The sequence below is a fragment of the Pseudomonas sp. P42 genome, from assembly GCF_017973755.1.
GTDB lineage: Bacteria > Pseudomonadota > Gammaproteobacteria > Pseudomonadales > Pseudomonadaceae > Aquipseudomonas > Aquipseudomonas iridis.
The window spans coordinates 57,672-288,357 of sequence record NZ_JACOPU010000007.1; the positions used below are offsets into that span (position 1 = coordinate 57,672).

Annotated in this window: 200 protein-coding genes and 3 pseudogenes (2 of these 203 only partly in view); 99 read left to right on the plus strand and 104 right to left on the minus strand. The window is 58.6% G+C overall.

The genetic code is table 11. The features are described from left to right. Together ptsP and nagE are read left to right on the plus strand one after the other, a co-directional pair. On the plus strand, window positions 1-1,325 hold the 3' portion of the coding sequence (gene ptsP / locus H8B20_RS22430) for a phosphoenolpyruvate--protein phosphotransferase (protein ID WP_210624670.1). 1,189 nt of this gene lie to the left of the window's left edge; only the last 1,325 of its 2,514 coding nucleotides appear in the window; the start codon falls outside the window, past its left edge; the stop codon is at window positions 1,323-1,325. Window positions 1,326-1,348: 23 nt separating this feature from the next. Beyond that, the gene (gene nagE / locus H8B20_RS22435; RefSeq protein WP_210624671.1) at window positions 1,349-3,064 is read left to right on the plus strand and encodes an N-acetylglucosamine-specific PTS transporter subunit IIBC; all 1,716 of its coding nucleotides are present in this window, start codon (window positions 1,349-1,351) and stop codon (window positions 3,062-3,064) included. A 107-nt stretch (window positions 3,065-3,171) separates the two neighbouring features. Here nagE and H8B20_RS22440 read toward each other — a convergent pair whose 3' ends face one another. After that, window positions 3,172-3,531, minus strand: a complete 360-nt coding sequence (locus H8B20_RS22440; RefSeq protein ID WP_210624672.1) for a DUF6124 family protein — start codon at window positions 3,529-3,531, stop codon at window positions 3,172-3,174. A gap of 432 nt (window positions 3,532-3,963) precedes the next feature. Here H8B20_RS22440 and H8B20_RS22445 point away from each other — a divergent pair, with 432 nt between their 5' ends. The 4 genes from H8B20_RS22445 (at window position 3,964) to H8B20_RS22460 (ending at window position 9,810) form a co-directional block, all read left to right on the plus strand. Continuing rightward, a complete protein-coding gene (locus tag H8B20_RS22445; protein WP_210624673.1) occupies window positions 3,964-6,732 on the plus strand; it encodes an ATP-binding protein in 2,769 nt (922 codons plus the stop codon). Window positions 6,733-6,743: 11 nt separating this feature from the next. After that, window positions 6,744-7,940, plus strand: a complete 1,197-nt coding sequence (gene pvrR / locus H8B20_RS22450) for a response regulator cyclic di-GMP phosphodiesterase PvrR (protein ID WP_210624674.1) — start codon at window positions 6,744-6,746, stop codon at window positions 7,938-7,940. Window positions 7,941-8,457: 517 nt separating this feature from the next. Next, window positions 8,458-9,108, plus strand: coding sequence for a response regulator (locus H8B20_RS22455; RefSeq protein WP_210624675.1), 651 nt, complete (start codon window positions 8,458-8,460; stop codon window positions 9,106-9,108). Window positions 9,109-9,165: 57 nt separating this feature from the next. Next, window positions 9,166-9,810, plus strand: coding sequence for a response regulator (locus H8B20_RS22460; protein WP_210624676.1), 645 nt, complete (start codon window positions 9,166-9,168; stop codon window positions 9,808-9,810). Window positions 9,811-9,819: 9 nt separating this feature from the next. Here H8B20_RS22460 and H8B20_RS22465 read toward each other — a convergent pair whose 3' ends face one another. The 6 genes from H8B20_RS22465 to H8B20_RS22490 all read right to left on the minus strand — a co-directional run bounded on the left by H8B20_RS22465 (window position 9,820) and on the right by H8B20_RS22490 (window position 15,777). Continuing rightward, on the minus strand, window positions 9,820-10,344 hold the full coding sequence (locus H8B20_RS22465; protein WP_210624677.1) for a fimbrial protein: 525 nt from the start codon (window positions 10,342-10,344) through the stop codon (window positions 9,820-9,822). 1 nt (window position 10,345) lies between these two features. Beyond that, complete coding sequence (locus H8B20_RS22470; protein ID WP_210624678.1) at window positions 10,346-10,831, minus strand: fimbrial protein; 486 nt, start codon at window positions 10,829-10,831, stop codon at window positions 10,346-10,348. Between the two features lie 20 nt (window positions 10,832-10,851). Continuing rightward, window positions 10,852-11,778 (minus strand): fimbrial protein, encoded by a 927-nt coding sequence (locus tag H8B20_RS22475; RefSeq protein WP_210624679.1) that lies wholly within the window; start codon window positions 11,776-11,778, stop codon window positions 10,852-10,854. Continuing rightward, window positions 11,771-14,401 (minus strand): fimbria/pilus outer membrane usher protein, encoded by a 2,631-nt coding sequence (locus tag H8B20_RS22480; protein WP_210624680.1) that lies wholly within the window; start codon window positions 14,399-14,401, stop codon window positions 11,771-11,773. Before H8B20_RS22480 ends, H8B20_RS22475 begins: the two co-directional genes overlap by 8 nt. Before the next feature lie 35 nt (window positions 14,402-14,436). Then, complete coding sequence (locus H8B20_RS22485; RefSeq protein WP_047299846.1) at window positions 14,437-15,135, minus strand: fimbrial biogenesis chaperone; 699 nt, start codon at window positions 15,133-15,135, stop codon at window positions 14,437-14,439. A gap of 66 nt (window positions 15,136-15,201) precedes the next feature. Continuing rightward, the gene (locus tag H8B20_RS22490) at window positions 15,202-15,777 is read right to left on the minus strand and encodes a fimbrial protein (RefSeq protein ID WP_042557796.1); all 576 of its coding nucleotides are present in this window, start codon (window positions 15,775-15,777) and stop codon (window positions 15,202-15,204) included. 180 nt (window positions 15,778-15,957) lie between these two features. Between H8B20_RS22490 and H8B20_RS22495 the strand changes: the two genes are divergently transcribed. Then, window positions 15,958-19,206 (plus strand): response regulator, encoded by a 3,249-nt coding sequence (locus H8B20_RS22495; protein ID WP_210624681.1) that lies wholly within the window; start codon window positions 15,958-15,960, stop codon window positions 19,204-19,206. Between the two features lie 637 nt (window positions 19,207-19,843). On the opposite strand, the gene H8B20_RS22500 is transcribed toward H8B20_RS22495, so the two are convergent. Beyond that, a complete protein-coding gene (locus tag H8B20_RS22500) occupies window positions 19,844-20,155 on the minus strand; it encodes a YqfO family protein (protein WP_210624682.1) in 312 nt (103 codons plus the stop codon). Between the two features lie 5 nt (window positions 20,156-20,160). Beyond that, window positions 20,161-24,057: a phosphoribosylformylglycinamidine synthase gene (purL, locus tag H8B20_RS22505; RefSeq protein ID WP_042557792.1), complete on the minus strand. Its 3,897-nt coding sequence runs from the start codon at window positions 24,055-24,057 to the stop codon at window positions 20,161-20,163. Between the two features lie 285 nt (window positions 24,058-24,342). Between purL and mltF the strand changes: the two genes are divergently transcribed. Then, on the plus strand, window positions 24,343-25,803 hold the full coding sequence (gene mltF, locus H8B20_RS22510) for a membrane-bound lytic murein transglycosylase MltF (RefSeq protein WP_210624683.1): 1,461 nt from the start codon (window positions 24,343-24,345) through the stop codon (window positions 25,801-25,803). Window positions 25,804-25,931: 128 nt separating this feature from the next. Here the strand turns inward: mltF and pdxJ are convergent, their stop codons facing one another. From pdxJ to lptF, 8 genes are all read right to left on the minus strand, one after another. Beyond that, the gene (gene pdxJ, locus H8B20_RS22515; protein ID WP_042557791.1) at window positions 25,932-26,675 is read right to left on the minus strand and encodes a pyridoxine 5'-phosphate synthase; all 744 of its coding nucleotides are present in this window, start codon (window positions 26,673-26,675) and stop codon (window positions 25,932-25,934) included. A 47-nt stretch (window positions 26,676-26,722) separates the two neighbouring features. Continuing rightward, the gene (gene recO / locus H8B20_RS22520; protein WP_210624684.1) at window positions 26,723-27,412 is read right to left on the minus strand and encodes a DNA repair protein RecO; all 690 of its coding nucleotides are present in this window, start codon (window positions 27,410-27,412) and stop codon (window positions 26,723-26,725) included. Window positions 27,413-27,578: 166 nt separating this feature from the next. Further along, window positions 27,579-28,481, minus strand: coding sequence for a GTPase Era (gene era / locus H8B20_RS22525; RefSeq protein ID WP_042557789.1), 903 nt, complete (start codon window positions 28,479-28,481; stop codon window positions 27,579-27,581). Continuing rightward, window positions 28,474-29,163 carry a ribonuclease III gene (rnc, locus tag H8B20_RS22530; RefSeq protein WP_042557788.1) on the minus strand — a complete coding sequence of 230 codons (690 nt, stop codon included), beginning with the start codon at window positions 29,161-29,163 and terminating at the stop codon, window positions 28,474-28,476. The genes era and rnc overlap by 8 nt, the downstream gene beginning before the upstream one ends. Before the next feature lie 169 nt (window positions 29,164-29,332). After that, the gene (lepB, locus tag H8B20_RS22535; protein WP_042557787.1) at window positions 29,333-30,187 is read right to left on the minus strand and encodes a signal peptidase I; all 855 of its coding nucleotides are present in this window, start codon (window positions 30,185-30,187) and stop codon (window positions 29,333-29,335) included. Window positions 30,188-30,192: 5 nt separating this feature from the next. After that, the gene (lepA, locus tag H8B20_RS22540) at window positions 30,193-31,992 is read right to left on the minus strand and encodes a translation elongation factor 4 (RefSeq protein WP_042557786.1); all 1,800 of its coding nucleotides are present in this window, start codon (window positions 31,990-31,992) and stop codon (window positions 30,193-30,195) included. Window positions 31,993-32,164: 172 nt separating this feature from the next. After that, on the minus strand, window positions 32,165-33,226 hold the full coding sequence (lptG, locus tag H8B20_RS22545) for an LPS export ABC transporter permease LptG (RefSeq protein WP_210624685.1): 1,062 nt from the start codon (window positions 33,224-33,226) through the stop codon (window positions 32,165-32,167). Further along, the gene (lptF, locus tag H8B20_RS22550) at window positions 33,219-34,340 is read right to left on the minus strand and encodes an LPS export ABC transporter permease LptF (protein WP_042557784.1); all 1,122 of its coding nucleotides are present in this window, start codon (window positions 34,338-34,340) and stop codon (window positions 33,219-33,221) included. Before lptF ends, lptG begins: the two co-directional genes overlap by 8 nt. Before the next feature lie 575 nt (window positions 34,341-34,915). On the opposite strand from lptF, the gene H8B20_RS22555 reads away from it, so the two are divergent. From H8B20_RS22555 to rlmF, 5 genes are all read left to right on the plus strand, one after another. Then, window positions 34,916-36,406 carry a leucyl aminopeptidase gene (locus H8B20_RS22555; protein WP_210624686.1) on the plus strand — a complete coding sequence of 497 codons (1,491 nt, stop codon included), beginning with the start codon at window positions 34,916-34,918 and terminating at the stop codon, window positions 36,404-36,406. Between the two features lie 57 nt (window positions 36,407-36,463). After that, a complete protein-coding gene (locus tag H8B20_RS22560) occupies window positions 36,464-36,892 on the plus strand; it encodes a DNA polymerase III subunit chi (RefSeq protein ID WP_115146341.1) in 429 nt (142 codons plus the stop codon). Between the two features lie 8 nt (window positions 36,893-36,900). Continuing rightward, entirely contained in the window at window positions 36,901-37,296 is a 396-nt protein-coding gene (locus H8B20_RS22565; protein WP_047299840.1) for a hypothetical protein, read from the plus strand. 126 nt (window positions 37,297-37,422) lie between these two features. Then, entirely contained in the window at window positions 37,423-40,269 is a 2,847-nt protein-coding gene (locus tag H8B20_RS22570) for a valine--tRNA ligase (protein ID WP_042557780.1), read from the plus strand. A 156-nt stretch (window positions 40,270-40,425) separates the two neighbouring features. Then, a complete protein-coding gene (gene rlmF, locus H8B20_RS22575) occupies window positions 40,426-41,445 on the plus strand; it encodes a 23S rRNA (adenine(1618)-N(6))-methyltransferase RlmF (RefSeq protein ID WP_150594940.1) in 1,020 nt (339 codons plus the stop codon). Window positions 41,446-41,634: 189 nt separating this feature from the next. Here rlmF and H8B20_RS22580 read toward each other — a convergent pair whose 3' ends face one another. Beyond that, the gene (locus H8B20_RS22580) at window positions 41,635-41,916 is read right to left on the minus strand and encodes an HU family DNA-binding protein (RefSeq protein ID WP_003221909.1); all 282 of its coding nucleotides are present in this window, start codon (window positions 41,914-41,916) and stop codon (window positions 41,635-41,637) included. Window positions 41,917-42,311: 395 nt separating this feature from the next. Between H8B20_RS22580 and H8B20_RS22585 the strand changes: the two are divergent. The 5 genes and pseudogenes from H8B20_RS22585 to H8B20_RS22605 form a co-directional block, all read left to right on the plus strand. Beyond that, window positions 42,312-42,596, plus strand: a pseudogene (locus H8B20_RS22585) (nucleoid-associated protein); the annotation flags it as partial. A 135-nt stretch (window positions 42,597-42,731) separates the two neighbouring features. Then, on the plus strand, window positions 42,732-43,880 hold the full coding sequence (locus H8B20_RS22590; protein WP_122686233.1) for a tyrosine-type recombinase/integrase: 1,149 nt from the start codon (window positions 42,732-42,734) through the stop codon (window positions 43,878-43,880). Next, window positions 43,880-45,559 carry a hypothetical protein gene (locus H8B20_RS22595; RefSeq protein WP_210624688.1) on the plus strand — a complete coding sequence of 560 codons (1,680 nt, stop codon included), beginning with the start codon at window positions 43,880-43,882 and terminating at the stop codon, window positions 45,557-45,559. The genes H8B20_RS22590 and H8B20_RS22595 overlap by 1 nt, the downstream gene beginning before the upstream one ends. Further along, window positions 45,556-47,436 (plus strand): site-specific integrase, encoded by a 1,881-nt coding sequence (locus H8B20_RS22600; RefSeq protein WP_122686229.1) that lies wholly within the window; start codon window positions 45,556-45,558, stop codon window positions 47,434-47,436. The genes H8B20_RS22595 and H8B20_RS22600 overlap by 4 nt, the downstream gene beginning before the upstream one ends. Next, window positions 47,433-47,855, plus strand: a complete 423-nt coding sequence (locus H8B20_RS22605; protein ID WP_122686227.1) for a coiled-coil domain-containing protein — start codon at window positions 47,433-47,435, stop codon at window positions 47,853-47,855. Before H8B20_RS22600 ends, H8B20_RS22605 begins: the two co-directional genes overlap by 4 nt. On the opposite strand, the gene yejK (H8B20_RS22610) is transcribed toward H8B20_RS22605, so the two are convergent. Next, the gene (gene yejK / locus H8B20_RS22610) at window positions 47,841-48,842 is read right to left on the minus strand and encodes a nucleoid-associated protein YejK (RefSeq protein ID WP_169904302.1); all 1,002 of its coding nucleotides are present in this window, start codon (window positions 48,840-48,842) and stop codon (window positions 47,841-47,843) included. The two genes, H8B20_RS22605 and yejK (H8B20_RS22610), sit on opposite strands and share 15 nt — an antisense overlap. Window positions 48,843-49,221: 379 nt before the next feature. Here yejK (H8B20_RS22610) and H8B20_RS22615 point away from each other — a divergent pair, with 379 nt between their 5' ends. Together H8B20_RS22615 and H8B20_RS22620 are read left to right on the plus strand one after the other, a co-directional pair. Further along, window positions 49,222-51,216, plus strand: a complete 1,995-nt coding sequence (locus tag H8B20_RS22615; protein WP_215729443.1) for an ATP-dependent nuclease — start codon at window positions 49,222-49,224, stop codon at window positions 51,214-51,216. A gap of 2 nt (window positions 51,217-51,218) precedes the next feature. Next, on the plus strand, window positions 51,219-53,123 hold the full coding sequence (locus H8B20_RS22620) for a UvrD-helicase domain-containing protein (protein ID WP_122686222.1): 1,905 nt from the start codon (window positions 51,219-51,221) through the stop codon (window positions 53,121-53,123). Window positions 53,124-53,243: 120 nt separating this feature from the next. Here the strand turns inward: H8B20_RS22620 and H8B20_RS22625 are convergent, their stop codons facing one another. Beyond that, window positions 53,244-54,161: a hypothetical protein gene (locus tag H8B20_RS22625; RefSeq protein ID WP_210624689.1), complete on the minus strand. Its 918-nt coding sequence runs from the start codon at window positions 54,159-54,161 to the stop codon at window positions 53,244-53,246. Window positions 54,162-54,625: 464 nt separating this feature from the next. Beyond that, window positions 54,626-55,135, minus strand: coding sequence for a helix-turn-helix domain-containing protein (locus tag H8B20_RS22630; RefSeq protein ID WP_342345720.1), 510 nt, complete (start codon window positions 55,133-55,135; stop codon window positions 54,626-54,628). Window positions 55,136-55,328: 193 nt separating this feature from the next. Here H8B20_RS22630 and H8B20_RS22635 point away from each other — a divergent pair, with 193 nt between their 5' ends. The 3 genes from H8B20_RS22635 to H8B20_RS28155 all read left to right on the plus strand — a co-directional run bounded on the left by H8B20_RS22635 (window position 55,329) and on the right by H8B20_RS28155 (window position 56,977). Then, window positions 55,329-55,784: a hypothetical protein gene (locus tag H8B20_RS22635; RefSeq protein WP_342345722.1), complete on the plus strand. Its 456-nt coding sequence runs from the start codon at window positions 55,329-55,331 to the stop codon at window positions 55,782-55,784. Between the two features lie 66 nt (window positions 55,785-55,850). Further along, the gene (locus H8B20_RS22640) at window positions 55,851-56,621 is read left to right on the plus strand and encodes an SIR2 family NAD-dependent protein deacylase (RefSeq protein WP_177111231.1); all 771 of its coding nucleotides are present in this window, start codon (window positions 55,851-55,853) and stop codon (window positions 56,619-56,621) included. A gap of 122 nt (window positions 56,622-56,743) precedes the next feature. After that, entirely contained in the window at window positions 56,744-56,977 is a 234-nt protein-coding gene (locus tag H8B20_RS28155; RefSeq protein WP_122686212.1) for a BPSL0761 family protein, read from the plus strand. Window positions 56,978-57,049: 72 nt separating this feature from the next. On the opposite strand, the gene H8B20_RS22645 is transcribed toward H8B20_RS28155, so the two are convergent. From H8B20_RS22645 to H8B20_RS22655, 3 genes are read right to left on the minus strand one after another with little or no spacing between them, the layout of a single operon-like run. Continuing rightward, entirely contained in the window at window positions 57,050-58,540 is a 1,491-nt protein-coding gene (locus H8B20_RS22645; protein WP_169904303.1) for a multidrug DMT transporter permease, read from the minus strand. Further along, window positions 58,540-62,961: an NACHT domain-containing protein gene (locus H8B20_RS22650; RefSeq protein ID WP_169904304.1), complete on the minus strand. Its 4,422-nt coding sequence runs from the start codon at window positions 62,959-62,961 to the stop codon at window positions 58,540-58,542. Before H8B20_RS22650 ends, H8B20_RS22645 begins: the two co-directional genes overlap by 1 nt. Beyond that, window positions 62,954-63,238, minus strand: a complete 285-nt coding sequence (locus tag H8B20_RS22655; RefSeq protein ID WP_169904305.1) for a hypothetical protein — start codon at window positions 63,236-63,238, stop codon at window positions 62,954-62,956. The genes H8B20_RS22650 and H8B20_RS22655 overlap by 8 nt, the downstream gene beginning before the upstream one ends. 414 nt (window positions 63,239-63,652) lie before the next feature. On the opposite strand from H8B20_RS22655, the gene H8B20_RS22660 reads away from it, so the two are divergent. Both H8B20_RS22660 and H8B20_RS22665 read left to right on the plus strand, forming a co-directional pair. Then, on the plus strand, window positions 63,653-63,862 hold the full coding sequence (locus tag H8B20_RS22660; protein ID WP_169904306.1) for a hypothetical protein: 210 nt from the start codon (window positions 63,653-63,655) through the stop codon (window positions 63,860-63,862). A 371-nt stretch (window positions 63,863-64,233) separates the two neighbouring features. Beyond that, window positions 64,234-64,737 (plus strand): type III toxin-antitoxin system ToxN/AbiQ family toxin, encoded by a 504-nt coding sequence (locus H8B20_RS22665; protein WP_169904307.1) that lies wholly within the window; start codon window positions 64,234-64,236, stop codon window positions 64,735-64,737. Between the two features lie 278 nt (window positions 64,738-65,015). On the opposite strand, the gene H8B20_RS22670 is transcribed toward H8B20_RS22665, so the two are convergent. Beyond that, window positions 65,016-71,615: a hypothetical protein gene (locus H8B20_RS22670; protein WP_169904308.1), complete on the minus strand. Its 6,600-nt coding sequence runs from the start codon at window positions 71,613-71,615 to the stop codon at window positions 65,016-65,018. A 721-nt stretch (window positions 71,616-72,336) separates the two neighbouring features. On the opposite strand from H8B20_RS22670, the gene H8B20_RS22675 reads away from it, so the two are divergent. The 5 genes from H8B20_RS22675 (at window position 72,337) to H8B20_RS22695 (ending at window position 76,325) form a co-directional block, all read left to right on the plus strand. Further along, window positions 72,337-72,627 carry a hypothetical protein gene (locus tag H8B20_RS22675; protein WP_169904309.1) on the plus strand — a complete coding sequence of 97 codons (291 nt, stop codon included), beginning with the start codon at window positions 72,337-72,339 and terminating at the stop codon, window positions 72,625-72,627. Window positions 72,628-72,693: 66 nt separating this feature from the next. Then, complete coding sequence (locus H8B20_RS22680) at window positions 72,694-73,539, plus strand: abortive infection family protein (RefSeq protein ID WP_169904310.1); 846 nt, start codon at window positions 72,694-72,696, stop codon at window positions 73,537-73,539. A gap of 308 nt (window positions 73,540-73,847) precedes the next feature. Then, complete coding sequence (locus H8B20_RS22685; protein WP_169904311.1) at window positions 73,848-75,023, plus strand: restriction endonuclease; 1,176 nt, start codon at window positions 73,848-73,850, stop codon at window positions 75,021-75,023. A 184-nt stretch (window positions 75,024-75,207) separates the two neighbouring features. Next, a complete protein-coding gene (yejK, locus tag H8B20_RS22690; protein ID WP_274611391.1) occupies window positions 75,208-75,975 on the plus strand; it encodes a nucleoid-associated protein YejK in 768 nt (255 codons plus the stop codon). Continuing rightward, window positions 75,975-76,325, plus strand: a complete 351-nt coding sequence (locus H8B20_RS22695; protein ID WP_008083649.1) for a glutaredoxin family protein — start codon at window positions 75,975-75,977, stop codon at window positions 76,323-76,325. Before yejK (H8B20_RS22690) ends, H8B20_RS22695 begins: the two co-directional genes overlap by 1 nt. A gap of 52 nt (window positions 76,326-76,377) precedes the next feature. On the opposite strand, the gene H8B20_RS22700 is transcribed toward H8B20_RS22695, so the two are convergent. From H8B20_RS22700 to H8B20_RS22720, 5 genes are all read right to left on the minus strand, one after another. Then, window positions 76,378-77,313, minus strand: a complete 936-nt coding sequence (locus H8B20_RS22700) for a glutathione S-transferase family protein (RefSeq protein ID WP_210624690.1) — start codon at window positions 77,311-77,313, stop codon at window positions 76,378-76,380. Between the two features lie 84 nt (window positions 77,314-77,397). Continuing rightward, window positions 77,398-77,700 (minus strand): GIY-YIG nuclease family protein, encoded by a 303-nt coding sequence (locus tag H8B20_RS22705; RefSeq protein WP_042557776.1) that lies wholly within the window; start codon window positions 77,698-77,700, stop codon window positions 77,398-77,400. A 39-nt stretch (window positions 77,701-77,739) separates the two neighbouring features. Beyond that, complete coding sequence (locus tag H8B20_RS22710) at window positions 77,740-78,210, minus strand: nuclear transport factor 2 family protein (RefSeq protein WP_210624691.1); 471 nt, start codon at window positions 78,208-78,210, stop codon at window positions 77,740-77,742. 156 nt (window positions 78,211-78,366) lie between these two features. Continuing rightward, on the minus strand, window positions 78,367-79,671 hold the full coding sequence (locus H8B20_RS22715) for a CynX/NimT family MFS transporter (RefSeq protein WP_200610974.1): 1,305 nt from the start codon (window positions 79,669-79,671) through the stop codon (window positions 78,367-78,369). Further along, the gene (locus H8B20_RS22720) at window positions 79,661-80,320 is read right to left on the minus strand and encodes a FadR/GntR family transcriptional regulator (protein WP_115146337.1); all 660 of its coding nucleotides are present in this window, start codon (window positions 80,318-80,320) and stop codon (window positions 79,661-79,663) included. The genes H8B20_RS22715 and H8B20_RS22720 overlap by 11 nt, the downstream gene beginning before the upstream one ends. A 95-nt stretch (window positions 80,321-80,415) precedes the next feature. Here H8B20_RS22720 and H8B20_RS22725 point away from each other — a divergent pair, with 95 nt between their 5' ends. Then, the gene (locus tag H8B20_RS22725) at window positions 80,416-80,892 is read left to right on the plus strand and encodes a type II TA system antitoxin MqsA family protein (protein WP_210624692.1); all 477 of its coding nucleotides are present in this window, start codon (window positions 80,416-80,418) and stop codon (window positions 80,890-80,892) included. 53 nt (window positions 80,893-80,945) lie between these two features. Here the strand turns inward: H8B20_RS22725 and H8B20_RS22730 are convergent, their stop codons facing one another. From H8B20_RS22730 to H8B20_RS22745, 4 genes are all read right to left on the minus strand, one after another. After that, window positions 80,946-81,710 (minus strand): amino acid ABC transporter ATP-binding protein, encoded by a 765-nt coding sequence (locus H8B20_RS22730; protein WP_007905492.1) that lies wholly within the window; start codon window positions 81,708-81,710, stop codon window positions 80,946-80,948. A gap of 10 nt (window positions 81,711-81,720) precedes the next feature. Beyond that, entirely contained in the window at window positions 81,721-82,818 is a 1,098-nt protein-coding gene (locus H8B20_RS22735) for an amino acid ABC transporter permease (RefSeq protein ID WP_047299835.1), read from the minus strand. 10 nt (window positions 82,819-82,828) lie between these two features. Further along, complete coding sequence (locus H8B20_RS22740) at window positions 82,829-84,010, minus strand: amino acid ABC transporter permease (protein ID WP_210624693.1); 1,182 nt, start codon at window positions 84,008-84,010, stop codon at window positions 82,829-82,831. Window positions 84,011-84,076: 66 nt separating this feature from the next. Then, window positions 84,077-85,108 (minus strand): amino acid ABC transporter substrate-binding protein, encoded by a 1,032-nt coding sequence (locus tag H8B20_RS22745; protein WP_042557768.1) that lies wholly within the window; start codon window positions 85,106-85,108, stop codon window positions 84,077-84,079. 468 nt (window positions 85,109-85,576) lie between these two features. On the opposite strand from H8B20_RS22745, the gene H8B20_RS22750 reads away from it, so the two are divergent. The 5 genes from H8B20_RS22750 (at window position 85,577) to H8B20_RS22770 (ending at window position 90,887) form a co-directional block, all read left to right on the plus strand. Further along, window positions 85,577-86,233, plus strand: coding sequence for an alpha/beta hydrolase (locus tag H8B20_RS22750; RefSeq protein ID WP_042557767.1), 657 nt, complete (start codon window positions 85,577-85,579; stop codon window positions 86,231-86,233). A 96-nt stretch (window positions 86,234-86,329) separates the two neighbouring features. Further along, window positions 86,330-87,808, plus strand: coding sequence for an ATP-dependent RNA helicase RhlB (gene rhlB / locus H8B20_RS22755; RefSeq protein WP_042557766.1), 1,479 nt, complete (start codon window positions 86,330-86,332; stop codon window positions 87,806-87,808). Between the two features lie 140 nt (window positions 87,809-87,948). After that, window positions 87,949-88,893: an ornithine cyclodeaminase family protein gene (locus H8B20_RS22760; RefSeq protein WP_210624694.1), complete on the plus strand. Its 945-nt coding sequence runs from the start codon at window positions 87,949-87,951 to the stop codon at window positions 88,891-88,893. 147 nt (window positions 88,894-89,040) lie between these two features. Beyond that, the gene (locus H8B20_RS22765) at window positions 89,041-90,168 is read left to right on the plus strand and encodes an NAD(P)/FAD-dependent oxidoreductase (RefSeq protein ID WP_210624695.1); all 1,128 of its coding nucleotides are present in this window, start codon (window positions 89,041-89,043) and stop codon (window positions 90,166-90,168) included. Window positions 90,169-90,260: 92 nt separating this feature from the next. Next, entirely contained in the window at window positions 90,261-90,887 is a 627-nt protein-coding gene (locus tag H8B20_RS22770) for a helix-turn-helix transcriptional regulator (protein ID WP_150597492.1), read from the plus strand. Between the two features lie 122 nt (window positions 90,888-91,009). Here the strand turns inward: H8B20_RS22770 and H8B20_RS22775 are convergent, their stop codons facing one another. The 6 genes from H8B20_RS22775 to H8B20_RS22800 form a co-directional block, all read right to left on the minus strand. Next, window positions 91,010-91,786 (minus strand): ABC transporter substrate-binding protein, encoded by a 777-nt coding sequence (locus tag H8B20_RS22775; RefSeq protein ID WP_210624696.1) that lies wholly within the window; start codon window positions 91,784-91,786, stop codon window positions 91,010-91,012. A gap of 299 nt (window positions 91,787-92,085) precedes the next feature. After that, window positions 92,086-92,538, minus strand: coding sequence for a molybdopterin synthase catalytic subunit MoaE (gene moaE / locus H8B20_RS22780; protein WP_210624697.1), 453 nt, complete (start codon window positions 92,536-92,538; stop codon window positions 92,086-92,088). Window positions 92,539-92,541: 3 nt separating this feature from the next. Continuing rightward, a complete protein-coding gene (gene moaD, locus H8B20_RS22785) occupies window positions 92,542-92,784 on the minus strand; it encodes a molybdopterin converting factor subunit 1 (protein ID WP_210624698.1) in 243 nt (80 codons plus the stop codon). Beyond that, window positions 92,781-93,254, minus strand: a complete 474-nt coding sequence (moaC, locus tag H8B20_RS22790; protein ID WP_210624699.1) for a cyclic pyranopterin monophosphate synthase MoaC — start codon at window positions 93,252-93,254, stop codon at window positions 92,781-92,783. Before moaC ends, moaD begins: the two co-directional genes overlap by 4 nt. A 238-nt stretch (window positions 93,255-93,492) precedes the next feature. Further along, the gene (locus H8B20_RS22795; RefSeq protein WP_150617200.1) at window positions 93,493-94,884 is read right to left on the minus strand and encodes a PhoH family protein; all 1,392 of its coding nucleotides are present in this window, start codon (window positions 94,882-94,884) and stop codon (window positions 93,493-93,495) included. Window positions 94,885-95,233: 349 nt separating this feature from the next. Next, a complete protein-coding gene (locus H8B20_RS22800) occupies window positions 95,234-96,358 on the minus strand; it encodes a polysaccharide deacetylase family protein (RefSeq protein WP_210624700.1) in 1,125 nt (374 codons plus the stop codon). 326 nt (window positions 96,359-96,684) lie between these two features. Between H8B20_RS22800 and yaaA the strand changes: the two genes are divergently transcribed. From yaaA to H8B20_RS22865, 13 genes are all read left to right on the plus strand, one after another. Beyond that, entirely contained in the window at window positions 96,685-97,464 is a 780-nt protein-coding gene (gene yaaA, locus H8B20_RS22805; protein ID WP_210624701.1) for a peroxide stress protein YaaA, read from the plus strand. 808 nt (window positions 97,465-98,272) lie between these two features. Further along, entirely contained in the window at window positions 98,273-99,589 is a 1,317-nt protein-coding gene (locus H8B20_RS22810) for a nucleotide sugar dehydrogenase (protein WP_150594961.1), read from the plus strand. Window positions 99,590-99,687: 98 nt separating this feature from the next. Then, window positions 99,688-101,172 (plus strand): mannuronan synthase, encoded by a 1,485-nt coding sequence (gene alg8, locus H8B20_RS22815; RefSeq protein ID WP_390896409.1) that lies wholly within the window; start codon window positions 99,688-99,690, stop codon window positions 101,170-101,172. 35 nt (window positions 101,173-101,207) lie between these two features. After that, the gene (locus H8B20_RS22820; RefSeq protein ID WP_042557754.1) at window positions 101,208-102,377 is read left to right on the plus strand and encodes an alginate biosynthesis protein Alg44; all 1,170 of its coding nucleotides are present in this window, start codon (window positions 101,208-101,210) and stop codon (window positions 102,375-102,377) included. 9 nt (window positions 102,378-102,386) lie between these two features. Next, window positions 102,387-103,895, plus strand: a complete 1,509-nt coding sequence (gene algK / locus H8B20_RS22825) for an alginate biosynthesis TPR repeat lipoprotein AlgK (RefSeq protein ID WP_210624702.1) — start codon at window positions 102,387-102,389, stop codon at window positions 103,893-103,895. After that, the gene (locus H8B20_RS22830; RefSeq protein ID WP_042557753.1) at window positions 103,892-105,379 is read left to right on the plus strand and encodes an alginate export family protein; all 1,488 of its coding nucleotides are present in this window, start codon (window positions 103,892-103,894) and stop codon (window positions 105,377-105,379) included. The genes algK and H8B20_RS22830 overlap by 4 nt, the downstream gene beginning before the upstream one ends. Window positions 105,380-105,405: 26 nt before the next feature. Next, window positions 105,406-106,977 carry a mannuronan 5-epimerase AlgG gene (gene algG / locus H8B20_RS22835; RefSeq protein WP_210624703.1) on the plus strand — a complete coding sequence of 524 codons (1,572 nt, stop codon included), beginning with the start codon at window positions 105,406-105,408 and terminating at the stop codon, window positions 106,975-106,977. A gap of 10 nt (window positions 106,978-106,987) precedes the next feature. Next, window positions 106,988-108,448, plus strand: coding sequence for an alginate O-acetyltransferase (locus H8B20_RS22840; RefSeq protein ID WP_210624704.1), 1,461 nt, complete (start codon window positions 106,988-106,990; stop codon window positions 108,446-108,448). Window positions 108,449-108,456: 8 nt separating this feature from the next. Beyond that, window positions 108,457-109,581, plus strand: coding sequence for a mannuronate-specific alginate lyase (locus H8B20_RS22845; RefSeq protein ID WP_210624705.1), 1,125 nt, complete (start codon window positions 108,457-108,459; stop codon window positions 109,579-109,581). Between the two features lie 207 nt (window positions 109,582-109,788). After that, complete coding sequence (locus tag H8B20_RS22850) at window positions 109,789-111,354, plus strand: MBOAT family O-acyltransferase (RefSeq protein WP_210624706.1); 1,566 nt, start codon at window positions 109,789-109,791, stop codon at window positions 111,352-111,354. A gap of 10 nt (window positions 111,355-111,364) precedes the next feature. Further along, entirely contained in the window at window positions 111,365-112,540 is a 1,176-nt protein-coding gene (locus H8B20_RS22855; protein ID WP_210624707.1) for an alginate O-acetyltransferase, read from the plus strand. 14 nt (window positions 112,541-112,554) lie between these two features. Then, window positions 112,555-113,211 carry an alginate O-acetyltransferase AlgF gene (locus H8B20_RS22860; RefSeq protein WP_042557747.1) on the plus strand — a complete coding sequence of 219 codons (657 nt, stop codon included), beginning with the start codon at window positions 112,555-112,557 and terminating at the stop codon, window positions 113,209-113,211. A gap of 211 nt (window positions 113,212-113,422) precedes the next feature. Then, window positions 113,423-114,874 carry a mannose-1-phosphate guanylyltransferase/mannose-6-phosphate isomerase gene (locus tag H8B20_RS22865; protein ID WP_150603712.1) on the plus strand — a complete coding sequence of 484 codons (1,452 nt, stop codon included), beginning with the start codon at window positions 113,423-113,425 and terminating at the stop codon, window positions 114,872-114,874. 325 nt (window positions 114,875-115,199) lie between these two features. On the opposite strand, the pseudogene H8B20_RS22880 reads toward H8B20_RS22865, so the two are convergent. Further along, window positions 115,200-116,802, minus strand: a pseudogene (locus H8B20_RS22880) (RHS repeat domain-containing protein); the annotation flags it as partial. Window positions 116,803-116,932: 130 nt separating this feature from the next. Here H8B20_RS22880 and H8B20_RS22885 point away from each other — a divergent pair. Both H8B20_RS22885 and H8B20_RS22890 read left to right on the plus strand, forming a co-directional pair. After that, window positions 116,933-117,397: a hypothetical protein gene (locus H8B20_RS22885; protein WP_042557745.1), complete on the plus strand. Its 465-nt coding sequence runs from the start codon at window positions 116,933-116,935 to the stop codon at window positions 117,395-117,397. 36 nt (window positions 117,398-117,433) lie between these two features. Then, a complete protein-coding gene (locus H8B20_RS22890; protein WP_210624711.1) occupies window positions 117,434-118,258 on the plus strand; it encodes an SDR family oxidoreductase in 825 nt (274 codons plus the stop codon). A 26-nt stretch (window positions 118,259-118,284) separates the two neighbouring features. On the opposite strand, the gene H8B20_RS22895 is transcribed toward H8B20_RS22890, so the two are convergent. Then, a complete protein-coding gene (locus tag H8B20_RS22895) occupies window positions 118,285-119,166 on the minus strand; it encodes a LysR family transcriptional regulator (protein WP_042557743.1) in 882 nt (293 codons plus the stop codon). A 109-nt stretch (window positions 119,167-119,275) separates the two neighbouring features. On the opposite strand from H8B20_RS22895, the gene H8B20_RS22900 reads away from it, so the two are divergent. Continuing rightward, window positions 119,276-120,646: an MFS transporter gene (locus tag H8B20_RS22900; protein ID WP_210624712.1), complete on the plus strand. Its 1,371-nt coding sequence runs from the start codon at window positions 119,276-119,278 to the stop codon at window positions 120,644-120,646. Beyond that, window positions 120,643-121,041 (plus strand): DUF4440 domain-containing protein, encoded by a 399-nt coding sequence (locus tag H8B20_RS22905; RefSeq protein WP_210624713.1) that lies wholly within the window; start codon window positions 120,643-120,645, stop codon window positions 121,039-121,041. The genes H8B20_RS22900 and H8B20_RS22905 overlap by 4 nt, the downstream gene beginning before the upstream one ends. A gap of 144 nt (window positions 121,042-121,185) precedes the next feature. Here H8B20_RS22905 and H8B20_RS22910 read toward each other — a convergent pair whose 3' ends face one another. From H8B20_RS22910 to H8B20_RS22925, 4 genes are all read right to left on the minus strand, one after another. Beyond that, window positions 121,186-122,052, minus strand: a complete 867-nt coding sequence (locus tag H8B20_RS22910; protein WP_210624714.1) for an efflux RND transporter periplasmic adaptor subunit — start codon at window positions 122,050-122,052, stop codon at window positions 121,186-121,188. A 10-nt stretch (window positions 122,053-122,062) separates the two neighbouring features. Next, window positions 122,063-122,263, minus strand: coding sequence for a DUF1656 domain-containing protein (locus tag H8B20_RS22915; protein ID WP_042557739.1), 201 nt, complete (start codon window positions 122,261-122,263; stop codon window positions 122,063-122,065). Continuing rightward, the gene (locus tag H8B20_RS22920) at window positions 122,253-124,445 is read right to left on the minus strand and encodes an FUSC family protein (RefSeq protein WP_210624715.1); all 2,193 of its coding nucleotides are present in this window, start codon (window positions 124,443-124,445) and stop codon (window positions 122,253-122,255) included. Before H8B20_RS22920 ends, H8B20_RS22915 begins: the two co-directional genes overlap by 11 nt. Window positions 124,446-124,587: 142 nt before the next feature. After that, the gene (locus tag H8B20_RS22925) at window positions 124,588-126,087 is read right to left on the minus strand and encodes an efflux transporter outer membrane subunit (RefSeq protein WP_210624716.1); all 1,500 of its coding nucleotides are present in this window, start codon (window positions 126,085-126,087) and stop codon (window positions 124,588-124,590) included. Between the two features lie 280 nt (window positions 126,088-126,367). Here H8B20_RS22925 and H8B20_RS22930 point away from each other — a divergent pair, with 280 nt between their 5' ends. The 3 genes from H8B20_RS22930 to H8B20_RS22940 all read left to right on the plus strand — a co-directional run bounded on the left by H8B20_RS22930 (window position 126,368) and on the right by H8B20_RS22940 (window position 129,748). Next, the gene (locus tag H8B20_RS22930; protein WP_150594981.1) at window positions 126,368-127,336 is read left to right on the plus strand and encodes a LysR family transcriptional regulator; all 969 of its coding nucleotides are present in this window, start codon (window positions 126,368-126,370) and stop codon (window positions 127,334-127,336) included. A gap of 380 nt (window positions 127,337-127,716) precedes the next feature. Continuing rightward, window positions 127,717-128,091 carry a DUF6124 family protein gene (locus tag H8B20_RS22935; protein ID WP_210624717.1) on the plus strand — a complete coding sequence of 125 codons (375 nt, stop codon included), beginning with the start codon at window positions 127,717-127,719 and terminating at the stop codon, window positions 128,089-128,091. A 682-nt stretch (window positions 128,092-128,773) separates the two neighbouring features. After that, a complete protein-coding gene (locus H8B20_RS22940) occupies window positions 128,774-129,748 on the plus strand; it encodes a 2-hydroxyacid dehydrogenase (RefSeq protein ID WP_210624718.1) in 975 nt (324 codons plus the stop codon). A gap of 113 nt (window positions 129,749-129,861) precedes the next feature. On the opposite strand, the gene H8B20_RS22945 is transcribed toward H8B20_RS22940, so the two are convergent. Next, complete coding sequence (locus H8B20_RS22945) at window positions 129,862-130,764, minus strand: DMT family transporter (protein WP_042557733.1); 903 nt, start codon at window positions 130,762-130,764, stop codon at window positions 129,862-129,864. A 139-nt stretch (window positions 130,765-130,903) separates the two neighbouring features. Here H8B20_RS22945 and H8B20_RS22950 point away from each other — a divergent pair, with 139 nt between their 5' ends. Beyond that, a complete protein-coding gene (locus H8B20_RS22950) occupies window positions 130,904-131,779 on the plus strand; it encodes an AraC family transcriptional regulator (RefSeq protein WP_210624719.1) in 876 nt (291 codons plus the stop codon). A 95-nt stretch (window positions 131,780-131,874) separates the two neighbouring features. On the opposite strand, the gene H8B20_RS22955 is transcribed toward H8B20_RS22950, so the two are convergent. The 6 genes from H8B20_RS22955 to H8B20_RS22980 form a co-directional block, all read right to left on the minus strand. Continuing rightward, on the minus strand, window positions 131,875-134,304 hold the full coding sequence (locus H8B20_RS22955) for a TonB-dependent siderophore receptor (RefSeq protein WP_210624720.1): 2,430 nt from the start codon (window positions 134,302-134,304) through the stop codon (window positions 131,875-131,877). Between the two features lie 201 nt (window positions 134,305-134,505). Beyond that, window positions 134,506-135,495, minus strand: a complete 990-nt coding sequence (locus tag H8B20_RS22960; protein ID WP_210624721.1) for a FecR family protein — start codon at window positions 135,493-135,495, stop codon at window positions 134,506-134,508. Beyond that, complete coding sequence (locus tag H8B20_RS22965) at window positions 135,492-136,058, minus strand: RNA polymerase sigma factor (protein ID WP_210624722.1); 567 nt, start codon at window positions 136,056-136,058, stop codon at window positions 135,492-135,494. Before H8B20_RS22965 ends, H8B20_RS22960 begins: the two co-directional genes overlap by 4 nt. A gap of 1 nt (window position 136,059) precedes the next feature. Further along, complete coding sequence (locus tag H8B20_RS22970) at window positions 136,060-136,386, minus strand: DUF3325 domain-containing protein (RefSeq protein ID WP_210624723.1); 327 nt, start codon at window positions 136,384-136,386, stop codon at window positions 136,060-136,062. Further along, window positions 136,386-137,972, minus strand: coding sequence for a PepSY-associated TM helix domain-containing protein (locus H8B20_RS22975; protein WP_210624724.1), 1,587 nt, complete (start codon window positions 137,970-137,972; stop codon window positions 136,386-136,388). The genes H8B20_RS22970 and H8B20_RS22975 overlap by 1 nt, the downstream gene beginning before the upstream one ends. Beyond that, on the minus strand, window positions 137,969-138,274 hold the full coding sequence (locus H8B20_RS22980; protein WP_210624725.1) for a DUF3649 domain-containing protein: 306 nt from the start codon (window positions 138,272-138,274) through the stop codon (window positions 137,969-137,971). The genes H8B20_RS22975 and H8B20_RS22980 overlap by 4 nt, the downstream gene beginning before the upstream one ends. A 191-nt stretch (window positions 138,275-138,465) precedes the next feature. Between H8B20_RS22980 and H8B20_RS22985 the strand changes: the two genes are divergently transcribed. The 3 genes from H8B20_RS22985 (at window position 138,466) to fecA (ending at window position 142,393) form a co-directional block, all read left to right on the plus strand. Beyond that, the gene (locus H8B20_RS22985) at window positions 138,466-138,954 is read left to right on the plus strand and encodes a sigma-70 family RNA polymerase sigma factor (protein ID WP_042557725.1); all 489 of its coding nucleotides are present in this window, start codon (window positions 138,466-138,468) and stop codon (window positions 138,952-138,954) included. After that, window positions 138,951-139,883 (plus strand): DUF4880 domain-containing protein, encoded by a 933-nt coding sequence (locus tag H8B20_RS22990; protein ID WP_210624726.1) that lies wholly within the window; start codon window positions 138,951-138,953, stop codon window positions 139,881-139,883. Before H8B20_RS22985 ends, H8B20_RS22990 begins: the two co-directional genes overlap by 4 nt. Window positions 139,884-140,059: 176 nt before the next feature. After that, window positions 140,060-142,393, plus strand: a complete 2,334-nt coding sequence (gene fecA, locus H8B20_RS22995; protein WP_210624727.1) for a TonB-dependent Fe(3+) dicitrate receptor FecA — start codon at window positions 140,060-140,062, stop codon at window positions 142,391-142,393. 290 nt (window positions 142,394-142,683) lie between these two features. On the opposite strand, the gene H8B20_RS23000 is transcribed toward fecA, so the two are convergent. Continuing rightward, window positions 142,684-143,088 (minus strand): HPF/RaiA family ribosome-associated protein, encoded by a 405-nt coding sequence (locus tag H8B20_RS23000; protein ID WP_042557722.1) that lies wholly within the window; start codon window positions 143,086-143,088, stop codon window positions 142,684-142,686. Window positions 143,089-143,288: 200 nt separating this feature from the next. Beyond that, window positions 143,289-144,236 carry a LysR substrate-binding domain-containing protein gene (locus H8B20_RS23005; protein ID WP_042557721.1) on the minus strand — a complete coding sequence of 316 codons (948 nt, stop codon included), beginning with the start codon at window positions 144,234-144,236 and terminating at the stop codon, window positions 143,289-143,291. A gap of 135 nt (window positions 144,237-144,371) precedes the next feature. On the opposite strand from H8B20_RS23005, the gene H8B20_RS23010 reads away from it, so the two are divergent. Then, window positions 144,372-145,748 (plus strand): L-serine ammonia-lyase, encoded by a 1,377-nt coding sequence (locus tag H8B20_RS23010; RefSeq protein ID WP_210624728.1) that lies wholly within the window; start codon window positions 144,372-144,374, stop codon window positions 145,746-145,748. A gap of 246 nt (window positions 145,749-145,994) precedes the next feature. Continuing rightward, a complete protein-coding gene (locus tag H8B20_RS23015; RefSeq protein WP_047299804.1) occupies window positions 145,995-146,312 on the plus strand; it encodes a DUF3509 domain-containing protein in 318 nt (105 codons plus the stop codon). On the opposite strand, the gene H8B20_RS23020 is transcribed toward H8B20_RS23015, so the two are convergent. Further along, window positions 146,309-146,809, minus strand: coding sequence for a phosphate-starvation-inducible protein PsiE (locus tag H8B20_RS23020; protein ID WP_042557718.1), 501 nt, complete (start codon window positions 146,807-146,809; stop codon window positions 146,309-146,311). The two genes, H8B20_RS23015 and H8B20_RS23020, sit on opposite strands and share 4 nt — an antisense overlap. Before the next feature lie 326 nt (window positions 146,810-147,135). Here H8B20_RS23020 and H8B20_RS23025 point away from each other — a divergent pair. Then, window positions 147,136-147,390: pseudogene (locus H8B20_RS23025) on the plus strand (YebG family protein); the annotation flags it as partial. A 145-nt stretch (window positions 147,391-147,535) separates the two neighbouring features. Here H8B20_RS23025 and H8B20_RS23030 read toward each other — a convergent pair. Further along, window positions 147,536-148,555 carry a Leu/Phe/Val dehydrogenase gene (locus H8B20_RS23030; RefSeq protein ID WP_150595001.1) on the minus strand — a complete coding sequence of 340 codons (1,020 nt, stop codon included), beginning with the start codon at window positions 148,553-148,555 and terminating at the stop codon, window positions 147,536-147,538. Window positions 148,556-148,740: 185 nt separating this feature from the next. Here H8B20_RS23030 and H8B20_RS23035 point away from each other — a divergent pair, with 185 nt between their 5' ends. Continuing rightward, window positions 148,741-149,544: a SirB1 family protein gene (locus tag H8B20_RS23035; protein ID WP_210624730.1), complete on the plus strand. Its 804-nt coding sequence runs from the start codon at window positions 148,741-148,743 to the stop codon at window positions 149,542-149,544. A 13-nt stretch (window positions 149,545-149,557) separates the two neighbouring features. Here H8B20_RS23035 and H8B20_RS23040 read toward each other — a convergent pair whose 3' ends face one another. The 4 genes from H8B20_RS23040 to hmgA form a co-directional block, all read right to left on the minus strand. Next, window positions 149,558-150,913, minus strand: a complete 1,356-nt coding sequence (locus H8B20_RS23040; protein WP_210624731.1) for an MFS transporter — start codon at window positions 150,911-150,913, stop codon at window positions 149,558-149,560. A gap of 156 nt (window positions 150,914-151,069) precedes the next feature. Next, window positions 151,070-151,705, minus strand: coding sequence for a maleylacetoacetate isomerase (gene maiA, locus H8B20_RS23045; RefSeq protein ID WP_042557713.1), 636 nt, complete (start codon window positions 151,703-151,705; stop codon window positions 151,070-151,072). 12 nt (window positions 151,706-151,717) lie between these two features. Then, on the minus strand, window positions 151,718-153,022 hold the full coding sequence (fahA, locus tag H8B20_RS23050) for a fumarylacetoacetase (protein ID WP_210624732.1): 1,305 nt from the start codon (window positions 153,020-153,022) through the stop codon (window positions 151,718-151,720). A 3-nt stretch (window positions 153,023-153,025) separates the two neighbouring features. After that, window positions 153,026-154,330 (minus strand): homogentisate 1,2-dioxygenase, encoded by a 1,305-nt coding sequence (gene hmgA / locus H8B20_RS23055; protein ID WP_210624733.1) that lies wholly within the window; start codon window positions 154,328-154,330, stop codon window positions 153,026-153,028. 163 nt (window positions 154,331-154,493) lie between these two features. Between hmgA and H8B20_RS23060 the strand changes: the two genes are divergently transcribed. Then, window positions 154,494-155,273 carry an IclR family transcriptional regulator gene (locus H8B20_RS23060; RefSeq protein ID WP_047299800.1) on the plus strand — a complete coding sequence of 260 codons (780 nt, stop codon included), beginning with the start codon at window positions 154,494-154,496 and terminating at the stop codon, window positions 155,271-155,273. A 105-nt stretch (window positions 155,274-155,378) separates the two neighbouring features. On the opposite strand, the gene H8B20_RS23065 is transcribed toward H8B20_RS23060, so the two are convergent. From H8B20_RS23065 to H8B20_RS23100, 8 genes are all read right to left on the minus strand, one after another. Further along, window positions 155,379-157,934 carry a helix-turn-helix transcriptional regulator gene (locus H8B20_RS23065; protein WP_210624734.1) on the minus strand — a complete coding sequence of 852 codons (2,556 nt, stop codon included), beginning with the start codon at window positions 157,932-157,934 and terminating at the stop codon, window positions 155,379-155,381. Between the two features lie 139 nt (window positions 157,935-158,073). Continuing rightward, window positions 158,074-159,441, minus strand: coding sequence for a DUF1329 domain-containing protein (locus tag H8B20_RS23070; protein WP_414704616.1), 1,368 nt, complete (start codon window positions 159,439-159,441; stop codon window positions 158,074-158,076). Window positions 159,442-159,464: 23 nt separating this feature from the next. Further along, window positions 159,465-161,258, minus strand: coding sequence for a DUF1302 domain-containing protein (locus H8B20_RS23075; RefSeq protein ID WP_210624736.1), 1,794 nt, complete (start codon window positions 161,256-161,258; stop codon window positions 159,465-159,467). A 526-nt stretch (window positions 161,259-161,784) separates the two neighbouring features. Then, window positions 161,785-162,696 carry an SDR family oxidoreductase gene (locus tag H8B20_RS23080; protein ID WP_115147443.1) on the minus strand — a complete coding sequence of 304 codons (912 nt, stop codon included), beginning with the start codon at window positions 162,694-162,696 and terminating at the stop codon, window positions 161,785-161,787. A gap of 143 nt (window positions 162,697-162,839) precedes the next feature. Beyond that, window positions 162,840-163,742, minus strand: coding sequence for an alpha/beta fold hydrolase (locus tag H8B20_RS23085; protein ID WP_200611110.1), 903 nt, complete (start codon window positions 163,740-163,742; stop codon window positions 162,840-162,842). Further along, on the minus strand, window positions 163,742-164,524 hold the full coding sequence (locus tag H8B20_RS23090) for a class II aldolase/adducin family protein (RefSeq protein ID WP_210624737.1): 783 nt from the start codon (window positions 164,522-164,524) through the stop codon (window positions 163,742-163,744). Before H8B20_RS23090 ends, H8B20_RS23085 begins: the two co-directional genes overlap by 1 nt. A 130-nt stretch (window positions 164,525-164,654) precedes the next feature. Next, window positions 164,655-165,341, minus strand: coding sequence for an LrgB family protein (locus H8B20_RS23095; protein ID WP_200611115.1), 687 nt, complete (start codon window positions 165,339-165,341; stop codon window positions 164,655-164,657). Further along, on the minus strand, window positions 165,331-165,717 hold the full coding sequence (locus H8B20_RS23100) for a CidA/LrgA family protein (RefSeq protein ID WP_210624738.1): 387 nt from the start codon (window positions 165,715-165,717) through the stop codon (window positions 165,331-165,333). Before H8B20_RS23100 ends, H8B20_RS23095 begins: the two co-directional genes overlap by 11 nt. A 94-nt stretch (window positions 165,718-165,811) precedes the next feature. Here H8B20_RS23100 and H8B20_RS23105 point away from each other — a divergent pair, with 94 nt between their 5' ends. After that, a complete protein-coding gene (locus H8B20_RS23105) occupies window positions 165,812-166,699 on the plus strand; it encodes a LysR family transcriptional regulator (protein ID WP_210624739.1) in 888 nt (295 codons plus the stop codon). Here the strand turns inward: H8B20_RS23105 and H8B20_RS23110 are convergent. Beyond that, window positions 166,689-167,147, minus strand: coding sequence for a flavodoxin (locus H8B20_RS23110; RefSeq protein WP_047299792.1), 459 nt, complete (start codon window positions 167,145-167,147; stop codon window positions 166,689-166,691). The two genes, H8B20_RS23105 and H8B20_RS23110, sit on opposite strands and share 11 nt — an antisense overlap. A gap of 153 nt (window positions 167,148-167,300) precedes the next feature. Between H8B20_RS23110 and H8B20_RS23115 the strand changes: the two genes are divergently transcribed. Then, the gene (locus H8B20_RS23115) at window positions 167,301-167,759 is read left to right on the plus strand and encodes a PAS domain-containing protein (protein ID WP_210624740.1); all 459 of its coding nucleotides are present in this window, start codon (window positions 167,301-167,303) and stop codon (window positions 167,757-167,759) included. Window positions 167,760-167,831: 72 nt separating this feature from the next. Continuing rightward, window positions 167,832-168,437: a hypothetical protein gene (locus tag H8B20_RS23120; RefSeq protein ID WP_210624741.1), complete on the plus strand. Its 606-nt coding sequence runs from the start codon at window positions 167,832-167,834 to the stop codon at window positions 168,435-168,437. Between the two features lie 3 nt (window positions 168,438-168,440). Here the strand turns inward: H8B20_RS23120 and H8B20_RS23125 are convergent, their stop codons facing one another. Continuing rightward, the gene (locus H8B20_RS23125; protein WP_210624742.1) at window positions 168,441-169,400 is read right to left on the minus strand and encodes a MerR family transcriptional regulator; all 960 of its coding nucleotides are present in this window, start codon (window positions 169,398-169,400) and stop codon (window positions 168,441-168,443) included. A 207-nt stretch (window positions 169,401-169,607) separates the two neighbouring features. Here H8B20_RS23125 and H8B20_RS23130 point away from each other — a divergent pair, with 207 nt between their 5' ends. The 6 genes from H8B20_RS23130 (at window position 169,608) to H8B20_RS23155 (ending at window position 172,711) form a co-directional block, all read left to right on the plus strand. Next, on the plus strand, window positions 169,608-170,183 hold the full coding sequence (locus tag H8B20_RS23130) for an antibiotic biosynthesis monooxygenase (protein ID WP_210624743.1): 576 nt from the start codon (window positions 169,608-169,610) through the stop codon (window positions 170,181-170,183). A 136-nt stretch (window positions 170,184-170,319) separates the two neighbouring features. Beyond that, on the plus strand, window positions 170,320-171,030 hold the full coding sequence (folM, locus tag H8B20_RS23135; protein ID WP_210624744.1) for a dihydromonapterin reductase: 711 nt from the start codon (window positions 170,320-170,322) through the stop codon (window positions 171,028-171,030). A 22-nt stretch (window positions 171,031-171,052) separates the two neighbouring features. Beyond that, window positions 171,053-171,613 carry a GTP cyclohydrolase I FolE gene (gene folE / locus H8B20_RS23140; RefSeq protein ID WP_042557695.1) on the plus strand — a complete coding sequence of 187 codons (561 nt, stop codon included), beginning with the start codon at window positions 171,053-171,055 and terminating at the stop codon, window positions 171,611-171,613. Further along, a complete protein-coding gene (gene folX / locus H8B20_RS23145) occupies window positions 171,614-171,985 on the plus strand; it encodes a dihydroneopterin triphosphate 2'-epimerase (RefSeq protein ID WP_016771653.1) in 372 nt (123 codons plus the stop codon). 98 nt (window positions 171,986-172,083) lie between these two features. Next, complete coding sequence (locus tag H8B20_RS23150; RefSeq protein ID WP_210624745.1) at window positions 172,084-172,380, plus strand: DUF1244 domain-containing protein; 297 nt, start codon at window positions 172,084-172,086, stop codon at window positions 172,378-172,380. Further along, window positions 172,373-172,711: a HopJ type III effector protein gene (locus H8B20_RS23155; RefSeq protein WP_047299789.1), complete on the plus strand. Its 339-nt coding sequence runs from the start codon at window positions 172,373-172,375 to the stop codon at window positions 172,709-172,711. Before H8B20_RS23150 ends, H8B20_RS23155 begins: the two co-directional genes overlap by 8 nt. Before the next feature lie 185 nt (window positions 172,712-172,896). Here H8B20_RS23155 and trxB read toward each other — a convergent pair whose 3' ends face one another. Beyond that, entirely contained in the window at window positions 172,897-173,859 is a 963-nt protein-coding gene (gene trxB / locus H8B20_RS23160) for a thioredoxin-disulfide reductase (RefSeq protein WP_042557693.1), read from the minus strand. A gap of 310 nt (window positions 173,860-174,169) precedes the next feature. Here trxB and cysZ point away from each other — a divergent pair, with 310 nt between their 5' ends. Next, window positions 174,170-174,922, plus strand: coding sequence for a sulfate transporter CysZ (gene cysZ / locus H8B20_RS23165; protein ID WP_042557692.1), 753 nt, complete (start codon window positions 174,170-174,172; stop codon window positions 174,920-174,922). Between the two features lie 54 nt (window positions 174,923-174,976). After that, the gene (locus H8B20_RS23170; protein WP_210624746.1) at window positions 174,977-176,176 is read left to right on the plus strand and encodes a glycosyltransferase family 4 protein; all 1,200 of its coding nucleotides are present in this window, start codon (window positions 174,977-174,979) and stop codon (window positions 176,174-176,176) included. 136 nt (window positions 176,177-176,312) lie between these two features. Here the strand turns inward: H8B20_RS23170 and H8B20_RS23175 are convergent, their stop codons facing one another. The 3 genes from H8B20_RS23175 to H8B20_RS23185 all read right to left on the minus strand — a co-directional run bounded on the left by H8B20_RS23175 (window position 176,313) and on the right by H8B20_RS23185 (window position 178,741). Further along, window positions 176,313-177,416, minus strand: a complete 1,104-nt coding sequence (locus H8B20_RS23175) for an NADH:flavin oxidoreductase (protein ID WP_042557690.1) — start codon at window positions 177,414-177,416, stop codon at window positions 176,313-176,315. Between the two features lie 233 nt (window positions 177,417-177,649). Further along, on the minus strand, window positions 177,650-178,132 hold the full coding sequence (locus tag H8B20_RS23180; RefSeq protein WP_042557689.1) for a glutathione peroxidase: 483 nt from the start codon (window positions 178,130-178,132) through the stop codon (window positions 177,650-177,652). 123 nt (window positions 178,133-178,255) lie between these two features. After that, window positions 178,256-178,741: an FKBP-type peptidyl-prolyl cis-trans isomerase gene (locus H8B20_RS23185; RefSeq protein WP_042557688.1), complete on the minus strand. Its 486-nt coding sequence runs from the start codon at window positions 178,739-178,741 to the stop codon at window positions 178,256-178,258. Between H8B20_RS23185 and H8B20_RS23190 the strand changes: the two genes are divergently transcribed. From H8B20_RS23190 to H8B20_RS23200, 3 genes are read left to right on the plus strand one after another with little or no spacing between them, the layout of a single operon-like run. After that, window positions 178,710-179,036: a DUF3565 domain-containing protein gene (locus H8B20_RS23190; RefSeq protein ID WP_042557687.1), complete on the plus strand. Its 327-nt coding sequence runs from the start codon at window positions 178,710-178,712 to the stop codon at window positions 179,034-179,036. The genes H8B20_RS23185 and H8B20_RS23190 overlap by 32 nt on opposite strands. Before the next feature lie 60 nt (window positions 179,037-179,096). Continuing rightward, window positions 179,097-181,196, plus strand: a complete 2,100-nt coding sequence (gene pta / locus H8B20_RS23195; protein WP_042557686.1) for a phosphate acetyltransferase — start codon at window positions 179,097-179,099, stop codon at window positions 181,194-181,196. Beyond that, the gene (locus H8B20_RS23200; protein ID WP_042557685.1) at window positions 181,197-182,102 is read left to right on the plus strand and encodes an acyltransferase; all 906 of its coding nucleotides are present in this window, start codon (window positions 181,197-181,199) and stop codon (window positions 182,100-182,102) included. Between the two features lie 205 nt (window positions 182,103-182,307). Here the strand turns inward: H8B20_RS23200 and cysN are convergent, their stop codons facing one another. The 3 genes from cysN to H8B20_RS23215 form a co-directional block, all read right to left on the minus strand. Continuing rightward, window positions 182,308-184,206, minus strand: coding sequence for a sulfate adenylyltransferase subunit CysN (cysN, locus tag H8B20_RS23205; RefSeq protein ID WP_210624747.1), 1,899 nt, complete (start codon window positions 184,204-184,206; stop codon window positions 182,308-182,310). Between the two features lie 9 nt (window positions 184,207-184,215). Next, window positions 184,216-185,133 carry a sulfate adenylyltransferase subunit CysD gene (cysD, locus tag H8B20_RS23210; protein WP_007912374.1) on the minus strand — a complete coding sequence of 306 codons (918 nt, stop codon included), beginning with the start codon at window positions 185,131-185,133 and terminating at the stop codon, window positions 184,216-184,218. A 250-nt stretch (window positions 185,134-185,383) separates the two neighbouring features. Continuing rightward, the gene (locus H8B20_RS23215) at window positions 185,384-186,142 is read right to left on the minus strand and encodes a Nif3-like dinuclear metal center hexameric protein (protein ID WP_042557683.1); all 759 of its coding nucleotides are present in this window, start codon (window positions 186,140-186,142) and stop codon (window positions 185,384-185,386) included. A 103-nt stretch (window positions 186,143-186,245) separates the two neighbouring features. Between H8B20_RS23215 and algW the strand changes: the two genes are divergently transcribed. The 3 genes from algW (at window position 186,246) to H8B20_RS23230 (ending at window position 190,340) form a co-directional block, all read left to right on the plus strand. Beyond that, window positions 186,246-187,403 (plus strand): Do family serine endopeptidase AlgW, encoded by a 1,158-nt coding sequence (gene algW / locus H8B20_RS23220; protein ID WP_042557682.1) that lies wholly within the window; start codon window positions 186,246-186,248, stop codon window positions 187,401-187,403. An 87-nt stretch (window positions 187,404-187,490) separates the two neighbouring features. Further along, a complete protein-coding gene (locus H8B20_RS23225; RefSeq protein WP_210624748.1) occupies window positions 187,491-189,608 on the plus strand; it encodes a TonB-dependent siderophore receptor in 2,118 nt (705 codons plus the stop codon). A 12-nt stretch (window positions 189,609-189,620) separates the two neighbouring features. After that, window positions 189,621-190,340 (plus strand): DUF4198 domain-containing protein, encoded by a 720-nt coding sequence (locus H8B20_RS23230; protein WP_047299781.1) that lies wholly within the window; start codon window positions 189,621-189,623, stop codon window positions 190,338-190,340. 208 nt (window positions 190,341-190,548) lie between these two features. On the opposite strand, the gene hisC is transcribed toward H8B20_RS23230, so the two are convergent. The 10 genes from hisC to H8B20_RS23280 all read right to left on the minus strand — a co-directional run bounded on the left by hisC (window position 190,549) and on the right by H8B20_RS23280 (window position 198,515). After that, window positions 190,549-191,601, minus strand: coding sequence for a histidinol-phosphate transaminase (hisC, locus tag H8B20_RS23235; protein ID WP_042557679.1), 1,053 nt, complete (start codon window positions 191,599-191,601; stop codon window positions 190,549-190,551). A 2-nt stretch (window positions 191,602-191,603) separates the two neighbouring features. Continuing rightward, on the minus strand, window positions 191,604-192,929 hold the full coding sequence (hisD, locus tag H8B20_RS23240) for a histidinol dehydrogenase (RefSeq protein WP_042557678.1): 1,326 nt from the start codon (window positions 192,927-192,929) through the stop codon (window positions 191,604-191,606). 124 nt (window positions 192,930-193,053) lie between these two features. Next, on the minus strand, window positions 193,054-193,689 hold the full coding sequence (gene hisG / locus H8B20_RS23245; protein ID WP_008085048.1) for an ATP phosphoribosyltransferase: 636 nt from the start codon (window positions 193,687-193,689) through the stop codon (window positions 193,054-193,056). 142 nt (window positions 193,690-193,831) lie between these two features. Beyond that, window positions 193,832-195,097: a UDP-N-acetylglucosamine 1-carboxyvinyltransferase gene (murA, locus tag H8B20_RS23250; protein WP_042557677.1), complete on the minus strand. Its 1,266-nt coding sequence runs from the start codon at window positions 195,095-195,097 to the stop codon at window positions 193,832-193,834. Between the two features lie 22 nt (window positions 195,098-195,119). Continuing rightward, window positions 195,120-195,359: a BolA family protein gene (locus tag H8B20_RS23255; protein WP_007912386.1), complete on the minus strand. Its 240-nt coding sequence runs from the start codon at window positions 195,357-195,359 to the stop codon at window positions 195,120-195,122. Window positions 195,360-195,474: 115 nt separating this feature from the next. Then, on the minus strand, window positions 195,475-195,780 hold the full coding sequence (locus tag H8B20_RS23260) for an STAS domain-containing protein (RefSeq protein WP_210624749.1): 306 nt from the start codon (window positions 195,778-195,780) through the stop codon (window positions 195,475-195,477). Next, entirely contained in the window at window positions 195,777-196,430 is a 654-nt protein-coding gene (locus H8B20_RS23265) for an MlaC/ttg2D family ABC transporter substrate-binding protein (protein WP_042557675.1), read from the minus strand. Before H8B20_RS23265 ends, H8B20_RS23260 begins: the two co-directional genes overlap by 4 nt. 11 nt (window positions 196,431-196,441) lie before the next feature. Then, the gene (gene mlaD, locus H8B20_RS23270; protein ID WP_042557674.1) at window positions 196,442-196,909 is read right to left on the minus strand and encodes an outer membrane lipid asymmetry maintenance protein MlaD; all 468 of its coding nucleotides are present in this window, start codon (window positions 196,907-196,909) and stop codon (window positions 196,442-196,444) included. After that, window positions 196,909-197,706 carry a lipid asymmetry maintenance ABC transporter permease subunit MlaE gene (mlaE, locus tag H8B20_RS23275; protein WP_042557673.1) on the minus strand — a complete coding sequence of 266 codons (798 nt, stop codon included), beginning with the start codon at window positions 197,704-197,706 and terminating at the stop codon, window positions 196,909-196,911. The genes mlaD and mlaE overlap by 1 nt, the downstream gene beginning before the upstream one ends. Continuing rightward, complete coding sequence (locus tag H8B20_RS23280; RefSeq protein WP_042557672.1) at window positions 197,706-198,515, minus strand: ATP-binding cassette domain-containing protein; 810 nt, start codon at window positions 198,513-198,515, stop codon at window positions 197,706-197,708. The genes mlaE and H8B20_RS23280 overlap by 1 nt, the downstream gene beginning before the upstream one ends. A gap of 275 nt (window positions 198,516-198,790) precedes the next feature. Between H8B20_RS23280 and H8B20_RS23285 the strand changes: the two genes are divergently transcribed. The 10 genes from H8B20_RS23285 to H8B20_RS23330 all read left to right on the plus strand — a co-directional run bounded on the left by H8B20_RS23285 (window position 198,791) and on the right by H8B20_RS23330 (window position 205,818). Next, window positions 198,791-199,765, plus strand: a complete 975-nt coding sequence (locus tag H8B20_RS23285) for a KpsF/GutQ family sugar-phosphate isomerase (RefSeq protein ID WP_047299779.1) — start codon at window positions 198,791-198,793, stop codon at window positions 199,763-199,765. Next, entirely contained in the window at window positions 199,766-200,290 is a 525-nt protein-coding gene (locus tag H8B20_RS23290; protein WP_210624750.1) for a KdsC family phosphatase, read from the plus strand. An 8-nt stretch (window positions 200,291-200,298) separates the two neighbouring features. After that, on the plus strand, window positions 200,299-200,871 hold the full coding sequence (gene lptC / locus H8B20_RS23295; RefSeq protein ID WP_042557669.1) for an LPS export ABC transporter periplasmic protein LptC: 573 nt from the start codon (window positions 200,299-200,301) through the stop codon (window positions 200,869-200,871). Next, complete coding sequence (gene lptA / locus H8B20_RS23300) at window positions 200,858-201,403, plus strand: lipopolysaccharide transport periplasmic protein LptA (RefSeq protein ID WP_042557668.1); 546 nt, start codon at window positions 200,858-200,860, stop codon at window positions 201,401-201,403. Before lptC ends, lptA begins: the two co-directional genes overlap by 14 nt. Continuing rightward, complete coding sequence (gene lptB, locus H8B20_RS23305) at window positions 201,403-202,128, plus strand: LPS export ABC transporter ATP-binding protein (RefSeq protein WP_210624751.1); 726 nt, start codon at window positions 201,403-201,405, stop codon at window positions 202,126-202,128. The genes lptA and lptB overlap by 1 nt, the downstream gene beginning before the upstream one ends. A gap of 187 nt (window positions 202,129-202,315) precedes the next feature. After that, complete coding sequence (locus H8B20_RS23310; protein ID WP_042557666.1) at window positions 202,316-203,809, plus strand: RNA polymerase factor sigma-54; 1,494 nt, start codon at window positions 202,316-202,318, stop codon at window positions 203,807-203,809. 73 nt (window positions 203,810-203,882) lie between these two features. After that, complete coding sequence (hpf, locus tag H8B20_RS23315) at window positions 203,883-204,191, plus strand: ribosome hibernation-promoting factor, HPF/YfiA family (RefSeq protein ID WP_047299778.1); 309 nt, start codon at window positions 203,883-203,885, stop codon at window positions 204,189-204,191. Between the two features lie 11 nt (window positions 204,192-204,202). After that, on the plus strand, window positions 204,203-204,667 hold the full coding sequence (ptsN, locus tag H8B20_RS23320) for a PTS IIA-like nitrogen regulatory protein PtsN (protein WP_210624752.1): 465 nt from the start codon (window positions 204,203-204,205) through the stop codon (window positions 204,665-204,667). A gap of 2 nt (window positions 204,668-204,669) precedes the next feature. Further along, the gene (gene rapZ / locus H8B20_RS23325; protein ID WP_042557663.1) at window positions 204,670-205,527 is read left to right on the plus strand and encodes an RNase adapter RapZ; all 858 of its coding nucleotides are present in this window, start codon (window positions 204,670-204,672) and stop codon (window positions 205,525-205,527) included. 15 nt (window positions 205,528-205,542) lie between these two features. Further along, on the plus strand, window positions 205,543-205,818 hold the full coding sequence (locus tag H8B20_RS23330) for an HPr family phosphocarrier protein (RefSeq protein ID WP_008085079.1): 276 nt from the start codon (window positions 205,543-205,545) through the stop codon (window positions 205,816-205,818). A 91-nt stretch (window positions 205,819-205,909) separates the two neighbouring features. Here H8B20_RS23330 and H8B20_RS23335 read toward each other — a convergent pair whose 3' ends face one another. The 6 genes from H8B20_RS23335 to pmbA all read right to left on the minus strand — a co-directional run bounded on the left by H8B20_RS23335 (window position 205,910) and on the right by pmbA (window position 211,197). Next, the gene (locus tag H8B20_RS23335) at window positions 205,910-206,803 is read right to left on the minus strand and encodes a ZIP family metal transporter (protein ID WP_210624753.1); all 894 of its coding nucleotides are present in this window, start codon (window positions 206,801-206,803) and stop codon (window positions 205,910-205,912) included. A gap of 30 nt (window positions 206,804-206,833) precedes the next feature. Continuing rightward, window positions 206,834-207,445, minus strand: a complete 612-nt coding sequence (locus H8B20_RS23340) for a superoxide dismutase (protein ID WP_210624754.1) — start codon at window positions 207,443-207,445, stop codon at window positions 206,834-206,836. 1 nt (window position 207,446) lies between these two features. After that, entirely contained in the window at window positions 207,447-207,887 is a 441-nt protein-coding gene (locus tag H8B20_RS23345; protein ID WP_042557660.1) for a hypothetical protein, read from the minus strand. A 27-nt stretch (window positions 207,888-207,914) separates the two neighbouring features. Beyond that, window positions 207,915-209,297: a class II fumarate hydratase gene (locus H8B20_RS23350; RefSeq protein WP_210624755.1), complete on the minus strand. Its 1,383-nt coding sequence runs from the start codon at window positions 209,295-209,297 to the stop codon at window positions 207,915-207,917. After that, window positions 209,284-209,685: a FagA protein gene (locus H8B20_RS23355; RefSeq protein WP_210624756.1), complete on the minus strand. Its 402-nt coding sequence runs from the start codon at window positions 209,683-209,685 to the stop codon at window positions 209,284-209,286. Before H8B20_RS23355 ends, H8B20_RS23350 begins: the two co-directional genes overlap by 14 nt. A gap of 165 nt (window positions 209,686-209,850) precedes the next feature. After that, window positions 209,851-211,197 (minus strand): metalloprotease PmbA, encoded by a 1,347-nt coding sequence (pmbA, locus tag H8B20_RS23360; RefSeq protein WP_042557657.1) that lies wholly within the window; start codon window positions 211,195-211,197, stop codon window positions 209,851-209,853. Between the two features lie 108 nt (window positions 211,198-211,305). Between pmbA and yjgA the strand changes: the two genes are divergently transcribed. Beyond that, window positions 211,306-211,830, plus strand: coding sequence for a ribosome biogenesis factor YjgA (gene yjgA / locus H8B20_RS23365; RefSeq protein WP_042557656.1), 525 nt, complete (start codon window positions 211,306-211,308; stop codon window positions 211,828-211,830). A gap of 51 nt (window positions 211,831-211,881) precedes the next feature. Here yjgA and tldD read toward each other — a convergent pair whose 3' ends face one another. From tldD to mreB, 8 genes are all read right to left on the minus strand, one after another. After that, entirely contained in the window at window positions 211,882-213,324 is a 1,443-nt protein-coding gene (gene tldD / locus H8B20_RS23370) for a metalloprotease TldD (RefSeq protein WP_210624757.1), read from the minus strand. A gap of 3 nt (window positions 213,325-213,327) precedes the next feature. After that, entirely contained in the window at window positions 213,328-214,188 is an 861-nt protein-coding gene (locus tag H8B20_RS23375) for a carbon-nitrogen hydrolase family protein (protein ID WP_210624758.1), read from the minus strand. A 135-nt stretch (window positions 214,189-214,323) separates the two neighbouring features. Next, complete coding sequence (locus H8B20_RS23380) at window positions 214,324-218,130, minus strand: YhdP family protein (RefSeq protein WP_210624759.1); 3,807 nt, start codon at window positions 218,128-218,130, stop codon at window positions 214,324-214,326. 75 nt (window positions 218,131-218,205) lie between these two features. Beyond that, a complete protein-coding gene (rng, locus tag H8B20_RS23385) occupies window positions 218,206-219,663 on the minus strand; it encodes a ribonuclease G (RefSeq protein ID WP_042557652.1) in 1,458 nt (485 codons plus the stop codon). A gap of 57 nt (window positions 219,664-219,720) precedes the next feature. Further along, the gene (locus H8B20_RS23390; protein WP_210624760.1) at window positions 219,721-220,317 is read right to left on the minus strand and encodes a Maf family protein; all 597 of its coding nucleotides are present in this window, start codon (window positions 220,315-220,317) and stop codon (window positions 219,721-219,723) included. A 36-nt stretch (window positions 220,318-220,353) separates the two neighbouring features. Further along, window positions 220,354-220,845 (minus strand): rod shape-determining protein MreD, encoded by a 492-nt coding sequence (gene mreD, locus H8B20_RS23395; protein ID WP_042557650.1) that lies wholly within the window; start codon window positions 220,843-220,845, stop codon window positions 220,354-220,356. After that, window positions 220,845-221,969, minus strand: coding sequence for a rod shape-determining protein MreC (gene mreC, locus H8B20_RS23400; protein WP_080963891.1), 1,125 nt, complete (start codon window positions 221,967-221,969; stop codon window positions 220,845-220,847). The genes mreD and mreC overlap by 1 nt, the downstream gene beginning before the upstream one ends. Window positions 221,970-222,109: 140 nt before the next feature. Beyond that, the gene (gene mreB, locus H8B20_RS23405; protein ID WP_002555108.1) at window positions 222,110-223,147 is read right to left on the minus strand and encodes a rod shape-determining protein MreB; all 1,038 of its coding nucleotides are present in this window, start codon (window positions 223,145-223,147) and stop codon (window positions 222,110-222,112) included. Between the two features lie 211 nt (window positions 223,148-223,358). Between mreB and gatC the strand changes: the two genes are divergently transcribed. From gatC to H8B20_RS23435, 6 genes are all read left to right on the plus strand, one after another. Then, window positions 223,359-223,646: an Asp-tRNA(Asn)/Glu-tRNA(Gln) amidotransferase subunit GatC gene (gatC, locus tag H8B20_RS23410; RefSeq protein WP_007901429.1), complete on the plus strand. Its 288-nt coding sequence runs from the start codon at window positions 223,359-223,361 to the stop codon at window positions 223,644-223,646. 16 nt (window positions 223,647-223,662) lie between these two features. Then, window positions 223,663-225,114, plus strand: coding sequence for an Asp-tRNA(Asn)/Glu-tRNA(Gln) amidotransferase subunit GatA (gene gatA, locus H8B20_RS23415; protein WP_047299769.1), 1,452 nt, complete (start codon window positions 223,663-223,665; stop codon window positions 225,112-225,114). A gap of 10 nt (window positions 225,115-225,124) precedes the next feature. Then, entirely contained in the window at window positions 225,125-226,570 is a 1,446-nt protein-coding gene (gene gatB / locus H8B20_RS23420; RefSeq protein ID WP_042557647.1) for an Asp-tRNA(Asn)/Glu-tRNA(Gln) amidotransferase subunit GatB, read from the plus strand. 148 nt (window positions 226,571-226,718) lie between these two features. Further along, complete coding sequence (locus tag H8B20_RS23425; RefSeq protein WP_042557646.1) at window positions 226,719-227,093, plus strand: septal ring lytic transglycosylase RlpA family protein; 375 nt, start codon at window positions 226,719-226,721, stop codon at window positions 227,091-227,093. A gap of 46 nt (window positions 227,094-227,139) precedes the next feature. Then, complete coding sequence (locus tag H8B20_RS23430; protein ID WP_210624823.1) at window positions 227,140-228,201, plus strand: calcium/sodium antiporter; 1,062 nt, start codon at window positions 227,140-227,142, stop codon at window positions 228,199-228,201. Further along, entirely contained in the window at window positions 228,198-228,575 is a 378-nt protein-coding gene (locus H8B20_RS23435; protein ID WP_042557645.1) for a carboxymuconolactone decarboxylase family protein, read from the plus strand. Before H8B20_RS23430 ends, H8B20_RS23435 begins: the two co-directional genes overlap by 4 nt. Before the next feature lie 85 nt (window positions 228,576-228,660). Here H8B20_RS23435 and H8B20_RS23440 read toward each other — a convergent pair whose 3' ends face one another. Together H8B20_RS23440 and garD are read right to left on the minus strand one after the other, a co-directional pair. After that, window positions 228,661-229,602: an AEC family transporter gene (locus H8B20_RS23440; protein WP_210624761.1), complete on the minus strand. Its 942-nt coding sequence runs from the start codon at window positions 229,600-229,602 to the stop codon at window positions 228,661-228,663. A 111-nt stretch (window positions 229,603-229,713) separates the two neighbouring features. Then, window positions 229,714-230,686: the 3' portion of a galactarate dehydratase gene (gene garD, locus H8B20_RS23445; protein WP_210624762.1), read on the minus strand. 581 nt of this gene lie beyond the right edge of the window; the window shows 973 of its 1,554 coding nt (coding positions 582-1,554); the start codon falls outside the window, past its right edge — the gene reads right to left on this strand; its stop codon occupies window positions 229,714-229,716.

Sequence of the window (230,686 nt, forward strand, 5' to 3'; positions counted from 1 at the left end):
AGCGCGCCAACGATCTGCGCGACCTTAAGCAACGCGTGTTGCGCGCCCTGCTCGGCGAGGCCTGGCACTACGACGTACCGGCCGGTGCCATCGTCGCTGCCCATGAACTGACGCCGTCGGACCTGTTGCAACTCAGCGCGCAAGGCGTCGCCGGGTTGTGCATGGCCGAGGGCGGTGCGACTTCACACGTAGCGATTCTGGCGCGGGGCAAAGGTTTGCCGTGCATGGTTGCTTTGGGTTCGGCATTGCTTGATCAACCGCAAGGCCAAGCGGTGGTGCTCGACGCCGATAACGGTCGCCTCGAACTGAAGCCAAATGCCGAACGTCTGGCCGAAGTCGAACAAGCACAAATCGACCGCCAACAACGCCGCGACGTCCAACAAGCCAAGGCGCACCTGCCGGCGGAAACGCGCAATGACGTGGCCATCGAAGTTGTCGCCAATGTCGCCTCCAGCCATGAAGCGGCTGACGCCTTTGCCAACGGCGCCGATGGCGTCGGCCTGCTACGCACCGAATTCCTGTTCGTTGATCGCCAGACCGCGCCGGACGTCGAAGAGCAACGCACCGCCTATCAAGCCGTGCTCGATGCGATGGGCGACAAGTCGGTGATCATCCGCACCATCGACGTCGGCGGCGACAAGCAACTCGACTATCTGCCGCTGCCCGCCGAAGCCAACCCGGTGCTCGGCTTGCGCGGTATTCGCCTGGCCCAGGCCCGCCCGGAAATCCTCGATCAACAACTGCGTGCGCTGCTGCAAGTCAGCCCGTTGCAGCGTTGCCGGATCCTGTTGCCGATGGTCACCGAAGTCGACGAACTGCTGCACATTCGTCAGCGCGTCGATGCGTTGTGCAATGAGCTCGGTATCACTCAACGCCCGGAAATCGGCGTGATGATCGAAGTCCCCGCCGCCGCATTGCAAGCCGAACAACTGGCCGAACACGCGGACTTCCTGTCTATCGGCACCAACGATCTTTCCCAATACACCTTGGCCATGGATCGCGACCACGCCGGCCTCGCCGCACGGGTCGATGCCTTGCACCCGGCGCTGCTGCGCCTGATCGCCATGACCTGCGAAGGCGCGGCGGTGCACAAGCGCTGGGTCGGTGTGTGCGGTGCGTTGGCATCCGACCCACTGGCAACCCCGGTACTGATCGGCCTCGGCGTGACCGAATTGTCGGTGAGCCCGGTGCAGATCGGTGAAATCAAGGATCGCGTGCGTCAGTTGCACGAAGCCGAATGCCAACGCCTCGCCCGCGACCTGCTCAAGCTGAGCAGCGCCGCCGCGGTGCGTCACGCCTGCCACCAACACTGGCCTCTGCGCTAATAACAACAAGAAGGAGAACCGCCATGTATCAACTCTTCATCGAAGGTCTGCAACGCCTCGGGCGCGCGCTGATGCTGCCGATCGCGATCCTGCCCATCGCCGGCCTGCTGCTGCGTCTGGGTGACACCGATCTGCTGAACATCGCGATCATTCACGACGCCGGCCAGGTGATCTTCGCCAACCTGGCAATGATCTTCGCCATCGGCATCGCCGTCGGTTTCGCCAAGGACAACAACGGCACGGCAGGCCTGGCCGGGGTGATCGGTTATCTGGTGATGATCTCCACCCTTAAAGTGCTCGATGCGAGCATCAACATGGGCATGCTCGCCGGGATCGTCAGCGGCCTGATGGCCGGCGCACTGTACAACCGCTTCAAGGACATCAAGCTGCCGGAGTATCTGGCGTTCTTCGGTGGCCGGCGATTCGTGCCGATTGTCACCGGGTTCGCGGCCGTCGGCTTGGGCGTGGTGTTCGGCTACATCTGGCCGCCGATCCAGCATGGCATCAACAGCTTCGGCACCCTGATGATGGAAAGCGGCAGCATCGGCGCGTTCGTCTTCGGCGTGTTCAACCGCCTGCTGATCGTCACCGGCCTGCACCACATCCTCAACAACATGGCGTGGTTCGTCTTCGGCAACTTCACCGACCCAACCACCGGCGCACTGGTGACCGGTGACCTGTCGCGCTACTTCGCCGGCGATCCGAAGGGCGGCCAGTTCATGACCGGCATGTTCCCGATGATGATCCTCGGCCTGCCCGCCGCGTGCCTGGCGATGTACCGCAACGCCCTGCCGGAACGGCGCAAGGTGATGGGCGGGATTTTCCTGTCGATGGCCCTGACTTCATTCCTGACCGGGGTGACCGAGCCGATTGAATTCGCCTTCATGTTTCTGGCGCCGCTGCTGTATCTGCTGCATGCGCTGCTGACCGGGTTGTCGATGGCGATCACCAATGCGCTGAATATTCATTTGGGCTTTACCTTCTCTGGCGGCTTCATCGACATGATTCTCGGCTGGGGCAAATCCACCAACGGTTGGTTGGTGTTTCCTGTCGGCCTGGCTTATGCAGTCGTCTATTACGGAGTGTTTGATTTCTGCATCCGTCGATTCAACCTGAAGACACCGGGCCGAGAAGAGGTCGCTGTCAGTGAGAAAGCCGTACTGACTGAAAACGAGCGCGCCAGTGCCTACATCAAGGCATTGGGCGGCGCTGAAAACCTGCTGACGGTCGGCGCTTGCACCACGCGATTGCGACTGGAAATGGTTGATCGCAACAAGGCTTCAGATGCCGATCTGAAAGCGCTGGGTGCGATGGCGGTTGTGCGTCCGGGTAAAGGCGGGAGTTTGCAGGTGGTGGTCGGGCCGCTCGCCGACAGCATTGCCGATGAAATTCGTCTGGCGATGCCGGCGTCAGGCCGTGCTGTTATTGCCGAATCTGTTGCAATGGTCGAAGAGCCAAAAGCAGTGATGGTCGCGGGCGCCGAGGCACAGAAATGGCTGAATGCACTGGGCGGCGGCGACAATGTGCTGCAGCTGGATTGCATCGCCATGAGCCGGATTCGTCTGTTGCTGGCGGATGGCAAAGCGCTGTCCGAGGCTCAGTTGAAGGAATTGGGCTGCCAGGGTGTCAGCCAGTTGGAAGGTGGGGTCTGGCATTTGCTGGTGGGGGATAAGGCCGCGAGCTTGAGTGGAGCGCTTGAGGCTTTGGTCAGTCGCAGTGAGGTGAGTGCCAAGGTTTAGACGTCTGGTGTTTGGACTGGCCTCATCGCTGGCAAGCCAGCTCCCACAGGGGCATGTGTTTCAAACTGTGGGAGTCAGCCTGCCGGCGATGAACGAAGACGCGCTCGTCAGGCTTGCGGGTCGACTCGATCCAGCGCTCGGTTTACCACCAGCTCGGCGAGCATGACGATTTGCTGGATGCCTAACGCCGTGCTGCGCTGCGAACCGCTTAGCTCATTGGCGAAGTTGCTGGCCGCGGTGCTGGCGCTGGCCAACGATTCAACGGCGTGAGCGAGCAGGCTTTCGGTGTCGACCTGCGGGCAGATCATGAACATGGTGCTCGGTCGGCGAGGTTTTGCGGGTTCGGGGCACAGATAGAAGTCGAGGGCGCGCTTGATGGCTTCGCGGTTTCGGGCCTGCTCTTCGGCGCGGAGGGCTTCTTCGAGTGGGGTTTGGGTTTCGGGTGGGTCGGGGACGGGCTTGGTCATTGAAAAACTCCTTAATGATCGGAGCCATCCAATTGCCGTTTCTCACGCGGCGATATGGTGGCAGCTATGTGCGGGGTGAGAAACCGGGCAAGGAGCAGAACTTCCGGCCAGACCGAAGTCTGCCCGCACACAGCCGCCATAAATTTATTGCAGGCAGCAATAAGCTGACGGCGATTATGACGTACCGATGCTGGAATAACACTTCTTGCCCAGGTTCTCACACCCGATCACCGATTCGCGGTGACAACCAAAGACTAGAGACCTGACGTCCGACGGACAACCTGAAAACCTTGTGGGAAGGTTCTGGTTTTTCCACACGCACTTAAACCCTCCATCTTCTGCCTCGTTGCACCCGTCAGCGTCTGGACCACTCCTGTTAGCTTCAGGAATTGTCTGATTTTTTTTAACATGCCCGACGCTTAGGCTCGCGGCATGAAATCAACTCCTCAAGCTGCCCGAAAACTTCTTCATTTATTTGCCTCTGGCCTGATCATCGCGGTCTTTGCGGGTTCGGTTATCTACTTGCGGGCCGTTTTCAACCAAGAGGTATCGCTGCGTCGCAGTTTCATGAACGAAGCGGTGTTCAGTGCTCAAGATTTTTTCGTCAGCCGTCAGACCTTGCTCAGAAGTCTGGTGTTGGCCGCAGTGCCTGAAAAATCAGAAAACGAACCTTTTGTCACTGTTGATCCCGAAGAAGAGGTGAACATCAGTTTGGGCAGCGAGGCAGGTCGCTGGAGCATTTGGCTGACCCAACGGATGAAGGAGTATCTGCGCGAGAGCAAAGTTAATCTGCTGTATGTGCCGCAAACTGAAAACCCTGAGGTAGTCCGCGTGTTTGACACCTCAAGCCATCTAGAGCCTTTGCCAAAGACCGTGTTGCAGCAATTGATGGATGAGGGCGGCAAGTCATACGCCTTTGGCGATGACCTGTGGCTGACAGACAGCAGCAACCTGGACTCGCCCTTCTATCTGTTTACCCGGCTGGATAACCGCAACATGGATTCAGGCTGGTTGGGGATTGAGGTCGAAGTCACCGATCTGGTAGCCGCCTTGCGCAGTGAAAGTGCCGGCGATTTCATGCTGCTGGATGGTCAAGGGCACATCATTTTCACCAATGCGTCGCCCTCCACGCGGGTGGATTCATTGCATGCGCTGGAGCCCAAAACCTCCTTCGGATTTATCGGGCATTGGTGGTTTCCTGACAGTTTGGCGATCAGGAAAAAGCTCGGTTATTCAGGCTGGCAAATTGTCTACGCTGTGGATATCCACTCTTTGCTGCCTGTTCTGGCTGGGCCTTTGCTGGGCTGTTTGCTGTTATGCATCGCCGCATGCATTGGCTTGCGCCTTCTCATTTTGCGCATCGACCGACGGCTGATTACCCCGGGTGAAAATCGCATCCAGGCATTGATTGAAAGTGAGGCGTTCAATCGCGCCGTGTTGCAGGTAGCACCGATCGCCTTGTGCGTGATTCGCCGCACCGATGGCACCGTGGTCCTGGAAAACTCGCTATCGCAACAATGGCTGGGCAAAGGCACTGAACGCAGCAAACTGTGCCATGGCTGGATTTATCGTGCATTCGATCAGCCCGACGGGCGCACCAGTGATGAAGTCGAAATGGATGACGGGCGCCTGCTCTATCTGGCGTTCGCGCCGACCCGTTACAGCGGTCAAGACGTGCTGATTTGCGCGTTCAGTGACATTTCTGCACGTAAACAGATTGAAGTAACGCTGGAACGCGCCCGTGAACTGGCGGACCGGGCCAATGAGGCCAAGACGCTGTTTCTGGCAACCATGAGCCATGAAATCCGGACACCGCTTTATGGTGTTTTAGGCACGCTGGAGCTGTTGGCGCGCACCCAACTCAACGATCAGCAAAACAACTATTTAAAGGCGATCGAGCGTTCTTCCGGCAACTTGCTGCAGTTGATTTGCGACGTGCTGGATGTGTCGCGTATTGAGGCCGGTCAGTTGCAACTGGAACTCAACACGTTCAGCCCCATGGAGCTGATAGAAGAAGTGATTCAGGGTTATAGCGGCGCGGCACAAGCCAAAGGTTTGCAATTATTTGCGTTGATTGATTCAAAAGTGCCTGAGTGGCTGAGCGGGGATGTCGCGCGAATCCGTCAGATCCTCAATAACCTGCTCAACAATGCTCTGAAATTCACTGACAACGGAAAAATTGTCCTGCGGCTAAAACTCGATAGCCGTGACGATGAGCGCGTGATGTTGCACTGGCAGGTTTCGGACACAGGAAAAGGCATCGCCCTTGAGGAACAGGCTCGATTGTTCGAGCCTTTTTATCAAGTGGAGTCGGCCAAGAATGTTGTCGCGGGAACCGGCCTGGGCCTATCCATCTGTAAGCGTCTTATGCACTTGATGAACGGCAGTATGCGACTGGTCAGTGAGCCTGGATTGGGCAGTAGCTTCACCCTTCATTTGCCTTTGGAACAGGTTCGAGATTCGGGGCACATAAGCCCTGTGGGCGAGTTGGCACCTAATGTGGTGTACGTCGTGTCTCAACTGCGCGAGCTGGCCGAGTGTTATTGCGGTTGGTTGCGTCGCTGGGGCGCGCGCGCTCAATTGGGAGCCCCCAAGTCTGGAGACGCGCTGGAAGGCGCGGTGTTGCTGGAACTGCATCCAGGTGCGGTCACGCAACTCCTGGAGCCCGGATGGACAGGTTCGGTCGTCGTCGCCGCCAGCGACCTCTCATTACCTCCCACTCCAGTCAGTACGTGCTGGTATGCGGACCTCAATAGTTTGCAGGACGTGTACCGAGCCCTGTCCCGGGCACAAGGCACGAGAACCCATACGCTGCTTGACGCTGACGCCGCAATGCACGAGCTCAAACTTGATTTGAGAATTCTGGTTGCCGAAGACAACGTCATTAATCAGCTCATTTTGCGTGATCAACTTGAAGAACTCGGCTGCTCGGTCACCTTGGCCAGTGATGGCCTGGAGGCCTTGGGGCTTTGGCAGGATGCCAAGTTCGACCTGGTGCTGACTGACGTCAACATGCCAAGAATGAATGGCTACGAATTGGCGGCCCAACTGCGCGAGATGAATGTCACGCAACCCATTATCGGTGCTACGGCCAACGCCATGCGCGATGAGGGCGAACGCTGCCTGAGCGCGGGGATGAATCACTGTTTGATCAAGCCTTTTACGCTGCACACCTTGTACAACTGTCTTCAGCACTTCTAAAGGAGGGTCCAGTGAAATCCTATCGAGTCTTGGTCGTTGAGGATCATCCTTTTCAGCATGAGTATTTACTGAATGTTTTCAGTGAAGTCGGCGGCTTTAAAGTTGACACCGTATGGAGTGGTGACGAGGCACTGGAGTGTCTCACGCGCCGCGAATATGACCTGCTACTGACTGACCTGCTGATGCCCGTTATGGATGGGGTACAACTGATCCAGAAAATTGCCGCCCTGAAAAAACGACCGGCGCTGGCACTGATGAGTGCATCGTCACGTCGAATGTTGATCAGCGCAGGGCTGGTGGCGAAAAATCTGGGCATGTCCGTTGTCGGGTTGATATCCAAGCCGGTCGAGTTCAATGCTGTCATGCGTCTAAAAGAGCGAATGGCCATTTTCCGTACGCGCGGTGTGACCGATCCCGCGCTGGCCATCGAACTGGACCCGCTGAGTACCCTGCAGGCGATAGAGAATGGCCAGATTCAGGCTTGGTTCCAGCCCAAGAAATCTCTGCACAACGGCAATATCCTCAGTGCAGAGGCGCTGGTTCGCTGGTTGCATCCTGAACTCGGTGTATTGCTGCCCAAAGACTTTCTGCCGCTCTTGATCAACCAGGGGTTAGAGGAGCGCCTGCTATGGCAGATGCTGGAGCAAACCCTGCGGGCGCAAAGGCAATGGCGCGATCAAGGTTGGGATATCCCTGTTTCCATCAACTTGCCGACACACTTGCTGGATAACCACGAGTTGGCCGATCGTTTGCGTGATTACGTGGTAGCCGATGGCGGGGACCCGCGAAGCATCGTGTTCGAGCTGATGGAAAGCTCAGTCACGGAGGAACTCAGCAATTACTACGCGGGCGCTTGTCGCCTGCGCATGATGGGTTTTGGTTTGGCTCAGGATGACTTCGGCAGAGGGTTCAGCTCTTACTTCAATCTGGTATCCACCCCCTTCAGTGAACTCAAGATTGACCGTTCACTGGTCCATGGCTGCGTCGAAAATGAAAACCTCGCGTCAGCCTTGCGCAGCTTGGTTGAGTTGAGTCGAAAACTGGGCCTGACGGTGGTTGCCGAAGGGGTCGAAACCCAGGCAGAGCTCGCTTTCCTGCGCAGCATTGGCTGTGATCAGGCGCAAGGGTTTCTGATTTGTGGAGCGGTATCACCGGCTGATTTTGGAACTCTTCTGTTTGAAGATAGCTCAAAGCCATCATGGAGCTGATTCGGCGCGAAGGATGATGGGCTGGCCGCTCGTCCAACCCGCTGACTCATTAAAAAACGCATCAGTGGTTAGAAGAAGGATGGGCAGCAGCCTTCTGCTGTCCTGCAGAAGGAAAGTCATGGCGGGCTTGCACCGTCGTCTGCCTACGAACTCTTGATTTGTGAAGTATTCTTCTGTTCATGCCCTGTTCAGTGTGCTCCCGATTGACTGGCGAACACTGGCCAAACCTTGAATTCACTCAGCGATACACAGGGTCTGTTGATGTTTTATTGCGAGCCGCATCGCGGAGGCAAATTTTACCAGGCAAGACTCAGTGCAGCGGTACTGGGGAGGTTCACCTTTCTGTGAGCCTTGCAACGTAGCCTGGCTGGATTTGACACCCGATTCGAAGGGACGAAAAACCCTCGCACGTAAAGCGATGCTTCCCACGCCTGGTTCTGCACGGCGTGGTCATTCGTCGCGCTCGCAATGAATATCCACAGACTCCAGCAGTGCGTCATTAATTTGGAGCCAGGCAATGCGCGTAATCAAGACAGTAATTGCCGACGATCACCCGGTGGTTTTAGTAGGTCTTCGGGAAATGATTCAACGCGATGAACGCTTCACTCTCGTAGACGAAGCCGTCAATTCATCGCAACTGGTTGAGTTGTTGGCCTTGAATCAACCTGATCTGGTCATCACCGATTTCAATATGCCAGGTGACGATACCTACGGTGATGGCCTGAAGCTGATCGCCTACATCATCGAGCATTTTCCAGAGGTGACCATCCTGGTGCTGTCGATGGTTAGCAATCCGTTGATTATTTCGCGTTTGCTGGAAATGGGCGTGGCAGGAGTGATTGCCAAGAACCATATCCACGAAGAAATCGGTAAAGCGCTGAATGCATTGGCCAATGATCGGCCTTATGTCGCGCCGACGGTTCAGAAAACGTCCGTACTTTCCAATCCTAGAGTGATTGACGAGCGCTTCTCCAACCTTTCGCCTCGTGAGGTTGAGGTGTTACGGCTGTTTGTCGCCGGCAGCAGCGTGAGCGAGATTGCCCGCCTACTCAATCGAAGCGTTAAAACCGTCAGCACCCAGAAAGTTTCTGCCATGCAAAAGCTGGAAGTGCTCACTGACCATGCACTGCTTACTTACTGCATCAAGGCTGATCCCTTCGAATCATAAAAATCTGTCGCGCAAGTTCACAGCTATCTGCTTTTCAGGACTGGAGTCATATACGTCATGCCCCAAATGAGAGTCTTACTGGCCGACGATCACCCGATTGTGTTGATGGGCGTACGCGAAATCATTGAACGTGATCCGCGCTTCAAGGTCGTGGGAGAAGCGATGAATTCGTCTGAATTGATCAGTAAGGTTTTGCAACTGCGTCCTGACGTCATCATTACGGATTACAACATGCCGGGAGATGAGCAATATGGCGACGGCACCCGCCTGGTGGAGTACTTGCGGCGGCATTTTCCTGAGCCTCGGGTATTGATCCTGACAATTATCTCCAACCCGAAGATTCTGAACTGGTTATATGAGTTAGGGATTAGCGGGGTGATTTCCAAGAATGCCGGGCTGGAGCAAATCCTGGTGGCTCTGGATGCGTTCTATCGTGAGGGGCACTACCAGCACGACCCGCTAGATGGAGCATTGAATGCTGACGCGGACGGTATTGCGCAAAGGTTAAGCCAGCTCACGGTAAAGGAGTTTGAAGTCCTGCGCCTGTTTGCCTCCGGGATGAGCGTGAGTGACGTGGCGCAGAGTCTCAATCGCAGTATCAAAACCATCAGCACCCTGAAAATTTCAGGCATGCGCGAGTTGGATGTCGACAGTGATCAAGCCCTTTTGATTCTGTGCATCAAGGCTAATCTGTTCGCCTGACTGGCTTGATCAGAGGTAGATCATTTCCATCAACAGCATTGAGCTGTAATTTCCGATCTCGGGCAATTCCTGCCCGGTTTTTATCGGTCTGACCGATAGTTTGAGTTTGAGCAGCGTGTCTTCGACAGGGAAGACAAGCTGTTCGCCGAGCTTCAAATCAACGACTTTTTCGGTCGTCGTCAGGTCGCTCAGGCGGGTTTTCAATCCTAGCTTATCGAGTGAAGTACGCAGTGTGCTGCTGTCGAACGAGCCACTACCGGCACTAAAGCGCAGTTGCACCAGACTGCCTTTGACACACTTGAAATCCAGGGTCACATCGGTCCACTCGCTGGTGTCGGAGCGCAGTGAATTAAGATTGACCTTGGGGATGTCAATACTTTGCGATGCCGGGAAGTCAGCCGAGCAAGGCGGTTTTATCAGCGTTCCGGTGATATCCAGTGAAGAGGCATCGGCTGCGCAGCTTGCGGTGCTAACACCCAGTACAAGTGCAGCCAATAGTGCTGACCATAGGCTTGTTCTGGCGATCATGCTCATGTCACAAGTAATCGATATTGATAACGGCGGAGGCCGAGAAAGCGCCTTCGGACAATGTGCCTTGAGCAATCAGTTTTGCCTTCATGCTCAGGTCAACCGCACCATTGAGGTTGGTCACGTTTCTCTTGGTCCCCTTTATGTTGATGACTGAATTGTCACTCTTCCAGAACAGTGAATAGCCCAGGTTGGTTCTGCCTGCGGAGGCCACCGTGTCGGTCAGCGCAGAGGATGCCGTCACACTGATGTTCAACGCCGAGTTGGGCGGGCAGGTCATGGTCATCGGCACATCAATTTGCGCAGCTGTGTCCACCTGGTCATAACGCAAGGTGCCGAAGTTTGCGGTCAGGGTTTTGCTGCTGGTCATGGTGCAAGGGGGGCGTGTCAGCGTGCCGCTGACGTTAATGGTCACAGTGTCAGTCACCGCGTTGGCCGATGTGCAGGCCAGGCCAGCAAAGAGCGCTGCGGCCAACAATAAATGTAATCTCATGGACGAGTTCCTCTGCCTGATCAGCGATAAGTGATGTTAAGGGTGTATTGACTTGAGAAATTACCGGTCGGCGAAACGCTGGTATTCAATCGCGGCCGAAACCCCAGGCTAATCCTGTTGGCGCCTGGTGCGAGCGTTAACGTGCGCGGGCTATTGAAGGTCACGGCGCTATCGTTATCAGCCCAGGTGGCCGCCATCGACAGCCCGGCCAACGTGGTCGCAGAAACTCCCGCGCTGCCGCTGACGGCGGCTTGGGTCGGGACCAGCGTGGCAGTGACCTGAGTGCCTCTGATGCAGTTCATCGTGACGTTGGCCACTTGCTGGGTAGAGGCAAAGTCGTTGCTGTTCAACGTACCGAAAGAAAGGTTCATGGTTTTGGCCGACCCCAAGGAGCAGGCGGGTTGAGCCACGGTGTAACTGAGAACGATGGTCTGGAGATAGTCCGCGTAGTTTTCCCACCCGCCGATAGACGTATCGAAGAGGTTTAAACTCACCATGTAGTCGCCCGGAGTTGTCCCCGCAGAGCCCGCGAATAACACGTCATATGAAAACGTGTTGCCGACATACAAAGGCACGCAACTGGTCGGCACACAGGTTGTGCCGGTTGTTCCCATTCCGCCACTTTTAAGGAATTGGTTGCTGTTTGTATGAAACGCAACGAAGTCGGCACTTTTGCCTTGATTGTATTGCTGCGTAAACGAAAGGTTAGAACCTTTGGGATACCAGCGCGTCACTCGGCAGTTTGCCGTCATGTGTACTTGAATGTTCTCGGAAGGAGCCAGAGTTCCCAAATCAACGATGCCATGGCCACCTGTCGCGGTGCAGGTCATGTTGTTCTGGATAATCGCGAACGCTTGCTGACTTGCAAAACTGAACAACAAGCCGACTGACAACAGGATTGCGGTTGCCCATCTCGGGCGCCGGGGTTTTACAGTTGAGTCATGCATCGGGAGTACCTTGAGTGTCTGCCGGCATTGCCAGCTGTGCATCGCAACGGATCTGCAGTTGCCCGATGCCCGTTTCCGCCAGGTTGTAAGTGTTCAGATCCAACGCTTTGGAGCACCACGGCTTGCCATTGACGTTGATCAGCAGCTGCGCTTTGTCCGGCACGCCTGTCATGAACACCCGGCCTTTGTCTGCCACCATGGCGCTGTTCATCAAGACGCCATTGAGGTCAAACAGCTGAGCCTCGGCCGCAAAGGGCGCAGGCTTGCCATCGTTGGCGTTCACGCTAATCAACAGACGGCGGCCGTTGCGGGTTTCAAAGTTGGCCATGACAAACGCGCCGCGGTTAGGGGTGACTACCTGAACCAGGTTCGCGATATCGGTGTTGTCCGATAACGAGTCAGTGTTCAGCGCTATTTTGTTTTTACGGTAAGGCTGGGCGGAAGGAATAACCGTGTAGCCACTGCCGTTGGTTTTGATCCCGCTTTTGGTCAGTACGCCTACATCGCCGGCCCCCGGTGTGGCCACGATGATGTTGGTTTCGCCCAGAGGCTGGGTAAACATCAAGGTGTCACGCGTGGCAACAACCCCGCCTTCTACGCCGTAGTCCATCTGCCGGGTGCTTTGATCCCTGTTGTAAGAGCCGTGCCAAATGGCATTCGCTGCGTTGTAACGTGCGGCAATCGAACTGCCGAGCATGCGATCTTCATCACTGATCTGTTGATTGATGCCCACGCTGTAAGACAGTGCATCGTCCTTTAGTTGAGAGCCGCTGAACGTGGCGTTACGACTGGCATTGCCCGCCGAATCCTGATTGGTGCTCAGGCCAATCCGGCTGCTATTGCCTGGATTGCCCAACGGAATACTCACGCTCAACGACAGGCTGCGAACGTCATCGCCGGTGCCACTGTTCTGCGCCAACCCCACGTTGTAGGAAGCTCGGCCGACACTGAAGCTGTAGCCCAATTGAATCGAGGTATTGCTTTGGGCCCGGTTCCAATAGTCGGTTTTGGTCAGGTTGGCGTACATGCCGCCATAGCTGCCCAGTTGTTGCGAGACGTTGGCGGTAAAGCTGCTTTTCATGTGGCCACCCAGGTAAGGCGAAAAAGCACCGCTGTTGATCATGGTTTCATCGACATAGGGCGTCAGCGTGTTGTTGGCGCGCGCATCAATGGCCTCGTTAAAGCTGTAGTAACCGCTGGTGGAGTAGCGATAGCCCACCAGGCTGAAGCTGGTGTCCGTCAGGTCGATGGACTTGGAGTAGCGAAAACGGTACGACTGACCCGACAGGGTTTTGGCATCAGTGCCGATGTCATCGCTGATGGCATGGGTGATGTCCAGCGAGATGGCACCGAAACCGGCGAAGTCATGCGCAAAGCCCAAAAGTGCGGACTTGTATTGTTCGCTGACAATGCTGCCACCGAATAGGGTGGTGCCTTCGGTCAGGCCGCGGCGGTAAGTACCTTGTACAAATCCCGGTTTTTGCCTGTTGAGGGTGCCGTCAGCCGGGCGATATTGGCCTGCGGTCACGCTGTAGCTCTGCTGCCCTTCGCGCAGCATGTAAGGCACAGACGAGAACGACTGGATATACACCTGACGCTCACCATTGGGACCTTCAACGGTGACTTCGATATCACCGTTGTTCGAGGTCGAATACAGCCCCTTGAGTGCAAAGGGACCCGAGGGCACCCACTGTTCGCTGATGACGTAGCCGCGCTGGCGCAACGTTACCCGCGAGCGGCCGTTGGCCACGCCACGGATAACCGGGGCAAAATTGCGCGCATCATCGGGCAACATATCCAGATCAGAAGCGATGCCCACGCCGCGATAGGAGATCGTGTCAAACAGGTCACTGTCGGTTGAGCTTTCACCGATGGTGCCAATGGCCATCATGTTGCCCAGGTCGCGCTGGACATAGGTGTCCACCGATTTCCAGTTGCCTTCGACGTTGGTACTTTTTTGCCAGGTCGAGAAGTTGCGAAAGCGCCAGGCCCCACTGTTAAATCCGCTGTGCACACTGCCGAACTGGGATTGCCGGTTGCCGTTGCGGGTTTCGGACTGACTGCCGGAAAAACTGTAATTGGCAAACGCGACCTGCTCGCCATCACTCCAGTTTTTTCGACGAGACTCAAAGGGCACATCGCCAATAAATGCCTGAGGCACTTGCAGGTTCAGCTGCTGCTTGTTGAAGTCATAGTCGTAGGTGATACCGGTCAGTTCGCGATTGAAGTACACGCATTTGTCGCTGCTGATTTCGGCATCTTTCAAGCGTGCGGGATCAATACCCAACTCGGTCAGCGCCTGAAGACTGAAGCAGGGGAACAGGCCATTAGGGGTTGATACCTGACTGGCAGTTTCGCGAATAAAATTCATGTCCTGCTGCTCGATCGGCCGGTCATTCACTGAAAGGTCGACTCGGTAGATCCCAGGCAGTTGGCCCTGGCTCATGGCTTTTACTTGTTCAGCCACTTCGGCTGAAGCATTGCCACCACCAATTTCCAGAAAGGATGAGTCGAAGCTGTAATCTGCATGCGCGACGGTCGCTGTAAGACCGATAGCACCAAGGCTTGCAGTGCTCCAGGTTTTTACTCGGCGCGCGAAGGCGCACATGCGCAGTCGCAGCATGAGGAGGTCCTTCTATTCGACTATTCAATCAGGCATCAATGAACGGTGATGGGTGCTGCCTTGACGGTGCTGCCGTATTCATTGATGTAGGTGAGTTCCAGCTTGTCGCTGTTTTTCAGCGGTATCGCCGTAGTGACGGTACTGCCGGGTTTGATCACCTCAGGCATGCCTTGGCTCGCCTTGTTGTTAATCAGCAAATCACTGACGACCACGTTAAAACCTGACGGGTTGTGCACAGTCAGGTGTCCGCCTTCAGCACGCCATTGCAGTTTTTCCACAGTCTCTTGCAGAGAACCTTGCAAACCCGCGGGGCGGTAGAACAGTTTGATGGTGGTCTTGAGCGCAATCTGTAATACGTTCTGACTGCTCTGCTCGGTGCTCTTGGCCGGGATCGCTTTGACATTCAGCAGAAACAGGCTTTCTTTATCTGTTTGCAGGTTTTGCGCATTGGTCGCGATGATTCGCAGGATGTTCTGGCTTTTGGCGTCCAGACGAAACAAGGGCGGAGTGATGATGAATTCATCGGCACTCTCATCCCGATTTTCGTAAGGGCTGACCCAGGACTGCACCAGATACGGAACACCGTCTTCACCGGAGTTTGAAAGTGAAAGGTTGGCTTCTTTTTCCTTGCTTTGATAAATGACCCGCGTGGAGCCGACATTGACGCCCGCTTGAACTTGCGGCAGCCAGAAACCTGCTGCCAAAGCCAAAAAGGCTGCAACTTTTAAACGCATGAATATGTCCTCTGTTCAACGCCAGAGCCCGGGCCGGGCCACGGACTCCTGCGTTAAAAAAACGCGTTACTTGTAGGTAACGTCGAAGGTAGCCAGCGCATTGACCGTACCCGTTCCGATGCCGCGGGTATCAGGAGCGCCATCTGCACCCGGGGTATCAGCAACAAGACGTACGTAGGACGCCTTGAAGTCGAACGTGTTGGACTGTGGGCGCAACACGTAATCGGTGCTCGCCGTGTTCAATGGCAGTTTGTCGCCAGTACGGGCGTCGGCGATCTGGATACCGATACCTTTGACCTGGTTAGCGCCGACCATGCCCAGAACGGTGGCGTCCGTTGCAGCCTGTTGGCCGCTGAACTTGATTGAAGCGTTTTTCAGGGTCGAACCGCTGCAGTTCTCCAGAGAAATCGAGAACGGCGTTTCTCCGGCAGTGGCACCTACGGTGTTGGCGAAGTCAGCGATACGAACCTGGCCCATATCAACCGACTTTTTCACGCTTTCGCTGTTAATGGTGCAGGCGTTATCGTTAACAGTACCGGTGAATTCAACTTGGCCATCGGCCGCTTGAGTAGTAGCCGCTGCCATGGCGATCAGCAGCGTTGAACCACACAGAGCGGTGTATTTGCCGATTGTTTGAAACATGAGAGATATCCTCTACAAAGTTATGTGTCATATCCGTTTTTAACAGCCCCTCCCTGCCATGGGCTCGCCGCAGCAGGTGTTGCAAAGGATGCAACGTGCGGGTGGCGAACCCCATCAGACGATTCCTGTTTTAGAACGCTCTGTATCCTTGGTCTGTAAAGCTCTCGATAGGCACCTTCCATGAAGCAAGCAAAAGTACGCCTCGGTGCATTGGCACTGAGCTCACTCAGACTCAATAAACTGTTGTTCCTGCTGACCGGGCTGGCCCTGTTGCTGGTAAGCATGAGTTTTTGGGCGGTTAACCGGGTGTTGAAAGAAGAGAGTGAGAAAACCGATTTTCACTTTGCGCGGTTGATGGAAAGCATTCAGGAGCATGAAGCTTTTTTGCGCACTGCCGCAGAGAGCTATGGCCAAGGCGGTAAGAACCTGCTGCCGGATAGCAAACCGAGTTCACATATCGAGTTGATGAGCCAAGCCGATGAACGCCTGTTTCAGAACAGCGACACGGCCAAATCACTGCCTTTTACGGTCAGTCAGAGAGACAAGTTCACCTCTGATCAAATGACGGGGGTCTACTCGTTTGGCGTTCAATTAACCGATCTTTTTGCCGCGTACTGGTCCGAATCCTATTACGCAGCGCCGCAAGTGTTTGTGTTTTCACCAACGGCCCAGTTCACCATTGCAGTGCCTGGAATTCAGGGGGCGCGGCAGCTTCCACTGCTGCAGAAAGATAATTTCTTCGATATCACCAAGCGCCTGTATGACCAACTGATACCCCAAAGCCGGATGCTTGAGAACCAGCAATTACTATGGATGCGAGCCCCGGCGGGACTCATCCAAAAACGTAAATATATTGTGGGGGCTATCGGTGTTGACCTCTCACATCGCTTCCTGCCTGCGCCTGAGGATGATGACTCAGTCATACTGACCTCCCTATTGGATGTCAGCGATATCAATGATCTTGAGCGGTTATTGATGCGCTCCAGTAACAGTAGCCTGACCTTGATATCGCCTGCTGGTGATGTATTGCTTGGCAACGATCAGGATGTACAGGAACTGCCCTTTGGGTTGAGCTTTGAGTCCGACGGTTTGCACTTCAAGTTGAGTTCAGGCGGGGCGACCCCCTGGATCGGCTTATATACCATCAGCTACCAGAAGTTTTTTGGTTACGCCAAGTGGCCGTTGTCAGGCGCTGCAATTCTGGTCTTGCTGTTCGGGATCCTTGGTTGGTATCTGAACCGCTGGTATCGCTTGCGGATTATTGAACCTGCTCAACGCTCCAGTCAGTCGCTGGCTGAAAGTGAAGAGTTCAATCGAGTCATGCTCGACAATGCACCCGTCGGGCTGTGTGTGGTACTGCGCGATACGAGGGTCGTGTTGCTGGAAAATCAGCGTGCACAGCAATGGCAGGGCACATCTGAACTGATTGCCCTCTTGAGGCGCAATTATGCGAACCTCGAACCGGGTGAGGTTCAACTTGAGGTTGCCGGTCGTTATCTCCAGGTCTGTTTTGCCTTCACCCGTTACCAGGGCAGAGACGTCGTCCTGTGCGGTTTTAACGACATCACTCGGCATGTAGACGATGCCAATATGATGGAACAGGCACGGCGTTCTGCCGATGAGGCCAGCAAAGCCAAAACCCTGTTTCTGGCCACCATGAGCCATGAAATTCGCACACCGTTGTACGGCGTGCTCGGCAACCTTGAGTTGCTTGAAAGAACCCCTCTCAGTGAGCGTCAGCATGAATACCTGAACACGATCCAGCGTTCATCGGCCGTGTTGTTTCAACTCATCAGCGATGTATTGGATGTATCCAAGATCGAGTCCGGGCAAATGGCGGTCGAACCCAAAACGTTCAGTCCTCTGGATTTGTTTGAAGACGTCGTACGCAGCTATGCCGCAGCGGCAGGCAATAAAGGCCTGAAGATATTCGCCTGTGCGGACGCATCCTTACCGCCTCTGTTGTGCGGCGATGCTGTGCGAATCCGGCAAATCATTAACAACCTGCTGAGTAACGCGATCAAGTTTACTGACTTCGGTCGTGTAGTCCTCAGGCTGAAAGTGACGGACATCGAAGACGACCATGTGTCGCTGCAGTGGCAGGTGTCCGACACCGGAGTCGGGATCAGCGATCAGCAGTTGCCCCTCCTGTTCAAGCCTTTTTCTCAAGTGGGAGGAAGCGAGCGCTCTGGCGGCGCTGGGTTGGGTTTGTCTATCTGCGCTCGACTGAGTGAAATGATGGGCGCTAACTTGCGCGTGGTCAGCGAGCCCGGGTTGGGCAGCAGCTTCTCACTCCATATACGTTTGCCCGTGGTTAAAGGCACGTTGTCCAACTGTGCGGACATTGATCTTCATGGGGTGAGTCTCTATGTGCGAGCGCCGCTCAAGGATCTTGGGCAGAGCCTGATCGAATGGCTCAGCCTTTGGGGCGCAAGGGCTCAGACTTTGCCAGCGGCAGGCTATGAAGACAGCAATGCCGTATTACTGGACGTCGAGCCGGATCCACTGACGGCAGCGCCATGGTCAGGTGTGAGCGTCGTTGCAAAGGGAACTGCGACGAGTCAGCCGAAAAAGACTGCGTACGGCTGGGAGGTCAACGCTTATGACATCCGCGCTATTGCCAGAACCCTGATGCAATTGGCGCAAGGCGCCGCCCCTGAGCTGTGTTTCAAGGTCTCTCAGCCTGCTGAAGAACTGGATTTGAATGTGTTGGTTGCAGAAGACAACCCCGTTAACCGCGAGATTCTCAAGGAACAACTTGAGGCTCTTGGTGCTCGGGTTACCTTGGCTGAGGATGGCGAACAAGCCTTGCAGCGCTGGCAGGAGTCTGCATTCGATCTTGTTATCACCGACGTCAACATGCCCAAGCTCAATGGTTATCAGCTCACTCAACGCTTGCGCCATCTGGACCCGGACGTGCCGATTATTGGTGTAACCGCCAATGCCCTGCGTGAAGAGGGAGAACACTGTCTCGCGGTCGGGATGAATGCATGGTTGGTCAAACCCTTGAACCTCAAGACACTGCTTCAGACCTTGTCAGATTTTACCCGGCAACCTGCGCCCGTTGCTCCGCAGGGAGTCGAGGGAGATGCACCCGATCTACAAACTGATGATCTTGAAGGCTGGATGACACTATCGCCGGCCATGCACCGTTTGTTTGTCGCAACCATGCAAGAAGACCTGATGCAGGCCGAACTGGCCATGCAAGCGTCTGACAACTCAAAACTGGTTAGCCATTTGCATCGGATAAACGGATCGTTGGCCACGGTAGGTGCGCAGGATTTAGCGGCGGCGTGCAGTATTTGTGAAGTCACTTTGCTGCATGAGCGCTTGAATCCAGAGTCTGCCCGCGCGTTAGAAGGGCTGTTCAAGCGCTTACACAGTGCCGTGCTCAGAATGGTCGAGGGTGAATTGTATCCAAAAAGCTAATCGCAGTGGGGACTGACCGAGGCGTCTGGATGAACTACGCCGACAGGACATACTCAACCGCACTCCGATTTTGAAAAGCCCACAAATCGGCCCCCTCTCCCTCGGAAGAGGGCTGGCGTGAGGGGCGGCCCCAACACAGAACAAAAGCCGATCGCATGCTCTTCCACCACTCAACAGGATGAGCGCAAGCTCGGCTGCAGCTCTTGATCTTGATCCACCGGCCCCGTCGGCAGGCTTCGTTCCGGGATTGATCCGGGGGTGGGAGCGCAGCGACCGTTTGGCGAAGCCAAACACATCGAGAGGAGGTGCAGCGCAGCAAACCGGAGACGATGCGCCCGGATCAATCCCGGAACGAAGGAACCCCGAGCCCCAGCGAGTGGGCCGAACGTTGGGGCAAGCGTTTTTGGTTACTTTTTAGGCGTCCCCTGTAAAAAGTGACCCGCCGTAAGGGCGGAACCGCCAGCCGCAGCAACCGAAGAAACGGATATTCACACAACCAGCCAGAGCATGGTCGCCTGTCAGGGCGCCATCGCCAGCAGACTGGCTCCCACAGTGCAATGAAGTCGCCCCTCAAATCGCAGGCAACAAAAAACCCGCAGACAATCACTCATCTGCGGGTTTCCTGTTCAAGCGGCTATCAGAAATCTTCCAGCCGCCACACCTCATAAGCCGGCGTCTCATACGGATGACTGAGCTTCAACGCCGCCACAACATCAACGATCAACTCATCCGCCACCACAAGCTCAACCTTCCATTCCTCAACCTGCTCGACCTGCCCCGCCTCACCAATGAACGGCTGACTGCCGTCCAAAGGCCGAAACTGACCAGACCCGAGCACCTGCCAGGCACAGTGGTCATAGTCACCGATCCGCCCACCACCGGCAGCGAACACAGCCCCTTTGACCACCTCGACATGACTGTCAGGAACGAAAAACGCCAGCTTGTACACAGGCCTCAGTTCACCCACACGCGAGCATTACGGAACATACGCATCCAAGGTGCGTCTTCGTTCCAGTCTTCCGAACGCCACGAGTTCTGCACTGCGCGGAACACACGTTCCGGGTGCGGCATCATGATCGTCACACGGCCATCACGGCTGGTGAGACCGGTAATCCCGCGCGGCGAGCCGTTCGGGTTGGCCGGATACGATTCAGTGACCTTGCCGTGGTTGTCGACGAAACGCATCGCCACGCAACCCGACAGATCGGCTTCCAGCAGTGCTTCTTCGCTGGAGAACTCGGCGTGACCTTCACCGTGAGCGATGGCGATCGGCATACGCGAACCGGCCATGCCTTGCAGGAAGATCGAGTTCGACTCCTGAACCTGCACCATCGCCACACGCGCTTCGAACTGCTCGGAGCGGTTGCGCACGAAGTGCGGCCAGAACTCACTGCCCGGAATCAGCTCGTGTAGGTTGGACATCATCTGGCAACCGTTGCAAACGCCGAGGGTGAAGCTGTCGTTGCGCTCGAAGAAACCCTGGAACGCATCGCGGGCGCGGCTATTGAACAGTGCCGACTTGGCCCAGCCCTCACCGGCGCCGAGTACGTCGCCGTAGGAGAAACCGCCGCAAGCCACCAGGCCTTTGAACTCGTTCAGGTCGACACGGCCGGCCAGAATGTCGCTCATGTGCACGTCGATCGCGTTGAAACCGGCGCGGTCGAACGCGGCGGCCATTTCCACCTGACCGTTGACGCCCTGCTCACGCAGCACGGCAACCTGTGGGCGGATGCCTTTCTTGATGTAAGGCGCGGCGATGTCCTGATTGACGTCGTAGCTCAGCTTGACGCTCAGGCCCGGGTTGTCTTCTTCCAGCAGCACGTCGAACTCTTGTTCGGCGCAGTCGGCGTTGTCGCGCAGACGCTGGATCTGGTAGCTGGTCTCAGCCCAGGTACGTTGCAGCAGACGACGCTGGCCTTCGAACACGGTGTCACCGTTGAAGGTGATGTTGATCTGGCCGTTGTTCATTGGCTGACCGATCACCGACACGCAGTCGCCCAGACCGGCAGCGCTGAACTGCGCGAGGATGTCTGGCGTGGCGTCCTGACGAACCTGGATCACGGCACCCAGTTCTTCGTTGAACAGGATCGCGGCGATGTCAGCCGAGGTTTCAGCCAGACCATCAAGGTTCAGGCTCAGACCGCAGTGACCGGCGAAGGCCATTTCCACGACGCTGGTCAGCAGACCACCGTCGGAACGGTCGTGGTAAGCCAGCAGGTGACCGTCGGCGTTGAGGCCCTGGATCACCGCGAAGAAAGCTTTGAGATCTTCAGCATCATCGACGTCCGGTGCTTGCGAACCGAGCTTGCCGTGCACCTGAGCGAGGATCGAGGCGCCCATGCGATTCTGACCGCGACCGAGGTCAATCAGGATCAGGTCGGTTGTGCCCTTGTCCATGCGCAGTTCCGGGGTCAGGGTCTGACGGATGTCAGCCACTGGCGCGAAACCGGTCACGATCAACGACATTGGCGAGGTCACGGTTTTTTCTTCACCGTTGTCATTCCAGCGCGTGGCCATGGACATCGAGTCCTTGCCCACCGGAATGGTGATGCCCAGCTCAGGGCACAGTTCCATGCCGACCGCTTTCACGGTGTCGTACAGACGTGCATCTTCGCCCGGGTGGCCGGCGGCGGACATCCAGTTCGCCGACAATTTGATGTCGGAGATCTTGTTGATGCGCGAGGCGGCAATGTTGGTCAGGGTTTCACCGATGGCCATGCGGCCCGACGCCGGAGCGTCCAGCAGAGCCAGCGGAGTGCGCTCGCCCATCGCCATCGCTTCACCGGTGTACACGTCGAAACTGGTGGCGGTAACAGCAACGTCGGCCACCGGAACCTGCCATGGGCCGACCATTTGGTCACGGGCAACGAGGCCGGTGATGGTGCGGTCGCCGATGGTGATCAGGAAGCTCTTGCTCGCAACAGCCGGGTGATGCAGAACGCGCTCGATGCTTTCGGTGATGTCGAGATTCGACGGATCGAAGTCATCACCCAACTCGGCTTCACGAACAACCGAACGGTGCATGCGCGGGGCTTTGCCCAGCAACACTTCCAGTGGCATGTCCACCGGGTTGTTGCCGAAGTGGCTGTCGGTGACGGTCAGTTGCGGTTCGGCGGTGGCTTCACCAACGACGGCAAACGGGCAACGCTCACGTTCGCAAATCGCCTGGAAGCGCGCGAAGTCTTCAGGGCCGACGGCCAGAACATAGCGTTCCTGGGATTCGTTACTCCAGATTTCGTGCGGGGCCATGCCCGGCTCGTCGTTTGGAATGTTGCGCAGTTCGAAACGACCACCGCGCTCGCCATCGTTGACCAGTTCCGGGAAGGCGTTGGACAGACCGCCCGCGCCGACGTCGTGGATGAAGCTGATAGGGTTCTTGTCACCCAATTGCCAGCAACGGTCGATCACTTCCTGGCAGCGACGCTCCATCTCAGGGTTTTCACGCTGTACGGAGGCGAAGTCCAGATCCGCCGAGCTGGTGCCGGTGGCCATGGAGGAAGCCGCGCCGCCGCCCAGACCGATCAACATCGCCGGGCCGCCGAGCACGATCAGCTTGGAGCCAACGACGATTTCTCCTTTCTTGACGTGTTCTTCGCGAATGTTACCCATACCGCCGGCCAGCATGATCGGCTTGTGGTAACCGCGAACTTCGTCACCGTGCGGCGTGGTAATCGATTGTTCGAAGGTACGGAAGTAACCCGTCAGGGCCGGACGACCGAATTCGTTATTGAACGCGGCGCCACCGAGCGGGCCTTCGATCATGATGTCGAGGGCAGTAACGATGCGCTCAGGCTTGCCGTACGGCACTTCCCACGGCTGTTCGAAGCCCGGGATCTGCAGGTTGGATACGGTGAAACCGGTAAGGCCAGCCTTTGGCTTGGCGCCACGACCGGTTGCGCCTTCGTCACGGATCTCGCCGCCAGAACCGGTGGATGCGCCCGGGAAAGGGGCAATCGCGGTCGGGTGGTTGTGGGTTTCAACCTTCATCAGGATGTGCACCGGCTCCTGCACCGCGCCGTACTGGCGGGTTTCAGGGTTCGGGAAGAAACGGCCGGCAACGTTGCCGACGATCACCGAGGCGTTGTCCTTATAAGCCGACAGAACGCCTTCGCTGTGCATCACGTAGGTGTTCTTGATCATGCCGAACAGGCTTTTTTCCTGGTTTTCACCATCAATATCCCAACTGGCGTTGAAGATCTTGTGGCGGCAATGCTCGGAGTTGGCCTGGGCGAACATCATCAGTTCGATGTCGTGCGGGTTGCGCTTCAAACCGTTGAAGGCGTTGACCAGATAGTCGATTTCGTCTTCAGCCAAGGCCAGGCCCAGTTCGGTGTTGGCCTTTTCCAGCGCGGCGCGACCGCCGCCGAGGATGTCGATCGCCGTCAGCGGCTTCGGCTCGGCGTGGCTGAACAGACCGGCTGCCTGCTCAAGGTTGCCGAGGACGATTTGCGTCATGCGGTCATGCAATACATCAGCAATCTGCTGCGCTTGGGCGTCGCTGAACTGACCGGCAACGTAGAACGCGATGCCGCGCTCCAGACGCTGGATCTTGCTCAGGCCGCAGTTGCGGGCAATGTCGCTGGCCTTGCTCGACCATGGCGAGATGGTACCGAACCGCGGCAACACCAGGAACAGACGGCCGGTCGGCTCTTGAACCGGAACACTTGGACCGTACTTCAGAAGGCGCGCAAGCACCTGCTGTTCGTCGCCGGTCAGGACGCCGGTAACTTCGGCGAAGTGAGCGAATTCAGCATATAAGCCACTGACAGCCGAAACTTTCTGGCTCAGTTGCTCAAGGAGTTTGCTGTGGCGAAAGGCAGAAAGGGCAGGAGCGCCGCGCAGGATCAACATCTTCGGGACAGCCTCGGGAAGGGGTGTGCTTTGAGGCCGTGCATTCTAGCCTAAACCGCCCTCAACATCACCCGAAACGCTACGCACGGTTGCACTCGGGTGTCGATCTGTGTTTCTGCCTCGATAGTCAAATTTACGGGGCAAGTGAACAACGTTAATTTTTACTGTAACAAAATGCCCTTCAGGCCCGTTTCTGCGGGGTTTCGGCTGGTTTTGTGATCTCTAGCAGAGTCGCCCTGCACTGTCGAGATATGGCGCCCGCAGTCCTTTGCGTATACTGCGCAAATGTTTTTCCCAACGGCTTTGCGTCCGCGGTACGCCAAATGGCTGATCGCAACCGGACTCTTCCTGATGCTCGGCGGCTGTGTTGATAAACCCAACACACTCGAGCGTGTAAAGGAGGATGGCGTGCTGCGGGTGATTACCCGAAACAGCCCCGCCACCTACTTCCAGGATCGCAGTGGTGAAACCGGCTTCGAATACGAGCTGGTGAAGCGCTTTGCCGACGATTTGGGTGTCGAACTGAAAATCGAGACCGCCGACAATCTTGACGACCTCTTCAACCAGATCGGCAAACCCAACGGGCCGGTACTGGCGGCTGCCGGTCTGGTCAGCAGCGACCAGCGCAAGCAGCAGGTGCGATTCTCCCACTCCTACCTCGAAGTCACTCCGCAGATCATCTATCGCAACGGCCAGTCGCGGCCGACCGACGCCGCGGATCTGGTCGGCAAGAAGATCATGGTGCTCAAGGGCAGTACCCACGCCGAGCAACTGGCCGAGCTGAAACAGAAATTTCCCGGCATCGAATACGAAGAGTCCGACGCTGTCGAGGTGGTCGACCTGTTGCGCATGGTCGATGAAGGCCAGATCGACCTGACGTTGGTCGACTCCAACGAAGTGGCGATGAATCAGGTGTATTTCACCAACATCCGCGTGGCCTTCGACCTTGGCGACGCGCGCAGCCAGAGTTGGGCGGTAGGCCCGGGCGAAGACAACAGCCTGCTCAACGAGATCAACAACTATCTGGACAAGGTGCAAAAGAACGGCACCTTGCAGCGCTTGAAAGACCGCTACTACGGTCACGTTGACGTGCTCGGTTATATGGGCGCCACCACGTTTGCCCAGCACTTGCAGCAGCGCCTGCCGAAATACGAACAACACTTCAAGAACTACGCGAAGAAAGAGAAAGTCGACTGGCGCCTGCTCGCAGCCGTCGGTTATCAGGAATCGCTATGGCAACCGACGGTCACCTCGAAAACCGGCGTGCGCGGCTTGATGATGCTGACCCAGAACACCGCTCAGGCGATGGGTGTATCCAACCGCCTCGATCCGAAGCAGAGCATCATGGGCGGCGCCAAGTACCTGGCTTATATGAAGGAGCAGCTTGATGACTCGATCAAGGAGCCGGATCGCACCTGGTTTGCACTGGCGGCGTACAACGTCGGCAGCGGTCATCTGGATGACGCGCGCAAACTGACGGCCAAGGAAGGTCTGAATCCGGACAAGTGGCTGGACGTAAAGAAAATCCTGCCACGTCTGTCGCAGAAGCAGTGGTACAGCAAAACCCGCTACGGCTACGCCCGAGGCGGCGAGCCCGTGCATTTCGTGGCGAACATCCGTCGTTACTACGACATCCTGACCTGGGTGACCCAACCGCAGCTTGAGGGTGATCAAGTGGCCGAGGGCAACCTGCATGTGCCGGCGATCGACAAGTCCAAGCCTGCGCAAGAACCTGCCCCACTTTAAAAAACACCCCAAAAACAAATGTGGGAGCGAGCCTGCTCGCGAAGGCGTCGTGTCAGTCGATATCATCTTTGACTGATACACCGCTTTCGCGAGCAGGCTCGCTCCCACAGGTGGGGTTGCGTTGCCGCTTAGTGTTTGGCAGCCGCCAGAATCAGCGCTTTCATCTCAGCCACTGCAGACTTGAAACCCACGAACAACGCATGCGCCACCAGCGCATGGCCGATGTTCAATTCGTTGATGCCCTTGATCGCCGCCACCGCTTCAACGTTGTGGTAGTGCAGACCGTGACCGGCATTGACGATGAGCCCCTGCGCCAGACCAAACGCCACACCGTCCGCCACACGCTTCAACTCTTCAGCGATTTGCGTCGGGGTTTCAGCGTCGGCATAGCGTCCGGTGTGCAGTTCAATCGCCGGTGCGCCAACACGTTTGGACGCAGCAATCTGACGCTCGTCGGCGTCGATGAACAGCGACACTTCGCTGCCGATTTTCGACAGACGCTCAACCGCTGCCTTGATCCGCGCTTCCTGCCCCGCCACGTCAAGACCGCCTTCAGTGGTCAGTTCCTGACGGGTTTCCGGTACCAGGCAGATGTGCGCCGGACGGATAAGCTCGGCGAACACCATCATTTCTTCGGTGACGCCCATTTCGAAGTTCATGCGGGTTTGCAGCACATCCTTGAGCAGCAGCACATCGCGTTCTTGAATGTGGCGGCGATCTTCACGCAGGTGCACAGTGATGCCGTCGGCGCCCGCCTCTTCCGCGTCCAGCGCAGCCTTGACCGGATCCGGATAGCGCGTGCCACGGGCCTGACGCAGGGTGGCGACGTGGTCGATGTTCACGCCAAGAAGAATGCGATTGCTGGTGGTCACGGATGCGCTCCTGAATTGAGAGATTCGGCGCACAGCATACGGTGAGATCAGGGCTTGCGAAACAGTTCGCGACTGACGAGGGGGCGGCCGCCCAAGTGAACGGCCAATGCCTGACGCATCAAACGCTTGGCAGCGGACAAAGCACCGGAGGCCGACCAATCGGCTTCAGCCATGGCCAGCAGTTCGGTGCCATTGAACAGCCCCGGTTGCAACAGATAGACGCGCTCAAGCCCTGCATCCACTTGCAGGCGATAAAGTCCGTCCGGCGCGACAGGTTCGCCGTGAACATCAGTGTTCATGGAAAATCCGTAGCCAAGATCATCCAACAATCGCCATTCGAAGGAGCGCAGCAAGGGTTCCAGCGGTCGACCTTCAGCCAGGGCCGACAGCGTGGCGGCGTAGTGATCGAACACTGCCGGATGCGGATCTTCGGCGGGCAGCAAGCGAATCAACAGTTCGTTGAGATAGAGGCCGCTGAACAGTGCCTCGCCAACCATCCAGGTCGCGGTTCCGGCACTCTCCATGCGCCCGACGTTCTTCAGTTCACCCTTGCCGCGAAACTCCACTTCCAGCGGCACGAATGGCCGCGCCAGTGTCCCGGCCTTGCCCCGCGCACTGCGCAACACCGCCCGCAGCCGACCTTGCGGCGTGAGGAAGTCCACCAAAGCGCTGGTTTCGCGGTAGGCGCGCGAGTGGAGGACGTAGGCGGGTTGGGCGGGAGGTGGGCTTTGCGACATTGAGTTCTCGATGAAGAAACGCAGTTTTACACACAACCCAAAACCACTGTGGGAGCGAGCCTGCTCGCGAAAGCGGAGTGACAGTCAACATCAATGCTGAATGTTACATCCTCTTCGCGAGCAGGCTCGCTCCCACAGTGAGTATCGGTGTTCTTGAAATCAGTGCTTACAAGTCGCCGTAACCCAGCGAACGCAATGCACGCTCGTCGTCGGACCAGCCGCCCTTCACCTTGACCCACAGGTTGAGCATGATCTTGGAGTCGAACAGCAGCTCCATGTCCTTGCGCGCTTCGGTGCCAATGCGTTTGATGCGCTCGCCCTTGTCGCCGATGATGATCTTCTTCTGGCCATCACGCTCAACGAGGATCAAGGCGTGGATGTGCAGAGTCTTGCCCTGCTGCTTGAACTCTTCGATCTCGACGGTGATCTGGTACGGCAGCTCGGCGCCCATCTGACGCATGATTTTCTCGCGCACCAGTTCGGCGGCAAGGAAACGGCTGCTGCGGTCGGTGATCTGGTCTTCGGGGAAGAAGTGATCATTTTCCGGCAGGTGGTTGGCAATCACCTTTTCCAGTGCTTCAAGGTTATGCCCGTGCTGTGCTGAAATCGGGATGATCTGCGCGTTCGGCAGCTGTTCCTGCAACCACGACAGGTGCGGCATCAGCTCGGCCTTGTCTTCGATGCGGTCGGTCTTGTTCAGCGCGACGATCAGCGGGCCGGTCACGTACTGCACGCGCTCCAGAACCATCTGGTCTTCGTCGGTCCACTTGGTGCGGTCGACCACGAAGATCACCACGTCGACGTCTTTCAACGCCGCCGAAGCGGTCTTGTTCATGTAGCGGTTCAGCGCCTTTTCGCCACCCTTGTGCATGCCGGGGGTGTCGACGTAGATCGCTTGCACGTCACCCTCGGTCTTGATCCCGAGCATGTTGTGGCGAGTGGTCTGCGGCTTGCGCGAGGTGATCGCGAGCTTCTGGCCCAGGATGTGGTTCAGCAGCGTGGACTTGCCCACGTTGGGACGGCCGACGATGGCAACATAGCCACAGCGAGTTGCGTTTGTATCAGTCATTGCCATTCTCCACGCCCAGGGCAATCAGTGCTGCGGCGGCCGCTACCTGTTCGGCAATACGACGGCTCACACCCTGACCTCGGCTTTTTTCATTCAGTAAGACAACTTCGCATTCGACGAAGAAGGTTCGGCAGTGCGGCTCACCCTGGATATCCACCACTTCGTAACGTGGCAGGTCGCAACCGCGCGATTGCAGATGTTCCTGCAGGCGGGTCTTGGGATCCTTGTTGGTGTCGACCAGCGTCAGGCCTTCGAACTCGCCGGCCAGCCAGGCCAGTACGCGTTCGCGGGCGACGTCCATGCCGGCGTCGAGGTAAATCGCACCGATCAGCGCTTCAAGGGCATCGGCCAGAATCGATTCGCGACGAAAACCGCCGCTTTTCAGTTCTCCGGAACCCAGACGCAGATAATCGCCGAGGTCGAAACCGCGAGCCAGTACGGCCAGCGTCTCACCTTTCACCAAACGTGCGCGCAAACGCGACAACTGGCCTTCGCGGGCGAGCGGGAAGCGATCAAACAGTGCTTCGCCGGCGACGAAATTGAGGATGGCATCACCGAGGAATTCCAGGCGTTCGTTGTTGCGCCCGGCAAAACTGCGGTGCGTAAGGGCCAGGAGCATCAACTCCTGATCCTTGAAGGTGTAACCGAGCTGACGCTCGAGACGGCTTAATGAGGCGCTCACGGTTTACCCACGCTGTGTTCAAAGCTGGATTCCACCGCCATCGCCGGGATACGGCGCAGGCCTGGGACAATTAACGCTGTGTTCAAAAATTAAATCCTGGCGATAGCGAAGCCGATTGTGTCGACTCCAGAAATGCATTCGGCGCTGTGGTCAACAGCGCCGTGTGTGATTACTTGATCAGGCCAACCCGCGAGAAATTCGGCAGGTGGCTGAGTTTCGGTTCCGGCCAGCTCATCCAGACCGCGAAGGCCTTGCCGACGATATTCTGGTCGGGAACCATGCCCAGCAGATCCTTGGGAATGTTCGGATCATCCCAGTAACGGCTGTCGTTCGAGTTGTCGCGGTTGTCACCCATCATGAAGTAGTGCCCGGCAGGCACTGTCCACGTACGATCCGGGGGGGTGCGGTAGCGGCTCATTTCCTTGCGGATAAGGTGCTCGGCAGCGCCGAGTTTTTCCTTGTAGAGCTCTGCGCTGCCCAGAGTGCCCGGCTCGGAGCCGACCAGTTGCTCGGCAATCGACTCGCCATTGACGAACAGACGCTTGTCAGCGGTGTACCGCACGGTATCGCCCGGCAGGCCCACTACACGCTTGATGTAGTTGACGGCAGGGTCGCTCGGGTAGCGGAACACCATCACATCGCCACGCTGAGGATCACCGACTTCGATGATTTTCTTGTCGATCACCGGCAGGCGGATCCCGTAAGAAAACTTGTTCACCAGAATGAAGTCGCCGACGTCCAGGGTCGGCTTCATCGAGCCGGATGGGATCTGGAACGGTTCCACCAGGAACGAACGCAGCACCAGCACGATGAACAACACCGGGAAGAACGACTTGCCGTATTCAACCAGCAGCGGTTCCTTGTTCAGTTTCTCGACCACCACCCCGTCAGGCTGGCTGACGCTGCCCTGATAGGAGGCAATGGCAGCACGCCGACGCGGCGCGAGGATCAACAGATCAAGCAACGCCAACAGGCCGCAGACGAACACGGCGATGACCAGCAACAGCGGGAAATTTAGTGACATAGGACCTAACTATCCAACCTGAGCACTGCAAGGAAGGCTTCTTGTGGAATTTCCACGTTGCCGACCTGCTTCATGCGTTTCTTACCGGCCTTTTGCTTCTCCAGCAGTTTCTTCTTACGGCTGACGTCACCACCGTAGCATTTGGCCAATACGTTCTTTCTGAGTGCCTTGACGGTTGTCCGGGCAACGATCTGACCACCGATGGCGGCCTGGATCGCTACGTCGAACATCTGACGCGGAATCAGTTCTTTCATCTTCTCGGTCAACTGGCGACCTTTGTAGTGCGAGTTGTCACGGTGCACGATCAACGCCAGGGCATCGACCTTGTCGCCGTTGATCAGCACATCCAGTTTCACCAGATTAGCCGATTGGTAACGATCGAAATGGTAGTCCAGCGAAGCATAGCCGCGGCTGGTGGATTTGAGACGGTCGAAGAAGTCCAGGACCACTTCGTTCATCGGCAGGTCGTAGGTGACCTGCACCTGATTGCCGAGGAACAGCATGTCGACTTGAACGCCACGCTTCTCGATGCACAGGGTGATGACGTTGCCCAAGTGTTCCTGCGGCACCAGAATATTGGCCCGCACGATCGGCTCGCGCATGTCTTCGATCGACGACACATCCGGAAGCTTGGATGGGTTGTCGACGTAAATCGTTTCACCGGTTTTGAGCAGCAGCTCGAAAATCACCGTCGGCGCCGTGGTAATCAGGTCCAGGTTGTACTCGCGCTCGAGTCGCTCCTGGATGATTTCCATGTGCAGCATGCCGAGGAAGCCGCAACGGAAGCCGAAGCCCAGTGCGTCGGAGCTTTCCGGGGTGTACTGCAGCGACGAGTCGTTGAGGGTCAGCTTCTGCAACGCTTCGCGGAAATCTTCGAAGTCGTCGGAGCTGACCGGGAACAGACCGGCGTAAACCTGCGGCTGAATGCGCTTGAAGCCTGGCAGCACTTCAACGTCCGGCGTCGAGCTCAGCGTCAGGGTGTCACCCACCGGCGCACCGTGAATGTCCTTGATGCTGGCGATGATGAAGCCCACTTCGCCGGCCTTCAGATCAGCCGTGGCGGTATGTTTCGGGTTGAACACGCCAACGCTGTCGACCAGATGGATCTTGCCGGTGGACTTGACGAGGATCTTGTCGCCCTTCTTCACGCGGCCATGACGGACACGCACCAGGGAAACAACGCCCAGGTAATTGTCGAACCAGGAATCGATGATCAACGCTTGCAGCGGATCTTCGATATTGCCGGTTGGCGCAGGAATGGTGTGCACCAGACGCTCGAGCACTTCGTCGACACCCAGGCCGGTCTTGGCGCTGCAGGTGACGGCGTCAGTGGCGTCGATGCCGATGATCTTCTCGATCTCGTCCTTGACGCGATCAGGGTCGGCCTGTGGCAGGTCGATCTTGTTCAGTACCGGCATGACCTCAAGGCCCTGCTCGATCGCGGTGTAGCAGTTGGCCACTGACTGGGCTTCAACACCCTGCCCCGCGTCGACGACCAGCAATGCACCTTCGCAAGCGGCCAGGGAACGGCTGACTTCGTAGGTGAAGTCGACGTGGCCCGGGGTGTCAATGAAGTTCAGCTGATATTTGATGCCGTCTTTGGCGGTGTAATAAAGGGTGACGCTGTGGGCCTTGATGGTGATCCCGCGTTCACGCTCCAGATCCATGGAATCCAGTACCTGGGCTTCCATTTCACGCTCGGCCAGGCCGCCGCACATCTGGATGAAGCGATCGGCCAGCGTCGACTTGCCATGGTCAATGTGGGCGATGATGGAGAAATTGCGGATATGACTCAAATCACTCACGGATCAACACTCAAAAAGGCTGCAGGCATAGCCCGCCGAAAAATAGCCGGGAATTGTACCTGATACACGGCGCAAGCGTCACGTTCACCTGTCACCCGGATTGCATGCAAAAACGCCCCGATCTGTCGACCGAGGCGTTTTCAAAGTTAAACAGTGGATGAAAACTTGTTCATCAACCGGCTCGTCTAAGCAGCCAGACACCCGCCAGCGCACAGACCCCGGCCGGTACCAGTACCGCAAACAAGGGCGAGAAACCGAACACCAGGCTCGATGGGCCGAGCAAATCCTGGACGATGCGGAAGGTGAAGCCCACCAGCACACCCGTGAACACACGCTGACCCAAGGTCACCGAACGCAACGGGCCGAAGATAAAGGAGATCGCCATCAGGACCAGCGCAGCGGTAACCAGCGGCTGCAACACCTTGACCCAAAATGCCAACCAGTAACGACCATTGCTCAGGCCCTGTTCAGCCAGATAGTGGATATAACCCCACAAACCGCTGATCGACAGCGATTCCGGCGCCATGACCACGGTGCTGAGCAATTGCGGACTCAGTGCCACATCCCAACGCTCGGTTGGCATGTTCACGACTTCAGTGCTGCGCTCATTGAACTTGGTGGTCGACACGTCGCTGAGCTGCCAGTGATTGCCGTCGAACTCGGCCTTCTTGGCAAAGCTCGAACTCAGCAGATGGCGCTCCTTGTCGAAGTGGTAGCGGGTCACGCCATACAACAGGCCGTTGGGTTGCACGGCGTTGATGTGGATGAACTCTTCACCCTGACGGTGCCACATGCCGTGCTTGGCGCTTTGCGCGTCGCCACTGCCCTGAGCCAGCGAGCGGTTGGCCTGGGCCATGCTTTCAGTGGCTGGCGCGACGTATTCGCCGATCAGCACGCCGGCCAGCATCAGCACCAGCATTGGTTTCATGACCGCCCACACGATACGGCCGATGGACACACCCGCGGCGCGCATCACGGTCAGCTCACTGCTGCTGGCCAGACTGCCGAGGCCAATCAGACAGCCGATCAACGCCGCCATCGGCAGCATTTCGTAAAGACGACGCGGTGCGGTCAGCAGCACGAAGCCCAGCACGTCAACCAAGGTGTAGGTTTCGCTGACGTCGCCCATTTCATCGATGAAGGCAAACAGTGTCGCCAGGCCGAGAATGATCGCCAGCACAGCGATGATCGCCATGAACACGCTGCTGCCGATGTAGCGGTCGAGTTTAACCACGGGCCACCTCCAGCGCAGCGGCACGACGGCTGGCCATCTTCAGGCGCAGCGGCTCCCAGTAGAGCAAGCCGAGACCGATGAACAGGAAGATCGCATGCACCCACCACAAGCCGAGCGTCGGGTGGATCTTGCCTTTTTCAAGGGCGCCGCGCGCAGCAATCAGGATGGTCAGGTAAGCCATATAAAGAAGAATCGCCGGCAGAAGCTTGAGGAAGCGCCCTTGACGCGGATTGACTCGCGACAGCGGCACCGCCATCAGGGTCACGATAAACACCAGCAACGGCAAGGACAGGCGCCATTGCAGTTCGGTCTTGGAGCGGATGTCGTCACTGCCCAGCAAGGACGACGTCGGCATGGCGTCACGGTCGGTGACTTCTTCGCTGACGTCCGGCTTGGGCAGCAGCACGCCGTAGTTCTCGTAATGAATGGCACGGTAATCAGCTTGGCCCGGGCTGCCGTCGTAGCGATAGCCGTTATCGAGGATCAGGTAGCGATTGCCGTCGGGGCGGATTTCCTGACGACCCGACTCGGCTACCAGCACGGAAATCCCGCGGTCCTTCTGATCGGCGCCGAGGTTCTTCTGCGAGATGAACACGCCACCCAGGTTGACGCGATCATCGCTCAGGGTTTCGGTGTAAGTCACCCGAGTGCCGTCGCGCAGGGCCTGGAAGCGACCAGGCTCCAGGGTGTCGAATTCGGTCAGCGCGTCCTGCTTGTTCAGCAGCAACTGGAACTGGTTGGCACCTTGCGGCGCCAGGCCCAGGCTCAGCCATGCCACGACCAGCGCAACCAGCGTCGCCGGAAACAGGGTCATGCGCAGCAGCTTCTGCTGACTCATGCCGGTGGCCGAGAGCACGGTCATTTCGCTTTCGAGGTACAGGCGACCGTAGGCCAGCAGGATCCCGAGGAACAGGCCCAGCGGCAGAATCAGTTGCAGGAAGCCCGGCAGGCGAAAGCCCATGATCAGGAACAGCGAGCCCGGATCGAGCTGACCGGCAGCGGCCTGCGCGAGGTATTTGATAAAGCGACCGCTCATGATAATGACCAGCAGCACCGCACTCACGGCACTGAGGGTCAACAGAACTTCGCGGGACAGATAACGGAAGACGATCAAACCAGACACTCCAGGGTTGTCAGGCTAAGGCGGCCAAACAAGCAAACACACCGACCGGCCCGCAACGCAGAGCCGTCGGAAAAAGATGCGGCATTATCCTGTGATTGAGGGCGCCTGTCACTGCGCACACTCATCCTCGCACGCAATACGTTGAAGATCGTGCAACCTAGGGGGCGCTCTCAATTAGTTTTCACACCGCGCCGGGTCTGCTGTTGTGCAGGGCAAGGCGCGAGAAGTGTGGATTGGTCATTCCAAATAAGCTTCGAGCAACGCAGCCCTGCACAACAGCCGGCCCGGCCCTTCGGGTTGTGCCTTAAAGCCGGCCAATCTGCGTTGCAGGCCTTGGAAAGGGAACCACCATTCCCCGCGGCCTGCGCCTTGCATGGCCTGCGTTAAGGCGACAACGCGGTGTGGAAACTAATTGAGAACGCCCCCTAGGGTTGTCAGGCGCGGGGAGCGAGGTTCAAACTGCGGCCCTTGTCGCAGGCTTTGGCCTGCGCTCTTCTATTTATAAGCAGGCGAATGCGGACACCGTCGAACGCCTGCGTGTTGACCATTCATTCAGGGATCCGGACATGGAACTGGTTGTAAAAAGCGTTAGCCCAGAAACGTTGAAAACCGCCACCCTGGTGGTTGCCGTCGGCGAAGGCCGCAAACTCGGCGCTGCTGCCAAACAGGTCGACGAACTGAGCGGTGGCGCTATCAGCGCCGTCCTCAAGCGTGGCGATCTGGCCGGCAAGGTCGGTCAGAGCCTGCTGCTGCACAGCCTGCCGAACCTCAAAGCCGAGCGCGTGTTGTTGGTCGGTGTGGGCAAAGATGAAGAACTGGGCGATCGCCCGTTCCGCAAAATCGTGGCCGGCATCCTCAACACCCTGAAAGGCCTGAATGGCAGCGATGCCGTGCTGGCGCTGGACGAAGTCATCGTCAAGGGTCGCGACAGCTACGGTAAAACCCGTCTGCTGGCCGAAACTCTGGTCGACGGCAAATACTGCTTCGATCAGTTCAAGAGCGTGAAAGCCGAACCGCGCGCCCTGAAAAAAATCACCCTGTTGACCATCAAGGCCGCACAAGCCGAAGTACAGCGCGCCGTGACCCACGCCACTGCAATCGCCAACGGCATGGCCTTCACCCGCGACCTGGGCAACCTGCCACCGAACATCTGCCACCCGACGTTCCTTGGCGAGCAAGCCAGGAATCTGGGCAAAGAGTTCAAGGATCTGAAAGTCGAAGTCCTCGACGAGAAGAAGATCAAATCCCTGGGCATGGGCTCGTTCTACGCCGTCGGCCAGGGCAGCGAACAGCCGCCGCGCCTGATCGTCATGCAATACAACGGCGGCAAGAAATCCGAAAAGCCCTACGCGCTGGTCGGTAAAGGCATCACGTTCGACACCGGCGGCATCAGCCTGAAACCGGGCGCCGGCATGGACGAAATGAAGTACGACATGGGCGGTGCTGCCAGCGTGTTCGGCACCCTGCGTGCCGTACTTGAGCTGAAATTGCCGATCAACCTGGTGTGCATCCTCGCCTGCGCCGAAAACATGCCAAGCGGCAATGCGACCCGTCCGGGCGACATCGTCACCACCATGAGCGGCCAGACCGTGGAAATCCTCAACACCGACGCCGAAGGCCGTCTGGTGCTGTGCGATGCCCTGACCTACTCCGAGCGCTTCAAGCCGCAAGCGGTGATCGACATCGCCACCCTGACCGGCGCTTGCGTGGTTGCTCTGGGTGCCCATACTTCGGGCCTGCTGGGCAACAACGACGAACTGATCGGTCAACTGCTCAGCGCCGGCCAGACTGCCGATGACCGCGCCTGGCAACTGCCGTTGTTCGACGAGTATCAGGAACAGCTGGACAGCCCGTTCGCCGACATCGCCAACATTGGCGGGCCGAAAGCCGGCACCATCACGGCTGCGTGCTTCCTGTCGCGTTTCACCAAGAACCTCAACTGGGCGCACCTGGACATCGCGGGCACCGCGTGGACCAGCGGCGGCAAGGACAAGGGCGCCACTGGCCGTCCGGTACCTCTGCTGACCCAATACCTGCTGGACCGCGCCAAAGCCTGAAACCGCTGACGAGCGGCGTCACTTTCGGGTGACGCCGCTTGCCGCTCTGGAATCGCAATGACCAAAGTCGACTTCTATATCCTGCCCAGCGCCGATCCTTCCGCGCGCCTGGACTTTGCCTGCAAGCTCACCGAAAAAGCCTGGCGCATGGGCCACCGCATCTACCTGCATTGCAGCGATGCCGCTCAGCGTGACGATCTCGATGCACGCCTGTGGGCGTTCAAGGGCGAGAGCTTCGTACCGCATGGCCCGGCCGACAGCGAACCGGACGGTTTGATTGTCCTGGGGCTGGGCGATGACTGTGGTCAGCATCAAGACTTGCTGGTCAATCTCGACCTGAAAGTCCCGGCTTTCGCCAGCAAATTCGCCCGCGTGGCGGAAGTGGTGGTAGAAGATCCGACCATTCGCGCCGCTGCGCGGGAGAGTTTTCGCTTCTACCGCGAACAGGGCTATCCTCTGCAAGATCACCGTTTACAGCGACTCTGAGCATTCCAATGGACACTCCGAAACCGCAGCAAAAGTCCGCGCACTTGCTGGATGATCTCGAATCAATCCGCCAGTTGCTCGGCGATGACAACCTGCAACCGCCACTGCTGACCGACACGGTCGATGACGGTGAGCAGGAACAGATTCCGATGCTATTCGACTCGGTCGGCAACGTACCCCCAGCCACTGAACCGCCACCGGCACCGGTTGCGCAACCTGCAGCCTCTGTCGATAAAGGCCCGGATGCCCTCCTACACCTGGACAGCGAATTGCGCGCCGCTGCGCAATTGATCATGCAAGACGTGATCGACGACTTCGCCCCGCACATCGAAACCGAAATCAAACGCCGCCTCGATGCGCGGATGGAACGGCTACTCGCCGCAGCTACGAGCGGCAAGCTTTAAGCTGCAAGCCAAAGCCAAAGCAACCGCCACTCTCTCCTTGCAGCTTGTGGCTGGTAGCTTGCAGCTGCCCCCACGGCTATACTTCCCGGCTTTTCCTGAATAAATGCCAATAGGGTCCCGCCGCGCATGGATAAGACCTACCAGCCGCACGCCATTGAAACTTCCTGGTACAACACCTGGGAGTCCGAGAACTACTTCGCCCCGCAAGGCGCGGGCGATTCCTACACCATCATGATCCCGCCGCCGAACGTCACCGGCAGCCTGCACATGGGTCACGGTTTCAACAACGCGATCATGGATGCTCTGATCCGTTTCCGCCGCATGCAGGGTCGTAACACCCTGTGGCAGCCGGGCACCGACCACGCCGGTATCGCCACGCAGATGCTGGTGGAACGTCAACTCGAAGCCAAGGGCCAGAGCCGTCACGACCTCGGCCGCGAGAAATTCCTCGAGAAAATCTGGGAATGGAAAGACGAATCCGGTGGCAACATCAGCCGTCAGATCCGTCGCCTCGGCTCGTCCGTAGACTGGAGCCGCGAGCGCTTCACCATGGACGACGGTCTCTCCGAAGCGGTTAAAGAAGCGTTCGTGCGCCTGCACGAAGACGGTCTGATCTATCGCGGCAAGCGTCTGGTCAACTGGGACACCAAGCTGCACACGGCCATTTCCGACCTCGAAGTGGAAAACCACGACGAGAAAGGTTTCCTGTGGAACCTCAAGTACCCGCTGGCTGACGGCGCGAAAACCGCTGAAGGCAACGATTTCCTGATCGTCGCGACCACCCGTCCGGAAACCATGCTCGGCGACTCCGCCGTCGCGGTAAACCCGAACGACGAGCGCTACAAAGCCCTGATCGGCAAGTTTGTCGAGCTGCCACTGGTTGGCCGTCGCATCCCGATCATCGCCGACGATTACTGCGATCCTGAATTCGGCACCGGCTGCGTGAAAATCACCCCGGCCCACGATTTCAACGACTACGAAGTCGGCAAGCGCCACAACCTGCCGCTGCTGAACATCTTCGACAAGAATGCCCATGTACTGCCCGCCTGTCAGGTGTTCAACCTCGACGGCACGCTGAACGAGAGCATCGACGGCAAGATCCCGGCTGAATACGCCGGCCTCGATCGTTTCGAAGCGCGCAAGCAGATCGTTGCCGCGTTCGACGCCGCCGGCCTGCTGGTCAGCGTCGACGACCACGGCCTGAAAGTGCCGAAAGGCGACCGCTCCGGCACCATCATCGAGCCGTGGCTGACCGACCAGTGGTACGTGTCGACCAAGCCTTTGGCCGAGCCTGCGATTGCCGCTGTCGAAGACGGCCGCATCCAGTTCGTGCCGAAACAATACGAAAACATGTATTTCTCGTGGATGCGCGACATTCAGGATTGGTGCATCAGCCGTCAGTTGTGGTGGGGCCATCGGATTCCGGCCTGGTACGACGAGTCGGGCAAGGTCTACGTCGGTCGCGATGAAGCCGAAGTGCGTGCCAAGAACAACCTTGGCCCGGACGTTGCGCTGCAACAGGACAATGACGTTCTCGACACCTGGTTCAGTTCGGGTCTCTGGACGTTCTCCACCCTCGGCTGGCCGGAAAAAACCGAGTTCCTGAAGAAATTCCACTCCACCGACGTGCTGGTCACCGGTTTCGACATCATTTTCTTCTGGGTCGCCCGGATGATCATGATGACCATGCACCTGGTGAAGAACGAAGACGGCACGCCGCAAGTGCCGTTCAAGACCGTTTACGTGCATGGTCTGGTGCGCGACGGCCAAGGCCAAAAGATGTCCAAGTCCAAGGGCAACGTCCTTGACCCGCTGGACATCATCGACGGCATCGACCTGGAAACGCTGGTGCAGAAACGCACCTCGGGCCTGATGCAGCCGAAACTGGCGAAGAAGATCGAGAAGCAGACCCGCGACGAGTTCGCCGACGGCATCGCCAGCTATGGCACCGACGCCCTGCGCTTCACCTTCTGCTCGCTGGCGTCCACCGGTCGCGACATCAAGTTCGACATGGGCCGCGTCGAAGGCTATCGCAACTTCTGCAACAAGATCTGGAACGCCGCGCGTTATGTTCTGGACAAGGGCGAAGACTGCGGTCAGAACGGCGAAGCCTACGAGCTGTCGCTGGCAGATCGCTGGATCATCTCGCAACTGCAGCGCACCGAAGCCGAAGTCACCCGTCAACTGGATCAGTTCCGTTTCGACCTCGCGGCGCAAGCGCTGTACGAGTTCATCTGGAACCAGTACTGCGACTGGTATCTGGAATTGTCCAAGCCTGTGCTGTGGGACGAAAACGCTCCGGTCGAGCGCCAGCGCGGCACTCGTCGCACGCTGGTTCGCGTACTGGAAGTGGCGCTGCGTCTGGCGCACCCGTTCATGCCGTTCATCACTGAAGAAATCTGGCAGCGCATTGCACCGCTGGCCGGTATTCAGGGCAAGACGATCATGTTGCAACCTTGGCCAGTGGCCAATGAAGAGCGCATCGATCCGGCTGCCGAGAGCGACATCGAGTGGCTCAAGGAGCTGATGCTCGGCACGCGTAACATCCGTGGCGAGATGAACATCGGCCCGGGCAAACCACTGCCGATCTACCTGAAAAACGTCAGCGCCGAAGACCAGCGCCGTTTGACCGAGAACGAAGCGCTGCTGAAGAAGCTGGCGCGTCTGGAATCGATCACCGTCCTGGCCGCTGGCGAAGAAGCACCGCTGTCCGCCACCGCACTGGTCGGCGAGATGGAAGTGCTGGTGCCGATGGCCGGCCTGATCGACAAGGCTGCTGAACTGGCGCGCCTGGACAAGGAAATCCTGCGTCTGCAGGGCGAAGTCCAGCGGGTTGGCGGCAAGCTGTCCAACGCCGGTTTCGTCGACAAGGCCCCGGCCGAAGTCATCGAGAAGGAACGCGCCAAACTGGCCGAGGCTGAACAGGCCCTGGGCAAACTGGCCGAGCAGCACGCGCGGATTGCCAGCCTGTAACGGCAAATCGCAATGAAAAAGGGAGGCCCGTAATGGCCTCCCTTTTTTATTTCTGCAATACGCCCCCTTCGGCAGCTCCTGCATGGGTTCGGCGTAGACTTCATCAATGTGGGACAATACCCGCCACTTTCAGCCATACCCGAATCGACCACGCCCATGAACGCCCCCCGTACACCTCGCCCGCCGCGCAAGAAGCCCGATTCCGCCACCTCGGCCAAAGCCGTGGAACCGCGGGAAAAGGCCAGCCTGCACCCGCGCAATCGCCATCAGGGTCGTTACGACTTCCCGGCACTGATCAAAACCACGCCGGAACTGGCGAAGTTCGTGATCACCAACCCGTACGGCAAGGAAAGCATCGACTTCGCCAGCCCCGACGCGGTGCGCGTGTTCAACCGTGCGCTGCTCAAATCGTTCTATGGCATTCAGCATTGGGACATTCCGGCAGACTACCTCTGCCCTCCGGTTCCGGGCCGTGCCGACTACGTGCACTTTCTTGCGGACCTGCTGGCGAGCATGAACGACGGCAAGGTGCCGCGCGGCGCGATCGTCAATGTGCTGGACATCGGCATGGGTGCCAACTGCGTGTATCCGCTGATCGGCAACAGTGAATACCGCTGGCACTTCCTCGGCTCGGAAATCGACCCGACGGCCGTTGCAGCGGCCAAGGCGATTGTCCAGTCGAACGACCTGAGCAAGGTCATCCAGCTGCGCCAGCAGGAGAATCGCAAACACATCCTGATCGGCTTGCTGGAGCCAGGCGAGCGTTTCGACCTGACCATGTGCAACCCGCCGTTCCATGCCTCGATGGACGAAGCGACCAAGGGCAGCGAGCGCAAATGGCGTGCACTGGGTAAAGCGGATCCGAAACGCAAGTTGCCGGTGCTGAACTTCGGCGGCCAGTCGGCAGAGCTGTGGTGCGAGGGAGGTGAAGCGCGTTTCGTGACGCAACTGATCGCCGAAAGCGCCAATTTCCAGCACAAGGTGCTGTGGTTCAGCACATTGGTGTCTAAAGCCTCCAACCTGCCGGCCATCGAAACCGCGCTAAAAAAGGCTGGCGTACTGGAAAGCCAGGTGGTGGAAATGTCTCAAGGGCAGAAACAGAGCCGTTTCGTGGCCTGGACCTTTCAGACCAAGTCCGAACAGCAGATCTGGCGTCGCGAGCGCTGGACGCGCTAAACATTGCATTGACCGACGCAGGTCAAATCTGCTCGCGAAGGCGGCGTGTCAGTCAACTTTAATATCGACTGACCCACCGCTTTCGCGAGCAGGCGCGCTCCCACATGGGATGGAGCGGCATCGCCAAATCGCAGACACAAAAAAACCGTGCCCGGATCGCTCCGGTGCACGGTTTTTTATTGCTGCGTCTTACTTGTTCACAGCGTCGGTCAGGCCTTTGGCCACAACCAGCTTGATCACTTTCTTCGCAGGGATTTCGATGGCAGCGCCAGTCGAAGGGTTACGGCCAGTGCGGGCAGGACGCTCGGTCACTTTCAGCTTGCCGATACCTGGCAGAGTGATTTCGCCGCCGTTTTCCAGCTGATCGGCAACGATTTGGCCCAGTTGGTCCAGAGCGTTACGCGCGGTGGTTTTCGGCGCGTCGATAGCTTCAGCGATGTCGGCGATCAGTTGGTCTTTAGTAAGAGCCATGTAGTGTTCCTTCCCTATCAAATTCATATGGATTGCAGAGTGCAGTGTCAGCCATCGAGCCCGATCTTCTGGATCTGGCACCCTCGGCGATAACCGCGACGAGTCGGGTTATAGATACCGAAATCAGGGTTTGGTTCGACCTGACAAATGCTGATTGCACGCTTAACGCAGTGACTTCGCGTAAGACCGGGCAAAACTAGCACAGAGACAAGGAAATATCCGCCTCTAGCTACCCATTTGGTCAGCTTTATTGCTCTAAACCGGTAAAAAACTGCATAAGGGCCGCACAGTGCCCAGGAATTGCCCTTCACCCGGCGCCAAAACCAGTGATTGCGGTACACTGGGCGCTTTTTCGGGGGAGCCTGCCCTCCTCCCATCCAACAGCCGAGAAGCCCATGCCGATCCGTCATTGCATCGTCCACCTGATCGACAAAAAACCCGACGGCACGCCCGCAGTTCTGCACGCCCGTGATTCTGAACTGGCGGAGTCGGCGGCCATCGAGAACATGCTCGCCGACCTCAACGAGAGCTACAACGCCAAACAGGGCAAAGCCTGGGGTCTGTTCCATCCGGAATCTGGCGCGTTCCCGTTCAGTGGCTGGCTGAAGGAGTACATGGAAGGTGGCAGAGACTTCACTGCGTTCAGCAAAGTGGCGGTCGAGCATCTTCAGAAGCTGATGTTCTGGCACCTAGAGAAAGTTAAATATTTGTGCTATGCCATACAGACATTTAGAAGCTCAGGCGCTTCAAAGGCTGCTTAAGGCCCCCTTAGCTCTACCTGAGACCACGATAGGCGCCAATGTTGGGGGCCATCCATGGAACTTATTCGGGCTACTGACGATTTTGTGATCGCCGGGCAACCCCATCCAGGGTTTCCTATTCTGCTTTGGAACTCGATGGAGAGCTGCGCCCCCGCTAATCAGTTCTTCCGTCACTACCTGCTTCGTGCAGCCATTGGTTCCAAGCGATCCTGGCCAAGTACCGGACGCGCACTGTACGACTTCTTCAGCTTTCTTGAAGCCCATGACATTGGCTGGGTTGACGTAGAGCGTGGCGAGGCAAAAAGCCTTGTGGCGGCCTATCGAGACTATTGCTTAACGACATGCAAGCTGGCACCGAACAGCACTCGCCAGCGCTTGACTTACATCTGCAAGTTCTATGAATACGCTCTGAAGGAGGGTTGGGTGAAACGCCTTCCCTTTGCGTACGAAGAGCGCATTGTACGAAGTCAAGAAACCTTCCTTGAACATGTCGGCTCCAACGGTGGCAAGACCATGGCAAACGACGTGATGCCGCGTAGCTACAAGGCCCTGCCCAAGTTTTTGAGCATGCATGAAATCAAGTCGCTCTTGGCCGCTGCGGAAAATCCCCATCATCGAATGATGATACGCCTCGCGTTGCACTCGGGCCTACGCCGCGAGGAACTCGCAGCCTTCCCACTGGCCTATGTTTTCGATCCAGAAAAGGTGCAAGGAACCGAGCGTAACCTGCGCATTTGTCTCGATCCCTTTGACGGAAGTGGCATGGTGACGAAAGGCAGCAAGCCGCGAACGATTTATCTGAGCCGCACGTTCATGGCCGAACTCTACCGCTACGTGATGAAGGTCCGTGGCGAGCGCGTTTCACCGAGCAAGTCTCCTCAAAAAGCGCTATTTCTCAATCAATTCGGAGAGCCTTACGCCGAGGACGGCAAGAGCCTTAACCGGATCATCAACGAAACCGGTAAGCGGGTTGGCATTAGGGTCCATACACATATCCTCAGACACACCTACGCTACGCACACGCTGGTCAGCCTGCAGCGCAACCCCGCGAACGGGCTTGATCCTCTTGTATTCCTACAGCGACAACTTGGTCACAGCTCGATTCAGACGACTATGGTGTACCTGCATCTGATCAACGAAATGGCCGACGAAGCCGTACTGGCCTATGACGAGGAGTTGAACACACTGGCAGGGACAGCCTGATGCGTAAGCGCAAGGTATTTGTGAGGGCCGACCTCAGCGTTCCCCAAGTCGAACACCGCCACGACTCGGCCGGCAATGTGGTCATCCCTCCCCAGGCTATCCCTGCGAGTAACACTATCGTCGAGTTTGGACGGAATACGTCCAAGAGCCGTTCCTTCGACTTTGCTCGCTGGTACGGCGTCGGTATTGATTCCATCGCCTACGCATGTCAGCGCCAAATCGAACGCTTCCTAGCCGGCCAAGATGGCACAATCGCCACCACTACCGTGGCCGGCTACTGCGTAAATGGACTGCGCAATTTCCTCGACTGTTGCATGCTCCGGGCAGCCGCTTTTGGCCGTGAATTACTGCTGAGCGACATAAACCGAGACTTGATCGACGGTTACCTGGGTCATCTGGCGGGGCTAGGCGTCGCAACAACGTCTCAAAAGACCCTTTACACGCAAACTAAGCCGGTTCTAACTGCATTGGGGCGGCGTGGGCTGATCGCTCTGATCGCCTCAGGCGATATGGCCACCTTCCCAAGCACACCCTTCCCGAATAGTAACCACAAGTTCAAGAGCGAGAACGCATTATCCAACAGAGAGCGACAAGCGTTCAGTGTGGCATTACGGCAAGCCATCAAGCCGATATGGACAGACGGCGTGTCTGTAACCGGCGAGCTGCTGGCATTCGCACTGTTGGTTGTGGCGCTGCACACCGGGCGTAATAACACGCCACTCTTGGAAATGCACCGTAACTGCCTACGTCCGCACCCGAAAGATGACAGGGTGTTCTTGGTTCTGTGGAAACGGCGAGGATACAACACTAGCAAGGTGGCCCTGCGCGCCGATTCGGACGTCGAACGCGTCCTTGAATCCACGCCGAGCGTAACCACCAGCGTGGAACGCCTGATTCGTCGTGTGATGGTCCTGACTGAACCTCTGGATGCGGAGGCTCCAACTGGACTCGAAGGCCGCGTATGGCTTTATCGTCCTCGCGCCTCGAAAAATTTCGGCAACGTCACCGCATTGGACTCAGCAGATGTGGCAAACGCGGCAACTCGACTTGTAGATAGATTTAACCTGACCGACAGCGATGGAAAGCCGTTACGCATAAACATCTCACGACTGCGCAAGACATTCGCCAACGCTATCTTCGAGCTGTCCGGCGGAAACGTCGCAATCGCCGCCGCAGCACTCGGCAACACCCTACAGATCACCGACCAACACTATTTAGCGCCAAGTGATGAGGCCCGTCGCAACTGGCAGTTCATGGGTGAAGTATTGGTACAGGAGTTATTGACTCGAACCATTGGCACAACCTATCGAGATACTCCCATGGGACGCTGCGCCGACCCGGAAAACGGCCAGTACGCTCCTAAGCGAAAGGGTGCGACTTGTATGAACTTCATCAACTGTCTGCGCTGTGAGCACTACGCGGTGACCACCGAAGATTTGTACAAACTGTTCAGTTTCTATTTTCGGGTATTGAGCGAACGCTCTCGCATGAATAAACGGCTCTGGACGCGGGAATACGCACACATTCCCCGCTTAATCGATCACTACATTGTTGACGAAGGGCTGCGGCGCGGTACTTTCAAAGCCGCAGCGGTAGAGGCCGCACGTGAGCGTGCTCGCACCCAGCCACATCCGTTCTGGTCGATTGATCTGATCCAAAGCCTGGAGGTATTTGCATGAGTGCCAACCTACCAGCAGTAATGCCTTGGAACACCCTTACAGCCCAACCTAGCGATGTGCGTGGACTCCTTGAACGCGACACCTTGATCACTAACGCCACCCAAGTCGACGGGCAGTGGATTATCCTCAGCCGCTATGGCGACGATATCTGGCTGCTCGACGGTTTCACCACCAACGTGTCGGTCAGCCGGAAACGACTGGACTTTAACCTCGTCCCAATAGCGTTTCGAGCGGTTATGAAAGCAATGATGTATCGCTACCTACGACGTGGGCGGCGAGGAGGCACGCGGCCTAAAGGCAGCTCAATGACGGCCCTTTTCCATTCTACGATGCCATTTTTACGTCATCTGGAGGTGCTTAATTTCAGTCATATCGGTGCGGTGACCCCCATGGTCTGCGCAGCATATGTGAATACCTGCAGGGCGTACCGACATATCAGCCGATACCATGGTAAGCCACTGTCGCAACGTGGACTGGAGGGCCGCCTGAAGGCCGTCGAAGCGCTCTATGAGCTTAGTCAGTACACAGACGATCGAATGCCCAAGCATCCTTGGCCCGAGACTTCCGCGAAGGCATTGGCGGGGCTTACTGCTCTTGGTACCCAAGGCAGCAAAACACCCCTTATTCCCGATGATGTGTTCTGTACCCTATTCGAGCGAGCCCACCAGCAGGTTGAGCGCGGTCAACAATTACTTGACCTTCGCGATGCTATCGATGCCCTGACGGGGCAGCTAAAGTGGCAACCATACACAACAGTCAATGCTGCAAAGAACCGACACCTGGAAGCCTTGGCTTGGAAGGGTGGCTTGAAGGCACTCAACAAATCACTCATTGATCTGCGTACGTCCTGTTATATCGTTATGGGCAGCACCTCCGGTTGCCGCAACCACGAGTTGGCGAACGTACAGTCGGGCTCGCACTTGCGGACCCGAGACAATCAGGGCACGGTCTATCACTGGATGCGCTCACGCTCGGACAAGACCGATGCGGGCATCCATCAATGGATGATCCCTGAGGCGGCCGTACGCGCACTGCGTCTGATGGAGCGCTGGGCCCTGCCGTATCAGGCTAAGATCACCGCCGAACTCCTGAAGCGACGCCGGTCCAATCCACATGACCCGCAGATCGTCGAGGCAAACAAGCACCGCCATGCTCTCTTCCTCGGCGTGTCTCCGGGACGCGACCAAGTACGCACAATGTGCAACGCTAGTTGGAACCTTTGCCTGAAGGCATTCAGCAAGGAATGTGGACTGAGCTGGAACCTCTCTACCCACCAGTTCCGCCGCAAGTTCGCCAACTATGCCGCGCATAGCCGCTTCGGCGACTTGCGCTATCTCAAGGAACATTACGCGCATTGGACGCTGGACATGACCTTAGGCTACGCCATGGACGACCGTTGGGGGCAGCATTTGGATCTTGATCTATATATCGATATTCAGGACGAGTTAGATGATATCAAGCTCGGCGTGGTCGATAACTGGTTCAGCGAGGCATCTCTGGCCGGGGGCTACGGTCGCTCCCTCAAGCAGTGGCAGCGAGAGCCGCAGAACTTACTGATTTTCAAGGATCATGCCTCAATGTTGAAGTCCATTGCTGAGAGCACTGCAATTCGTAGTAATGGACACGCTTGGTGCACGGCGGACAATGACGGATGCATCGGCAATATCCTTGATCGCACACGATGCGGCAACTGCAATAACGCCGTGATCGAGAGTAAACATACGGCGATCTACCAGCGGCTCTATGAGGAGTTGAAAGGTCTGCTGCAGTGCCCAGACATTGGCGACGGCGGCCGCCAACGCGTTGAGCGCGACCTGACTCGATGCCACAGCGTACTAACGCAGCTGGGAATGCCTCCGGAGACTCCACTCGCATGAAGCCCACGAAAAAAACAGCCCACTACAAACCGGCTGAGGATCGCGAAAAGGATCTGCGTCTCGCCCTTTATCGTATCCAGAAAGGGCGCTCTCATTCCGGAGAAACCAAGATTACTATCGCCGCCGTCGCCCGCGAGGCAGGCGTATCGACAGCGCTAATTCACAACTACTACCCCAAAATTGCTGAGACTATCCGCGAAGCTCAGGGGCGTTCCAGTCGCACCATGCGTGATGTGAAGCATCATGACTTGATTGCTGAGCGCAAGAAATCCGCAGCCTGCCGATATGAGATAGAGGAACTGCGGGCCAAAATCGCCAGTCTCGCGTCCCTCAACGAAATGCTATTGGAAGAGAACCGTGTGCTCAAAGCCAAGGTGAGCGACCGCAAGGTAACGGATCTGGGTTCAGCGGCGTTTTAACTGATCAATGAGTTGAGTTGGCAAGCCTTTAATGATCAAGGTACCGGCGGCTTCGTCGTATTCGATCTTTTCGCCCAGTAAGTGCGCCTCGAAGCTGATCGACAGCCCTTCGGCGCGCCCGGTGAAGCGGCGAAACTGGTTCAGGGTGCGTTTGTCGGCCGGAATCTCTGGCGACAAACCATAGTCACTGTTTCGGATGTGATCGTAGAACGCCTTTGGGCGGTCCTCGTCGATCAGGCTAGAGAGCTCTTCGAGAGTCACCGGCTCGCCAAGCTTGGTCTGCGTGGTGGCGTAATTGACCAGGGTCTGGGTCTTCTCCCGCGCGGACTCCTCTGGAAGGTCCTCTTTTTCGACGTAGTCACTGAAGGCCTTCAGCAGAGTACGGGTCTCGCCCGGGCCGTCGACTCCCTCCTGACAACCGATGAAGTCGCGGAAGTACTCTGAGACCTTCTTGCCGTTCTTGCCCTTGATGAACGAGATGTACTGCTTGGAGTTCTGGTTGTTCTTCCACTCCGACAGGTTGATCCGCGCCGCGAGGTGCAACTGGCCGAGGTCCAGGTGGCGCGACGGGGTCACGTCCAGTTCGGCGTTCACCGCCACGCCTTCGCTGTGGTGCAGCAGGGCGATGGCGAGATATTCGGTCATGCCTTGCTGGTAGTGGGCGAACAGCACATGGCCGCCGGTGGAGAGGTTGGATGCCTCCATGAGCGTCTGCAAATGCTTTATGGCCACGCGACTGAAGCTAGTGAAATCCTGACTACCGTCGAAATACTCTTTCAACCAGCCGCTGAACGGGTAAGCGCCGGACTCGGCATGGAAGAACCCCCAGGCCTTGCCTTGTTTGGCGTTGTAGCTGTCGTTGAGGTCAGCCAGCAGGTTCTCGATGGCGGCCGACTCGGCAAGCTCGGAGTCGCGGGCGTGGAGAACTGCTGGTGTGCCGTCAGGTTTTTTGTCGATCAGATGAACAATGCAATGACGGATAGGCATCAGAGCGTTTCCTGTATGGGGAGTTATCAAGAAAATCTGCACGGAGTAGACCGACGGAAGCGTTGCTTTTAGCGCGGTATTCACCGGCAGTGCAAGACGCGTTACGCCAACTATCATGGGGCAAGATCGGTAACTTTACTGTAACAGCGGACATCCTGCCGAGGATGACCCTCATGATGTGAGGGGCACTCAGGACCTGCGGAAAATTAAGCTCCACATCAAAGCTCAGCGCCGGCTTAGTACCATTGGCCTGCGGCGTCATGGCGCTGCATATCGTCAGGCGCCAAGACTGGCATCTGCAACTGATAGCGACGCGATCCATTCCTGCGCTATTCTGAACAGCCTCCTAATGGCCAAGTGCCCATCGCCGCTTCAAGGAATGAACCTCGTGCGTATTGAGTCTGTAAGCTTGTCTGGATTCCGCTGCTTTGGCCCGAATCCCATCACCGTAGATGTTTCGGCAGAAATCACGACCATTGTAGGTCCGAACGCAGCAGGAAAAACCGCACTCTTGCACGCCATGCTGAAGTTGTTTGGGGTGACTCGAGCACAGCGCACAATTCTAAGGTCAGATTTCCACTTAGGGCCTGATGATGACCCTGAGAATCGTGATTCCAAGTACCTCTTCATTGAGGTTTCGATCGCTTTTCCAGAATTAAAAAATGGCACCGCAACCGCAGAAACGATCGCACCGTCGTTTAAGCATATGCTGATTGATCGCGCAGAAAAGCCGCCTATATGTCGTATGCGCCTAGAAGCGCAGTGGGATGACGACGGGACGGTTGAGGGCGAGGTCTCACAAGAGCTCTTCTGGGTCGATACGCTCGATGAACAACCGGAAAATGACAAACGCCACCCCGTCGCGGTAGCAGACCGTGGTCTGATCCAGCTTTACTACACGCCGGCCAGTCGTGATGCGGCCGCGCAGACCAGAGCGACTACCGGTGCATTAGCTGCTCGTTTGTTACGTGCGATTGAATGGTCATCCGATACGGAGGATGCAGTTCAGGAAGCCACAGAAAACCTAACGGCTGCTTTCGAAGATGAATCTGCAATCGCCGCTATAACTAAAGCGCTTCAAACTCGATGGTCTGATCTTCACGATGAAGTTGTTGATACGAATCCTAGGCTTAGCCTAGTGAGCCGTCGCTTTGAGGACGTCGTCAACAAGATCGCTGTAGTGTTTGAACAAGGAGCCGATGGGCGTGAGCGCGGGATTGAGGCCCTCAGTGACGGTCAGCAATCACTCTTCTATTTCGCGCTGGCAGCAGCTGTATTTGACTTGGAGCGAGAGGTCGTCGCTGGTTCAGTTGAGGGCTTCCGTGACAATGCATTGCGTATTCCCGCACTCTCTATTTTCGCATTGGAGGAACCTGAAAACCACCTTTCTCCCTATTTCTTAGCGCGCATCATTCGTCAGGTCCGATCTTTAACCGACCAAAGCCGCGCGCAGGCCATCATCACCAGCCACTCACCAGCAGTGCTCAGTCGTGTGAACCCGCGTGAGGTGCGTTACTGCCGATGTGAGCCTAAGACACGGGTCTCGACTGTCAAAAAGATTAGATTTCCAGTCAACGAGGTAGATGCGAGCAAATTTGTTCGGGGAGCCATGCTGGCGTATCCGGAGCTCTATTTCGCTCGATTTGTACTGCTTGTTGAGGGAGATTCTGAAAGGATCGTTCTGCCAATTCTGGCCGAAGCGCTCGATTTGCTGATTGATCCGGCCTTCGTTGCCATCGTCCCCTTGGGAGGGCGCCATGTGCAGTATTTCTGGCGTTTGCTAAAACACCTGGGTATCCCTCATGCCACCTTGCTCGATCTAGACCTTGGCCGTGATGGCGGAGGGTTTGGTCGGATTAAAACCGCCATTCAAAAGCTAATTGAGTTTGACGTGCCAAAAACCGCAGTACTTAAGATCGATAAAGGCATTTTGAGTGATACAGATCTTGAAAAAATGCACGAGTGGTCAACTACTGGTGATCACGCAAACCTCCAGGCATGGATTAGCAACAACTTGCGGCCGCATGGTGTGTTTTTCTCTGCGCCTTTGGACCTCGACCTAGCCATGCTTCAGGCATTCCCTGACGCGTATGCGGGAATCATTCCAAAAGGAGGCGGACCGCGCATGGCTGAGGAAAAGGCCGCCGATGCTGTACTAGGCACCGCAGGTCCGGGACTCGGCGCTTACACTGGTCCGTTCGAAGTGTATAAAGCGCTGTTACCGGCTTACCGATACCACTTTCTCACCAATAGTAAGCCGGCCACCCATTTGGCAGCACTATCGCGGGTAAAGCAGAAGGACCTACGTGAAAAAATGCCGGCAGTTCTAGCTGAGGTGCTCAAGCACATAGAAGCTTCATTGAGGCGCGACTAGTTATGGCCGTTTCGTCACTTCGAGTTCGACCAGAAGATTGGACGCCGATTGGGGTAAAATCTCTTGAAGCCAATGCTCTTAAAGTCGTCAGAGCGGGCATAAATCAATCCGTCATAGCTGGCCCAGGGGCAGGTAAAACCGAGCTACTGGCACAGCGTGCTGCCTTTTTACTCCAGACGGAGGCCGCACCAACGCCCCGGCGGATCCTCGCGATTAGTTTTAAACGCGACGCAGCCTCCAATCTAGCTGCTCGCGTCCGTAAACGTTGCCATAGCAGTCACGCCAGCCGATTCGACTCTATGACTTTTGACGCATTTGCAAAAGGGCTTCTGGACCGCTTCGGCCAAGCGTTACCCGAATTCTGGCGGCCACGCCCAGGTTACGAGATAACTACATACTACGAGAGAGATTATAGAAATTTTCTAGATCTAATTGCGGGATCACCTCCAGGGGATATAGGTACGAAAGCCTCTCTGCGCGCGATTGGGGCGAAGTCGTTCGAGCGAAAGCACCTGCTGGGAGCTCCCCTACCCGTTGCGGCTTGGCCTAAGCCCGACGTCGCTCAATGGGCGATGGCGCGTTTTTGGCACTATTCACTACACGAAGGCAAGAAGAGTGTATTGACGTTCCCTATGATCGGCCGACTAGTAGAGCTCCTACTTCGAATCAACCCTATGGTGCGGGAGGCACTGCGACTCACGTATTCGCACTTATTCATGGATGAATTTCAAGACACAACTCAGGTTCAATACGATCTTGTGCATACAATTTTCTGTGGCACTGACACAGTCGTTACTGCTGTAGGTGACAACAAGCAGCAGATCATGCGCTGGGCATTGGCCATGGATGATCCCTTCTCCGAGTTTGACGCAGATTTTGGGGGACTTCGAACGACACTCTTCAACAACTATCGATCATCCCCTGACTTGGTTCGTATCCAGCACGTGCTAGCTCAGGCATTAGATTCAGGCGCGATGGAGCCGATATCCCAAACCGAAGGTACGATTGATGGGGAGAGCTGCGTAATCCTCGACTTTCGAAGCCCAAAAAATGAAGCGCGACATCTGGCTAAAACTATTTCAGCGGCCATTGCTGACAAGAAACTGCTCCCTCGCGATTTTGTCGTACTCGTTCGGCAGAAGGCCGGGGACTACGCAGATGTATTGAGACCAGCTTTTGAAGCTGAAGGCCTTTCACTAAGAAATGAGGCTGGAACTGCTGGACAAATCATGTTGCAGGAGTTGATGACCGAGGATCTGTCTAAGCACTTAGTTTCGCTTCTCCGTCTCGCAATGAACCCGCGCGCTGGACGCCACTGGTCTAACTGCCAGACATGGCTCGCTTTATTGCGCGGCGTGGCAGCCGATGAACCTGGCGCTCAGCAAAAACTAGCGACTGACTTGGACGCGTTCGCAAGAGCCCTCAGCGCGAACTACCCCACCCCTCCAGGCGATGAAGCTACATCAAGGTCATTGGTGACCGAGGTGCTGAACTTCTTAGGCCGTGAGCGTCTTAGCAGCTCCTATCCTAGCTATGCACACGGGGACTGGCTAGACACGGTTATAGATTCTGCAGTGAAACATTTATTAGATTGCTCTTTAAACAGTATCGACTGGTGCGCCACCCTAGATGCCTATGAAGGTCTCCACGCCGTACCACTTATGACCATTCACAAAAGTAAGGGGCTTGAATACCACACGGTCATATTCGTGGGCTTGGACGATGGTGCGTGGTGGAGCTTCTCTAATGATCAGATCGAAGCTACAGCAGGCTTTTTTGTCGCATTTACCAGAGCCAAGCAACGAGTCATCTTCACATACTGCAAGGATCGCGGTACTAGAACTAAAATCGCAACGCTTTACAATCTCCTAGAGCTAGCTGGAGTACGGATAACCTCTGTTTACTAGGCGTTAGTAGCAACGAAGTGGCGAAAGTGCGTTAGTCATAGCTAACGCACTGAATTATTATGGCAGGCCAAGAAATCACACCACAGATCAGGAGGCCTGTGCCGACTTGGCCTAAAACCCTTAGCGCATGCGATGGGTTTTAATTTTTTTTCGTGCCTCTCTCTCGCTCAGCACCAAGGACTCCATCACAAACAAGGTTAGGTTCCTCATGCAGTTTTCAAGCGCATCACAAAAAGTCAAGCGATGAGTTTCCTGAGCTTCAACTACAAGTGGTTCGAAGCTATCAAGGAATAGACTCCTCTCAAGAATATACTCGCCATCTTGAAAGGTCTCAAAAATAGCCTCTAGAGATTCATCTAGTTTTTTAGCATAAGCTACAGTGTAATAACTCCCATGATGCACTAGGCGATTCCTGATGAGATTAAGCAAACTCCAGGTTTTTGAAAGAGTCTCAAAATTTGCAAAAAACTTACTACGCTCCGCTAGCTTAATCGTGAAAATATCAAAAATCTTCTTGGCTTCTAGGACCTCTCTCAACTGCCGGGAGATTGCTTCTGCCGCAGAAGACTTTTCTCCGCCTACTTTACGACCAATTTCATTCCAATGAAGCCTGCTCAAGGTTTCCTCAAATAGGCCAAAGTAGCTCAAGTAAGCCGAGGAATTCAGAGCCGCCAATATAAGCTCTCTATTAGATAGCCCTACCTCATTGGAGCGCTCCTCAAAAATGTTACTGAAAAATGTTCGACCCTCATTATCTTGAACCATTATGCCTGGGTCGATCATAGCTGCGCGGGAATAATCGCGGAATATTTTTCGCCTGTGCTCGGAGCGTTCTGGCAGTTTCTGGATAAATTCATTAACGTCAGTATCTATATCTTCCCGGCTGCAACCCTCATAAGGGCCTGGCGTTAAAACCCCCTGAGAAAATACAGCGGGAACGGTGATCAGCGTATAACTTATCAAGAAGTTTTTGTAGTAGTAAGGGTCATTTGACTTGGCAGGTAGAACATCACAAAGAAAACTTGCAATTGGAAGCATAAACCTTATCCCTAGTTTATTGGTTTCGAAATTCCCTGTCGCGCCATACCTTCACAAAGACAAACTAAGGCGCAACGCAGCTCACCAATCCATATTAAAGCATTTCCCGTATATTAGGTTACTGATTGGTATCCGTCCGGCCAAGTCATCTAGTGGAAGAAAGCAACTGCCTCTTCCGATCAACGCACATTATGGCGATGGCTGAGGTCGTCTTTGATGATGCAACAAGGTCAAGCGGTGGCTGTGGAAGCCCAAGAGGCGTTTGTTTGGTTCGACACCAATGCAGTCGCCCACAACTCAGCAAGGGACAAGCCAGTTTGAAAAAATATTGTTTCACGTCTCTGAAGGCTTCGCGTTATGACTCCGTGACGGATAGCCTGGAAGTTCCCTCAGCCGGGATGCACCTCCAACCATAAGTTGACAATCCCAAACGACGGAGCCACGAGCATTTTGCGCCTTGAAAACTAGGTCGATTCAGAATCGACTTTTCGCCAGTGCCTGTCGACGGTCGTAGTTCCAATGCCGAGTTCGCGTGCGATTTCCGTCTTGGTACGGCCTAAGGACTGCAGAGATTGAACGGCCTTACGATTGTTCTCGGCACGCTTGCCTCTCACGCCCTGGGCACCTCCGTTACTAGCCTCGCTACGCAACCTTCCGGCCCCGACATACTCCCTAACCTGACGCTCTTGGCTTGCTTGATACTGTTCTAGCTTCAGCATGGCCAGACGAGCTTCTACGGTGGTAAGAACCAGGCTCGGGGGTATACCTAAACACTCGCACAAGGATACGAGTTTGGCTATAGAGATGCTTTGGCGGCCTAGCTCTACGTTCGCGAGGTATTCGCGGCTGAGCGCCCCCGAGCAATCCTCTCTTCGAAGCCCGGCATCAACTCGAATTTCCCTTAGGGTCTGCCCAAGCGTCTGCAGATAATCCATCTCTCTTCCGTGCAACCACAAAAGAGAGCATGAGGCCATGCTTTGACACCCCGCATCGCTGGGCTATAACATGTATATGTGGGACCACAAATGTCCTACAAGACTGGCCGGACAGCTTGGAGATGTAAGCTCGTCGTACTGATGGGCCTGTACAAGCCGTTCCGGCATTCCTCTCAACTGGGCCGCCATACGACGGACCGGCGAATTTGCGGCGGTGTGCTCATTGATCTACGTGCTTGACCCAGTTAGCAAGGCAGTTCATGCACGGTCGCACTGTGAAGTGGAAGACCTTAGCTTCCTATTGACCATTACCTCAATTCAGACCGGCCAGCGAGATCGAGCTGCGATAGTCCGTTGCGCTTACGAACTGCAGTCCTATTTAACTTGCGCCATGGATGTGAAGGTTGAGGAGGTGCAACTGCTGTGTCCGCCGAGCGTGAACGGCAGTGATGCTTGGAGCCTAGAACATCTGGAAAAAATCGCTTTTTACGAAGGGATCGGAACGGGCGAGTCCGCAGTTATTTATCAAACGTCTGGCAAAACCTACAAATTTGGCAATCTAGATCTACGCAAGAAGAAAACCCGGCGAATTTGGTATTCCGAACAGCACCTTTTTTCTCGTATTACTCAACAATCTCATCGGACTTTGGACATGCGAGAGCCGCATTTCTACGCATCCAAGGTGTGATAGAGCAATCATTTCGTCCTGATCTCACACAGTCGACTAACGACAGGCGTTAGCCAAGGTGCCTCCCTGACTGAATTAGAGCTAGCTTCAAACTCGCTACTGAATGCCAAGAAAATCGTCTGCTTCTCCGGAGCAGGTATTTCAGTGGAAAGCGGAATCCCCACCTACCGGGAAAAACAGACTGGATTTTGGGCCTGCCACAACCCCGAGCGTTTGGAAACAGCGAAAGCATTTCGAGAAAATCCAAGCCTGGTTTGGGGATGGTACTTGTGGCGACGACAACAGTTTTCGAAGGCTCAACCCAATGCAGCGCACTTGGCATTGCGCGAAATGGCCGGATCAATGCGAACCGTCTCTATCATCACTCAAAATATCGATGATCTTCACGAGAGAGCGGGCTCCGTAGATGTACTCCACCTGCACGGCAGCCTGTCCACACCAAAGTGCTTCGCGTGTCATCGGCCTGGAATGGTGAGGAATGAGTCGGCCATTATGGAAGAAGGTGCACTAATAGAGCCTCCGCGATGCACAAGGTGCAATGGAAAACTACGCCCCGGTGTGGTTTGGTACGGTGAGGATTTGCTTCCAGGCGTCTGGAAGGCTGCATTGTCGTTGGTGAAAAGCTGCGACGTGCTTATTTCAGTCGGTACGTCTGGAGTTGTCACCCCTGCCGCAGATTTACCTAACATTGCTCTGGCTTGTGGCGCGACCGTCATCCACGTAAATACGGTTGATGTAGGGATGGGGGCGCCCAATGAAATCATGTTGATCGGTAGAGCTACACAAATCCTCTCTCACCTATCTGCTTTTTTGTCTCGCGAGCTCAATTCACCGTAACAAGTACTCACTCTGACTGTGTTTACTGCACCCGAACGCGACGTATTGATGAAACAGCCTGGCTAGAACGGACGGTGCGGAGCTCATTTTTCTATCCCATTAGCGGTTCTCGGAGGTTTGTGATGACGACTCCTAAAGAGCGCAGCCGCGCCGTGATTCATACGGAAGGCTTCCTCAAACAGCTCGCGCGGGATACTTCCCTCCCTGAAAAAGTACGCCGGGACGCCCACTTTTTGCTTCGGCACTATCCTGAGAGGAGCGATGTTTTGCTGGCTGGGCGACTTGAGGAAGAGGCGACAATACTGCCATCGTTCCCGTTCTTGTATCCGATATTCGGATCTACGATCGATGAGTAGCGTCGCAGCACTGATCACCTCTCGATTGGACAGACGCAGTTCGTTAACGTCGGGCGGACGTCATTTTCTGTGCTACGAATCCCCCTCGCCGGCAGATGTCGTGTCCGGGATCAGTTGACCACTACAAAACATCGCTCCCGTCGTCAGAGTTTGATTGAAGGGCTCGAAAGTGTTGGACCGGTGCAGTGTTTTCACCTGCCAAAGATAGAATGATCGCATCGCACCTTCCAGTGCGTCCTCCCCCTCCCGATAGCACCGCCCTCGTGAAGTAAGTGCTGTACCGCAGTTACCACTGAACTGCATGGGGCGCGCAGTTCCCCAACCCGCATTCCAATAACAGAGGTCCGCGATGACCTGCTCGTCAACCTTAATCTCCAACTGTCCCCCGCGAGGAGTAAGTTCGGCTTGGTCGGTGCTAGGAAGCGTCGGAAGAAAAAGCCTTCCAGGATATAGGTCGTGTTGGAGATACCCCAAACGGTCGATACCAAGCGGCGCGGCAAGCGGCCAAGCCTTGCATTGGTCCTCCATCAGCCTATCTAGCGGGGGGGAAGCGAACACGGTTGTCGTGCTCAAAGGTTCAGGAGATGCACTACGAAGCATCCAACCGTCGGCCCAGAACTCCTCTAGATGTGCGGCCAAGTCAGCGTCGGCAATACTACTCTCCTCAGCTTGTGACCACCGGACGAGTGAAACCTCCACACACCGCTCCATTGAAACAAATATTGGAGAAGCGAAAGCGATCAGTTCGTCATCCGGCCGCGCTGTTTTTACGCGGGCTACCAAGCCTCGCATAGATGATTCGATAGCCTCTCTATCGCCATCGAAGTCAGTTGTAGCGGGGAACCAAATCGGGCGCTCAGGCCTGAGCAGGGCCAACGTCGGATGAACTGGTAAGGCCAATAGAGCACTAGCTTCAGCCCGATCCGTTGGCATGCCCCAGAACTCTTCAGCCACCGCCAACGTGCGAAGGTAGGCGGAGATAGCACGAAGGGCTGTCCGCGAGGAGAGCTGTCCGATGAAACCATCGCCTAGGGGGCGCGAGAAGTGCCAGGGGTCTCCTTGGAACGGGGCGTCTGGGTAGGCGGATCGATTCGCCGTCCACTCAAAAGCCATCTGCCGGACAAATGGTAGCCCTGTATGGTTCTCGAGCTCGCCCATGGAAGTCCGAAAGATCCGGGGCAGATCTGAGCCTTGCACTCCATCAAAGTCTTGGGGGATCACGAACTCCTCGGGCACCTCCTCCAGTTCTTCATCGTCGGCTTCGGCAAACATACTAAAGCTTTCCAGTAGCAGGTCCGAAAGGATGGATGACCTCGGGATGCTCTCAGCCAGCTTAGGAGTGGGTGAGTAGCCGTAGGCTTGTGCCGCCATCCAGTAGATACATAGGACCTCGATTACTTCAGCCTCAAGCTTGCGCGTAGTCAGCAGCTGGAGCAGTGCGGACTCGGTTTCGTCCCTCGAAGCTGGCTCATTTAGACGAGCGGCCAGTTCCTGCATGGTCCACCACCTTGCAGACGTCGACGGCCAACCAAGCCGGGCAATGAGGATGCGAAGTTCGTCCATCAAGCCTCCAATCCCGTAGAGGAGTTCAATTCCGCCGCCCAGCGCGGCCGCTCCAGTGGTAGGGTCCGGGTGTCTTCAATGACGCAGTTGACCATCATCTCGGCGAACTTCACGGCCTCCGCGATCCGCTTTTGTCGTGCATAGAAGTAGACCATCAATTCCGTAGGCGCCACACGCGGCGGTTCGGGGTTGCCGAACATGCCGTAAGTTGTAGCAGCCACGAATTCGTCGCAGCGTTGTGGATAGTGCTTGACGGCTAGATCGAGCCTTCTGCAGGTAGCCTCTTCTCTCTCCACAAATCCGACCCAGGCACCGTTATGGATGTGCGCTTGGACGAGGTACTTCCATGCCGCCTTCGCTCCACTCAGCTTGCGTCTTGTCTGAAATGCCAAGTCAGACAGCTCCAAGACGCCCTGGCGCCTGCCCTCTCCCGATAGAAGCAAGCCGTCGAGTGCCGCGAGCAGTCGCTTTCCTTGCCCAGCCTTGTCCCAATGTTGATACCAGTCGCGAAGAAGCCTCAATTTCTCGTTGTAGCTGGTCGATAGACTGTCGAGCAGGTCGCCGAGTTGTTCGGGTGCAAAGGTCGTGACATCTCCCGTGTACGGTTTGCTCTCGCTATCGCTGCCAGGACGTTCCGTTCGCTGCAGCAGGCCGATGTCCCAACCAACGTGCTCCCGAAGTACGCGAAGTCGCTCCACAGCGCTGGAGTTGCCTTCCCGTGCAATTCGATTCAGCGCGTCATGGATCTCCGGATGCAGACCGGTTCGCATCAGCGCGTCAAGAGGCCAACCATCCCTGACACCCTGCTCCACGTATTCCCGCAGACTGTCCTCCGCCTGCGACCAGTCGCCTGCGTGCGTATGCTCCTCGTACTTGGTCACCAAAGCTGACGGTCTCAGCTTCGCAAGCAGCCGATCAGCGGCGGCCAGAACATGTCTGGTGCCCTTCCCATCGGTGTAGTCCAGGACGTGATGGACCTGCGGCGCGATAAGGCCGAGCAACCGGCGAGCGTCGTTCGGTGCAACATCGACCAGGTAGCCGATGGCGTCGACCGTGTTGTTCAGCGTAGGGTCCTTGCGATGCGCATAGCCGGTTGTCAGCTCCCACGTCTGCTTGCACAACTCGCGAGCACTGGTACTCAACCCATGGGCTAACGCAATGGCACAGAGCTGGAGCGGCGTCTGAAGATGTATGCTGGTTTCCTGGCGGATCTCTGCATCAAGCAGGCCACGCTGGGACTGAACGAACGCCGCCGCCGCATCGTCGCTCATCCTCGTCAACATTCCGGTCGCGTACTGGGTGCGGAAGGACGCGCTGTCAAACCAAGCCTGCTGCCTGGCCGCCTCCATGGTTTCTTCGGTCAGGGCCACATCGTCGAAGTGGTCTAGTAGGATGCTCCCAAGACGGATGTCGCAGGCAATGCGATGTAGCGCGCTCCGGAAGTCTTCGGCCGCGGAGCTCGCGTCATGGCTTTGCCTGAAACGCCTGAACTCCACCGTCTTGAGCAACTCGAACAGCTCATGGAAGTCCACGAACTCTCCCCGCCACCAATGATGCGCAACCTGCGCCGCGGCCACAGAGAGCGCGTTGAGGAAGTCGGTGATGTTCTTCCTGTCTTCGTAGACGGGGGCCCGCACGAACTCAAAGGCAGTCTGACCTTCCGCAGCCATACACAGGCTCAGTTGAACGGCGCTGAAAAACCAGTGGTGCGCGAGTGTCGCCAGATCTTCCTTGCGCTCGTAGTAGTTGCCCTTGAGCCACTTAATGGGGATAGGCGCTTTCAACGATTTGGAGGCCCGCGTGCTAGCCGCTTCTACGGCAGCGACGAAGGGGGTTCGCTCAAGCTCGTTGAAGTCATCGCGCTCCGCGATACTCACTCCAGCGGTCGCCGCCGCACGGACGCACGCATCGCTGATGATGTTCTTGCTTTCACCAGGGGCGAGCGAAGCAGCGGCAGTCATCAAGTCATCTAAATTGCCTTCTTCAACAAGCATCTGGACTCGCGGCAGCCAAACGGCCGGCCCGTTTTCGGAAACTAGCTGGGCCAGCGCTGTCGGGGTTGCACCGATGGCACCAAGCCGCGCAAATGCGTCGATGAGGAACTGGAACTCATCTGAGCCGGCGCTCGACGAGTACCTGTCGGAGAACCGGCTCAGGCCTCTGAACCGTCGAAGCGCCTCTTCTCCACACGCTTCGGCCACAATTTCGTCGCCCCGAGCACGCAGGGCCAATCCGAGCGCGGCAAGCCGCAAGATGTCCGCCTCATGCCTGGAGGCCACAGCCTCTCGCACGACACCATCCTCTTCGGTCAGGATCAACGTGAACGAGATCAGCCTAGCCATGTCGTCGTTCTGCATCTGGTACTGACTGCCACCGACCATTCGCGCCTTAAGGTGCTCTAGGCGAAAGGCTTCAGCGAACTCGTTGGTGTCCAGCGCTGCGACCAGAGCATCGGACAGCAGCGTATCAAAGAGCGGCTCTGGATATCCCTCCTCCAGGCGGAGCATGATCCAATCGCGGGTGAGGCCCGCGATAAGATTCTTGGGGTTACCCAACCTCGCCTGAACCGTCCAGAGCCAGTTCACACGTAGCGAGGTGGGCGCAGTGCTCTCCAACCAGCTTGCAACAGCAGGCATCAGTTCGTTGATACGGTCGGCGTAGCCTGCGGTTGCACGCACGAAGACCGCCAAACTCTCGTGGAAAACCTTCAGGCCAGCCGCCGAAGAGTGAAGCAGATGCTCCACTTTAGCGACGTCCGGCTCCGCCGCGCCGACTTTCGCGGCGATCTCTCCGAATGCATCCCTAGGCCAGAAGAACGAGAAGGCACATACGAGCCGCAGCGTGTCCTTGAGACTTGGAGGAAGGCCTTCCCAAAGCGATGCGTAGTAGAACTTTGCATCCTTGCTCAAGTCTCCCTTCAGTTGCTCGACATCCCACTTCGACAAGCTGCGACCGGCATACTCAAGCTCCGCGGCAGCATAGATGACGTGCAAAGGATGGCCATTTGTCTTCGTGCGAAGCGCGGTTGCGGCCTCCTGCAGTTGCGTTTCCGCCCCATCCTTGCCCTCGAAGCCAGCGGTAAGCCTGCCCTCCTGAAATGCCTTACGTAAATAGGACAGGACTGCGTTCTCAGACATCGCCGGTAGCGTGCGCCACTCGGCCTTGGGCGCGAAGGCAAGCAGGTCCGTCGGCAATTGGGCGTCGTCCACAGGTTGGGTGCCAACCAGCAGCACCATGTTGTCCGGGCATGGAATCACCTGGGAGAACACATCGTCCAGCGGCCGCTTGTCCTCAGCGTTAATGCGCCAGACGTGATCTAGGCCGTCCAGGACAAGAACGAATGGCTTGGTCAGTTTCTTGTAGTGGGAAGCACACGCTTCGAGGAGCGAACGTAGGTCGCCCGCTGGGGCCTGAACATCGGGATGAAATCGTTTGACCTGTGCTTCGATGGACTGCTCGACCACGTAGCTGTTCACCCGGTCGCGCCCCCGCTCCGTCGTAGAGAGGAAGTAGTGGTGTCGGACCGTGGGAATGTCTCGCTCGGCGAGCGTGTCGCACAGAGCGCTCAGGTAGGTGCTCTTTCCACGGCCAGGAGGCCCCGTGAGCACGATCGCGCTCCCGGTAGCGCCGACGACGTCACGGACGAACTCCCGATGAAATGTCTCGTCGGGCACCTCGTAACCCTGGGGGACAACGAAGTCCTCAGGTAAAGGTGCCGGCGGTGTCGACCGCAGGATGGTGCGGACCTGCTCCAGCGTGATCCAACCGTCCGGGGGCGGGAAGTTCTTCCGCGTTGCCCAGTTCAACGCAACGTTCTTGAGGGTAGCAATGCCCTCAAGAGTGCCGTGCTTGCGAAGTCGTGCATCGACCTCTTGCTCCAGCGTGTCAAAACCCTTGTCGCTGTGACGAATTTGCAGTTGGCTGAAGAACGTCTCGCAGTCTTGCTCACCACCAAGTTCGGTGAGGACCTCAGAACGCCTGGGCTCTGGGATCTTGGCGAAGGAGATCTTGCCGCCGTCCAGGCAAGCTTCGATATCGGCGTCCGGCCGGCGGTTGGTCGTCAACGAGAGCACGCCAGTACGCGCCGGGTCTAGCGCCTTGAAGGCATCGAACCACTTGCGCAGCATCGACCTCGATCGCGCCGTCTTGCCGGTTTTCTCGAGCATCCAATTCCAGCAGAGTGGATGCACGTGTGAGGACGGGGTGAACTTGACCTGCTGGAGATCAACCAGACCATCTGCACGCTCGACAACGATGTCATCCAGCCCCATCGGCGCGACGGCCTCGTCGTCGCACTCAAACCTCACCCGGGTGTAGCGAGCCGGCGCGTCAAGCCAATCACAGAGGATTCGGAGGCCTTGCCGGTTTTGGTAGATGTAACCCGCGGCAGTTATCGCGGTGTTCTTGATGTCTTCAGACATGGATGGACTCAACTTCAGAGGCCGCCACGATACCGTCAGTCCGTACCGCGAACTCGGTGATGCGACTAAAGACAACAATACGCGGGTTGTCCGTTACCACCGGGAAGCGCGAGATCAACATGTGCTGCACAAGCTCGACGCCCAACTCCATCCTCAGAAGGTGCTCCCGATTGCGCTCTTTCATCAAAGCTTTCTCATATGCTCGCACGAGACCGCGATTGTAGCGGGCAAAAGCGACCGCAGGGGCGAGGATCGTTGCGACCGAGAGCGAAGTCATTCAAGCCTCGACGCAGTAGAAGCGACCGCTGGAGCGCCTACGGCCTGTTGTGTGAGCCAGGCATCTAATACATCGATTCGGGGAACGATTATGTAAAAAGTCGGCTTCGTTTTCATTGAATAAAGGAACGCATCTGAGATTGAAAGCCATGTTTTGTGCAGAAAGATCACGACTAAGACTTGACGTGGCAGCGTGTAAAAAAACGCCGTCACTGCTCAAGGCAGGGGCAGCCAGGCTGGGCCGATATTTTCAACACAATCGTCCGACGCGTATGGCTTGCGAAGAACATGACCCAGGGTATTGATACCGATCTTTACGGGCGCTAGCCTGAGCAAGCTGGAATCGGCACCCACAAAGGGCTAAGTAGTTAACACATCGATCTATTCCGCCTCCCACACGCAAAAGGATATTGTTATGGCAACTACCATGTACTTTGAAGAAACGATCAAGGATCAAGGTAATAGAACCTCAATGGACGTAGAAATCGGTCGATCTTCTTTCTACCCAGAAGACAGCATCTACATTAACGTCGATGGAAAATTGGTAATAATGGATCGAGAAACTGCCAAACGATTTGTGGAGGCGGTCGTATCAGTCGGTTTTTATCATGGGTTTACTGAGTAACCAGCAGCTAGCCCCCTCTGTTCTAGCGTGTAGCTACGTCTACTGGGGTGAGGCATGCCTTTCTCTTGGTCATGATGCTTGGGTTTGGGGAGTAATCGAGCAGAAAGAGCACCTAAGCCCAGCGCCTGCCCGCACCCCCATGATGTGTAGGCGGCTTGACGTGTTTGACCTGTAGCCTTATGATATCCGCCACAGGTGATACGCTACCTTTAAGTGCGAACTTGAAATCAGGTGATACGCTACCTTAAGTGCGAGCTTGAAATCGGGTGATACGCTACCCTAAGTGCGAACTTGAAATCAGGCTCTCGCCGCCTCAAAGGCGAGTAAAAAAGTGGCGAAAGCCACTTTTTTTTGCCTTGGCGAGGGGATTTATGAGGTTTTACACGGTTACGGACGACTACATCGCCTTCTTGCAGCAGTTCGATGGAAAGGTCCCCAACAATGGCGGTGCAGGGTACAAAGGCAAAAAGGTCTACGTCGGTATATTGCTGGAGATAGGCAATCACAAATTCTTAGCCCCTCTGACCTCTTACAAGCCCGCACAGGATCGCATCCAGTCGTCGTCGTGCTCTGCTTTCAAGCTGCATGAGCGTACCAATCCAGACAACAAGCTTGGCCTCATCGCCCTGAACTACATGGTTCCTGTGCTCGATAGCGAGCTAGTCGAACTAGACATTGACGCCCAGGAAGGGCGCTACAAGCAGATGCTTTACCGCCAGTACGAATTCATCAAGGCGAACCGCCAGGAAATCATCGACCGCGCATCCAAGCTCTACGAGCATGTGGTCATCAAGCGCAGCGACTTCTTCGTCAAAATTTCCTGCGACATCCCGAAGCTCGTGGACGAGCATAAGAACTACAAGAAGCCAGAATGAGCCGATTAGAGTTCGTAAGTGCCTGCGAGCGATCGCTGGGCTTAAGTGCTCTTTCTGTTCCATTGCTCCCAAACCGCACGCTTGAATCGCCCAAGATTTCTAGACGCGCATAAATGGCTGCTTCTGGCCGATTGCTTTCAGGGAAACAGGCAGAAATCGGCTGAAGCGGACATACATATCCAGTAAAAAACTTACTGGGCATCAAGTGATGCAGTGAACGGCCATTCCCCATATGCCAATTGGGGCTTTCCCCAAATCCCCTGAGGTCCCAGTAGGGGTCAAAGCCCCTCATCTGTTTGTTCAGGCGAGCGCCCTTCGAGAAACGCCCGATACAGTTCATCGTAATCTGGACGTAGTTCGTTGTACCGAGCTACCCGTTCATCAGGCAGGTCAGCAATCGCGCGGAACCTATGATAAAGGTTTTGCGATTGGTTCGAATCAAGCTTTTGGAGAGCTTTTTTGGCTTGTCGCGAAAGGCGTTGTGGCGACCAAACCTGGCCCCGGTCGTCTATTACGACCACCAGCGAACGATAAGTGAAGGCGCTGGTGTCACCAATGCGTCCGCTAGACTTTCCCCTATTGTACTTTTGTAGCTTAAGCGCAACGACAAGACTACTGTCGGTCTGCTTCAGCAATGAAAGTAGCGTGCCACGGGTTACAAGCAATCGGTATCCAGTGTTACTCCAAGCGTGTTCACCCCGGCCACCCTCGGCCCCCCAGGCCTCGGCACGATATGCTTCCTTTCCATCGATCCACCAGTGACGTGTTACCTCATCACTCGCGACTGTTCCCAGCAGGTCTCGCGTCCAATCCGATGGAAAAGGCCGGCAAAGGGCGGTAGTGGAACTGTAGGGATCATGCCGATCTAGCTGCAGCTCGGGGTTCGGTGTCGTTGTGATCCATGACTGAATCGTATGACCATCGCAGCCGAATTCACGGGTAATCTCTTCTTGATCGCCGGGTAACCATCGAAAAAATGCTTCGTCTGACATAATCGCCATGACCACCGATTGCGCATCTCGTTCATTCGCCAGTACGCTTTGAAGCGTAATGGTTGTGTCTGGGCCAATCGACCAGCGTCCCACAGCTGGGACCCAATTCGCTACGACCTTGTCCTCCAAAAAGCCCACTAATGGACCTAGCAGATTGCCGTCTTCGCGGATGGTGCTGGTCTCACCGCTCTCCGGCATGTGTATGTCCGCTTCCTTGGTAAGGTCGAGCGGAAACAGGTCGGTGAGATCCGCAAGCCAGAGACCGTCGTCTCGTGACAGCGTATATTCCTTCAGGAATGCCGCCCAAGCATCGCCGCTCCAGTCCTCTTCGACAACCGTACGTGTTGCTAGTAGATCACCGGCAACAAGCATGAGGGCATGCCAGCCGAGGTATCCACCATACCGATCTCGGTCGGGAACGTATCCCGACGACCAGGATTCGTCATGACTACTGCTACGTGGGCAGTCGTGCATTGCCCGAACGTTTGTGTCCCATCTCCGTACCCATGCGTTGATTTGGTCTTTCACATTCCAGCCTGGACAGCCGAAAACACCGCATAAGCGTTCAACGTGATATTTGTTGAAGTCGTAGTCGAGGTAAAAGCTATCCTCCGGTTGTGGTGATACGTCTGGCCTAGGCGCATATCGAAGCTGGCGATGATCAGTACTCGGAGCGTATGGATAAGGCGACCGGTTCGCTGGGGCAAGTTTGGCAATAAGCTTTTCCTGCTCTTCGGATGCCATTGTCTGCGCAAGCTCACGAAGTATGTCGATCGCGAAGGCGCGCATAACGATATGCGGAAACTCAGTAGAAAGGGCAACTCGCTCGAAGAAAGCGCGATGAGGGACTAATGCGAAAGCAACGTCTTTTGCCACGCGAGCGAGAGCTATTAACAGCCAGAGCTGCGCATGCATTACATAGAAAGGGAGCTTCGCATCACCAAAAGGTAAGCTCCATACAGACTCAAAGCGCTCAATCAGTCCTTCGACTACATCAAACCGTTCGGTTGCCACGAAGCGCCTAACCGCATGAGCAGCGCGCCAGCGCATTGCCGCAACTGGATGGCCAAGCCTCGCCCACACTAGGCCCGCTACGAATGTCGCCTCGTCGAGCGGAACCGCAAAACGAGCGTCCCATGGTCCGTCGCCAACTTCGGACGGCAGCTTTTCACCTGTGTTCGCCAGAAACCGTTCGAGACCTTCCGAAATTGCACTGGGACTGACGTCAGGTGCCAGCCTCGCGGCGAGCGCAAGCCAGGCATTACCTCCAAGGCTATTCGCAGTGCTCCGCAGGGCGGCAACTACGTGCTCAACAAGAGTTGCCCGGTTGGCATGAAAATATTGCTCCAGCCCCCTCCAGTCTCCCCATGCGTCAGTACTGGAACTGGCGAGCTCGGCAGCGTGCTTGGTAGCCAACCGCAGCCCTAAGTCTGGAAGCGCATCGCGCATAGCGGCCGACGAATTACTCCACGCGGTCAAGTGACCGTCCAGCGCACGGATTTTGTCGGCAAGCGTGGCAGCCGTTGATTCAACGACTGCGCGGACGAACCCAAGACGGTTAGCCGGAGAGTTTGCTTGCTTCGCCAAATCAGTCAGCGTCCGAACCGGCCATCGTCGTCCAAATCGGTCGACCTCCTCGTTAAGTATCTGACGATCGATATTATCTGGATCCGTGAAGTCAACCGGGAAGACGATTGGCGGTTCTGTAGGAGTCGCTGGAGACGGGATCATCTGAGTTGCGAGCTTGGAGCCGAGGCGAGCGAGTAACTTCTGGATTCGTATTCGCGCTCGGGAGGAGGCAGGGAGATTGTGTTCAGCTAGGTCATGTAGACCTTCGATCGTGTTTCTTTGAGGCGACAATTGATCATCGCGATCAAGCTCGATTAGGAGCAAATTGAAGAACCATTCCCTTCGCTCTTGTGGCAAACGGCTAATGACCTCTGATGCGAAGTCCGAGATATGCCACGTCCAGGTTTCGATAGGAGCAGCCAAACCAAACAAAGCGACGGCGGACTCAACCGATATCTTCGATTCGCGAATGAGGGAAGTGAGCGCTGGGCCGAGTGACAGTCCGAGTCGAGCTACGTCGCGATCATCTAACCGCGCCAAGATTGCCAACGTGGCTCGACCGGCAGTCGGCACCATAGATTTGGCATATTCGGCCCACGGGAGTTTGCTGTCCTCATTTAGATTTAATTCGAGAATGCGGGCTAGGGTATGCGCCGACGCCGGTGAAAGTTCGCCTCCAGAATAGTGGCCCGTCAGCTCAAGCAAGTGGTTAGTACGATCGAAATCATCCGATCCTATCGCTTCCGTAAGGTCGAGTGCACGACGGAAATAGGCTGCCGCCTCTTCCGTGCTGACTCGCCAGACTGCGCGAGCAAGCCCACCGTAGGATGAAACCTTGCTCCCAACATCGGTATCGAGCTGAATTTTGCGCTCGATATGACCGGCAAGAACTAGCGCAGCATCATGGCAGTCGAGGATGCGTGACAGTCGAGCTACTGTATTAGTGAGTTCCGGCGTGAATAGGCCCGGAGCGTTTGCTGCCCACTCGACCATTCGATTCGCAAGCGTCGCGTTGAGTTCACCTAATGTATCGGCGAGATCAAAAAACACTCGGAAACCGATTTGCGCAAGATAGGCTTTCCCGTCGCGATAGGGATAGTTTGATGACTGTTCGACCTCGCGAACAAGTCTGTCAAAGGCAGCGGTTACCACCTCACTTCGCGTTTTTCCACTTGGTGGGCGAATGATGTCGGCAACATCCTTCGCGTAGTTCAGAAGCGGTAAGATCCGGCCGCTAAGAGTACGTGAATAGCCGGATCGCTGTTCCTCATCCAGGCGATTGTGCCTCTTTCGGCGAGAGCGAGTTCCATCGAACTTCGGAGCCTCCAGCTTCTGGTTTAGCACCCGGACGAAGGTTGCACCACCCCGTGACCGCGCACTTGCTGGAACTAACTCGATAAGTTCGGTCGGCGCGATATCGATCAAGGCGGGATTTTTTCGTTTCAGGGACGCTCGAACTCCCGCAGCCAGCACGACCACGTGGATTATGGGAGCGATCGGATACTGACTTGAATAGTCGTAGATGGTCGGCGGTGTAAGTGTAGCTGCGGCGAGGATGACTGCTGCCTCTTTCTCCAAGCCAAGGTCAATTGCCAGCGCCGACGCGGACACGCTGGCCATCTCCAAACCATTGCTTTTTCCATTTTCAGAAACGACGGCTGCCAGCGCTTGTATGAGCCTGCGGGCATGGGATGGGTCGCGACCGGCGAATAGAAGCGCGGCAGCGTAGAGCGCTGGAGACGGGAGTCGGCAACGCAACAATCGGATTGCAATACGGTTTCTGGGCGGGTGCGGGGAACATTGGTGTCGATCCAGAAGGTCGAATAAGTCGTGAAATTTAGCGAAGGCATCGCTATCGGCTCGACGAGCAAAAAACTCCGCAACGCGCACGTCATTACCCGCTAGCATTTCGACATAGGCGAAGCCAATATCGTCCCATTGCCCTGAAGTGGACGATTTTTTTAAACGTCCGCTGCGTTTGGTCTGCGCCGCCCAATTGTGCCAATCGATTGATCGCCGAGCATGTCGACGAGCCTCCTCTCGGTCGCCTAGGAAGGCATTCGCAAGTGCAAGAGCAGAGTGTTTTCCCCCCGGCCAACCAACATTGGTCGCGGAAAGCCGTCGTAGTGCTTCGGCGTCACCCGCTACAGCTGCAAGATCGGGATGCTCGTATAGAAAGCGGTCGGATCGCTCATGTCCCGCAGCAACGAGCGACGCCTCCAGTAACAGGCGCATTAGATCGTCGCGGCGGTTTAATTCTCCCGCCAGCCCTATCGCAGCTGTAATCCGCGACAAGCGGATGTCGCGTACGCTTACTTGTGAAGCACCTCGTGGAGCGCGTGGGTCATAGGCCAATTGAATGAGTTGATCGGCATCTCGTAGAGAGGTAAGTAACGCTGGCAGGGCTCGCGCTGCATAGTTTGAGGTGGCCTGGCGTTCTTGGAGGGCGGCGATAACACGATCTCGACCGGCTTGGCTAGCGCCGTAGTTTGATCGGATCAAAGTCTCGGTCGGTTCATCGCGGAACATCAAGCCGTGTGGCGTTCGCTCAAGTAAGGGAGCAAGGTCGGCTGCAAAACTTTCAACCTGCTCCGCGACCAGGCCATGTGCTGCAGCAAGCTCTTCGATAGGAACTGGGGGAGCCAGCAAGGCGACGCCTGTGAGTAGAAGATCGATGTCTGCATCGCTTGCACCGCGAGTACGTGCAGTTTCACGCGCATCGTTGAGTCGCTTGCGAAGCAGGACGTCGAGCAAATCTTGCGGCTCTTCAAGGGCGTCAGGAAAAATCACTGGATCAAAAGGCCGCCCGGTGGTGATCAGGCTATCGAGACAGCGTGGGTTGCGACCTGACCGGGTCAGCAGAGCAGCAATCTCGTCGGCTGATGAATCCGGCACGCGCCGTTCGACAAGGGCGCGTACTTCCGTGTCAGTAAACAATGGAAGTGCGAAAAGGCGATGCGAGGTATCGCCGGTTGCCAGCCTGAGCCGCTCAGTCCGGCAGGATGCAATAAGGCGAACACCATCGATAGGGTCGACGCTGATGCTGCGCATTAGAAGATGTGCGAATGACGATGTCGCGGTTTCCTGCGCGGCAAGCCCAGCATGGTCGATCGCGTCAAGCACCAGTGAAACACATGCTTCACTGCGAGCTCGCCGCGCCGCTTCTACCGACTGGGCAAGCCGTCGGCGGAATGCCCTCATCAAACCCGTCACGTCCGCCACTGGCAACAGAATGTCGCACAGGCTTTGCCCAGCCATTAGATTGGCAAGATGGACGAGCGTCCTTTCCGGAAGGTGCCGGCCGTCGGCTGGATCCCGCCAACGACCTGCGCCGAAACCATCAAAAAGCACCACGGGGCCATCGGCTCGCAAGCGGTCGGCGAGGCCTTGCATTAATACAGTCTTACCCATGCCACCTGCAGCATGAACGACGAGAGGAAGACCTGGTTCGCGGGCGAGTATTGCAATGTGGTCAAGAACGGTGCGCTGAATGACGACCTCAACCTCGGGGAACGCATCGGGCGTTGGATACAGACGGTCCTCGTGCTCCACTTCCAGCTCAGCCAAGACAGCTACCCGATCAACACGCTTGTCCGTCTCGCTCCCGGGACCCGCCTTGATCCTGATGAGATTCCGTAACTTGAGCAGGCGCTTCTCTGCATCCGGATCGCTAGGTTCGCTCCATGCGGCCAGCACTACTGAAATTGCACGCTCCGCCTCGGCCAAACTTCCCTTGCTGCCGACCAATTCCAATCGTTGCAGCAGGTCAGCAAGGGGGTGGGGATACTCTTTCAGAGCTTGTGCGATCTGACCTGCTTGTCGGCCTACGTCACCGATTTCTTGCGTGCCCGCCACAACCGCTGAAATCGCTTTCCCTAAGTTCTCGTGGATAGGCCTGTTCGTGGCAAACTCATACCTGACCACGGCAATAACATGGTCATCGCCATGCATCGCCCGAAGCTCTGCATCGGTCGTGGCAAACTTGGCGAGAGTTGATGCAAAGTCAGCAGCTCGAACTGCGGTTTCGGCACTCGCGATCGAGTATTTGAACTGAACGACCGTAACCAGGTGCGCTCCGGCAACATTAGTGGCGCCGTGGTATCGAACAAGGTCGGCGATCTCGACTGCACCGGTTCCCAAACTCTGCTCGTCGCGCTCATCGAATCCTTCGAGCGTTATGGCAGTAAGGTCGGTTGACGGCGGCAGAAGTTCAAGGGCTGTCCGCGCGGCCCAAGCCTCATGAAAGGCATGCCCCGCCTTTGATGCGCGAACTTTGTCGATTGCAATCGTTGCTGTACCAGTTTCGTCGTTACTCATGATTGGCTTGATGCATCCCGTCTATCGTCCTGATTTCATAAGCCAGCCTAGTCGCCTGCGGCATCAACGGCCGATCAGATAGGACTGCTTCCACGTCCTGTTGGCTTGGTATCGACAATACCACGCAGTGTGGCGGTAGATCACAGGCAAGAGCTTAAGCCGCCGACCGGAGTAATGAGCTTGGGCGCCCAAGCGCAGTTCATCGGCTCTGGGCAATGCGTTTGCCTGAACAGCATTTACGACTTGCTCGACTGGTCCGTTTTTGGCTGACCTTATTGAACTACCAGCGTTTGTTTCCGCAGGCAATCAGCCGCTCTCTACCGGCTGGGGAATTGCATCCGACTTGACCACTTGTTTGCGTTGCATTTGCCCACGACTCAGCTCTGTCATCCGGACGCGACGGTTGGTGATTGCACTCCCCGACCAGTCGTCTGCTTCCGATTCGGCCAAGATGACCCTAGTTTTGATTGGCTGAAATCGACCCAACCTGCCGATCGTAAACGGTGAACATCGTGCGGAGCTCTGACTGTCATTACAAAGCGCTCAGATCAGTAGTCCATACTCTGCAGTGAACCGTCACAACGTACTGACACGAGGCCGCCCAACTCATTTTCCGCGACCTTTCGCTTGTAGGCATTACCGGCCTGGAATAGGGTGTCATCACGCTTGCTGTATCGGTCACGGCTGATACCTGAATCGAATTTTGACTGGAGACTTCGCCTTGATCGACAAGAACCATGCCCGCCGGATGGCAGAAGCTAATGCACAGCAACTGTTATCAGAGCTTCCGACTCAAATTCGACTTATTGTAGAGCGCCTCCCTTTTGGAGCGCGATGGATGCTGGCCGGGGCTATTATTGAGCTGCACGCGAAACGCGATGTTTACTCCAGTGGCATCGCGCTCGGCATGGTTATGGCCGCATCCGCCCGAGAGGAAATCACCAGCGAACAGATGGAGACTCTCGCCTTATACGCTGGGAACGTTTGTCCTGATCCATTGCTGTCCCGCTAGGTAGGGATCGCGAAAGCGGCACAGGCCAAAGTAGCGCATTAATCGGGAAAAGTTGGTGAGAGTCTTATGAATAACATCCCACTTACAGATACGATCGTCCATGCACTGGCTCAGCTCGTAGACGACTCTGGAAATAATGGCAATTACCGGGAGCCATCCCATGCCGATATTGAGTTTCAAGTGAACACCGCAGGTCTTTCTAAGCATGATCCTAAGCAGCAAGGGCAGACCATTGGCAAAGCGAAGCGAGTTCGTGCGGTGCTCTACAGTGCGATGGAACTACAGCCTGAGGCGGGTTCTCGCTTAGTCGCTGGGCTTCTATCTAAAATCCGGGCCTGTGGCGGTTTCCGTGAAACGTCTGCGAACTACGTGGGCCGCGAGGCCGTAGATAACGCTAGGGGAGCCTTCAACGCAGAGGGATTTAATCTTGCGGACGATGGGACGGTATCTCCCAAAGTCTTGACTGCGCTTGTCGGGTCGGAATTAACTGATGCTTTGTGGGCCTATGCTCTTCGTGCTCAGAAGGGGGCTGAAGATGCGGCTCTCATAGCAGGTACTGGAAAGGATTTGTTAGAGGCCACCGCAGCTCACGTGCTTATGAGCCTTGAGGGGCGTTATCCAGAAAAGGCGAACTTTCAAGGCCTTTTGGGTATGGCCTTCATTGCCCTTGAGTTAGCAGTGCCAGAAATTCCCGAACAGCCTGGTGAACCAGCGATTAAATCGATGGAGCGTGGCCTGTTCACCGCAGCTCTCGGCGTCAATCGAGTTCGCAACAAGCAGGGTGCTGGCCATGGGAGACCTTGGGTCCCCAATCTGTCCTCAGAGGAGGCTAAAGCCGCTATCGAGATCGTGGGGACTATCTCGGCCTACTTGCTCGGGAAGCTGTCGAAACGTGAGCGTCGACTGGCATAGCTACCAAATTTCAACTGATCGCGGAAAGACCGATGGATATCTGCAGTCTATATCAAGCTACGCATAAAAATAATTTGCTCATAACCCAAACACTGCGGCCAAGATTGAATCGATAAACGTGAAAATGATCGAAAATCTCGGAATTACAACGGAGGAGTGACGCAAGGCACGGCACCATTCTTTTTTCGCAAAACGTACGAATTATTCCCAATAAGCTAGGGAAGCTGCGCGATATCAAAGTGAGAAGTCGACTACGGCACGGCACTATCGACATCGTTGAGCTTCGGTTTACAGACGGAATGACGGCAATGGATATCCACACGGCCTCGGAAGCTGCGGTTCATAAACTGGTCGCTCAGATCATCAGCATCACGATTAAGTGGGCTAAGCACCATGATATTTGGTACGACGCCTGCCATACAGACCCTGTGGCTTACTATGATGACGAACCTTGGCCTGGTGGCGCGCTACTTCTACTGTGTGCGGAGAGCCCGATAAACACCGTGCTCGAGTGGGATCACGAGGAGGCACAGGAGTTAGGTCGTGCGCTTGAGTCAGTTGGTGTCTACTTGGAATGCCATGAATCGTGCATATGGGGATACCATTTAATCGATGACGAGAATGATTTGGCTCAAGCAGCCTATCGCGTAGCACGCTGGAAATGGATCTGTCGATTGGTTGAGGCTGACACGGCGGATGTCAGCGGTGACCTATACGCTCATTTTGCGGCGAATGCGCAAGACTTCCATCGGCTTGCTCCTCGCGAGTTTGAAACACTCATCAGCAGCATCTTCGCCGCTAGAGGATGGAAAACAGAGCTCGGGCCTGGTTCTGGAGATGAAGGTGTAGACCTACGAATCTGGCAACGAGATCCGATTGGCGACCTGCTCACGCTGGTACAGGTGAAGCGTTATGCGCCCGGTAATCCCATCAAGCTTGATGCGGTTGCGGCCCTTTCAGCTCATGTGGACCGTCACAAGGCTAGTCGCGGCCTATTTATTACTTCCTCGCGTTATCTACCTGGAGTGCACCGTTTTGCCGAGCAGGCAGGCTCGAGGCTCATCTTGGCAGATACCAGCAATCTGGCACAGTGGTGCCACGAGTCGGCACAAGAAATGATTATGGCCCGCAACCGAATTCTAGCCGCTCAAGAACTTTTACCTTTACTTCAAGAAATCCAAATTCGAGGAGTAGATCCTCGTCTGGTGGTGGGCGATCGGCGTTATCCGAGCTTTTGCATCGTACTGCGCGAATCTCGGTCGTCCGCTTTGCTCGCCCACATACCTAGTGTCCGAATCTCCGGAGACATTCAAATGGGGCAAGTAATGCCAGTTTTTAATCAAGGTGCTGAAGTCGCTGAATACCGAGAAACGGTGTTCCGTGCAACGCGGACAGAAGAACGTGGTGAAGTGCAGTATTGGGGCCAGCGAACGCTTTTTTCATCTTGGAACGGCAGACCAGTTGGGTTCGACCATTGGGACTAAATAGGGACCCGTCAGGCAGGATAACGGGCAGTCCGTAGATGTCAGTGCTCATGAGTGTTGTGCACAAACGCGCCACACTTCGTTAGGAGTTACCCTGGGAATACGACTATGCGGGAAGGGAGCTATAAAGTCGTTCCGCATATAAAAAACACGAAAAAAGTTAAATTAGGTAAGTGTCTGATTTATGGAAGATAAAACACATGTAACAGTTAGCAAGGCTCCGGAACTAATGGAAGAGTCGAACCTGTCGGTCGGTGGCCACGTGCTGTTCGCACACTACCAGCAAGGCATGACCGATTATCTGGCCATCGCTCTGCTGCACCACAGCGAAGGCGTGGCCGTCACCGACTCGCTGGACGTGACCCCGTCACGCCACCTCGACCTCGGCCAGCTTCACCTGGCCGCGCGGATCAACGTTTCCGAGTGGCAGAACAACAAGCAGTCCAAGCAGTACATCTCGTTCATCAAAGGCAAAAACGGCAAGAAGGTTTCGGAATACTTCCGCGACTTCATCGGCTGCCAGGAAGGCGTCGACGGCCCGGGCGAGACCCGCACCCTGCTCAAGGCTTTCAGTGACTTCGTCGAGAGCGAAGACCTGCCGGAAGAGTCCGCTCGCGAGAAAACCAAGACGCTGGTCGATTACGCCAGCAGCCAGGCGAAACTTGGCGAGCCAATGGGTCTGGAAGAGCTCTCGGAGCTGATCGACGAAGAACGCCCGAAAGCCTTCTACGATCACATCCGCAACAAGGATTACGGCCTGTCGCCAGAGATACCGGCGGACAAACGCACCTTGAATCAATTCCGCCGCTTCACCGGTCGCGCCGAAGGTCTGTCGATCAGCTTTGAGGCGCACCTGCTGGGCTCCAAGATCGAGTACGACGAAGAGAACGGCACCCTGATGATCAAGGGTCTGCCAACCTCGCTGACCGATCAGCTGAAGCGCCGCAACTGATGCTCGGCAATGTGCTGAAGAAGGTCGCGCTGGTTCTGCTGGTGGTCGTGGTTTATCAGAACTGGGGCAAGATCGAGCGGGTGTTCAACCCGTCGCAAATGGTTGCTGAGCAGACGCGGGCGCAGGCTAATGTCGTGCTCTATGCCACAGACTGGTGCGGCTACTGCAAGCAGACCAAACGCTTTCTCGACAGCAAGGGGATTGCGTTCAAGGAATTCGACATCGAGAAGGATGCCGAGGCGCGCAAGGCGTACGAGGCACTGGGTGGACGCGGGATTCCGCTGATCGATGTGAATGGCACGTTGATTCGCGGATTTGATCCGGACGAGATCCTCGCAGCCCTGAAATAGCTGTGGGAGCGAGCAGGCTCGCCCCAACAGGTTTTGCATCTGACTTGAAAAATCAGCGGGCCTCGATACGGAAACCGAAACGCGGGAAGTGCACATGCACCACGCCGCCACGCTCGTCTTCGCGACGCACGATCAGCTCCTCAAGACCGGCAAACAGCAACGCACCCACCACCGGATCAACCCCATAATCCGTCGCGGCAATTGCCACCTGTTGGCCTGCCTTGAACCCGTTCGGGTCAACAAACTGTTCATCCGGCAATGCCGCTGGTGTCGCATTGCGTGCAACCTCCAGCGCCTCCTCGGACGTCATTTCGCTCGCAGCGCCATGCCCGAAGCCCAACACACGTCCCAGCCATGCGACGACGGCTGGATACTCATCCACCAGAGGCGCTGTCACATGGGTCGCCTTGAGAAACCACATCGGGTGCGCCAAAGCAAAGTCGGCAATCGATGGACCGCCAAACAGGAAGTCACCTTGCTCGCGCTGCAACTGCTGCTCCAGACGCGCCATGATCGTCGGCCATTGATGCTTGGCCTGCTCGGTAGACAAACGCGTGGCACTGCCGCCACTGAACAGGCCGGCACGGTCGGCCATAAACGCCTTGATCGCTTCCGGCGGTAATTTGCCGAAACGCACGGCAACCGATTCCGGCTGGAACACCAGACTGACGGCATGCTGGAACACCACCGAGTCCGCCCACGTCGCGAAGCTGGCGGTTGTCATCTCCTGACCTTCGGGGAAAAACGACGGCTGCGCCTTCTCTTGCTCCAGGCGGCGGGCGATCAACGAAGTGTCGCAATAGATGTCAGCGCCGATCTGCAGCACTGGGGTTTTGCGATAACCACCGGTCAGGGCGGTCAGATCCGGTTTCGGCATTACCGGCGAGATATTCACCGAGCGCCAGGACAGACCTTTGAAGCCCAGCAGCAGACGGGCCTTCTCGGCAAATGGAGAGGTCGGGTAATGATGCAGAATCAACTCGGACATGCTCGGCTCCGCCGCTCAGAAAGTGAGTCGGCAGCTTAGCGCGCATTTACTTAGCAGCCTACAGATCTGGCTGATGGGAACCGATCAGTCAGATTGATAAGACGCGACCAGACACTCCTTCGCGCTCTTGCGCAGTTTTTTGATCAACCGCTCCTGCCGCAAAGCGTCGCTCTTGTCGCGACAAAGCTCGGTGTAAACCAATGCCGTGGCCGGGCTGGACAGGAAGAAGCGCGCGCCTTTGCCGCTCTGGTGCTTGGCAAAACGGCGCGCGGGATCGTTGCTGATCCCGCAATACAACGAACCGTTGGCCGCGCGCACGAGGTAGACGAACCAGGACTTGCTCACTGGCTCGACAACATCGACAGATTTTTCGCTAAGGCTGGTCACTTCGGGATCAAGACGCGCAGGAAACAGGCCGCGATCTTATCAGCGACCGGCCTGAAATGCCTTCAGTCCCTTCAGGGCCTGGGCACGCACTGCGTTGCGCACCAGAGGCGTCCAGCCCAGCAGCAGGCCTTTGAAACCCAAGGCCTGACGCGACCAGCGCCACAGATCGAAATGATCGTGGTGCTCGCAAATCTTGCCGTCTCGGAACACGAAGCGTGCCTGGATATCATTGACCACGACGTTGCCGGTCTGGCTGAACAAATACGTTGCCACCCAATGCGCACCGCCGCTGCGCTCATCGGCGCGAACGTTGTCGAAAGTCAGCGAAAAGTCTTTGGCGCGGGAGGTCAGCATTCGCCACATGTCGCCAGCATCGCGCCCACGCAGCTCACCAAAGGCCGGGTCGCTGAACACCACATCGTCGGTGTAACACGCAGCCATGGCCTCGGCGTCGAGTCGCTGGAAAGCCTGATAGAAGCGGGTGATCAACGCAGCGTGGGCGTCACTCATGGGCAAACTCCAAGGAATGGACAGATTGCCAGCACGATAATCTGCAAAGCGCGGAAACACTATCGGCATTCGTGCACCGAATACCCTTCTTGGCCTTCAGGCGACGATAAAACCTGTGGGAGCAAGCAAGCTCACTCCCACGGGGAACTGCGCTTTTCAGATCTTTTCGCTTGTGACCTGCACGTACAGCGTCCGTCCGGCGCCGAGGCCCGCGATGATCGCCCCCGTGCCAATGATGCCGAAGATCCAGCCCACCGCATTCCAGCCGCCCGTCCAGTCATGCACAACGCCGACTGCAAACGGCCCCATCGACGCCAGCGTGTAGCCAAAACCCTGGGCCATGCTCGACAGGTTGGCTGCGACATGGGAGTCACGCGAACGCAGTACGATCAACGTCAGCGCCAGACTGAATGCACCGCCCTGCCCCAGACCGAGCAGAATCGCCCAGCCCCACAGGCCTTCGATCGGCGCATACAGGCAACCGAACAGACCGCCGAGGGTCAGCGACATCACCACCACGATCGCCAGACGCTGATCCTTGCCACGAGTCGCCAGCCACGGCGCCGCGAGTGAACTGGCGAGCTGGACGATCACCGAACCGGACAGCACCAGGCCGGCCTGGGTCGGCGTCAGACCGCGACCAATCAGGATCGACGGCAACCAGCCGAACACGATGTAGGCCAGCGACGATTGCAGGCCCATGTACAAGGTCACCTGCCACGCCAGCGGATCACGCAACAGTCCGCGCACGCGATAAGCGACATTGTGCGCACCGTGTTTCTGCCCTACTTGTGGTAGCCAGAACACCGCAGCGACCAGCGCCGGAATCACCCAGAAACCCAGACCCACGGCCCAGCTGCTGCCGAAGTGTTCACTCAACGGTACGCTCGATCCCGCCGCCATCGCGGCACCGAGACACAGCGCCATGGTGTAAACACCCGTCATGGTGCCGGCGTGTTTGGCGAAGTCGCGTTTGACGATGCCCGGCAGCAGCACGCCAATGATGCCGATACTGGCGCCGCCCAATACGCTGCCGGCAAACAGACCGATCTCACCGAAATTACTGCGCAAGATAATCCCGCCTGCGAGGGTCAGGAGAATCCCCAACACCACTCGCTCCGCACCAAAACGCCGGGCCAGAATCGGCGCCAGCGGTGCAAACAGACCCAGGCACAGCACCGGCAACGTGGTCAGCAGACCCGCCTGGGCGGCAGACAGCCCGAGGCTTTTCGATACGTCGCTAAGCAGCGGCGCCAGGCTCGACAGCGCCGGACGCAGGTTCAGCGCCACCAGAATCAAGCCCAGCAGCAACAGCCATGGCCGGCGCACCAGCGGATGGCTTTGCTGTACTTGTTCGTCATCAGCCTCGGCATCGATCAGCAGCTCTTCGAGCTCTGCCGTGCGTTTCGGGGCTGTGGATATCTCGTTGCGGGGCATGGATTTCTCGGTTTCAAGGTTCATTGATCAACTGCCTGGATAAGGCTTTGGCCCGTTCCGGGTCGCGTTGTTCGACGGCATCGAGCAACTCGATGTGCAGGTCGAACACTTCCTGACGGCGCGGAACGATGTTCAGCGTCTGACGCAATTGCGCGCCGACGATGCTGGAAAAATAGCGATACAGCTCGCTGAGTGTCGGGTTATGCGCGGCGTCGACCAAACGGCGGTGGAACACCAGATCGCAGGCGATGTAGGTGTCGAGATCGCCGTGGTAATGGCTGCCGCTTGTGCCGAGCGCTTCACGCAAGGCGACGAGGTCTTCATCGGTGCGGCGCAACGCCGCGAGGCCAATGGCCTCGACCTCAAGGATGTGCCGGGTTTCCCGCGCCTGTTCCAGCGAACAACGCGAGAGCGCCTTGAGGGTGTCCAGCGGATCAATCACCGCACGCAGATAACTACCGTCGCCCTGGCGAATTTCAATCAACCCGGAAAACGCCAGCACGCGCATGGCCTCACGCACGGTGTTACGGCTGATGCCCAGCTCGGCGCACAGCTCGGGTTCGGTGGGCAATCGCTCGCCGACCTGCCAGGTACCGCTGTTGATGCGCTGACGCAATTGATCCAGGGCCTGATCGACCAAGGACCGTTTAACAAGAGGAGAAATGTCTGACATAGGATTCGCCTTTTCATCCAATCATAGGATGAATTTTCTGACATCTTAGTCAGACCCGTGTAGGACGGCAACCACCTAGGGTCAATCGGAGGGAAATGAAGCGGGATTTTCGACGTGAGGGAATGAGACATTTCGAGGGGCGCGGCGAGACCTTGAGTGTCAAAGGCATGGAGCGCCGCGTGGATCATCTATCTGGTTGGGAATGCCAGCAGTGCGGGGAAGTCGAGTGGGATGACCATACCGATAGTGCTGAACGCTACACGAAAGCAGGTGATGAACTGGTTATCGCTGCAAGGCAAATGATCGGGGCCGAGATGAAGCGTATCCGGCGCAAACTGCACCTCACGCAAAAAGAGACGGTGCAACTGCTCTCCGGTGGAGGGCATAACGCGTTCTCTCGCTACGAGCGCGGCGAAACATTACCACCCAAGGCGCTGATGTTGCTGATGCGGCTGTTGGATCGATACCCCTACTTGCTGACCGACGTCAAAACCCTGGGCGAAGGGGCAGACTTGCGCGGAGCGTTCAAATACACCGAGCACAAAGAACACGAAACCCTCACCGTATCCTGACCCCCAAAAAAACAAACCCGGCACAAGGCCGGGTTCGTTTTACACATCAGCCATCAATGCAGAATCTGGCTCAGGAACAGCTTCGTCCGCTCATTCTGCGGATTATCGAAGAAGTCGTTCGGTGCCGCCTGTTCAACGATCTCGCCCTTGTCCATGAAAATCACGCGATTGGCCACGGTGCGGGCAAAGCCCATTTCGTGGGTTACGCAGAGCATGGTCATGCCGTCTTCGGCCAGACCGATCATGGTGTCGAGCACCTCTTTCACCATCTCAGGATCGAGCGCCGAAGTCGGTTCGTCGAACAGCATGATTTTCGGCTTCATGCACAGCGCGCGGGCGATTGCCACACGCTGTTGCTGACCGCCGGACAGTTGCCCCGGATACTTGTGCGCCTGCTCCGGAATGCGTACGCGCTCCAGGTAATGCATGGCGATTTCCTCGGCCTTGCGCTTGGGCATCTTGCGTACCCACATCGGCGCCAGGGTGCAGTTCTGCAAAATGGTCAGGTGCGGAAACAGGTTGAAATGCTGGAACACCATGCCGACTTCACGGCGGATCGCTTCGATCTGCTTGAGGTCGTTGGTCAGTTCCACGCCATCGACGACGATGCGGCCCTGCTGGTGTTCTTCCAGACGATTGAGGCAACGAATGGTGGTCGATTTGCCGGAACCCGACGGGCCGCACAGGACGATACGCTCGCCCTGTTTGACGTTGAGGTTGATGTCTTTCAGCACGTGGAACTGGCCATACCACTTGTTGACGCCCTGCATCTGAATAATGCCTTCAGGGCTCACAGGCTTTTTGATTGCTTCACTCATTACAGAACTCCTAACGCTTGTGGCCAGTGTCGAGCTTGCGTTCCAGATGCATGGAATAGCGCGACATACCAAAACAGAAAATCCAGAACACCAGGGCGGCAAACACGTAGCCTTCGGTGGCCATGCCCAGCCATTTCGGATCGGCAGCGGCTTGTTTGACGCTGTTGAGCAGGTCAAAGAGGCCGATGATGATCACCAGACTGGTGTCCTTGAACAGCGCGATGAAGGTGTTGACGATGCCGGGAATCACCATTTTCAGGGCTTGCGGCAGAATCACCAGGCCCATCGAACGCCAGTAGCCCAGGCCCATTGCAGCCGCCGCTTCGTACTGACCTTTAGGGATCGCTTGCAGACCGCCGCGCACCACTTCAGCCACGTAGGCCGACTGGAACAGGATCACGCCGATCAGCGCCCGCAGCAACTTGTCGAAGTTCATGCCTTCGGGCAGGAACAGCGGCAGCATTACCGAAGACATGAACAGCACCGTGATCAACGGCACGCCGCGCCAGAACTCGATGAAGGTCACGCAGACAACTCGAATCGCCGGCATGTTCGAACGTCGACCCAGCGCCAGCACGATGCCAAGCGGCAAGGCGCCAGCGATACCGACGGTGGCAATCACCAGAGTCAGCATCAAGCCGCCCCACTGGCTGGTCGCGACGGTTTGCAGGCCGAATACGCCGCCGTGCAGCAGGCACCAGGCGACAATCGGATAGATCACCAGAAAGCTCAGCCCGTACACCGCTTTACGCGGGAAGCGCGAGATGAACAGTGGCGCCACGCCGATCACTGCCAGCCACACGGTCAGGTCTACACGCCAGCGCAGGCCGGTCGGGTAGTAGCCATACATGAACTGACCGAAGCGTTGCTGGATGAACACCCAGCAGGCGCCCTCCTTGGTGCAATCAGCCTGGGTGGTGCCGACCCAGTTGGCGTCGAGGATCGCCCACCCCAGAATCGGCGGAACGATCAGGTAGATCAGGTAGAACGCGAACAGCGTGAGCAAGGTGTTGAGCCAGCTGGAGAACATGTTCGCGCGCATCCATGCCACTACGCCGATGCTACTGCTCGGAGGGGGCATGTCGGGTTTGAAAGTATGAGTACTCATGCGCTTTTCCTTACCGCTCGATCAGCGCAATGCGCTTGTTGTACCAGTTCATCAGCAGGGAAATGCTGATACTGATCGCCAGGTACACGCTCATGGTGATCGCAATCACTTCGATCGCCTGACCGGTCTGGTTCAGCACGGTGCCGGCGAACAGCGAAACCATTTCCGGATAACCGATACCGGCGGCCAGCGAGGAGTTCTTCGCCAGGTTCAGGTATTGGCTGGTCAGCGGCGGGATGATCACCCGCAGGGCCTGGGGAATGATCACCTTGCGCAGGGTCGGGCCTTCACGCAAACCGAGTGAACGGGCCGCTTCGGTCTGGCCGTGGCTGACCGACTTGATCCCCGAACGCACGATTTCGGCGATGAACGCCGCGGTGTAAACGGTCAAGGCCAGGGTCAAGGCCAGCAGTTCCGGAATAAGCACCCAGCCGCCAACGAAGTTGAAGCCCTTGAGCTCGGGCATTTCCCAGTGCAGCGGAGCGCCGAAGATCAGCGCGCACAAACTCGGGATCACCAGCAGAATCGCCAGACCCACCCAGAACTTGTGGAACGGCTCACCGGTCGCTTCGAAGCGCTTGTTGGCCCAGCGGCACATCAGCACGATGCCGACGATGGCCACCACAACACTGATCACGAATGCCCAGAAACCGTCAGCTGCCAGCGCGGCCGGCATGTTCAGGCCACGGCTGCTGACAAAGAAAGTGTCGCCGAAGTTGTGGCTGTTGCGCGGTCCCGGCATGGTCAGGAACACCGCGAAGTACCAGAACAGGATTTGCAGCAGGGGCGGAATGTTGCGGAAGACTTCCACATACACGGTCGCCAGCTTGCTGATGATCCAGTTCGGCGAAAGACGCGCGACACCAATGATGAAGCCCAGCAGAGTCGCCAGGATCACGCCGATGATGGTCACCAGCAATGTATTGAGCAGACCGATCACAAACACGCGGGCATAGCTGTCCGCTTCGGTGTAGTCGATCAGGGTTTGAGCGATGCCGAACCCGGCACTGCGCTCCAGAAAGCTGAAGCCGGAGGTGATGCCCCGGTGTTCAAGGTTGGTTTGCGTGTTATCGAACAGGAACCAGCCCAGGGAGACGACGGCCACGATAGTGACAATCTGAAATACCCAGGCGCGCACTCGCGGATCGCTGAGGCTGAGCCTCTGCTTTGGTGCGCCGATTGAATTTTGCATGAAGTGCCCCGGAAAAAATGGAACAAGAACATCACCCGGCGGTTGGCCCGCCGGGTGATAGAACCATTAGCGCACTGGTGGTGCGTACTGAATGCCGCCGTTGTTCCACAGGGCGTTCAGGCCACGGTCGATTTCCAGCGGAGTGTTCTTGCCGAGGTTTTTCTCGAACACTTCACCGTAGTTGCCGACCTGCTTGACGATCTGCACGACCCAGTCCTTCGGCAGTTTCAGGTCTTTGCCATATTCACCGTCAGCGCCGAGCATACGAGCGACATCCGGATTCTTCGTGGACTTGGCTTCAGCTTCGACATTCTTCGAAGTGATGCCAGCCTCTTCAGCGTTGAGCATGGCGTAGCCAGTCCAGCGCACCACGGCCAGCCACTCGTCGTCGCCGTTACGCACGACTGGACCCAGTGGTTCCTTGGAAATGGTTTCCGGCAGAACCACGTAGTCTTTCGGCGAAGCCAGTTTGCTGCGCTGGGCGAACAGCTGGGATTTGTCGGAAGTCAGCACGTCGCAACGACCGGATTCCAGCGACTTGGCGCTTTCATCGGAGGTGTCGAAGGTGATTGGGGTGTATTTCAGACCGTTGCCGCGGAAGTAGTCGGAAACGTTGAGCTCGGTGGTAGTACCGGCCTGGATGCAGATGGTTGCGCCGTCCAGCTCTTTGGCACTCTTCACGCCCAGCTTGTTGTTTACCAGGAAGCCGATGCCGTCATAGTAGGTAATGAAGCCCGGGAATTTCAGGCCCATGCCCGCATCACGGGAGCTGGTCATGGTGGTGTTGCGCGACAGGATGTCGATCTCGCCGGACTGCAGCGCGGTGAAGCGCTCCTTGGCATTCAACTGACTGAATTTGACCTTGGTTGCGTCGCCGAATACGGCAGCAGCTACTGCGCGGCAGAAGTCAGCGTCGATGCCGAGGATCTTGCCGGTAGCGTCCGGTACCGAGAAGCCCGGCAGACCGTCGCTCACGCCACATTGCACGAAACCTTTCTTCTGCACGGCATCCAGGGTTGCACCCGCCTGAGCGAACCCGCTGACGCCGAGTACTGCTGCTGCAGTCACGATCGCCAGAGTGGATTTCAACATCTTCATTCAAACCTCCAGTTTTGCTCTTGTTGTGTCGGAGCTTGAGTCCAGTCGCACCCTTTTGAGGCGGTGTTGACCCTAGTTGGCTTTTTATTGGGTCAACCGACGTAAAGACCTTCGCTATGAGTGTTTCAGGAGAAAATCCACATCATGGACAACTCACTTCTCACCAATTGGCCGAACGGGCTGTAGCCCTTTCATATTCGCTAAGCCCATGGCGGCCATTGGCGAACATCCATTACCGGATTCTTTGCATCCCATCGTCAGGCGTTCACTGATAGTGTTACCGCCAGACGCGAGATCGGTTGCACGCTTCAAGCCATAGCAAAGCCCGTACCACACCGGCCGCTGAAGCACATAAGCGACAGGTCAATAGCAAAACTTGTACCCTTGCGACATCTTCTTAACGGATCAACCGGGCGCGCACTTCAATCACGCACTCAATGAGAGCGCCCGCACATATTTGGAGCAGACATGACCGAGCCCTTGATTCTTCAGCCTGTTAAGCCCGCAGACGCCTGCGTGATCTGGCTGCACGGCCTCGGCGCCGACCGCTTTGACTTTCTGCCGGTCGCCGAGGCGCTGCAGGAAAGCCTGCTGAGCACACGCTTCGTACTGCCGCAGGCGCCGACCCGTCCAGTGACGATAAATGGCGGATATGCCATGCCGAGCTGGTACGACATCAAAGCCATGAGCCCGGCGCGCGCGATCGATCGCGATGAACTGGAAGCGTCGGCCGATCACGTCATTGAATTGATCGAAAACGAGCGCGCTAGCGGAATAGACGCCTCGCGGATTTTTCTCGCGGGTTTCTCCCAGGGTGGCGCCGTGGTCTATCACACCGCTTTTCTGAAATGGCAGGGACCGTTGGGTGGCGTGATGGCGTTGTCGACGTATGCGCCAACGTTCAGTGAGGAACTGCAGTTATCTGCCAGTCAGCAACGAATTCCGGTGCTGTCATTGCACGGTCAGTTCGACAACGTGGTGCAAAACTCGATGGGCCGCACAGCTTATGAGTATCTGAAAGCCCATGGTGTCACCGTGACATGGCAGGAATACCCAATGGAGCACGAAGTGTTACCCGAGGAAATTCGCGATATCGGTACCTGGCTGAGCGAGCGCCTGCGCTGATTCTCCGCACAACGTCCGCCCTTTGATCATCACACTACGCCGCGCCCGTTTCTTGCATTACACTGGCCGGCGTACATTCCTTAACCAATTGATGAGATGACCGTGCTCGAAGCACTCAAGAAAATGTTCGGTAAAAGCGAGGCAGAGCAGCTCGCGCCAGTTACCCGTGCGCCGTCGCACGCCCCCGGTCATCGCAACGATGCCCCGCAGGCCGACCGCCCCGCTCCCGCAGCGGCACCGAAGCAAGAACCGCAACCTGCACCGGCCGCGCCAATCGCCGCCGAGCCTGCCCGCAGCGAAGCGCCAAAACCGCTCAAGCCGCGTCGCGAACCCAAGCCCAAGGCTCCGGTCATCCCGTGGAAACTCGAAGACTTCGTCGTCGAACCTCAAGAAGGCAAAACCCGCTTTCACGATTTCAAGCTTTCTCCAGAACTGATGCACGCCATTCAGGATCTGGGCTTTCCTTATTGCACGCCGATCCAGGCACAGGTGCTGGGCTTCACCCTCGCCGGCAAAGACGCCATCGGCCGCGCCCAGACCGGTACCGGTAAAACCGCCGCATTCCTGATCTCGATCATCACTCAGTTGTTGCAGACCCCGCCGCCGAAAGAACGCTACATGGGCGAACCCCGTGCGCTGATCATCGCGCCGACACGTGAGCTGGTGGTGCAGATTGCAAAAGACGCTGCCGACCTGACCAAGTACACCGGCCTCAACGTGATGACGTTTGTCGGCGGCATGGATTTCGACAAGCAGCTCAAGCACCTTGAAGCGCGCCACTGCGACATCCTCGTTGCGACACCGGGCCGCCTGCTCGACTTCAACCAGCGCGGCGACGTGCATCTGGACATGGTCGAAGTGATGGTGCTGGACGAAGCCGACCGCATGCTCGACATGGGATTCATCCCGCAGGTTCGGCAGATCATTCGCCAGACCCCGCCGAAAAGCGAACGTCAGACGCTGCTGTTCTCCGCGACTTTCACCGAAGACGTGATGAACCTCGCCAAGCAGTGGACCACCGACCCGTCGATCGTCGAGATCGAATCGCAGAACGTGGCCAACGAAAACGTCGAGCAGCACATCTTTGCTGTGGCCGCTGCCGACAAATACAAACTGCTCTTCAACCTGGTCAACGATAACGGCTGGGAGCGGGTGATCGTGTTTGCCAACCGCAAAGACGAAGTGCGCCGAATCGAAGAACGTCTGGTGCGTGATGGCATCAACGCCGCGCAACTGTCTGGCGACGTGCCGCAGCACAAGCGCATCAAGACGCTCGAAGGTTTCCGTGAAGGCAAGATTCGCGTACTGGTCGCCACCGACGTTGCCGGTCGCGGCATCCACATCGACGGCATCAGCCACGTTATCAACTTCACCCTGCCGGAAGTCCCGGACGACTACGTGCACCGCATCGGCCGTACCGGTCGTGCCGGCGCCGATGGCGTGTCGATCAGCTTTGCCGGTGAAGACGACTCCTACCAGTTGCCGTCCATCGAAGAGAAGCTCGGCCGCAAGATCAGCTGTGAAACACCTCCCACGCATCTGTTGCGTGCAGTTGAGCGCAAGCGTCCAGAGTAAGTGACACGATAGAAGAGAAGCGCAGCCGGCAACGGACTGCGCTTTTTTTGTGCCCGGCTTTTTTTCCGGAGGATCTTGCCCGACAAAACTAAAAGTCCATAATAGACAAATAAGTTTAGATTTCGCATCCGGAGCCTGACATGTCCAGTACGCCCTACGTGATCGACCAAACCCAGGCCCGTGAGCTGCTGGCCCGCATTGATGTGCCGCAGACATTGCGCAAACTGTTCCGCGATCTCGCCACCGGTAACGCGGTTCAACCGGCGCAGCAACTGGTGGAGTTCCCGCAGGGCGCTGGTGACTTCATCAATTACCTGGGTGTGCTGGCCGAAGACGGTGTGTACGGCGTGAAGACCTCGCCGTACATCGTCCGCGAGCAAGGCCCGTTGGTGACCGCGTGGACCTTGTTGATGTCGATGCAGACCGGCCAACCCTTGCTGCTGTGCGATGCCGGCGAACTCACCACAGCGCGCACGGCTGCGACCACCGCAGTGGCCGTCGATGCCCTCGCTCCGCTGGATGCGCGGCGACTGGCGATCATCGGCAGCGGCAAAGTCGCACAGGCGCATCTGCATTACGTGAAGTCTTTGCGCGACTGGCAAAGCATCAGTGTGTATTCGCCGAGCCTGCAGGAGGATCCTGAAACCCAGGCGCTGCTCACAGCCGCAGCTCCCGGACTGACGATTGCAACCCGTCTTGAAGCCGCCCTCGCCGATGCCGATGTGATCATGCTCTGCACTTCGTCCGCGGGGCCGGTGATCGACCCGGCGGCACTGAGCAAACCTGCGTTGATCACGTCGATCAGCACCAACGCCCCCCGCGCCCATGAAGTGCCGCCGCAAAGCCTCAACGACATGCAGGTGTTCTGCGACTATCGTCTGACCACGCCGAGCTCGGCGGGCGAGATGCTGATTGCTGTTGAGCAAAATGGCTGGAGCACGGACTCGATCATGGGTGACCTCGCCGATCTGCTCAGTGAAAAAGTGCAACGCCCGGATTACCACCGTCACGTGTTTTTCCGCTCGATCGGGCTAGGGCTGGAAGACATCGCCCTGGCGAATGCGATTTATCACCTGAAGCGCTGACACCTCGATCCCTGTGGAAGCGGGCTTGCCCGCGATGCAGACGCCTCGGTTCCTCAGAAAAAACCGTAGTGATGCCATCGCGGGCAAGCCCGGCTCCCACAGGATTTGCGATAACTTCAACTTTGCAGTTCAACGTGGAGTTTTTTCATGAGCCAGGCAGATTTCATCATCATTGGCGGCGGGATTGCCGGCGCTTCCACCGGTTTCTGGCTGTCGCCCCACGCCAAAGTGATTGTGCTGGAGCGTGAGTCTCACCCGGCCTATCACTCCACCGGGCGGTCCGCAGCCCTGTTCACCGCGGCTTATGGCACACCGCAGGTACGCGCGCTGACTCAGGCCAGCCGTGAGTTTTTCGACCAGCCGCCGGCCGGTTTTTGCGAGCACCCGCTGCTGACCCCGCGCGGCGAGATGACCGTGGATTTCACCGGTGACGCCGCCGAACTCAACAACCAGTACCTGAGCGCCAAAGCCACGGTGCCGGAAATGCAACGGCTCAGCGCCGATGAAGCCTGCGCGCGCCTGCCGATCCTGCGCCGGGAAAAAGTCCACGGGGCGATTTACGACCCGACAGCCTGTGACATCGATACCGACGCCCTGCATCAAGGCTACCTGCGCGGGATCCGCCGCAATCACGGCGAGGTGCACACCGACTGCCAGGTGCTGGGGCTTGAGCGCGATGCCAACAATGTCTGGCAGGTGCAGACCAATGGCCAGACCTTCAGCGCGCCAGTGATCATCAACGCTGCCGGCGCCTGGGCTGACAAGATCGGCGCAATGGCCGGTGCACAATCGCTGGGCCTGCAACCGAAACGCCGCGCCGCCTTCATCTTCGCCGGGCCAGAAGGTGTCGACATTCATCAGTGGCCGATGCTGGTCAGCCTCGACGAATCGTTCTACATGAAACCTGATGCCGGCATGTTCTTAGGCTCGCCAGCCAACGCGGACCCGGTCGAACCCCACGACGTGCAGCCTGAAGAACTGGACATCGCCATGGGCATCTATCAGATCGAAGAAGCCACGACGCTGACCATCCGCCGCCCGACTCGAACATGGGCCGGCTTGCGCAGTTTCGTTGCCGACGGTGATTTGCTCAGCGGATTCGATGCGCAGGTGCCGGGCCTGTTCTGGGTCGCAGCCCAGGGCGGGTACGGCATCCAGACGTCACCGGCGATGGGCCAGGCCAGCGCAGCACTGGTGCGCGGTTTGCCGTTGCCCGAGCAACTGCGCCAGTTCGGCCTGAGCAGCAACATGCTCTCCCCTGCCCGGCTCGGTTAATCCGCGCTGCGGATGACGCGCCCAACCGATTGCGGCAAACTCGCAGCGCCCCTGTTCATGTGGGCGCTGACGCTGCCTGGAGCTCCACTGTCATGACCGCCCCCGAACTCGACCCGGCACTGGATAACTTCCGGGCCATCGCCGACGCCATCGCCACACTGTTTTTTCCCCACGCCGAAGTGGTGCTGCACGATTTGCGCACGCAAAAAGTCGATTACATCGCCAACAATCTGTCCAAACGCGAGATCGGTGACGAGTCGTCACTTGAAGACATGCTCAGCGAGGATGTCAGCGAGCGGAACATCGGCCCGTACGAAAAACTCAACTGGGATGGTCAGAAGATTCGCAGCCTGAGCAGCGTATTGCGCGACAGCGAAGGCCTGCCGCTGGCGGTGCTGTGCATCAACCTGAATATTTCGCTGTTCGAGAATGCCAAGGCTGCGCTGGACCTGTTCCTGTCGCCGAGCAAACTGATCCCGCAACCGGACTCACTGTTTCGCGATGACTGGCAGGAGCGCATCAACACGTTTCTGCACGCCTGGCTGCGCGAGCGACAACTGAGCCTGAATCTGCTGACCCGCGATCACAAACGTGAGCTGGTGCTGGCACTGCATGCCGAGGGCGCGTTCAAGGGCAAGAGTGCCTCGAACTACGTGGCCAATGTGCTGAACATGGGCCGGGCGACGGTGTACAAACACCTGAAGGAATTAAAGGGCTGAAGATTCGCGGTGGTTGATCTGACCCCATCGCTGGCAAGCCAGCTCCCACAGGGATTTTGATGCACACAAAATGTGTACGACTCGATGACTGTGGGAGCTGGCTTGCCAGCGATAGCGGACGATCAGTCGCCGTAAATGTCGGACTTGAAATACTTGTCGGAAATCTTCTGATATTCGCCACTGGCGCGAATCCCCTCGATGGCGCTATTCAACTGGCTGACCAGCTCACTATTTCCCTTGCGCACCGCAATCCCCGCCCCCTCGCCGACATACTTCGGATCCTTCAGCTCAGGCCCGACAAACGCATAGCCCTTGCCGCGAGGCATCGACAGAAAGTCATTCAGCGGAATGGTGTCGGCAAAAATCGCATCAAGGCGACCGGCTGCCAGGTCCATGTAGATCTCTTCGTTGTTGCTGTAGCGTTTGACGTTGACGCCCTTGGGCTCGAACACCTCGGTGGCATAGCGGTCGGTGGTGGTTGCGCGCTGCACGCCGACATTCTTGCCCTTGAGGCTGGCGTATTGATCATCGACCGTGGCGCCGTCCTTCATCACCAGCCGCGAGGACGTGAAGTAATACTTGTGGGTGAAATCCACCGACTTCTTGCGGTCTTCGTTGATGGTCATGGACGACAGCGCCATGTCGATTTTCTTCACTTTGAGCGAAGGAATCAGACCGTCGAACTCACCCTCGACCCACACGCACTTGGCCTTCATCTGCGCGCACAGGGCGTTGCCAATGTCGTAGTCGAAACCGACTATTTCGCCTTTGTCGGTTTTCGAGGCGAATGGCGGATAAGCCGCTTCAATGCCGATGCGCAGGGTTTTCTCGGCGGCGAACACGCTGCTGCACGCCAACAGACTAAGGGCCAGACCGGTGATGAGGGGAAGTTTCTTCATGTTCATTCTCTCGCGGGTTGTTGTTGGTTTGGCAAGATGAAGAAGAGCAGCTGGGAGCGAAGAGCTACGAGCGGCAAGACGAAGCTTTTTTTGTACTGGGAAATCCATATTGGACTTATAGGTACAAGTCGTCAATTAGGAAGCAGAGAGTGTTTGCGAGGTTTTTGGTGTTGCGGATGGTCTCATCGCTGGCAAGCCAGCTCCCACAGTGTTTCGCGTCGTGCACATATTTTTCGCGCACCACTGAAACCTGTGGGAGCTGGCTTGCCAGCGATGGCTTAATGAAGAAAGCTAAAGAACTATTTGTTCCAGCGATCTGCCGCCGCATGATCACTGTCGCGCCCTTCCACCCAGCGCGGGCCGTCACTGGTGTTTTCCTTCTTCCAGAACGGTGCGCGGGTTTTCAGGTAATCCATGACGAAGGCGCAGGCGTCGAACGCAGCCTGGCGATGGGCGCTGGCTGCGCCGACAAACACGATCGGCTCGCCCGGTTCCAGCGCGCCGATGCGGTGCAGCACTTCCAGTTTCAGCAACGGCCAGCGCTGCTCGGCCTCGATGGCGATCTTGCCGAGGGCTTTTTCAGTCATGCCCGGATAGTGTTCGAGGAACATCCCCGCCACATCCAGCCCCTCGTTAAAGTCGCGCACGTAACCGACGAAGCTCACCACCGCGCCGACGCCGACATTGGCAGCGTGCATCGCATTGACTTCCGCACCCGGATCGAACGGCGTGGCCTGCACACGAATCGCCATGGATCAGCCTCCGGTCACAGTGGGGAAAAACGCCACTTCGTCACCCTCGACCACCGGCTCGTCGAGCTGGCACAAGTCTTCGTTGCGTGCGCACATCAGGTTCTGCTCGCTCAATACCTCGGCGCCTTCACGCTGCGCCAACAGCGCGCGTACGTCATCGACGGTGGTGAAATCACCGTCGACCGTTACCGAGTCAACGCCCAGCGCTTCACGGTAACGGGCAAAAAACTTAACTGTCAGTTTCATGCTTGATCCGCCTGAAAGTGCCCGCTCTTGCCGCCGACCTTTTCCAGCAGACGCACGCTTTCGATGGTCATGCCGCGATCCACCGCTTTGCACATGTCATAGATAGTCAGCGCGGCGACGCTGGCAGCGGTCAGCGCTTCCATCTCGACGCCGGTCTGCCCGGACAATTTGCAACGGGCGAGGATGCGCACGGTGTCTTCGCCTTCAGCGCTGAGCTCGACTTTGACGCCAGTGAGCATCAGCGGATGGCACAGGGGAATCAGATCGCTGGTTTTCTTCGCCGCCTGAATGCCTGCAATGCGCGCGACGGCAAATACGTCGCCTTTGGGATGGCCGCCACTGACGATCATCTGCAACGTTTCGGGGAGCATGCGCACCAGCGCTTGAGCCGTCGCTTCACGGAACGTCACGGCTTTTTCGGTGACGTCGACCATGTTGGCGCGACCTTGGGAATCGAGATGAGTCAGCACGGGATTACTCCTGATCAGGAGCGTCGATTGTAAACCTGCGAGTCAAAATTCCGCATCATTGATTATGAAATCACCACCAATCCAGTGGGAGCGAGCCTGCTCGCGAAAGCGGAGTGTCAGGCAACATCAATGTGACTGATACACCGCTTTCGCGAGCAGGCTCTATCCCACCTATTGATTTTGCATTCACGCATAAAAAAACCGGGCGGCTTTTGGCCGCCCGGTTTGTTGTGAAAGATTACAAATGCGTTTCGGCATATTCAGCCAGGATCGAGCGAGGCACCCCCTGCAGGGTGATGTGCACACCGTTGGGGAAATCCTTGAAGCGTTCGGTCAGGTAGGTCAGCCCGGAGCTGGTCGCGGACAGGTAAGGGGTGTCGATCTGTGCGAGGTTACCCAGGCACACCACTTTGGAACCAGCGCCGGCACGGGTGATGATGGTTTTCATCTGGTGCGGCGTGAGGTTCTGGCATTCGTCGATCAGGATCAGGCTCTGCTGGAAACTGCGACCGCGAATGTAGTTGAGCGATTTGAACTGCAACGGCACTTTGCTGAGGATGTAATCGACGCTGCCATGGGTGTTTTCGTCATCCATGTGCAAGGCTTCGAGGTTGTCGGTGATAGCGCCCAGCCAAGGCTCCATTTTTTCCGCTTCGGTGCCGGGCAGAAAACCGATTTCCTGGTCCAGGCCCTGTACGCTGCGGGTGGCGATGATGCGCCGATAACGCTTGCTGACCATCGTTTGCTCGATCGCAGCGGCCAACGCCAGAATGGTTTTACCGGAACCGGCCGCGCCCGACAGGTTGACCAGATGGATGTCCGGATCGAGCAGCGCATACAGCGCCAGGCTCTGGTAGATGTCACGCGGCTTCAAGCCCCAGGCTTCCTGGTGCAAGAGGGGTTCCTGATGCAGATCGAGAATCAGCAGGCGGTCTTCGTCAATCTCCTTGATCCAGCCAACGAAGCCCTGCTCGTCGATGATGAACTCATTGATATGCACCGCCGGCAAGTTGTCGATCAACTTCACTTCGTGCCATGTGCGACCGTGGTCCTGACGGGTTTCAACCTTGCTCACCAGGTCCCAGAAAGAGCCGGTCATGTTGTGATAACCGTTGGGCAGCAGGGACACGTCATCGACCAGTTGGTCGGTGCTGTAATCCTCGGCCGCGATACCGCAGGCGCGCGCCTTGAGGCGCATGTTGATGTCTTTGGTCACCAGAACCACAGGTTTCTGCGGATCACGGGTGTGCATATCGATGAGTTGGTTGATGATTTTGTTGTCGTTCAGATGCTCGGGCAGAATCAGGTTCGATTCAGCCTGCTTGCTCATCAGAATTGACAGCAAGCCCTTCGGACCGCCCTTGCCGCGCTGAATCGGCACGCCCAGTTCGACGTCCTCGGGGGAGGCATCGCCCAGGGTCTTGTCGATCAGCCGGATAGCCTGGCGGCATTCGGCGGCAACGCTGTGATGGCCGCTCTTGAGCTTGTCCAGCTCTTCCAGAACGGTCATCGGGATGGCGACGTGGTGTTCTTCGAAATTAAGCAGGGCGTTTGGATCGTGAATCAATACGTTGGTATCGAGTACATAAAGGATTGGCTGGTTGGAAGGGCTACGTCCGTGATCATCCATACTCGGTCACCTTTGTCAGAGCCATTCGACGCAATACCTCTACAGTGCTGCGCCTCGAAGTGACTGCCGATTCATCTGCCCGGCTTTTATTGAAAGAGGCAGGTGACTTGCACACAAAGTGGGTCTTGGAAGACGCCACCTGTGTTGCAGGTTTCGGCGGTCTGTCTTCGTAATACTCCAAAACCCATGACAGGAAAAAGCACTTTGACGGTTTTTTGAAGTTTATTTTGCAGAGTGACGAAAAGCCCTTGGCGGACCGTCCAGACCTCGCTAAAGTCGGAAGTCCGCCTGCATCGAATTCTGCAAAAAAATCGCCCCAAGCCCAATGTTTACGGGCTTTCTTCGTTTCTTAGCGAAACCCGTCCAGACAGTCTTCCCAACCGATACCGCTTTGCGCGGTTTGCGTGATCAGCCACGGCATGGCGGTCTTCACGGCATCCTGCTTCATGTTGAAATTGATCACCCCATGACGCCACAAGAGCATCAGGGTCAGCACTCGCTGCGCACTCTGCGGGCCTTTGAGTTTGCCGGCACCGTCCTGGGCATCGATGTCCCACAGCGCCACTTGCAGGCCCTGCGTGTTAAAGAAGCCCTGTGCATCGCTGCGCCGCTGGCCATCCGGCGGACGGAACAGCGGTACATAATTTTCCGGCAGTTTGTTCTTCACCAGATCGGCACTGCGGCGCACCGAATCCTGCCAGTCCTGCCAATGGCTGTGGGAGCGAAACTCCCAACCCTGCACGCCGACGCATTGCTGCGAGAACGTCGCTTGCAGGCCGCTCACGGAACGGTCACCCAGTCGCGTCTGAATATCCTTGCCCAACATGAAGAACGTGCCGCTCATGTTGGCCTTGCGCAGGTACTCGGTGAGCCAGTCGGTGTTGTCCGGTTGCGCGTTGGCGGCGCTGTCGAAAGTCAGCAGAAACAGTCGATCATGCATCTCCTCGCCGTTGCGCTCATAGTCGCCGAAACGATCGATTTCGCTGCTGGTCTGCGGAAACAGCGCAGCCTTGCGCAGCAATTCGTCCAGATACTGAAGATGGAAGATCCGGCTTGGCTCGGCCCACCTGGTGTAATAGCTGTCATCGCTGACGACGAATTTGGCGGCCTGCTCACGCAGCGTAGGCAAGTCTTCGACGAGGAAGCAGAACGAGGCGTCCTGATCGCAACTTTGCTGGGCGTAGTTATAGTTGGCAAGCAAGCGCTGCCACAGGCGCTCGCGCAGGCTGTTGACTGCATCCAGATTTATCGTGCGCAGGCCCAGGCGCTGAGCCAACGCGTCCTCCGTCATCGATTCGGTGCCGAGCAAGCCGCGGGCAAACATGAGGATTTCTGCCCGTGAAGCAACGTCGAACAGGGTCGGGCTGGTCAATTGCTCCGGCCAGGTGCTGCGATCCAGCGTCGCCACATCGCCCGGCGCCGCGATGGCACCGAAGCTCAACAGCCACGCGGTGAATAAAAGAACAATGCGCAATGGGATGTCTCCGTAACAAAACCCGGGCGGCACTATAGCTGATGTGCAGGATTCAAAGACGCTACCCTCACCCCAGCCCTCTCCCGGGGGGAGAGGGAGCCGATCTTCGTTGATTGCAAAATTTGAGTTCGACTCGATAGCTCAGATCGGCGGATATCGAAAGAACAACCCGGTCGGTCCCCTCTCCCTCCGGGAGAGGGTTAGGGTGAGGGAAAATTCACCAGCCGTCGCAAATGCCCAAGCGTACCCATACCTATAACCCCCATAGCTGGAGTCAACCGCCCCAACCCCCTAGAATCGCCTCCACGATTAAAGGAGACGACTTCATGCTGATGGTGATTTCCCCCGCCAAGACCCTCGATTACGAAACGCCGCCGGCGACCCCGCGCTTCACCCAGCCGCAATATCTGGACCACTCCCAGGAACTGATCCAGCAATTGCGCGAGCTATCGCCGGCACAGATCAGCGAGCTGATGCACGTCTCCGACAAGATTGGCGGGCTCAATGCCGCGCGTTTCGGTAGCTGGACGCCAGCGTTCACCCCGCAAAACGCCAAGCAGGCGCTGCTCGCGTTCAAGGGTGACGTCTACACCGGTCTCGACGCGCAGTCCTTTAGCGAAGCGAATTTCGATTACGCGCAAAAACACCTGCGCATGCTCTCCGGCCTTTATGGGCTGCTGCGCCCGCTGGACTTGATGCAACCGTATCGTCTGGAGATGGGCACCAAACTGGCCAACGCGCGCGGCAAGGATCTGTACGCGTTCTGGGGCACGCGCATCAGTGAATGGCTGAATGAAGCATTGGCCGAGCAAGGCGATGACTTGCTGCTCAACCTGGCGTCCAACGAGTACTTTTCAGCTGTCAAACGCACCGCGTTGAATGCGCGAATCATCAATGCCGATTTCAAGGATCTGAAAAACGGTCAGTACAAGATCATCAGCTTCTACGCAAAAAAGGCCCGTGGCCTGATGAGCCGTTTCGTGATCCAGGAAGGCATCAACGATCCTGCCCAGCTCAAGCAGTTCGATGTTCAGGGTTATCGCTACAGCGCTGAACAGTCGAAACCGGACAATCTGGTGTTTCTGCGCGATCACGCCCCCGAATAAAGCATGCCTATTGCACGACTCTTTCTACCAAGAGTCGTGCAGCTCGCACGATGTCCAACACCCCCCGCCACATATCGCCATTTTTATGGCGCCATAAAATCAACACCCTCTTTTCTAATATTAGTTTCACTCGACACTGATCATTTTTTTCAGTAGTGGCACCTAAATTTTTTCACGGTAGTGGCACAAAACTATCTAACGTGATTATTCGCCTGTTATTAAAGGTCGAAAACGAAAGTGCCATCAAATTGAGATTGGTGCCATCTACGACAATATTTCAAGAAATTTCAGATTTCGCGATGAGTGGACAGGAACTTCGTCCAAATGCATAGCTCATACCACCGGTAACGATTCTCGCCGAGTTTGTACGAGATAACTTACGCAGGGCAGATAGTCATGTAACCAAGTTGTCACAGCAACTTGCCTAGATGACTAACTAGTCTGAAAACAAACCGAAGCACGGGAGATACGCTCCATTAATATCCCCTGCAAGGCCATGGCCACGCCCCTATAACGCGCTCGCCTGAGTACACAACCGCTTGATTTGTATGGCTATTCGCCTGACACCAAGCGCGCAAACCGATTGCACCAAGGTCTCCAACAATGGAGATCGGCTGCATAACAGGGCAGGTCATAACAACAAGGCCTAGTTGCGCACATCTTGAGTGCACTTATTTAGACACTCGAAAAGTAGTTTGCCTGCACACGGCATTGTGACGCCTGCGCGCCGCACTTTCGAGTGCACTTTTAACGCTGAACACCATTAACTCCGGCCTTCTTTGGCCTGATATATACAGAGGTAATTGCGATGCGCATCAGCATATTTGGTTTGGGTTACGTTGGCGCAGTTTGTGCCGGTTGCCTGTCTGCACGGGGCCATGACGTCGTGGGCGTCGATGTTGCCAAAGACAAGATCGATATGATCAACGCTGGCAAATCTCCGATTGTTGAACCTGGTCTGGGCGAGTTGTTGCAGCAAGGTATTCAGAACGGTCGTCTGCGCGGTACGACTAACTTCGCCGAAGCGATTCGTGACACCGATCTGTCGATGATCTGCGTCGGTACGCCGAGCAAGAAGAACGGCGACCTGGAACTCAACTACATCGAGGCCGTGTGCCGCGAGATCGGTTTCGTTCTGCGTGACAAGACCACCCGCCACACCATCGTGGTGCGCAGCACCGTACTGCCGGGCACTGTCGCAAACGTTGTCATCCCGATCCTCGAAGATTGCTCCGGGAAAAAGGCTGGCGTCGATTTCGGCGTTGCGGTCAACCCTGAGTTCCTGCGTGAATCCACCGCGATTGCCGACTACGACCTGCCACCGATGACCGTCATCGGCGAGTTCGACAAGGCCTCGGGCGACGTTCTGCAATCGCTGTACGAAGAACTCGACGCACCGATCATCCGCAAGGACATCGCCGTTGCCGAGATGATCAAGTACACCTGCAACGTCTGGCACGCCACCAAGGTGACCTTCGCCAACGAGATCGGCAACATCGCCAAAGCCGTCGGCGTCGATGGCCGTGAAGTGATGGACGTGGTCTGCCAGGACAAGACCCTCAACCTGTCCCAGTACTACATGCGCCCAGGCTTCGCTTTCGGCGGTTCTTGCCTGCCCAAAGACGTCCGCGCCCTGACTTACCGCGCCGGTTCGCTGGACGTCGAAGCGCCACTGCTCAACTCGCTGATGCGCAGCAACGAATCGCAAGTGCAGAACGCCTTCGACATCGTTGAAAGCCACGACAAACGCAAAGTCGCCCTGCTCGGCTTGAGCTTCAAGGCCGGCACCGACGACCTGCGCGAAAGCCCGCTGGTGGAACTGGCCGAAATGCTGATCGGCAAGGGTTACGACCTGAGCATCTACGACAGCAACGTCGAGTACGCCCGTGTTCACGGCGCGAACAAGGACTACATCGAGTCGAAGATCCCGCACGTGTCGTCCCTGCTCAACGCAGACTTCGATTCGGTGATCGACAACTCCGACGTGATCATCCTCGGCAACCGCGACGAGAAATTCCGTGCGCTGGCTCAGCAAGCGCCGGACGGCAAACAGGTCATCGACCTGGTCGGCTTCATGGCCAAAGCCACCGACGCTGGCACCCGTACCGAAGGTATCTGCTGGTAAAGCAGCCCTAAGCGACAAGCTTCGAGCTGCAAGCCAAAGCGTTTCGCTTGCAGCTCGCCGCTTGCGGCTTGAAGCCTTCTCACCTTCGGATGACGGTTATGTCGAACAAGCTCAAACATTTTTTTCTGCAATCCGCCGGCTGGCTTTTTTATCTCAGTCTGCTGATGGGCCTGGCCTTGATGCTGCCCACGTCCACGTTCGACTCCGAGTCGAAGGACTTCATTTTCCTGATTGGCGCCGTGGGTATCTGGCGCTACTCGATGGGTGCAACGCACTTTGTGCGCGGCATGATTTTTCTCTACATCGTCTACCCGCACCTGCGCCGTAAAGTGCGCAAGCTGGGCAAGGCGGCAGATCCGTCGCACGTGTACCTGATGGTCACCAGTTTCCGTATCGACGCGCTGACCACAGCGCAGGTCTACAGCTCGGTGATCCGCGAAGCGATCGACTGCGGACTGCCGGCCACCATGGTCTGCTCCATCGTCGAAATGTCCGATGAGCTGCTGGTCAAAGCGCTGTGGGCGCGAATGAATCCGCCGGATCGAGTGAAACTCGACTTCGTGCGCATTCCCGGCACCGGCAAACGCGATGGCCTGGCCTACGGTTTCCGCGCCATCTCCCGTCACCTGCCGGACGACCGCGCTGTCGTCGCCGTGATCGATGGCGACACCGTGCTCGCCGAGGGTGTGGTACGCAAAACCGTGCCGTGGTTCCAGATGTTCGGCAACGTCGGCGGCTTGACCACCAACGAATTCTGCGAAGTGCGCGGCGGCTACATCATGAGCGAATGGCACAAGCTGCGCTTCGCCCAACGCCACATCAACATGTGCTCGATGGCCCTGTCCAAACGCGTCCTGACCATGACGGGCCGGATGTCGGTATTCCGCGCCTCCGTGGTGACCAATCCGGACTTCATCGCCGACGTGGAAAGCGACTCGCTGCAGCACTGGCGCCTGGGCCGTTTCAAGTTTCTGACCGGCGACGACAAGTCGAGCTGGTTCAGCCTGATGCGACTTGGCTATGACACGTTCTATGTGCCGGACGCGGCGATCCACACCGTGGAACACCCGCCGGAAAAGAGCTTCATCAAGGCCAGCCGCAAACTGATGTTCCGCTGGTACGGCAACAACCTGCGCCAGAACTCGCGAGCGCTGGGCCTGGGGATGAAACGCCTCGGCGCCTTCACCTCGTTGGTGCTGTTCGACCAGCGCGTGTCGATGTGGACATCGCTGCTCGGCCTGACTGTGGCAATCATCGCCAGCTTCAAGTACGGCACCGCGTTCATCCTGGTGTACCTGCTGTGGATCGGCATCACCCGCCTGATTCTGACGCTGCTGCTGTCCTGCTCCGGTCACCGGATCGGCCCGGCCTACCCGGCGATTCTCTATTACAACCAGATCGTCGGTGCGCTGGTGAAGATCTACGTGTTCTTCCGCCTCGACCAACAATCCTGGACTCGCCAGCCCACTTCCCTGACCCGTGATCTCGCCAGCTTTCAACGTTGGTTCAACACTTGGTCGTCTCGGACCATGACCTTCTCCGCCGGCAGCATTTTCGTCGCCGTGCTGCTGATGATGGTCTGACCCGCCCCTATTGAATTAACAAGGAAATCGCCCCTATGAATACCGCCGTCAACGCCAACGTAGTGCATGAATCCGAAGCCCAGCGCCAACACGCCCGAGTGAAAATCCCGGCCAAACTGCGTTTCTTCGGCCCTGACCGGACGCCGCTGGAAACCCGCGTGCTGGATCTGTCCGCCGGCGGCCTGGCGTTCAACGCCGGGCAGATGCCGCTGACCATCGGCCAGGTGCACAAGGCTCGCCTGCAATTTGTGATCGACAACCTCGGTCTGGCCATGGACGTCGAGCTGCAGGTGCGCTCCTTCGACCGCCAGACCGGCCGCGTCGGTTGCCAGTTCCAGAACCTTGAGCCGCAGGATATTTCCACCCTGCGCCACCTGATCACTTCGCACCTGGCCGGCGACATCGTCAGCATGGGTGAAGTACTGGCGACCCTGCAGCGCGACAACTTCACCAAGGCGCGCAAGGTCAAGGACGGCGGCCACGGCATGACCCCGTTCGGGCGTCTGAAAGCCGTGACGTTCAGCGCCGGGATCTTCGCGGTCGGCCTGGTCGCGGCGGGTTTCATTGCCAAATCGGTGTATGGCATGTACTTCGTCAGCCACGCGCAGGCCGGTCTGGTCAGCGTACCGGGCATGAACATCACCATGCCGCGTGACGGCACTGTGCAGAGCCTGATCAAGTCCGACGGCGTTGCGGCCAAAGGCGCGCCACTGGCGACCTTCAGCACCAGCATGCTCGACGTGCTCAAGGGCCACATGCAAGAAGATCAACTGTCGCCCGCCAAGGTTGAAGAACTGTTCGGCAAGCAAATGACCGGCACCCTGACCTCGCCGTGCGATTGCACCGTGGCCCAGCAACTGGTGGCTGACGGTCAATACGCGAGCAAGGGCGATGTGATCTTCCAACTGGTGCCGCGCAACACCGAGGCCAATGTGGAAGCACGCTTCTCCTATCGCCAGTTCGGCGACGTGCGTCCGGGCACCCCGGTGAGCTTCCAGATCGCCGGCGAAGACAAGATCCGCACCGGCAAGATCGTCAGCAGCACCAGCCTGAAAAGCGCCGACCTGTCTTCCGATATCCGCGTACAGATCAAGCCTGACGAGTCGCTCGACAGCAGCCTCGCCGGCCGCCCGGTGGAAGTGAACAGCGACCGTGGCCCGAACCTGAACTGGCTGATCGACAAAGCCATGGCTGCCGGTCTTTAAGTCGAGGACATGCCTGTGACTATCACCAGTCTTTTCAGAACGCCACGATCCCTGTGGGAGCTGGCTTGCCAGCGATCGGATCAATGTGGTCTGGCTGAAACACCGAGTCGCCTGAATCGCTGGCAAGCCAGCTCCCACAAAGGATCAGTGTGTGCATTGGCACTGGCAGTGTCTCTGGCCGGTTGCGCCGGCCTGCCCGATCAGCGCCTGGCCAACGAAGCGCTCAAGCGTGGCGACACCGCCACCGCTGCGCAGAATTATCAGCAACTGGCCGATCTGGGCTACAGCGAAGCGCAAGTGGGCCTCGCTGATATCCAGGTCGACAGCCGCGACCCAGCGCAAATGAAACAGGCCGAAGCGACTTATCGCGCAGCGGCCAGTGTTTCGCCGCGCGCTCAGGCACGTCTGGGGCGCCTGCTGGTGGCCAAGCCCGGTTCGACCGAGGCCGAGCACCACGAAGCCGAAACCCTGCTGAAAAAAGCCGCCGCCAATGGCGAACGCAACACGTTGATCCCGCTCGCGATGCTCTACCTGCAATACCCGCGCAGCTTCCCGAACATCAACGCTCAGCAGCAGATCGATCAGTGGCGCAAATCCGGCTACCCGGAAGCAGGTCTGGCGCAGTTGCTGCTGTATCGCACCCAGGGCACTTACGACCAGCATCTGGATGACGTGGAAAACATCTGCAAAGCCGCGCTCAACACCACCGACATCTGCTACGTCGAACTGGCCACGGTCTATCAGAAACGTGCCCAGCCAGAACAACAGGCCGAGCTGATCAAGCAAATGCAAGCCGGTTACAGCCGTGGCACCGTCACCGCTCAGCGTGTCGATTCGGTTGCCCGTGTGCTGGCCGATGCGACCTTGGGCAAGACTGACGAAAAAACCGCGCAGTCGCTGCTTGAGCCAATCGCGCCGGGCTACCCGGCATCGTGGGTCACCCTCGCGCAATTGCTCTACGACTTCCCCGAGCTGGGCGACGTCGATCAGATGATGAAGTACCTGGACAACGGCCGCGCCGCCGACCAGCCGCGCGCCGAGCTGTTGCTGGGCAAGCTCTACTACGAAGGCAAAGTGGTCCCGGCCGACGCCAAGGTCGCCGAAGAACATTTCCAGAAAGCCGTCGGTCGTGAAGTGGCCGCCGACTATTACCTCGGCCAGATCTATCGCCGTGGTTACCTGGGCAAGGTCTATCCGCAGAAGGCCCTCGACCATCTGCTGACCGCTGCGCGCAACGGCCAGAACAGCGCCGATTTCGCCATTGCCCAACTGTTTTCCCAAGGCAAGGGCACCAAGCCCGACCCGCTCAACGCTTATGTGTTCAGCCAATTGGCCAAAGCTCAAAACACCCCGCAGGCCGATGAGCTGGCGACCACTGTCGCCGCCCAATTGCCGCCCGAGCGTCTGGCCGAAGCCCAGCGTCTGCTGCAACAGGAGCAGGCCAGCCGTGGCGCCCTGAACCCGAACACGCTGCAACTGCACGCCCTGCAAGAAGAAGACGGCGAGGAAAAACTATGAAGCTCAATCCATTCGTGAAGGCCGGTATTGGCCTCACCTTCGCGCTGATCTGGTCTTGCCCGACACTGGCCGCGATGACTGAAAGCAAAAACTTCGGCCTGGAAGTGAAAGTCACCGGCCAGTCCGAAGACGACCGCGACCTCGGTACCGCCAGTGGCGGCGACGTCAGCGGCGTCGGCCTCGACCTGCGTCCGTGGGTCTACGGCGAGAGCGGCGCATGGAGCGCCTACGCGATGGGTCAGGCGGTGACCTCGACTGACATCATCGAGACCGACACCCTGCAGCAGTCCGACAGCGACGGCACCCAGACCACCGACAACGGTGATCGCAAGACCAAGAAAAACTACCTGGCGATGCGCGAATTCTGGGTCGGCTACAGCGGCCTCACGCCCTACCCCGGCGAGATGCTCAAACTCGGTCGCCAACGCCTGCGCAATGACGACGGCCAATGGCGCGACACCAACATCGAAGCGCTGAACTGGACCTTCGACACCACCCTGTTGCGTGCGAACGCCGGTGTTGCCGAACGCTTCAGCGAGTACCGCACTGACCTCAAAGAGCTGGCGCCCAAAGACAAGGATCGCCTGCACGCCTACGCCGATGCCGCTTACCAGTGGACACCGGGCAACTGGGTCGGGATTCGCGGTCACCATACTCACGATGACGGCAAACTCGACTATCCAGAACCCGGCGTTGCCGGCGATTCTCTGGACAAGAAAGAGAATGGCGACATCAGCTGGATCGGCCTCACCGCCGACAGTGATGCCTACAACTGGCGCAACACCAACACCGTCAACTACTGGGGCAGCATCACCGGCATGAGCGGCGACCGCGACACGGTCAACGCGCTGAACGCCGATGGCAGCCGCCCGACGCAAGCCAAACGCAGCGATGACGTCAACGGCTGGGCCACTGACATCGGTGTGCGTCTGCGCCTCGATCCGCAGTGGCAAGTCGGTGCCGCCTATGCCCGCGCCAGCGCCGATTACGAACAGACCGGTCTGGAAAGCAACCGCTCGAACTACACCGGTACACGTTCACGCGTTCATCGTTTCGGCGAAGCGTTCCGTGGCGAAATGAACAACATGCAGACCGCTACGTTGTTCGGTTCGTGGATGCTCAATGACGAGTACGACGCCAGCCTGATCTACCACAAATTCTGGCGCGTCGACGGCAATAAGCCAGTCGGCAGCAACGGTATCAACGCCGTCGAGAACAACACCGACGACGTCACCGGCGCCATCTTGTCCAGCACCTCGTTGCCGCTTGAAGACGGCAACAAGGACATGGGTCAGGAGATGGATCTGGTCGTCACCAAGTACTTCAAGCAAGGCCTGTTGCCGGCGGCATTGAGCCAGTCGATCGATGAGCCTTCGGCCTTGGTGCGTTTTCGTGGCGGCGTGTTCAAGCCGGGCGATGCCTACGGCAAAGAAGTCGACTCGTACATGCACCGCGCGTTCATCGACGTGATCTGGCGCTTCTGATGCCAACCGCCAAGGGAGTGCCCGACATGAACAGTGCCCGCAAAGGCTCACTCAGCCTGCTGGCCGGCGCGATGCTGCTGGCATCGGCAGGTGCCTTCGCCAGCGTGGAGCCGGCCAAGCCAGCGACCACGGCGAAAGAGCTGCAACAAGCCAAGACGTATACCGTCAGCAGCGCACCGACCGAGGTGCTGAACCTGGCCGCGCCGACACTGCCGGACATCTCCGGCTACACCGCCGAAGCCGCCGCCGCGAAGATCGTTCGCAGCAAAGCGGGCAAGGTCAGCGTGCGCCGGATGATGCAGGAAGACGCCCTGAAGGACTTTATCGGCGGCGACAACAAGATGGCTGAATGGGTGGTGCGTCAGCACGGTATTCCGCAGGCGATCTTCGTCGACGACGGCTACATGAACCTCAAGGATCTGGCGAAGAAACTGCCCAAGCAGTACTTCAGTGAAACCTCGCCGGGCGTGTACCTGGCGAAGTTGCCGATCGTGGTTGGCCGCAAGGGCATCCTCGAAATCGACGGCCAGACTCAGGAATTGCGCCTGTCCCAAGAGGCCGGGTCGTTCCTGGTCAACGACGGTCAACTGTTCGTGCGTGATACCAAAATCACTGGCTGGCGCGAGAAGGAAAACGGCCCGGCCACCTTCCGTTCGCCGAAAGAATTCCGCCCGTTCCTGCTCGCCTGGGGCGGTACCGAGACTTACATCGTCAACAGCAAGATGGCCAGCTTCGGTTACGCCAACAGTAAGTCGTACGGCGTCAGTATTTCCCAGTACACGCCGAACATGGCCAAGGTCCTCAGGCGCGCCGAGCCGACTGGCTGGATCGTCGGTTCCGAGTTCTCGGACATGTGGTACGGCTTCTACTGCTATGAAACCCGCGACTTCGTGGTCAAGGGCAACACCTACAAAGACAACATCGTCTACGGCATCGACCCGCACGACCGTTCACACGGCCTGATCATTGCCGAGAACACCGTTTACGGGACGAAGAAGAAGCACGGGATCATCATCTCCCGCGAAGTGAACGACAGCTTCATCTTCAACAACAAAAGCTACGACAACAAACTTTCGGGCCTGGTGATCGACCGGAACAGCGTCAACAACATCATTGCCTACAACGAGATCTACAAGAACCACACCGACGGCATCACCCTCTACGAGTCTGCCGACAATCTGCTGTGGGGCAACAAGGTCATCAGCAACAAGCGCCACGGCATCCGCATTCGTAACAGCGTGAACATCCGCCTCTACGAAAACATCGCCATGGCCAACGGTCTGACCGGCGTCTACGGCCACATCAAAGACCTGACCGACACCGACCGCGACATCAAGCTCGACCCGTTTGATGCGCAGGTGTCGCTGATCGTGGTCGGCGGTGAACTGGCGGCCAATGGCAGCGGCCCGCTGTCGATCGACTCGCCGTTGAGTGTTGAGCTGTATCGCGTATCGATGCTGGCGCCGACCAAATCCAGCGGCATCAGCTTCAACGGCATCCTGGGCGAACGCCAGGATGAAATTCTTGACCTGCTGGTGCGCCAGCAGAAAGCCGTGCTGATCGACCCTGTCGAACGCCAGACCGAAATGCAGGACTGAGGATAATTTTATGCACCCACACTTGATCAAATTACTCAGCCTGTCGGCCCTGACCATGGGCATTCTGGCGGCCAGCAATGGTGCCCGCGCAGATCAAGCCAGCGCCGTCACACCGCCTAAATTCACCGCTGATCCGTGCTGCAACCTGTGCCCGGAAGCCCACGACGCGAAGAACTACACCACGCGTTATCAGCAGAACTTCACCACGCTGGTACAGGCGCAAGGCGACTGGCTGTTCCGTACGCAAGAAGACCTGCGCACCGAATTCAACACCACCCCGGCCGGCTACAAACGCATGCAACAGCTGCACGATGCGTTCAAGAGCAAAGGCGTCGAGCTGGTGATCGTTTATCAGCCGACCCGTGGTCTGGTGAATCGCAACAAGCTCAACCCGCAGGAAAAAGCCGCGTTCGATTACGAAAAAGCGTTGGGCAACTACAAGACCATGCTCGGCCGTTTCGCCAAGATGGGTTACGTGGTGCCGGACCTGTCGCCGCTGACCAATGAATCGCTGCCAGACACCCTGCCCGCCCACGATTTCTACTTCCGTGGCGACCAGCACTGGACGCCATACGGCGCACAGCGCACGGCAAAAATCGTCGCCGAGAAGGTCAAGCAGATCCCGGCCTTCGCCGACATTCCCAAGCGTGAGTTCGAGACCAGGAAGTCCGGCCGCATGGGCAAGACCGGCACCCTGCACAACATGGCCGGGCAACTGTGCGGCACCAGTTACGCGATCCAGTACATGGACCAGTTCACCACCGAGCCGAAAGGCGAAGCGGGCGACGGCGACCTGTTCGGTGATTCCGGCAACCCGCAAATCACCCTGGTCGGCACCTCGCACAGCGGCAAGAACTACAACTTCGCCGGTTTCCTCGAGGAGTCGATTGGCGCCGACATCCTCAACGTCGCGTTCCCGGGCGGTGGTCTGGAAGGTTCGATGTTGCAGTACCTGGGCAGCGACGAATTCCAGAAAACCCCGCCGAAAATTCTCATCTGGGAATTCTCGCCGCTGTATCGCCTCGACCAGGAAACCATCTACCGCCAGATGATGGCGCTGCTGGACAACGGCTGCGAAGGCAAAGATGCACAAATGACCGGCAGCGCCACGCTGAAGCCGGGCAGCAAACAAGAACTGCTGGTCAACAGCAAGAACCTGAACCTGCAGAACAGCAGTCATCAGGTCGACATTCGCTTCGCCGACACCTCGGTGAAAACCCTGCAAGCCACCCTCTGGTACATGAACGGTCGCCACGAGGACATCAAGATCGAGAAGCCGGAAACCTCCGACACCGACGGTCGTTTCGCCTTTGAGTTGCGCACGGACGAAGACTGGGCCTCGCAAAACCTGCTGGCAGTCGAAGTCCAGGGCCCGGAAGCGGGCGCCGCGCCACAGAAAGTCGAAGCGAAAATCTGCAAACGCAACGTATTCCCGGGCGCTGGGCAACAAACCGCTCAGGTCGGGCAATGAGGTCTGCTATGCGAAATCCGAAATTGAAAACTCTTTTAGCGCCGACGCTGCTCGGGCTGGCGATCTTCGCCGGCACCGCGCAGGCCGCCGCGCCATTGCGTCCACCTCAGGGCTATTTCGCCCCGGTGGATAAATTCAAGACTGGCGACAAAAGCGAAGGCTGCGATGCAATGCCGACGCCGTACACCGGCGCGCTGCAGTTTCGCAGTAAATACGAAGGCTCGGACAAGGCCCGTTCGACCCTGAACGTGCAGTCGGAAAAAGCCTTCCGCGACACCACCAAAGACATCACCACGCTGGAACGCGGCACCGCCAAACGCGTGATGCAGTTCATGCGCGACGGTCGCCCGGAGCAGCTCGAATGCACGCTCAACTGGCTGACCGCTTGGGCCAAGGCTGACGCCTTGATGTCGAAAGACTTCAACCACACCGGCAAGTCGATGCGCAAATGGGCGCTGGGCAGCATGGCCTCGTCGTACATTCGCCTGAAATTCTCCGACTCGCATCCGCTGGCGCAGCATCAGCAGCAAGCGCAGTTGATCGAAGCCTGGTTCAGCAAAATGGCCGACCAGGTCGTCAGCGATTGGGACAACCTGCCGCTGGAAAAAACCAACAACCACTCGTACTGGGCTGCCTGGTCGGTAATGGCGACGTCCATCGCCACCAACCGCCGCGACCTGTTTGACTGGGCAGTGAAGGAATACAAGGTCGGCGTGAATCAGGTCGACGCCGACGGTTTCCTGCCGAACGAACTCAAGCGCCAGCAACGCGCCCTCGCCTACCACAACTACGCCCTGCCGCCGCTGGCAATGATCGCCAGTTTTGCGCAGGTCAATGGCGTCGATCTGCGTCAGGAAAACAACAGTGCGCTGAAACGTCTGGGTGATCGGGTGCTGTCGGGTGTGAAAGACCCGGATGAATTCGAGAAGAAGAATGGCAAAGAGCAAGACATGGACGACCTCAAGGTCGACTCCAAATTCGCCTGGCTCGAACCGTTCTGCACCCTCTACACCTGCCCGGCCGATGTGATCGAGAAGAAGCGCGATATGCAACCGTTCAAGACCTTCCGCCTTGGCGGGGATCTGACCAAGGTCTACGACCCGTCCCACGAAAAGGGCGACAAGGGCTCCTAGGCCAAACACAAAACCCTGTAGGAGCTGCCGAAGGCTGCGATCTTTTGATCCTGTTTTTTAAAGATCCAGATCAAAAGATCGCAGCCTCCGGCATCTCCTGCAGGGGTAGGTATCAGGTTTTAGATTTGAGTTGGCCCTCCGGTTTTTCGGTGGGGGGGTTGGGGGGGCTTTGGCCCTTGACTGTTGGTTAAAACTGGAGAGATCGGGATGGTATTTTCATCCAACGTATTCCTGTTTCTGTTCTTGCCGATCTTTCTCGGCATGTACTACCTGAGCGGGATTCGTTATCGCAATCTGCTGCTGCTACTCGCCAGCTACGTGTTCTATGCGTGGTGGCGGGTGGACTTCCTGGCGCTGTTCGCTGCCGTCACGTTGTGGAACTACTGGATCGGCCTGAAAGTCGGTGCTGCCGGCGTACGGACCAAACCGGCGCAACGCTGGCTGTTGCTCGGCGTGGCAGTGGATCTGTGCATCCTCGGCTACTTCAAGTACGCCAACTTTGGTGTCGACAGCATCAACGCGATGATGACCTCGGTCGGTCTGTCGCCGTTCATCCTGACCCACGTGCTATTGCCGATCGGGATCTCGTTCTACATCTTCGAGTCGATCAGCTACATCATCGACGTGTATCGCGGTGACACCCCGGCGACGCGCAACCTGATCGACTTCGCGGCCTTCGTGGCAATCTTCCCGCACCTGATTGCCGGCCCGGTTCTGCGTTTCCGCGACCTCGCCGACCAGTTCAACAATCGCACGCACACCCTCGACAAGTTCTCCGAGGGCTGCACGCGGTTCATGCAGGGTTTCATCAAGAAAGTCTTCATCGCCGACACCCTGGCGGTAGTTGCGGACCACTGCTTCGCGCTGCAAAACCCGACCACGGGCGATGCCTGGCTGGGTGCGCTGGCGTACACCGCGCAACTGTATTTCGACTTCTCCGGTTACAGCGACATGGCGATCGGTCTGGGTCTGATGATGGGTTTCCGCTTCATGGAAAACTTCAAGCAGCCGTACATCAGTCAGTCGATCACCGAGTTCTGGCGTCGCTGGCACATCAGCCTGTCCACCTGGCTGCGTGACTACCTGTACATCACCCTTGGCGGTAACCGCAAAGGTACGTTGATGACCTATCGCAACCTGTTCCTGACCATGCTTCTGGGTGGTCTGTGGCACGGCGCGAACATCACCTACATCGTCTGGGGCGCCTGGCACGGCATGTGGCTGGCCATCGAGAAAGCGCTGGGCCTGAACACCTCGCCACGCAGCCTCAACCCGATTCGCTGGGCCCTGACGTTCCTGCTGGTGGTGATGGGCTGGGTGATCTTCCGCGCAGAGAACCTGCACGTTGCCGGTCGCATGTACGGCGCGATGTTCAGCTTCGGCGAATGGTCGCTGTCGGAACTCAATCAGGCCAGCCTCACCGGTCTGCAAGTGGCAACTCTGGTGGTGGCGTACGTGACGCTGGCGTTCTTCGGCCTGCGTGATCTGTACACCAATCAGCCACCGGTCAAGGCCAAACCTGAAGTCAACGTCGAGGCCGGCGGCCCTGCCACTGCAACTCCAGGAATGATCAAAGCGGTGCCCGGCGACAACCCGGCAAGCATCCACGAGCCAGGCTACACCGTCGGCGTCGAAGCCCAGGTACAACCGGCCTACTGGACTGCTGACTGGTCGCGCTACGCAATGCGCGCCGTGATTCTGCTGCTGTTCATTGCCTCGATTCTCAAACTCTCGGCGCAAAGCTTCTCGCCGTTCCTTTACTTCCAGTTCTGAGGGATCTGACATGACCCGCTCATTACGCATCTTCTACATCGCCCTGTTCCTGGTGACCCTGCTGGTCTTGGGTCTATGGTCGGTTCGCAGCTTCTTCGGCTTCAGCACCAACGCCGAAGCGACGGTGCTCAACGGTCGCTGGACCAAGGCTGTGGAGACTCATTACGACGAAGAGTTTCCGATCAAGCGCCTGGGTACCAACCTCTGGGCCGCGCTGGATTTCAAACTGTTCAACGAAGGTCGTCCGGGCGTCGTGCTCGGTCGCGATCAGTGGTTGTACAGCGATGAGGAATTCAATCCGATCGTCAACGAAGAGCTGAACCTGCAAGGCAATTACGCGCTGGTCGAAGGCGTACGCCAGACCCTGAAAGACAAAGGCGTGAAACTGGTGATGGCGATCGTGCCGGCCAAGGTTCGTCTGTACCCGGAACACCTGGGTGAAGTGAAACCGGCGAGCATTCACGCCAACCTTTACGAGGACTTCCATGCCCGGGTTGCCGCGGACAAGATCCTTGCGCCCGATCTGCTCAAGCCGTTGCAACAGGCCAAGCAGAACGGTCAGCAAGTGTTCCTGCGCACCGACACTCACTGGACGCCAGAGGGTGCCGAAGTTGCCGCCAACACCCTGGCCAAGACCATCGCCGACAAGTTCCCGCTCAGCGGCGAGCCGCAGCGTTTCGTCACCACGCCGGCGGAAAAGGTCACGCACAAGGGCGATCTGCGTCTGTTCCTGCCGCTTGATCCACTGTTCGAAAACCTGATGCCGGCGCAAGAGCCGCTGCAAAAGCGCAACACCGTAGCCGCTGGCGAACAACCTGCCGGTGACGACGCACTGTTCGCCAACAGCGAAGTGCCGGTCGCGCTGATCGGCACCAGTTACAGCGCCAACCCGAACTGGAACTTCGTAGGTGCGCTGAAACAAGCGCTGCACAGCGACGTCGTGAGCTACGCCGAAGACGGCCACGGCCCGATCCTGCCGATGCTCAGCTACCTCAAAAGCGATGACTTCAACAACAGCCCGCCACAAGTGCTGATCTGGGAGTTTCCTGAACGTTATCTGCCCGTGAACAACGAAATCGGTGACGCCGACCCGCAGTGGGTCGCAGAGCTTAAACAAGCCGGCGCACGCCAACAAAACGTAGCTGCAAACACTAAATCCGAGACGCCCGACCGGGCGCAAAACTGAAAGAGAGGTACACCATGACTTTCACTACTACTCCTCGCCGTCTCGCTAAAAGCTTCGCTCTGGTTGCTGGCCTCAGCGTGCTGTCCGTACCCGCCTTCGCGGGTGGCGATGCTGCCCTCTACGGCCCTACGGCGCCAAAAGGTTCGAGCTTCGTGCGCATCTATAACGCCAGCAACGCGGAAGTCAGCGCCACCGTTGGCAGCACCAACCTGAGCGACGTTGCGCCACTGGCCAGCAGCGATTTCAGCTTCATGCCGGGCGGCGACTACAGCGCCAAGGTCGGCAGTCAGACCCTGCCGGTGAAACTCGCCGGTGATCACTACTACACCCTGGTCAACAACGCTTCCGGCGCGCCGCAACTGATCGAAGAGCCGCCGTTCAAGAACAAGCAGAAATCCCTGGTGCGCGTGCAGAACCTCAGCGACAAGCCGCTGACCCTGAAGACTGCCGACGGCAAGACTGAAGTGGTCAAAACCGTGGCGGCCAAGGGCCGTGGCGAACGTGAAATCAACCCGGTGAAAGTCAGCCTGGCGCTGTACGAAGGCGACAAGAAAGTCGGCGACGTGAAGCCGGTCGCCCTGGAGCGCGGTGAAGCAGCGGTGCTGTACGTCACCGGTTCCGGCAGCAGCCTGTCGCCAGTCTGGGTGAAACGCCCGGTGTCGACGCGCTAATCAATTTTCCGAACTGACCCGGCTCCCTGTGGGAGCTGGCTTGCCAGCGATGCAGACACCGCGGTTCTGCAGATGCACCGAGGTGATGCCATCGCTGGCAAGCCAGGCTCCCACAGGGACCGAGGTGAGAGTTCGGGTACGAGACAAAAACAAGAGTGAAACGACACAGCGTTCGTGGCTCTAACCCAATCGATTTTATGGAGTAAACAATATGATTCCGGTGATCTTGTCAGGTGGTAGCGGCTCACGTCTTTGGCCGCTTTCGCGCAAGCAGTTCCCTAAGCAATTCCTCGCCCTGACCGGCGAGCACACGCTGTTCCAGCAAACCCTGGAACGCCTGGTGTTCGAAGGCATGGACACCCCGATCGTGGTCTGCAACAAAGATCACCGCTTCATCGTCAACGAGCAGTTGGCCAACCGCAAACTCGAGTGCCAGCGCATCCTGATGGAACCGTTCGGCCGCAACACCGCGCCGGCCGTGGCGCTGACCGCGATGATGCTGGTCAATGAAGGTCGTGACGAACTGATGCTGGTGCTGCCGGCCGACCACGTGCTGGAAGACCAGAAAGCCCTGCAACGTGCATTGGCCCTGGCCACCGTCGCTGCCGAAAACGGCGAAATGGTGCTGTTCGGCGTACCGGCGACCAAACCGGAAACCGGCTACGGTTACATCAAGTCCACCGCTGATTCGCTGCTGCCCGAAGGCGTCAGCCGCGTCTCGCACTTCGTCGAAAAACCTGACGTCAAACGCGCCACCGAGTACGTGCAGTCCGGCGGTTACTTCTGGAACAGCGGCATGTTCCTGTTCCGCGCCAGCCGCTTCCTTGAAGAGCTGAAAAAGCACGACCCGGACATCTACGACACCTGCCTGCTGACCCTTGAGCGCAGCGAGCATGACGCCGACACCGTCACACTGGACGAGGCCACTTTCGCCTGCTGCCCGGACAACTCCATCGACTACTCCGTCATGGAAAAAACCCAGCGTGCCTGTGTAGTACCACTGAGTGCGGGCTGGAGCGATGTCGGCTGCTGGTCGTCGCTGTGGGAAGTCAACGAGAAAGACGCCAATGGCAACGTCACCAAAGGTGATGTGGTGATTCAGGACAGCAAGAACTGCATGATCCACGGCAACGGCAAACTGGTGTCGGTGATCGGTCTGGAAAACATCGTTGTGGTCGAAACCAAGGACGCGATGATGATTGCCCACAAGGACAAGGTCCAGGGCGTCAAGCAGATGGTCAACACCCTCAACGAGCAGGGCCGCAGCGAAACCCAGAACCACTGCGAAGTCTATCGTCCGTGGGGTTCATACGACTCGGTGGACATGGGCGGGCGTTTCCAGGTCAAGCACATCTCGGTCAAACCGGGCGCGTGCCTGTCGCTGCAAATGCACCACCACCGCGCCGAACACTGGATCGTGGTCAGCGGCACTGCCGAAGTGACTTGCGATGACAACGTGTTCCTGCTCTGCGAAAACCAGTCGACCTACATCCCGATTGCCTCGGTGCATCGCTTGCGCAACCCGGGCAAGATCCCGCTGGAAATCATCGAAGTGCAGTCCGGTTCGTACCTGGGTGAAGACGATATCGAGCGTTTCGAAGATATCTACGGCCGCTCCACCCCGATCGAGCGCGGCGTGTCGGTGAAAACCATCGCGCAGTAAACGATCCGCAAAACAAGAAGCCCTCGCCCTGCCTGTTGCGTTCCCTATCCGCAGCGGGTTGGGCGGGGGCTTTTTCTGCTCCGTGCTCCATCAACAACTCAACGTCGGAACTTCATGGCGAATACAGACAGCGAATCTGCGTTGCGCCGAGCAAAGTTTTGCCGGACTTTTACTTGACCGATGCAGGCATCTGCACGTTTTCGCGGCGACGTTGCCGGACTATTACCCAGTTTTTCCAAGGCTGTGTTCACTGCATTCTTGTAATGCGCAAGTGTACGAGGGCTGAATGAGCTCTCATCAGACGCGCTGCCCATGCTCTCGTGGGAGTCGCATCCCGTTCTTTACCCGGATAACGAAGGTTTTGTAACTGACTTCGCTGTCCTTGCTCCACGCCGTCTCGCCAAACGGGTGAACCGTTTCCTGACTGATGGTGCGGGCATCCTCGCCCAGCTCCAGACTGGTCGAGCCCAAATGATCAGTATGGCTATACCGATAGAAGTCGTTGGCGCCAGTCGGTGGTGCACTGTCCCAATGCAAAACCTGCACGGAATTGAGGCCGCCCTCGGCGCTGATTACTTACAGTTGTGCTGCGCCGCAACTGACACTGCGCAATTCCAGTCCCGGTAAATAGCGTACTTCGACGACGCCGCGAGAGTTTGTCTGCAATGAACGCGTCTTGCGCACGCGCTGTCCGCCACCGTCGTAAACGTATTGCTCGATGTCATTGAGCCCAATGGCCCGCTCCACCGGCGTGACCGACTGCAACTCATTACGCAGATCCCACGTCAACGAGCGCCCTGCTTCCAGCGCCCGCAGATTTCCACGGGGATCGAACGCCGCAGCGATTGCTAAGCCGCGCGGCGACAAGCTGGCGCGCGCCCACATGCGTCAGCTCCAGCAGATTGCCGGATTCGTCGTAGCGATAGCTCTGGCGGTAATTGCTCGACGCCGCCGGATCATTTCGATCCAGAGACTCAGGCCCCTGACTCGCGGCCCCCGCCTCCCACCCGGTTGCCTCGCTCAGTTGGTACAGACTGTCGTACGTAAACCGGCTGACGGGGTCGATACGCTGATTGGCGAAATAACGAATCGGCAGAGCCTTGTCCTCAATGCTCAGCACATTGCCCACCCGGTCATATTCGTAGCGAAGGAGCTGCAACGCCGCGCCGTTGGCCTTTACAGCGCTGCGCTCAAGCAGGCGACCATCTTCGGGCCGATAGCTCAGTGCTGTCAGCACCCCGTTGCCCGCCAACTCCTGCGTGATTTGTCCGTCAGCGTTGTGGGCTATGTCAGAAACCAGCGTTTGCGGCCCGGTTTGATGTTTCAGCTGCAGATGACTGGCGCGTAGACGGCCATCGAGGGTGAACTCGCTGAAATGCCGATTGCCCCGTGCGTCGACCTGTTCGATCACCTGGCCCTGTGGACCGAAACGCCATCGGGTCATTGCGCCCTCGCCGGGCTCCAGCAACCGTGCCCGTTCATCAATCGGCTCGGGCCAGTCCGGGAGAACGGGATCCAGAGTGAAATGTCGATTGTTTTCGCTGCATTGGCCGCTGATGGAAAAGCTTTCGAACAACAGACTGCCCGCCGGATCATCATGGCGAAGCAACTGGCCGAGCTGGTTGCGGGTCGGGTCAGCCGTATCGGGCTGGCCATACATGAAACACTCGACGCATAGCCGAGGTTGCGAGTCGCCTTCTTCAAACACCGCCAACGGACGCAGCATCAGATCGTGTTGTATTTCGCGACGAGTGCCACGACTGTCCCAATCGAACAGCACGTGCGCCCCCACACCGTGCAAGGCGATCTGCATGCCGGCATCAACGCTGTCCGAGCGCAGCACCTGGCCGTTCAGCAAATACACCGAGGTCATATTCGCCGGTCTGCGGATCGCTCATGTGCAGCGACCATAAACGTGGATCCCACTGGTCGGACGGCATGAATGCCTACTGTCAGAAATTACAGTTCCGACCAACGGTGCATTCGCTTTCGCAACGAATGTCTATTGGGGCGTCCCTTAGGTAGGATGGTGTGCAAGAGTTCAAGGAGCGTTCAAACATGTTCATCGGCGTCCTGCTGGTCATCACCTGGCTGATCCTGTTGCTGCGCTACCCCGCCAAGGCTTTACCGGTTTCGGTCGCAGCGGCTGTCGGTCTCGCGCTGGTGGCGATGTGGGTGGTGTGGCTGGACAACCGCGAGGTCAAGCAACTGGCACGTCTGGAACTGCGCATCAGCTATGCGCCCGAACAATGCCCGGCAGATCGACCGCTGCAACTGAAGATGAACAACGGCAACGACGTCCCGCTGACCGAACTGCGCTGGCGCATCGCGGCCTATGCACCGGGCGATACCGTCAATCTGGCCGATAACCAGTACACCGCGCCACGCTATCGCGGCCCCGGCGAATTGCAGGCTGGCGGCAGTTGGGAAGATTGCCTGCCGATGCCGCCCCTGCGGCCCGGTTATCGCCCACAAACCCTGGAGTTTCGCGCCGAGCGATTGCAGGGCAGCTTCTCCGACTGATCCCCTTCCCCCACCGTTTTGCACAAGGAACGCGCCATGCCTGTTGCGTTGATCACCGGTTGTTCCAGCGGCATCGGCCGCGCCCTGGCGGATGTTTTCGCAAGCGCCGGTTACGAAGTCTGGGCCACCGCGCGCAAGTCTGAAGATGTCGCCGCGCTGACATCAGCCGGGTTTATCGCGGTGCAGCTCGACGTCAATGACGGCGCGGCACTGGAGCAACTCGGCGAGCGAATCAATCAGCAACACGGCGGCCTCGATGTGCTGATCAACAATGCCGGTTACGGCGCCATGGGCCCGCTGCTCGACGGCGGCGTGCCCGCCATGCAGCGTCAATTCGAAACCAACGTTTTCTCGATTGTCGGCGTCACCCGCGCACTGTTTCCGGTGCTGCGCCGGGGCAAAGGGCTTGTCGTGAATATTGGCAGTGTGTCCGGTGTTCTGGTCACGCCATTCGCGGGTGCCTACTGCGCCTCGAAAGCCGCCGTACATGCCTTGAGCGACGCTTTGCGTATGGAGCTGGCACCGTTCGGCATCCGCGTGATGGAAGTCCAGCCTGGGGCGATTCAGTCGAGTTTCGCAAAGAATGCCGGGCATGAGGCCGAGCAGTTGATCAACGAGCAGTCACCGTGGTTTCCCTTGCGTGAAGGCATTCGCGCAAGGGCCAAGGCGTCGCAGGACAAACCGACGCCGGCCAGCGAATTTGCGGCGCAATTGCTGAAGGCTGTGCAACAAAGCAAACCGCCGCGGTTGATCCGCATCGGCAATGGCAGCCGGGCATTGCCGATGCTGGCGGCTTTACTGCCAAAAGGTTTGCTGGAATCGACGTTGATGAAGCGGTTCGGCTTGCGTGGGCAACTCTGAGACCGGGTTGAGCCCATCGCGAAATCTCAACCCCAGCCCTTCATGAAATCAATGAACGCCCGCACTTTAAGCGGCAAATGCCGGGTGTCCGGGTACAGCGCGTACACGCCTTGCTGAGCAAAACGGTAGTCCGCCAACAAGCGCTGTAACCGTCCGGCGTCGAGATCTTCCTGGATCAGCCACTGCGGCAGAATGGCCACGCCCTGCCCGGTCAATGCAAATGCCCGCAGCGTTGCCGAGTTGTCCGCGACGATCGCGGTCGTCCCCGGTTTTGGCTGATAGAAATGCTCGCTGCCAGCCGGGTCGGTGACCGTCATTTCCGGTACGCGCCCATGCCCCAGTGTCGGCATCGACTCCAGCACTGCCAGAGTGCTGACGGGAGCAAACTGCTCGACCAACGCCGGCGCCGCCACTGCAAACACCTCGAACGTCGACAACTGCACCGCGCGCAGATTGGAATCGTGCATGCGCCCGAGGCGAATCGCCAGATCAAAACGTTCAGAGATCAGATCCGCGTGGGTCGAGGAGGTGGACAGGTGAATATTCAATTGCGGCTGCTGCTGACGGAACACTTCCAGCGCCGGCACCACCTGCGCCAGAGCAAATTCCACGGTGGTGGTGATGCGCAACGTGCCCTTTAGCTGTGAGTGCTCGGAACGGGCCTCCTCGATCGCCAGTCGCGCTTCATCCAGTGTGCGCAAACAGCGCCGATAGAAGCGCTCGCCGGCATCGGTCAGCGCCAGTTGCCGGGTGTTGCGGGTGAGCAACGTGACGCCCAGCTCCTCTTCCAGCCGTTTGAGGTTGAAGCTCACCACCGCTCGCGTCTGCCCAAGCGTATCGGCGGCAGCGGTCAACGACCCGGCCTCGACCACGGCTTTAAAAGTGTCAAAACGGTCCAGGCTGACCATGTACACGGCGCTCCTTGTCAAAATTATTTTGACAAACTAGCAGCCAAACCAGCGTTTTCCTATCGCCAGAAGCGCCCTACCCTGCACGCCTCATCACAGGGAAGTCGCCATGGCCTACCGCTCAAAAGTCGCGCTGGTGTATCTGCTGGGGTTCGCCCTCGATCTGCTCAACATGTTCGCCGCCAGCATTGCCTACCCGGACATCGCCCGTCAGTTGCACGCCTCGGTGACGCAACTGGCGTGGATCACCAACGCCTACATGCTCGGGCTGACGCTGATCATTCCGATGAGCGTTTGGCTGGCGGCACGCGTCGGCGAGCGCCGGCTGATCCTTGGCTCGTTGCTGGTGTTCGCCATCGCGTCCGGACTGGTGGCCCAAGCCGGCTCGATTGAGAGCCTGATCGGCTGGCGGTTGCTGCAAGGGCTGGGGGGCGGGTTGCTGCTGCCGGTCGGTCAGGCCTTGGCCTATCGAGAGTTTCCTGCGACGCAGCGCGCGCACTTCACCGGTGTGGTGCTGCTGGTGGCGCTGATGGTGCCGGCCTTGTCGCCGGCGGCCGGTGGACTGATTGTTCAAGCGCTGTCGTGGCGCTGGATTTTTTACCTGAACATGCCGATGGCGCTGCTGGCGTTCGGACTCGGCCTGCTTTGGTTGAAGCCCGACCAACCCACCCGCGAACGACCGACACTGGACGCACGCGGCCTGCTGTTGGCCGTGTCGGCCCTGAGCCTGTTGCTGATTGCCGTAAGCCTGGCAAGCGCAACCGCAACCCGCCACCTGGCTGGCGCCGTGCTGCTGCTCAGCGCCATAACCTTGTGCGTGTACGTGCGCGATGGCTGGCGAAAACCTGGTGCGGTGCTTGACCTGCAACTGATCAAGAACCCGTCATTGCGTCTGGCCATGCTGATCTACCTGTTTGTGCCGGGCATCTTTACCGGCACCAACATGCTTGCCGTGCTGTACCTGCACGACCTCGGTTTCGGCGCGGCGCAAACCGGTGCACTGATGCTGTCCTGGGCGGCGGCTTCGGGACTGGCGATCATGCTGGGCAAACGCAGTTTCAACCGAGTCGGTCCCAAGCCGCTGCTGATCGCGGGCATGCTGTTGCAAAGCCTGGGCATTGTCACGCTGATGCAGATCGAACAACCCGCAGCCGGCCCGTTGATCATCGCCTATGCGCTGATGGGCCTGGGCGGCAGCCTGTGCAGCGTCACCGCGCAGACCCTGGCGTTTGTCGGCATGAGCGCGGAAAAAATGGGCCACTCCAGCGCCCTCTGGAACATCAATCGCCAGCTCGGTTTCTGCCTCGGTGCGGCGCTGCTCAGTTCATTGCTGGGCGCCTTGGGCGCCAACGGTTTCAAATACTGCTTTCTCGCCGCCGCGCTGCTCACGCTCTTGCCGATGGCCGCCGTGCTGCGTTTCGATGCGAGCAAAGTGCTCGCGCTGCTGAACTCACCTGCCCTTCAGGAAAAATCCACATGACTGACTACTCTGACTACTTTGCCGAAGTGATGGAGGCTCACGAGGCCATCGAGCGATGGTTTGCCGTGGCAGAGGACGAGACCGCTCTGGAGCGATTACTGACACGCTTTTCACCCCGGTTTTCAATGATTACGCCGCTGGGTCGAGTGCTTGATTTCGAAGCCTTGCAGGGGCTGTTTCAAATGGCTGGCGGCAAGAAGAACGGGTTCAGGATTAAGCTCAGCCAACTGCACGGGATTGCGTTGCATGAACGTGGCGCGACGCTGAGTTATCGAGAGCAGCAGACGGATGCGAGTGGGTTGCACACGGACCGGCGCTCGACGGTCGTGTTTGAAAAACTCGATTCCGGGCGGCTGGTCTGGGTGCATTTGCAGGAGACGTTTTGCGGGGTTTAGACGTTCGGCATTTTCTTGCAGGACCGAGGCGTCTGCATCGCGGGCAAGCCCGCTCCCACAGGTTTTGCGGCGCTCTCAAAAATCTTGTACACGACAGACTCTGTGGGAGCGGGCTTGCCCGCGATGGCCGCGACTCGGTCTGCCTCAGTTATCCACACTGTCCTGCTTGACCACAACCGTACAAGTAATCCCCGCCGCCAACAGCACACCCTCCGGCACTTCATCGATGTGAATGCGCACCGGCACCCGCTGCGCCAACCGGACCCAATTGAACGTCGGATTCACATCGGCAATCAGCTCGCGGCTTTCAGGGTTGTCGCGGTCGTAGATGCCGCGGGAAATACTTTCCACATGGCCCTTCAACACTTCGCCGCTCATCAGTTGCATGTCGGCCTTGTCGCCGACGCGCACGTGCGGCAGTTTGGTTTCTTCGAAGAAGCCGTAAACCCAGAACGAGTTCATGTCGACCACGGCCATTTTTGCCTCGCCGATGCGCGCGTAGTCGCCGCGATGCACATTGAGGTTGGTCACATAGCCGTCCACCGCCGCGCGCACTTGCGTGCGTTTGAGGTTGAGTTCGGCGGCTTCCAGTTGCGCTTGCGCGTGCTGATAATCGGCCAGTGCGGCGTCTGCGATGTTGCTGGCGTCGTCGCGGTTTTCCCTGGAGATCACCAGCGCATCCATGTCGGCGCGACGATGCGCGTTGACCTTGCGCATCTCCCATGTCGACTTGCGTGAAGCGACCAGCGACTGCGCCTGTTTCACCGCGATGCGGTAATGCTCCGGGTCGATCTGCATCAGCAAATCGCCCTTCTTCACCAATTGGTTGTCGCGCACCGGCACGTTCACCACTTCACCGGTGACGTCGGCGGCGACGTTGATGATGTCCGCCCGCACCCGGCCGTCGCGGGTCCACGGCGTGTCCATGTAATGCACCCACAAGGTCCGACCGATCCACAGCGCAAGGGCCAGCACCAGCAGCGTCGCAAGCAGGCTGAAAAACTTTTTCATCAGGACGTTCTCAACGGTAGACAGTCAGCGACATCGCGCCGAACAGACAGGTAAACAGACTCAGGCGCAGCAGCGCCGGGTGCCAGAAGAAGCGGTACAGATCGAACCCCGACAAGAACCGGTCCACCGCCCAGGCCAAGGCCGCGGCGATGAAAAACATCAGGGTCATGGTTGGCATGTACACGCCGTGGAAGGCGATTTCACGAGGCATGGGCAAGTCCTTCGGGCTTGGCGGGTGCGAGCATGGCAAGCGGTGATTGCGGGTCGAGCAAGGACGTGCGGATAAAGTGCAGATAGCTCTTCACCCGACGCAACGCCGAGGTATCGAAGTGCGGCGCGAACGGTTCATCGGTGGCCGCGACACGACTGATCGCGTGGTCAACCGCGACCAGTGCGCGCTCCAGATTGCTGGCGTTGGGGTACAGAAACAGACGCACCAGTGCACGGCCCATAACGCGGATTGCCTGACGCCACGGCTGCGACTCGGCGTACGCCGGATGCACCGGCAGAATCGCCTGTTCCTTGCGCAACTCGATGATGGCGTGGCCGACTTCAAGCACCACGAACATCCAGCGCAGCAGACTCTTTTGCACCTTCGGCTCACCGGCCGCCAGACCGTAGGCCTGATGCAGCAGATCGCGGGTCCGGCTTTCGAAACTCGAGGCCAGCCCTTTGAGTTTGCCGCTGATGGCGTAGACCACTTGCCCGCGCAGATCCTGCTCCAGCCGTTGCCACAACCAGCGGCTGTTCGGCGGCAGAATAATCGCCCCGGCAGCCGCGCAGACCAGCATGCCGATGACCATGGCGATGTAGTCATTGATGAAGGTGTACGGGTTGTAGACCGTCAGGTTGTCCGGCACGGAACCGGTGCTGAAGAAGATCAGCAAGCCGAGACCGACACCGGCGTATTGTGGCCGCGACGTAAGAAACGAGCCGAGCACGATCACCGGCGCGAGCATCACGCACAGCAATGGAAAACCGTCGATCCACGGGAAGATGAAAAACATCTCGAAGAAGCCGATCAGCGCGCCGAGGAACGTCCCGCACGCCATCTGGAATGCCATGCGTTTCGGGTTCGGCGTAGCGGCGGACAGGCCCACCGTGGCGGCGGCAATCAGGGTCATGGTCGCGCCGCTCGGCCAAGCGGTGGCCACCCAATAACTGCCCAGCACGATCAGGATGAACGAGGCGCGAATCCCCGACGCCGCCGCTGCCCACCAGTTGGTTTGCGGGGTGAACGGCTCGTCCCAACGCTCGCGTTCGTGGCGATGATCGGCCAAGGACGCGTGGGTCTGTGCATAACTGTGCAGGTCATCGACGAAGCGATAGAGCAACTCGTAAGCGGTGTGGAAATCCAGTTGCTCGGCGTCGCTAGGCTCACTCTCCTGAAACGTCGCGCGCAGGCTACGCACCCGCGCCGGCAGGTCTTCTTTATAGGTCGCAAGCGCCGTCGCCAGGCGTGCGGCATCGGGACTGGTCAGGGCACGACCGCTGAAGCTGTCGAGCACTTCGGCCAAATCCTGCAGACCCGGCCTGATTGCCGCCACGACGTGTTCCTCGCCATTGCCGCGCAGGCGTTCAAGCAACTGGTGCAGGGCGTTGAAGCGCGTGGTGATGCCCATGAACTCACTGTTCAAACGGCTGAGGCGACCATTGCGCCGGCGCATGTGCGGGTCTTCGAACACGGTCACGCTGCGCAGCCCTTCCAGCCCCACCGCTTCGGCAATGAAGCGTACGTTGGTCGCCTCAAAGGATTCGGTTTTGCTACGCCCGCGCAAGCCATCGGTGACGAACAGCGCGAATACGCCGAAACGCTGATACAAAGCGTTGCGCATCGCCGCGCTGGCGGTTTGCGGCAGGATCGCGGCGCTGACCACGGTGGCGCAGAGAATCCCCAGTGAGATCTCCAAAACCCGCCACACAGCGGCCATAAACGCGCCGTCGGGGTGCGCCAGCGCCGGCAACCCGACCATTGCGGCGGTGTAACCCGCCAGCACGAATCCATAGGCGCGGAAGTTACGGCAACGCGCGGCACCCGCCGAGCAGATGCCGACCCAGATCGCCAGCGAGCCGAGGAACAGTTCGGTGTTCTGCGCAAACAGCGCGATCAACGTGACCATCATCGCCGAGCCGGCCAGCGTGCCCAGAAAGCGATAGAAACTCTTGGCGAAAACCTGCCCGCTTTGCGGCTGCATGACGATGAACACGGTGATCATCGCCGTGCGCGGTTGCGGCAATTCCAGACGCATGGCCAGCCACAGGGTCAGGAACGCGGCGAGCAACACCTTGAAGATATAAACCCAGGTCACGCCATCGCTGCGCGCCCAGTCAAAAAAACCGCGGCGCCATTCCAGGGAGTAGAGCCAGCGCAGAGGTGCGGGCAAGGAAGTCATTCAAATATGCTCAATGAGATTCGGTCTGGTCGCAGAACCTGTGAGAGCGAGCCTGCTCGCGAATGCGTTTTCATATTCAACGTTGATGTCGACTGATAAACCGCTTTCGCGAGCAGGCTCGCTCCCACATTGGGTCGTGTGTTCAATGCAGGAGCGTCGGGGTTTTCGGGGCTTGGGTTTTTTCGGCACTCGGCACGTCATTCCCCGCACCCAGCCCACCACCCAGCGCCGTCACCAACTCCGCATGCGCACTCAACCGCGCCGCCTGCACCTGCTGTTGCACTTGCTGCTGTTTGAACAGCAACGTTTGTGCGTTGAGCACGTTGAGGTAATCGGTGAGGCCGCGCTGATAAGCGATCATCGCGATGTCGTAAGTCTTCTGCGCGGTGGCCACGGATTCGGCGGCGAACCCTTGCTGCTTGTCCATCGACTCACGGCGAATCAACTGGTCGGAAATATTCTTGAGCGCATTCACCAGTGTCTGGTTGTAATGCGCCACAGCGATGTCATAACCGGCCGACGCTTCACCCAGTTCGGCACGCAGTCGCCCGCCATCGAAAATCGGTAACGAGATTGCCGGGCCCACGTTGTAATTGAGTTTCTTGCCGGTCAAAAACTCCAGCGCCCCACCGCCAGTGGCCATGAAACCGAGGCTGCCGACCAGGTCGACGTTGGGATAAAAACCGGCGTGCGCCACATCGATGCCACGCGCCTGCGCCGCCACTTGCCAGCGGCTGGCGACCACATCCGGACGCTGACCGAGCAATTGCGCGGGCAGTGCCGAAGGCAGCTTCAGCGCCGCACCAAGGGACAGCGTCGGCCGCTGCAATTGCGCACCCGCCCCCGGCCCTTTGCCTGCCAGTGCGGCGAGCTGATTGCGACTGAGGGCGATCTCTTCGTCCAGCACATCGAGTTGCCGATGGGTCTCCGGCAACGGCGTTTGCGCCTGGCTGACTTCAAAGTGCGTGCCAATCCCGCCGTCCAGACGCTTTTGCGCCAGATCGAGAATCTGCTGTTGCTGCGCAAGCGTGGCCGCGACGATGTCGCGCTGGGCGTAATGCAGCGACAGCGCGATGTAGGCGCGCACGATGTTGTTCTGCAACTCCAACTGCGCCAACCGCGCCTCGGCAACGCTCATGTGCGCCAGATCCACCGCCCGTTCGCTGGTATTGCTTTCGCGGCCCCAAAGGTCGAGGGCGTAGCTGAAACCCAGCGCGGCGTTGTTGTCCCAAGTGGTGGTATTGGCCAGCTCGCCCGGGCCGTAGAACTGATCAGTCGGCCAGTTGTGGCGCTTGAGGGTCGACTCGCCATTGATCTGCAATGACTCGGCCGCTTCAGCGACACCGGCCATGGCTTTGGCCTGACGCACCCGCGCGGCGGCCATGGCCATGCTCGGGCTGCCTTGTATGGCGAGGTCGATCCAGCGGTTCAGTTGCGGGTCGCCGTAGGCTTGCCACCATTGTGCGGCGGGCCAATTGGCGTCACGGGCGGCGTGGGCGATGGCGTCGTCGGTGGCCAGTGCATTGGCTTGCAGTGCCTTGCCCTGCGGGGAAATACCTTCGGTTGATAAGCAGCCGCTGAGACCCAGGGCGAAAGCCAGAACACTGAGCGGCAAAAGCGCTCTGTTGATGCGACGCGGCACAGCTGCGAATTCCTGAGAAGGGGATATGGCGGGGCTTACTCACTCTGTAGGAGCTGCCGCAGGTTGCGATCTTTTGATCTTGATCCCTTAAAACAAAATCAAAAGATCGCAGCCTGCGGCAGCTACTACAGGGAACGGCGCAATTCTAGGTGGGCGCCTTGGCCGCGATAAGCTGGGAATCCTGTGAATCTTTGTTACCGTTAACGAGATAATCCCTTGGTCGGGGGTTTCGACCCCGAAACTTCGTGTCACAATTTGCCATCTGCCTTGAGAGCACCCCATGGACACTTTGCAAAACATGCGCGCCTTCAGTTGCGTGGCCGAAGCCGGCAGCTTCACCGCCGCCGCCGTGCAACTCGACACCACCACCGCCAACGTTTCGCGCGCGGTCTCCAACCTGGAAGCCCACCTGCAAACCCGACTGCTCAACCGCACGACCCGGCGCATCGCCCTGACCGAGGCCGGCAAGCGTTATCTGCTGCGTTGCGAACAGATCCTCGCCTACGTCGAAGAAGCGGAGGCAGAAGCCAGCCAAGCCCACGCCCGCCCGGCTGGACAGCTGAAAGTGCACACCATGACCGGCATCGGCCAGCACTTCGTCATCGACGCCATCGCCCGCTATCGCAAGACACACCCCGACGTGACCTTCGACCTGACCATGGCCAACCGCGTGCCAGACCTGCTCGATGAAGGCTACGACGTCTCCATCGTCCTGGCACGCGAACTGCCGGACTCGGGCTTTGTCTCGCAGCGCCTGGGCATCACCTACAGCATCGTTTGCGCCTCACCGGCCTACGTGAAAGCCAACGGCTGTGCGCAAAAGCCCAGCGACCTGCTCAACCACGCCTGCCTGCGCCTGGTCAGCCCGGTGATCCCGCTGGAGAAATGGGCGTTCGACGGCCCGGAAGGTCAGGAAATGGTCACCATCAACAGCTCGCCATTCCTGGTGAACTCCGCCGACGCGATGAAAACCGCAATCATCAGCGGCATGGGCGTCGGCGTGCTGCCTGTGTACGCCGCCATCGAAGGCCTGCGCAACGGCACGCTGGTGCGGGTGATGCCGAACTACCGCTCGCAGGAACTGAACCTGTACGCGATCTACCCGTCGCGCCAATACCTGGATGCGAAGATCAAGACCTGGGTCGAGTATCTGCGCGGCTCGCTGCCGGAAATTCTCGCAGCGCATCAGGCGGAACTGGCCGCCTACGAACTCAGCGGCAGCCTCGCCGGAGCCCGAGTCGCCAACTGATTTTCAACACACCGTGAAACCTGTAGGAGCTGCCGAAGGCTGCGATCTTTTGACCTTGAAGTTTAAAAATCAAAAGATCGCAGCCTACGGCAGCTCCTACATTTCGGGGTTTTCGCGGAAGTTTCCGACGTGTTTTGAAGGTTGTCCGTCGGAAGTGCGGTGGATAGGCTTTGGGTGTCGCTGACGAATCAGCGACCGGACTTGGTCGTCCGGGTTTAGAATGGCGCACTTTTCAAGCTTGCTTAATGGCGAGCTGTGCGTGGGAGGGCCTCGGCCCTGCCGGGTTTCCATTCCCTGGTCGACCAACCCGCGTACGGTTCGCCACCCTTCTGCTTGGTCGCAGCGTCTGGCGAACTCCACATCCCGAATGGAGTTTCACCTTGAAAAAGCCGACACCAAACCCACCAGAAATCGACAACACCTCCCCCTACGAATCCCCCGATTCGAAGAAATTCCACGAAGCCGCCGAGCGCGCCCTCGACCACTACCTCAAACCCAATGCCCTGACCCTGCGCTTCCACAAACCCAGCACCATGTTCCAGGTCGCGCCCGATCAAGACAACGAAAGCCTGCTGGTCCACGCCTGCGAATCACTGGCACAAGCCAGCCTCATGACCAGTGACATTGCTGCGTACGTCGACCTTCCGCAGCGCCGGACGATTCTGGCGATTCAGCAGATCATCATGCTGGCGGAACTAGCGGTGAATCGCGTCCTGGATAACGTCGACATCCCCCAACCCGCGCCACACAGCTGACCCCTTGCAGGAGTGAGCCTGCTCGCGATTGCAGGCTCACATTCAACATCGTAGGTGCCTGACACACCGTCATCGCGAGCTGGCTCACTCCCACAATGTGAATCGCATACAACCTGCTAAAAATCGATCGGCTGTCAGGCCGCCATCGCTGGCAGGCCAACTCCACACAAAAGCAACAGCAAGATCAAAAGATCGCAGCCTTCGGCAGCTCCTACAAAGGAGGCAAGGACAACCCGCACGCGGCGAATGCCGCCCCACTCAACAGGATGAGCGTTAGCTCGGCTGCAGCTCTTGATCTTGATCCACGGGCGACGTCGGAAGGCTGAGCGGAGGGATTGATCCGGGGGTGGGAGCGCAGCGACCGTTTGGCGCAGCCAAACACATCGAAAGGAGGTGCAGCGAAGCAAACCGGAAGCGATGCCCCCGGATCGATCCCGGAGCGAAGGCACCCCGAGCCCCAGCGAGCGGGCCGCACGTAGGAGCAAGCGTTTTTTTGCTTACTTTTTTTAGGCGTTTGTAAAAAAAGTAAGTCGCCGTAAGGGCGAAACCTCAAGCCGCCATCACAAACAAACCGGATATTCACCCCACCCACCAAACCCTGGTCGGCCCAGAGGCCGCCAAGACACCCCAAAACAAAAATGTTAGCTTGCTTGGCATCAAGCCCGAACAAGAGCCAAAAACGATGAAAAAAACAGTCCTGGCCTTCAGCCGCATCACCCCAGCCATGATCGAACGCCTGCAACAAGAGTTCGACGTCATCGTCCCCAACCCGAAGGCCGGTGACCTCAACGCCCAATTCAACGAAGCCCTGCCCCACGCCCATGGCCTCATCGGCGTCGGCCGCAAACTCGGCAAGGCCCAACTCGAAACCGCCGCCAAACTCGAAGTGGTCTCAAGCGTGTCGGTCGGCTACGACAACTACGACCTCGACTACTTCAACGAACGCGGGATCATGCTCACCAACACCCCGGACGTGCTCACTGAAAGCACCGCCGACCTCGCCTTCACCCTGATCATGAGCAGCGCTCGCCGCGTCGCCGAACTCGACGCCTGGACCAAGGCCGGCCAATGGCAAGCCAGCGTCGGCGCCCCGCTGTTCGGCTGTGACGTCCACGGCAAAACCCTCGGCATCGTCGGCATGGGCAACATCGGCGCCGCCGTCGCCCGCCGGGGTCGGTTCGGTTTCAACATGCCGATCATCTACAGCGGCAACAGCCGCAAGACCGAGCTTGAGCAAGAACTCGGCGCACAATTTCGCAGCCTCGACCAACTCCTGGCCGAAGCCGACTTCGTCTGCCTGGTGGTGCCACTCAGTGACAAGACCCGCCACCTGATCAGCCATCGTGAACTGGCCCTGATGAAGCAGAGCGCGATTCTGGTCAACATTTCCCGTGGCCCGGTGGTCGATGAACCGGCACTGATCGAGGCGCTGCAAAACAACCGCATCCGCGGTGCCGGCCTCGACGTCTACGAAAAAGAACCGCTGGCCGAATCGCCATTGTTCCAGCTGAAAAACGCCGTGACCTTGCCGCACATCGGCTCGGCCACCCATGAAACCCGCGAAGCCATGGCCAATCGCGCCCTCGCCAACCTGCGCAGCGCGCTGCTCGGCGAACGCCCGCAGGATCTGGTCAACCCGCAGGTCTGGCGCGGATAGAAAACAGGGCGAGTGCTCTGCAGCACTTGCCCGTTCATTTTCCCGAAACACCTGACTTGCAACCTGACCGACCCCATAAAAGTTGAGCGCTGAACGCGCAGCGCTCACGGGTTTCAGGCCAGTTTGCCCTGGCTCGGTAATACGGATGTGCGTGGTTTGCGAAACACCAGCACATTGCCCAGCATCACCAATACCAGGCCCGCCAGCGCCGGCGCCGTCCATTGATAACCTTCGGCAAATGCCGAAACGTTCAACGCCACCACCGGGAACAGCACTGTGCAATACGCTGCACGTTCGGGCCCCATTCGCCCGACCAACGTCAGGTAGGCGGTGAAGCCGATCACTGAGCCGGGAATCACCAGGTACAACAACGCACCGACATATCGCGGGCTCCAGTCCATTTCGAACGGGATGCCTTTGACCAGACACCACACCGACAGCATCGCGGCACCGTAAGCCATGCCCCAGGCGTTGGTGGTCAGCGGTTTGAGCCCGGCCTTCTGTTGCAGGCTCGAGAGCATGTTACCCGCCGAGAAACACAACGTACCGCACAGTGCCAGGCCAAGACCGAGCAAGGTTTGCGGCGTAGCCTGATGGCCGGCCAGTTCCGGCCAGAACAACAGGCCCAGGCCGAACAACCCCAATCCCCCACCCATCAGCACATTGCGGGCAATGCGCTGACCGAAGAACACCCGTGCATTGAGCGCATTCCATAAGGTGGCGGTGGAAAACACCACCGCCACCAGACCGCTGGGAATCCATTGGCTGGCGGTCAAAAAGCACATGAAGTTGACGCAGAACAGACACACGCCCTGCGCCACGCAGATCAGGTGCCCGCGCCGGTTCATCGGTTGCAACCGTCGGCTGAGCAGCAACAGCGCAAACAGCACCAGCGCGGCCAGGCCAAAGCGATAGACGATCGACACGGGAATCTCCACCACGCCCAATTGCCATTTCAAGGCAATCCAGGTGGTGCCCCAGATCAGCACGGTCAGCAGATACAACGACAGGTTCATGACGGACACTCCTCAATTGATTTTCAGTGTCCGCTGCGGCCTGGAGACCGCGCTTGCATAAACTTGCGCTTTTGTCGGCCGACTGGCTGGCAGCGCGAGGGCGACGGAGTAGGATGCAAGTCGTTGAAGAGAACCGATCATGGCCGCCATCGAAAACCTGCAAGTCTTCCAGGCACTTAACCGCTCGCCGAACGCATGCCTTGTGCACAGCGCGGAGCTCGGTGACGGTTTGTCTGCGGCCCTGTGGACCAATCACCACGACGCCCAGGAATACGAAGCGCCGAGCCATCACACCCTCTCGTGCTATATCGCCGGTGGCACTGGCACGTTTCGTCGCGGTCAGCCGGGCCACAAGGGCGGGCCGGACAAGCTGTGCATCCTGCCGGCGGATCACGAATCAGGCTGGGTGATCAATGGCGATATCCGCCTGGCGCACCTGTATTTCAGCGCCGAACAATTTGCCCTCGGTTGCGTGACGTTGCTCGATCGCGAGCCGCGCGAGATGCAACTGCGCGAACAGACCTTCCTCGAAGACCCGCAGCAGGCGCAGCGCTTTCGGCAATTGCTGAACCTGAACTGGGACGAGCCGGCCGAACGTTTGCTGACCAGCAGCATTGCCCATGAATTGATCAGCCACACCTTGCTCAGTCAGGTCGGTGTGCGTCAGGGTTTGCGCCTCAAGGGTGGGCTGGCACCGCACCAGCGCCGGCAACTGGTGGACTTCATCGACAGTCAGTTGGCCGAGCCGATCAGCCTCGGGCAACTGGCCGGTTTGTGCGCGTTGTCGGAGTATCACTTTGCGCGAATGTTTCGCATGAGCTTCGGGCTGCCGCCGCATCAATACGTGCTGGCCCGGCGCTTGAGTCGGGCGCGGGAGTTGTTGCGCGGGACGGCGTTGCCGCTGGGAGAGATTGCTCTGGCGTGCGGGTTTGCCAGTGCGAGTCATTTCACCAATCGTTTCAAGCAGGTGTTGGGTGGGACGCCCGGCGAGTATCGGCAGGCATTTTTGCGTTAGAGCAAGATCAAAAGATCGCAGCCTTCGGCAGCTCCTACATTTGAAATGCATTCCCCTGTAGGAGCTGCCGAAGGCTGCGATCTTTTGCAGGCACGTCAAAATTCTAGTGTGCTGGACAACGAAACCTGCCGCGAATCCCCCATCGACACAAAGAACCGGCTCGCCGACGAGGTGTAATAAGTGCGGTCGAACAGGTTCTTCACGTTGAGCTGGAACTTGACCTTCTGCCCTTCGATTTTGGTGTCGTAAGTGGCGAAAGCGTCGGCCACGGTGTAGCTCGGCAGATCGAAATCATTCACCGCGTTACCCGCCCGCTCACCGACGTAGCGCGCCCCGGCGCCAACGCGCAACTGATCGCCGCCGATCACGCTGCCGAAGTCATACACCGCCGACAATGAGCCGCTGTTCTTCGCCACGTTTTGCAAACGCTTGCCCTTGTATTCCGGGTCTTCGGTAACTTCGGCATCGGTGTAGGCGTAGCTGCCGATCATGCTCCAGCGGTCGCTCAACTGCCCGGTCAGGTCCACTTCCAGACCCCGGGAGCGCACTTCACCGGCCGCGCTGTAAATCGTCGTCGGGCCTTCGGAATTGGCCACCAGCACGTTGCGTTTCTTGATGTCGAACAGCGCGATATTGCCAGTGATGCGCCCCGGCATGTCCAGCCGCGCACCCAGCTCCCACGACTTCGCTTCTTCCGGCGCGATGCTGCCGTCGAGCACGGTGCTGCTGCCGCTCAGCGGGGCGATGGTCGAGTTGGGTTTGAACGATTCGGTGTAGCTGCCATAGAACGACAACTCGTCGGTATAGCGATACACCAGACCGGCGCGCGGCACCCACTTTTGCCCGTTGCTGTCGGTGTTGGCCTTGAACGGCACGCCTTTGCCGGCGTACTGGTCGTATTCCTGAAAACGCCCGCCGGCGACCAGAATCCACTGGTCGTTGAGGTGGATGGAGTCCTGCAAAAAGACCGAGTCGCTGCGCAGTTCATCGGTCTGTGCGCTGTCGGCGGCGCTGACCGTGGAGCCCTCGACTTCACGCCCATACACCGGGCTGGTGTAGCTGAAGGTGCTCAGGCTTTTCTGGCGGATCAGGTCGGCGCGGTAGATCTTGCGGTACTCGTCATCGACGCCGAACACCAGGTCATGCTGCATGCCCAGCATGTTGACTTTGCCTTCAAGGCTGGCGGTGGTGAAACGGTCGGTGCTGATCGCGCCGTGGGTGCCGTCCATGTTGCGGGTCAGCGTGCCGTTTTGGGTGTTTATGGCGGTCACGCGGACCTGGCTGGCGTCGTAGGTTTCGCGGTTCCAGCTGTAGCCGAAGTGGGCTTTCCAGTCGTCGTTGAGTTCGTGATCGGCTTCGAAGTGATACAGATCCGAACGCCCTTCCATGTCGTTGAACGGCTCGTCAAGACGCTGCTTGCGCGAGATGTCCAGCGGGTGATTGGTGCGCGGATCGATCAGCGTGCCACGGTCGAACGGGGTGAGAAACTCGCGATGTTCATAAGCGAATAACAGCTGGGTACGTTCGCCATACCAGGCCAGCGAAGGGGCGATCAACGTTTCCCGATGAGTGCCGAAGTTGCGCCAATAATCTTCGTCGACATGATCCACCACCATGCGATAGGCCAGCCCAGAATCGCCCAGTGCGCCCGTGCTGTCGAAGGTGCCGCCGCTGCCGTTCTTGCCGTCGCCGTAGGTCGACCCGGTGTAGGTCAAGGCGTTGTATTGCGTCAGTTCAGGTTTCTTGCTGACCAGATTGACCACGCCGCCCGGGTCCTGAATGCCGTACAACAAAGAAGCCGGGCCTTTGAGCACTTCGACGCGATCGACCGTGGCGTTCATGCCACGCCCCTGCACGATCGGCATGCCGTCGCGCATGATCGAGCCGTTGCGGTTATCACCGAAGCCGCGGGTCATCACCGAATCCTGGGTGCTGCCCAGCGTGTTGCCCTGGGTGATGCCGCTGACGTTAGCCAGCGCGTCGTCGAGATTGCGTGGCGACTGATCGCGAATGACCTGCGCCGGGATGACATTGACGGTCTGCGGGATTTCCTGAAGCGAGGCCGAGGAACGCATCACCGAACTGGTTGGCGGCGGCTGGTAACTCGTCGACTCATCGCGCATCGAGGTGATGGTGGTGGCGCCCAGATTCAGCGCGCCTTCGGTGGGCTGCGGCTCAAGTGCCAGGGTGTGACTGTCGGTGCGGCGAAAGCTCAGGCCGGAACCGGCAAGCAGGCGTTGCAGCGCTTGTTCTGCATTCATCTGTCCATTGACGGCTGGCGCGGTGAGGCCGTACGGCGCTTCATCGGTGTAGACCACGCTTTGCCCGGTGACACGGCTGAAGTCGCTCAGGGCTTGCGGCAACGGTTTGGCAACCAATGCGAAATTGAATTGCTTTTGCGCCTGGCTGCTGACGGTTTCAGCGCCGAGCGCGACGCTCATCGGCAACAGCGCCAATGCCGAAAAACTTAACGCCGAAACGCCCAACCATTGTTTGACCGAACCCGATTTTGCCCTGGACTTCATTGCTCAATGACCTGTGTAGAACCGCAACGGATGCGAATGACTCGCAGTTTCAGTCACTACACGGATGGGGCTCGGGTTTACCTCACTACAATTTTGAAATTATTTTCAAGATCAAGAGATCGCAGCCTTCGGCAGCTCCTACAGTAGATGTGCGTACACCCTGTAGGAGCTGCCGAAGGCTGCGATCTTTTGACTTTGTTGTCAGCGCAAAATAATCATCTGCCCCAAAACCCGATGCTGCTCAAACCCCAAGACGCCTTGCAGGGAATTGAGCACTGCCTGCGGATCCTTGCTCGGAAAACTGCCGCTGACCCTGCGCGCCGCCAGCTCATCGTTGAGCAAGACAATGCGCCCCGGGTAATAGCGGCGAAGATCCTGCACCACATCCGCCAGCGTCGATTTGTAGTAAGTCAGCCAGCCCTGGCGCCAGGCCAGTTGCGCCTCGCTGTCCACGGCATGCAGTTTTACCGCCGTCCCATCACCGTAAGCCACTTGCTGGCCGGCGGTGAGAATCTGCTGCTCGCCCCCTTGATCGGCCGTCACGCCGACGCGCCCGGACAACACCGTCACCTGCGCCCCATGGGGTTGCAGACGCACTTCGAATTGCGTCCCAAGCACCCGCGCCTGGCCCTTCTCGGCCTCGACCACAAATGGATCGCCCGTGTGCGTGACGCTGAAAAACCCGGCGCCGCGACGCAACTGCACATGGCGCTTGCCCTGGCTGAAATCCACGGCAATGGCACTGTCGGCGTCCAGCGTCACTTGCGATTGATCGGCGAGGGTTACGGTGCGGACTTCGCCCGGTGCAGAAACATAGTCGGCATTGAGATCATCCAGCCAACGCTGCGGTTGCCAGCCCGTTCCGAAGCTGATCATCAACAACAGACACGCGGCCATTGCCAACCCGCCGGACCAGCGCAAGAGCGGCGGACGACGCGGGCGATCCATGGCGTTGAGATAGCCTTGCAGCGCGAAAGCCTCTTCATCCGCCAACGTTTTCGCCGGGCCTTCACTCAACTCCCAGATTACCTGCGCCTGGGCGTAAGCCTCGGCATGGGCGGGGTCGGCGCGCAGCCATTGGCTGAACGTGAGTTGATCCCCTGCGCTGGGCCGATCATGCAACAGGCTCAGCCAGGCAAAAGCGGCCTGTTCCTGGGCGGGCGTCGGAGTGACGCGGTCGGTGTGCTTCACGGTGCTTTCCCTGGCGTGCGTGGCGCGGGTTCGCGCAGGCTGGCCTTGCAGGCCTCGAGGGCGCGCATCATATGTTTTTCCACGGCGCTTTGGGACAGGCCCATGGCTTTGGCGATGTCCGCGTACTTGCGGCCGTATATTCGATTGAGCAAAAAGATCTGCCGGGTGCGTTCGGGCAAGGCGCGCAATGCCGCTTCGACATGGCGCAGATCATTACCGGCTTCGAGCGCTGCTTGTGGTTCGCTGCCGTGGCTATCCGGCTCGTCGGGTTGCCAGCCTTCGTTGACGCGCACCCGCGTGCCTTCACTGCGCAAATGGTCGATGGCGATGTTGCCGGCGCAGCGCAACAGGTAGGTGCTGAGTTCTTCGACCTGTACCAGCGGCCGGCGCCAGAAACGCAAAAACAGATCCTGCACCAGATCCGCCGCCGTCGCCCGGCAGCCAACGCGGCGGCTCACCAGCGCTTCCATCTGTGAACGCTGGGAGAGGAACACCTGAAGAAAATGCGCACGCGCGCCAAGCGGCTCGTCGTCGCGCGATTCCGGGGGATGACCGATCAGCACGTCAGCACTGCGCCCAGGCTGCGACCGGACTGGCCAACAGACTCAAACCGGCCAGCGCCAAAGCCAGACGCGGGCGATACGGCAGCAACAGCACCAACGCCAACGCACTGAGCATCAGCACCGCGAACCAATCGACCAGACCCAGACTCCAGCCGTTGGCTTTGACGGCCGCCCAAAGCGACAAACCCAGCAGCAGCCACCCCGTCAGCTTCAGAGCCTGACCCCGTCGCGTCGACGGTTTATGGCCGAGCAATTCATCGTGGTGCCGAGGCATGGACAGACACAATGCCGTGAACCCGGCGTAGCACAGTAAAAGCGCCAGCAGCATCAGTTTGTCCCTTGCTCGAGCGTGACGGCCCGAGGCATCTCGCGACGAGTTTTTTTCACGCTGACGGTGTTGCCGACGCGCTGCATTTTCCACGCAGCCCACGCCAGAAAAACGCCTGTCCCCAGACAGGTCAGGTCGAAACCGGCGAGCACCCAATCACCCTGCGCAAGCGTTACGCCAAGGTTCCACGGCGTGGTCAGCGCATTGATCAAAGGCACTGCAATAAACAGCAAGGCGCCCAACCCTAGCTGTTCAACCCAGGCTTTGCGTCCCGGGCGCAACAACGCATGCACGACGCTCAACCCCCAGGCGATAAAGAATGCATTCACTTCCCAATCGGCACGCCCGGCCAGACTCACGGGCAACAGCCGATTGGCCAGGAAGAACACCGCCACCGCCGTCACCAACCCGGCCATGCTGGCAATGTTCAGCACTTCCACCAGCCGCAATTCGAACGGCATGACGCCGCTCTTGGCGTGCTTGAGCTGACGCTTGCCGAGCCAGATCACCAGCCCGGTGCCGATCATGGCCGTGCCGGCCAGTCCGCAGATGAAATACAACCAGCGCAATACCGGCCCGGCGAAATGGCCCATGTGCAAACCGTAGAACGCGCCACTCACGGCCATCGCCACAGGTTGCTCCGGCGTGCTGCCGAGCATCTGCCCAGTGACACCGTTGAAGGTCACCGCGCGACCGAAATCGTGCACCACACGATCGCCCGCGCGGGACAACACCACCGTGGCATTTGCATCGCCCGGATTGCTCACGGACAGTCGTGCGGTGGTGCCACCCGACCATTGCTCGCTGGCCTTGGCCAGCAGTGGTGCCATCGGTGCCAGTGCGGCAGGAATGTTGGCCCGTTCCGGCGCTTTCGAGGCTGGAAAAACCTCATCGTAGAACTTGCGAACGTCGCCACCATAAGAGGCCACGATGCTCGCGGGCATGACCATCGACATGAAAATCACCAGACTGCTGTAGGTGATCATCAAGTGAAACGGCAGCACCAGAACGCCCACGGCGTTATGCCCATCGAGCCAGGAACGCTGGCCTTTGCGCGGGCGGAACGTGAAGAAGTCCTTGAAGATTTTTTTGTGGGTGATGATCCCGGTGATCAGCGCGACGAACATCACCATGGCGGCAATCGTCGCCAGCCAGCGGCCCCACGGATAAGGCATTTGCAGCTGAAAATGGAAGCGGTAGAAGAACTCGCCGCCCATGCTTTCGCGCCCCTGCACCTGGGCACCGGTTTGCGCGTCGAGGGTTTTCGATTCGAACCGGCCACGCTCGCCGGGTTTGGCTGGCGTCTGTTGCCAACGTACGGTCAGACCGGGATCACGGGCATTGGGCAAGTCGATCAGCCAACGCGTGGCGCCAGCCGCGTGTTGCTGCAGATAATCCTGCGCCAGCGTCAGGCTCGCCTCGGCATTGATCGGCCGTGCGGGAGTTTCCGGCTGCATCCAGTGGCTGGTTTCGTCGTTGAAGTAAGCCAGGGTTCCGGTCAGGAAAATCGCAAACAGCAACCAGCCGAATACCAGCCCGGTCCAGGTGTGCAGCCATGCCATGGCCTGGCGGAAACCCTCTTTCATGCGAAACCCAACCCCCGCGCCGCGCCGGAAATGGTCGCCAGAATCACACTCGGCACCAGCAAACCGACCCATGCCGACCACGCCGTACGACAGGCAAAACACCAAAGCACCGCGACCAGATAGACCAGAAAGGAAACGGTCATGCCCGTCACTACGGCTTCGGCGCGGCTCAATGGCAGCCACATCGTCAGGGTGACACTGGCCAGCGCGGCCACCAGATAGCCGCCAAACACCGCCGCCAGCACCCGCGAGGTAACGGCCAGACGATAGGCCAGCGGGAGTGTGGCGAGTTTGGCTTTCATGTTTCGACCCTGAAACGAAAAACGTCCGGCCGACAAGCCGGACCAACAGGCGATCGAGTTTAATGATAAATATTCTCATATGCAAAAGCATCTGATTGCCGGCAAGCCACCTGCGCCCCTACAATGCGAACCATTCTTGTTCTCTAACGCATGCTTTCTGCCGCAGAGCGAAAGCGCCCGGAGCACTACCGTTGCCATCCGCCCATCCCGTCGAATCGCTTTATCAGGCTCACCACAGTTGGCTTACCGGCTGGCTGCGGCGCAAGCTCGGCTGCCCGGACAGCGCGGCGGATCTGGCGCAGGACACCTTTATCAAAGTACTCACCGCGCGCGAGCCAGCGGTGATCATCGAACCACGCGCCTTCCTCACCACCCTCGCCAAACGGGTTTTGTTCAATCACTACCGCCGCCAGGATCTGGAGCGCGCCTATCTGGAAACATTGGCGCAGATGCCGGACGTGGTGGCGCCGTCGGAAGAAGACAAAGCAATCATCCTGCAAACCCTGATCGAGCTGGATCAGTTGCTCGATGGTCTGCCACGTCAGGTCAAACGCGCATTTCTATTGGCGCAGGTCGATGGCCTGACCTACCCGCAGATCGCCGCCGAACTGGATATTTCCGTGGCCACGGTCAAACGTCATCTGAACAAAGCGGCGCTGCGCTGCTATTTCGCGCTATGAATCAAGCGCCGGATTTTTCCTCGCAAGTGGCTGAACAAGCAGTGCACTGGCTGATGGAAGTGCAGCAAGGCGCGCTCACCGCGCGCCAGCAACTGGCGTTGCAGCAGTGGCTGGATGCCCACAGTGAGCACCGCCGCGCGTGGGAACACATTCAACGAGTCAACCAGCGTTTGCGAGGTGTTTCTTCACCGCTGGCGCATGCGGCATTGAACAGGCCGAAGTCCGGCAGCCGACGTCAGGCACTGAAACTGCTGCTGATTCTCGGTGCCGGTTCTGCCGCTACCTGGGGCCTGCGCGAGCACAATCCGCTGCCGTCGCTGCTCGCCGATTACCGCAGCCCGATTGGCCAGCGTCGCAAGATCGGGCTGGGGGCGGACGATCAGTTGCAACTGAACACGGGCAGTGCGGCAGACGTGCGCGTCGATCAACGTTTGATCCGCTTGCTGGAAGGCGAAATCCTCCTGACGGCCGCGCAATCGTTCGAAATACACACCGCGCAGGGCATTCTGAAAACCCGGGGCGCACGGCTCAATGTGCGGCAATTTGCCGATCGCACACAGGTTGCGCTGTTTGCAGGTCGAGCCGAACTGGCCACCAGCGAACGCGCGCCGATACTGCTGCCCGTCGCTCGCCAACTGAGTTTCACCACGACTGCCGCCAGCGACGCCAAACCAATGGACGCCAACAGTGGTGCCTGGGCGGACGGCATGTTGGTGGCCGCGCGTATGCGCCTCGGCGACTTCCTCGAAGAACTTGGCCGCTACCGGCGCGGGCAGCTCAATTGCGATGCCAAGGTTGCCGGGTTGCTGATCTCGGGGACGTATCCGCTGGACGACAGTGAGCGGATTCTGGATCTGCTGGAAATCAGCTTGCCGGTGAAGGTGAAGCGCTTTACCCGCTATTGGGTCAGCGTCGAGGCGCGGGTGTAACCGCAAGGTCAAAAGATCGCAGCCTGCGGCAGCTCCTACATGGGATTTGTGTTCACCCTGTAGGAGCTGCCGCAGGCTGCGATCTTTGGATCTTGAAAATAAATGAGCCGTTTTTCAGATCTGGCGTGACAGAGAAGGAAAGCCCCCTTGATTCAACCTTCTCAGGATCATCCACCATGCACCCCACCCGCCTCACGCCACTGGCCCGCTGCCTGCGCAATCTCATCCTCGGCGCCAGCCTGAGTTTCAGCGCCCTGCCCGCCGCACTGGCCAGCGATGCCAAGGCGTATCACATCGCACCGTCTTCGCTGGAAAACGCCCTTAATCAGTTCGGCCGTGAAGCCGGGGTGCTGATTTCTTTCGGTTCGCAAGTCACCAGCGGCGTGCAAAGCCGTGGTCTGGAAGGTAATTACACGACCGAGCAAGGTCTGGATGCATTGCTCGAAGGCACCGGTTTGCAGGCCCGCGCCGAGGGCAACAACGCTTTCAGCCTGCAACCGGTCAATGATGCAGCACTGGAGCTGGACACCTCGAAAGTCGTCGGCGACTGGCTCGGCGACGCGGCGCAGATCAATGTGTTCGAACATCCCGGCGCCCGCGACGTGATCCGCCGCGAAGAGTTCGAACGCCAAGGCGCGACTCAGGCACGCGATGTGCTCAACCGCATTCCCGGCGTCAACGCTCCGGAAAACAACGGCACCGGCAGCCATGACATGGCGCTGAATTTCGGCATCCGTGGTTTGAACCCGCGCCTGGCTGCACGCTCGACCGTGTTGATGGACGGTATCCCGGTGCCGTTCGCCCCTTACGGTCAGCCGCAGTTGTCGTTCGCGCCCATCAGCATGGGCAACATGGACGCCGTGGACGTGGTGCGCGGCGGCGGTGCAGTACGTTACGGCCCGCAGAACGTCGGCGGCGTCGTCAACTTCGTTACCCGCGCGATTCCTGATGAGCCGACGGTCAAGGGAGGCTTTCAGACCGAGACCAGCCCTTCGTCGAGCCACGACGGCTTCAAGACCAGCGCCAATCTGCTGGCCGGCGGCACCAACGCCAACGGTCTGGGCGGCGCCCTTCTGTACTCCGGCACCCGCGGTGGCGACTGGCGCGAACACAGCGACACCGAAATCGACGACCTGATCCTCAAGGGCAAATATCAGCTCGACGATGCCAACAGCTTCAACGCCATGGCCCAGTATTACGAAGGTAAAGCCGACATGCCCGGCGGTTTGAACGTCGCTGATTACGATGCCGATCCGTACCAATCGACGCGCCCCAAAGACCAGTTCTGGGGCCGTCGCACGATGTTCAACTTCGGTTATCGCTATCAGGAAGATCGCCGCGAATTCACCGCCAATACGTTCTTCACCAAAACCCTGCGCAGCGGTTATCTGGACCAGGGCACGTTCCTGTCGCTGTCACCACGCGAGTATTGGGTGCGCGGTTTCGAAACCCGTTTCGCCCAAGGCTTCGACCTCGGCCCGACCAGCCACGAAGTCGGCGTCGGCTACCGCTACATCAACGAGGCTGGCCACGAATTGCGCTATCGCACGCGGATCGCCAGCAACGAATACCCGACCACCAACAGCCGTAACGACCGCGACACTCGGGGCGGCACCGAAGCCAATGCGTTCTTCGTCGACGACCGTATCGACATCGGCAAATGGACGATCACCCCGGGCGTGCGCTACGAGATGATCGAATCCCAGCAGACCAACAACCTGACCAACGTCAAATACAAGGGCGACTACAACACCGCACTGCCGGCATTGAACGTGCTTTATCACCTGACGGATAACTGGAATCTGTACGCCAACACCGAAGGCTCGTTCGGCAGCGTGCAGTACAGCCAGATGCCCAACCGTGTGACCAGTGGTGAGGTCAAACCGGAGAAGGCCCGCACTTGGGAACTGGGCACTCGCTATGACAACGGCGCATTGCGCGCGGAAATCGGTGCGTTCCTGATCAACTTCGACAACCAGTACGAAAGCAACCAGACCAACGATTCGGTGATCGCCCGTGGCGAAACTCGCCATCAAGGCATCGAGACCAGCATCAATTACGCGCTCGATGACTTGAGCCCGGCACTGGCCGGCTTCGATGTCTATGCCTCCTACGCCTATGTTGACGCGTCCATCCGCGAAGATGGCCCGAACAAGGGCAATCGCGTGCCGTTCTCTTCCAAACATAAAGGCACGGTTGGCGTCGGTTATACCGAAGGCCCGTGGAAGTTGAATCTGGACAGCAGCTTCCAGAGCGACCAGTTCGCCGACAACGCCAACACCTCAAAAGAAAGCGCTGACGGCAGCACCGGCAAGATCCCGGGCTACATGCTGTTCAGCAGCCGTGCAGGTTACGACTTTGGGCCGCAACTGTCGGATTTGAATGTGGCGGTGGGCGTGAAGAACATCTTCAACACGCAGTACTTCACGCGGTCGTTCGATGACAACAACAAGGGGAAGTATGTGGGTGAGCCGCGCACTGTGTACGTGCAGACTTCTGTGGCGTTCTGACGTTTTGAACAGCCCCTCACCCTAACCCTCTCCCAGAGGGAGAGGGGACTGATCGGGGGATGCTGCAGACATACGCCGACCTGATCCTGCTTCACCGAATCCGTAATCGGCGCGGTATTTCAGGTCGATGGAAAACGCCAGACACCTCGATCGGCCCCCTCTCCCTCCGGGAGAGGGCTGGGGTGAGGGTTTGGGGCCTGAGCCGTGCACGACACTTGGCAACACCACAAACAAAAACGGGCCTGCTTTCGCAGGCCCGTTCTCATTGGGTGACTTGAATAATCAGCGCATCAACTGTTGATCGCTGCCTGTTCGTTCTCTAGAAACTCTTCTTCCAGCAGCGCGTCGTTCGCTTTGCTGAACGGCACCACAGCGGCGCGTGGTTTACCTCGCAGTTTGCCAAAAAGGTGTTCCAGCGCGTGCTCGAGTTTTTCGGCAGCGCCATCGATCGCCAGTTCCAGCGAATCAGCTTTATGGGTAACGGAAACCGGTTGATGGCCTTTTGGCCGCGCTTCCAGTTGGCAGCGCAAGTCATGGGGACCTGGTTTGTCACCGTTCTCGTCGCTCAGATGGACTTCGACACGGGTCAGGTCTTCTTCATAACGTTCGAGCGTGCTCTCAATGGTGGTGCGTACCCACTCCTCCAGTCGTTGACTACTTTGAATATGGTTATCGCTGTTGACTTGGATTTGCATAGTTCATCCCTTATTTCAGCTAGCTCGCGAGAGGCCTCGAATTGAATTTCCTGACCCCTTGGTTACAACAATCGGCCCGACCGTCGAACATTTCAACCCCTGAAAAAAGATAAATATTCATTCGCAAAAAAAGCCGGACAACCGGACAAAGCGCTGGTAAGGTCGGGAGTTGGGTCGCCATGCCTTCCTGCAAAATTTGCTCACAATTGCCCGTCGTTCAACGGGTGCAAGCCGCGAAAAATCCCTGCCTCCTCTACCAGCCAGTCGTGCACTGCACGCACGCCCGGATGACTCAACGCGCCCGGCGCATACAGCAACACGTAACGTTTGTGATTAGGCACCGACAGCCCGAACGGCACAATCAACGCGCCCCGCTCCAGCTCATCATTGAGCAATGTGCGCCGCGCAATCGCGACGCCCATGCCGGCGATTGCCGCTTCGATGGTCAGGTGATTGCGATTGAAGGTATGCCCACGCCGCACGTCGGCGCCTTCGAAGCCGATCGCATTCAAATAAAATTCCCATTCCGCATATTCATAACTGCCGCGCCAGGCGGTGATGTCGTGCAGCAAGGGGAAATGCACCAGGTCCACCGGCCCGTGCAGCGGCGGGCGCCCGCGCAAGAGGCTTGGCGCGCACACCGGGAAAATCTGCTCATCGAGCAACGCTGTGGATAACAATCCCGGATAACTGCCGTCGTTCAGGTCGATGGCTAAATCGAAATCGCCCTCATGCAATGGCACGCTGCTGTCCTCGGCCACCAGTCGCAACTGGATGTCCGGGTAGCGCTGCTGCAAGCGCGGCAAACGCGGCGTCAGCCATTTGCTGAGGAACGATGGAATGGAACGCACCCGCAGGATCCCGCTGATCATCCCGGCATCCAGTCGACGCAATTCGGCGTCGATGCTGCCGTACGCCTCATTCACCGTGATCGCCAGCCGCTGGCCTTCTGCACTCAATTCCACGCCCCGCGCACGCCGGTGAAACAGCCGAAAGCCGAGGCGCTCTTCCAATTGGCGGATTTGCTGACTGACCGCGCCCGGCGTGATGTGCAGCTCTTCAGCACAACGGGTGAAGGAAAGGTGCCGCGCGGCACAGGAAAACACCTGCAGCCAGACGTAGGTCTGCGCATGCAATTGACGACTCATCGTTTAGTCCTGCTAAAGGCTGTCTTAGGAAGTTTCGTTGGTCACGTCCGACCGAGCGAGGCAGTATCGCCGACATTGCGCTTGTCCGACAAAAAATGGCAGCGATTCCTCCTCCATTGCTTGTAAGGGTTTAGCATGGCTATCAGTGTTTTCGATCTATTCAAAGTGGGCATCGGCCCGTCCAGTTCCCACACCGTCGGCCCGATGCGCGCCGCCGCGACCTTTGCTCAAGCGCTGAGCGATCAACGTCTGCTCAATGATGTGTGCCGCGTTGAAATCCGTTTGTACGGGTCGCTGTCGGCCACCGGCGTGGGTCACGCCACCGACCGCGCCACCATCATGGGCCTGATGGGCGAATGGCCGGACAGCGTCGACCCGACGACCATCGATGCGCGCCTCGAGCAACTGCGCCGCACCGGGCAACTGCCCCTCGCCGACGGACGGTCGATTGCCTTCGACTGGCAACGCGATCTCCTGCTGCTGGACGAGAGCCTGCCCTACCACCCCAATGCCATGTCGCTGACAGCCTTTGGCGAATCTGCCGAGCTGTTTACGCAGACGTACTACTCGGTCGGCGGCGGCTTCATCATCGAAGCGGCGGAAGCTGAATCAGGTGTCGCGCCGTCGGGTGACGTGGTGTTGCCTTACGATTTTTCCAGCGCCGCCGAGTTGTTGTCGCTGTGCAAGCAGCACAACCTGCGGGTGTCCGAGCTGATGATGGCCAATGAACGTGCCTGGCGCAGCGATGCGGACATCCGTCAGGGTTTGCTGCATATCTGGTCGGTGATGCGCGAGTGCGTCGAGCAAGGCCTGCGCCACGAAGGCATCCTCCCCGGCGGTCTGAAGGTGCCGCGCCGTGCAGCAAAATTGCATCGCAGCCTGCTGGAAATCGGCAAACCGAATGTGATCAGCTCGACGCTGTCGGCGATGGAATGGGTCAACCTGTTCGCCCTCGCCGTCAACGAAGAAAACGCTGCCGGCGGGCGCATGGTCACCGCGCCGACCAACGGCGCAGCGGGGATCATTCCGGCGGTTTTGCACTATTACATGAAGTTCAACCCGGAGGCGTCTGACGATGACGTCGTCGCTTTCTTCCTGTCCGCGGCCGCCGTCGGCATTCTGTGCAAGAAAAATGCGTCGATCTCTGGCGCCGAAGTCGGTTGTCAGGGCGAAGTCGGCTCGGCCTGCGCCATGGCTGCCGCCGGTCTGGCCGAAATACTCGGCGCCACTCCCGAGCAACTGGAAAACGCAGCCGAAATCGGCCTGGAACACAACCTTGGCCTGACCTGCGACCCGGTCGGCGGCCTCGTGCAAGTGCCGTGCATCGAACGCAATGCGATCGCTGCGGTGAAGGCCATCAATGCCACACAAATGGCCCTGCGTGGCGACGGTAACCACTTCATCTCACTCGACCGGGTGATCCGCACCATGCGCGATACCGGCGCCGACATGCATGACAAATACAAAGAGACTTCACGAGGCGGTCTGGCGGTGAACTGGGTGGAGTGCTGATCCGCCTGACTGCACTGTCTGCGCTCACCTGCCCGAAAATCGACCAGAAATGAACAAGGCGAGCCCAGTGCTCGCCTTGTTGTTGCCGGATTCATTGTTCGACAATTTTCCCGGCATGCACCTTGCTACCTCTGTAGGAGCGGCGATTTGGCGAAACGGCCACGGAATGGCCGATGGTCTGGTTGGGCGAACCAACCCGATGACGGCCGGTCAACAACTGCACGTTCAATCAGGCGGTGACGCATCATGGACAATCCTTTTCAGATCATTACCGATGCCTTCGCGCCGGACTATCAGATCAACCTGAGCATTCAAGGCCTGGACGGCAGCATCATGCTGACCCTGTCCAACAGCGGCCGGATCGTGGCCAAGCGGATGATCAGCGCCGAACAGCGCAATGACCCTAAACGCCTCAAGCTGCTGGTGCAAAGCATTCAGTTCGGTATCGCCATCGAACAGGGCCACAGCGCCATGGCGATTCTCGAAGCCATGACCAGCGGCGACGGGCTGACCCCGCCACCGCCACAGATCAAAGGCCAGCCACGGCCATCGGCCGGTCTTTAAAGTTCGCCCTTCTCAACATCGGGATGCTCACTCGAACCCGTACCGACTTTGCGTTGCGGGTATTCGATTTTCACCGAGGGAAATTGCGACGACGCGTAACGCACCACCAGAATCGAAAATGCCAGCAACAGAATGCCGCCGCACAGGTAGATGATGCCCATGTCCGGCGGATTGTGGTGCGAGACATTGGAGATCAGCAGTCGCGTCAGCGCAGTGATCGCCACGTAGATCAGGAAGCGCACCGGCATGTGATTGGTCTTGAAATAAATCCCGACCATCGCCCCCAGTTCCAGATAGATGAACAGCAACAGAATGTCATCGATCTTGATGTGCCCGACTTCGAGCATCCCGAGAAACTCCATCACCGCTGCATACGCGGTCACCGCACCAATGGCGAACAGCGCCAGGTAGTGAAAAGTCTCGACGAACAGGTTGCCCAGGGACTCGGCCAGTTGATGCACTTGTTGCCGCAGTTTCTCGGCCCAGTTGATTTTCACGATGATGTTCCTTAGCCCGATTCGAGCGGATGATGCGTGTTGGACGTGACGGTTTTCTGCACGCGCCTGATTTCATGCAGAAACAGGGCCACGCATCATGGCGATGTGCCGCAAAACCTGCGCTGTGGCGTTTGGTCGCACATGCCCTGCTCAGGTGGGGTGAGCCTGCTTGCGAATCGCAGTCACACGGCTCGACTGACAAACCCTGAATTCGGTCTACATTGAAATGCCACTACCCAAAGCGCAGGGATTCGCTTATCCTTTTCGCTGTATATATATACAGTAGTCGCAAAGACAACTAAATGTGAAGGCATGTGAGGTGGTGAATGGCCGTCGAAGTGGTATACCGCAGCAGCCGAGATCTGGAGCGCTTGTTCATGGATAAAGCCGAAGCTGACCGTCATGACAAAATGCTCGAACTGGCCGAATATCTGGCCGATGTGTTGCAAAAAGCCGTTCCGTCCCTGACTGAACAGCAAGTGGAAGAAGCCGGGATCTACATGGCGAAGAACCGCGATGTATTCGCCCGGGCATTCAAGAGCCAGCCTGATGCACTGTCGGAGCTGATCAATGCGCCGGCCGAGCCGATCGAAAAAGCCGGGGTGGAAGAATCTGCCGAAGCGCCGGTCAAGCCAGCCAAAGCGGCGAAAGCTGCAAAGTAGTTGATGCCCGAATTGAATAGGCCCTGAGTCAAATGGCTCAGGGCCTTTTTCATGCCTGCGAAACTCAGCGATACAAAACTCTTTCCGCCAACTCATCCGCCACCCGTGCCGGTGAACGTTTCTCCGCCTGCGCATGGGCAAAAACTTCAGTCAGCCGCGAGCTGATTTTCGACAGGTGCGCGGTAATGGTGGTCAATTCCTCACCGCGATGTTTCAGCGAGACGTAAATCAGCCCACCCGCATTGATCACATAATCCGGCGCATAAAGAATGCCGCGCCGTTCCAGTTGATCGGCCACATCCAGATGCGTCAGCTGATTGTTCGCCGAACCGGCCACCGCCGCGCAGCGCAGTTGCGCCACCGAATGGCTATTGAGCACACCGCCCAGACCACACGGCGCAAGGATGTCGCACGGCGTGCTGAGCAACGCATCGTTGGCGATAGGGTGAGCATTAAGCTGTTCCATCGCCAGTTGCACCTTGCCGTGGTCGATGTCGCTGACCAGCAACTCGGCGCCGGCGGCGTGCAGTTGCTCGGCCAATGCATAACCGACATTGCCCAGGCCCTGAATCGCCACACGCAAGCCTTCGAGGTTGTCACTGCCCAGGCGCGCCATCGCCGTGGCACGAATGCCGGCGAACACACCCATCGCCGCGTGCGGCGCCGGATCGCCGGCCGAGGTGGTGCTGGTGACGTGTTGGGTCTGTTGGGCGATGCAATCCATGTCCGCCACCGAAGTGCCGCTGTCGATGGCGGTGATGTAGCGACCGTCGAGCTGGTCAATACAGCGGCCGAAGGCTTCGAACAGCGCTGCACGATTTTCAACATGAATCGGGCGCACGATTACCGCAACGCCACCGCCCTGCGGCAAACCCGCCAACGCGGCCTTGTAGCTCATGCCCTGAGCGAGGCGAATGGCGTCTTCGACGGCGGAGTCGTCGTTGGGGTAGGCAAGATAACGACACCCGCCCAGGGCTGGGCCCAGGCGGCTGTTATGGATGGCAATGACCGCCTTCAACCCGCAAACCGGGTCGACGCTCAGGTGCAGCGATTCCAGGCGAGTGCTTTGCATGAGCGCAAACATCGTTGGGCTCCCGAATCACTTCTTGTAGAACGCCAGTATAGGCTTGCGCCTGAAAATTGCTGGAGCGCACCGGAATAAGCAGGCGTGCAGACGACGGCTTTACGGCATATCTCTCGACCTGTTCACCGAGCCACTGGACGAATGCCACGGACGGGGCTAAAACGAGGCATTCCACGGAGATTTCGATGAGTCCGCGCCAACGCTTTTTCGAGTGCCTGCACCGTTCACCGCCCGCGCTGTTCGAAGCCGCGCTGTGGATGGCCGCCGAGCACGAAAAAGCGGTCGATCCCGAGGCGCTGCTTGTGGAGTTCAAGGATCTGCAACAGCGTGTCAGCTATGGTTTGCCGATGTTGCCAGTCAGCGAGTTGGCGCAGCCGTTACTGCGGCGCATGAATGATCTGGGCTTTGCCATGGATGACTTCACCCCGCTTCGTCCGCAGGCCGCTTTAATACATAAAGTCTTGCAGACCCGTCGCGGGCAGCCGCTGGCGCTGGCATTGATTGCACTGGAACTGGCGCGTGGTCTGGAGATTCCCCTGGTCGGGGTCAACTTCCCCGGGCACTTCCTGTTGCGCGTGCCCGGTGCCGATCATCTGCTCGATCCGTGCGGCGGTCGCCGCTTGTACCCCAACGACTGTCGTGAGCTGTTGCAGCGCCAGTACGGGCCCAACATGAAACTCAATGCCGAGCATTTGATGACTGCCACGCCGGTGCAGATGCTGCAGCGCCTGTCGCGCAATTTGCGCCAGCTTCACCTGACTCAGGATGACTTCATCGCGGCGCTGATTGACGCCGAACGCGTGCTTGAACTGGGCGATGCCGGCGCCGCCGATTATCTGGCTCGGGCCAGCCTGTATCAGCGGCTCGACTGCCCGAACGCCGAGCGGTTTGATCTGGAACATGCGCTTTTGCTCAGCGATGACCCGATCCAACGGCTGCGCCTGACCGAACGACTCGGGCATCTGCCGCCGAATTCAGTCGTCCACTAACAGCAAAAGATCTTCAGCTTTTCAGTGCTTGCTCCACCACCGGCTGCCCGACGGTTTCCGAGGGCGAACGAACCTGGATGATCAGCAGTGCGGCGATGACGGCCGGAATCGCGCAGAAGAAGAAAATCTGCTGCACCGGAATGTGCATCGCCAGCAACAGGCTGCCGAACAATGGCCCGAGAATCGAACCAAATCGCCCCACACCCAATGCCCAACCGGTGCCGGTGGCGCGCACATGCGCCGGATAGAAGTTACTGGCGAAAGCGTTCAGCGTCAGTTGCCCGCCAATGATGCAGAACCCGGCGGCAAACACGCAGGCCACCAGATAACGCGGATTGTCGTGATTAAGCCCCAGCACAATCGTGCACAGCGCAGCGCATGCAAGCACGCCGGACAACAGTCGCACCTTGCGTTTCAAACGGTCGGCGAACCAGGCCATGCAAATCGCACCCAGGGTGCCGGCGAACAGGAACATCGACGTCACCAGATTGGCTTCGTTAAGTTTCAGGCCGCTTTCCAGCAGCAGCGACGGCAACCAACTGATCATGAAGTACAGCAAGATCAGGCTGACGAAGAACGTCGCCCAAATCAGTAAGGTTGGCCGTGCATAACCATTGCGGAACAGTTCAACCACGGTCAGTTTACTGCCCTGCTCGCGTTCATTCTGTTCGACCGAGGCCAGCGGAGGTTGCCAGTCCGGCAACATTCGCCCGGTAACTCTGCGCAGCCGCGCATAAGGTGGCTGATCACGCAGCAGGCGCGGCAAGGATTCGGGCAGCACCCACCAGAGAAACGGAAACAGCAGCAGCGGCGTCACACCGCCGGCGAGGAACACTGCCTGCCAACCGAACTGATCGATGAAACCGGCGGCAACAAAACCACCTGCCGCACCACCAAACGAGAAGCCACAAGCCGCCAGCGTGACCATCAAGGTGCGCAAACGTGGTGGCGAATAATCCGACATCAGCGCCATCGCGCTAGGCATTGCACCGCCCATGCCGATGCCGCAGATAAAGCGCGCGACCATCAGGGAGTTCAGTGAGTCGGCGAACACCATCAGCAGCGTCAAACTGGCGTAGATCAGCACGCAGGCAAGCAGAATTCGCCGCACACCAAAACGGTCGGCCAGCGGTGTCACTGCGAGGGAGCCAATGGTGAGGCCTAGCAGGTTGGCACTGAATACAGGTCCGAAGGCGGATTTTTCCAGACCCCAATCCTGCGCCAGCGCCGGCACCACGTAGCCGAGCACCTGGGCGTCATAACCATCGGTGACCAGCAACAAGGCGAGCAGTATCAAGAGCAACCACTGATAGCGGGACACAGGACGGGCGTCGAGTGCCGCCCGGAAGCTGGCAATCTGGTTGTGCATCGCGAGGTACCTTTTTGTTTTTATGGTTTGGTGGTGGTGCAACACAAACCCTGTGGGAGCGAGCTTGCCCGCGATGATGGCAGCCCATCCGACATAAATGTGCCTGCCAAATCGCTATCGCGGGCAAGCCCGCTCCCACAGGTTTTTTGGTAAGGCTTACGGTGTATCTGGCTGGTTGGACGGGTGAGCCTGGATGAACGCTGGATGTTCGGCCGCCAATGCCCAAACACGGCAAATCCGCGGATAAGCCTCAAGCGAAACATTGAAGCGCTCGGCCGCGTACAACTGCGGAATCAGGTACACGTCCGCCACGCACGGCCACTCACCGAAACAGAATCCGCTATCGCCAATCAACTGTTCCACCGTCGTCAGCCCTTGGCTGATCCAATGACTGATCCACTCCATGACCTGCGGTTCGTCATGCCCCGACTGCCGCAGTCGATTGAGCACGCTGACGTTGTGCAGCGGATGCACATCGCAACCGATCACCGCCGCCACGCCGCGTACATGGGCGCGGGCAGCGAGGTCTTCGGGGAGTAGCGGCACCTGTGGATAACGTTCCTCCAGATACTCGATGATCGCCGGTGACTGGATCAGCAGCTCGCCATCATCGGTGCGCAAGGCCGGCACGCGGCCCTGTGGATTGATCGCCAGATACGCCGGCTGCCGATGTTCGCCACCGGGCGCCGCGATCAAGTTGACCGGCAACGCCTGATAGTCGAGACCTTTTAGCGCCAGTGCGATTCGCACCCGATACGACGAGGTCGAGCGGTAATAGGTGTAGAGATCCATGAGTCGCTCCTGTCAGCGCGCCGCCAGCACTTTGCCGCGGCACTCGCCAAAGCCGATCGAGGCGAAACCGTCACGGGCACAACGCGCGCGCAGAATGATTTCGTCGCCATCTTCAAGGAATTTACGCACTTCGCCGGACGCCAGTTCGATCGGCTTTTTACCACCCTCGGTGATTTCCAGCAGGCTGCCGAACTGACCGTTTTCAGGACCGGACAGCGTGCCCGAACCGAACAGGTCACCGGCCTGCAACTGGCAACCGTTGACGCTGTGATGCGCGACCATTTGCGCGACGGTCCAGTACATGTAGCGGGTGTTGCTCAGGGTCAGGCGATGAGCCGGCAGATTCTGCTCGCGCATGGTTTCGGTGAGCAGCAGCACTTCCAGTTCGATGTCGAATGCACCGCCGTCCTGATCGCGCTTGTCGAACAAGTACGGCAGTGGCTGCGGATCGCCTTGCGGACGTGCCGGTTGTGCGGTGCGGAACGGCTCCAGCGCTTCGGCAGTGACGACCCACGGCGAGACGCTGGTGATGAAACTCTTGGACAAAAACGGCCCCAGCGGCTGGTATTCCCAGGCCTGGATGTCGCGAGCCGACCAGTCGTTGAGCAGGCAGAACCCGGCGATGTGTTCGGCCGCATCACCGATGGCGATCGAGTCGCCCATCTCGTTGCCCTGACCGATCCAGATGCCCAGTTCCAGCTCATAGTCCAGACGCGCGCATGGGCCGAAAGTCGGCTCGGTAGCACCGGCCGGCAGGGTCTGGCCTTTAGGACGACGGACGTCGGTGCCGGACGCACGCACAGTGGACGCGCGACCGTGATAGCCGATCGGCACGTGCTTGTAGTTCGGCAGCAGCGGGTTGTCCGGACGGAACAGTTTGCCGACGTTCTGCGCGTGCTCGATACCGACGTAGAAGTCGGTGTAATCGCTGATGCGCGCCGGCAGATGCATCTGGCAATCGGCGGCCAATGGCAGCAGCTTCGCACCTTGAGCTTCGATGTCGCCGCGCTGGGTGCTGGTTTCGCTGAACAGTTCCAGCAGACGTTCACGCAGGGCAACCCGCGCCTCACGACCGAGGTCGAAGAAGGCATTCAACTGGCCGCCACGGGTGGCTTCCACAGCGCTGCGAGCGGCACCATCGAACAGACCGGCTTCAAGGGCAACTTGCAGATCGAAGATGTGGTCACCAATGGCCACACCGCTGCGCGGTTCTGAACCGCTGATGCTGAACACACCCAGTGGCAGATTCTGCAGCGGGAAATCGGCGTGGCCGTTGGCCGACGCAACCCAGCTGCGGGTGATGGAATTCTGAGTCATGGGTTATCTCCGGGTCGGGTCGAACGTGGCGGGCAACGTGGCCCAGCAAGCGTCGTAATGGGGTTGCAGTTGTGGGCAGTCGAGGGCGAAGCGGCTAGGGCGCAACACTTGGCTGGTCTCGAACATGAAGGCCATGGTGTTGTCGATTTTCGCGGGTGCAAGCTCGGCATTGATCGCTTTGGTGCAGGTCTCGCCGTCCGGGCCGTGAGCACTCATGCAGCTGTGCAGCGAGGCGCCGCCGGGCACGAAGCCTTCGGCCTTGGCGTCGTATTCGCCCTGGATCAGGCCCATGAATTCGTTCATCAGATTGCGGTGGAACCACGGTGGACGGAAGGTGTTCTCGGCCACCATCCAGCGTGGCGGGAAAATCACGAAGTCGAGGTTGGCCAGGCCATGCACGCTGGTCGGCGAGGTCAACACGGTGAAGATCGACGGGTCGGGGTGATCAAAACTGACCGTACCGATGGTGTTGAATCGGCGCAGATCATATTTATACGGCACGTTATTACCGTGCCAGGCCACTACGTTCAGCGGCGAATGATTGAGCTCGGTGGCCCACAACTGGCCGAGGAATTTCTGCACCAGCGTGGTGGGTTGTTGCAGGTTTTCGTAAGCGGCGACCGGTGTGAGAAAGTCGCGCGGATTGGCCAGACCGTTGCTGCCGATCGGCCCCAGGTCCGGCAGGCGCAGCGGCGCGCCATGGTTCTCGGCAACATAGCCGCGCGCTTGCGGATCGAGCAGTTCGATGCGGAATTTCAGGCCCCGTGGCAGCACGGCAATTTCCAGCGGCGTGACTTCCAGCACGCCCAACTCGGTGGCAATGCGCAGACGCCCCAGTTGCGGCACCAGCAGCAGTTCGCCGTCAGCATTGAAAAACACCCGCTCCATCGAGCGGTTGGCCGCGTAGTTATAGATGCTGATGCCCGAAGGTTTCTCGGCGCCGGAATTGGCCGCCATGCTCACCAGTCCATCGATGAAATCGGTCGGTTCGGCCGGCATGTCCAGCGGATTCCAGCGCAGGCGATTGGGGGTTACTTCACCCAAAGGCCCACCGGCCAGTTGCCGCTCCAGTTTGACGAACGCCGAGTGATTGGCCGACGGCTGAATCCGGTACATCCAGGTGCGCCGCGCTTCGCTGCGGGTCATGGTGAACGCAGTGCCGGAAAACAATTCGGTGTACAGGCCGTAGGGAGCTTTTTGCGGGGAGTTCTGGCCGACGGGCAGCGCGCCGGGCAACGCTTCAGTGCTGAATTCGTTGCCGAAACCGGACTGATAAGCCAGCGTCGACGCGGTTGAATCGAGGTTCATGGAGCCTCCTGAACAGGGAGTCGGCAGTGGCCCATCGCTCTGGCTCAGAGGTTTCGGCACGCCGGGGTTGTTATTATCGTAATTCGATTACGCATAACGTAATTTGCTCGCTATCCAGCGTCAAGCTATAAAGACGCCCATTCGTATTGGAACCGGCCGCACCATGGAAAAAACCAGCGACAGTAACGGCAAACAGAAAGTCCGCTCCGCCGAGGTCGGCACCGACATCCTCAAGGCTTTGGCCGAGTTGTCGCCGTCCACCTCACTGTCGCGCCTGGCCGAACACGTGCAGATGCCGGCGAGCAAGGTTCACCGCTACTTGCAGGCGTTGATTGCCAGCGGCTTCGCCGAGCAAAACCCGGCGACCAACCACTACGGTCTGGGCCGCGAAGCCCTGCGCGTGGGCCTGGCGGCACTCAACAGTATGGACGTGCTGAAAGTCGCCGCCCTGCCCCTGTCGGAACTGCGCGACGAACTCAACGAAACCTGTTTCCTCGCGGTGTGGGGCAATCAGGGAGCAACCGTGGTGCACATCGAACCGGCGGTGCGAGCAGTGACGGTGGTCACGCAATTGGGTTCGGTGCTGCCGCTGCTCAGTTCCTCGACAGGACTGGTGTTCAGTGCCTATCTGCCGCATCGGGAAACCGACGAATTGCGCGAGCGGGAAATCGCCGTCGCCGAGCATCCGCTGAAAGACGAAACCGCCTACGCGACGTTGTGCGAACAGATCCGCGCGCGCGGCCTGCATCATGTCCACGGCTTGCTGATGCCGGGTGTGGATGCCTTGTCGGCACCGGTGTTCAATGCCGTCGGACAAGTTGCGGCGGTGCTGACCATCGTCGGCCCGACCTCGTTGTTCCATGCCGACGAAAACGGCCCGGCGGCGCAGCGGTTGTTGGCTGCGACCCGGGCCGTGAGCTGGCGGATGGGGTTTGACGCCTAGGCGCCTGCGTCGATCCGCCGGTCAACGACTTTGTGAAGGGTTACAGCAACACCGTTTTGCTGTCGCCCGCCGCGGCCTCTTGCAGAGCTTCTTTGATAACCCTTGCTACAGCTCAAGCCCCAGCAGCTTGGCACTGGCTACAGCCTGGGTTCTTCGCTCGACGCCCAGTTTTCCGTGTATCCGCCTGGCGTGAGTCTTTACCGTGTGCAGAGAAATAAACAGCTCATCTGCAATCTGTTGATTGGAATGGCCCCTGGCAATCAAGCGCAAAACCTCCAGCTCACGTTGACTGAGCAAACCACTGCCGCTCGCCACTTCAACAGTGGCCGGCTCCGAAACCGTGTTTGCCAGTACTTGCGACAGCCCCGGGTGGCGCAGCTGCAGCTCACGCAACGCCTGATGCAGCCCATATTGACGGCCCAGCGTCAGACCCTGCTGTAAGCAGGCGCGCGCCAAAGTCTGATCACCCTGGGAAAAGGCAACTTCGGCCATCGCCAGATGCAAGTCGGTTTCCAGAATGAGCATCCTGCAGCGCTGCGCCGTTTCGAGCAGACGCTGTAACCGGCCCATCGGGTTGCGAGCCGATCCTGAACCTACCTCGGCAAGGATCAACAAGTACTCGACGCGGGGTATCAACTCGAGTGTCGCCGGCGGCGCCTGCAAGGCGTCCGCTCCTTGATAGTGCCGCAACAGGCGTGTCATCGCCTCGCACGCCAGCTCATAACGGCCCTGCTGCAGCCAGAAAAGACTGCTGACTTGCAACACCACGCCGCGATAAACCGTGTCCGGAATCTGCCGTTGCTGCATCATTCGCTCCGCATCACGCAGCCAGACGAACGCTTTCTCGTAATCCGCCTGATTGGCAGCCAGTTGCGCCAGCCCCAGATAGCCGTAGAGGGCACGCTTGTCATGATTGCGTCCGCAACCGTCCAGACCGGACTGGAAAAAATCCGCCGCCAAGACATCCTGGCCCTGACTCAGCGCAAGACGCCCGCGACGCAACGCAATCCGTCCCAACAGCGGGGTCAGGCGGTTCGGTTGCCGGACGAGTAAATCATGCACGCCCACCAAAAGACTTTCAGCCCGAGGTGCCGCACCGCGCTGTTCAAGCAGTTGCCCGTGATCAAGCTCCAGCAGAGCTTCGAAAACCAGCGAGCCTTGCGCACGTGCCAGACACAGTGCCTGACGATTACGGGCGTGGGCGACGTCCAGTTCGCCACGCAACAAAGCCTGCTGGGTCAACCCTGACAAACACATCACCCGAGCGATCCAGTTATCGAAATCGAGTGCCTCCAACGCTTGCGAAAAGTATTCGTGAGCGCTCTCCATCCGCCCTTCCAAATGCAGTAACCAGCCTTTCAACGTTTGCCAACGCGCAATCAATTGCCGCTCATGAGCTGGCGAAGGCTGCGGCATGAACCGCCCTAAATGCTCGATGCATTGCGCCGCCTGTTCAAAACGACCGGCGAAGAGCAATGCAGCTGTAATCAGACCGACCAGCTGCGGCGTGCTCAGGGTCAACTCTTCACCCTGATGCTCATGCAATTGCAGTAACAGGACCACGGTTTGCTCTTCAAACAAATGCTCGAAGCTGAAGTGCTGCAACAGGCTGACGGCGATTTCATGTTCTTCGGCGAGCAAGGCTTGCTCGAAGGCCGAACGCCAATCCTGCCGCCAGGAAAACCACTGACACGCCCGCCGATGCCAGGAACGACCTGCGGGCCATTGTTCGTCGCGCATCACCCGCGACAACGGTGGAAAAACCTGCAGCCAGTCGGCCGAGTCGTGCCATGGTTCGATAAAGCAGCCCAGTGTTTGCAACGTGCGCAGGCACTGTGCGCCCTCCCCGGCGCCGAACAGATGCTCACACAGCTCGGCATTGAAGCGCGGCAAATGCGCGAGCACCCGCCAGTTCTCGGCCAGCTCCGGTGTGAGGCTATTGAAGAGTTCGTGTTGCAGATAATCCAGCAGCGTATCGACCCGTTGCTGCGGCTGATTACTTTGCGACCAGTCACACTTTTGCAGCAGCGCCATGCGCACCCCGGCGCACCAACCGCCGGTACGCTGGACGATACGTGCAGCAACACTGCCAGCCTGCTCGGGCGACAGATGTCGCAGCGCCTGGGCGATTTCGTCCGGGGTCAGGGCCAGTGTCGGGGATTCGCATTCGTACAGTTCGTCGTCGAGCAACAGCCGCGGCCAGTTGCATTGCGGCCGTCGACGGGTGCCGATCCACCAGGTGAGCGCCGGACTACTGACCGTCAGCAAGCGGTCGAGCAACGCATCCAGCGCTGGATCCGGCAGCCGACAGTAGTCATCGATAAACAGCCAGGTCGGCAACGACCAGCGACTCAGCGCAGCCACCAGGCCGGACTCCGTTGTGTCTGCCAGTCCCAACGCCCGTGCCAATCGCAGACAAAATTCGTCGACCCTCATTGCGGCACCCGCCAGCGGCAGCCAGCACACTTCGCAGTGTGGCGGCGCCTGAAGCAGGCACTCGGCGAGCAACGCGCTCTTGCCGCTGCCGGCGGGCGCACAGATGAGCCTGACCCGTGCCACCGATTCCAGCAATGGCTCGCTCAATCGCGTGCGTTTTTGGTGATGGGAGGACAGTCTGGGGAGAAAACCGGGGCGATCCAGACAAGCTGTCATGGCGGTCATCGGATGAGCCTTTTTATAGTTGTGAGCTCACCCTAGCCCTCTCCCGACAGCTTGTTGACAAGTATTCAGCACGCTGATTGGCGGCCATAAAAAAGGCGACCATGCGGTCGCCTTTTGTTCAGCCGATGTATCAGAACCGTTACCGCACACCCTCTGCACGCAGGGCCGATGGCGTGTAGTCGGCAGCCTTGGCTTCGAAGCCGAATTCATAGCTGTGCTTCTCTTCGTTCTTCATCCCCAGCGCGATGTAGCGGCCGGCAATAATGTCGTAGAGCGCTTCGAGGGTGTAGGCCTGAGTCTGGTGATCGTAGTAGTACTCAGCGTGACCTTCGGCGACACGCCACAGCTGTCCGCGACCGTCGTAGTGATCGGCGAGCGCCACTTGCCAGCTGTCCTCGTCGATGTACATGTGGCGCTTGGCGTAGATGTGCCGCTCGTTCGCCTTGACCGTGCCGATCACTTCCCAGACGCGGTGCAACTCATAACGCGTCAGGTCCTGATTGATGTGCCCGGCCTTGACGATGTCGTCGTACTTGAGCTTCGGCGAGTCGAGTTTGTAGCTGTTGTACGGAATGTACATTTCCTTTTTGCCGACCAGTTTCCAGTCGTAACGATCCGGCGCACCGGAGAACATGTCGAAGTTGTCCGAAGTGCGCAGGCCATCGGCGGCGGTGCCCGGGCCGTCGTAGGCCACTTGCGGCGCGCGACGCACGCGACGCTGACCGGCGTTGTAAATCCACGCCAGGCGCGGTTCCTTCACCTGATCAAGGGTTTCGTGCACCAGCAGCACGTTGCCGGCCAGCCGCGCCGGTGCCGTCACCGACTGCTTGAAGAAGGTCAGCACGTTGGCGGCTTTTTCCGGATCGATATCCTTCATCAGTTGCGGCACGGCGATCTCTTCTTCGAAGCGGATCGGCGTGTAGCTGCCGTTGGTTTGCGGCGTCACCTGGGTGATGATCCGCTTCACGTTGCCGCCGTGATAACGGGTGATGTGGTTCCACAAGACTTCCACGCCATTCTTCGGAATCGGGAAGGCGTAGTAGCGATTGCCGGTGAAGTTGGCCAGGCCGTTACCGTCGTTGATGGTGGTGACGTTAAGGGCGCTGCGCTTGGCCGATTCGTAGATTTGCGGTGGTGCGGCGACGGTACGATGGGTCGGGTAGACCGGGATCTTGTAGGTCTGCGGATAGCGTTTGAACATCGCCACCTGACCTTCAGACAGGTTGCTTTTGTACTGATCGACGTTGGCGGCGGTGATGGTGAACAGCGGTTTTTCATTGGCGAACGGGTCAGCGAGAAAGCCTTTACTGTCCACCGCTCCGGCGTTTTTCGCGAGGCCGCCCGTCCATGCCGGGATTGAGCCGTCGGCGTTGCCGGCCTTCTCGGCGCCGAGCGGGGTCAGGCTGGTGCCGAGTGTGTTCGCCTCATCCGGCGACACCGCCGCCATCACGTTGGCCGCCAACAGACTCAGGGCCAGCACACCGCATTGCAGAATCGTTTTGCGCATTGCTTTCATCCTTCTCGGGCAGATCAGAAGTTCACGCCGAAGCTCAGAGCAACGAAGTCACGGTCTTCGAGGACGTTGTAGTCACCACCGAAAAAGTCGGTGTAACTGAGGCTCGCGGTGTAGGTGTTGCGGTAGTCGGCATCGACGCCGACGCTGATCGCTTTGGCGCCTTCGTTGAACAGGCCGTTGGGACCATAACCGGCGACGTCGTGCGACCACGACAGGTTGGGTTTGAGGTTGATCCCGCCAATCACGTTGGCGTAATCGAGGATGGCGCGGCCACGGTAGCCCCACGAAGTCGAGGTGACGAAACCGTCCGTGTCGCCACCAAACCCGTACTGGCCGTACACCGAATCGCGGCCATAACGCAGCTTGCTGCGCGACTCCAGACCGCCGACCCGTACCACCGCCGCTTCACCGACCAGGGTCAGGCGTTGGGCGCCCAGCACTTGGTCGAAGAAGTGCGTCAGGGTGCTCTGGATCTGCGTCACTTCCTTGCGACGGTACCCCGTGTTGTCCGAACCCGGCGAGGTGGCGATCGGCGAAGCTGCGCCGCCGGCGATCGGGTTGAGCAATGCCAGCGTCAGGTCATTGGTGCTGACTTGCACCGGAGCGTTCGGCCGGTAGCTGATCTCGCCGGTCCATGCGGTGCCGGTGGGCAGCGTGGTAGAGAAACTGGCGCCGTACAGGCGAATGTCTTCCGGGTATTCGAGGTAGTAGCCACCGCGCCCGAGCATCACACTTTGCGCCAGGCCCGAACCGCTGCCGGGTGCCAACTGGTTGGCGATGCCGACCATGCCCGGCAATGCCGCCAGAGTCGAAAGCCCTGCCGTGGTGGTGCCGACCGTTGGCGTGCGGCTGTGGTAGTTCATGAAATAGAGGCCGTACTCGGTGTCGTCGCCGAGCCAGCGCAACGCCGTACCCCACTGCCCGGAATCCCGCGCATCGCGGTCGCCGCCACGCGGGATGACCACGCCTTCGCGGGTGACCTGAATGCCCTGGCCAAACGCGGTGGTCAACGGCACCAGCGGCGCAATGGCCGGGTTGCCGACGGTGTAGCCGCTGGTGCAGCCGTCCGCCACCACGTCGACGCCAAAGAACGTGCCGCAGTTGTCGACAACGGTCTGGTCCCACTCCAGTTGATAGAAGCCTTCGATGCTCAACTGGTCAGTCAAGCCCTGGGAGCCGAACAACATGTTCACCGGGATCAAGCCTTCCTTGATCTCCGCACCGGGGCGACGGAATGCCGACACGTCGATCGGGTTGATGCTGTTGATCGAGTTGCCGATGAAAGTACTTTCGCCCCAACTGACCACTTGTTTACCGGCGCGCACGGTGCCCGGCAGATCGCCGATGGAATAGTTGTGATAGACGAATGCATCGAGAATCTGCGCGCCAGATGATTTGGCGCCTTCCTTGCGGCCACTGTCGCTGATCTGCTTGAACTCGCGGTCTTCGTCCTTGAGTTCGAAGTCGTACCAATATTTGCCACGCACGAACACACCGGTATCGCCGTACTTGAGTTCGAGATCGTGAATGCCTTTGACGATTTTCGAGAAGGTCTCGCCCTTCTTGAAGTTCAAACGCCCGTCATCACCGGTCGAGGATTGCCCGGTCCCACCGTTGACCGTACCGACCAGCGACTTGTCGGCATCGCGCATGCCCCAACTCGCACCGACCGACAACGACGAATCGAACGTGCCTTCGATTTCTCCGATATTAAAAGCGACTGCGTGCGCCTGGGCACAGCAACCCAGAGCCACCGCGGCTGCCAGCGCCTGCGGTGTGAAGATGGCGCGCATTGTTTTTGTTGTCATGCGTCTTCCCCGGTGAGTGACAGAAGGCCTCACCCTACTGCCGCGTGACCGGGTCGATAAGCGCACCAAGGAGGTATTCGCGCTGTCGCTCGAAAGGATGAACACCCCTGCAATACGCGGCTTTGCATCGCCCATGGATCGGCTGGATAGAGGATCATCAGTGCCGCGCATGGTGCACATCAGCCTTTGCAGACTGTTGCATGCCCCGTAACAGTGCATGTCTGGAATCGGTATTTTTCCTACAGGGCTGAAACCGTATTCTGAGCGGGCTTTCACGGGACACGCCGAAAAGCCCCCAGCCTTGGCTACTGAGCAATTCAGGCCACTGTTGACAGATTTCAGATGAATCGATGATTCGGTTTATCGCCCCGGTGTTCACTGACGTTGATTTGTAGCTCCTTGATCCAACGTCTTACCTTGGCCGCTGCGTTTGCAGCGGCCTTTTTTATGGGCGATCGATTTTCAGGCAGAGGAGGCAGTACGGGGCGACAGGACTTGAGCAAGCCCTGTCAAAGAGCAATCGCAATCAGAGCGAATACTTCTGCAAATTCGCCATCATTTCCTTCAGCGCTTCAATATTATCCTTCGGATGCGCCGCGCCTTCGAAATCACAAATCTGCTGCCAATGCGCTGCCACATCCTCCGGCGAAAACCCCACTCGCGGATCGAACCCGGCGCCCAGGCTGCGCTCCCAACGCACCTTGCCCATCCAGCCGCCACCTACCTCGAACAGCCCGGAAGTTTCCTGGCATTGCTCGCTGGCCAGATACACCACCAACGGGCTGACCAGTTCCGGCTTCAATTGCTCGAACACTTGCGGCGGGATCAGGCCTTCGGTCATGCGCGTGCCGCCGGTTGGCGCAATGGCGTTCACCAGGATGTTGTTCTTGCGGCCCTCGATGGCCAAGGTGCGGGTCAGGCCGTATAGACCCAGCTTGGCCATGCCGTAGTTGGACTGGCCGAAGTTGCCGTAGATACCCGAGGTCGACGCGGTGAAGATCACTCGACCGTAGTTTTGCTCGCGCAGGTGCGGCCATGCGGCGCGGGTGACTTTGTAGGCGCCTTCGACGTGCACGCGGTAGACCAGATCCCAATCGGCGTCGTCCATTTTGTGGAAGGTCTTGTCGCGCAGGATCCCGGCGTTGTTGACCACGACGTCGACGCGACCGAAAACATCCAGCGCGTTCTGCACCAGTTTGTCGCCGTCGGTAACCGAGTCGTGGTTGGCTTCGGCGATGCCGCCGGCTTCACGGATTTCCGCGACCACGCGGTCGGCGGCCGAAGCGTTGGCGCCTTCGCCCTGAGTCGAGCCGCCGAGGTCGTTGACCAGCACTTTGGCGCCCTGTTTGGCGAACAGCAAAGCGTGCGCCCGTCCGAGGCCGCCGCCGGCTCCGGTGACAATCACGACTTTATCTTCGAAACGCACAGACTCATTCATCGCGGCAACTCCAGCAGGCCAAGGGCAGTGACCCCGAGTGTCAGGCACGGGGCTTTCGGTCACAACGAACACGGCTGGGGCTGAATGGTGCGCGATAAGGCTGGGGGATGATGTGCAGCGCAATTAAAAGACCAAAAGATCTGTCAGGAACACGCCACTTTGCGCGGTGGCAGCGCAAAACGGTCACGAAACGCCAGGTAGTGCCTGAGCACCTGCACCGGCGCTTCGATCTGCGGATAGTGGCCAATATTCGGCAACAGCACGGTGTCGGCATCCGGTATCAACTCCCGGTAGCGCTCGACCATGTGCGCACCCGAAATCGGATCGAATTCACCATCGATCACCCGCATCGGCACTTCGCCGCGCTGCATCGCCGCCACCCAACGATCACGCTGCACCCGCCGTTCGGGGATGTAGTTAATCAGCTTGTGCATGATGCGCGGGCCGTGATTGCTGTCGACCAGGCTCCAGAAATCGTCCAGCTCGCTCTCGGTCGGCCCGGTCTGCGGACCGAAAATCTGGCGAAAGCTTTTCACCAGTGCATCGCGGGTAAAGGCGCGGCCGATCATCCAGCCCAATGGGCTGAGCAACAGTTTTTGCATCAGTACCGGACGATGGGTTTCCGGAAACAGACCACCGTTGAGGAACACGCAACTGGCAATCTCGATCTTGTCTTCGTAGTGCCGGGCTAGCAGCTCCTGCGCGACGCTGTCGCCATAATCGTGAGCGAGGATGTGAACAGGCTGTTCGACCTGCAAATGCGCGAGCAACGCCTGTTGCAGATCGGCCTGCTCAAGCAGGCTGTAGCGGTGATTGGCCGGTTTGGCCGAATCGCCGAAACCCAGCATGTCGCAAGCGATCATTCGATAACGCTGGGCCAGTGGTTGCCACAGGTAATGCCAATCCCAACTGGCGGTCGGGAAGCCATGGATCAGCAGCAGCGGCTCACCCTGCCCCGTCATCCAGTAACGGATCGTCTGACCTCGAAAGACAAACGTCTGGCTGCGTTTACGCCAGACACACAGTGGAATCTCGGCAAGAGGCATTAGAGTTTATATCCGGGGTCTTGTTTATCGAGTTTGCGTAGCAGCGCCGGCCAGGCCAACGCGCCACCCATGCCTTGAGCACTTTTGGTCACGCCGGCAATCATCGCCTTGGCGCCTGCCAGAATCTGCGGTTCGATGGCGATCAGTTCAGCGCCACCGGTCTGGGCCATCACCTGAATGTCGCAGGCGCGCTGGAAGGTGAACATCATCAGGAAGGTATCGGCGATGGTGCCGCCACAGGTCAGCAGACCGTGGTTATGCAGCATGAGGAAATTGTTCTCGCCAAGGTCGGCCTGCAAGCGCGCCTTCTCTTCGTGGTTCAGCGCCACGCCCTCATAGCCGTGATACGCCAGGCTCGACAGCACGAACAGCGACTGTTGGCTGATCGGCAACACGCCTTGCCTTTGCGCCGACACCGCCACGCCCGAAGCGGTGTGCGTATGCAGCACGCAAACCACATCGTGCCGCACTTCATGCACGGCGCTGTGAATGGTGTAGCCCGCCGGGTTGATTTCGTAGGGGCTGTCCATGAGTTTGTTCCCGGCCTGATCGACTTTCATCAGGCTCGACGCGGTGATTTCGTGGAACATCAGGCCGAACGGATTGATCAGAAAATCTTCGGTGCCTGGCACCTTGGCGGAAATGTGCGTGAAGATCAGATCGTCCCAGCCATGCGACGCGACCAGACGATAGCAAGCGGCGAGATCGACGCGGGTCTGCCATTCGGCGGCGCTGACCTGCTCTTTGACATTAAGGGACGACTGGACGGGGGCTACGCTCACTGTGTGCACCTCTGCGTTCTTATTGTTCTGCTCGTGTCAGCAGTCTAGTCGGCGCAGTCGATCGCGTAGTTGCATTGCCAGCCAGCTTGATGACTGAACGGGTCAGCCATGCAAACTCCTTGGATCCATGTCAAAGCAACGACGCCAACAAAGGTGCGGCGAACAGATTGAGCAAGCCGGTCAAGACCATCACCAGCCCCGCCACGGAGCCTTCTTCGCCGCCCACTTCATGGGCCCGGCTGACACCGGCGCCGTGCGCACCGACACCAAACAGCGCGCCGCGCGCCAAGGCACTGCGCAACGGCAGCCACTTCAACAACACGCCACCGAGCATCGCGCCAAACACGCCAGTGAACATCACGAACACCGCGGTCAGTTCCGGCACGCCCCCCAGATCCTGGGCCATAGGCATGGCAAATGGCGTGGTAATCGAGCGCGGCACCAGTGACATCGTCACCGAACTGTCGAGCGCCAGCGCTTTGGCCAGGCCGAACGAAGTCGCGATCGACGCAGCACTGCCGGCCAGCATACCCAGCAGCAACGCCGACCAGTGCCGCATCAACAAGCGCCGCTGCTGCCAGATCGGCACAGCGAAGGCGACGGTAACAGGACCGAGCACCAGCATCAGCCAGTGGGTGTTGCTCGAGTATTCGGCGTAAGCGGTGTGCAGCGGCACGGCGAGCGCCAGCAGCAGCGCCGGCACCAGAATCAGCGGCGACAACAGATAACGCCCGGTGCGGCGATAAATCCAGCGGCTGAACAGGTAAGCCAACAGCGTGAAGGCCAGCCAGAACATCGGCATCAGTTCAAGTTTCATGGGAATGCCTCATGCGCACGGCCAATTCCACGGTGAACGCGGTCACCAACATCACCATCAACGTGCTGGCAGCAATGACCAGCAGGATCCGCCAGCCGTCATTGCGCAGCAAAGTGCCGTAATCGAGCAGGCTCATCAGCGCAGGAATGAAGAACAGCAGCATCTCGGCCATCAGCAATCCAGCGCCCAATTGCAATGCCGCCGGTTTGACCCAACCGAAAGCGAAAGCGAGCAGCAACAGCACCATGCCGATAACACCCCCGGGAATGGGCCAGGCCAGCCATACCGCCAGCTGACAGCCGAGCAGGTAAAGACCGAGCAGCACGGCGAGTTCGGTCACCAGGCGGGAAAGGTATTTGAGGGTAGCGGTGTTCATGATCAGCTCCTTACAGAGGCTCATTTTACGAAGCGCTCTACCACCCCTAAAGCGAATTGTTAGACTCATGACCATTCCAAAATGGAATCCGCTTATGGAATTCAAACAGCTGCGCAGTTTTGTCGAAGTCATGCATCAGGGCGGTTTCACTCAAGCCGCAAAAACCTTGCACATCAGCCAGTCGGCCGTGAGCAAACAGGTCGCACAACTGGAGCAAAGCATTGGCACGCCATTGCTTGAGCGCCTTGGCTCACAACTGCGCCTGACGGCCGCCGGCAGCGTGGTATTGCAACGCGCCGAAGGCATGCTGCGTCTGCGTAATGAGTTGCTCAGCGAACTGGATGACCTGAGTCAGCTGGCGCGCGGGGAACTGCGCCTCGGTTTGCCGTTGCTGGGCAGCGATGCGCTGTTCGCCGGAGCATTCGCCGAATACCGACGGCGCTATCCGAACATCAGCATTCATCTGCTTGAGGGCGGCAGTCGCAACATCGAGCAAGCGGTGTTGAGTGGCGAACTGGAGTTGGGTGGCAGTCTGATGCCGAAGGATGCGCAGTTCGACTGTCAGCCGTTTTGCGACGAAAAACTCGACGCCCTGCTGCCGGTGGATCATCCACTGGCGAATCGGGGCGAGATCGGGCTGGAGGAGTTGGCCGACACGCCGTTCCTGCTCTATCAACGCAGCTTCGTGCTCAATGACCGCTTGCTCCAGGCGTGTCAGCAAATGGGCTTTACGCCCAAGGAAGGCGGGCGCAGTGGTCAGGCGGATTTTCTCGCGGCGCTGGTCGCCGCCGGGCAAGGCGTGGTGCTGTTGCCCAGCGTCGTGGCGCGCGGTCTGGTGCGACCAGGCGTCGTACGCCTGGCCTTGCGAGCGCCGGATTACTTGCGTTGGGACATCGCATTCATCTGGCGCCACGGCGCCTATCTGTCGAAGGCCGCGCAAGCCTGGCTGGCGCTGCTGCGCGAGCGGGCGATCAGCCCTTGAGCGCGCCGATCAGATCCGCCAGCCACGGCTCGGCGTCGGTTTCCGGGGTGACGCTTTCGCTGGCATCGAGGCGCAGCATCTCTTGCACTTCACGCAGGCCGAGTTCGCTGAAAAACAGTTCGCGCATTTGCTCACCGCCACCGCAGAAGGTGTCGCCGTAACTCGCATCGCCCAACGCAATCACCGCACCGGGCAAACCACGCCAGGCGGCCGGCAATTGATCGCGGATCATCGAATACAACGGTTGCAGGTTGTCCGGCAACTCGCCCATGCCGGTGGTCGAGGTCACGGCGAGAAACGCTTCAGGCGCGAAAGCCTGAACCTCGGCCAGACTGGCGCGCGAGCTGTAGAAGGTTTCAAAGCCAGCGGCTTTCAGCAGGTTCTGGGCGTGGCGGGCGACTTCTTCGGCGGTGCCGTAGACCGAACCGGAGAGGATGGCGACTTTCATCAATCTGATCCTGAAGCTGAAAAAAAGAGCGGCGATAGTAACAGCCTCAGCCGTGAAGTTGCGATTCGCTCTCAATGAGCGCTGATGGCCTATGGACAGGCACCGCCGATCTTCTAGAATGCGTGCCACTGACAGCTCTGAGGGGAATCACGGATGATCAGCGCCAGTTTGCTGCAAATGATGATCAACGCATCGAACGACGGCATTTCGGTCGCAGAAAGGGAGGGCGAACGGGACAACATCCTGATTTACGTCAACCCGGCCTTCGAACGCCTGACCGGTTACACCAGCGAAGAAGTCCTCTACCAGGACTGCCGTTTTCTGCAGGCCGGAGACCGTGACCAGGAGAGTCTGAAACTCATCCGCGAAGCATTGCGTACCAACGGCTCGTGCCGGGAGGTATTGCGCAACTACCGCAAGGACGGCACGCCGTTCTGGAGTGAATTGTCGCTTTCAACGGTAAAAAATGCCGATGACGGGCAGACGTACTTTATCGGCGTGCAAAAGGATGTGACGATTCAGGTCAAGGCTCAGCAACGTGTCGCGCAGCTGGAAGCCAAGGTCGCTGCCCTGGAAGCGGAAATCGCCGCTTTGAAAGCGACAAACGGTTAAAACAAACCATCGAACTTGTTGTCATTAACTACAATCACCAATGACTTTGTAACTATTCCTTTCGAGTTAGCCATGCAACGCGACGCACTCCTGACCCAGGATGAGCTGGATTTTATCCAGACCATGCAGCACAACCCGCAGCTCAATGTGCGGGATGCGACGTCGAGCCTGCTGGTTAACGGCGGTTCGCAGATCCGTGATTTGCTCACGCGTCTGGCCGCTCACGAGCAAGTGACTATTCAGGCCAACTTCGAAAACCAGCAAATGACGTTTCCGCTGCATCTGGTGGAAGACGAGTTTCATGCGATGCACCTGCGTCTCGGTGTGCCAAGCATCTACGAGGATGGCCCGATGGTTCGTCCGTGGCGGCTGGCACTTGAAGAGCCGGTGGCGCTGGAGAATGCCAAAGGCCAGGCGGGCACGCTGTGGGTTCACGAGGTTTCACATAAAGGCGTACTGCTGGAAGTGCGCAACAAGACCAAACCGCCCAAGCACTTCGCGCTGTGGTTCAGCCCTTCGGGTTATGAGCGGATCGCATTGCGCGGTAGTTTCGAGCGCGAAACCGAAAGTGGTTTCTACGCCTACGAACTCAGCCAGACAGACAGCGACGAAACCGAGCGTCTTCGACAATTCATCCTGCAGCAACATCGTTTGACACACCCTGCCCTGCACACCTGATTCTCAGGTATCAAGCCTCCCCGCCAGAAACTGCGTCAAGCGCTGACGCATGTTGGCCCCTTCATTACCCAGGCACGCCACTGATGTTCCGGCCAGGCTCTCTTGCGCCAGATCAGACGCATTGCCGGCGAGCATCAGCTGACAATCAAGACTCAAGGCGAGTCGATTCAGACGCCGGGGCAAATCGGCACTCGGGGCGTGATTGGAAAACAGCACCAGTGCGTCAGGTTTGGTCTTTTCGCAAATGAGGGTCAGCTCATCGAGCGGCTGGCCGGTGGTCAACACCCGAACGCCTGAGTCATTGCCACTCAGAAACAACGCCGCCACCAGCAACTCAAGCTCCCGGCATTGCCCGGCCAGTGCACTGACGATCACCCGTCGCGGTTGCGAGCCACACAGGGTGATGATCCGATGCAGCACACGCGCCCGAAGAAACCCGTCGAAGAACAGCCATTCGCTGGTCTGCCCGAAGCCATCCTGACGCTGCAACAATTGCAGCCACAACGGCATCAGGATGTCTTGAAATACAACGGGCAACGCATAAGAAGAAAAGATCTGACCGTAGACCTGGTCCAGTAGCTGATCATCAAAAGAGCTGATCGCCTGCTGGAGTTGCACCTGCCATTGCAGATAGTCGGCTTGCACCAGTTCATCGGGAATGATGTGCGCGAGGACTTTCAGCGGTTCGGTCTTGGCGAGGATCTTGCCGATCTTGCTGACCGCCACACCGCGATCAATCCAGTCGACGATGCTGCGAACACGCTCGATTTCGGTCATCGAATACAGCCGATGCCCACTGTCGGTGCGCACCGGCTGGATCAAGCCATAGCGACGTTCCCAAGCGCGCAGGGTGACCGGATTAACCCCTGTCACCTTCGCGACTTCGCGGATAGGGAAAAGGTCCTCGCACTCAAGCGCAACAGATGTCTGAGAATCAGCGTGCGCGTCCGTCATGACAGGCATTTGGCCAACTTCCGGTCTTGTGAATTGGATCCCATTCTACCTCTGATGCCCTGTTTGCGTTCAAGTGGAGATATGCGACGAAAGTCTCTGGTTTAAACACGAAAATCAGGAATAATCCTTGCTTGCTGAAAAGCGCAGGCCTCACCCCGGCCTGCGTCAGGCGAAACTCCTACCCGGAGTGACGCAATCGAGATACGGAGATACACAATGTCTACTTCCCCCGTCACGCTGATGGTTGCGCGTCGCGTCGCCGATGGCCGCTATCAGGATCTGATCGCCTGGCTGCGCGAAGGCGAACAACTGGCCACCGATTTCCCCGGTTATCTGGGCTCCGGCGTGCTCGCACCGCCGCCTGGCGATAACGAATTCCAGATTATCTTCCGTTTTGTCGATGAACAGACTTTGCATGCCTGGGAGCATTCGGCCTCGCGTACCGCCTGGCTGGATCGTGGCAGCGATCTGTTTGCCCACCCCAAAGAGCATCGTGTCAGTGGCATCGAAGGCTGGTTCGGTACAAGCGTAGTCGGCCAGCGCCCGCCGCGCTGGAAACAGGCGATTGCGATCTGGCTGGCATTCTTTCCGGTGTCGCTGTTGTTCAATTTTGTCGTGGGCCCGCTGCTCGCTGACATGAGCCTTTTGCCGAAAGTGTTGATCAGCACGGCGTGCCTGACGCCGCTGATGGTTTATTTCTTTATCCCGTTGTCGACGCGGTTGCTGGCGAACTGGTTGAACACCACGCCAGCCCGTCCGTTACCGGTTACGCCGTCTGCGCAGAACCGCTAAAAGATCGCAGCCTCGTTGCACTCGAGTGCTCCTGCACAGCTGCAACATTGACGCAGTGCAGCAGCTGGCGAAGGCTGCGATCTTTTCAGGCGCGCCGCTGTTATAGTTTTTGCACCCACCGCGACACGAGCAGTTCATGACTACAACCTCCGCCCCGATCCTGATCACTGGCGCCGGCCAACGCGTCGGTCTGCACTGCGCGCAGCGTTTGCTCGAAGACGGCTACAGCATCATTTTCACCTACCGCAGCGATCGTCCCGGGGTGCAAACGCTGCGTGATCTGGGCGCCATCGGGGTATTCGCGGATTTCTCCAGCGAAGCAGGCATCCTCTCGTTCATCGCCGAACTGCACACCCACACCGACAGCCTGCGGGCGATCGTGCATAACGCCTCCGACTGGCTCGCGGAAACTCCGGGCAGCGAAGCCGAAGCGTTCAACCGCATGGTCAACATCCACATGCTGGCGCCCTATCTGATCAACCTGCACTGCGCCGACCTGCTCAAGCAGTCGAAGCCCGCCGACATCATCCACCTCAGCGACGATGTCACCCGTAAAGGCAGCAGCAAACACATCGCCTATTGCGCCAGCAAAGCCGGGCTCGACAGCCTGACCCTGTCGTTCGCCGCCCGTTATGCGCCGGCGATCAAGGTCAACGGCATTGCGCCGGCCCTGCTATTGTTCAATCCCGACGACGACGCGGCGTACCGCGCCAAGGCCTTGGCCAAATCCGCGCTGGGCATCGAACCCGGCAGCGAAGTGATCTACCAGAGCCTGCGCTACCTGCTCGACAACCCTTACGTCACCGGCACGACCCTGACCGTCAATGGCGGAAGGCATGTCAAATAACGCTGTCCCGCGAGGATGTTCGATGACCCGCTCCCTGCCCGAGAACTACCGTGAAATCCTCATTGGCCTCGGTGAAGATCCCGACCGTGAAGGATTGCTCGATACGCCGGCGCGGGCGGCCAAGGCCATGCAATACCTGTGTCACGGCTACGAGCAGAGCGTGGACACGATCGTCAATGGCGCGCTGTTTGCCTCTGACAGCGACGAGATGATCATCGTCGCCGACATCGAGTTGTACTCATTGTGCGAACATCACCTGCTGCCCTTCATCGGCAAGGCCCATGTGGCTTATATTCCCACTGGCAAAGTGCTGGGGCTGTCGAAGATCGCGCGACTGGTGGACATGTTCGCCAGACGCCTGCAAATTCAGGAAAACCTCACCCGGCAAATTGCCGATGCGGTGCAACAGGTTACCGATGCCGCCGGTGTTGCGGTGGTCATCGAGGCCAGACACATGTGCATGATGATGCGCGGTGTCGAAAAACAGAATTCGACCATGAACACCTCGGTCATGCTCGGCGCCTTCCGCGACTCGAGCAACACCCGTCAGGAGTTCCTGCAATTGATTGGACGGAGCAAGTAAATGCCACAACTTCAGCCGGGAATGGCGCGTATCCGGGTCAAGGATTTGCGCTTGCGTACCTTTATCGGGATCAACGAGGACGAAATCCTCAACAAGCAGGATGTGCTGATCAACCTGACCATCCTGTACGCCGCGCAAGAAGCGGTGCGTGACAATGACATCGACCACGCGCTCAATTACCGCACCATCACCAAGGCAATCATCGCCCACGTCGAGGGCAATCGTTTTGCCCTGCTCGAGCGCCTGACCCAGGAATTGCTCGATCTGGTGATGACCAACGCATCGGTGCTGTACGCCGAAGTCGAAGTCGACAAGCCGCACGCGCTGCGATTTGCCGAGTCGGTGTCGATAACGCTCGCGGCAAGCCGCTGAGCTTCAAGCTTCAAGCTTCAAGCGGTAAGCTAACAGCCGACCCGATCCAATCTTGCAGCTTGAAGCTTGCCGCTCAAAGCTGTCTCGCAGAGACCCCCATGACTGATCAACAACGCCTCGAACTCGAAGCCGCCGCCTTCCGCCGACTGGTCGCGCACCTGGACAGCCGCAAGGACGTGCAAAACATCGACCTGATGAACCTCGCCGGGTTCTGCCGCAACTGCCTGTCGAAGTGGTACAAGGCCGAAGCCGACGAGCGCCAGATCGAGGTCAGCCTCGACGACGCCCGCGAAGTGGTTTACGGCATGCCGTACGCCGAGTGGAAAGCCCAATTTCAGCAAGAAGCCAGCGCTGAGCAACAAGCGGCGTTCGCCAAAGGAAAAACCCATGAGTGACCTGAACACCCTGCGCGCCAGCCTCAAGAGCGGCGAACACGCTTTCGCCGACACCCTGGCCTTCATCGCCGCGGGCTATGACTACCAGCCTCAGGCGTTCAACAACGGTGGCGTGGAAAACGCCGCCGGGCAGAACGAAGGCTCGTGCAAGACCCTGGGTCTGGCGCTGCTGGAGGGCTTGAGTGACGAAGAAGCGCTGTTGGCGTTCGGCGAGCATTACCGCTCGGTAGTGGCCACGCCTGAGGGCAGTGATCACGGCAATATTCGGGCGTTGATCCAGCATGGTCTGGCCGGCGTGAAATTCACCGCCCAGCCCCTGACCCGCCGCTAACTTCAGCTGCAAACCCAATTCCTGTGGGAGCGAGCCTGCTCGCGAATACGGACTGACATTCGACATTGATGTCGACTGAAACACCGCATTCGCGAGCAGGCTCGCTCCCACATTGGAACTGTGTTGAACCTGAAACCCGAGCATAAAAAAACCGGCCAATCGGCCGGTTTTTTTATGTCTGCGATTTAGAACGAAGCGTTCTGCAGACCGTCCAGGTAACGCTCGGTATCCAGTGCCGCCATGCAACCGGCGCCGGCCGAGGTGATGGCCTGACGGTAAACATGGTCGGCTACGTCGCCGGCGGCGAAGATGCCTTCTACGCTGGTCGCAGTGGCGTTGCCGTCGCGGCCGCCCTGCACTACCAGATAACCGTCTTTCAAGGTCAACTGGCCTTCGAACAGCGAGGTGTTCGGAGTGTGGCCAATGGCGATGAACACGCCGTCGACAGTGATTTCGTCGAAGCTGCCGTCATTGTTCTTCAGACGCGCACCGGTCACGCCCATGTTGTCGCCCAACACTTCGTCGAGGGTGGCGTTGAGCTTGAGGATGATCTTGCCTTCAGCCACGCGAGCGTTGAGCTTGTCGATCAGGATCTTCTCGGCGCGGAACGTTTCGCGACGGTGGATCAGGGTCACGGTGCTGGCGATATTGGCCAGATACAGGGCCTCTTCAACAGCGGTGTTGCCGCCGCCAACCACTGCAACCGGTTTGTTGCGATAGAAGAAACCGTCGCAGGTCGCGCAGGCCGAAACGCCTTTGCCCATGAACGCTTCTTCCGACGGCAGGCCCAGGTAACGAGCGCTGGCACCGGTGGCGATGATCAGGGCGTCGCAGGTGTAGGTCGCGCTGTCGCCGGTCAGGCTGTAAGGCTTGGAAGCGAAGTCGACGGCGTTGATGTGATCGAAAACGATCTCGGTTTCAAAACGCTCGGCGTGCTCGCGCATACGCTCCATCAGCACCGGACCGGTCAGACCGTGGACGTCACCCGGCCAGTTGTCGACTTCGGTGGTGGTGGTCAGTTGACCGCCAGCCTGCATGCCGGTGATCAGCAGTGGCTTGAGGTTGGCACGCGCGGCATACACCGCAGCGCTGTAACCGGCAGGGCCGGAACCGAGAATGATCACTCGCGAATGACGGACTTCAGACATGAATCTGCTCCTGTTGACCGGCCAATACAGCTGGCGCGGACGCCGGACTGCCGGCGGAATAAAAAAGGACTGTGGATAACCTTGGGGAAGGCATGAGCTCGACAATCCTGTAAAAAGTTGGGTGCAGCGTATCGAGGGGGGCAAGATTAAGGAAATACGGTTTAACAATCCAGCTCATAGGTGGTCTCTATGCCGAGACACTGACGAGATGGACGTCTTTGTTACAGTGAATGTCGATCACTCTGCCGCGCTTTCGCACGTAGTGCAAAGTCGGTAAGGTCGGCGCGTTTTCCCTTGCTCGGAGCACCCTATGCCCGCCCCTGTTCTGTCTGGCCCGCAATACCTGCGTGAAGGCCTCAAACTGGTTCTCAGTCCCGGCTTGCGCCTGTTCGTGTTGCTGCCGCTGGCGATCAACCTGGTGCTGTTCGTCGGATTGATCTATCTGGCCGGCCACCAGTTCAGTCTGTGGGTCGATACGCTGATGCCATCGCTGCCCGAGTGGCTGAGTTTCCTCAGTTATATCCTGTGGCCGCTGTTCGTGGTGCTGGTGGCGTTGATGGTGTTTTTCACGTTCACCATGCTGGCCAATATCATTGCTGCGCCGTTCAATGGTTTCCTCGCGGAAAAAGTCGAGGTGGTGGTGCGTGGCACCGACGACTTCCCGGCCTTCAGCTGGGGTGAGCTGGTCGCCATGGTCCCGCGTACCCTGGCCCGGGAAATGCGCAAACTCGGCTACTTCCTGCCTCGGGCGATCGGCCTGTTCATTCTCTCGTTCATCCCCGTGGTGAACATCATCGCCGCGCCGCTGTGGCTGTTGTTCGGCGTGTGGATGATGGCGATCCAGTACATCGACTACCCGGCGGACAACCACAAACTGGGCTGGAACGAGATGCTCGCCTGGCTGCGCGAGAAGCGCTGGCAGAGCATGAGTTTCGGCGGGATCGTGTATCTGGTGCTGCTGATTCCGGTGGTCAACATCCTGATGATGCCCGCCGCGGTGGCTGGGGCAACGTTGTTTTGGGTACGTGAGCGCGGTGCCGAGAATCTGGTGACTCAGCGCTGAGGCGCTCAATAACAGCCCGTCACAAATCCATCATCCGAACGTCACAAGCACGACATGGCCTCAGCCGACACTGAGGTCATGACGACAGCTCTACATATCACTCTGATCAGCGAAACCTTCCCACCGGAAATCAACGGCGTGGCCAACACCCTTGGCCGCTTGTGCGATGGACTGCGAGCGCGTGGACATCGGGTCGACCTGATACGCCCACGTCAGGCCGGCGATCCGCAGCGTACTGAAGACGATGGCTTGCTCTTGTGCCGGGGCTGGCCGCTGCCGGGCTATCCCGGATTGCAATGGGGCCAGTCGTCGATGCACAAGTTGCTGCGGCGCTGGAAGCACCAGCGTCCGGACGTGCTGTACATCGCCACTGAAGGCCCGCTCGGTCTGTCGGCGTTGCGAGCGGCGCGGCGCCTGGGGATTTCGGTGGTCAGTGGTTTTCATACCAATTTCCAGCAATACACCAGCCAGTACGGCCTCGGTTTGTTGACGCGGCTCCTGACGCATTATTTGCGCTGGTTCCACAACCGTTCGGCGCTGACACTGGTGCCGAGTATCAGTCAGCGACTGGAACTGGAGCGGCGGCATTTCGAGCGACTGGCGTTGCTGTCCCGCGGTGTGGACAGCCAGTTGTTCCACCCGGCCAAACGCCTGAACGCCCTGCGTGAGCAATGGGGACTGGGCGAGCGCGATATTGCGGTGATTCACGTAGGAAGGCTCGCGCCAGAGAAAAACCTCGGTTTGCTCAAACGCTGCTTTGAAAAGCTGCGCGACACTTATCCACAGCGCACTCTGAAGCTGATCGTGATCGGCGACGGGCCGCAACGCATGGCGCTGGAGAAAGATCTGCCTGAGGCGATTTTCTGCGGGTCACAGCGCGGTGAAGCGCTGGCCGCGCACTATGCGTCCGGCGATGTGTTTCTGTTTCCGAGCCTGACCGAAACCTTTGGCAATGTCGTGCTCGAAGCGCTGGCCTCAGGGCTTGGCGTGGTGGCCTACGATCAGGCAGCGGCGGCGCAGCATATTCGCCACGGCTACAGCGGCGTGCTGGCTATGCCGGGCGATGAAGAGGCGTTTTGCGATGCGGCGGCGTGGTTGCTGGAGAAGTATGAAACGTTGCGCTGCGTGCGCCTGAATGCGCGCCAGCATGCGAGTCGCCAGGGGTGGGCGGCGATTATCGAGCAGTTTGAAGGGCATTTGCGCGGGGCGTGCGTTGGGGAGCAGGTTGTCCCTAATGCACAGACATTGCGATAGATCTTTACTGGTCTTGAAACCACTTTCGCGAGCAGGCTCGCTCCCACAAGGGATCTCCAGTGAACACAGGATTTGTGAATACCGGAGAAACCTGTGAGAGCGAGCCTGCTCGCGAAGGGGTCAGTAATGGCGCCGCTTAAACCAGCGTCATCAACGCCTCACGGCTGAACGGCAGAATGTCCTGCTCACGCCCTTCGCGCACTTTCAGTGCCCAATCCGGATCGACCAGCAGTGCGCGCCCCACCGCGACCAGATCGAATTCCTCTTTGTTCAGGCGCTCGAGCAGGTTCTCCAGACTGGCCGGCTCTGCAACCTTGTCGGTGTTGACCATGAACTGCAGGAACTCGCCATCCAGGCCTACGCTGCCGACGGTGATGGTCGGTTTGCCGGTCAGCTTGCGCGTCCAGCCAGCCAGGTTCAGCTCGGAGCCGTCGAATTCCGGCTCCCAGAAACGCCGCGTCGAGCAGTGGAAGATGTCCACGCCAGCGTCGGACAGCGGCTTGAGGAATTCACCCAAGGCTTCCGGGGTTTGCACCAGGCGTGCGGTGTAATCCTGCTGTTTCCATTGCGAGAAACGGAAGATGATCGGGAAACCCTCGCCGACGGCTGCACGCACAGCCTGAATCAGCTCGATGGCAAAGCGCGAACGGTTGGCCAGACTGCCGCCGTATTCGTCAGTGCGCTGGTTGCTGCCTTCCCAGAAGAACTGGTCGACCAGATAACCATGGGCGCCGTGGATTTCCACGCCGTCCATGCCGATGCTTTGGGCATCCTTGGCCGCTTGGGCGAAGGCGCCGATCACGTCCTGGATGTCCTGCTTGGTCATGCCGTGCACTACGACCTGACCGTCCTTGAGTTTTTCCGACGGACCATAACCCGGCACGCTGGCGTCCGGTTCGGTGCCGATGCGGCGCACGCTACCGACGTGCCACAGCTGCGGAACGATCTTGCCGCCCTCGGCATGTACCGCGTCGACGACTTTTTTCCAACCGGCCAAGGGTGCTTCACCAAAGAACTGCGGCACATTCGGGTAACCGTTGGACGCAATATGGCCCACGGTGGTGCCTTCAGTGATGATCAGACCGACGCCAGCAGCAGCGCGACGACGGTAGTACTCGATGACTTTGGAGTTCGGCACGCCACCCGGAGAAAACGAACGGGTCATCGGTGCCATGACTACACGGGTCGGCAGTTCGAGAGTGCCGAGGTGGAACGGTTTGAACAGGGCTTGAACCGGCATGGGAAGACTCCGCAGGGAATGACTTTATGACGGCGATAATATTGATCGGCAAACGCCTTGAACACCACTATTGATCTGAATGATTAAGGGATAGAAACGAAAAGATCGCAGCCTTCGGCAGCTCCTACACAATCGAATGCAAGCCAAACGAAAAGATCGCAGCCCCAGCAGTCCCCTGTAGGAGCTGCCGAAGGCTCGGGCCGCGATCGGACGATCTCTTGATCTTGATGGTTTTAGCCCAGCGCTTTCTCGATTGCAGCAATCACGGTCGGATCATCCGGCGCCGTGCGCGGCGAGAACCGGGCCAGCACGCGGCCGTCCTTGCCAAGCAGGAACTTCTCGAAATTCCAGGTGATGTCACCGGGAAACTCCGCGCCCTCGCCCGCCAGCAGCCGATAGAGCTGATGGCGCTCGTGACCATTGACTTCGAGCTTGCTCGACAAAGGGAACGTCACGCCATAGTTGAGGCTGCAGAAATCCTGGATTTCCTGTTCGGTGCCTGGCTCCTGACCGGCAAACTGGTTGCACGGCAGGCCCAATACACTGAAGCCTTTACCCTTGAATTGCTGGTAGAGGTTTTCCAGCGCCGCGTACTGTGGGGTCAACCCGCATTTGGAGGCGACGTTGACCACCAGCACCACTTGGCCCTTGAAGGGCGCCAGCGGTAGCTCCTGACCATCCAGGGCTGTCAACTTAAGGTCGTGAAAAGCACTCATGACGAACTCCAGATTCCCGTGTTCTACTCGAAACAGCCACTTGGCGAGACCACCAAGGACAGCCGCGGACTAAAAAAGGCGCCCGCAGGCGCCTCTCCAGTACTCGAAGCTTAGCGCAGAAAATCAGTGCTGATGGCCACCTTCGCCATGGACGTGACCATGAGCGACTTCTTCCTGGCTGGCATCACGGATAGCAACGATCTTCACTTTGAAGTTCAGGCGCTGACCGGCCAATGGGTGGTTGCCGTCGACAGTGACGTCGTCGCCGTCCAGGTCACGGATGGTGACGATTTGCATCTGGCCATCCGGCGCCGAAGCGTGGAACTGCATGCCAACTTCCAGCTCGTCAACGCCTTCGAACATGCTGCGGCTCAGGGTGCTGACCAGTTCGGCAGCGTATTCGCCGTAAGCGTCTTCCGGTTCAACGGAAACTTCCAGTTCGTCACCAACAGCTTTGCCATCCAGGGCTTTTTCCAGGCCCGGGATGATGTTGCCTGCGCCTTGCAGGTAGACCAGCGGAGCGCCGCCGGCGGAGCTGTCGATGACCTCACCAGCGTCGTTGGTCAGGGTATAGTCGATGGAGACAGCCTTATTGGCGGCGATCAGCATGGGGCGAGACCTTTTGCAGAAGAATATAGAAAGACCAAGTTTAGCGAAGCAAACGCGCGAAAGCGAACACAACCCGGACAAACGGGATTCGACGATTACCGGCTTCCATCAGGACGAGGACGGTCACTGGGTGGCCGAGCTTTCCTGTGGCCACACTCAGCACCTGCGTCACCAGCCACCGTGGCAATCGCGCGCGTGGGTGCTGGACCCGGCGCAACGTATTGAAAAAATAGGCCAACCCTTTGCCTGCGGTTGGTGCGCTCAAGGCTCGGTTAGCGATAACCTTGGCGCCTGAATTTCGGTAGGCAGTCACGTATAGATCGCCACCATTGCCATGCACCCTTAGAGAATTCGCATGCAAACTTTTTTTATCGCACCCACCGATTTTGGTGTGGGTCTGACCTCCATCAGCCTCGGGCTGGTGCGTACGCTGGAGCGGGCCGGGCTGAAAGTCGGTTTCTTCAAACCGATCGCCCAACCGCATCCGGGCGACACCGGCCCTGAGCGCTCCACCGAACTGATGGCGCGCACCCACGGCCTGAAACCACCACAGCCGCTGGGTCTGGCCCATGTCGAGCGGATGCTTGGCGATGGCCAGCTCGATGAGCTGCTCGAAGAAATCATCACCCTGTATCAGCAAGCAGCCGTCGGCAAAGACGTGCTGGTGGTTGAAGGCATGGTACCGACCCGCAGCGCCAGTTACGCCGCACGGGTCAATCTGCATCTGGCTAAAAGTCTGGATGCCGAAGTGATTCTGGTCTCGGCGCCGGAAAACGAAGTGCTCGCCGAACTCTCCGGCCGCGTCGAATTGCAGGCGCAATTGTTCGGGGGTCCGAAAGACCCGAAAGTCCTCGGCGTGATCCTCAACAAGGTCAAGACCGACGAGAGCATGGAAGCGTTTGCCGCACGTCTGAAAGAGCACTCGCCGTTGCTGCGCAGCGGTGATTTCCGTCTGCTCGGCTGCATCCCGTTCCAGCCTGAACTCAATGCACCGCGGACCCGCGATGTCGCCGACCTGATGGGCGCACAAGTGCTCAACGCCGGCGACTATGAAACCCGCCGGATGACCAAAATCATCATTTGCGCACGCACCATGCGCAACACCGTTGAGCTGCTCAAGCCCGGCGTGCTGGTGGTGACGCCGGGGGATCGTGACGACATCATCCTTGCGGTCAGCCTCGCGGCGATCAACGGCGTGCCGCTGGCCGGCCTGTTGCTGACCAGCGACACCCTGCCCGATCCGCGCATCATGGACTTGTGCCGTGGCGCCTTGCAGGCCGGATTGCCGGTGTTGTCGGTGAGCACGGGCTCCTACGACACCGCCAACCTGCTCAACGGCTTGAACAAGGAAATCCCGATTGACGACCGCGAACGTGCGGAGATCATCACCGATTTCGTCGCCAGCCACCTCGACGCCAACTGGCTGCACCAGCGCTGCGGTACACCACGCGAGATGCGCCTGTCGCCGGCGGTGTTCCGTTATCAACTTATTCAGCGCGCCCAAGCTGCCAACAAACGCATCGTCCTGCCTGAAGGCAGCGAGCCATTCACCGTGCAAGCGGCGGCGATTTGTCAGGAACGCGGGATAGCCCGTTGTGTGTTGCTGGCCAAACCCGAAGACGTCGAAGCGGTCGCCCGCGCCCAAGGCATCGTATTGCCGCCTGGGCTGGAGATTCTCGATCCGGATCTGATCCGCGAGCGCTACGTCGAGCCGATGGTTGCCCTGCGCAAGACCAAAAGCCTCAACGCCCCAATGGCCGAGCAGCAACTGGAAGACACCGTGGTGATCGGCACCATGATGCTCGCGCTGGATGAAGTCGACGGCCTGGTTTCCGGCGTGATCAACACCACCGCCAATACCATCCGTCCGGCCCTGCAACTGATCAAGACCGCGCCGGGCTGCACGCTGGTGTCGTCGGTGTTCTTCATGCTGTTCCCGGAGGAAGTGCTGGTCTACGGCGACTGCGTGATGAACCCGCACCCGAGCGCCACCGAACTGGCAGAGATCGCCCTGCAAAGCGCCGACTCGGCCGCAGCATTCGGCATCACCCCGCGCGTGGCGATGATCAGTTACTCCAGCGGCGAATCGGCCACTGGCGAGGAAGTCGAGAAAGTCCGCGAGGCCACCCTGCTCGCCCACGAACAACAGCACTCGCTGCTGATCGATGGCCCGCTGCAATACGACGCCGCTGCCAACGAAACCGTCGCTCGGCAACTGGCACCGAACAGCCCGGTGGCCGGTCGCGCCACTGTGTTTGTGTTCCCCGATCTGAACACCGGCAACACCACACACAAAGCTGTGCAGCGCAGCGCCGACTGCGTCAGCCTCGGCCCGATGCTGCAAGGCCTGCGCAAACCGGTGAACGACCTGCCGCGCGGCGCGCAAGTCGACGACATCGTCTACACCATCGCCCTCACCGCGATTCAAGCCGCCAACCGACCTATGGATGTGTAAATGCTGGATTTCCTACCTGCGCCGCTGCGCGGCGTGATCGCCTCACTGCTGTTGGCGCTCAATACGATTCTGCTGTGTTCGTTCCTGTTCTGCGTGGCGCTGATCAAGGCCTTGCCGTTCGCCTTCACCCAGCGCATCGCCGGTTGGCTGATGAGCCACACCCACGAAGCGTGGATCAGCAATAACAAGGGCTGGATGAACCTGGTGCGCCGCACGCGCTGGCACATCAGCGGCCTGCAAGGTCTCGACTACAACCACTCCTATCTGATTACCAGCAACCATCAGAGCTGGGTCGACATTCTGGTGCTGCAATACGTACTCAACCGTCGCATCCAGCCGCTGAAGTTCTTCCTCAAGCAAGAACTGATCTGGGTGCCGGTGATTGGTCTGGCGTGGTGGGCGCTGGGTTTCCCGTTCATGAAGCGCTACTCCAAGGCCTATCTGGAAAAACACCCGGAGAAAAAAGGCAAAGACCTCGAAACCACCCGCAAGACCTGCGCGAAATTTCGCAACAACCCGGTGGGAATCTTCAACTTCGTCGAAGGCACGCGCTTCACCACTGGCAAGCATGCACAGCAACAGTCGCCGTTCAAATACCTGCTCAAGCCGAAGGCTGGTGGCATTGCGTTCGTGCTGGATGCAATGGGCGAACAGTTGGAGTCGATCGTCAACGTGACCATCCACTACCCAGCCGGGCGCCCGGGATTTTGGGATTTACTGTGCGGCAACGTGCGAGACGTAGTGGTGCACTTTGAAGAGCTGAAGATTCCTCAGCAGTTCATTGGCAAGAATTACGATCAGGACGGTGAGTATCGTTTGCAGTTCCAGGGCTGGATCAATCAGCTGTGGCTGGATAAAGACGCGCTGCTCGAACAGATGCACCGCGAGTATCCAGCGAAGTCTTGAAGCATCTGTTCTGACCTCATCGCTGGCAAGCCAGCTCCCACAGGTTTCTCTGCCTTACACAAAATTTGTGTGCGCTGAAAATCCCTGTGGGAGCTGGCTTGCCAGCGATAGCCATCTTAAGGTCACAAAAAAGCCCATCGATGATTGCACATCGGCGGGCTTTTTCTTGCAGCTTGAAACCAGAAGCTTGCAGCTGCTTTATCGCTTAAATCGCGCCACGTTGACGCAGCAGATCCAGCACTTGCTTGACGCTCTCTTCCAGCGACAGCGCCTGAGTGTCGATCACCAGGTCAGCATTCAACGGCACGTCATACGGGAAGGACTCACCCGGAATATTATCGCCGCCCGCCGCATACAACCCCTGCGGATCACGCTCTGCACATACCGTCGGCGAAGCCTGCACATAAACCGTCAGTAGACGATCCTTGCCAATCAGTTCCTTGGCCTGCTCACGACCTTCGGCACTCGGCGCCACAAACGACGCCAACGTCAACAGACCGGCTTCGTTGAACTGACGGGCAACGTGCGCGGCACGACGCCAGTTCTCGGTACGGCCAGCGCGGTCCTGCGGCAGACCTTTGTTCAGATCCTGACGCAGATTCTGGCCATCGAGTACAAACACCGCTCGTCCCATATCGAATAGCTTGCGTTCAACCGCATAAGCCAGCGTGCTCTTGCCCGCGCCCGACAGACCGCTGAACAGCACGGTGGCCGGTTGCTGACCAAAGCGCTGCGCACGTTCTTCAGTCGCCACATGCGCCAGTTTGCCGTGGTGTGTCGTGGTGCCATGCGAAACAGGCTGAGCGACGATCATGCCAGCGCCAACGGTGCCGTTGGTCAAACGATCGATGATGATGAACGCGCCGGTGGTGCGGTTGCTTTCGTAACCGTCGAGGGCAATCGGCGCATCAAGCGCGATCCTGACCTTGCCGATTTCGTTGAGCTGCAAAGCGCTCGCCGGGCCTTCTTCCAGCGTGTTCACGTCGACCTTGTTGATGATGCTGGCAATCGAGCCCGGCACATAACTGGTCGCCCGTTTGATGTCGTACTTCTTGCCCGGCAGCATCGGCTCTTCAGCCATCCACACCAACATCGCTTCGAAGCTGTCGGTGACCGGCGGCACGTTGTCGGCATGCACCAACAGGTCGCCGCGAGAGATGTCGATTTCGTCTTCCATGGTCAGCGTCACCGCTTGACCAGGACCCGCATGCTCCAGTTCACCTTCGAAAGTGACAATGGATTTCACACGGCTGCTCTTGCCCGACGGCAGCACCACGACCTCGTCACCCTTCTTGACGATGCCGCTGGCGAGGGTGCCGGCGAAACCGCGGAAGTTCAGGTTCGGACGGTTGACGTACTGCACCGGGAAACGCAGATCGGTGAAGTTGCGGTCGCCCGCCACTTCCACGGTCTCGAGAATTTCCATCAGCGACTGACCGGTGTACCACGGCGAGCGCTCGGATTTGTTCACCACGTTGTCGCCTTTCAGGGCAGACATCGGCACAAAGTGCATGCTGGTCGGCTTCATCTTCAAGCCTTCGGCGAACTTCAGGTAATCAGCCTTGATCGACTCGAACACGCCTTCATCGAAGTCCTTGAGGTCCATCTTGTTGATGGCGACAACGATGTGTTTGATCCCCAGCAAGGACGCGATGAAGCTGTGGCGACGAGTCTGGGTCTGCACACCGTAACGGGCATCGACCAGGATGATCGCCAGGTCACAGGTGGACGCACCGGTGGCCATGTTGCGGGTGTACTGCTCATGGCCGGGGGTGTCGGCAATGATGAATTTGCGCTTGGCGGTGGAGAAATAGCGGTAGGCGACATCGATGGTGATGCCCTGCTCACGCTCGGCCTGCAGGCCGTCGACCAGCAACGCCAGGTCGATGTCGTCACCGGTGGTGCCGACTTTCTTCGAATCGCGGGTGATGGCTTCCAGATGATCTTCGTAGATCATTTTGGAGTCGTGCAGCAGGCGCCCGATCAGGGTGCTCTTGCCGTCATCGACGTTACCGCAGGTCAAAAAGCGCAGCAGCTCTTTACGTTCGTGCTGGCCCAGGTAGGCGAGGATGTCCTCGCTGATCAAATCAGATACGTGCGACATGACAACCCCTTAGAAATAACCCTGACGTTTTTTGTCTTCCATGGAGCCTGCGCCATCGTGGTCGATGACCCGGCCCTGGCGCTCGGAAGTTCGCGTCAGGAGCATTTCCTGAATGATGTCCGTGAGGCTCTCGGCCTCGGACTCCACCGCGCCCGTCAACGGGTAGCAACCAAGGGTACGGAAACGCACTTTCTTTTTGACGATGCGCGCTTTGTCTTCGTCGGACAGGTGCTCGAGGATGCGCTCGTCGTCGATCATGATCAGCGTGCCGTTCTTCTCGATCACTTCACGCTCGGCGGCGAAGTACAGCGGCACAATCGGGATGCCTTCGAGGTAGATGTACTGCCAGATGTCCAGCTCGGTCCAGTTCGACAACGGGAACACACGAATGGATTCGCCCTTATTGACCTTGCCGTTGTAGACGTTCCACAACTCCGGGCGCTGATTTTTCGGATCCCAGCGGTGCTTGCTGTCGCGGAACGAGTACACGCGCTCTTTGGCGCGGGATTTCTCTTCATCGCGACGGGCGCCGCCGAACGCTGCGTCGAAACCATGCTTGTCGAGCGCCTGTTTCAGGCCCTCGGTTTTCATGATGTCGGTGTGCTTGGCGCTGCCGTGGGTGAACGGGTTGATGTTCTGCGCCACGCCGTCCGGGTTGATGTGCGTGATCAGGTCCAGGCCAAGCTCTTCGACCATCTTGTCGCGGAACTTGTACATTTCCTGGAATTTCCAGCGGGTATCGACGTGCATCACCGGAAACGGCAGTTTGCCCGGGAAGAACGCCTTGCGTGCCAGGTGCAGCATCACGGCGGAGTCTTTACCGATGGAGTACAGCATCACCGGGTTATCGAACTCGGCGGCCACCTCGCGGATGATGTGGATGCTTTCCGCCTCCAGCTGTTTCAGATGCGTCAGTTTGTCGACCATGGCTACTCACGAAAGCTTTCTTATGAACGGCCAGCGGGCCGTGTTCGAGCGGGGAATCCTAGCACAGCGACCTCTTCTAATCAGGACGCCAACTAGAACGAAAGGACATATGAATATGCCCACTCGTTTGGGCGAAGGCATTCAATGTGGGAGCGAGCCTGCTCGCGAAAGCGTCGTGTCAGGCAGCGCTGTATTGAAGCGTAAATCGTATTCGCGAGCAGGCTCGCTCCCACCAGGATTGGTGCTGGATTCAAATGGGATTCGGGCAGTCGATGAAGATGTGCTCGAGGGCGAATCGTTTTGCCAAATAGTCGCCCAGAGCCTGCACACCGTAACGCTCGGTGGCGTGGTGGCCGGCGGCGATAAAGCTGATGTCGTTTTCCCGGGCGCTGTGGAATGTCTGCTCGGAAGCTTCACCGCTGAGAAACAGATCGACACCCGCCGCCACGCCGTGATCGATGTAGCCCTGACCACCGCCAGTGCACCAGCCTACCCGGCGGATCATCCCGCTGCCTTCAACCAGCAGTGGTTCACGGCCCATCACTTCCTGGACCTTGCGGGCGAAATCGCGCGGGGTCATTGGCTCGTTCAGCGAACCGACAAGCCCGACTATTTTCAGATTATCCGGATCCAGCGGCCCTTCAACGGTGATGTCCAACTGACGCGCCAACTGCACGTTGTTGCCGACATCCGGGTGCAGATCCAGCGGCAAGTGATAGGCGAGCAGGCTGATGTCGTGCTTGAGCAACGTCTTCAAACGACGCTGCTTCATGCCCGTGACGCAGGGGTTTTCGCCCTTCCAGAAGTAACCGTGGTGCACCAGCACCAGATCGGCCTCGGCCTCGACGGCGGCATCGAGCAACGCCTGGCTCGCAGTGACGCCGCTGACGATGCGCATCACTTGCGGACGGCCTTCGACCTGCAAGCCGTTGGGGCAATAATCGGCAATTTTTGCACTGGCCAGGTATCGGTCGGCTTCTTCGACGAGGGTGCTGAGGGCAACGGCCATGAAAGACTCCTAAATATCCCGTTCAGAGGCACGCGTGGCCTCGTATAATGCGCGACATTATGGGCGGTCTGACTTCGCCTGCAACTTTTCCAGGACGTGCTTAATGTTCAAGGCGCTGCGTTTTTTTGGCTGGCCATTGTTGGCCGGTGTGCTTATCGCTCTGTTGATTATTCAGCGATACCCGCAGTGGGTCGGGCTGCCAAGCCTCGACGTCAACCTGCAACAGGCGCCGCAGACCACCCTTGTGCAGCAGGGGCCGGTGTCCTATGCCGATGCGGTGACGATCGCCGCGCCGTCGGTGGTCAACCTGTACACCACCAAAGTCATCAACAAGCCGGCGCATCCTTTATTCGAGGATCCACAGTTCCGCCGTTTCTTTGGTGACAACTCGCCGAAGCAGAAGCGCATGGAGTCGAGCCTCGGTTCCGGCGTGATCATGAGCCCGGAAGGCTACATCCTGACCAACAACCACGTTACCAGCGGCGCCGACCAGATCGTCGTAGCACTCAAGGATGGCCGGGAAACCCTGGCCCGAGTGATCGGCAGCGACCCGGAAACCGATCTCGCCGTTCTGAAAATCGACTTGAAAAACCTGCCTGCGATCACTGTCGGCCGTTCCGACAGCATCCGCATCGGCGACGTTGCGCTGGCCATCGGCAACCCGTTTGGCGTCGGCCAGACCGTGACCATGGGCATCATCAGCGCCACCGGGCGTAATCAGTTGGGCCTGAACAACTACGAAGATTTCATCCAGACCGACGCGGCCATCAACCCGGGCAACTCCGGCGGTGCACTGGTGGATGCCAACGGCAATCTCACCGGCATCAACACGGCGATTTTCTCCAAGTCCGGTGGCTCGCAGGGCATCGGTTTTGCCATCCCGGTGAAACTGGCGATGGAAGTGATGAAGTCGATCATCGAGCATGGCCAGGTGATTCGCGGCTGGCTCGGCATCGAAGTGCAGCCATTGACTCAGGAACTGGCCGAATCGTTTGGCTTGTCCGGGCGTCCGGGCATTGTGGTGGCGGGGATCTTCCGCGACGGCCCGGCACAGAAGGCCGGCCTGCAACTGGGCGACGTGATTCTCAGCATTGATGGCGAACCGGCCGGCGATGGTCGTCGCTCGATGAACCAGGTCGCGCGGATCAAACCGACCGACAAGGTCACGATTCAAGTGATGCGTAACGGCAAGGAGATCAAGCTCTCGGCGGAAATCGGCTTGCGTCCACCGCCGGCACCGGTGCAGGAAAAACGAGAGTAAAAATTTATTCGCGTCAACGGCGCGAATAAAAGACATTCTCAAAAGGCATGTTATATTGTTTCAATCTAACAATTGGAACAACATAACATGTCGTCTCGAACAAAGACCTCCCTGCTTGGCCTGACTCTTGGTCTACCCCTTGCCTTGCTGGGCGATGCGGCCTTTGCCGAAGAGCCGCAACCGCTCGAACTGGACGCGATCAGCGTCACCTCCGATTACGAATCCCCCACCGGTCCAGTCAAGGGCTACCGTGCCACGCGCTCCTCCAGTGCGACCAAAACCGACACGGCGATCCGCGATATTCCCCAGGCAATCAGCGTGGTGCCTGCCAGCGTGCTCAAGGATCTGGGCAGCACCAGCGTCGAGCGCGCGCTGGATTTCGCTGGCGGCGTATCGAAGCAAAACAACTTCGGCGGCCTGACGCTCTACGAATACAGCGTGCGCGGCTTCACCACCTCGGAGTTCTACAAGGACGGCTTCAGCGCCAATCGCGGGTACCCGAGCACACCGGACGCAGCCAATATCGAGCGTATCGAAGTGCTCAAAGGCCCGGCGGCCAGCCTATATGGCCGTGGCGACCCGGGTGGCACGGTGAACATCGTCACCAAAAAACCACAGCCCGAAGCCTTTACCACGTTGCAGACCAGCGCTGGCAGTTGGGACCGTTATCGCACGGCGCTGGACGTCAACACGCCGCTCGATGAACAGGGTGACGTGCTCTCGCGGATCAACCTTGCAGTCGAGGACAACCACAGCTTTCGCGATCACGTCGACAGCAAACGCGTATTCGTCGCGCCCTCGATCAGTTGGCAACTGAACCCGGATACGTCGCTGTTGGTGGAAAGCGAAATCGTCCGCCACAGCTCGACGTTCGACCGTGGCATCGTCGCGCCTGGCAATAAATGGAGCGGTGTTTCTCGTTCGACGTTCCTCGGTGAACCCAACGACGGCAACGTCGACAACCACAACAACCTGCTTCAGGCGACGCTCGAGCATCACCTTGACGACAACTGGAAACTGCGCCTGGCCAGCCATTACAAGGAAGGCAAACTGTGGGGCGACGCTTCCGAAAGTCGCCCGCTGAATGCCGACGGTCATACCGTCAACCGCCGTTACCGCGAGCGCGATACCAACTGGCACGACAGCATCACCCAACTGGAATTGCGTGGTTTGTTCGACCTCGGCCCATGGCAGCACGAACTGCTGATCGGCACCGAATACGAGAACTTCCGCAAGAACGAGCGCGTCACCACCATCGCCGGCGGCCCCTACGCCATCGACATCTACAAGCCGATCTACGGCCAGCCGAAACCCAACGGCACACGCTCGGGCACTGACACTTTCGAGCACCTCGAAAGCCACGCGCTGAACCTGCAGGATCAAATCGTCTTTACCGACAAATTGCGCGGGATGATCGGCGCACGTTTCGAACACTTCGAACAAAACATCGATGACCACAGCCGCAACGCCAGCAGCCGCCAGACCCACGACGCCCTCACCCAGCGCGCCGGCCTGCTCTATCAACTGACGCCCAACACCGGCCTGTTCGCCAACGCCTCGACCTCGTTCAAACCAAACAACGGCCTCGATGCGGCCGGCAAATCCTTCGATCCGGAGGAAGGTGTCGGCTACGAAATCGGCATCAAAAACGAACTGTTCGACGAACGCCTGAGCAGCACCCTTGCCTTCTTTCACATCGACAAGGAAAACGTCCTCGCGCTCGACCCTGCCACCGACACCAACCGCGCGATGGGCAAGGCACGCAGTCGCGGCTTCGATCTGCAGGTGACCGGCCAAGTCACCGATGCCCTGCGGGTGATTGGCGCCTTCGCCTACATCGACGCCGAAGTGACTCAGGGTGACGCCGTGATTCCCACCGGCAGCCGCATCCTCGGCGTGGCCAAACGCAGCGGCAGTCTGCTGGGTGTTTATGAATTTCAGGACGGGCATCTGCGCGGCTCGGACATTGGCGCAGCGTTCACTTACGTCGGTGATCGCTCGGGCGAATCCGGCAGCGATTTCGAATTGCCGGCGTATCACACCGTCGACCTGCTGGCCCATTACAAGGCCAGCGACAACGTCACCGTCGGCCTGAACCTGAACAACGTATTCGACGAAAAATACTACGAGCGCTCTTACAGTAATTACTGGGTCAACCCCGGCGAGCCGCGCAATTTCACCGTCAGCCTGTCACTCAATCTGTAAAAGGAAGTCACCATGCAATACGGCAAAACCCTGCTGGTCATCGCCGCGCTGTTCGCCGGACAAGCCTCGGCCCATGGCCTGTGGACCGAACAACGGCGCGGCAACATCGAAGTGATCTACGGCCACGGCGCCGAAGACAACGCCTTCAAGGCCCAGAAAATCAGTGGCGCGTGGGCCTACGACGCGAGCGGCAAAATGATCCCGGTCAGCGTCGAGCGCCTGCCCGATCACGCCCGCCTCAAGCCGTTGAAAACACCCGCGGTAATGGCCGTGGCTTTGAATAACGGGATGTGGTCGCAGACCGCTGACAAGAAGTGGATCAACGAAGGGCGCAGCAAAGTGCCGGGCGCCGTCGAGGCGACGCAGACGTTCAAATACAGCCTGGCGATCTATCAACCGGGGGCAAAGTTGCCCAAGCTGGATCAGATCAAGTTGCTGATTCTGCCGGAAGTTGATCCGCTGACGGTCGGGCCAGGCAAGTCATTGCCGGTGCGCGTGTTGCTTGATGGCAAACCGGCGGCGGGCGTCAAGTTGATCGGCGATTACCGCAGCGCACCCAATACCCTGAGCACCGAGACCGACAAGGACGGCCGTGCGCAGGTGCTGGTGCGAAATGAAGGGTTGAATGTGATTGCGGCGCAGGTTGAGGTGCCGGTGAAGGACAGTGTTGATGTGAACAGTCGCGGGTTGTTCAGTTCGCTGACGTTCCTGGGCGAGCCGCATCACGAATAAAAAACTAACCCTCATCGCAAACGCCGCCCGCCCAGCCCTCTCCCGGAGGGAGAGGGAGCCGACCGAGGTGTATGGCGTCATTCATCGACCTGAAAAACCGAATGGATTATGGATTCGGTAAAGCAGGATCAGGTCGACGTAACGTTAAAGCATCCCCCAATCAGTCCCCTCTCCCTCCGGGAGAGGGTCAGGGTGAGGGCTTTTGCCTTTACAGTTCACCAAGCCCATCGATCAACGCCTGATTCTGCTCCGGCGTGCCAATCGAGATCCGCAGGAACTGCGCAATCCGCTCTTGCTTGAAGTGCCGCACAATCACGCCCTGCTCGCGCAACTTCGCCGCCAGCCCTGCCGCATCATGTTGCGGGTGACGGGCAAAAATGAAGTTCGCCGCCGACGGCAACACCTCAAAACCCTTGCCCTGCAATTGCGCGACAACCCACTCGCGGCTTTCGATGACCAAACGGCAAGTCTTGTCGAAATACTCACGATCCTCGAATGCCGCCGCCGCGCCGACGTTCGCCAGGCGATCCAGCGGATAAGAGTTGAAGCTGTTCTTGATGCGCTCCAGCGCCTCGATCAAATCCGGATGCCCCACCGCCAAGCCAACCCGCAGGCCTGCCAGAGATCGGGATTTGGACAGGGTCTGGGTCACCAGCAGGTTCGGATAACGATCCACCAGGCTGATCGCCGTTTCACCACCGAAGTCGATGTACGCCTCATCCACCACAACTACCGAGTTCGGGCTGGCGATGAGAATCCGCTCAACCGCATCCAGCGCCAACAGGCAGCCCGTCGGGGCGTTCGGGTTAGGGAAAATGATCCCGCCGTTTGGCTTGGCGTAATCCGCCGGGTTGATCTGGAACTGCGCATCCAGCGGCACCGCGTCGAACTTGATGCCGTACAAACCGCAATACACCGGATAAAAGCTGTAGCTGATGTCCGGGAACAGAATCGGCTGATCGTGTTGCAGCAAGCCGTGGAAGATGTGCGCGAGCACTTCGTCCGAACCGTTGCCAAGGAACACCTGATTGGTCTGCACGCCGTAGTAAGTGGCGACGGCGTTTTTCAGCAAATCGCTGTTCGGGTCCGGGTACAGGCGCAGGTTGTCGTTGAGTTCGGTCTGCATTGCCGCCAAGGCTTTTGGCGACGGGCCGTACGGGTTTTCGTTGGTGTTGAGCTTGACCAGCCTGGTCAGCTTCGGCTGTTCGCCCGGCACATAAGGCACCAGATCCTTGACGAACGGGCTCCAGAATTTACTCATGTTCAGTTCCCCTTCGTTTCGTCTTTGATGCGGTATTCGGCACTACGTGCGTGAGCGCTCAACGACTCACCACGGGCCAGGACCGAAGCAGTTTTGCCCAGTTCGGACGCACCGGCCTCGGAGCAGAAAATGATCGAGGAACGTTTCTGGAAGTCGTACACACCCAGCGGCGAAGAGAATCGCGCAGTGCCGGAAGTCGGCAGCACGTGGTTCGGGCCTGCGCAGTAATCACCCAGCGCTTCGGAGGTGTGGCGACCCATGAAGATCGCACCGGCGTGGCGGATCTGCGGCAACCAGGCCTGAGGGTCGGCAACCGACAGCTCAAGGTGTTCTGGCGCAATGCGGTTGGCGACTTCGATGGCCTGGGCCATGTCACGCACGTGAATCAGCGCACCGCGGCCATTGATCGAGGTTTCGATGATGGCTGCGCGATCCATGGTCGGCAGCAGCTTGTCGATGCTCGCGGCGACCTTGTCGAGGAACTCGGCGTCGGGGCTGACCAGAATCGCTTGCGCGTCTTCGTCGTGCTCGGCCTGGGAGAACAGGTCCATGGCGATCCAGTCCGGGTCGGTCTGACCATCGCACACCACGAGGATTTCCGAGGGGCCGGCGATCATGTCGATGCCGACCTGGCCGAACACGTGGCGCTTGGCGGTGGCGACATAGATGTTGCCAGGGCCGACGACCTTGTCCACTTTCGGCACGCTTTCGGTGCCATAGGCCAGCGCGGCAACGGCTTGGGCGCCACCGATGGTGAACACGCGGTCAACGCCGGCAATGCACGCGGCAGCCAGCACCAACTCGTTGATTTCACCGCGCGGGGTCGGCACGACCATGACCACTTCGGTCACGCCGGCAACCTTGGCCGGAATTGCGTTCATCAGCACCGACGAAGGGTACGACGCCTTGCCGCCCGGCACGTAAAGACCGGCGCGATCCAGCGGCGTAACCTTCTGGCCCAGCACCGTGCCGTCGGCCTCTGTGTAGCTCCAGGAATCCTGTTTCTGTTTTTCGTGGTAGCTGCGCACGCGGGCCGCGGCTTTTTCCAGCGCTTCACGTTGCGCTACGGTGATGCGGGTCAGGGCCAGTTCCAGGCGTTCGCGCGGCAGAATCAGGTCAGCCATCGAGGCGACGTCGAGACCGTCGAACTTCTTGGTGAACTCGACCAACGCCGCGTCGCCACGCTCGCGCACAGCCTTGATGATGTCGAGTACGCGCTGATTGACCGAGTCGTCAGACACACTTTCCCAGCTCAGCAGATGATCCAGATGATGCGCGAAATCCGGGTCAGCAGCGTTGAGTCGGCGAATTGCAGTCGGTGCGGTCATAGCGAGAGCCTCATAGGATTGGCAAAAACTCAGGCGCCCGAAACTACCATTCGATCCGCTTGGGCACCTGAGAATTCTGGCTATGAGGCGGATAGACGGCGCGACCTGAGGTCGCGCAAGTAAATCAGCCGCGGTGTCGTGATTCCACTGCGTTGCGCAGGGTATCGATCAACGCCTGGATACGGGCGTGTTGCATTTTCATCGAAGCCTTGTTGACCACCAGGCGCGAGCTGATCGTTGCGATCAGTTCCTGAGGTTCCAGACCGTTGGCGCGCAAGGTGTTGCCGGTGTCGACCACGTCAATGATCTTGTCGGCCAGGCCAATCAGCGGAGCCAGTTCCATCGAACCGTACAGTTTGATGATGTCGACCTGGCGGCCCTGCTCGGCGTAATAACGCTTGGCAACGTTGACGAACTTGGTCGCCACACGCAGGCGGCCCTTTGGCTCGGCGGCGCCGATCTTGCCGGCGGTCATCAGTTTGCACTGAGCGATCTGCAGGTCCAGTGGCTCGTACAAGCCCTGGCCGGTGTATTCCATCAACACGTCTTTACCGGCTACGCCGAGGTCGGCCGCGCCATGCTCGACATAAGTCGGCACGTCGGTCGCGCGCACGATCAGCAGGCGTACATCTGGCTGCGTCGTGGGGATGATCAGCTTGCGGCTCTTGTCCGGATTCTCGGTCGGCACGATACCCGCTTCAGCGAGAAGCGGCAGGGTGTCGTCAAGGATGCGGCCCTTGGACAGTGCGATGGTCAACATGGGAAACGTCAGTCCTTATCAAGGTACTCATGTCCGGTCGCAATCGGCGCCGAACACACATCGAGGTGTCTTTACTATTGAAAAGAACACCCTCGATTCGAAACGAATTCAACGGACACGTCCCTGTGTCCACATGCAGCGATCAGCCCGGAACGCGACGAATCTTGGCGCCCAGCATCTGCAGTTTTTCTTCGATGCACTCGTAACCACGGTCTATGTGGTAGATGCGGTCGATCAGCGTATCGCCTTCGGCAACCAGTGCCGAGATCACCAGACTGGCCGAAGCACGCAGGTCGGTTGCCATCACTGGCGCGCCTTTGAGTTTTTCGATGCCGGTAACAATGGCCGTGTTGCCTTCAACCTGGATATGCGCGCCCATGCGGTGCAGTTCGTAAACGTGCATGAAACGGTTTTCGAAGATCGTCTCGATCACAGCACCGGTGCCTTCGGCAATGGCGTTGAGCGAGATGAACTGTGCCTGCATGTCGGTCGGGAACGCCGGGTACGGCGCAGTGCGCACGTTGACGGCTTTCGGACGCTTGCCGTGCATGTTCAGCTCGATCCAGTCTTCACCGCAGGTGATTTCTGCGCCGGCTTCACGGAGTTTTTCCAGAACGGCTTCGAGGATGGTCGGATCGGTGTCCTTGACCTTGACGCGGCCACCGGTCACGGCAGCAGCGACCAGATAGGTGCCGGTTTCGATACGGTCAGGCATGACTTTGTAGAAAGCCGAACCCAGACGCTCGACGCCATCAATGGTGATGGTGTCGGTGCCGGCACCGGAAACCTTGGCGCCCATGGCGTTGAGGAAGTTCGCCAGGTCAACCACTTCAGGCTCGCGGGCGGCGTTCTGCAACACGCTGCGGCCCCTGGCCAAAGCGGCGGCCATCATGATGTTTTCGGTGCCGGTCACACTGACGGTATCGAAGAAGAAGCTTGCACCGCGCAGACCGCCCTCAGGCGCCTTGGCCTTGATGTAGCCGCCTTCGACGTCGATCACTGCGCCCATGGCTTCGAGGCCACGAATGTGCAGGTCAACCGGACGCGAACCGATCGCGCAACCGCCAGGCAGTGCGACTTCAGCTTCACCGAAGCGCGCAACCATCGGGCCGAGCACCAGGATCGACGCACGCATGGTTTTCACCAGTTCGTACGGGGCGATCAGGGTTTTAATGGTGCGCGGGTCGATTTCGACGCTGAGCTTCTCGTCGATCACCGGCTCGATGCCCATGCGACCGAACAGTTCGATCATGGTGGTGATGTCGTGCAGGTGCGGCAGGTTAGCCACCGTCACCGGGCCATCGCACAACAAGGTGGCGGCCAGGATCGGCAGGGCAGAGTTCTTTGCCCCGGAAATGCGGATCTCGCCATCAAGACGAGCGCCACCGGTAATAATCAATTTATCCATAAGAATCTCGACGCCCTTAGGCTCAGGTGCGCTCGGCCCAGGCCGCGCTGCTGAAAAATTTCATAGTAACCGCATGGATGCTGCCATCGGTGATCCATGGGTTCAAATGGGCATAGATCTGCTGCTGACGCTTCACCGGGCTCAACGCCGCCAGTTCATCGCTAATCACGTTCAGCTGGAAATTGCAGCCTTCGCCCTCAACTTCTACCAACGTTCCGGGCAGCTTTCCTTCTAGGAAGCTCTTCACTTCTACGGCCTGCATGCTCAACCTCAATCGGCGCCCTGTGCGCACGGGTCGGACATCATACAAAAAAGCCCCGCGCCTGCGAACCCCGCATGGCAGGACTCTGACGGGGGGCTTCTTTAATGATGCGGGTTCAGGGTTGCGCCAAGAGTTCGGTCAGTTCACTGACCTGAGCAATTTCGCGCATGTCTTCGGGCATCGCGCGGATGCTGACAGCCTTGCCGGCCGCCTGTGCATCGCGCATGAAACACAGCAGCAACGACAAACCGACGCTGCTGGATTTCTTTACGGCCGAGCAGTCGATGATCAGCGAAGACGCCTTGCTGGACTTGATCAGCGCCTGACCTTCCTTGCGCAGATCAGGCCCGGTGCGGTAATCCAGCACTCCGCTGAGCAAGAGCTCGTCTACATCACTCATACGAACTGCGGCCTCATTCATTGCGCTGGCTTCTCAGCAGCTTTTTCGGTGGTTTCCTTGGCCTTGGCCACTTCACCGGCCCAACCGTTGATGGTCGCGTCCAGATTGTTGCCATTGCGCTGCATCGCGTCAGCGAACTGATCACGGAACAGCTTGCCGATGTTGATACCGTTGATGATCACGTTGCGCAGTTTCCACTCACCGTTGATCTTCTCCAGCGTGTACTGCACAGGATAGACAGCGCCACTGCTGCCCTTGACGGTCATGTTGACGCTGGTGCGATCGCCAGACTCATCCTTGGCAGGATCAACGGTGATGCCCTGGTTGTTGTACTCGAGCAAGGCGTTGCCGTAGAACTGGAACAAACCTTTCTTGAAGTTTTCCTGGAAGGTTTGCATCTGCGCCGGCGTGGCCTTGCGCGAATACTTCACCGTCATGATGCTTTTCGAAATGCCCTCGGCATCCACCACCGGCCCGACAATGTTGTTGAGCGCGGCGTAGAAATCGGTCGGATCCTGCTTGTATTTCTCTTTGTTGGCAGCCAGATCGGCCAGCAACCGGGTGGTTGTGTCCTGAACCAGTTCATGGGCCGACGTTGCAGCCACAGCGTTACCCATCAAAGGCAGAGCCGCCAGTAACACCAACAGGCTGCGTCGCAAGATAGAGATCATTCAAAAGCTCCTCATTTGGCGTCTTTGCTAACGGTATTGAGCAGGAATTTACCGATCAGGTCTTCCAGTACCAGAGACGACTGCGTGTCGTGAATGGTTCCACCATCCTTCAGAGCGGTGTCTTCCCCGCCTACGCTGATACCGATGTACTTCTCGCCCAGCAGACCAGCGGTCAGGATAGATGCTGTGGAGTCAGTCGGCAGATTGTCGACTTTCTTGTCCACTTGCAGTGTCACCCGACCGGTGAAGCTGTCGCGGTCCAGATCGATTGCCGTGACTTTGCCGATGGTGACACCGGCCATGGTCACTTTGGCTCTGACCGTCAAACCGGCGATATTGTCGAAGTAGGCATACAGTTTATAAGTGTCGGTGGTCGAAGTCGGAGACAGGCCACTGACCCGCAACGCAAGCAGCAACAAGGCCAGGATCCCTGCCAGCAGGAACAGGCCGACACCGATTTCCAGGGTGCGGTTTTGCATCAGAAATCTCCAAACATCAAAGCGGTCAGAATAAAGTCCAGACCCAGTACTGCCAGCGAGGCAAACACTACGGTCTTGGTGGTGGCACGACTGATACCCTCGGAAGTGGGCTCACAGTCATAGCCTTGGAATACGGCGATCCAGGTGACGACGAAGGCGAAAACAATACTTTTGATGACGCCGTTGAGCACGTCACTGGTGAAGGTCACGCTGTTTTGCATGTTCGACCAGTAAGACCCTTCATACACACCCAGCCAGTCGACAGCGACCCACGAACCGCCCCAGATGCCCACCACGCTGAAAATCATTGCCAGCACCGGCAGGGAAATGAAACCGGCCCACAGACGCGGGGCAATAATGTATTTGAGCGGGTCGACACCGATCATTTCCAGGCTGGAAAGCTGTTCGGTGGACTTCATGTTGCCGATTTCCGCGGTCAACGCCGAACCGGCGCGCCCGGCGAACAACAGTGCGGTCACCACCGGGCCGAGCTCACGCAGCAGTGTCAGCGCAACCATCTGCCCTACCGCCTGCTCCGAACCGTAGCTCGACAGGATGCTGAACCCCTGCAAGGCCAGAACCATGCCGATGAAAACCCCGGAGACCACAATGATCACCAGCGACATGACGCCGACCGAATGCAGTTGCTTGACCAGCAGGCCAAATCCGCCGCTGATGCCGCCACGACCAACCAACGCGTGAAACAGGAACAGCGTCGCCCGACCGAACACCGCAATGGCGTCGATCGCCGCTTCGCCGAACCGGCGCACGCGTTCTATTAATGAAATTCTGCGCATCAGCGCTTCCCCAGAAGATCTGCGCGGTAGTCCGTCGCTGGAAAATGGTACGGCACCGGGCCATCGGGATTACCGGACATGAACTGACGGATACGCGGCTCATCCGAGTTCATCAACTCGTCCGGCGTACCCTGCCCCAGCACCTGACCGTCACCCACTACATAGATGTAGTCGGCAATGCTCGCGGTTTCAGCCAGATCGTGGGACACCACAATACTGGTGATGCCCAAGGCATCATTGAGCAGACGGATCAGACGTACCAATACGCCCATGGCGATCGGGTCCTGACCGACGAACGGCTCGTCGTAAAACAGGATCTGCGGATCCAGCGCAATGGCACGGGCCAGAGCCACGCGACGCTTCATGCCACCGGACAGTTCATCGGGCATCAGCTCGATGGCACCGCGCAACCCCACTGCCTGCAATTTGAGCAAGACGATGTCGCGGATCATTTCTTCCGGCAACTCGGTATGAACGCGCAGGGGAAAAGCGACGTTCTCGAAAACATCGAGATCGGTGAACAGTGCGCCGCTCTGGAACAGCACACCCATGTGCTTGCGCGCATCGAACAGATCGCTGCGCGACAGCGTAGGCAGGTTCTGGCCGTTGACCCAGACTTCGCCGCTGGCAGGGCGCAACTGAGCCCCCATCAACCGCAGCAGCGTGGTCTTGCCACACCCGGAAGGTCCCATGATGCCGGTGACCTTGCCGCGCGGGATGCGAATATCGACGTTATTGAAAATGCTGCGCGCACCGCGCTTGAAGGAGACTCCCTTCAGCTCGACCGCGTAAGCGTTATCGGCACTCATCTAAACTCCTTGCGATGCAGCCTCTCACTCGGACGCCTGGCTTTGGTGAAAAAGCACGTACGTCCCGGGCAGGCCGAACTGGCGGCGAACTATATCACTGCAAAGGCCAAGCGCCCAAGGCTTGTGCCGGCCCGTATTCAGCGAGATGACAGGTGCGGAGGCGCTTTTGCCGGGTTTTGGTAACGCGGGATGACAAAGCATGACGAACTTGCGTGAGGCTTTGCTACATAACCGCTATAATCGCCGCCTTTTCATCGGGCTATACGATTTCTGACATGAGCCAATCCAGCGACCTGATTCAATCGGCACAACGCACCATTCGCCTCGAAGTGGAAGCCGTACAAGGCTTGTTACCCCATATCGACGCCGATTTCGTACGCGCCTGCGAGATGATTCTGGCCAGCAAGGGCCGTGTGGTCGTGGTCGGCATGGGCAAATCAGGGCATGTCGGCAACAAGATCGCCGCGACTCTGGCCAGTACCGGCACCCCGGCCTTTTTCGTTCACCCGGCCGAAGCCAGTCATGGCGACATGGGCATGATCACCCGCGACGACGTGATCCTGGCCCTGTCGAACTCCGGCTCGACCAACGAAATCGTCACCCTGCTGCCGTTGATCAAGCGTCTGGGCATCCAGTTGATCAGCGTCACCGGCAATCCGGCCTCGCCGCTGGCCAAAGCCGCCGAAGTGAACCTCAACGTTCACGTCGAGCACGAAGCCTGTCCGCTGAACCTGGCGCCAACCTCGTCGACCACCGCCGCCCTGGTCATGGGCGATGCCTTGGCCGTGGCATTGCTGGAAGCTCGTGGATTTACCGCTGAAGACTTCGCCTTCTCTCATCCAGGTGGCGCCCTTGGCCGCCGCCTGTTGTTGAAAGTGGAAAACGTCATGCACGCCGGGCAGGAGTTGCCGCAGGTTCAACGCGGCACGCTGCTCAAGGACGCGCTGATGGAAATGACTCGCAAGGGTCTGGGCATGACCGTCATTCTTGAAGCCGACGGCAAACTCGCCGGGATCTTCACCGACGGTGATTTGCGCCGCACCCTTGATCGCAGCATCGATATTCGCAGTGCGACCATCGACCAGGTGATGACAGCCCACGGCAAGACCGCCCGGCCCGAGATGCTCGCCGCCGAAGCGCTGAAAATCATGGAAGACCACCGAATCAATGCACTGGTAGTGGTCGACGAGGAGGATCGCCCGGTCGGCGCCTTCAACCTCTCCGATCTGCTGCGCGCAGGAGTCATGTAAATGAGCACCGATCTGCTGCAACGCGGCAAAGCCATCAAACTGGCAGTTTTCGACGTCGATGGCGTCCTGACTGACGGGCGCCTGTACTTTCTTGAAGACGGTAGTGAGTTCAAGACCTTCAACACCCTCGACGGCCAAGGCATCAAAATGCTCATGAACGCCGGCGTGCAGACCGCCATCATCAGCGGTCGCAAGACACCCGTGGTCGAACGCCGGGCGAAAAACCTCGGCATCCCACACCTGTTTCAGGGACGCGAAGACAAATTGGTGGTTCTGGACGGTCTACTTGGGCAACTGGGCCTAAGCTATGAACAAGTCGCCTATCTGGGCGACGATTTGCCTGACCTGCCGGTGATCCGCCGCGTCGGACTGGGCATGGCCGTCGCCAACGCCGCTGATTTCGTCCGCGAACACGCCCATGGCGTTACCCGTGCCCGAGGCGGTGAAGGTGCTGCCCGCGAATTCTGCGAATTGATCCTGCGCGCCCAGGGCCGCCTCGATGCGGCCAACGCCGCGTACCTGTGAGCCAAACCATGTTTAGCAAAAAATTTCGTAACTTCCTGTTGTTCGGCTGCATCGCTGCACTATTTGCAGCCGTCGGCTACTGGAACATCAGCCCGGAACGCTTCCTCGACAAGCCTCCGACCACGTCCGTGGAAAACCCTATCGACTGGTATGCGACCAACACGCGTACCGTGCAATACCTGCCGGATGGCAAAGTGCAGTATGAAATGACGTCCGACAAGGCCGAACACGTCAAGGCGACCGATGTCACGCTGGTTACCAAGCCCGACCTGAACATGTACCGCGGAACGGATTTCCCGTGGCATGTGACCAGCGAACGTGGCGAAGTGAATTCGGGCGGCACTGAAGTCGAATTGATCGATTCGGTACGCATCAAGCGCACCGATGAAAAGAACCGCGACACGCTGATCACTTCCACTCGCATGACAGTGTTCCCGCAGCGGGAATATGCGCAGACCGAGCAACCCGTTAGAATCGAGGGCGCTGGCGGTGTATCGACTGGCGTAGGAATGAAAGCGTACCTGAAGGAAAGCAGGATACACCTGCAATCGAACGTAAGAGGACAGTATGAGGCTCGTTAAAACCCTCCCTATTTTGCTCAGTCTGGGCGCAGCACTGGGAAGCGTGAGCGCCTGGGCTCTGCCGAACGATCAAGAGCAGCCAATCCGCATTCAGGCCGACGATGCCCAGCTGGACGACAAGAACGGCGTAGCCACCTATAAAGGTGACGTGATCATCACTCAGGGCTCGATGATCGTAAAAGGCAACACCGTGACCATCACCCGCACCTCGACCGGTGATATCGACGTTGTCACGTCTGTCGGCAACCTCGCCTACTTCGAACAACTGCAGACCGCCGGCGATTCCAAGCCTGTTCAGGGCTGGGGCGTGACGATTCAGTATCACGCCGCGCAAAATCGCGTCGTACTGATCGACAAGGCCAAGGTTGTCGATAAAGACAGCAACACCACCCAGGGCGAGAAAATCGTCTATGACACCGTGAAGAAACTGGCCAGCGCCGGTCGCGCTACCGGCAGCAAAGTCACCGAAGCGCGTCCGCGCATCGACATGGTGATCCAGCCGAAGAAGAAATCCGAAGAGAAAAACCAGTAATGGCAACTCTGAAAGCTCAGCACCTGGCCAAGGCCTATAAAAGCCGTCAGGTCGTGCGTGACGTCAGCCTGTCGATCGACAGCGGTCAGATCGTCGGCCTGCTCGGCCCCAATGGTGCCGGCAAGACCACATGCTTCTACATGATCGTCGGGCTGGTTCAGGCTGATCAGGGCCGTGTGCTGATCGACGATCTGGACGTCAGCCACCAGCCAATGCACGGTCGTGCAAAGGCCGGTATCGGCTATCTGCCGCAGGAAGCGTCGATCTTCCGCAAACTGTCGGTAGCCGACAACATCATGGCCATCCTCGAGACCCGTCAGGAACTCGACAAGGCCGGTCGTCGCAGGGAGCTGGAAAGCCTGCTGCAGGAGTTCCACATCAGCCACATCCGCGACAACCTCGGCATGAGCCTGTCCGGTGGTGAACGCCGCCGGGTGGAAATCGCTCGCGCGTTGGCGACTGCGCCGAAATTCATCCTGCTCGACGAACCGTTCGCCGGTGTCGATCCGATTTCGGTCGGCGACATCAAGCAAATCATCCACCATCTCAAAGCCAAGGGCATCGGTGTTCTGATTACCGACCACAACGTGCGCGAGACGCTGGATATCTGCGAAACCGCTTACATCGTCAACGACGGTCAACTGATCGCCGAAGGTGACTCCGCTACCATCCTGGCCAATGATCTGGTGAAGGAAGTGTATCTGGGCCACGAGTTCCGCCTGTAAGCGCAAAGGTGCCCGGTGAGCCGCCCGGGCGCTGTATCGATTCAAGCAGAATTTAATACGCTTTAATTGTTACAGCGCTCTAGGCAAACACTTCAGTTTCAGGCATATAATTTGCTTAAGTTTGGCGCTTCGGCGCCCTGTAGTGGATGGCGCATCGCGCCGGCGAATAAGGTGTTAAGCCCCTGCCATGAAACCATCGCTAGTCTTGAGAATGGGCCAGCAGCTGACGATGACACCTCAGCTGCAACAGGCTATCCGTCTGCTCCAATTGTCGACCCTGGACCTGCAACAGGAAATTCAGGAGGCTCTGGAATCCAATCCGATGCTCGAACGCCAGGAAGAAGGCGAAGACTTCGACAACACCGATCCCTTGGCTGACAACGCCGAACAGAAGCCCAACACCGATATCCAGGAACCCTCCTATCAGGAAACCGCCCCAACGGTGGACAACCTCGAGGAAGGCGACTGGAGCGAGCGCATCCCCAATGAACTCCCGGTCGACACTGCCTGGGAAGACGTCTACCAGACCAGCGCCAGCAGCCTGCCGAGCAGCGATGATGACGAGTGGGACTTCACCACGCGCACTTCAGTGGGCGAAAGCCTGCAAAGCCATCTGCTGTGGCAACTGAATCTGGCACCGATGTCCGATACCGATCGACTGATCGCCGTCACCCTGATCGATTGCATCAACAATCAGGGCTATCTGGACGAAACCCTCGAAGAAATTCTCGAAGCGTTTGATCCGGAACTGGACATCGAACTGGACGAGATCGAAGCGGTTCTGCACCGCATCCAGCAATTCGAGCCTGCCGGCATCGGCGCCCGCAATCTCAGCGAATGCCTGCTGCTGCAATTGCGTCAGCTATCGGCCAAGACGCCTTGGCTGGCTGAAGCGAAACGTCTGGTCAGCGATTACATCGACTTGCTCGGCAGCCGCGATTACAGCCAGTTGATGCGTCGCATGAAGCTCAAGGAAGATGAGTTGCGCCAGGTCATCGAGCTGGTACAAAGCCTCAATCCACGGCCGGGCTCACAGATCGAATCGACGGAAGCCGAATACGTCGTTCCGGACGTCATTGTGCGCAAGGACAATGAACGCTGGCTGGTCGAGCTGAATCAGGAGTCGGTACCTCGTCTGCGAGTCAACGCCCAGTACGCAGGCTTTGTGCGTCGCGCCGATACCAGCGCCGACAATACGTTCATGCGCAATCAGTTGCAGGAAGCCCGCTGGTTCATCAAGAGCCTGCAAAGCCGCAACGAAACCCTGATGAAAGTGGCCACCCAGATCGTCGAGCATCAGCGCGGCTTTCTTGAATATGGCGACGAAGCCATGAAGCCGCTGGTGCTGCATGACATCGCCGAGGCGGTCGGCATGCACGAGTCGACCATCTCCCGGGTAACCACGCAAAAATTCATGCATACCCCGCGCGGTATTTATGAACTGAAATACTTTTTCTCCAGCCACGTCAGCACCTCCGAGGGCGGCGAATGCTCGTCCACGGCGATCCGCGCGATCATCAAAAAACTGGTTGCCGCGGAAAATCAGAAAAAGCCGTTGAGTGACAGCAAGATCGCTGGTTTACTGGAGGCACAAGGCATTCAGGTGGCTCGCCGCACCGTCGCCAAGTACCGCGAATCCCTCGGGATCGCGCCTTCGAGCGAACGCAAGCGGTTGATGTAAGCCACGTTACAGCGTTCCAGTGGCAGGCTTTTCGGCCTGCCGCTTTATGCACTGGCAACGAAGGAGAAGCTGTATGCAAGTCAACATCAGTGGACACCAACTGGAAGTGACCGAACCTCTGCGCGACTACATCAATGAGAAACTTCAACGATTAGAGCGACATTTCGACAAGATCACCAACGTGCAGGTCACGATGTGCGTCGAAAAGCTGAAGCAGAAAATCGAAGCCACCTTGCATATCCCCGGCAGTGAAGTGGTCGCCAACGCAGAACATACCGATATGTATGCCGCGATCGACGCCTTGACCGACAAGCTGGACAAACAACTCAAAAAGCATAAGGAAAAGACCCAGAGCCTGCTCCAGGGCGCGACCGGTCGATAACCCCCTACCCCATGATCCGACTTGAAAGTATCCTGACCCCCGGCCGTTCCCTCGTGAACGTGCCGGGCGGCAGTAAAAAGAAAGCCCTCGAACAGATTGCCAACCTGATCGCCCGCGAAGTGCCGGATCTGGAGATGCAAGATGTCTTCGAGGCTCTGATTGCCCGTGAAAAACTCGGCTCTACCGGTTTTGGCAACGGCATCGCCATTCCTCACTGTCGCCTCAAGGGTTGCCAGTCGCCGATCAGCGCTCTGATGCACCTTGAAGCCCCTATTGATTTCGACGCCATCGACGGTGCGCCGGTTGACCTGCTGTTCGTACTGCTGGTCCCCGAAGCCGCCACCGATGCGCATCTGGAGTTGTTACGCCAGATTGCCAGCATGCTGGATCGCAAAGATGTGCGCGATAAACTGCGCAGCGCTTCAAGCAATGAAGCCTTGTACCAGGTTGTTGTGGACGAGCAGAGCAGGCAGTAATCATGCGCTTGATCATCGTCAGTGGCCGTTCCGGCTCAGGTAAAAGTACCGCGCTGAATGTCCTTGAGGACAACGGTTACTATTGCATCGACAATCTGCCGGCAGGCTTGCTGCCGGAACTGGCTGAGCGCGCGCTGATTCACACTGAACTGGCGCAACCGCTGGTGGCGGTGTCGATCGATGCGCGCAACCTGCCAAGTCATCTCTCGCGTTTTCCCGAACTGCTTGAAGAAGTGCGCAGCCGCCATATCCAGTGCGATGTGCTGTATCTGGATGCCGACGAAGAAACCCTGCTCAAGCGTTTTTCGGAAACCCGTCGGCGCCACCCGCTGAGCAACGCCAATCGCTCGCTGGCCGAGGCGATCCAGGATGAAACTGCCCTGTTGGGGCCCATCGCCGATCTGGCCGATCTGAAGATCAATACCACCAATCTGAACCTGTACCAGTTGCGCGACACCATCAAGCTGCGTCTGCTGAGTCAGCCGGAGCCGGGCACGGCATTTCTGGTTGAGTCATTTGGCTTCAAACGCGGCATGCCGGTGGATGCGGATCTGGTGTTTGACGTGCGCTGCCTGCCCAATCCGTACTGGAAGCCTGAGCTACGTGCGCAATCGGGGCTCGATGAGCCGGTGGCCGAATACCTGGCAGCGCAGCCCGAGGTTGAAGAAATGTTCCAGGACATTTTCAGCTACCTGCACAAATGGCTACCGCGCTTCGCCGCGAGCAATCGCGCCTACGTTACTGTTGCCATTGGCTGCACCGGCGGGCACCACCGCTCCGTCTACCTGACCGAACGCCTGGGTCAGGCCCTGCAGAAAACTCTGAAGAACGTCCAGGTCCGCCACCGCGACCTCACCTAAAGGATTCACACCGCGATGCCTGCTCTGGAAATCGAAATCATCAACAAACTGGGTTTGCATGCCCGAGCGTCGGCGAAGTTTGTCGGGGTTGCCGGTCAGTATCCCGACTGTACGATCAGAGTGGGCCGCACACCAGAGACAACGGTTGATGGTAAAAGCATCATGGCAATGATGATGCTGGCGGCTGGCAAAGGCACCAAAATCTATCTGAGTACCGAAGGCCATCAGGAACAGGAAGCGCTGGATGCGCTGGTGGCGTTGATCAACAACTACTTCGACGAAGGCGGCTGACAGCCAAAATCAAAAGATCGCAGCCTGCGGCAGCTCCTACATTGGAATGCGCTTCCTGTAGGAGCTGCCGCAGGCTGCGATCTTTTGATCTTCAACCCAGCGCCGTATCCATCACCATCATCAAACAGAACCCGATCAGCAAACCAAGGCTGGCCAGCTTGTCATGACCATTGCGTCGCGACTCCGGAATCACTTCGTGGGTCACCACCAGCAACATCGCCCCGGCCGCCAGCGCCAGGCCTAACGGCAACAGCACCTGCGCCAGACTGACCAGCCACGCACACAACAGCGCAAACACCGGTTCGACCAGCCCTGACGCCGCGCCGATCAAGAACGCCTTGACCCGTGACATCCCCGCCCCAGCCAATACCAACGCAATCACCAGTCCTTCCGGTACGTCCTGCAAGGCGATGCCCATGGCCAGACTGTCCGCGTCCGGCATGCCGCCGCCGGCCGATACCCCGACGGCCATTCCCTCTGGGATGTTATGGGCAATGATGGCGAACACAAACAGCCAGATCCGCGGTGGAATCACCGGATGCTCGACGCTGCCCACGAGCATTTCCGGTGACGCACCGGACACCTTGCGATCCACCAGATACAGGCCGAACGCACCGAGCATGATGCCGAAGCAGATCAGGCCACTCGCCGCCCACGGTGTCAGACCCAGGCTCTCTGCGGCAGCAATGCCCGGGACAATAAGCGAAAACGCCGTCGCCGCCAGCATCACCCCGGCACCGAAACCCAGTAACGTATCGCTGAGCGCCTGAGGCATGCGCCGAATCACCAACACCGGCACCGCTCCGAGCGCGGTGCCGAGCGCGCAGAGTGCGCCACCCTGCAACGCCCGCGACAGCCTCGGTTCCAGATTCAGCCATTCCAGTCCGTGGACTGCCAGTAAGGTTAAGCCCGCCAGCAGCAACAGCGATCCCACTGCGTAACGAAACATACGCCCGCTTCCGACCGCCAGTGTCTCAGTGCCCATAGTCAGCCTTGAATTGTTTTTTTAGGAGACTTAAACCAGTGCAGCCTGATAGCGCGCAGCCACTTCAGGCCAATTGATCACGTTGTAGAACGCGTTGATGTAATCCGGCCGACGGTTCTGGTAGCGCAGGTAGTAGGCGTGCTCCCAAACGTCGAGGCCGAGAATCGGCGTGTTGCCGTTCATCAGCGGACTGTCCTGATTACCGCTGCTTTCCACGACCAGTTTTTTCTCCGGGGTCACACTCAGCCAGGCCCAGCCACTGCCGAACCGGGTCAGCGCAGCTTTGGTGAATGCCTCTTTGAAACTGTCGAGGCCACCCAGCTGTTCGTCGATGGCCTTGGCCAGCGCCCCGTCCGGTTTGCCGCCGCCGTTGGGCACCATGACTTCCCAGAACAGCGAGTGGTTGGCATGGCCGCCGCCCTGATTGATCACCGCCGCGCGAAGTTTTTCCGGCAACTGTTGAACGCTGGCCACCAGTTTTTCCACTGGCCATCCGGCATATTCAGTGCCTTGCACCGCAGCGTTGAGGTTGTTGATGTAGGTCTGGTGATGCTTGGTGTAGTGGATTTCCATGGTCTGCGCATCGATGTGCGGCTCCAGGGCATCGTAGGCATAAGGCAAGGCAGGCAAGGTAAAAGCCATTTCAATGGACTCCATGGTGATGTGGGGCTGGTGCGCGGCGCGCATTGCCGGTATCCGGATGCAACAGACGCTGGGTGCGTGGGTATTCGCCGTGGTCGCTGATGAAATTCAGCAGCTCGACGTAAGTTTTGCTGCTCTGGCGCAGCGCCGCTTCACGCAGCGCGAGGCGCTGACGTTCGTCCTGCATCGTCTGCAACAGCCGTTGATGAATGGCGCAAAGGTATTCGGCGCTTTCCTCCGGCTGATTCAGGCGCAAGTGCAGATCCGCCAGGTTGTGGTGGGAGATGACGCAGGCCGCCACCGCTTCGTCGGCATCGGCCCAGCGTTCGAACAGCACTTGCGCCAGGGCCAGCGCCTGCAGATAAGCTTCACGGGCATCGATCAGCTCGCCCAACATGAAGCAGCGATTGGCCCGTTCGATCGTGCGTTTCCAGTGCTCCATGGTGAGCCTCCAAAGCGGTTGCGGGGATTACACGCCGCCAGCGGTGAGTTTCTCGGGGTTGAGCAACTCTTCCAGCTGACTGCGCGACAGGTCGGTGTGCTCCAGCGCGACGTCGATCACCGGGCGACCCTGTTTATAGGCTTGCTTGGCGATTTCAGCGGCTTTCTGGTAACCGATGATCGGGTTGAGTGCGGTGACCAGAATCGGATTGCGCGACAGCGCTTCCTTGAGCCGCGACTCGTTGACCTTGAAGCTGGCGATGGCTTTGTCAGCCAACAGGCGACTGGAGTTGGCCAGTAACTCGATGCTGCTCAACAGGTTCTGGGCAATGATTGGCAGCATCACGTTCAACTCGAAATTGCCCGACTGGCCGGCGATGGTGATCACCGAATCGTTGCCGATCACTTGGGCGGCGACCATGGCGGTCGCTTCCGGGATCACCGGGTTGACCTTGCCCGGCATGATCGATGACCCCGGCTGCAGCGCCTCGAGCTCAATTTCGCCGAGACCGGCCAAGGGCCCTGAGTTCATCCAGCGCAGGTCATTGGCGATTTTCATCAGCGACACAGCGATGGCCTTGAGCTGTCCGGAGACCGCTACGGCGGTGTCTTGCGAACCGATCAGCGCGAACAGGTCTTTGCCTTGGGTGAACTGCACATGCGTCAACTGGCTGAGTTGACGGCTGAACCGCGCAGCGAATTCCGGATGCGCGTTGATTCCGGTACCGACCGCCGTCCCGCCCTGCGCGAGGGATTGCAGGCTTGCCAGCAGGTCTTGCAAATGACCGATGTTGGCCTTCAGTTGCTGCGCCCAGCCGTTGAGCACCTGGCTCATACGCACCGGCATCGCATCCATCAAATGCGTACGCCCGGTTTTGACGTGGTGATGCACTTGCTCGGCTTTGTGCTCGATGACCTGCACCAGGTGCAGCAGCGCCGGCAGCAGTTGTTCGTGCAGGGCCAGCGCAGCACTGACGTGGATGGTAGTCGGGATGATGTCGTTGCTGCTCTGGCCGCAGTTGACGTGATCGTTGGCATTGACCGGTTCGCCAAGCAGGCGGCTGGCCAAGGTGGCGATCACCTCGTTGGCATTCATGTTGGAGCTGGTGCCGGAGCCGGTCTGAAAGATATCTACCGGGAAATGCCGCATGAAATCGCCTTCAAGCAAGCCTTGCGCGGCGTCGCTGATGGCTTTGCCCTGAGCGGCGCTGATCTGGTTGAGTTCGACGTTGGCCCGGGCTGCGGCGGCTTTGGCCAGGATCAATGCGCGGATGAATTGCGTCGGCATCGGTTGGCCGCTGATCGGGAAGTTATCCACTGCACGCTGGGTTTGCGCGCCGTAGAGAGCGTCCAACGGCACCTGCAATTCGCCCATGCTGTCGCGCTCGATACGAGTGTTAGGGTCTGCCATCAGTAAATCCTTGGACTAATTCAATAAGAGAAATCGAGGGTTGCAACTCGCAGGTCGCCAGTTGCCAGGTGTAGCGTTGCCAGCGTTTGAGCCGGCATTTGCACAGCGACAGGCGCTCCATTTCACGCAAGGGGCGCCAGGCTTGATCGAGGCAGAGGCTGCGCCAGTGCCACGGCAACGCGGTGTCGGTGGCCGTGTCGAGCAGCAATCGGAAGGAAGTTTCAGCGACGGTCCAAGGCGAGGTCGCTGTGCAACAGGACAGATACCGGCCCTCGGCCAGGTAATGTTCGATCAGGCGCGGTTCGTCAGGATCCATCGCGCATCGGATCTGACGACTCATCCAGCGCCAGCTTTCGAGGTACGGCTGCTCGTGCAAGGCAGAACTCATGATCCACGGCTCATTCGATAATGAGATTTATTATTAGATGATAATGAGAACCAGCACAAGAGCGCTTTTTATAGGAGCTGCCGCAGGCTGCGCCTAAAAAAGCAGGCATAAAAAAGGCGCGCCACCCGATGGGGTGGCGCGCCTGTTTGCGTAGAGAGTGGACGTTTAGCTGCCCGCCACCGTCATTCGCTCGATCAACACCGAGCCAGTGCGGATGTTGCTGCGCAGTTCCAGATCATTACCCACTGCGACGATCTGCTTGAACATGTCGCGCATGTTGCCGGCGATGGTCACTTCCTGCACCGCGAACTGAATTTCGCCATTCTCGACCCAAAAACCCGCCGCCCCGCGCGAATAGTCGCCGGTGACCATGTTCAATCCATGGCCCATCAACTCGGTGACCAACAACCCGCGGCCCATGCGCCGCAGCAGTGCCGCCTGGTCTTCGTCGCCATGAGTGACGAACAGGTTGTGCACACCGCCAGCGTTGGCGGTGCTCGGCATGCCGAGTTTACGGCCGGAGTAAGTACCGAGGATGTACGACACCAACTCGCCTTTCTCGACGAACGGTTTGGCGTAGGTCGCCAGACCATCACCGTCGTAGGAGGCGCTGCCCATGGCGCGCATCAGGTGAGGACGCTCATCGATGGTCAGCCACTCCGGGAACAGTTTCTGGCCCAGCGTGCCTTCCAGGAACGATGATTTTCGATACAGGCTGCCACCGGAAACCGCCGAGAGGAAACTGCCGAACAACCCGCCCGCCAGTTCGGCGGAAAACAGCACCGGCACTTCACAGGTCGGCACCGGACGCGCGCCCAAGCGACCCGCCGCCCGCTGCGCGGCACGTTGGCCGATGCTCACCGGGTCGGCCAGCAACTCGCCCTGACGGCTCACGTCGTACCAGTAATCGCGCTGCATCTGGCCATCGGCCTCGGCGATCATCACGCAGCTGAGGCTGTGCCGTGTCGACGCATAACCACCGATGAAACCGTGGCTGTTGCCATACACGCGGCAGCCCTGGTGGGTGCTGAGTGTGGTGCCGTCGGCGTTTTTGATCCGCGCATCGGCATCGAAAGCGGCCGCTTCACAGAGCAACGCTTTCTCGATGGCCTGTTCCGGGGTGATGTCCCATTCGTGGAACAAGTCGAAATCCTGCTGATCCCTGGCCATCAACGCCGCATCGGCCAAGCCTGACGCTTCATCCTCGGATGTGTGCTTGGCAATCGCCAGTGCGGCAGCCACCGTCTCGCGAATCGCATCAGGCCCGGTGGCGGAGGTGCTGGCCGAGCCTTTGCGCTGGCCGACATACAACGTGATGCCAAAGCCCTGATCGCGGTTGAACTCGACGGTTTCGACCTCGCGCTGACGCACTGAGGTCGACAGGCCCTGCTCCAGCGACACCGCGACTTCACAGGCACTGGCGCCCTGACGCTTGGCTTCGGCGATGATCTGCTCGACTTGTTCCTGCAGTGCCGGCAATGCCTGCGGGCCGACGCTTTGAACTGCACTCATGCTCATCTCCACTCAAATTCTGCTTTCGGCTGGGGCCATCGAGCGACCGGGCCGGACAAGCGGCCCCCGACTGGTTATCATGGCGGCGTTTCTTTGCGGACTGCCACCATGGTTGATTCTTACGACGACTCCCTCGATACGGGAGAAAAAAGCAAATCTCAGGTCAAACGCGAGCTGCATGCTCTGGTTGACCTTGGCGAGCGCCTCACAACACTCAAGCCTGACTTGGTGGCAAAACTGCCACTGACCGACGCGATGCGCCGTGCCTTGGCCGATGCGCCGAAGCACACCGCGAATATCGCGCGTAAACGGCATTTGCAGTTCATCGGCAAACTGATGCGCGATCAGGACACTGACGCGATCCTCATTTTGCTCGATCAACTCGATGCCTCCACTCGTCAGTACAACGAGCGTTTCCACAATCTCGAACGCTGGCGTGACCGCCTGATCGCCGGTGATGATGCCGTGCTGGAGAAATTCGTCCTGGAGTACCCGGACGCCGATCGCCAGCAACTGCGTTCCCTGATCCGTCAGGCTCAGCATGAGGTTGCGCAAAACAAAGCGCCTGCCTCAAGCCGTAAAATCTTCAAGTACATCCGTGAGCTGGACGAGACTCAACGCGGTCTGCGTTGATATTCGCCACCGGGTGGCCGCCCTGCGCGCCACCCGAAGCTCCATCCCTTCTTATGCGCCCGTGCCACCCACGGTGATCGCATCGATTTTCAGCGTCGGCTGGCCAACACCCACTGGTACCGACTGCCCATCCTTGCCACACGTCCCCACACCGCTATCGAGCGAAAGATCGTTACCGACCATCGACACCCGGCTCATCGCCTCAGGGCCGTTGCCGATCAACGTCGCACCTTTGACCGGCGCGGTGATCTTGCCGTCTTCGATCAGATAAGCCTCGCTGGTTGAGAACACGAATTTGCCGCTGGTAATGTCGACCTGGCCACCGCCAAGGTTGGCGCAGTAAATGCCTTTCTTCACCGAGGCGATGATTTCTGCCGGATCGCTTTCGCCGCCAAGCATGTAGGTGTTGGTCATCCGCGGCATCGGCAGGTGTGCATAGGATTCACGACGACCGTTGCCGGTACGGGCCACGCCCATCAGGCGCGCGTTGAGCTTGTCCTGCATGTAGCCCTTGAGCACGCCGTTTTCGATCAGCGTGGTGCACTCGGTCGGGGTGCCTTCGTCGTCGACGCTCAGCGAGCCGCGACGGCCGCTCAAGGTGCCGTCATCGACGATGGTGCAGAGCTTGGAAGCAACCATTTCGCCCATACGGCCGCTGTAGGCGGAGCTGCCCTTGCGGTTGAAGTCGCCTTCCAGACCGTGGCCAACCGCTTCGTGCAGCAGCACACCGGACCAGCCCGAACCCAGCACCACCGGCAGCGTCCCGGCCGGTGCAGGAATCGCTTCCAGGTTCACCAGCGCCTGACGCAGCGCTTCACGGGCATAACCCATGGCGCGGTCTTCAGCGAGGAAATAACGGTAGTCGGTACGCCCGCCGCCGCCATGGCCGCCGCGCTCCCGACGACCGTTCTGCTCAACAATAACGCTGACATTGAAACGCACCAGCGGTCGAACATCCGCCGCCAGACCGCTGTCGGTGGAAGCCACAAGAATGCGCTCCCACACCCCGGCCATGCTCACGCTGACTTGCTGGATACGCGGATCGAGCGCGCGCGTGGCGACGTCGATGCGCTTGAGCAGCTCGACTTTCTCGGCACGGCTCAACACTTCCAGCGGATTGTCCGGTGCATACAACTGGGCGACGTCCTGAGTGGTGAACGCCTGCACCGTGCCGTTCTGCCCGGCCCGGGAAATCGAACGCGCCGCACGCGCCGCAGCACCCAGGGCTTCAAGGGTGATCGCGTTGCTGTAGGCGAAACCGGTTTTTTCACCGGACTGCGCACGCACACCGACACCTTGGTCGAGATTGAAACTGCCTTCCTTGACGATGCCGTCTTCCAGCGCCCAGGACTCGGAGATCTGACCCTGGAAATACAGGTCGGCAGCATCGATGCCCGGGCCCGCCAGATCGCCGAGTACGCTTTGCAGGCTCTCGATCGTTACGCCGCCGGGCGCCAAAAGGTGATCACTGACTGAGGACAACAACTCGCTCATGGTTTAGGCCTTAAATTCGTGTTCTGAAGCAGGTCGCTGTGCGCCCTGCGAGAAAAACCGCCGATGACTCGTCACCGGCATCCGCGCCCTGATGGACGCTTGTTCATTGCTATCGCGTTCGGCCAGCAACACCGCTTCGCCTTGATCCTGACTCGCCAGCACTCGGCCCCATGGGTCGATGATCGCCGCATGCCCGAAGGTTTCTCGCGGTCCCGGATGGGTTCCGCCCTGCGCAGCCGCCAGCACATAACACTGTGTTTCGATGGCCCGCGCGCGAATCAATACGTCCCAATGCGCCGCGCCGGTCACGGCGGTGAAGGCCGATGGGGCGGTAATCAACTCGGCTCCGGCAGCGCGCAATTCGCTGTACAGCTCCGGAAAGCGCAGGTCGTAACATACGGTCAGGCCCACTTTGCCGACCGGAGTATCCGCAATCACCACACCACTGCCATAAGCATAGTCATCGGATTCGCGGTAACGGCCTCGATTGTCCGCTACATCCACATCGAACAGATGCAACTTGTCATACCGTGCAACGGTTTCGCCCTGATCGTCGACCAGCAGCGAACACGCGTGTGATTTGCCCGTCGGCCGATCGACTGGCGGCAACGGCAATGTGCCGGCCACTATCCATAACTTGAGGTCGCGGGCGGTCTGTTTCAACCATGGCAGGATCGGTCCTTCGCCAAGGGCTTCAGCGCGGCCGATATCGGCGATGTCGCGACGACCCATGGCGGCGAAGTTTTCCGGCAGTACCGCCAGCTTCGCGCCACCGGCCGCTGCCTGTTCAAGCAGGCGTCGGGCCTGGGCCAGATTGGCCAGCACGTCACTCTGGCTGACCATTTGAATCACCGCAAAAGACATGGCCGCTCCTGATCTGCGATCAACATATTCCACTGTAGGAGTTGCCGAAGGCTGCGATCTTCTGATCTTGATCGTTTAAAAGCAAAAGATCGCAACGTGCCGCAACGCCTACAGATGGGGCTAGCGTCATGCTACTCAAAAAGGTTTGTCGAAAGTGATTTTCGGCTCTTTCCACGGACCTTTGACGGTGTATTTCACACTGGCAAAGCGTGACACACGGTCCCCGATAAGCTTGTCGATCAGAAACAGCGCCCCGCCGACCGCCGGAGCCCCCACAAGCAACGCGGCGATTGGCAGGTTGTTAGTCACCGGCAGCGTCACCAGCAACTTGGCATCGACCTGTTCAGCCACCAGGTCTAGCTTGCCGTTGAGCTCAATATTGCTCGATGGCCCGGTCAGGCGAATTGGCTCTTTGGTATCGTAAACACCGTTGGTCGCCACTAGTAGGCCTTTGACCCGGTCATAGCTCAGACCTTTGCCAAACAGGTCGGAAAAGTCCAGGCGCAAACGGCGGCCAATGGAGTTGAAATTGAGCAGGCCGAACACTCGCAAAGCCTGCGCGCCGCCTTCTACCTCGACAAACTGGCCTTTGTTCAGCGACGCATCGAGGGTGCCGGAGAAACGCTTGGTCGCCAGCCACGCCGGCGAACCCGGCCAGCGGCCATCGACATCCATGTGGAATTCTTCGCTGGTCACACTCGGTGCGAAGCCCCAGCCTTTGAGGACATCGGCGAGGTTCTTGCCGCCGATCCGCCCCTTGAACCAGCTAGTGCTGGAACCCGGCACACCTTCCCAGCCGCCATTGCCCTGCAACAGGATGCCTTTGAGCCCCATGTCGAGATTGTTCATGGCGATCCCTCTGCTGGTGGGGCGGATCTTCAGCGACCAGCCACCGACCAGATCCTGGCCCAGGAATAGTTGATTGATGGTGATATCCAGCGCCGGGATTTTCGTTGGATCGACAGACGCCAACGGATCAGGTGAATTCTCGTCAGCCTGCACCGTCGGATCCGGCGCAGGCAGTCGCACGTATTGAAGGCTCACCGCAATCGGCGCGTTTTTGGCGTCCGGCAGGCCAGCAGTGCCTTTGGCCTGCTGACTGTCGAGCGCCAGATTCCACGCCCCCGGTTTGCGATTCAGCTGGACCGAGGCCTGATCCAGCGTCGTGCCGAATGCCGTCAGTTTGCCAATCTTGAAATCGGCACTGCTCAACAGTTGCTTGGCATTGCCGCCCGGATCCTGTCCGGCGTATTTGCCAACCAGATCCTGCCAGGGTGCGACGTCCAGCTCCGACAGCACACCGCGAACCCGCAAACCCTTGGCACCCGGCAACACGGCTTCGCCTGCCCCGAGGAACAACTCACCGCGCCCCTGGGCAAAATCAGTCGGCGGCGCAGCAAAGGTAAAACTGGCCAGTTGACCGTAACTGACCCAATAACGCCGCTCCTGCCCTTGCAGGGTCATGCGGAAAACGGTGTCTCGACCGATATCCGCCGCCATGCCAAACGGTGCTGGCAGATCGACCGCCACACCTTTGAGATTGGAGCTGACCATCAACTGGCTGTCGTTACCGTCCAGATTCAGTTGCAACTGATAGGGAATCGTCCCGGACGCTGGCAACGGTTGGGTGACACCGAGCCAGTCAGTCAGTTTCTTGACTTCGACCTGCCCCGACGCAGCGACCCGGGTCTTGAGCTGGCTGGCGCTGCCATCAGCGAAAATCTGCGCAGTGACCGGCTTGTCGAACGCTCGGGCAGCGATATTCTGCCCGCTGAGACCCTTGGCGCTGTCGAAGCGGAAATCACCCTTGAGTTGCGTCAGCTCCAGTTTCGGCTCCGCCAGTTTCAGCCGCGCGTTGGCGGTCTTGAAGTCGACGACGATTTTCGGCTGGTCGCCACCCTTGTCCAACGGCACGTCGAGTTTGAGCTTGCCTTGCAGATCGCCCGCGCCTTCCCAACCGGCAAAGGTTTCACCGGTGCCGATCGGTGCATCCTGAAGAATCTTCAAACCGTCACCCAGACCACCCGCGAATGCGCCGTCGAGGTACATATGGGTATGTTGTCCGGCCGGGACATGGGGAATGTTGACGAAGACGTTGCTGACCTGGGTGTCGAGCAATTGGCCTTTGCTGGCCCAGATCCGCACGCCGCTGTCCTCGATGAACACGTCACCACTGACCTTGCTGACATGCGGCCAACCTGGCTGGAAGGCCAGTTCGGCGTCATGCACCTTGAAGAACAGACTGATGCTGCGATCAGCCTCCCCAGCGTTCTTGCTCAGCGAGCCTTGATACTGGAAGAAACCCTGATCCACCGCGCCCTTGAGAATCGCCGTACGTAGCCATTCATCCAGCGCCGGGCTCAACACTTCGGGCAGGTACTTGGCGGTATAGCGGCCGTCGCCGTCAACCAGACCGACCCGCAGGTCCATGTAGTCTTCCTGGCTGTGATCGAAGTGCAGGCGAATCAGGAAGTCACCGGCAATCTTGCCCTCTTCGCCCAGTACCTTCAGATACGGTGCAATCAGGGTGAAGCCGTCCTTATCAAGCTTCCAGGTAAGGCGGGCGTTGGCCTGAATGTATTGCCATGGCTTGGCGAAAATCGGATCGAGGTGCAGGACGAAATCCTTGCTGTCCATGCGCAACTCACCTCCATCGAGATTGCCGCTCAGGCTACCGCTGACATTCCGCGCCGCCGGAGCGCCGTGATAGGCATCAAAACCTACGGAATCGAGGTTGGCAGCAAAACCGAATTTGGTTCCGTCAGTGGCATTCGGGCGGAAATCCAGCAGGACATTGCGCAAGCCGCCGGTGACCTTCAGGCGCTCAACGGCTGTGGCGACACCCTGCGGCAACGGCCCCAACGCGTTGAGCAGTGGGGTGATGGGGGTCAGGTCGAGGCGATCAGCCTGTAAGTGCCAGAGCTCCTCGACCTTGTCAGTGGCCCGGGTCTGCTGCACTTGCACCCGCGATTCCCAGCGGGTTTCACCGACATTCATCGCCAGCGAATCGAAAGTAACCGTCGCGCCTTTGGCACTGTTTTCGTAATAGGCGTTGAGCGCCAGATTGTTGATCTGGATTGGCTTGCGCTCGGCGTAAGCACCGCTCAGTTGCGGGGCATTCAAACGAATCGCGGCACTTTGCAAAGTGCCCTCGGCCCAGTTCACCCAAAGCTCGCCGCCGGCTTTGATCTCAGAGAAATTCCACTGCTGGGTCAGACGCTCCGGCAGCCACTTCGACCAGTCGCTTTGCGGCAGGCTGGCGTAACCTTCCACCGTGCTGTCGCGTAACTGACTGGGGCGAATCCGCGTACGCAGACTCAACGCGACAGGTTGGCCGTCAGGCAAGGTCAAGCGTGCATCAAGGCGTTGCCGACTGGCACCGGTCTTCAGATTGAGGCCGACATAGGTGAGCGTCATCGGGGGGTGATCCAGCGGCTGCAAGGTCACCTGACTTTCGAGCACCGACAATTGCTGGATCATCTGCGAGCGGTTGAACAGTTGCTCGGGATCCAGCGGCTGATCCTTCTGCACCGGCAAACCTTCCAGCGCCCAGGTGCCGTCCTCGGCTTCCTTGAGGCTGATTTTCAAGCCATTGAGTTCCAGATGAGCGATGCGCACTTCTCGGGCCAACAGGCTGGCCCAAAGATCGGGCACCGCCCGCACACGATCGAGGCGCAAGGCATTGGCGCCGTCGCCGACCATCACATCATGGGCCAACAGGATTGGCGCAAAACCGCTCCAGCTGCCTTCCAGTTCGCCAATCTGCAACGGCATGCCGAGGGCGGCGCTGGCCTTGTCTTCGATGTCGGCTCGATATTCGGCCACCAACGGCGTCAGTTCGCGGCCGAGACTGACGTACAACGCCATCAACACCAGAACCAACGCGCACAGGCCCAGCCCCCAACGGGTGAGTGCGGCCAAAATGCGTGTCAGACGGTCCATGTCAGTTGGCTCCCATGGCAAAAATACTGCGAAAAGCTGAGGCCAGCCGCTGTGAAAAAAGGGTGATGCAGGGGTTCAGAGCAGCACCACGTCATATTGTTCCTGGGAATACATGGTTTCCACCTGGAAGCGTATGGTGCGGCCGATGAACCCTTCAAGCTCGGCGACATTACCGGATTCTTCGTCAAGCAGCCGGTCCACCACTTTCTGGTTCGCCAGCACCCGATAACCCTCGGCCTGATAGGCCCGGGCCTCACGAAGGATCTCGCGGAAGATCTCGTAACAGATGGTTTCCGCAGTCTTCAATTTGCCGCGCCCCTGACAGCAACTGCACGGTTCGCACAGCACTTGCTCAAGGCTTTCGCGGGTGCGCTTGCGGGTCATCTGCACAAGGCCCAACTCGGTAATACCGATGATGTTGGTCTTGGCGTGATCGCGCTCCAGCTGTTTTTCCAGGGTTCGCAGAACCTGGCGCCGGTGCTCTTCATCTTCCATGTCGATGAAGTCGATGATGATGATCCCGCCCAGATTGCGCAGACGCATCTGCCGGGCTATCGCGGTCGCCGCTTCGAGGTTGGTCTTGAAGATGGTTTCTTCGAGATTGCGATGACCAACGAAAGCGCCGGTGTTGACGTCGATGGTAGTCATGGCTTCGGCCGGATCGACCACCAGATAGCCACCGGATTTCAGCGGCACTTTGCGCTCGAGCGCTCTCTGGATTTCGTCCTCGACACCGTACAGATCGAAAATCGGCCGCTCGCCCGGATAGTGCTCCAGTCGATCGGCGATTTCCGGCATCAGTTCGGCGACAAACTGCGTGGTTTTCTGGAAGGTTTCCCGGGAATCGATGCGGATCTTCTCGATTTTCGGATTGACCAGATCACGCAACGTGCGCAAGGCCAGGCCGAGGTCTTCGTAGATCACGCTCGGCGCGGCGATGGTTTTGATCTGTTCGTTGATCTGATCCCACAGGCGCCGCAGGTAGCGGATGTCCATGAGGATCTCATCGGCCCCGGCACCTTCGGCTGCGGTCCGCAGAATGAAGCCGCCGGCCTCCTTGATGCCTTCTTTGGCGACACAATCGGTGACCACCTGCTTGAGGCGATCGCGCTCGGCTTCGTCTTCGATTTTCAGGGAAATGCCAACGTGGGCGGTGCGCGGCATGTACACCAGATAGCGCGATGGAATCGACAATTGCGTCGTCAGTCGCGCACCTTTGGAACCGATCGGATCCTTGGTGACTTGTACCACCAGGCTCTGGCCTTCGTGCACCAGCGAGCTGATGCTTTCCACCGCCGGGCCTTCGCGCAGAGAGATTTCCGCGGCATGAATAAACGCCGCACGATCGAGGCCGATGTCGACGAAGGCTGCCTGCATACCCGGCAGTACCCGGACAATCTTGCCTTTATAGATGTTGCCGACGATCCCGCGCTTTTGCGTGCGCTCGACGTGGACTTCTTGCAGCACACCGTTTTCGACCACCGCCACGCGCGATTCCATCGGCGTTATGTTGATCAGAATCTCTTCACTCATGGCAGGATCTCGTTCAGGCGTGTTCACGATAATGGCCGCATCTTGTTCGTACGACGCTTATTGCGCGTTCAGGTTTTGCCAACAGGGTATGCCGAAATGGCCCAACAGTTCTGCGGTTTCGCAAACAGGCAGCCCGACCACCGCTGAATAGCTGCCATTGAGCCCCGCGACAAACACCGCGCCGAGCCCTTGAATGCCATAACCGCCGGCCTTGTCCCGGGGTTCACCGCTGGCCCAGTAGGCAGCGGCCTCCTCGCGGCTGATCGGCCGGAACCGTACCAGACTGCGCACCACCCGCGACTCGCAGCGCTCGCCTTCGAGCACAGCGATGGCGGTCAGCACTTCATGTTCTTTGCCGGACAACATCATCAGCATGGCGCATGCGTCGGCTTCGTCCACCGGTTTGCCAAGAATTTTGCCATCGAGCACCACAGCAGTGTCGGCGCCCAGAACGCAAAACGGCGCAGCCGATACAAGCGTGCGCCGCCCGGCCTCGGCCTTGCCGCGCGCAAGGCGTTCGACGTAGGCCGCAGGTGATTCTTCGGGGAATGGCGTTTCATCAATGTCCGCACTGATGGCGGAAAAAGGAACGCCTATCTGCGTGAGTAACTCACGTCGACGCGGCGATCCGGAGGCGAGGTAAAGCAGTTTCATCAAAACATCCCCTGTTCAGTGCCCTGCTTCACCGGCTCAATTGATTTTGTAGCGGCGGCGTAATCCACGCAAAGCGAAGCTGATCCAGGGCCAGAGCAAGGCACTGGTCAGTGCCGGCAGCACCAGCGCCAGGGTCGGTTGACGGTTACCGGTCAAGGCACTGAGCCACAACTGCACCAGTTGCGCGAGCCCGAAAATCACCAGAATCACCAGGCACTGTTGCCACATCGGAAACATGCGCAGGCGCTGCTGCAATGACAGCACCAGGAAAGTAATCAGTGTAAGAACGAGCGCGTTCTGCCCAAACAGATCGCCTTGCAACACGTCTTCGGCCAGGCCCAGGCAGAATGCCGTGACCATACCGACCGCGTGCGGCATGTAAAGCGCCCAGAATGTCAGCAGCAAGGCCAGCCACAGCGGGCGCAGGATTTCCATGAAGATCGGTAACGGCGAAACGCTGAGCAATATGCCGACAACGAAGGTCAGCCAGATGATCCAGCCATTTCGGGAGGCTTTGACACCGACCATTATTCTCGTCCCCCAGTGGTGGCTGGCGCGGTTGCCGGCGGTTTGGCAGGTGGTTTGCTGGCGGCAGGAGAAGACGCCGGGGGTTTGGTCGCCGCCGGTGCGGCCGCAGGCGGCTTGCTCGCGGCAGGTTTGACCGGGGTCGCGGCTGGCGTCGTAGCGGCCGGCGTTGGCTCGGTAGCCGGAGCAGCAGGCGCCGGCATGACCAACGGTCGGGAAACCACTGAGGCCGGCATCGGACCGCCGCCATGGGCATCCAGCGCTTCTTGAGCTTGCGCGGCGTCGTTGGCGCGTTCCTCGGCGGTGCGCGAGTCGCTGAACACCAGCAGCAGGTAGCGGCTGCGGTTCAAAGCAGCGGTCGGCACGGCACGGACGATCGCGAACGGTTGGCCCGAGTCATGGATCACTTCCTTGACCGTCGCCACCGGGTAACCGGCCGGGAAGCGCTGGCCAAGACCGGAGCTGACCAGCAAATCGCCTTCCTTGATATCCGCCGTGTCGGCGACATGCCGCAGTTCCAGGCGTTCAGGGTTGCCGGTGCCGCTGGCAATCGCCCGCAGACCGTTACGGTTCACCTGCACGGGAATGCTGTGAGTGGTGTCGGTCAGCAGCAGTACACGGGAGGTGTAAGGCATCAACTCGACCACCTGCCCCATCAAACCGCGCGCATCGAGCACCGGTTGACCGAGCACCACGCCGTCGCGCTCACCTTTATTGATGATGATGCGATGGGTGAAAGGGTTGGGGTCCATGCCGATCAATTCGGCCACTTCGACCTTTTCGTTGACCAGCGCAGAAGAATTGAGCAACTCGCGCAGCCGAACGTTCTGCTCGGTCAGCGCGGCAAGCTTTTGCATGCGGCCCTGATACAGCAGGTTTTCGGTCTTGAGTTTTTCGTTTTCGGCGACTAGCTCGGTGCGACTGCCGAACTGACTGGCGATACCGTCCCACAGCCGTCCGGGCAGGTCGGTGATCCAGTAGGCGTCCATCAACACCAGCGACGCTTGTTTGCGCGCGGGCTTGAGCAGGTCGAAGCGGGCATCGACCACCATCAGTGCGACCGACAGCACGGCCAGCACCAGAAGGCGCACACCCAGCGAAGGGCCTTTGGCGAAAAGCGGTTTAATAAGCCGCTCCTCCCAGGCAAATGTTCTGTTTATTCATACGGCATCAAACCGGCCTGGATGAAGACTGACAGAAGATAAACGCCAACAGGCAGCACTGCAAAGTGCTGCCTGTGCGCTCACCCACGTATTGCCCCTGCGACTTATTCGCTCGAGAGCAGATCCATGGTGTGCTTATCCATCATTTCCAATGCACGGCCACCGCCGCGAGCAACACAGGTCAGCGGATCTTCGGCAACAATCACCGGCAGACCGGTTTCCTGGGCCAGCAACTTGTCGAGGTCACGCAACAGCGCGCCACCACCGGTCAGCACCAGGCCACGCTCGGCGATGTCGGAAGCCAGTTCCGGCGGCGATTGCTCCAGAGCACTCTTCACTGCCTGAACGATGGTGGCCAGGGACTCTTGCAGAGCTTCCAGCACTTCGTTGGAGTTCAGGGTGAATGCGCGTGGAACGCCTTCGGCCAGGTTACGACCGCGAACGTCGACTTCGCGAACTTCGCCGCCCGGGTAGGCCGTACCGATTTCCTGCTTGATGCGCTCTGCGGTGGATTCACCGATCAGGCTGCCGTAGTTACGGCGCACATAAGTGATGATCGCTTCGTCGAAGCGGTCTCCACCTACGCGCACGGACTCGGCGTAGACCACACCGTTCAGGGAGATCAGGGCGATTTCAGTGGTACCACCACCGATATCGACGACCATCGAGCCGCGCGCCTCTTCTACCGGAAGGCCGGCACCGATCGCTGCAGCCATCGGCTCTTCGATCAGGAACACTTCACGGGCACCGGCACCGAGGGCCGATTCACGGATGGCACGACGCTCAACCTGGGTGGATTTGCATGGAACGCAGATCAGCACACGAGGGCTAGGCTGCAGAAAGCTGTTTTCGTGAACCTTGTTGATGAAGTATTGCAGCATCTTTTCGCAGACGCTGAAGTCGGCGATCACGCCGTCTTTCATCGGACGAATGGCAGCAATGTTGCCCGGCGTACGACCGAGCATGCGCTTGGCCTCGGTGCCGACAGCAACGACACTTTTCTGATTACCGTGTGTCCGAATGGCCACAACCGATGGCTCATTCAGAACGATACCGCGCTCGCGCACGTAAATAAGGGTGTTGGCAGTGCCCAGGTCAATGGAAAGATCGCTGGAAAACATGCCACGCAGTTTCTTGAACATGGGAAAGGGACCCTAGGCAACGCGTGGGTAAAAAAGTGCGGCAAACTCTAACAACGACAGGGATTTTGGGCAAGGCGCCAATATGTTAAATTGGCCGCTTTTCTGTGCACCAAGCCCCACAATCGCGGCCTTATGACCGTAGAAGTGCGGTAGTGTTCCGACAATCTAACACACGGACGCCGTCCGTTCTGTTTTCCACTGGAGAATCCCGATGGCACTAGAACGCTCCGACGTGGAAAAAATCGCGCATTTGGCCTGCCTTGGCCTTAATGATGCCGATCTTCCGCACATCACCTCGGCCCTCAACAGCATTCTCGGTCTGGTCGACGAAATGCAGGCTGTTAATACCGACGGTATCGAGCCATTGGCCCACCCGCTGGAAGCCAGTCAGCGCCTGCGCGCCGATGTCGTGACCGAAACCAATCACCGCGAGGCCTATCAGTCCATCGCACCAGCGGTCGAAAACGGCCTGTATCTGGTTCCGAAAGTCATCGACTAAAGGGAATGAGCCTGCAATGCATCAAATGACTCTGGCCGAGATCGCTCGTGGTCTTGCCGATAAAAAGTTTTCCTCCGAAGAGCTGACCAAAGTCCTGCTGGCGCGTATTTCCCAGCTCGATCCGCAGCTCAACAGTTTCATCAGCCTCACCGAAGAGCTGGCCCTCGAGCAGGCGAAAGCCGCTGATGCACGCCGGGCCAATGGTGAGAGCGGCGCCCTGCTGGGTGCGCCGATCGCCCACAAAGACCTGTTCTGCACCCAGGGCATTCGCACCAGTTGCGGCTCGAAGATGCTCGACAACTTCAAGGCTCCGTACGACGCCACCGTGGTCGCCAAACTGGCCGCTGCCGGCGCCGTGACCCTGGGCAAGACCAACATGGACGAATTCGCCATGGGTTCGGCCAACGAGTCGAGCTGGTACGGCGCGGTGAAAAACCCGTGGAATCTGGAACACGTGCCGGGCGGTTCGTCCGGTGGTTCGGCGGCGGCCGTTGCCGCTCGTCTGTTGCCAGCGGCCACCGCCACTGACACCGGTGGCTCGATCCGTCAGCCAGCCGCGTTCACCAACCTCACCGGCCTGAAACCGACGTACGGTCGTGTTTCACGCTGGGGCATGATCGCCTACGCCTCCAGCCTCGATCAGGGCGGGCCGTTGGCGCGCACTGCCGAAGACTGCGCAATTATGTTGCAAGGTATGGCCGGTTTCGATCAGAACGACTCCACCAGCATCGATGAGCCTGTGCCGGATTACTCCGCCAGCCTGAACGAATCGCTGCAAGGCTTGCGCATCGGTGTGCCGAAAGAATACTTCAGCGCCGGTCTCGACCCGCGCATTGCCGAGCTGATCCAGAACAGTATCAAAGAGCTGCAGAAGCTCGGTGCCGTGATCAAGGAAATCAGCCTGCCGAACATGCAGCACGCGATTCCTGCGTACTACGTGATCGCGCCGGCAGAAGCCTCCTCGAACCTGTCGCGTTTCGACGGCGTGCGTTTCGGCCATCGCTGCGAGAACCCGGAAAACCTCATCGACCTGTACAAGCGCTCGCGTGGCGAAGGCTTCGGGCCTGAAGTACAGCGCCGGATCATGGTCGGTGCCTACGCGCTGTCCGCCGGTTACTACGATGCCTACTACCTCAAAGCGCAGAAGATTCGCCGCCTGGTGAAGAACGACTTCATGACTGCCTTTAATGAAGTCGACATCATCCTCGGCCCAACCACGCCGAACCCGGCCTGGAAACTCGGCGCCAAGAACAGCGACCCGGTCGCGGCCTATCTGGAAGACGTCTACACCATCACCGCCAACCTCGCAGGCCTGCCGGGCCTGTCGATGCCGGCTGGTTTTGTCGACGGTCTGCCGGTCGGCGTGCAACTGCTCGCTCCGTATTTCCAGGAAGGCCGTTTGCTCAACGTTGCGCATCAGTACCAGTTGAACACCGACTGGCACACCCGCACCCCAACCGGCTTCTGAGGAGACACACATGCAATGGGAAGTCGTGATCGGGCTGGAGATTCATACCCAGCTCACCACCCGGTCGAAAATCTTTTCCGGTAGTTCGACCACGTTCGGCTCCGAGCCGAACACTCAGGCGAGCCTGATCGATCTGGGCATGCCCGGCGTATTGCCGGTGCTGAACCAGGAAGCAGTGCGCATGGCGGTGATGTTCGGTCTGGCAATTGACGCCGAGATCGGTCAGCACAACGTGTTCGCGCGTAAAAACTACTTCTACCCGGATCTGCCGAAGGGCTACCAGATCAGCCAGATGGAATTGCCGATCGTCGGCAAGGGCCACCTGGACATCGCGCTGGAAGACGGCACGGTCAAACGTGTCGGCATCACCCGCGCGCACCTGGAAGAAGACGCCGGCAAGAGCCTGCACGAAGAATTCAACGGTGCCACCGGCATCGACCTGAACCGCGCCGGCACGCCGCTGCTGGAAATCGTTTCCGAGCCGGACATGCGCAGCGCCAAGGAAGCCGTGGCTTACGTCAAGGCGATCCACGCGCTGGTCCGTTATCTGGGCATCTGCGACGGCAACATGGCCGAAGGTTCGCTGCGTTGCGACTGCAACGTGTCGATCCGTCCGAAAGGCCAGGTTGAGTTCGGCACACGCTGCGAGATCAAGAACGTCAACTCGTTCCGTTTCATCGAGAAGGCGATCAACTCCGAGATCCAGCGTCAGATCGAGCTGATCGAAGACGGCGGCAAAGTGATCCAGCAGACCCGTCTGTACGATCCGAACAAGGACGAAACCCGTCCGATGCGTTCCAAAGAGGAAGCCAACGACTACCGTTACTTCCCCGACCCGGACCTGCTGCCAGTGGTCATCGAAGAGTCGTTCCTCGGTGAGGTGCGCGCCACCCTGCCGGAACTGCCTCCACAGAAACGCGAGCGTTTCCAGGAGCAATTCGGTCTGTCGGTCTATGACGCCAGCGTTTTGGCCACCAGCCGCGAACAAGCTGATTACTTCGAGAAAGTCGCAGCCATCGGCGGCGACGCCAAACTGGCGGCGAACTGGGTGATGGTCGAGTTGGGCAGCCTGCTCAACAAGCAAGGCCTGGACATCGACGAGTCACCGGTTTCGGCCGAGCAATTGGGCGGCATGCTGCAGCGCATCAAAGACAACACCATCTCTGGCAAGATCGCCAAGGTTGTGTTCGAAGCGATGGCCAACGGTGAAGGCAGCGCGGACGAGATCATCGAAAAACGCGGCTTGAAGCAAGTCACCGACAGCGGCGCGATCTCGGCGGTGCTGGACGAAATGCTCGCGGCCAACGCCGAGCAGGTCGAGCAATACCGCGCGGCAGACGAAGCCAAACGCGGCAAGATGTTCGGCTTCTTCGTCGGTCAGGCCATGAAAGCCTCCAAAGGCAAGGCCAACCCGCAGCAAGTGAACGAACTGCTGAAAAGCAAGCTCGAAGGCTGACCACAATGGAGCCAGAGCCAAAGCCTGGCTCCGATCCCTGTGGGAGCGAGCCTGCTCGCGAAAGCGTCATGGCATCCAATAAAGTATTGAATGTGATGGCCTCTTCGCGAGCAGGCTCGCTCCCACATTGTTATTTGGGAACTTTCGAATGAAACACCTGCTAGGCGCCTGCGCCCTGCTCTCCTTACTCGCCGGTTGCGCCAGCACTGACATCATCGACCCGCATGGTTACGACCAGACCGGCGTCGCCTCCTATTACGGAGCCAAACACCACGGTAAACGCACCGCCAGTGGCGAAGCGTTCAACCAGAATGCCCTGACTGCCGCCCATCGCCAGCTACCCTTTGGTACCCGGGTCAAAGTCACCAACCTGAAAAACGATGAATCCGTCGTGGTCCGTATCAACGATCGCGGCCCGCACACCCGTGGACGCTTGATCGATGTGTCCCGCAAAGCCGCCGAACAACTCGGTATGCTGCGCAGCGGCACTGCACGGGTTCGTGTGCAGGCCCTCGACGACTGATGGAGCGCCGACCATTTTCGCCCTAGCCGATTTGCCGCTGATCAGCCTGATCGAACTGTTCGCCGGGCTGTGCCTGTTGATCTTCGGCGCCGAACTGATGGTGCGTGCGGCAGTGCGCCTGGCTGCTCGCCTGCATGTGCGGCCACTGATCATCGGTCTCACCGTGGTCGCGTTTGGCAGCAGTGCGCCGCAAATGGCCGTCAGCCTGCAAGCGGCACAGGCGCATACCCCGGACATTGCGGTCGGTAGCGTGATCGGCAGCAGCATCTTCAATATTCTGGTGACCCTCGGCCTGTCGGCGCTGATCATTCCGTTGCGCGTGTCGCGGCAGTTGGTGCGCCTCGACATTCCGCTGATGATCGGCGCCAGTCTGCTGGTGTTCTTGCTGGCCTGGAATGAAGAGCTCGGGCGCCTCGACGGCATCCTGTTGCTGAGCGCACTGGCGCTGTACCTGGGTTTGCTGTTGCGCCAGTCGCGGCATTCGGCACGACCGCATGCGGAACACCCTGAAACGGCGCCGGCATCGTGGTTCGTCAGTGTGCTGATGATCATTGTCGGCCTGGCCATGCTGGTGTTCGCTGGACGCCTGTTGCTGGGCGCCGCTGTCGTGGTGGCCACTGACCTTGGATTCTCCGAGCGAGTGATCGGCCTGACCGTCGTTGCTGTCGGCACTTCGCTGCCAGAACTCGCGACGTCGCTGATTGCGGCTCTGCGCGGGCAGCGGGACATCGCCGTGGGCAACGTGATCGGTGCCAACTTGTTCAATCTGCTTGGGGTGCTTGGGCTTACTGCACTGATCGCACCGATGCCTTTGTCTGTCTCGCCCAATGCGCTGGATTTCGACCTGCCGGTGATGCTCGGGGTCGCCGTGTTGTGCCTGCCGGTGTTCTATTCCGGCTACCGCGTGACCCGCGTCGAAGGTCTGCTGCTGCTCGGTTTTTATCTGGTATACGGGCTGCACGTGGTGTCGTTCACCACCGGCATGCCACTGGCCGGCAAGCTGGAGCGGCTGATGCTGTTTTACGTTCTGCCGCCGCTGCTGGCGTTTCTGCTGTTCACGTCCGTACGCGCCTGGCGCCGCCAACACCACAAGAGGGATATGCCATGACCGAATCGAAGAAGTCCGGGGTTGAAGTCCGCCGTCAGGTAATGGGCGATGTGTTCGTTGATCGCGCCTTGGGCAATGCCACCGAATTCACCCAGCCGTTGCAGGATTTCGTCAATGAACATGCCTGGGGTGGCGTGTGGAATCGCGAAGGTCTGCCGCTGAAAACCCGCAGCCTGATTACCCTCGCCGCGCTGACCGCGTTGAAGTGCCCGCAAGAGCTGAAGGGCCATGTGCGCGGTGCATTGAACAATGGCTGCACCGTCGAAGAGATTCGCGAAGCGCTGCTGCATTGCGCGGTGTACGCCGGGGTCCCGGCGGCGATTGATGCGTTTCGGGCGGCGCAGGAAGTGATCGACAGTTACCAGAAAAGCTAAAAGCTCGCAGCCTTCGGCAGCTCCTACAGTGAAATGCGCTCCCCTGTAGGAGCTGCCGAAGGCTGCGATCCTTTGGTCTTGCCCTTCAGATCCACCCGCCCCACTGCAAAATGAAGATCCCGAGATTGGTGGTAATCGCCGCCATCAACGTGGTCAGCACAATAATCGCCGCCGCCAGTTCATGATTACCCTGCGCCGCCCGGGCCATGACAAAACTGGCTGCCGCCGTCGGGCTGCCGAAGTACAGGAACAGAATCCCCAGTTCCGCCCCGCGAAAACCACATAACCATGCGCCAAGGGTCGCGAGCACCGGCAAGCCGATCATCTTCACCAGACTTGAGCTGAGCGCCATGTTGCCGCTCTTGCGCAGCGCCGCCAGCGACAGCGTGCCGCCAATGCAGATCAACGCCAGCGGCAAGGTGGTTTGCGCCAGATACTGGCCGGAGGTTTCCAGCCATCCCGGCAGACTGATCTTGAAGTAGGCAAACGGCGCCGCCGCAATCACGCTGATGATCAGCGGATTGCTGAACACACTTTTGCAGATGCTCCACGGGTCGGATTTGATCACCGGGCTGTAGACCGCCAGCACGATGGTCGAGAGCGTGTTGTAGAACAGGATCACCAGCGCCGCGAGAATCGCCCCAAGCGAAATCCCGTAATCGCCATACATGCTCGCGGCGAGTGCCAGGCCGATCACACCGTTATTGCCGCGAAACGCGCCTTGGGTATAGATGCCGCGATCTTCGCGCGGACACTTGAAAATCGCCCAGCCCCAAGCAACGGCAAAACTCACCAGCGTGGCAATCGAGAAGTAGATCAACAGTGCCGGTTGCAACGCGGCGTGCAGGTCGGCATGCAGTATGCCGAGGAACAGCAGCGCCGGCATGGTGACGTTGAACACCAGCGACGATGCCGTGTGGATAAAGTTGTCGTTGATCCAGTCGATGCGCTTGAGCAGCACACCGAGAAACAGCATGGCAAACACCGGCGCGGTGATGTTCAGGGTTTCGAGGAAGATTGCCAGCATGCCGGGGAGCCTTGGGTGAGCGTCGTTAGGGGGCTAATGATAAGCCACAAGACCTCCGGCGTCTGTGGGATCGCCTTCGCGAGCAGGCTCGCGAAGAACGATAACCCGGTCTCAGGTAATCGGCGCCGGATTAAACAACGTAATGTCGTTATGCAGCTTGTGCTTCTCCGCCCACGTCTGCTGTTTGCCGCTGGCAACATCCAGGTAGTAGTGGAACAACTCCCAACCCAGCTCCTCGATAGTCGCCCTTCCGGTCGCAATCCGCCCGGCATCGATATCGATCAGATCAGGCCAGCGCTGCGCCAGCTCCGTGCGTGTCGACACCTTCACCACCGGCGCCATCGCCAGCCCGTAAGGCGTGCCGCGCCCGGTGGTGAACACATGCAGGTTCATCCCCGCCGCCAGTTGCAACGTGCCGCAGACAAAATCACTGGCTGGCGTCGCACAGAAAATCAAACCCTTCTGCTTGAAACGCTCGCCTGGGCCAAGGACACCATTGATCGCGCTGCTGCCGGATTTGACGATCGAACCCAGCGACTTCTCGACGATGTTCGACAACCCGCCCTTCTTGTTGCCTGGCGTGGTGTTGGCACTGCGATCCGCTTCACCCTTGGCCAGATAGCGGTCGTACCAATCCATTTCGCGCACCAGTTCCTCGGCGACGGTTTTGGTTTGCGCCCGAGAGGTCAGCAGATAAATCGCGTCGCGCACTTCGGTGACTTCGGAAAACATCACCGTCGCCCCCGCCCGTAACAGCAAGTCCGAGGCATAACCCAGCGCCGGATTAGCGGTGATCCCGGAAAACGCATCACTGCCGCCGCACTGCATACCCAGGATCAGTTCAGAAGCCGGCACGGTTTCGCGGCGGCGCTGGTCGAGTTTCTTCAGACGCACCTCCGCCAACGCCATGATCTGCTCGATCATCTCGGTAAAACCGTGACTGGAATCCTGCAAGCGATACAGCCATGGATCGCTGAGATCGACCGAAGCATCGTCCTCGTGCATCACCTGCCCGGCCTGCAATTTCTCGCAGCCCAGACTGATCACCAGCGCTTCGCCCCCCAGGTTCGGGTTGCGTGCCAGA

What these genes read in the sequence shown, in the direction of transcription:
- H8B20_RS28155 (WP_122686212.1), top strand. Translation starts at nt 56,744, where the DNA reads ATGACGACTCCTAAAGAGCGCAGCCGCGCCGTGATTCATACGGAAGGC.
- H8B20_RS23030 (WP_150595001.1), bottom strand. Translation starts at nt 148,555, where the DNA reads ATGTTTGCGCTCATGCAAAGCACTCGCCTGGAATCGCTGCACCTGAGC.
- H8B20_RS23265 (WP_042557675.1), bottom strand. Translation starts at nt 196,430, where the DNA reads ATGATCTCTATCTTGCGACGCAGCCTGTTGGTGTTACTGGCGGCTCTG.
- H8B20_RS23225 (WP_210624748.1), top strand. Translation starts at nt 187,491, where the DNA reads ATGTCGTCTCGAACAAAGACCTCCCTGCTTGGCCTGACTCTTGGTCTA.
- alg8 (WP_390896409.1), top strand. Translation starts at nt 99,688, where the DNA reads ATGTCGAACAAGCTCAAACATTTTTTTCTGCAATCCGCCGGCTGGCTT.
- H8B20_RS22630 (WP_342345720.1), bottom strand. Translation starts at nt 55,135, where the DNA reads ATGGCCTCATGCTCTCTTTTGTGGTTGCACGGAAGAGAGATGGATTAT.
- H8B20_RS23170 (WP_210624746.1), top strand. Translation starts at nt 174,977, where the DNA reads ATGGCCTCAGCCGACACTGAGGTCATGACGACAGCTCTACATATCACT.
- H8B20_RS22795 (WP_150617200.1), bottom strand. Translation starts at nt 94,884, where the DNA reads ATGGATGATCACGGACGTAGCCCTTCCAACCAGCCAATCCTTTATGTA.
- H8B20_RS22810 (WP_150594961.1), top strand. Translation starts at nt 98,273, where the DNA reads ATGCGCATCAGCATATTTGGTTTGGGTTACGTTGGCGCAGTTTGTGCC.
- H8B20_RS23175 (WP_042557690.1), bottom strand. Translation starts at nt 177,416, where the DNA reads ATGCCGGTTCAAGCCCTGTTCAAACCGTTCCACCTCGGCACTCTCGAA.
- H8B20_RS22460 (WP_210624676.1), top strand. Translation starts at nt 9,166, where the DNA reads ATGCCCCAAATGAGAGTCTTACTGGCCGACGATCACCCGATTGTGTTG.
- H8B20_RS22955 (WP_210624720.1), bottom strand. Translation starts at nt 134,304, where the DNA reads ATGAAGTCCAGGGCAAAATCGGGTTCGGTCAAACAATGGTTGGGCGTT.
- H8B20_RS22620 (WP_122686222.1), top strand. Translation starts at nt 51,219, where the DNA reads ATGGCCGTTTCGTCACTTCGAGTTCGACCAGAAGATTGGACGCCGATT.
- H8B20_RS23105 (WP_210624739.1), top strand. Translation starts at nt 165,812, where the DNA reads ATGGAATTCAAACAGCTGCGCAGTTTTGTCGAAGTCATGCATCAGGGC.
- H8B20_RS22595 (WP_210624688.1), top strand. Translation starts at nt 43,880, where the DNA reads ATGCGTAAGCGCAAGGTATTTGTGAGGGCCGACCTCAGCGTTCCCCAA.
- H8B20_RS22950 (WP_210624719.1), top strand. Translation starts at nt 130,904, where the DNA reads ATGGCCGCCATCGAAAACCTGCAAGTCTTCCAGGCACTTAACCGCTCG.
- H8B20_RS22750 (WP_042557767.1), top strand. Translation starts at nt 85,577, where the DNA reads ATGACCGAGCCCTTGATTCTTCAGCCTGTTAAGCCCGCAGACGCCTGC.
- moaE (WP_210624697.1), bottom strand. Translation starts at nt 92,538, where the DNA reads ATGGCGATTCGTGTGCAGGCCACGCCGTTCGATCCGGGTGCGGAAGTC.
- pta (WP_042557686.1), top strand. Translation starts at nt 179,097, where the DNA reads ATGCAAACTTTTTTTATCGCACCCACCGATTTTGGTGTGGGTCTGACC.
- H8B20_RS22890 (WP_210624711.1), top strand. Translation starts at nt 117,434, where the DNA reads ATGCCTGTTGCGTTGATCACCGGTTGTTCCAGCGGCATCGGCCGCGCC.
- H8B20_RS22730 (WP_007905492.1), bottom strand. Translation starts at nt 81,710, where the DNA reads ATGAGTGAAGCAATCAAAAAGCCTGTGAGCCCTGAAGGCATTATTCAG.
- mltF (WP_210624683.1), top strand. Translation starts at nt 24,343, where the DNA reads ATGTTTTTCCCAACGGCTTTGCGTCCGCGGTACGCCAAATGGCTGATC.
- H8B20_RS22740 (WP_210624693.1), bottom strand. Translation starts at nt 84,010, where the DNA reads ATGCAAAATTCAATCGGCGCACCAAAGCAGAGGCTCAGCCTCAGCGAT.
- H8B20_RS22440 (WP_210624672.1), bottom strand. Translation starts at nt 3,531, where the DNA reads ATGACCAAGCCCGTCCCCGACCCACCCGAAACCCAAACCCCACTCGAA.
- H8B20_RS23350 (WP_210624755.1), bottom strand. Translation starts at nt 209,297, where the DNA reads ATGGCAGACCCTAACACTCGTATCGAGCGCGACAGCATGGGCGAATTG.
- rapZ (WP_042557663.1), top strand. Translation starts at nt 204,670, where the DNA reads ATGCGCTTGATCATCGTCAGTGGCCGTTCCGGCTCAGGTAAAAGTACC.
- H8B20_RS23340 (WP_210624754.1), bottom strand. Translation starts at nt 207,445, where the DNA reads ATGGCTTTTACCTTGCCTGCCTTGCCTTATGCCTACGATGCCCTGGAG.
- H8B20_RS22760 (WP_210624694.1), top strand. Translation starts at nt 87,949, where the DNA reads ATGTCCAGTACGCCCTACGTGATCGACCAAACCCAGGCCCGTGAGCTG.
- H8B20_RS23440 (WP_210624761.1), bottom strand. Translation starts at nt 229,602, where the DNA reads ATGCTGGCAATCTTCCTCGAAACCCTGAACATCACCGCGCCGGTGTTT.
- H8B20_RS22845 (WP_210624705.1), top strand. Translation starts at nt 108,457, where the DNA reads ATGCGAAATCCGAAATTGAAAACTCTTTTAGCGCCGACGCTGCTCGGG.
- H8B20_RS22655 (WP_169904305.1), bottom strand. Translation starts at nt 63,238, where the DNA reads ATGACTTCGCTCTCGGTCGCAACGATCCTCGCCCCTGCGGTCGCTTTT.
- H8B20_RS23185 (WP_042557688.1), bottom strand. Translation starts at nt 178,741, where the DNA reads ATGCTGATCGCCGCCAATAAGGCTGTCTCCATCGACTATACCCTGACC.
- H8B20_RS23200 (WP_042557685.1), top strand. Translation starts at nt 181,197, where the DNA reads ATGCTGGATTTCCTACCTGCGCCGCTGCGCGGCGTGATCGCCTCACTG.
- yejK (WP_169904302.1), bottom strand. Translation starts at nt 48,842, where the DNA reads ATGCCTATCCGTCATTGCATTGTTCATCTGATCGACAAAAAACCTGAC.
- hisD (WP_042557678.1), bottom strand. Translation starts at nt 192,929, where the DNA reads ATGACCGCACCGACTGCAATTCGCCGACTCAACGCTGCTGACCCGGAT.
- gatB (WP_042557647.1), top strand. Translation starts at nt 225,125, where the DNA reads ATGCAATGGGAAGTCGTGATCGGGCTGGAGATTCATACCCAGCTCACC.
- gatC (WP_007901429.1), top strand. Translation starts at nt 223,359, where the DNA reads ATGGCACTAGAACGCTCCGACGTGGAAAAAATCGCGCATTTGGCCTGC.
- moaD (WP_210624698.1), bottom strand. Translation starts at nt 92,784, where the DNA reads ATGAAACTGACAGTTAAGTTTTTTGCCCGTTACCGTGAAGCGCTGGGC.
- H8B20_RS22915 (WP_042557739.1), bottom strand. Translation starts at nt 122,263, where the DNA reads ATGCCTCGTGAAATCGCCTTCCACGGCGTGTACATGCCAACCATGACC.
- H8B20_RS23380 (WP_210624759.1), bottom strand. Translation starts at nt 218,130, where the DNA reads ATGGACCGTCTGACACGCATTTTGGCCGCACTCACCCGTTGGGGGCTG.
- H8B20_RS22855 (WP_210624707.1), top strand. Translation starts at nt 111,365, where the DNA reads ATGACCCGCTCATTACGCATCTTCTACATCGCCCTGTTCCTGGTGACC.
- H8B20_RS22735 (WP_047299835.1), bottom strand. Translation starts at nt 82,818, where the DNA reads ATGAGTACTCATACTTTCAAACCCGACATGCCCCCTCCGAGCAGTAGC.
- H8B20_RS23040 (WP_210624731.1), bottom strand. Translation starts at nt 150,913, where the DNA reads ATGCACAACCAGATTGCCAGCTTCCGGGCGGCACTCGACGCCCGTCCT.
- H8B20_RS23310 (WP_042557666.1), top strand. Translation starts at nt 202,316, where the DNA reads ATGAAACCATCGCTAGTCTTGAGAATGGGCCAGCAGCTGACGATGACA.
- H8B20_RS23290 (WP_210624750.1), top strand. Translation starts at nt 199,766, where the DNA reads ATGAGCACCGATCTGCTGCAACGCGGCAAAGCCATCAAACTGGCAGTT.
- lepB (WP_042557787.1), bottom strand. Translation starts at nt 30,187, where the DNA reads ATGTCACTAAATTTCCCGCTGTTGCTGGTCATCGCCGTGTTCGTCTGC.
- H8B20_RS23035 (WP_210624730.1), top strand. Translation starts at nt 148,741, where the DNA reads ATGAGTCCGCGCCAACGCTTTTTCGAGTGCCTGCACCGTTCACCGCCC.
- H8B20_RS22720 (WP_115146337.1), bottom strand. Translation starts at nt 80,320, where the DNA reads ATGTCAGACATTTCTCCTCTTGTTAAACGGTCCTTGGTCGATCAGGCC.
- pmbA (WP_042557657.1), bottom strand. Translation starts at nt 211,197, where the DNA reads ATGAGTGCAGTTCAAAGCGTCGGCCCGCAGGCATTGCCGGCACTGCAG.
- H8B20_RS22975 (WP_210624724.1), bottom strand. Translation starts at nt 137,972, where the DNA reads ATGAAAGAGGGTTTCCGCCAGGCCATGGCATGGCTGCACACCTGGACC.
- algG (WP_210624703.1), top strand. Translation starts at nt 105,406, where the DNA reads ATGAACAGTGCCCGCAAAGGCTCACTCAGCCTGCTGGCCGGCGCGATG.
- H8B20_RS23110 (WP_047299792.1), bottom strand. Translation starts at nt 167,147, where the DNA reads ATGAAAGTCGCCATCCTCTCCGGTTCGGTCTACGGCACCGCCGAAGAA.
- H8B20_RS22625 (WP_210624689.1), bottom strand. Translation starts at nt 54,161, where the DNA reads ATGCTTCCAATTGCAAGTTTTCTTTGTGATGTTCTACCTGCCAAGTCA.
- H8B20_RS22860 (WP_042557747.1), top strand. Translation starts at nt 112,555, where the DNA reads ATGACTTTCACTACTACTCCTCGCCGTCTCGCTAAAAGCTTCGCTCTG.
- H8B20_RS22665 (WP_169904307.1), top strand. Translation starts at nt 64,234, where the DNA reads ATGAGGTTTTACACGGTTACGGACGACTACATCGCCTTCTTGCAGCAG.
- H8B20_RS23120 (WP_210624741.1), top strand. Translation starts at nt 167,832, where the DNA reads ATGCAACGCGACGCACTCCTGACCCAGGATGAGCTGGATTTTATCCAG.
- H8B20_RS22685 (WP_169904311.1), top strand. Translation starts at nt 73,848, where the DNA reads ATGGATATCCACACGGCCTCGGAAGCTGCGGTTCATAAACTGGTCGCT.
- H8B20_RS23000 (WP_042557722.1), bottom strand. Translation starts at nt 143,088, where the DNA reads ATGCAAATCCAAGTCAACAGCGATAACCATATTCAAAGTAGTCAACGA.
- H8B20_RS23060 (WP_047299800.1), top strand. Translation starts at nt 154,494, where the DNA reads ATGGAAAAAACCAGCGACAGTAACGGCAAACAGAAAGTCCGCTCCGCC.
- purL (WP_042557792.1), bottom strand. Translation starts at nt 24,057, where the DNA reads ATGTTGATCCTGCGCGGCGCTCCTGCCCTTTCTGCCTTTCGCCACAGC.
- yaaA (WP_210624701.1), top strand. Translation starts at nt 96,685, where the DNA reads ATGCTGATGGTGATTTCCCCCGCCAAGACCCTCGATTACGAAACGCCG.
- lptC (WP_042557669.1), top strand. Translation starts at nt 200,299, where the DNA reads ATGTTTAGCAAAAAATTTCGTAACTTCCTGTTGTTCGGCTGCATCGCT.
- H8B20_RS22895 (WP_042557743.1), bottom strand. Translation starts at nt 119,166, where the DNA reads ATGGTCAGCCTGGACCGTTTTGACACTTTTAAAGCCGTGGTCGAGGCC.
- H8B20_RS22555 (WP_210624686.1), top strand. Translation starts at nt 34,916, where the DNA reads ATGGAACTGGTTGTAAAAAGCGTTAGCCCAGAAACGTTGAAAACCGCC.
- H8B20_RS22885 (WP_042557745.1), top strand. Translation starts at nt 116,933, where the DNA reads ATGTTCATCGGCGTCCTGCTGGTCATCACCTGGCTGATCCTGTTGCTG.
- H8B20_RS22700 (WP_210624690.1), bottom strand. Translation starts at nt 77,313, where the DNA reads ATGTCCGAGTTGATTCTGCATCATTACCCGACCTCTCCATTTGCCGAG.
- H8B20_RS23095 (WP_200611115.1), bottom strand. Translation starts at nt 165,341, where the DNA reads ATGAAACTTGAACTGATGCCGATGTTCTGGCTGGCCTTCACGCTGTTG.
- H8B20_RS23180 (WP_042557689.1), bottom strand. Translation starts at nt 178,132, where the DNA reads ATGAGTGCTTTTCACGACCTTAAGTTGACAGCCCTGGATGGTCAGGAG.
- H8B20_RS22570 (WP_042557780.1), top strand. Translation starts at nt 37,423, where the DNA reads ATGGATAAGACCTACCAGCCGCACGCCATTGAAACTTCCTGGTACAAC.
- lptA (WP_042557668.1), top strand. Translation starts at nt 200,858, where the DNA reads ATGAGGCTCGTTAAAACCCTCCCTATTTTGCTCAGTCTGGGCGCAGCA.
- H8B20_RS22725 (WP_210624692.1), top strand. Translation starts at nt 80,416, where the DNA reads ATGAAGCGGGATTTTCGACGTGAGGGAATGAGACATTTCGAGGGGCGC.
- H8B20_RS22715 (WP_200610974.1), bottom strand. Translation starts at nt 79,671, where the DNA reads ATGAACCTTGAAACCGAGAAATCCATGCCCCGCAACGAGATATCCACA.
- H8B20_RS22990 (WP_210624726.1), top strand. Translation starts at nt 138,951, where the DNA reads ATGAATCAAGCGCCGGATTTTTCCTCGCAAGTGGCTGAACAAGCAGTG.
- H8B20_RS22840 (WP_210624704.1), top strand. Translation starts at nt 106,988, where the DNA reads ATGCACCCACACTTGATCAAATTACTCAGCCTGTCGGCCCTGACCATG.
- H8B20_RS23280 (WP_042557672.1), bottom strand. Translation starts at nt 198,515, where the DNA reads ATGAGTGCCGATAACGCTTACGCGGTCGAGCTGAAGGGAGTCTCCTTC.
- H8B20_RS22660 (WP_169904306.1), top strand. Translation starts at nt 63,653, where the DNA reads ATGGCAACTACCATGTACTTTGAAGAAACGATCAAGGATCAAGGTAAT.
- rhlB (WP_042557766.1), top strand. Translation starts at nt 86,330, where the DNA reads ATGACCGTGCTCGAAGCACTCAAGAAAATGTTCGGTAAAAGCGAGGCA.
- H8B20_RS22560 (WP_115146341.1), top strand. Translation starts at nt 36,464, where the DNA reads ATGACCAAAGTCGACTTCTATATCCTGCCCAGCGCCGATCCTTCCGCG.
- hmgA (WP_210624733.1), bottom strand. Translation starts at nt 154,330, where the DNA reads ATGAACCTCGATTCAACCGCGTCGACGCTGGCTTATCAGTCCGGTTTC.
- mlaD (WP_042557674.1), bottom strand. Translation starts at nt 196,909, where the DNA reads ATGCAAAACCGCACCCTGGAAATCGGTGTCGGCCTGTTCCTGCTGGCA.
- H8B20_RS22580 (WP_003221909.1), bottom strand. Translation starts at nt 41,916, where the DNA reads ATGGCTCTTACTAAAGACCAACTGATCGCCGACATCGCTGAAGCTATC.
- fecA (WP_210624727.1), top strand. Translation starts at nt 140,060, where the DNA reads ATGCACCCCACCCGCCTCACGCCACTGGCCCGCTGCCTGCGCAATCTC.
- H8B20_RS23215 (WP_042557683.1), bottom strand. Translation starts at nt 186,142, where the DNA reads ATGGCCGTTGCCCTCAGCACCCTCGTCGAAGAAGCCGACCGATACCTG.
- H8B20_RS23285 (WP_047299779.1), top strand. Translation starts at nt 198,791, where the DNA reads ATGAGCCAATCCAGCGACCTGATTCAATCGGCACAACGCACCATTCGC.
- H8B20_RS22470 (WP_210624678.1), bottom strand. Translation starts at nt 10,831, where the DNA reads ATGAGATTACATTTATTGTTGGCCGCAGCGCTCTTTGCTGGCCTGGCC.
- H8B20_RS22695 (WP_008083649.1), top strand. Translation starts at nt 75,975, where the DNA reads ATGCTCGGCAATGTGCTGAAGAAGGTCGCGCTGGTTCTGCTGGTGGTC.
- cysZ (WP_042557692.1), top strand. Translation starts at nt 174,170, where the DNA reads ATGCCCGCCCCTGTTCTGTCTGGCCCGCAATACCTGCGTGAAGGCCTC.
- H8B20_RS23345 (WP_042557660.1), bottom strand. Translation starts at nt 207,887, where the DNA reads ATGGAGCACTGGAAACGCACGATCGAACGGGCCAATCGCTGCTTCATG.
- mlaE (WP_042557673.1), bottom strand. Translation starts at nt 197,706, where the DNA reads ATGCGCAGAATTTCATTAATAGAACGCGTGCGCCGGTTCGGCGAAGCG.
- fahA (WP_210624732.1), bottom strand. Translation starts at nt 153,022, where the DNA reads ATGACTCAGAATTCCATCACCCGCAGCTGGGTTGCGTCGGCCAACGGC.
- H8B20_RS23075 (WP_210624736.1), bottom strand. Translation starts at nt 161,258, where the DNA reads ATGACAACAAAAACAATGCGCGCCATCTTCACACCGCAGGCGCTGGCA.
- algW (WP_042557682.1), top strand. Translation starts at nt 186,246, where the DNA reads ATGTTCAAGGCGCTGCGTTTTTTTGGCTGGCCATTGTTGGCCGGTGTG.
- hisG (WP_008085048.1), bottom strand. Translation starts at nt 193,689, where the DNA reads ATGTTGACCATCGCACTGTCCAAGGGCCGCATCCTTGACGACACCCTG.
- H8B20_RS22490 (WP_042557796.1), bottom strand. Translation starts at nt 15,777, where the DNA reads ATGTTTCAAACAATCGGCAAATACACCGCTCTGTGTGGTTCAACGCTG.
- H8B20_RS23125 (WP_210624742.1), bottom strand. Translation starts at nt 169,400, where the DNA reads ATGCCTGTCATGACGGACGCGCACGCTGATTCTCAGACATCTGTTGCG.
- H8B20_RS23435 (WP_042557645.1), top strand. Translation starts at nt 228,198, where the DNA reads ATGACCGAATCGAAGAAGTCCGGGGTTGAAGTCCGCCGTCAGGTAATG.
- H8B20_RS22745 (WP_042557768.1), bottom strand. Translation starts at nt 85,108, where the DNA reads ATGAAGATGTTGAAATCCACTCTGGCGATCGTGACTGCAGCAGCAGTA.
- H8B20_RS23230 (WP_047299781.1), top strand. Translation starts at nt 189,621, where the DNA reads ATGCAATACGGCAAAACCCTGCTGGTCATCGCCGCGCTGTTCGCCGGA.
- H8B20_RS23085 (WP_200611110.1), bottom strand. Translation starts at nt 163,742, where the DNA reads ATGCCTCTTGCCGAGATTCCACTGTGTGTCTGGCGTAAACGCAGCCAG.
- H8B20_RS22495 (WP_210624681.1), top strand. Translation starts at nt 15,958, where the DNA reads ATGAAGCAAGCAAAAGTACGCCTCGGTGCATTGGCACTGAGCTCACTC.
- mreB (WP_002555108.1), bottom strand. Translation starts at nt 223,147, where the DNA reads ATGTTCAAGAAACTGCGTGGCATGTTTTCCAGCGATCTTTCCATTGAC.
- H8B20_RS22865 (WP_150603712.1), top strand. Translation starts at nt 113,423, where the DNA reads ATGATTCCGGTGATCTTGTCAGGTGGTAGCGGCTCACGTCTTTGGCCG.
- H8B20_RS23390 (WP_210624760.1), bottom strand. Translation starts at nt 220,317, where the DNA reads ATGAAACTGCTTTACCTCGCCTCCGGATCGCCGCGTCGACGTGAGTTA.
- H8B20_RS22680 (WP_169904310.1), top strand. Translation starts at nt 72,694, where the DNA reads ATGAATAACATCCCACTTACAGATACGATCGTCCATGCACTGGCTCAG.
- rlmF (WP_150594940.1), top strand. Translation starts at nt 40,426, where the DNA reads ATGAACGCCCCCCGTACACCTCGCCCGCCGCGCAAGAAGCCCGATTCC.
- H8B20_RS23015 (WP_047299804.1), top strand. Translation starts at nt 145,995, where the DNA reads ATGGACAATCCTTTTCAGATCATTACCGATGCCTTCGCGCCGGACTAT.
- H8B20_RS23335 (WP_210624753.1), bottom strand. Translation starts at nt 206,803, where the DNA reads ATGGGCACTGAGACACTGGCGGTCGGAAGCGGGCGTATGTTTCGTTAC.
- H8B20_RS22645 (WP_169904303.1), bottom strand. Translation starts at nt 58,540, where the DNA reads ATGGACGAACTTCGCATCCTCATTGCCCGGCTTGGTTGGCCGTCGACG.
- H8B20_RS23155 (WP_047299789.1), top strand. Translation starts at nt 172,373, where the DNA reads ATGAGTGACCTGAACACCCTGCGCGCCAGCCTCAAGAGCGGCGAACAC.
- cysN (WP_210624747.1), bottom strand. Translation starts at nt 184,206, where the DNA reads ATGTCGCACGTATCTGATTTGATCAGCGAGGACATCCTCGCCTACCTG.
- H8B20_RS23005 (WP_042557721.1), bottom strand. Translation starts at nt 144,236, where the DNA reads ATGAGTCGTCAATTGCATGCGCAGACCTACGTCTGGCTGCAGGTGTTT.
- H8B20_RS22485 (WP_047299846.1), bottom strand. Translation starts at nt 15,135, where the DNA reads ATGCGTTTAAAAGTTGCAGCCTTTTTGGCTTTGGCAGCAGGTTTCTGG.
- H8B20_RS22775 (WP_210624696.1), bottom strand. Translation starts at nt 91,786, where the DNA reads ATGAAGAAACTTCCCCTCATCACCGGTCTGGCCCTTAGTCTGTTGGCG.
- H8B20_RS22455 (WP_210624675.1), top strand. Translation starts at nt 8,458, where the DNA reads ATGCGCGTAATCAAGACAGTAATTGCCGACGATCACCCGGTGGTTTTA.
- H8B20_RS22900 (WP_210624712.1), top strand. Translation starts at nt 119,276, where the DNA reads ATGGCCTACCGCTCAAAAGTCGCGCTGGTGTATCTGCTGGGGTTCGCC.
- algK (WP_210624702.1), top strand. Translation starts at nt 102,387, where the DNA reads ATGCCTGTGACTATCACCAGTCTTTTCAGAACGCCACGATCCCTGTGG.
- H8B20_RS22910 (WP_210624714.1), bottom strand. Translation starts at nt 122,052, where the DNA reads ATGAAAAAGTTTTTCAGCCTGCTTGCGACGCTGCTGGTGCTGGCCCTT.
- murA (WP_042557677.1), bottom strand. Translation starts at nt 195,097, where the DNA reads ATGGATAAATTGATTATTACCGGTGGCGCTCGTCTTGATGGCGAGATC.
- H8B20_RS23070 (WP_414704616.1), bottom strand. Translation starts at nt 159,441, where the DNA reads ATGCGCAAAACGATTCTGCAATGCGGTGTGCTGGCCCTGAGTCTGTTG.
- H8B20_RS22475 (WP_210624679.1), bottom strand. Translation starts at nt 11,778, where the DNA reads ATGCATGACTCAACTGTAAAACCCCGGCGCCCGAGATGGGCAACCGCA.
- H8B20_RS22600 (WP_122686229.1), top strand. Translation starts at nt 45,556, where the DNA reads ATGAGTGCCAACCTACCAGCAGTAATGCCTTGGAACACCCTTACAGCC.
- H8B20_RS22940 (WP_210624718.1), top strand. Translation starts at nt 128,774, where the DNA reads ATGAAAAAAACAGTCCTGGCCTTCAGCCGCATCACCCCAGCCATGATC.
- tldD (WP_210624757.1), bottom strand. Translation starts at nt 213,324, where the DNA reads ATGAGCGAGTTGTTGTCCTCAGTCAGTGATCACCTTTTGGCGCCCGGC.
- hpf (WP_047299778.1), top strand. Translation starts at nt 203,883, where the DNA reads ATGCAAGTCAACATCAGTGGACACCAACTGGAAGTGACCGAACCTCTG.
- H8B20_RS23355 (WP_210624756.1), bottom strand. Translation starts at nt 209,685, where the DNA reads ATGAGTTCTGCCTTGCACGAGCAGCCGTACCTCGAAAGCTGGCGCTGG.
- H8B20_RS22565 (WP_047299840.1), top strand. Translation starts at nt 36,901, where the DNA reads ATGGACACTCCGAAACCGCAGCAAAAGTCCGCGCACTTGCTGGATGAT.
- H8B20_RS22480 (WP_210624680.1), bottom strand. Translation starts at nt 14,401, where the DNA reads ATGCTGCGACTGCGCATGTGCGCCTTCGCGCGCCGAGTAAAAACCTGG.
- recO (WP_210624684.1), bottom strand. Translation starts at nt 27,412, where the DNA reads ATGTCGCAAAGCCCACCTCCCGCCCAACCCGCCTACGTCCTCCACTCG.
- H8B20_RS22850 (WP_210624706.1), top strand. Translation starts at nt 109,789, where the DNA reads ATGGTATTTTCATCCAACGTATTCCTGTTTCTGTTCTTGCCGATCTTT.
- yejK (WP_274611391.1), top strand. Translation starts at nt 75,208, where the DNA reads ATGGAAGATAAAACACATGTAACAGTTAGCAAGGCTCCGGAACTAATG.
- cysD (WP_007912374.1), bottom strand. Translation starts at nt 185,133, where the DNA reads ATGGTCGACAAACTGACGCATCTGAAACAGCTGGAGGCGGAAAGCATC.
- folX (WP_016771653.1), top strand. Translation starts at nt 171,614, where the DNA reads ATGCCACAACTTCAGCCGGGAATGGCGCGTATCCGGGTCAAGGATTTG.
- era (WP_042557789.1), bottom strand. Translation starts at nt 28,481, where the DNA reads ATGACTGATACAAACGCAACTCGCTGTGGCTATGTTGCCATCGTCGGC.
- folM (WP_210624744.1), top strand. Translation starts at nt 170,320, where the DNA reads ATGACTACAACCTCCGCCCCGATCCTGATCACTGGCGCCGGCCAACGC.
- H8B20_RS22590 (WP_122686233.1), top strand. Translation starts at nt 42,732, where the DNA reads ATGGAACTTATTCGGGCTACTGACGATTTTGTGATCGCCGGGCAACCC.
- H8B20_RS23080 (WP_115147443.1), bottom strand. Translation starts at nt 162,696, where the DNA reads ATGAATGAGTCTGTGCGTTTCGAAGATAAAGTCGTGATTGTCACCGGA.
- H8B20_RS22765 (WP_210624695.1), top strand. Translation starts at nt 89,041, where the DNA reads ATGAGCCAGGCAGATTTCATCATCATTGGCGGCGGGATTGCCGGCGCT.
- mreD (WP_042557650.1), bottom strand. Translation starts at nt 220,845, where the DNA reads ATGGTCGGTGTCAAAGCCTCCCGAAATGGCTGGATCATCTGGCTGACC.
- H8B20_RS23100 (WP_210624738.1), bottom strand. Translation starts at nt 165,717, where the DNA reads ATGAACACCGCTACCCTCAAATACCTTTCCCGCCTGGTGACCGAACTC.
- lptB (WP_210624751.1), top strand. Translation starts at nt 201,403, where the DNA reads ATGGCAACTCTGAAAGCTCAGCACCTGGCCAAGGCCTATAAAAGCCGT.
- H8B20_RS22970 (WP_210624723.1), bottom strand. Translation starts at nt 136,386, where the DNA reads ATGCTGCTGGCGCTTTTACTGTGCTACGCCGGGTTCACGGCATTGTGT.
- H8B20_RS22945 (WP_042557733.1), bottom strand. Translation starts at nt 130,764, where the DNA reads ATGAACCTGTCGTTGTATCTGCTGACCGTGCTGATCTGGGGCACCACC.
- H8B20_RS22465 (WP_210624677.1), bottom strand. Translation starts at nt 10,344, where the DNA reads ATGAGCATGATCGCCAGAACAAGCCTATGGTCAGCACTATTGGCTGCA.
- H8B20_RS22920 (WP_210624715.1), bottom strand. Translation starts at nt 124,445, where the DNA reads ATGACTTCCTTGCCCGCACCTCTGCGCTGGCTCTACTCCCTGGAATGG.
- H8B20_RS22445 (WP_210624673.1), top strand. Translation starts at nt 3,964, where the DNA reads ATGAAATCAACTCCTCAAGCTGCCCGAAAACTTCTTCATTTATTTGCC.
- H8B20_RS23425 (WP_042557646.1), top strand. Translation starts at nt 226,719, where the DNA reads ATGAAACACCTGCTAGGCGCCTGCGCCCTGCTCTCCTTACTCGCCGGT.
- H8B20_RS22820 (WP_042557754.1), top strand. Translation starts at nt 101,208, where the DNA reads ATGAATACCGCCGTCAACGCCAACGTAGTGCATGAATCCGAAGCCCAG.
- rng (WP_042557652.1), bottom strand. Translation starts at nt 219,663, where the DNA reads ATGAGTGAAGAGATTCTGATCAACATAACGCCGATGGAATCGCGCGTG.
- H8B20_RS23190 (WP_042557687.1), top strand. Translation starts at nt 178,710, where the DNA reads ATGGAGACAGCCTTATTGGCGGCGATCAGCATGGGGCGAGACCTTTTG.
- ptsN (WP_210624752.1), top strand. Translation starts at nt 204,203, where the DNA reads ATGATCCGACTTGAAAGTATCCTGACCCCCGGCCGTTCCCTCGTGAAC.
- H8B20_RS23260 (WP_210624749.1), bottom strand. Translation starts at nt 195,780, where the DNA reads ATGAATGAGGCCGCAGTTCGTATGAGTGATGTAGACGAGCTCTTGCTC.
- gatA (WP_047299769.1), top strand. Translation starts at nt 223,663, where the DNA reads ATGCATCAAATGACTCTGGCCGAGATCGCTCGTGGTCTTGCCGATAAA.
- H8B20_RS23150 (WP_210624745.1), top strand. Translation starts at nt 172,084, where the DNA reads ATGACTGATCAACAACGCCTCGAACTCGAAGCCGCCGCCTTCCGCCGA.
- H8B20_RS23010 (WP_210624728.1), top strand. Translation starts at nt 144,372, where the DNA reads ATGGCTATCAGTGTTTTCGATCTATTCAAAGTGGGCATCGGCCCGTCC.
- H8B20_RS22650 (WP_169904304.1), bottom strand. Translation starts at nt 62,961, where the DNA reads ATGTCTGAAGACATCAAGAACACCGCGATAACTGCCGCGGGTTACATC.
- H8B20_RS23115 (WP_210624740.1), top strand. Translation starts at nt 167,301, where the DNA reads ATGATCAGCGCCAGTTTGCTGCAAATGATGATCAACGCATCGAACGAC.
- nagE (WP_210624671.1), top strand. Translation starts at nt 1,349, where the DNA reads ATGTATCAACTCTTCATCGAAGGTCTGCAACGCCTCGGGCGCGCGCTG.
- H8B20_RS22930 (WP_150594981.1), top strand. Translation starts at nt 126,368, where the DNA reads ATGGACACTTTGCAAAACATGCGCGCCTTCAGTTGCGTGGCCGAAGCC.
- folE (WP_042557695.1), top strand. Translation starts at nt 171,053, where the DNA reads ATGACCCGCTCCCTGCCCGAGAACTACCGTGAAATCCTCATTGGCCTC.
- H8B20_RS22605 (WP_122686227.1), top strand. Translation starts at nt 47,433, where the DNA reads ATGAAGCCCACGAAAAAAACAGCCCACTACAAACCGGCTGAGGATCGC.
- maiA (WP_042557713.1), bottom strand. Translation starts at nt 151,705, where the DNA reads ATGGATCTCTACACCTATTACCGCTCGACCTCGTCGTATCGGGTGCGA.
- yjgA (WP_042557656.1), top strand. Translation starts at nt 211,306, where the DNA reads ATGGTTGATTCTTACGACGACTCCCTCGATACGGGAGAAAAAAGCAAA.
- H8B20_RS22710 (WP_210624691.1), bottom strand. Translation starts at nt 78,210, where the DNA reads ATGAGTGACGCCCACGCTGCGTTGATCACCCGCTTCTATCAGGCTTTC.
- H8B20_RS23375 (WP_210624758.1), bottom strand. Translation starts at nt 214,188, where the DNA reads ATGTCTTTTGCGGTGATTCAAATGGTCAGCCAGAGTGACGTGCTGGCC.
- H8B20_RS23255 (WP_007912386.1), bottom strand. Translation starts at nt 195,359, where the DNA reads ATGCAGGCCGTAGAAGTGAAGAGCTTCCTAGAAGGAAAGCTGCCCGGA.
- hisC (WP_042557679.1), bottom strand. Translation starts at nt 191,601, where the DNA reads ATGAGTAAATTCTGGAGCCCGTTCGTCAAGGATCTGGTGCCTTATGTG.
- H8B20_RS22905 (WP_210624713.1), top strand. Translation starts at nt 120,643, where the DNA reads ATGACTGACTACTCTGACTACTTTGCCGAAGTGATGGAGGCTCACGAG.
- H8B20_RS22980 (WP_210624725.1), bottom strand. Translation starts at nt 138,274, where the DNA reads ATGAAAGCCAAACTCGCCACACTCCCGCTGGCCTATCGTCTGGCCGTT.
- H8B20_RS22670 (WP_169904308.1), bottom strand. Translation starts at nt 71,615, where the DNA reads ATGAGTAACGACGAAACTGGTACAGCAACGATTGCAATCGACAAAGTT.
- H8B20_RS22770 (WP_150597492.1), top strand. Translation starts at nt 90,261, where the DNA reads ATGACCGCCCCCGAACTCGACCCGGCACTGGATAACTTCCGGGCCATC.
- H8B20_RS23065 (WP_210624734.1), bottom strand. Translation starts at nt 157,934, where the DNA reads ATGACCGCCATGACAGCTTGTCTGGATCGCCCCGGTTTTCTCCCCAGA.
- trxB (WP_042557693.1), bottom strand. Translation starts at nt 173,859, where the DNA reads ATGTCTGAAGTCCGTCATTCGCGAGTGATCATTCTCGGTTCCGGCCCT.
- H8B20_RS22615 (WP_215729443.1), top strand. Translation starts at nt 49,222, where the DNA reads ATGAACCTCGTGCGTATTGAGTCTGTAAGCTTGTCTGGATTCCGCTGC.
- H8B20_RS23130 (WP_210624743.1), top strand. Translation starts at nt 169,608, where the DNA reads ATGTCTACTTCCCCCGTCACGCTGATGGTTGCGCGTCGCGTCGCCGAT.
- H8B20_RS22830 (WP_042557753.1), top strand. Translation starts at nt 103,892, where the DNA reads ATGAAGCTCAATCCATTCGTGAAGGCCGGTATTGGCCTCACCTTCGCG.
- H8B20_RS23330 (WP_008085079.1), top strand. Translation starts at nt 205,543, where the DNA reads ATGCCTGCTCTGGAAATCGAAATCATCAACAAACTGGGTTTGCATGCC.